Raw genomic sequence first — 207,974 nt, 5'->3', positions numbered from 1 at the left:
TCGCCAAATTGCCAATGGCGTCGTCGAGCATCCCGGAAACCGCATTGCCGCCCTGACAGATGACATCCAGGGGAACGCACTCGGCCATGTCAGACCCCGGCCCATGCGATGAAGCCGCTCATGTCGCTGAGCGGGGCAACGTCGTTTATGAGCTGTCCGGCATCGGAAACCTTGACTTTCCAATCCCCATCGAGCCACTGAAGCGGAAGAACTGCGTGAAACAATTTTCCGCCGGAGGTTTGAAAGGCCAGGTCAACGTTGGCTTCGGTGGGCGTGTACGACTTGAGCAGGAACCCGCGTACCTGAACGGTGTCAGTTGAGCCGGTGGAAGGATCCAACGTCGTTGCTTGCTGTTTGGCTGCGTCCCGCCCAGCACCGGGGGTCATGAGCTTGTCTGCCAGTTTGATATTCATTTGCTGTGACTTGGACGAGCCAAGGGCCACCAGGTTGACGGCAGAGTAGACGGCGCCGGTTGGCGAGTGAGCAAAGCAGGACCTGAATCCGCTGGTGTCCGTCAGCCCCGGCCCGAATGTCTTGGGGTCAGTGGGGGCTGCCATTTTGCCGACGAGTTCCCACTTGGACTTCGGTGCTGCGCCCAGAGCCGTCTCCGTGCTTGAGGGCAGCCCGCAAACACTCTTTCCCGCCGCGTCGGCTGACTTTGATGGCGTCGAGGAGGCGCCGGCCGCTGATGAGGCCGGGGCGGGCTGGGCGGTGCTGTCTGCCTTGGGGAGGAAGAAAATCACGACGACGGCGGCGAATAGTGCGACGACCAGGGCGGCCGAGATGATGAATCCGGGCTTGGTGAACGGGTTGCGTTCGGTACTGCTTTGGGTGGATTCGCTCATGATGAACCTCTCCGGTAGTTGCGGGTTTAGACGAAGGCGCGGACGATGCCGGAGGCGCCAGTGATGATGATGCAGCCGGCCAAGACCCAGCCGAGTTTGCCGATGGACTCGCCGCCTTCGCCGCGGCGGAGCTGGATGACCATGCCGATGCCGACGATGATGACGCCCAGGACGCCGAGGACCAGGCCGATGCCGGAGGCCCAGTTCAGAACAGTCAGCAGGCCTTTGGCCTGTTCCGGAACGGTGGGCGTCGGGTTCGGAATGACGCTTGCTGCAAATGCGGAGAAGGAGTTCATGGTGAGACCTTTCAGTTGGTGGTGCTGGGTGTGTCGGTAGACAGGGCGGCTAAATCAGTAATGAAGCGTTGGTACTCGCGGGCCGGCGGTGGGGACGTGGATTCCCCGTGTCGCCAGGCTTCGACCCAGGGCAGGGTCCAGGACCGGGGGGCTCCCCCGCCGACGATGGTGGTGAAGTCCCGCAAGGGTTTGGGCGAGTTCCCCGGCGCGTCCGCCAGAACGGCGAGGCCGAGCAGATCAACCGCGGGCGCCGCGCCTGATGCCCACTCGGTCAGGGCGCTCCGGGCCGCTGTCAGGCCCCGCATGTCTGCACGGCAGACCAGCAGCACCCGGGGCCTACTGCCGTCCTGGAGGACGGGCCAGCAGTGACCGGTCGCCTGCGCCCCGCCGATCAGATCAGCGATGCGGCTTTCGCCGGATCCCCCGTGGGCCCCGGTGACCCACAGTGCTGCGGAGCCTGCCAGTGTGCGGCGGCCAAGCCGGTCTGCGGCGTCCGGTTCGACCATTCCCCTCAGAGGTTCACTGATCACGGCCGCCGGCGGCACGTGAGCTTCCGGGGCTGCCGTGTCCGCGCCGTCGGCCGGAGCCGGGCGGGTAATCCAGGGGTTCAGGGACTGTTGCATGCTTGCCTCCTTTCAGAGTCCGTGGTGGGTGGTTTAGAAGCCGGCAGCGACGGCGGCCGCGGCCGCCAGCCATGCCCGCTGAGTGGCGGGCTGGAGGGCTTCATAGCGGATAGGTCCGTTGACCAGGGCCGGATCGTAAGGAATCCGGACGACCGCCCGGACGAACGGGGCGAAGCCGTCAGCAATCCGCCGCGCCTCGTCCTTGGCCCGCTTCAGCGCCTCGCCGCTCATGCTGCGCTTGGCGTCGGTGGACTCCGAGACGATGACAACGGCGTTGCGGGCCAGCTCCGCGTCATGGCCGCCGCGGGATTCCAGGGTCTGCAGCGTCAGACGTGCGGCTTCTGCGCGGTCCTCAATGGCTGTCACCGGGACCACGAGCTGGTTGGTGTGGTCGATCATCCGCCGCCAATTCGCGGCCCTGGCCGTGTTGCCCGAATCCATGACCACGAGCCGGTAATAGCGGGTGAGCACCTGATGGGCGATGTCGACTTCCTCGGCCGTGACTTCATGGTCGCCTTCCTCGTTTTCATCCGAGCGCAGGACGTCGAATTTGTCGGCGGTCTGGTGGTGGACGAACTTGGCGATTTCGGCCGCGTTTGTGGACGGGGAGAGCAGTTCGGTGGAGGCGTCGATCAGGTCCAGGACGCTGCGGTCGTGGGAACCCTTTTCCGTCCGCCAGCCGAGGGTGCCCTGGGATTCGTTGTTGTCCCACGCGACCGTGGCCGCGCCGCTGTATCGGGCGAGGATGGCCGAGAGCATGACCACGGTGGGGGTCTTATTCGCCCCGCCCTTGCGGTTGACCACCGCAATCGTCCGGGGGCCGGGCCAGTGCTGGCTGACCGTGCGGATGTCCTCGCGTTCGGTGAGTTCTTCCGCCGAGGGATCCATCCGGAGCCCCAGTCGCGTGAGTGTTCCGCGCCAGCCCTGTGTAGCCGGTTCCAGCACCGGGGCGCTGACCAGGAACGAGGTTTCCTTCAGGCTGCGCCGGATCGGAGCGGCTTCCTCAACAACGGCAGCTGTCTGCGGTTCCGGGGTGGCCGTCGCGGGGGCAGGCGGCCACGGTCGGGCGTCCACCGATGCTGCCGTGGCAGTGGCAGGAGCGGCCGCAGGCTCCGGTGCGGGTGCGGGGACGGTATCAATGACGGCCGGCGCTACGCTCGCAGGTGTGGTCTCGGGGGCTTCTGCCCGGCGGCGGGCCGGAGCGGGCTCGTAGGAGACGGATTCGATCTTGTTGTCCGGGTGGACGATGAGTTCGCCGTGCCCTTCGGGGTCCTCGATGCGGACCCGCACGGGGCGCTGGAGGGTCTGTGCTTCGCCCACGATGAGGGCCAGGGCGTTGCTGCGGAGTTCCTGCACGGAGTCTCCGCCAGGGACGATGCGGGAGTTGCCCGCGACGACGACCTCGGCGGTGCCGTTGTCCCGGACAATGGCGCGGATGTTGGGAAAGGCCATGACTTCGGTTGGTGTAGTGCCCATGAGCTTCTTCCTTACGTGTGTGGGATGGAGGTGCGGCGGTTAGGACGAGGGCGGGGTGAGGCGGTTGGCCTTCCAGGGGGCGTCCTTGCCGGTGCGGAGCAGCTGCACCGTGTAGGTCCCGGCGTTTGTGGGGACCGCTGCCATGACGCCGAAGCCGTTGGTTTCATCGACGCTTAGGGTGGCGGCCCCGGTGACGCGGGATGCGGGGATGTTGGCCGGGTCCACTGCCGAGTAGTCGGCGGTGGCCTGCGGGGTCAGCCAGCGGGCCAGGTCATTGGCCCACTGCTTGTCCTCCACGGCGGGGCGGGCGAAGTCCGTCATAGCGTTCTCTGCGACGTGCATGGCTTCGTCCTTGCTGGCCTGATCCCAGGTAACGCCGATGGTGGCGGGGATAGTGCCGCCCGGCGCCTGGGGTCCACTGTTGGCGCTCAGCGAGACCGGCGCGGATGAAATGGGGCTGGCGGCCGCTGATGCCGACGGCGCTGCCGTGGTGTTGCCTGCCGGTGCGCACGAAACGCAGAGCAGCGCCACACCGATCAAGGTCACGGGCTTTTTCACTTCTTCTCCTCTTGGGTGGGCAGGTACAGGAAAGCTGAGGGGACAGAGTTGGTCACTGTCCGGGTGTAGTAGCTGTGGTCCGCCGGGGCAGGGTTGCCGTTGTAGCCCTCTTCGACGTAGGTGCCGTTGTCTTTGACTTCCTTGACTACGGCGACGTGGCCGAAGTTCGGGTCCGCTCCCCCGGCCCCGGGTGCGTACCAGACAACGGCACCGACCCGGGGCGTGCTGCCTGCGGGCCAGCCCTTGGCATCCCAGCCGGCCTTCCACGTCAGGGCCGAGCCGAGGCCCTGCCCATCCGGGCGGAACGTGCCGTTGAGGAACTTGAACGGTGCGCCGGTTGAACCCATCTGCTGGTTCACCCGCCACAGGGCGAAGTCCACGCACTCGCGGTAGTACATGCCCAGCGGGGACGTGCTGGCCGCGTTCGCACCGATCTGCAACCAGGTCGGAGAGTTCTTCCACGGGTAGTCATCCCCCGCGCCGGATTGTCCGGGGATGGCGCAGTCGCTGCCCTGCAGGGAGAACTTCGAGTTCGAGAGCGCCTGAACGAGTTTGACGGCCTCAGGCCAGTACCTCTGGTAGTGGTACGGGTCGGCGTTGCGCTGGACCTTGTTACCGGCAAGGCTCGGTTCCAACAGCTCCCAGCCGTCGACCTTCTGCAGGGCCCTCACGAAGTTGACCGCGCTGATGGTCGGGCTTATGCGGTCCGCGTAGGAACCCCAGGCGCCGTTATCCCGCTGCTGAAACAGACCCCGGGAATCCGGACCTGCCCCGTCGCCGATGTCCAGAACGCGCAGGCCGGACTCCCCCAGGGCCGCCATCATGCTGATCATCTGGCCCTTGGCCGATAGGTTCAGGGTCTTACCGGCATTTATGATCGCTGCAGCGTTCGTCAGCTGCTCAGTGGAGTATCCGTCGACCTTGGTGTCGTCGCTCATCGACACGGACACGGCGGGGCCGCAATCGGCGGGATCCGGAGTCGGCTCGAAGAGCAGAACGATCGACAGGACCAGACCCAGGAAGATCGCCGGCACGATAATCGCAGTGCAGATCAACAGTCCCGTCGGCTTCATGCCGGCCACAGAATCGGACTGTTACTAACTCTTTTGCTTAGTAATAGAGTGAGGCGGCGAAAGAAGCATTGGTTCGTCATTGCGTCAGGCAAGATGGATCCATGCCGAGCTTGATTCGACCCAAACTGCCGCCCGGAGTTGAGGTGGCAATCGGTCTCATGGGCAACCGTGCCCGGGTAGATATCCTGCGCCGCCTGTCGATGCTTGGCCCATCGACCATTGGGCGACTGCAGGCTGCGGTGGATATCAGCCGACCAAGCCTGAACCGCCACCTCGATTTTCTCGCCGAGGCGGGTCTGGTGCAGACCGATCCTCCGGCAGGTATGCGCCACGGCAAGGATGTCGTCTATATGGTTCAATCCTCTCGTGTCCGAGAGTTGACCCAGGAGTACATCAGTTATGTCGAAGGCCTGTGACCATGACCGCCCCGGGGCGGGGCGGCCGTACGCCGGTGCTCGGCGGCGGGTCGTACGACTTATCGTGGTGGGCACATGTCCACGATAACAGGATTGAAACATGTTTCAACCATGATTCAGTCCTGTTCGGAGTCGTTGCTTTCGTAGGCGTCCACATCGTCCAGGAGTGCGTTGATCGCCTCGAGGGTCTTAATGTCGATGTCGCCGAGAGTTCGGGCCGCGATGTTCTTCAGCTTGTTCCGGCGCATCTTCTTCAGGAGCTGCAGCTCCCGCTCAATCCGTTCCGGGAGTTCACCGGATTCATCGGTCAGGTATGCCGGTTCCACGTTGAAGAATTTGGCCATCGCGACCAGGGCTTCTTTGGGGACGGTATCGGGCGACTCACCGGTGCGAATTCGCCACCAGCGCGTTCGAGAAAGCTCGTACCCGTTTTCGCGCACGCCTGCCTGGATGTCGGCGAACTCATAGGGTTCTCCGCCTTCGGCTACCACGACGTCCAGTAGGAGGTTCACCTTGCGAGCAAGGGTCTCCGCCCGCTCTAGCCGATCGCGGGGACTGTCACCGCCAACCATAAATTCAACCCCATCCAATTTCATTCGCTGTTTGCCGCAGCTTGTTCTCCGGCCGAGCCCGGCGGGAACCAATATTCGTACCAGCGGCGGACAGCTAGATTCCACCCTACCGGGTCGGAATTCCATTCTTGTGTGTGTCCGGAACAGTCGAACTCCACGAGTTCGATCCGGTCTTTATGTGCTCGCGCGAAGCGAGCGGAAGTTTCAAAAGGAACGGACCAGTCATTCCTATTGTGGAGGATCAGGACCGGGATACTCAGGGCCCCCTTGAATCTGGCCCGGTCAGGACAGCGCACCTCCAACGGACCCTCGAGGCCGGCCAGTCTGCTGAATCCCCTGCGCGCCAGAAGTCGGGCTATGAGTGAGCCAAGGAGTCGTGGACAGCGTTGATGGCGGGCGTTGGCACGCAGCACGTCCTCCCAGACCAATACCGGCGCGACCATAATGAGGCCCTTGATCATCTCTGCCAACGACGACCGCTGCACTGTATTTAGAGCCATCGTTGCCCCGAGTGACCAGCCGAACACCACACATTCAGTTCCACCGCGCTCCGCAACAAACCGAAGAGCTGCTTCTAGATCACGCCACTCGGATTCGCCCAAGTGCGATCTAGCGTCCCCTGAGCGAGGGCCCTCGCCGTCATTGCGATATGAGATGACCAATGAGCTGAGTCCTACACGCGATGCACTCTCAACCCCACGCAGCGTCTGCGCCCGGGCACTTCCTTGCCCATGGACATGAATGGCCCAGCGGCCAGTTCCCCGGTCGATCATCCACGCAGGGGCTGGGCCGAGAGCTGTCTCGACAAAAGTCTCGACCACGTCAGCGGCAACGGACGATGGATCGACCGAGACAATGCCACTCCACCTTCCCCTCGACTCCAGGGACAGGCCCGCGGGCCGATGAAGGAGGCCCCGTGTGACTTTGCCGGCACGGGCGGATATGACCGGACCGATGACGGCCGGAGGGCCGCCTGTCGAGAGCTGCAGGCCGAACTGCCCAGGCGCCAGCGTGTGTCTCGTGGCCGGGAGCTCGATCTCGTTATCGGAAATTGCCAAAGGGACGATGTCATAGCGGCGTCTGTTCGTCGCTGAAGTCGCCTGACGGGCGGCCCATGCCGCACCGGCGAGGGCGCCCGCCGCACCAAGTAAGCCGCTCCAGGCAACAGCCTTCAGCGGGGACGCCACGACAGCCGCTCGAGGTGGTCGGATGCGCTGGCTAGTTTTCCCAGGCCCTCGGCGCCAATTCTGTCTCTTACTTCGGGATCCCGGGCCAAGGAGTCCTGGATCTCCACAATCATGCGGTGCAGCTCGCTGCGCCTGCGGTCCGGGCGTTTCGGAACCACACCAAGGTCCAGCGTCAGACCGGCATTTCCGGCCACTGCCTGTCCCCAGACAGGTTCCAGGCCCGCAAGCACTGAGCTGGTTCGGGCCGTTTCGTAGATGGCAGTGACTTTGCGGCTGGCGGGAGGCAAAGCCATACCGGTGCAAAGAAAAAGGAACGTAGTCGAATTCAACACCGTATAGATCCCGGACAAAGCGGAGAGTGCCTCAACCATACCGAGCACGTGAAGTGCATCGAGTACGAGCACATCAACGACGAACAGAACGGCGGACAGGCATCCCAAGCCAACGAGCGCGAACGCTACGGTGTAGATTCCGGTGCTCCAAGCCTTCCGAAAACGCACGCAGGTCCAGCCTGCTGCGGCCATGACCGCGCCTATGTAGAAATATTGTCCGGCCGAATACAGGGCCGCCGCCCACTGCCCTCCGTAGTCCCGCATGAACGACGTCGACGAAACTGGAGCATCGATCAAGATGAACAGGATGGTTGCCGAAATCGCCGTGCCCACAAGTCCTGCTCTGGCCGCAACCTCGTACGAGGATCTCCTGCCGTAGGATGCCGGCTGTGCGGCCCGATGAATAGCCCGGGCTAGAAAATAGACACCCGCCAGCAGGAGAAGGTTTGCTCCCAAGTCCGCATAGTTCCTCCCGCCGACCCACCCGTCTGCGAGCAGGTAAACAGGGTTAATATTGAGGACCATGGACACGGAAATCAGCACCGAGGCCCATAGAATGCTGGTGTCTTTACCCTGGCCGCGTGATGCGATGACGACGAGCGTCAGGCTGATCATCAGCCCCGCTGCGATGATCTCCATCAGCCGAAGACGTCCTCGAAGGCGCCCGGTTCACCAGGCCCCGCCCTCAAGGCCTCAGCCATGAGATCGGCAAGGTACTCGGCCGTGGCCTCTTCCAAGGTCCGGAACTCGGTCCGCATGAGGGCCCTGCGTACAATCTCCGGAGACAGGCCACGAAAGCCGCTCTTCAAGACGGTACCCGCACCGGGCGTTGTGTCGTGGCCCAGGACCATGTGAGCAAGTTCGTGAAGAATGAATTGCTGACGCTGCAGCTCCCAGGGCGTCGGGGGATGAAACACCCACTCGATCTTCGCCCCCGGCAGCCACAGACCACAGATGGATGTGCCGACCAACTTCTCGGTGGCACGAATCCGGATCCGCTTGCCGCGGATGTCTTCGATGACGCCCAGGAGCAGACTCAAAGTCAGGCCGCCTGGCAGTTCCAATGCGGCGAATGCACCGGACGCATCGCGGAAGGCCTGTTCAGACGTAGTTACAGGCAAGGAACGCAGAGCTTGCGTCACAACAACATGACCCTTCGATAGCTTCAATGGGGATAGACTAGCTTGAAACATGTTTCAAACATGTTTTAGTCTGGTTTAGGGTTCACCATTTCCCGGGTAGAACGGGCCCAACCTTATCAAGAGGGACTCAGAAGTGCTTGTCATCGTCACGAGAAGGAGGGCCGTCCGTGGTCGACACCGGTATATGTACGCCGCCCACAACTTGCGTCCAAACGCAGCAGTCCCGACGGCGTTCTTTCAGTTCCGCGGGGCCGCCGAAGGCGGGCTCATGTCGGCACGGTGGGCAGCGACACCGCCGGGGAGGTAGGGTTTCAGCGCGGATCGACAGGGCGCGAGATCAGTGCGGAACGACACGCGGGACCGTTTTCTGTAAACAAATCCCCGAATGCCCCTGAAGGCAGTGCTATTTTCGATTCAGTCGATAGCTGTAAACAGAAACCTCACAGTGATCGACTGCAAATAGCACCCAGCGATGAAGCAGCCACAACCCTAGGTTGTGCGAGATTCAAAGGACATGACCATGAGCGCAGTAATCAATCGTGGAGGCGGACGGCCCAGCAAGGGCCTCCGCAAATACATTGGCTTCCGCACGCAGGCCAAGACCGCGGAGGACGTTCAAATGATCGCTGCCGCTAAAGGTATGACGGTCACTGACTACGTTTCATCTGCCGTCGACCGGTCGCTTCGCGAAGATCTGGCGTTGCTGAATCATTTCGCGCACCAGGAGGAACTGCCCATCCGCATAGCCTCATAACAGAAGAAGGCCCGCACTAGGCGGGCCTTCGAAGCTGAAGATCAACGATCCGGGAAGCTTGCCGGCGAACAGATCGTAAATCGGATGGAAGACCTTCACAGGCCTTCAATTGTGTTGCAAAACCGATCCTGCAAGATCGGCCCTCAGTCATTCCCTGGACAGGAACAGAATCATCGTACAACAGCACGCCCGCGTGCTGCCAGCCAAATACGGCGCTGGCGTGTCGCACGGGCCATCCTCCACGAACAGCCCCGCCCAGGCGTGGGCTGCCTTGGCTCCTCTTATCGCAGGTCAGCCGAGGGTCCGCCTCTCTAGGGATGCCGGTAAGACGTATCCGCAGAAACACGAGCGAGCCCTCACTGAGGCGCTCCCCACGTTCCCTGCGGCGGTCCGGATCTTTGGGAAGGACGGAACGTGCAAGGCGATATTCCTGGACTTTGACTCCTCGGTCGAAGGTATCGACTGGGTCGAAGCCGACGTCCGCGCCGTCCAGACCTGGCTACATTCCTGCGGGGCGCGGTGGATTGAGGACTACTCCCCCAATGGCGGCCGGCACGTCTACATTCCGCTCGAGAAGCGGGTGACCTTCTCCGAAGCGCGTGATCTTGTCGAGGCTCTGGGCACCCGGTACCGGAGCCTGGACAAGACCCCGCACCAGAACCTTCTGCATGGCTGCATGCGTACACCAGGCTCCCCGCACAAGCGCGGCGGCCACCAGGAACTCGCCATGAGCCTGAACATGGCCTACGACATAGCCCGCAGGCCCAACTCCGCCAAGGTCTGGGCTGCCATGAACGCCGACCTCGCCGGGGAGATCGCCGGAGTCAAGGCATTGCGTCTCGAAGGGACGACTACGCCGGCTGCAGAGGCGCCCCGGATCCAGCACTCCACTGGGCGGATGTCCCGGACGATGCAGCTGATGGCCCAAACCGGGCTGTACGACACGAACCGGTATGTCTCCGATTCCGAGGCGCGCCAAGCCATCGTCACGGGGGCCGCGGCCGCCGGCATGGAACTGACCGAGGTCGAGCGCCGGATGATGCAGGGGACTTGGCCCGGCTTGGCCTCCTTTTATGCCCGTTACGCTTCCCGCCACCGGGTTCCGGCACTGCGAAGGGACTGGCTGAAGGCAGTCACCTATCTGCGCAAAAACCGCCAAACACGGGCGGGAAAGAACAATGCCCGTAATTCCCCCACAAGCCAGCCAAATACACAGCCCCCTGTAATACAAGGGGCTCCGCTCTCATCGAATCCCGATGCTGAGCAGCGGTTCATCCGTTCCTGGAGGAACGGACTCAGACTCAAGGAACGGAGCTACACGGAATCCAGGACGGGGCTGGCCCGCAGAATGGTGCTCAGGGCGCTGGGCGAGGCAGCCCACATGACGGCGTCCAGGTTCATTGAATTCGGGGATCGGTCCATCGCTGTGGCCACCGGCCTTGACCACACCACCGTGGGCTCACACCTTAGGGTGTTGAGAGCAGAGGACGATCCCCTCGTGACTCTGGTTGAGCAGGGCCGGGGCACTAAAGGTGACCTCTACATGCTCACCGTCCCGGAGGACGTAAAAACCGCGGCCGAGGACCTGACATGGCGCAAGGGAAAGATTCATGCCCTGCGCCCCGTGTTTAGAGAGTTAGGTCTGCCGGCGGCATTTGTTTACGAAGCGCTGGAGCACTCTCCCGGCCTGTCAACGGCTGAGATAGTGAAGCTGACCAGGCTCTCCCGAACAGCTGTCACTGAAGCGCTCGAGGTGATGGCCGCGTGGAATATGATCGCCCGCGACACCGCAAGGGTTTGGTCCGTGGTGGCTACGACGTCGCTGAAGGATCTCGCCGAGCATTTCGGCGTGTTGGAAGCCGTCGCTGCGCAGCTGCAGCGCTACCGGATCGAACGGATCCTATGGAAGGAATGGCTGTCCAAGAACGTCAACACCGTCGCGGAGCTCCTCTCCCCTGGTGAAGACTATCCGTGGGAGGCATTTGAGGGCCCACCGGATGAGTGGTCGCTCGCGGACTTGGCGTTCACCATGGCCGGGTAAGTTCGGCGTCGGAGGGCTGCGGACTTTCATGCATGCATGAAAGTCCGCACGCAAGCCTGACCCCCGCCACTCTCCTAGTTCTGCCCCCAGCGGGACTTGATGGCCTGCTCGATCGCTTCACGGACTGAGATGCCCTCATCTTCGGCGGCTGAGTACAGCACGTCAATGACTTCCTGGGACAGGCGTGTGCTCAGCGGAAACGTTACCTCGCGGCGCGTGGTCTTCCGGTTCGCGGTCGGCTTGGGGGCCTTCGTCGACTTTGACGCCTGGCGCGGCGGAGCCTGCTTCGGGGCAGCAGGGGCAGCAGCCTGAACGATGGGCTCGGCCACAGAGGCCTGGAGGGGGTCGGGGACGGGACTAGGAGCGGCATCCGGGGCCACTGCTTCCACTCCCCCGGCGGCCAAGGCCGGATCTTCAGTCTTCACCAGTGCCGGCGCCGCAGCCACCGGCGAATAATCGACCGGGTCGACCTTCTCGTCAGGGGCGGGCCGCGGCGTACGGCGCAGGACTGCCGGGCGGTCCTTCAGGTCTTCGCTCATCGGATGATCTCCTTCATCAGCTCGTTGTAGGCGTCCACGACGGGCTGGCCCTTGCGGTACTCGCCATACCATTCCTGCGTCATGCGCATCTCCTGAACGATAGTCCGGTGCGGAACCAGCGGGGTGAGCAGCATTCCGGTCTCGCGGAGTTCTTCGATGCTGGCCACCGCGATGCGGGACATGACAGTCGAGGCGACGGCACCGACGACGATGCCGACCTCGTGCAAGTTGTCCGGGGCTCCAATGCGCTTACGGGACATTCGGAACTGCTCGACGCTCTTGCGGGCGCCGGCCACGCCGTCCACCCCGTCGACGGTGGCCCCGGCGGCGTACACGATCGTGTCGGCGGCGTTCAGCGCCGAGAGGGTGAGCGGGCCGCCCTGGCGGTTAGGGCAGTCGATGATGACGACATCGGCGTCAATCCCGATGAGCGAGGTGCGCAGGCGCAGTTCGGCATGGTCAGCGCGGTCTGCTTCACGGTTGGAGACGCTGCGGGCAGACGGAACGACACGTAGGTTCGGGAACCAGCTCGACTCCACCGCGAGGTCCTGGGCCCAGCCTTCCGGATCCGAGTCGCCAAGGATGGCGCCGACGTGGAGGCCGTCCTCTTTAGGCTCGATACCGATCCACTTGCTTGCCGCGGCACGCGGGTCGAGATCGACGAGTACAACTTTGCGTCCTGAAGAGGCGGTGACAGCTGCCAGGGACACCGCTGTTGTCGTCTTTGTGGCACCGCCAGACTCGCTGTAAACCATGATTGTTTGCATGCTTGAAAGCCTTCCGGATCCATATGTGCGTTACAAGGAGCCACGCCGATTACTCCTCCGCTGTGATCAAGCTGGCATGAAAGCCAGCTGTCTTGCTTGCATGCATGAAAGGCAGAATGCATGCAAGCAACGAGCCGAAATCCCCAGTCGCTCTTGGTTGTGGGCATGCAATCCCGGTAGTTAGACAATTGCGCCGATGCGGATTTTCATTGTCATGAATTGACAAGGCAAAGGCCGTTGTGGGCATCGTTGCAAGCAAGCAAGCAAGCAAGCAAGCAAGCAAGCAAGCAAGCAAGCAAGCAAGCAAGCGGGAATGCCTGAATGCATGGATGCATGCATGAAAGACAACGCCCACCACGGAGGCGCCGGGATGACTGCGGTGTCTGCTAAGACCATCGCTCGTCCCCGCCGCGCCCTTTCGGCGCATACGGACGCTTTGCGGGTTCGATGGTGTTCGTAAGTGAAATAGTGTTGAGGTCAAAGGCAGGCGTTGGCTTGGGGGAGACGACAGCATCAATCTCGAACGAAGGACCCCCGTTGGCCCGTAAAATCCATGTCCAGCTGATCGATGACATTTCAGGTGAGGACGCGCAGGAAACCCTCCGGTTCTCCCTTGACGGCGCCGACTACGAAATCGATCTGGCAGAGGAGAATGCAGCCGGATTGCGCGCGGCCCTGGCACCGTTCATCGCCCACGGTCGGCGCGTCCGCAGCGTCCCAGGGAGCCGGAGCACCAGGACCGTACCATCCAGCCGGGAAGAGACTCAGAAGATCCGTGAGTGGGCCATAGCCAATGGGTACAGCCCGAATGCCCGCGGACGCATTAGCGAGGACATCAGAAAGGCCTACGACGATACCCACTAAGCAAACGGTAGGGGCAGATTTGTCTGCGTCAGCCCTATTTTGTTGTTGCCCGGCCGCGGTGCGGTCAGTCAGTCGATCCGGTTCGTCCCCCGTCCTCAAAGGCAAAGGAATCAGTGCCTCCGACATCGGCAAGATGCTCGGAGTCTCCCGCGCCACTGTCTATCGATATCTTCTCTAGGCAGTACGGTTCCTAGCGTTGAGAGACGACCTGGAGCGTAGCGCTTAGGGCACAGCCATGCCGTCAGCCTCAATGCCCTGCACGAGTTCGTGAATTCGTTTCAATCGAGGTTCCACGACTTTGCTCCTTCGCGTTGCTGGCAAGGGCCAGAACCGGCTCATGGCCCCAAGTGCGCCCTACAGTACGCCGGGCCGTCGTGCTGTGAAAGATCCTGGTGACTCATCAAATGTACGGGGCCGGGCAGAAGAGCCACTGTTCCCTGCCACATCGTCAACTCCTGGGCAGGTGGTCGATCCGCAGGCGGCCGATGCCGGGAAGAAAGCGGCCGACTCGCGAGGCGTAGTCGGTGTACGCGGCGCCGTGTACACCGCGCAGGTAGGGCTCTTCGACCAAGCGCACCTGCATCTCGATCCCGGTGAGCGTGACCGCCAAGCCAGCGATCGCCAGGAGGTTGGGCACCATGAACGCCAAGCCCAGAAACACAGTGGCTGCGGAGGTGAAGACCGGGTTGCGCACCCGCCGGAACGGGCCCGTGGTCACCAGCGCAGTACGTTCAGCCTCGTCGACGCCAATCCGCCAGGAGGCCCCCAACGCCAGCTGGGAATCGAAGGTCGCGAGGATCCCGAGTATCGCCAGCACGATGCCCAGACCGTGCACGACCGGGTGGGCGGCGACGGCAAGCGGGGGCATGCCGGCCATGGCGGCGACCGGGGCGCCGAGCCCCACCATCAGGTATCCGAGGTCGGCCAGGGCAAGCCCCCACCACCCCCACGAGCGCCGGGGCATCAACCTCTGGCGGTTCCCCCAGTCGCCGGTGCGGCGTCGCTGGATCAGCGAGCGGACACCGGTGAGCAGTATGAAAGCAGCGAACATGGCAAAGGCGGCGAGGGCCATCAGCCACTCCTGGCCGGTACGGGCTTGGCGGCCACACCGAGCAGGTAATCGCCGGAGATCCGGGTGACCGAGCCGAGCACCACGAGCCCGCGGTGGGCCAGTTCGTCGAGGAACTGCTCGGCGGTGAACCGGTGCTCGGTGGGGTGGTCGAACAACCGCTGATAGATCGGACGGGCCAGGGCGTGGGCTGTGACCTCCTCGAAGTAGAACCTCCCGCCGGGCGCCAGGACCCTGCTGACCTCGGCGATGGCCGCGCGCCAGTCCGGGATGTGGTGGACGATCCCGAAGTCGAACACCGCGTCACAGCCGCCGTCGCCAGCGTTCAGCGCGGAACGCAAGTCGGTCGCGCTGCCTTGCGCCAGTGACACCCGATCTCCGTAGCCGGCAAGGCGCCGCCCAGCGAGCTCGATCATCGCCGAGTCCAGATCCACAGCGTCCACCCTCGCGGCGCCGAACCGCTCCAACACCAACTGGGAGCCGTAGCCGGAGCCGCAGCCGATCTCCAGCGCCCGCGCCCCAGGCAGCAACCGGCCGCCGAACCGCAGCAGCACCTGGATCTCATAGAAACGCTGGAGCCACCGTCGAGGCATCGAATTCACCAGGGGAGTCTCCGGGCGGTTCATCAACATCGCAATCCGTCCCATCGTCCAATGTGACTATTATCGGGTCCGGACGTTCCAACTGAGTGAGCCGATGACACTTCATTTTTGGACGATGGACGGGGCCAGTGACCGGCTCCTGGCCGCCGCTCCGATACTGATGCTCGTGCAGGTGCTCCTGCTCCCGGTGTTCCTGTGGGCCTTCATCGGCCCCGACGTGGCTGCGACGATTGGAAGAGGCTTGACTCTTAGGAGGTTTCCTTCAGTGCGCCGCTGATGAGGGCTTTGAGGGTGCTTTTCTCGGCGAGGCCGAGGACCCGGGCGCTGACCCTGCCCTGCTTGTCCAGCACGAGCGTGGTGGGCACTGCCCGCGGAGGAACGTGATCGGCGAGGGCGAGCAGGATGCTGCCGTCGGCGTCGTTGAAGCTGGGGTAGGTGGTGCCGAAGGTTCGTTCAAAGGCCGCCGCGGTGGCGGCGGTGTCGCGGACGTTGATCCCATAAAACGCCACGCCGTCGTTCTTGAATTCCTGGTGCAGGGCTTCCAGGTCGGGGGCTTCCTTGCGGCAGGGCGCGCAGGCGGCGTACCAGACGTTCAGGACCGTGACGTTCCCTCTCCAGCCGGCAGAATTGATGACCGATCCGTCAAAGAGCTTGCCGGTCATTTCAACGGCTGGTGCCCGGGTGTCGGCGGTGTATTCAGAGACAGAGCCGTCCCCGGCGATGTAGTTCTTGTTGTCCCCGGCCCTGGCCTGGGCTGCCAGCGAGTCCGGGGCCGCGCAGCCGGCAAGGAGGATCGCGGCGGACGCCGCGCCCAGCAGGAGGCTGCGGCGTCCGGGGAGAGACGCGTTGGTCGGAAGTGCGGGTCTGTGAGTGTTCATATGCTGGTTCTTCCGGGTCAGACGGGGGTGGTGATGGTGGCGGCGAGGTTCTGCAGCTGGTAGATCCAGAGCATCCAGACCCCGGAGACCATCAGGACTCCGACGAGGATGAGCAGGGAACCGCCGATGATGTTGAACGTGCGGATGTGCCGGCGGACGAAGCCCAGAGTCCTGGTCACCCAGTTCAGGCCCAGAGCCACCAGCACGAAGGGGATGCCCAGCCCCAGGCAGTACAGGAATCCCAGCAGAGCCCCGCGCCAGGGGTCACCGGTGGTGGTGCTCAGCGCCAGGACGGCACTGAGGGTCGGCCCCATGCACGGGGTCCATCCGAGACCGAAGACGATGCCGAGCAGCGGGGCTCCGGCGATGCCGGTTCGGGGCCTGAAGGAGAGTTTCCGGGTGGTTTGCAGGAACGCGAAACCGCCGACCAGGACCAGGCCCATGAACACAACGAAGACGCCCAGGACACGGATCAGTGTGTCCTGCCACTGCACGAGCCAGCCGCCGATCACGCCGAACGCCGCCCCGTAGACAGTGAAGACCGCGGCGAATCCGAGGATGAACAGTCCGACGCCGGTCAGGACCCGGCGCCGGTTGTCCGGCCGGGAGGGATCGGCCAGTCCGGAGACGTAGCCCAGGTACCCGGGCACCAGCGGAAGGATGCATGGAGAAATGAACGACACAGTCCCTGCGGTCATGGCCAGCGGCATCGCCACCAACAAGGCTCCTGACTGCACCATCTCGGCGAAATATCCGCCAATGCTCATCGGTGTCTCCTCGGTCAATGTCTGAAGCTCTGCCAAACCGGCAACAGCATCGCCCCGCCCACCGGTTGAGCGAAGGCCGCACTCATGTCCGGGGCTCTACGTGTGGAAGCGTTCGAAACTCCGGCGAGCGTCGCGGCGGCCCTTTCGACGTTACAGCATGACGGCGATGACATCATTAATATGCGCTATCATCGTCATATGACGATTGAACCTGTGGTTTCCGCTGATCCGTGCAGCCAACTCAGTCCAGCCGCGGCGCTGTTCCATTCCCTCGGGGACCCGACCCGCTTGAGCATCGTGAAGCGCATGGCCGGCGGCGAGGTCCGCGTCGGTGACCTCACTGCAGAGCTGGGCCTGGCCCAGTCCACCGTCTCTGCCCACGTCGCATGCCTGCGCGATTGCGGCCTGGTGGAAGGCCGGGTGCAGGGCCGCAGCGTGTACTACTCACTGTCCCGCCCGGAACTGATGGACATGCTCGCCCAGGCCGAGGTCCTGCTTGCCGCCACCGGCAACGCGGTCAGCCTGTGCCCGAACTACGGCACCGGCAGCACCGGCGCCGCCCTGACGAAGGAGAACGCACAATGAGCGACGCCTGCGGCTGCAGCGACGAGAAGACAGAGACCGGCGAATCCGAAGAAGCGGAGGAAGCCGTAGGTTTCTGGCAGGTCACCGAGGTCCGGGCGGCCGCGGTTTCCGGTGCGCTGCTCCTCGCGGCGTGGATCGCTTCGCTGGTTGGAGCGCCGCAGTGGTTGACGCTTCCGTTGGAGATCGGGGCGCTCCTGGTGGCCGCGTGGACGTTCGTTCCCTCCACCCTCCGCCGCCTCGTTAAGGGGAAAATCGGGGTCGGCACGCTGATGACGATCGCCGCCGTCGGCGCTGTCGCCCTCGGGGAGTTCGAGGAGGCGGCCATGCTGGCCTTCCTCTACGCCATCTCCGAGGGCCTGGAGGAGTACTCGCTTGCGAAAACCCGCCGTGGCCTGCGCGCCCTGCTGGACCTTGTCCCGGCCGAGGCGACCGTCCTGCGCGGCGGCACCGAGGTCACGGTCGACCCGGCAGAACTCGTCCTCGGGGACCGGATGGTTGTCCGGCCCGGGGAACGTCTGGCCACCGACGGCAGGATCCTCACCGGCCGTACCTCCCTGGACACGTCGGCGCTGACCGGTGAGTCCGTCCCGGTCGAAGCCGGGCCGGGCAGCGAGGTCTACGCCGGGTCGATCAACGGCACCGGCCCGCTCGAGGTCGAAGTGACCAGCACAGCGGAGAACAACTCGCTGGCACGGATCGTGCACATCGTGGAGGCCGAGCAGTCCCGCAAGGGCCCGGGCCAGCGCCTGGCCGACTCCATCGCCAAGAAGCTCGTCCCGGGCATCCTGATCGCCGCGGCCCTGATCATCGTCTTCGGTTTCATCGTCGGCGAACCGCTGCTGTGGTTCGAACGCGCCCTCGTCGTCCTGGTCGCGGCCTCGCCCTGCGCCCTGGCCATCTCCGTCCCCGTCACTGTCGTCGCTTCCGTCGGTGCAGCCAGCCGCATCGGCGTGCTCATTAAGGGCGGCGGCGCCCTGGAAACCCTAGGCAAAATCCGCACCATTGCGCTGGATAAGACCGGAACGCTCACCCGGAACAAGCCCGCCGTGATCGAGGTCGCCGCGACGGGAACCGCCACCAGGGAACACGTCCTGGCTTTGGCTGCCAGCCTGGAGGCCCGCAGTGAACACCCGCTAGCCCGCGCCATCCTCGCCGCCGCCGAGGACCGGGCGGCAGTCACGGATGTCGACACCGTCCCCGGCGCAGGCCTGACAGGCCTGCTCGAGGGCAGGACCGTCCGCCTCGGCCGGCCGGGCTGGATCGACGCAGGCCCCCTGGCCGCCGAGGTCGAGCGGATGCAGCACGCCGGCGCAACCGCCGTCCTGATCGAGGACGACGGCCAGGTCATCGGAGCTGTCGCGGTCCGTGACGAGCTGCGGCCCGAAGCCCGGGAAGTCATTGCCCGGCTGAGCGCCTCCGGCTACACCACGGCCATGCTCACCGGAGACAACCTCATCACGGCCACAGCGCTGGGTAAGGCCGCAGGCATCACAGAGGTCCACGCCGACCTCCGGCCCGAGGACAAAGCAGACATCATCCGCACGCTCCAGGGCCGTGCCCCCACCGCCATGGTCGGCGACGGCGTCAACGACGCCCCGGCCCTGGCGACCGCCGACAGCGGCATCGCCATGGGTGCGATGGGCACCGACGTCGCGATCGAAACCGCGGACATCGCCCTGATGGGTGAGGACCTGAACCACCTTCCCCAGGTCCTCGATCACGCGCGCAGGACCCGGAGCATCATGCTCCAGAACGTCGGCCTGTCCCTGCTGCTGATCGCGGTACTGATACCACTGGCGCTGTTCGGCATGCTCGGACTGGCCGCCGTCGTCCTCATCCACGAACTGGCCGAAATCGTCGTGATCGCCAACGGCGTCAGGGCAGGCCGGATCAGCCGCAAGACCACGTCCAACGCCGCCAAGCCCACCCCGGCGCTGGAACCGGCAGCGTGAGCGCCGAAACCGCTGTGCCGGACGCGCCCGCCCGGCAGGCCCGACGGTCCAGGACGGTGCTGCTTCTGGTGGCAGCCGTCCTGGCCGCAGCCGACCTGGTTGTCAAAGCCGTAGCCGAAGCGCTGCTCTCCACCGGCACGACGACCGATTTGGGACCGATCAACATTAGGCTGCTCTATAACCGCGGTGTCGCGTTCAGCCTCGGCGCGGACCTGGCACCGTGGATTGTCATCGCCGCCACCGGCCTGATCATTGCGGCCCTGATCTGGTACACCGTCTCTTCGGCCCCATCGATGACCGGCCTCTCCCGGGCAGGAGCGTCCCTGCTGCTCGGAGGCGCCGTCGGGAACTTCATCGACAGGCTCGACGGGCAAGGGGTCGTGGACTACCTCCACAGCGGCTGGTTTCCCACCTTCAACCTCGCCGACGTGTTCGTCACCACCGGAGTAGCCCTCCTGGTCCTCGGCACCGTGCTGTCGCCGCGGGCACGGACCGGCGACTAAGCCCTCTTCCGCCCTTCACCGGCCGCGCTGGCCTTGGAAAGGATGCACTCATGCTTGCCACCATCGCGGCCGCAGCGGCCATGTTCGCCGCCACCAACATCGACGACATCGTCGTTTTGACCGTCCTGTTCCTGGCCTCCGCGAAAGGGCGGCCCCGGCCCTGGGAGATCGTCGGCGGGCAGTATCTGGGATTCATCACCCTGGTCGGCATCAGCGTTCTGGCTGCCCTTGGGCTGGCGCTTGTCCCGGACGAATGGGTGGGCTGGCTCGGCCTGGTCCCCCTGTTCATCGGGGTGGCCGGGCTGATCCGTTTCCTGCGCAAACGCGGGGAAGAGGAAGCGGAAGGGGCCGTCAGCGCAGTCGGCCTGCTCAGCGTCGCCGGCATCACCATCGCCAACGGCGCGGACAACATCGCCATCTACACCCCGATCTTCCGCACCATGCGGCCTCAGGACACCGTGGTAACCATCATTGTGTTCCTCATCCTGGTCGCCCTCTGGTGCGCGCTGGGACGTGTTGTGGGAACCCACCCGAAAGTCACTGAGACCCTCGAGAAGATCGAACACTGGCTGGTCCCTGCGGTGTTCATCGGGCTGGGTTTGTTCATCCTCCTCAGCTCCGGCGTCATCACCCGGCTGTTCAGTGCCTGAGCAGTACGAGTCACCGGGACGAAACATCGCCAGGGTCAGGAGGAACCATGAGGGAAACACCGTTTGGGCTGTTGCTTGATGCCCGTGCCGCCCGGAAACAGGGCAGTGCTGCGATCCTGCAGCGCCAACGGAAGCGGCTGTCAAAGATGGTGACCTACGCACGGACATGCTCACCGTACTACCGCGGGCTCTATCAGGGCCTGCCGGCCCTGATCACCGACCCGGGCCTGCTGCCTGTGACGACGAAGGCCGGACTGATGGCCCATTTCGATGAGTGGGTCACCGACCCTGCCGTGACACTGGAGGGAACGCAGTCGTTCATCGAGGACCCGTCGCTGGTGGGTGAGAAATTCCTCAACCGCTACACGGTCGCTACGACGTCCGGGACGACCGGCACCCGGGGAGTGTTCCTGCTTGACACCAGAACCCTGGCCGTGGCCAAGGCCCTGACGTTCCGAATGCTCAGTTCATGGCTCACCACAGCCGACATCATAGGGATCATCCGCGGGCGCGGGCGGATAGCCATGGTCATCGCCACCGGCGGCCACTTTGCCTCCGCGGCGGCCGCGGCCGCGCTCCGAAAGGGGCCAGGCCGGCAGAGCGTGGGCGTATTCCCGGTCCAGACGCCGATACCGGACCTCGTCGCCCAGCTGAACAGCTTCCGCCCGGCCCTTCTTGCCCCCTACGCCTCCACCGGCCGGTTGCTGGCGTCCGAGCAGGAAGCAGGACGACTGAATATCCAGCCCGCTGTCGTTATTCTCTCCGCCGAGGGACTGCCCGCGGGAGAGTACGCCAGGATCAGCGCAGCGTTTGGATCCAAGGTCCGTCAAGGCTATGCAGCGACGGAATGCCCCTTCCTGAGCTACAGCTGCCAGGAAGGCTGGCTCCACGTCAACAGCGACTGGGCCATCCTGGAACCGGTCGATGCAAACCATGAACCCGTCCCTCCCGGGCAGCCCTCGCACACCGTGCTGCTGAGCAACCTGGCCAACCGCGTTCAACCCGTCCTGCGCTACGACCTCGGCGATAGCGTCACCGTAATGGCCGCCCCCTGCCCGTGCGGGGACCCGACGCCGGCCATCCACGTGCAGGGACGAACCGCAGAGCTGCTGACCCTCCAAGGGAATGACCGGCTCCCCGTCTCAGTAACACCCCTTACGCTGAGTACGGTGCTCGACAGGGTCCAGGGTCTGAGTAAGGGCCAGATTGTCCAGACAGGACGCGAAAGCCTCAGCCTCCGACTGCAGCCCTCCGCTGGCGCGGATCCCGAGAGCGTCTGGGAAGCCGCCCGCTCCGAAATCACCCGCGTGTTGACGAGTCATGGTCTGGGCAACGTCACCATCACCAGGGACCCCGGGCCACCGCGACTCACTCCAGGCGGCAAGCACCGCACGGTCGTCCCGCTGCCCCCGTAGAAGGGCAGACCGGTCCTGTCCTTCCCGCAGATCTTCGGTCCTCTGGGTTTTTCAGGATCCATATGCCCGCCGAATATTCACCTTTTCAGATCGAACCCGCCGCCCACCGCGACCAGGAAAGCATGCCCCACTAATGACTCAAGCACCATCCACGTCTCCGAAAACCACCGACCCGGCCCGGACAGTCCGCATGGTCCTCTGGATCCTGATCGGAGTCATCCTCGGAGGTGGCCTGATCTGGTACGCGGTCTTCGCCGCTAGCAAACCGTCACCGGAAGCCGTGCAGCCGGCGGCGGACGCCCAGCTCGTCCGCGAGGACAGCCACCGCGTGACCGCCCTGGCCACCGAAAAGGCGCAGTTGGTCGAATTCCTGGACTTCGAATGCGAATCCTGCCGTGCGGCCGTGCCGCTGGTGGAGGAACTGAAGAAGGAATACGGGGACCGGGTCACTTTCGTGAACCGCTACTTCCCCCTGCCCGGGCACCGGAACTCCGGCACCGCCGCCCTCGCCGTCGAAGCCGCCGCCCAGCAGGGCAAGTATGAACAGATGTACACCAAAATGTTCGACACGCAGCCGCAGTGGGGCGAAAAACAGGACTCCCAGGCCGCCCTGTTCCGCACGTTTGCGCAGGAGCTCGGCCTGGCCCTGGACAAATATGATGCCGCCGTCGCCGATGAGGCGACCAAGGACAGGATCCGCAAAGACGTTGCGGACGGTACCGCCTTGGGCGTCACCGGCACTCCCACGTTCTTCCTCAACGGCGAGAAACTGACGCTGAACACCGAGGAGCAGTTCCGGCAGCTGCTCGATGACGCCACAAAATAGTCCAATCCCACCCACGGATCGGGACGTTCGGGTGGTTGGTCGAAGGAAACGGAATCAGGGACTGCGCCATACGAACGTACCTCGTTAGGGGTAGATAATCCGTGCGTTCCGAGACGACCCTAGTTCAGAACACACATGGCTGAGAACCCCGCCCGAGGGTAGATAAGGCGGACCTGCACGCGCCAGTATTTGATGCTGACCAGGTCGCGGCTGCCGACGGCCGCCGCGCAGCCCGCCGGTGCGGTCAAGGGCCGGTGTTAGTGCCAGCGTGGGCTTCCAGCGCGCGCAGCAGGGGAGCGGGGTTGCCTTTCAGCTGGTCGACGGGGCGGAACGGCCTGCACCTATCCTGCCAGCCAGTCCCAGACCAGCCACTGTTAAGACTCACAGTTGTGCGGGATATCCAGCTCCATGGCTCTGCGGAAGAGTGCTGTAACCGTCGGCTGGAGCTGCCCGCCGGGGAGGAACTGGAATCCTGGGCAGAAGGTCCCGTCGGCGATGAAGACGCGGACGAGTTGCCGTATCACCGGTTCGGGGTCTTCCATGAGCTCGGAAAGCCGGCGGTGCACCTGCTCGAGGGCCGGCAGGGTGAATTCCGCCCGGATCGATGCCCACGTTTGATCGTTGATGGGTTGGCCGTTCACTCTTCTTCCGTTGTTTCGTCGGCGTCGCTGATGCTTTCCAGGAGCCACTGGGTGGAGAGCGGGTTCCGGCGCAGCGTCGCGGTCCGAAGGGCCGAATGAGTGTCGGATCTGACCTGGAGGCGCCAATATTCGATGCTGACGAGGTCACCGCTTCCAACGGCTGCTGTGCGGCGGGTGTCCCACCAGGTGTCTCTCCCGTACCAGTGCTGGGAGTCGGTGGCGGGATCGACAAGCCAGATCCGTCCGTCGTGGCGGATGGCGAGGGGTTTGCCTGCCGGGTCGGTCCGGACCTGAAGCTCGTTGGTCTGGGTGGGGGCTTCGATGGTGCTGGTCATGGGGGTGCGTTCTTTCGTGGTGCGGTCGTGCGGGTGTTTTAGGCGGCTTTGACGAGGGGGAGTTCGTCCCAGTGGGTGGTGTAGCGGGGGGAGAGCATGTCCCGTTTCATGGTCCAGTCCGGTCCGCCGCGGATGCCTCCGTGGCCCAGGCCGATGGATCCGCGCCCGTAGCGGCGGGTGATGTCTTCCAGGAGGGTTCCGACGTGGCGTTCCTCGTGCGGGTTTTCGAACAGGGCCAGGGGTGCCTGGTTGCCGCTGGGGCGCAGGTCGGTGACCATGATGCCGGCCCTGGCGTAGCGGATGCCCTCGCAGATGCGGGGCAGGAGCGCGTGCGCGGCCTTGGTCAGCAGGACGGGGTCGGCGGTGGGCATGGGCAGCGGCACGCAGACCGAGGGGTAGGAGGTGTCTTTCGGGTTGAAGTGTGAGGTGCCGGCGAACGCGGTGAGGACCTTGGCCTGGAGGCCGTGTTTGGCCAGCCGGGCCGAGGCCTGCTGGCCGTAGACGCTCATTACCTGCCGGATCCCGGCGGCGGTGGTGATCGGGGTCGCGAAGGAGCGGGAGAAGATGAGCTGGTCCCGGCCGATGCGTTCTTCTTCCATCGGGATGCAGGGGGTTCCCTGCAGCTCCAGGACGGTGCGCATCATGACCACGGAGAAGCGGTCCCGGATCATGACCGGATCGGCCCGGGACAGGTCAAGGATGGAATGGATCCCTATGGCGTTGAGGCGTTTGGTCAGGTGCGTGGCGACACCCCAGATCTCGATGACGGACAGGCGGCGCATCAACCCTTCCCTGTCCGCGGCGGGCACGGAGTCCCAATGGCAGACCCCGTCGAAGGCCGGGTTGTTCTTGGCCCATTTGTTTGCCAGCTTCGCCAGCGTCTTCGTGGGCGCGATCCCCACACAGACCGGCACGCCCACGTTCCGCCGCACGGTGGCCTTCATGTCCCGGCCCAGGGCCAGGAGTTCGTGCGGGGTGCCTTTGACGCCGAGGAACGCCTCGTCGATGCTGTAGACCTCCAGCCAGGCCGAGTACCGGCCCAGCAGTTCCATGACCCGTGCGCTGATGTCGCCGTAGAGCTCGTAGTTGCTCGAGAGGGCAACGAGGCCCCATTGTTTGGCGCGCGGGGCGATTTTGAACCATGGCTCACCCATGGGGATGCCGAGGGCTTTGGCTTCGGGGGAGCGGGTGACGGCGCAGCCGTCGTTGTTGGACAGGACGATGACGGGCCGTCCCTCCAGGGACGGGTTGAAGGCCCGCTCGGCCGAGGCATAGAAACAGTTCACATCCACATGCGCGATCTGCGGCATGTGCCGCATCACCGCCGGCTTAGTCACGGCCGGCCCTAGACGACATGGAGGCATCGGGTTGCGACGCCCCACACCACCAGATCGGACAAGGACGGCACCCGGATATCCGGGTAGGCCGGGTTCTCCGCCTGCAGCACGACCCCGGCTCCGGTGATCCGCAGTCGTTTGATGGTCAGCTCCCCGTCCAGGACCGCAACGACCACGGACCCGTCCACCGGTTCCAGGGCACGGTTGACGATCAGTTCATCACCGTCGCTGATCCCGGCGCCGGCCATTGACTCCCCGGACACCCGCACGACATAGGTGCTCGTGACGTCCTTGATCAGGTGCTCGTTCAGGTCGATCCGGCCATCGAAGTAGTCCTGCGCGGGCGAGGGATAGCCGGCCGCAACAGCGACCGGAGAGATCAGCACCGACAACAAGGATGCGCCCGCGTCTATCACACGGGGACCAACAACAACGCCCACAACACACCTTTTATTCGAATATATGTTCGATTAAGTGTAGCTCCTGGGCCCGACAGAATAACTATTCACTGTCTTGGTTCCGGCCTCCGGCGGGACGGGTTGTACGCCAGTGGGGACAGCTTTGAGCTGTGCGGAGGGCTCCACCTGTCCACAGTGGGCACAACCCAGTGGGTGTCCTTGCTGCCGGCATGACGTCCTCGGCTGACGTCATCGCCGGTCCTGAGAGGGGTTGTTTCCCGGCGGGCAGCCGGGGGAGCGGCGCGGAGGGTGACGACATCTATCGGGCCGATGAGGAAGCCTCTGCGCGAGTCCGGGGACTCAAGCGCGGAGGCTCCCGGTTCTCCAAGCTGGGGGGACTGGAGAACCGAAGCCATTCTACTGGCGCCCTGACGCTTCGCCGCTGGGAAACGCGACCTTCCGATCACGACCGGGGACGGCGGCCCCGGGTCCTCCCCGTCTGCCATCCCGGGACTGCGGCGTCCAGAAGCTTGGCTTTCATGGGGTCGAGGTCGCCGCGGCGGCGTTTGTACCGCTGCGTGTGGATCCAGACCCCGAGGGTGTGTTCCCGTTCTGAGTCATAGTCGTGGTGGCGGGGCCAGTCATTGCCCTCATGACGGAAGTCCACGAGTTGGGCCAAGCGTTGGTTCCAACGCTCTTCGTCCGCTGCTGCCCTTGGGTTCTCGGCCCACCCCGGCACCTGGGCAAGACCGCGGCTGTAGGCCGGGTCAAGGGTGCCTTCGGCTGCTTCGCGCCGACGATCAGAGAGCCACCGGGCCATCGACCTTTCGTCCCGGTCTGAGGAACGGCCGTCTGGGAGCCGGCCTTCGACCAAGGCCCAGGCGACGACCTCTTCCATGCGGGAAAGGTCCGCGGGGGAGGGGTAAGGGGTAGGTACTGCACCGGCGGCTGCCTGGTGTTCCGCCTCGAGGCCCGGGTCCTGGCAGCGGGCGATGACCAGGTGGTATCCGACGGCGGCCGGTTCGGCGCGCACGAGCTCAGCGATGCGTTTCCGGCTCAGTCCGAGCCGGTACATCAGCACCCATTCCGCGTCAGGAGCGCGCCGCAACCGCCTGTCCATAATGGACCCCATCCTGCCACGGCCCTTCCCACAAGACGGGCGGGCACCGCGCGGGACTAAAGACAGTGCTTCGGGCGTGCGCCGGTGCGGCCGGCGGCCTGGTCGGTGTGGCCGCCCATCGCGGGGCCTGCCTTGCTAAAACTGTTGCTTTTGCCACCTGTCGGGGCCTGCCTTGCCGGGTGGCTCCGGTGCCGGGTCAGGTCAGGTCGGGGGAGGTCAGTCTGTGCCGTGGAGGTCGAAGTCCAGGTCGAGGTCCAGCGGTGAGGTCAGCCGTCTCCAGGTGGAGGTGACCGGGGTGGTGGTCAGCGCGCGGGCGATCGGCATCCGGTCTGCGGCCACGAGCTGGTCCAGGTTCAGCCCGGTCAGGGCGGCAATGTCTCGGACGGGGACCTGGAAGGTGCGGAAGGGGCCAAGCGGGGGAGCCTCGTCGACGGCGCCGGGCCGCGGGACGTCAGGCAGGTTTGCGAGCTCGGGTGTCTGGTCCACGATGTAGCCGGTTGCGGCGAGGTCTCCGTCATGGAGGAAGACGGCGACCTTGAAGTACCGCAGCGGAATGTTCACGCCCCGGTAGGCGGGGTCGGTGTCACTGAAGATCGGGCCGGTGAACACGACGAGCCGTCGCCCGTTGTCGGCTGCGTTCTCCTGCAGATAGGATTCCAGGCCGAGCCAGAGGTCCAGGCCCTGGTTGAACGTTGCCGCTTGGGGCGCGGCGTTCGTGTAGTGGAAGGTGTCCTCGTTGGCCCGGGCGGCCTCTTCCCGGGTCTCGCCCCAGACGGCTGAGGCCCGGCGGACCAGGTGGCCCCGGTCAATATCGTTGCGGGCGTAAACCCTCTCGCCGGTCTGCTGGTCTTCGCCCAGCCGGGGATCAAGCCGCCACTGGATGCCGGAACGGTCCAGGTTCATCAGCTTCGCCCCGTCAATCCCCAGGGCCGTCACCGCGGCAAGGCGTTTGTCCGGCCGCATGAGTACGGAGAAATGCGTGTAGGGCAGAAGGACCGTCTCAACCCCTGCCAGGGTCGGAACGAGCACCGGCACACCGAGGAAGCCGGTGTCGAAACCGGACCGGCCCGACATGTCGCGTGCAGCAGCAGGGCCCGGTCCCGGCAACAGTTCATCCATGCCCGGACCCTAGCAGCCGCCGGTGACAACGAAGTGAAGGAACCGGCCGCTCACAGGTCCAGGGCCCGAAGGCAGAACAGGACACCCCCGGCCCGGCCCACGGGCACCGCAGGTCCACAGACAGTACTTTCGGGCGTCCGCTGGCGCGTCCGGCTGTGGGGGCCAGCGCTGTCCGTCGCAGGGCTCCGGCCCGCCCTGGCCCTGTCTTGTCTACGACGTCTTTTGGTTGCTGTCCTTCGGATTCTAGGCGTCCGCTCCACCCCGTCTAGCCCCGGTCGTTCCTCCCGGGGCCTGCGGTGCAGGAAATGTCCCTCCGGCGCTCCTGCGTCGCTGATTCCCTCCGGGAATTTCCTGCCCCTTGCCCTGCGGGTAGACAGGGCTCCGTCGGCCGCCGAGCAAGCGAGCTTGCCAGCAACCAAAAACAACCGGGGAGAGGGGACGCTGGCCGGTCACCACAGCCGCCCCACCCACCGGAATCCTCTGCAAAAGGAGCAACACCATGATTGAAAAGATCAACCTCACCGGCCCCGCCGACCTGCTGGCGACCATCCCGCACCTGCTGGGCATCACGCCCTCGGAATCGTTCGTGGTCCTCACCGCCAATGCTGGCGCCCTCGGCGCGACCCTGCGGGTAGATGCACCCGAACACGTCGAGCCGGTCAACTACGCGCAGACACTGACCAGCCACGCCGCCAACGACGACAAGGCAACGGCGTCCTACATCGTCGTCTACACCCACGAGAACCAGGACAGCTACCCCTACGCCGCACACGTCGCCGCGCTGGTGTCCGAGCTGGCCGCTGCCCGGATGCCCGTGCGGAACGTCTGGCTCGTGACCTCCACTCACTGGACGGAGTTCGGCACGGACGAGGAGCACCCGCTGGCGCAGATCACCGACAGCGAAGCCAACGCGACGTTCACCTTCTTCGGCAGCGCCACGGACATCGACGTCTACAACCCCGCCCTGCTGGGCACCTGGGCCATGCCGGTGCAGGCACCCGAAGGCACGGAGGCGGACATTGAGGAAGCCTGCGCCGAGTGGGCGGCCGTGCTGGACAGCACCGGGACCCCCGACCACGACACGGCCCGGAGCATCGCGGGAGCCTTCCAGCACAAGATGGTCCGGGACTTCCTGTTCCGCGAGACCATCACCACCCAGAACGGCAACTTCGCCGACGTCATCCTCGGGACCTTCACCGGACGCCCCGACTGGACCCGGGTGGACCGGGCCCAGTCCATAGCGTTCGAGCTGATGAAGGCAGTCCCCACGGGCCAGCGCGCACCGATGCTGACCCTGACGGGTTGGCTGGAATGGCTCAAAGGCAACGGCACCCAAGCGGCCCGGTACCTCAAGCACGCGGACACGGACGCCCCCGGGTTCCGGCTGGCAGGGCTGCTGCTGGAACTGATCAACCGCGGCTCAGTCGCAGAGGTCGCCCGCGACCCGGAAACCTCCTACCAGCGCCACAACAACTAACCGGACAGGGCCGGGCCGGGATCACCAAGAGATCCCGGCCCGGCGTTTTGCCGGTGGCGGGGCGGCCTCCCCCGCTGCGCTCCGCCGGCCGCCGGACGCTCGCGCGGGCGCAGCTCAGAACCCAGCTAGCGTGTAGAAACCACGGCTACAGTGAACCCCAGGAACACTGCACCGACCAGGGAAGCGTGAGCATGGGAACCGAATACATCCTGACCGACGACGACAAGCCGGCGGCTGAGCCCAGCGTGGCTGAGGACGTCGTCGAGATTCGTCTGCTCACCGCCGGCGAACCAACCGGGCCCGCGAACATCGGCTGGGCTCAGGAACACCACAACCTCTAACCACCAGGCAGCGAGACGCTGCCCACCCAAATTTCCTTTGCAGAGGGAAACGGCGAAAGGCCGCCACTTCGGTGCCGCCCTTTCCTCATGCCCGGGATTGTTCCAACACCCGGCGCCACAACAGGAACGCCGCCAGGGCATTCAGGGCGGTAATGAAGACATCGCCCGCAGCCGGCCGGGCGATCACAAGATCGAGGACGACCAGCGTCAGCGCCCCCGCTGCGGCAACTGTGAACACCACGGCCAGGACCCGGAGGACCCGCGGGGAATCCAGCCCAGGACCGCGCCCCGCACGGTCCGGGCGGTTATCACGCCGAGCCGGTTCAGTCATGCCCTCACCCTACTCAGGAAGGGCATGCTCGCGGGGCTCGCATCCCTTCGGGCGTCCGCTGGCGCGGCCGGCTGTTGGGTCCAGTGCTGTCCGTCGCAGAGCTCCGGCCCGCCCTGGCCCTGTCTTGTCTACGACGCTTTTTGGTTGCTGTCCTTCGGATTCTAGGCGTCCGCTCCACCCCGTCTAGCCCCTCCTTCGTCGGGGCCCGCGGTGCAGGAATTTCCCTCCGGCGCTCCTGCGTCGCTGATTTCCTCCGGGAATTTCCCGCCCCTTGCCCTGCGGGTAGACAGGGCTCCGTCGGCCGCCGAGCAAGCGAGCTTGCCAGCAACCAAAAAACAACGGGGGAGAGGGGAAGCTGGCCGGTCACCACAGCCGCCCCACCCCCCGAATCCTCTGCAAAAGGAGCAACACCATGAACGCAATAACCACCAAGACGGTGACCACCCAGGACACCGGGGAAACCATCGACGGCGCGACCGTGCTGGGCGATTACCACGAGAACGGCGGCTACGACTGGATGGAACTCATCGGCGAACACGGCTGGGCCGTCATCCCCAGCTGGGGCAGCGACGGCTGGGACCTCGGCAACTGGCCCTACGTCATGGTCTCCGCCACCCGCACCGCGGACAACATCGGGAACCTGTTCGGCGTCGCCACCTACTGCGAGGGCGACGTGAGCTGCACCTACTACCGGACCAAGGCCCGCCAATGGGACGCGATCAGCGAACAGGCATTCTTCCACTGGAAGAACGGCCAGGCCCACGGCCCGGACGACCTGCCCGAAGCCGCCGCGGAACTGCCCAGCCGCTACCGGATGCCGTACATGGCCAACGTCGCCTAAACCTGCTGAAACCTTGCCGGGCGGAACCACCGCCCGGCAAGGTCTGTCCCTCCCCAACAAAGGACCAGGGCCGCCGAAAGGTTCGGGCGGTCCGCCGCCGGTGATTGGCTGCCGTCGCTGGTCACCGGCGACGGACCGCCATTCCGGTGAAGGACCGCCGGTGGAACAGCCAGCGGGCCGGCCAGGCTAAGAGCGGGGCCGGCATGGGCGGATCCAGGGGAGACGAAGCAAGGGACATGCTCGCAGGGCTCGCATCCCTTCGGGCGTCCGCTGGCGCGGCCGGCTGTTGGGTCCAGTGCTGTCCGTCGCAGGGCTCCGGCCCGCCCTGGCCCTGTCTTGTCTACGACGTCTTTTGGTTGCTGTCCTTCGGATTCTAGGCGTCCGCTCCACCCCGTCTAGCCCCTCCTTCGTCGGGGCCCGCGGTGCAGGAATTTCCCTCCGGCGCTCCTGCGTCGCTGATTTCCTCCGGGATTTCCCGCCCCTTGCCCTGCGGGTAGACAGGGCTCCGTCGGCCGCCGAGCAAGCGAGCTTGCCAGCAACCAAAAAAACAACGGGGGAGAGGGGAAGCTGGCCGGTCACCTGAGCCGCCCCACCCACCGGAATCCTCTGCAAAAGGAGCAACACCATGAACACCACACCCACCCTCGAAATGCTCGACCCGACCACCCTGACCGTGGACATCAACGTCCGCAAGGACGCCGCCCTGACCGCCGATTTCATTGCCAGCATCAAAGAGCACGGCGTGATGGAACCCGTCATCGCCCACCGCAAGGACGACGGCGTGGTGCACGTCCTGATGGGACAGCGCCGCACCCGCGCTGCCGTCGAAGCCGGACGGACCAGCATCCCGGTGATGATCATCGAGTCCCCCGAGGAGGCCGAACGCATCGTGACCCAGGTCGTGGAGAACATCCAGCGCGCCGAACTGACCGAAGCGGACGAGGCCGCCGCCTACCACCAGCTGTCTTTGATTGGCGTCTCGGCCGCCGCGATCGCCAAGAAGACCGGGCGGACCAAGACCACCGTGGAAGGGGCGCTGAAAGCCAAGTCCTCGACCGCCGGATCCGCCGCCCTGGGCAAGGGATACACGATTGATGAAGCGCTCATCATGGCCGAATTTGAAGGTAGCCAGGACGCCACGGATGAGCTGGAGTCCGTGATCGCGGACGAACCCGATCAGCTCCTGCACGTCGCGCAGATGCTGCGGGACCGCCGCGACCGCGCCGCCGCCCTCGCCGCCCTCATCGCCGAGCTCGAGGCGCAGGGCAAGACCATCGTGGAGGACGCCGGGCACTACTCCAACGAAGAGAACCTGTACGTCTCGGCCGCGAAGCGGGCCGACGGGGAACCGGCCACCGACGAGGACGCCAACGCCTACCTGATCAGCACCGACTACCGGGGCCAGCACAACGCCAACCCCGTCATCACCGGCTGGAAGGACCTGGGCTTCACCCCGAAGTACGAACGCTACGACGGCGGCACGCAGGCCCAGAAAGGCCCGATGACCGAGGAACAGAAAGCCGAACGGAAGACCCTGATAGCCAATAACCGCGAGATGGAAAGCGCCACCAAGGTCAGGCGCGAATTCGTAAAGACCCTGCTGTCGCGGAAGACCGCACCGAAGGGCTGGCAGTACTTCACCGTCCACGCCATCACCCACGACCCCGAAACCGCCAGCGGCTACGACGGCAAGGTCGCCACCGAGATGATCGGGGCCAAGACCGGGGAGGACACCGACCGGTGGGGCTGGAACCCGTTGCGGGACCACACCGCCAAAACCACCGCACGGCCCGAGTTCTCCCTCATCGCACTGATCTGCGCAGGGTATGAAAAGACCATCCAGAAAGACTCATGGCGGTCCGCCGAGAAGCGGCACTTCCACTACCTGAACCAGCTCACCGCATGGGGGTACACGGCCAGCGCCGTGGAGCAGATAATCATCGATAACCACACCGCCGAAGCGGAGTAGCCTGAAAGTGCGCCGGGCGGTTGATCCCCCAATACAGCCGTCCGGCCGCTCACCCAGTAGGGCAGGGAACCTCCCGGAGGTCGGGCGGTCCGCCGCCCTGGGGGAACCACAGCAGCCACTCACCAGCGACGGACCGCCATTAACCGCGTCAACGCGACTGGCGGACAACCACCCGCGGGACCAGGAACAACGAGGTACCAGGCTGGGGCAGCTCGAAAAACCCTTCAGCTAAGCTGAACCACATATTTCCTTTGCAGAGGGAAAACCAGAGGGGCCGGCACTCACGTGCCGGCCCTTCCTCTTTATCTCAGACAGTCGCGGAAAATCGGGCTAATCCGCGCTGAATAACATCGTCTCGCGCAACGGCTGGACTCGTGCCGGGGAAGAGATGTGCAGTCCTTTGCCTGGAATGGAGGTCACCTCACCCTCCACTACGAGGGTTTCCTTTGTGCTGAACCACTCATGGGACTTGCGGAGATTGTCGGCGGAGAGAAGCAAAGCTATTTCACAACTGCGTCCCTTTCGGACCGTCTGGATCTTTACTTCACCGAACGTCAGGGACTCTTCGTCTCTAAGTTGGACGATGGGTCCGGTAAAGGATTCCGTCTGCTTTTTGGGGGAAGGGCGCATCTTTTTGGCCGTCAACTTTAGAAGATCCGATGCCCCGGCTGCTATCGATACAGACTTAGGGAGAGTCGAGTTGGACTCCAGAGCGGCAGCCCATACAAATTCGGCTGAGAACACTGAGACGGCTTCGGCGGAGACGATGTCATGTAGGGCCGCAACCATTTCCCGGCTTACGCCGGCGGTAATCAGATCCTCCATGGTTCCAGCTGAGGGCTCCTTAGCTGGATCTACCACCAGCCGTTGTACTGCGGTGAGGGCTTGCGCCATGGTCCGCGTGGCCCGCCGCTGTTCAGGCTCATGATCGTAGGAAAAAAGCTGATGTCCCGACGCGTCTTTGCCCTTGATGGAACTGATGTCTAGGGGCACAAGCATTGGAAGGATGTACGACCCCTTCTTGGTGTGACCAAAGCGGGCCTGCTCCACAATTCTCTCTGCTGGCTTGGAATAGTTACCTCCAATTTGGGCTCTGGGCCCACGCGACGTCGTGGCACTGGCCCTGAGGATTGTTCTTGCTGTCGAAATTAGAGAGAACCCGGCTTCGACCGGGATCGAACCTTCAATGAGGATGTCGTCTGCTGCCCGAAAATCTGTCACATCGACATATGCGTTCCGAATTGCTGTCGACACGGTGGGCGCAGTTTCACGTAGGGGGGCTGCTATGCGGGCGATAACCCCGTCCCACTGCAAGTCACTTGGTGACAGTTCCCATGGGATGGCAACCACGGCCCCCTCATCATGCCTCCAGAGTTTGCCTGCTGATCCTTGGTTCATGGGCCGCCACTCGTGCCTGGTCAGGAACCATTCGAGGCTCTCCGAGGCCATCATGCGGCATCTTCCTCGGAGAAGCAGGCCAGGAGGTCCGCGTTCCAGGATGCAAGTGTTTCGGCCGTGAGTCTGTTCGTTCGTTGGATCGTGATCGAGGCGCCCATGGATGTCGGATCGATTTTCGCCCAATAAGCAGAGGAACGGTGCGTCGTGATGTCCGCGCCGTCGTAGTCGATCCAGTCGCTGGGCACATCCGTTGGCACCTGAACCACCACAAAATAGGCCGGGCCGATGTTCCTAGACCATTTGGTTTTCCACTCTTCAGTGACCGGCCAGGATAGGACACCCGCGGATCCGAAGCTCTTCTTCGTGCACTTCACCTGAATGCGCACAGGAAGCGCCGGAAACTGGACTGAGCCGTCGATTGCAAGCACATCTTCGTCTGGGGAGGTTTCATCGAATCCAACGCCAAACTGCGCGCAAACGTTCTGGAAGTATGCAATCCCGTAGCGACCCTTCCGGGCATTTGGGGACAACGTCGACCCTATTGGTGTTGCGCTACTCACGGAACTCCCCATAGCAATGAACAAGTTTGCCCATGCTACAGGTGGAGAGGGGACAGACAGGTTGCAGTGCACGGTGTGCAGCCTATTTCTCTGGAGAGTCTAAGGGGGCGCCCCCGTCGTTCCTGGTGGCCCACCACAGAACCTTGACGTGGGCCAGAAGACCCCCATAATCCACGTGGCCCTGCGTGGTGGCAGACGGGTGAACCAAGGCGAGGGCAACAATTAGGGTCTCCATGCCCATTGGTGTGCGGCGACGGCGGCCTGGCAGTAGCAAAGGGATATGGCCCTTGTCACATCCGTCAGGAACTTTTTAGACGTCGGAATCGGAGGGCATATGCACTTGCCGCCGCGTAAGCTTCGCCCCTATGCCGCGGCTGGACCATATGATCAGAGACGTCGGTTTTAGCCGATTTCACCTGTTTTCTCTTCTCCGGGGGTCCTTTCATGGCAACGACGTTCGATGTACTGCTTGATTCGTACCGTGACCTAGCGGACTCGGAGCGGATGAAGGGGAACTACTTCGAGCAGCTCGTGGGCCGGTACTTGGAGAAGGACGGCGTCCAGGCCCCTCAGTACCGGAACGTGTGGTTGTGGAGGGACTGGCCGGCCCGTGACGGTAAGAAGGACAACGGCATTGACCTTGTGGCCGAGCGTCAGGATGGCGGTCTCACAGCGATCCAGTGCAAGTTCTATGCCGAGGGTCACCGGATCCAGAAATCCGATATTGATTCGTTCATTTCCGCGTCGGGGAAGCTGGCTTTCTCTCACCGGCTGATCGTGGACACCACGGGCCGGGACTGGTCTCCTAACGCGGAGGAGATGCTGGACGGTCAGCACCTGCCGATTCAGCGCATCGGGCTCACTGACTTCCGAAACTCCAACATCGACTGGGCAACGTACGAACTTACCGACCCTGCCAAGGCTCCCAAGCTGCATGAGAAGAAGCAGCTGCGGACTCATCAGCACGAAGCAGTCAACGCCGCAATGACGGGTTTTGAAACCAACCACCGCGGCAAGCTCATCATGGCGTGCGGCACCGGTAAGACCTTCACCGCACTAAAGATTGCCGAGCGTTTTGCAGAGCAGGAGACCCACGTCAGGGTGCTCTTCCTTGTGCCCTCGCTGGCGTTGATGTCCCAGTCGTTGAAGGAATGGTCGGATGAGACCACGCAGGCGATGCACGCCTACGCCGTCTGCTCCGACAACAAGGTGGGCCGGCAAAAGAATTCCGACTTTACTGATGTGGCCATCCATGACCTGCAGATCCCGGCCACGACGGACGGGGCCACCCTGCTGGAGGCCATGGGAACCCGTGAGCTGGATGAGGGAATGACGGTCGTGTTTTCCACCTACCAGTCCATCGATGCAGTGTCCCAGGCACAGAAAGCCGGGCTGCCGGACTTTGACCTGATCATCTGCGACGAGGCCCACCGCACGACCGGCGCCACCTTGGCCGGCACCGAGGATTCCCATTTCGTGAAGGTTCACCGGAACGACGTCGTCGCGGGCGCCAAGCGCCTATACATGACGGCCACCCCGCGCCTATTCAACGACGACACGAAAAACAAGGCGCTGGAGCGGGACGCGATCCTGTGTTCCATGGACGACGAGACCATGTACGGGCCGGTGTTCTACCGGATCGGCTTCGGCGAAGCCGTTACGAAAAAACTCCTGACCGACTACAAGGTCCTGGTCCTTGGCGTGGAGCAAAGCCAGGTTGTCGCGAGCTTCCAGGATCAGCTGGCGGATTCGGACATGGAACTGCAGATCGACGACGTCGCCAAACTCATCGGCTGCTGGAACGGCCTGGCCAAGCGCCGCTCCGGCACCCACGAGGCGTCCTTCGGCAACGACCTGGCTCCTATGAAACGCGCGGTGGCATTCAACCGGGACATCAAGTCCTCCAAGCTTGTCGAGTCTGAATTCCCGGATCTGGTCCGGGTGCACCTTGCCAACCTCGACAACGATGACCCCACCGATGATCTAAAGGTCGAGGTCAAGCACGTGGACGGCGGCTTCAACGCCATCACCCGGGCTGAACGGCTCGACTGGCTCAAGGAAGACATCGATGGCCCCGAGGATCAGCCCGTCTGCAGAATCCTCACCAATGCCCGCTGCCTCACCGAGGGAGTGGATGTCCCCTCTCTGGACGCCGTCCTGTTCCTGAACCCACGCAATTCCATGGTCGACGTCATCCAAGCCGTGGGCCGGGTGATGCGCATCGCCAAGGGCAAGCAGTTCGGCTACATCATTCTGCCCATCGCCATCCCCGAAGGCATGTCCACCTCCGAGGCCCTGCGGGACAACAACCGCTACAAGGTCGTCTGGCAGGTCCTCCAGGCCCTCCGAGCTCACGATGAACGCATGGACGCAGCGATCAACCAGATCGAGCTCAACGCCAAAGCACCCGAATCCATCCTTGTCGACACCGTCGACCTCTCCCCGAAGAAGAAAGCAAAGACGAATGTGGGCGGTAACGCCGGCGGCGGCGAAGCCACAGGGGGCGGAAATGGCGACGACGGAGAGGGTGAACCAAGCTACGTGCAGCCGGCGCTCCAGTTCCCGGTGGGGGAGTGGAAGGACTCCGTCTACGCCAAGATCGTGGACAAGTGCGGCAACCGCATGTACTGGGAAGACTGGTCCAAGGACATTGCGGACATCGCGAACAAGCACATCGCGCTTATCAACAACCTCTTGGCCGGGGCGAACCCCGAACATCGCAAAGCCTTTGACGATTTCATTCAGGGCCTACAAGAGAACCTGAACCCGGAGATAGATCAGGCCCAGGCCGTGGAAATGCTCGCCCAGCATTTGGTCACCAAACCTGTCTTCGATGCCATGTTCGCCGACTCAAACTTCACCGAACACAACCCTGTTTCGCTTGCCATGCAGAACATCCTGAATCAGCTGGACGAGAACTCCGCGTTCGAAAAGGAGCGCGCCGGTCTGGAGAAGTTCTACGACTCGGTCCGGGCCCGCGTGAAGTCCATCGATAACGCCGCAGCCAAACAGAAAATCATCCTGGAGCTGTACGACAACTTCTTCCGCAACGCCTTCCCCCGCGTCGCGGACCGCCTCGGCATCGTCTTCACCCCGGTTCCGGTGGTGGACTACATCCTGCGGTCCGCGGATGCAGCCCTGCGCCTCGAGTTCGGCAAGTCCCTCTCGGATGAGGGCGTCTCCATCCTCGAACCCTTTGTTGGCACCGGCACCTTCGTGACGAGGCTGCTCCAGTCCGGGTTGATCAAGCCTGAGGACCTGCACCGCAAGTACACACAGGAGCTCTATGCCAACGAGATAGTCCTGCTCAGCTACTACATCGCCGCCATCAACATCGAGACCGTCTTCGCCGAGGAATCCACCAAGCACGGCCTCGACCACGGCTATGTGCCATTCGACGGCATCGCCCTCACCGACACCTTCCAGCTCAACGAATCCGATGGCGCCTTCGACTCCGTCGTATTCCCAGAAAACTCCGAGCGGGTGCAGCGGCAGAAGAACCAGGACATCCGCGTCATCGTCATGAACCCGCCCTACTCAACCGGACAGACGAGCGCGAACGACAACAACCAAAACCAGAAATACCCTCTGTTGGACGCATCCATTGCGGAAAGCTACGCGAAGCTGTCTACGGCGACGAACAAAAACAGCCTCTACGATTCCTACATCCGCGGCATCCGCTGGGCGGCCAACCGCATCAAGCACGACGGAGTCATCGCCTTCGTATCGAACGGATATTTCATCGACGGCAACACCGCGGACGGCATCCGCAAGACCTTCGCGAACGAGTTCAGCCGGATCTTTGTCTATAACCTCCGGGGAAACGCACGTACGTCAGGAGAGCCGCGTCGCAAAGAGTCGGGGAACGTCTTCGGTGAAGGTGCCCGTACACAGATAGCCGTCTGCATCCTGATCAAGAACTCAGCGAGGTCCGGTCCCGCCGACATACAGTATCGGGACATTGGCGATTACCTCACCCGGGACCAGAAGCTCGACATCCTCGCAATCGAACAGTCCCTCGAAGGGACGGAATGGGAATCCATCACCCCAAACCATCATGGGGACTGGATCAACCATCGCGACGAAGAGTACGACACTTATCAGCCCCTCGGAGACAAGGCAACCAAAGGCAAGCTGGGCACGCCCGCCATCTTCGAGAACTATTCCTCAGGCCTGAAGACGAACCGCGATGCCTGGTGCTACAACTTCTCCAGGGCCGCCGTCGAGTCCAACATGCGCCGCATGATCGGGTTCTACAATTCGCAGCACGGCAATGAAGCTCCGGACATGAATGCAACGCAAATCAGCTGGAACCGTGCACTTCTAGGTGACCGGGCAAAAGGCGTCGAACACTCCTTCAAGACTGACGCCGTTGTCTCGTCGATGTACCGGCCGTTCTGTCGGCAAACGGCCTACTTCAGCCGCGACATGAACGACATGGTGTACCAGTTGCCGAAGTTGTTCCCCACAGGGGCTCATCAGAACCTTGTCATTCTGGTCAACGCGGATAAGCGCAGGGCATCGGATGTGCTCCTGACCGATCAGCTTCCAGATCTACACGCAATTGGCGACACTCAGTGCTTCAGTCTGTACACCTACGAGCCCGCGCCCGAGGGTGAGCTCGCGCTTGAATTGGGAACCTCCGTCGCCCTTGATGGGTATATCCGGAGGGACAACATTACGGACGCCACGCTGGTCACCTATCGCGGATTTTATGAGGACTCAGACATCAGCAAGGAGGATATTTTCTACTATGTCTACGGTGTTCTCCACAGCCCGATTTATAAGGAGCAATACAAGGCCGATCTGATGAAGATGCTGCCGCGGATCCCCAAGGTGAAAGATTTCCGGAACTTCAGCACAGCGGGGCGCGAGCTGGCGGACCTGCATCTGAATTATGAGACCGTTGAACCGTATCCGTTGGAGGAGATATTGAACGGGGCCGCGATTCCGACGGGTTTAGTCACCGACGAAGCTTACGACTTCTACAGTGTGACCAAGATGTCCTTCGGGGCACGCAAGGATCGCTCGAGCATCATCTTCAACTCGCGCATCACGCTTGCCGGCATCCCCGCGGAGGCGTTCGACTACCAGGTAAATGGCAAGTCTGCAGTCGAGTGGATCCTGGAGCGTTACCAGGTCACCACGCACAAGGATTCGCAGATCACCAACAACCCGAACAGCTACTGCCGCGAAGTCGGGAACCCGCGCTACATCCTGGACCTCATCAGGCGTATCGTCACAGTCTCGCTGGCGTCGATGAAGATTGTCGGTCAACTGCCAGATCTGGACATCGCCGAATGAGCGGCGGGAGGATCTGACCGGCTCTATGTAAGGATCGGTCTATGCCGCTGCAGAAACTCCACCGGAATCCGGCAGAACTGGATTCCCTGAACCTTTATGCCACATTGGGGGCAGGGCTCCGTGATTCCCGCCGCCTAGATGATCCCGAACGGGTTCAGGAGTTTGTTTCGAGAGTTCACGACGGTGTTTCAGCCTCACTCTCGCGCCCTTCAACGGTGTACGGCTGGCACACGCAGAATTTCTTTGGTGCCTTGGTGGCAGCTTTGGACGGTGTTCAGCTGCTGAAGGAAGAAGACGCCGGAACAGCATATTACGCGGGGACAAAAATCAAGATCCCTGACTGGTCGCTGATCCTGGATGACGGGCGCAGGCTGCTGGTAGAGGTGAAGAGTGTCGGGCCCAAGGACACCTTTAAAGGCCTGAAAATAAGCGCAGGTGAGGTTGAAGGGATTGCTCGCTACGCGACCATGATGGGATGCGAACCGTATTTGGCGTGCTACTGGTCCGGCATTAACCAGTGGACACTCGTTCCCATTCACAAGCTTTCCGCAGCTCCCAATACGAGGAAGATCCTGCTCCCTCTGAAATCGGCACTCATGTGGAGTGAGATGTCGATTTTAGGGGACCGGATGCTGGGAGTTGTTCCCCCTCTGAAGCTTGTCATCCACCCCTCCGATAGTCCTGAGGAGAACCAGGCCACTAATGACGGAGCGAACTTTAAGATTGCCAAAGTCGAAAAATGGTGCGGGAACCAGCTGATGCAGACCAAGATCGAGAACGACCTTGTGATGTTTCTGCTACTCCACTCAGATTGGGAGGAAGATGAGGAAATTGTCCTATCCGACGATGGGGGCCGGCTCAAGAGGATCAGCTGGACTCTAAGACCTCCCGAACAAGAAGTCCGTCAGAACTTTGCAGTTGTGGGTGCTCTGAGTTCGCTGTACTCCTCGCTGTATATGTCAATGACGGCGAATTCTGGATCGGTCACGTCGCTAGCGAGTGAGCCTGATGTCGGGATGCTTCCTCGACTTGTACCAGCCGGCTTTCAATCACCTCGGTTGCCTTTATGGCACTTAGTGGTGAGTCCTCCCCAGTAGAAGAACGGATGAACTGAGGTGCATTCTGTGTCGGCCTCTGGGCCGACCTGAGTGCAGGATGCCTGGCGATGCTCACCTATCGCCGTCAGTTCCAACTCTTCACCGCGACTCCGAGCTCACCTCAAAAACGACCCTTTGTGCCTGTGTCGAGATGGAAGACCGGGAGCCCTCCAAATGTCGTTTTCAGAAGTCGTCTGCACTCGCTCCCGCGGAATTCCGGGGTAGTGCAGACGAGTACGGACATGGAGATGTCACAAGTCCCCTGCACGGAATTGCATTCCGCTCAATAGTCCTCTGCACCAACCGTCACTTTTCAGAAGTCGCCTGCACCAAACAGCAGCGACTATTGCGTCGAAGGCCCCGTCGCGCTTGCTGCCGGGACCCACCGGTAGAGCGTCGGGACGGAGACGCCGAGGCTCGTGGCCACTTCCCGGGGCGGTGTTCCCTGGTTGAGTAGTTTGCGGGCTGAGCGGATCTTGGCTTCCGTCATGATGCGTTTGCGGCCGCCGACCCGTCCCTGTTCGCGCGCGGCCAGCAGCCCGGCTTGGGTGCGTTCGACCATGAGCTCCCGTTCCATCTGGGCCAGGGATGCCATCACGTTGAAGAAAAAGCGCCCGGAAGCCGTGGTGGTATCGATCGCGTCGGTGAGGCTGACGAAGCCTACGCCGCGGTTGTTTAGGCCGCCGGCGAAGTCCAGGAGGTCTTTCACGCTCCGGCCCAGGCGGTCTAGCTTCCACACCACCAGGGTGTCACCGTCGCGCAGGGTGTCCAGTGCCTGGTCGAGTCCGGGGCGGTGAGACTTGGTGCCGCTGATCGTGTCTTCGTAGATTTTGTCGCATCCGGCCTTCTTCAGGGCGTCGATCTGCAAGCCCAGGTTCTGGTCCCGGGTGGAGACTCGGGCGTAGCCGATTCGGTGTGCGGTCATGGGGGTGTTCTCTTCTCAAAACTCAGTCCGGTGCGCTGGTTCGACTGTACCGTTTTGAGAACTATTTGTGAGAACGACCGGCCCTGAGCTCGGTTTTTCGTCCCAACGGCGGTTTTCCGCAGAAAGATGCCCGTTTGCAACAGCTCGCTGGGAACACCACGATTCTCAAATCAACCTGTTCTTGAAATCCTTCGTTTGTGAGAGCACCCACTGGCAGCAGCTGCGGGGGGCGGTAGCGGTCATGGGGAGCGCCAACGCGCTAGGCCCCGGCTATCGGGGAGGGTCGGTGCGAGGGGCAGTCCAGTATGATGGCGTCAATTGAGCAGAGGGGGCGCACGTGGGCGGGCTTGCTGGCGGCTCCAACATGCGTCAATCAGGGCTGTCGCTGCCAGTCGTCGCCGCCTTGATCACGATGGTTCTGCTGGTTGCCTGCTCTGCAGTGACCTGTCTGGCCGGGATGCACGCGGGCGCGGGAGTAGACACCGGAAGTCAATCGCACGCAATAGCCAGCGCTGACCATCTCTCACACGAACACGCGTTTGATACCTCAGCTCCAGATCTTCTGAGCCGCGAGGGGCCGGCCGTGCCCGGGGTAGACCCCGCAAATGTCCACGTCGAACCAGCGGAGTCGTTACCTGCCGATGACGAAGGGTGCGCGCACGACATTTACGATCCTCGAGACGGAACTCTAGTCCGCAGCGCAGCCCCGGACGTTCTAATTCTGTCCGCAACCTCTGGCGGACCCGTCCGCGTTGGCAATGTGCAGGGTCGGCTCGCCGGAGTTCAAGATGCCGTGCCCGTTGGCCTTTCGCTCGTTCAACTTTCGATCCGCCGGACGTAGAACCAGCGCACTGGAAGCCGCCCTATTCCGGCCGGCTGGCCTGCACCTGCGTTGGCCGTCCCGCAGCTCCGTCGAGCCGTCGGCTGTTGCTCCCGTTAGGCGCCGGAGCTCGCGGGAGACCGGTGATTCCGCTTCCACTGCTTCAAGCCCCCTTTTCAGATCATGCACGCCACGCGCTGAGTTCGCGTGGGTCTACGGAAAGTCTCTTGTCATGACCAAAACGCAATCCCTCGTTGTCGCCACCGATGGCTTCCATTCCATCTCCGAAGCGATGATGGCCCTCCAGAGAATGCTCGATGACTCACTCGCCGGTACCTTGAGTCTGCTGGAAGAGGAGGGCAGCAGACTCTGGTCTATTGAGTCGGGTACCCACGCTGTGACTTCAGTTCCGGCGGGCATTCCAACTGGGTCTTCGCAGTCCGTCCGCCCAGTGGCGGTCCAATACGTTGCATCTGCGGTGGTCTTGATCACGTACCAGGAAGGCGGGAATGCCTAACGGTCCGAACGTTTTTACCGGACTTCGATAGCCCCCATCATGCCGAGGTCCTCGTGATCCAGAATGTGGCAGTGGTAAGCCGAGCGTCCGCGGAAGTCCTTGAAAGCTACCCTGACCTTTACACGCCCGTTTGCGGGTACGTTGACCACGTCCTGCCAGATGGCGGTGTTCGTCCCTAGGCCGTTTTCCTCGATGATTTGCATCGGCCAGACGTGCAGGTGGAAGGGGTGGTCCATGGGGCTGGTGTTGGTCAGCGTCCATTCCTCCACATTCCCGGCGGCTACCGTTGTGTCTGTTCTGGCCTCGTTGAATTCCCTGCCGTCGATCGTGAAACGCATCATGCCCCCGCGTTCGCCCATGCCCATGCCCATGCCGGCGGCCAGGACGATCTGACGGCGGGCCGCCACGGCGGCTGACCGGAGGTCGCCCAGCCCCTGCTGGGCAGGCACGGCCGTCAGGGCTGCGACCGGTTCGCCGCCTGCCCGGAGGGTGGCCAGCGCGGCGCCGTCCGGCTGGTTTGCAGGGTTGCGTGCTCCGGACCCCGGTCCCATCATTCCCGGCATGCTTCCCCGGTTCTGGTAGAGCGCGCGCAGCACGGAGTCCCCGGTCGTTGTGGTCACGAGGAGGTCCGCCCGGTTTCCGGGCGTGAGGAGAAGTTCATCCACACTCTCGGGTGTGGGGAAGCGGCCGGAGTCCATGCCGAGGAGCTGCAGCTGCTGTCCGTCGAGTCGTAGGCGGAGGTAGCGGGACACGCACGTGTTGATGATGCGCCACCGTTCGCGTTGTCCTGGGCGGGCACTGAATTGCGGGTTGCTTTGACCGTTGACGAGGATCAGTTCACCCTCCCGGCCCATCATCCGTTCCATCGCAGGGACTTCCGGGATGTTGCCCAGGCCGTCCAGGGTGGTGTCTGAAATGACCAGTACCCGTTCCGCACTTGCCTCGATGGGTTCAGGGTCTTCGACGATGATTGCTCCGAAGAGCCCGGCGAAGATCTGATCGGCGACCATGCCGTGGTGGTGGGGGTGATACCAGTACACGCCGGGGGGATGGTCCCCGGGAAGTTTGTATTCGTAGTCGAAGGTGCTGCCAGGTTCGACCGAGACGAAGACGTTGTCCCCGTTGCCCTCGGGGGAAACGTGGAGGCCGTGCACGTGCAGGTTGGTGGCCTGGGTCAGCTTGTTGACGAGCCCGATGCGCAGGACATCCCCGGCGCGTACGCGAAGAGTCGGGCCGGGGATTCCGCCGTTGTAGCCAAGGGCCGCGGCCTGCCGGCCTGCCAGCAGAATCTGTCCGGGTGCGGCTTCAAGCCGCACCTGCAGCTGGCCGTTGGTGCTTCGTTCCTCCGGCGGCTGGGTCAGGTCGCTTCCCGTAACGGGAGTCTGCCGCGACGACAGGGTCCAGATCATTCCGGCGCCGCCGGCCACCGTTCCCGCAATGCCGAGCCCGCCCAGCAGCACCGCCTGTCGGCGGCTGATGGGCTTCACTACGGGCCCTCACCGAGCACTTTGAGGTTTTCGCGGTACTGGTCTGCGGTGAGTTCTCCTCTTGCAAAGCGCTCGTCGAGGATCTGGCGGGCCCTGCTCCCTCCGACCGGCGGCGGTGCTCCTGGCCCCTGGGGGCCTGGAGGTCCGTATCCATTATTACGGACGCCGCCGCCAAAGACTCTGACCGCCAGCAACACCAGCAGCGCGATCCCGATAAGTAGCAGAAGAGCCCAGAGCCACATCCATCCCATGCCTTGTCCGTAACCCCACATCATGACCGGTGCCTTTCGTTTCAGAGATACTCCGACTCTTCGCCCGGCCTCGGCTGAGAGGTAGAGTCCGAGGTCCCGGTCCACGCGGGCCGGTTTCAACGCATCCGCACCGGCCGGCGGATGGGCCGGATGATACTTAGGCCAGTGCAGCCAGGAGGGAGGCGCAGGCCGCTTCGCACCGACGGCAGGCTTCGGCGCAGATCCTGCAGTGTTCGTGCATACCGGAGTGCTTCTCGCACTCCTCGGCGCAGGCGGCACAGGCGGTGCGGCAGGCCTCCAGAATTGCGCGGCTGATGCCAGCGTTGGACGCTGTTTGGCGGGTCATGACGGCGCCGGTGGCGGCGCAGATGTCCGCGCAGTCCAGATCCGTGCGGATGCAGGAGACAAGGTCAGCGACCATGTCTTCGGCAAGGCACGCGTCAGCGCAAGCTGTGCAGGTCTGGGCGCACTGAATGCACGCGGCGATGCATTCGGCCAGCTTTGTTTTCTCGGCGCTTTCTGCCGCCTGCGGGTGGACGTCGAGCATGGCAGTGATGTGGTGGGTCATGACGCAGCTCCTGTCGCGCGGCGATGGGGCGGCCGGCCTGTCCGGCCGTCACGCTCACCCTAAACCCCTGATGGTCACGTCGTCAGCCCCTCTCTGAGGACGGGACCAGGGTCCGCCTGCCAGCGGAGCACTAGCCTGGCCCCGCCACGATGATGAGGCCAGGAAGGAACAACAGAATGCGCTGGAACGCGGCGGTGTGTTCCCCGGCCCCGACGTGGGCAGGTTCTGCGGCCCTTGGAAGGTCTCAAAGGGCTGTGCCGAGCCGCAACTGTGAGCGCAGGACTTCCTCGCGGAAGGTGGACCACACAATGGCGAGGCCCGTGTACGGCCACGCGTGGTGCGGTCAGGAAGCCTCGGCGGGCCGGAACGTGACTCCTCCGTCGGTGGAGGCGACGAGCCCGCTGGCCGTGGCGGCCCAGATTCTGGGACTTGCCTCCGGGCCTTTCGCTGCTGCCACCGCCTGGACCGTGTCGTCGATTTTGCCCTTTCGGGTCCAGGTCGCGCCGGCGTCTGCCGAGGTGTGGACTGTCCCGTCGGGTTCGATTCCGACCGCCTCGGCGGGGCTGGCGAAAGCGGCGAACTGGACCACTGGTCCGGAGTCCACGGCGGTCCAGGTCTTACCGCCGTCTGTTGAGCGGCGGATCCCTTGGGGGGTGGTTGCCAGGACAGTGTCGCTGGTGGGGTTTCCGGCGAGGGCGGCCGGGACGAAATCCGCAGCCACCCTGTTCCAGGTTTTCCCGTCCGGGCTGGTGCGCAGTGCGCCGTCGAAACCAACGATTCCGGATTTAGTCGCGGTGAGCGCGTGGAAGTCGGATTCACCCTGACGGGAGAGCTTTTCCCAGGTTTTACCGGCGTCGGTGGATCTGATCAGCCCGAGCGGGTTGGCCATGTCGGAGCCTTCCCCGGGGTGTCCGGAAGCGTAGAGGACACCGTGATCGGTGCCGCCGGTGAAACCCATCAGGTCGTTGGTGGCGCCGATTTTGGCAGCGGGCTGTTTCGTGATGTCGAACAGGCCATCGTGGGTGGCCAGGAGCACCTGGCCGGTTGTGCTGACGCTCAGCCCGTGCACGTGGGCGTCCGGCAGGGAGCTGGCGGTGCTGCCTGCCGGGGAGGGGTCTGGCGGGACGGAGGACGGGCTGCATGCGGACAGGGCAAGGATGAGGCCGGCGCCGGCTGCGAGAACAGCTTTGGCGCGGACCCGGGGACGGGAAGGATTGGACATGGGGACTCCAGGGATTCGGACGGGAATGGAAGGCAGGGTTGGGCGCCGGCCCGCGACGGGCCGGCGCCTTAGGACACCGGTCAGAGGGCGGCCAGCAGGTCCTGCATTTCCTTGATTTCGGCTTCCTGGGCCGTCACAATGTCTTTGCTGAGTTTGATAGCGTCGGCGTTCTTTCCCTGGGACATTTCGGTCTGGGCCATCATGACGGCGCCTTGGTGGTGGGCGATCATCCCGGTCAGGAAGAGCTTGGCCGCTTCGGTGCCCTGGGCGGCCTCGAGCTTGCTCAGATCGTCATCGCCCATCATCCCGTCGCCCATGCCATGGCCGGAAGCCATCTTGGCCGGTTCGTTCCAAGCCTTGAGCCAGCCCGTCATCTGCTCGATTTCGGGGGCCTGCGCGGCCTTGATCTTGGTGGCGAGGGCGGTGATCCGGGCATCCATGCCCTGTTTCTTGAGCATCATCTCGCTCATCTCCACGGCCTGTTCGTGGTGCGGGATCATTCCCTGGGCGAACATGGTGTCGGCCTCGTTGTGTTCGGTAGCGGCGGCCGGTGCACTGCTGGGCATCATCCCCGGGCCCATTTCTGGCGTCGAGCTGGCGGAGGACGCAGGGCTGCTGGAGGTGGCGGACGGTGCGGAGGGGCCGGTTGAGCAGCCGGCAAGGGCCAGTGCGCCGGCAATGGCGGTCGCGGAAAGGGTCAGAAACTTCGTGTTCATCATGGCTGTTTAAGTCCTTCAAGACATTAGTGGGCGCGCGGGCGCCAGGGGATGTGTGCATCAGTGATGCGCCCGGCTCAGAAGAGGAGAGTCAGGCAGGGGCGGGCGCCGGTCAGGTCACAGCGCGGGGCCCCGTTTTACGTTCTGCTGATGCAGAGATCGCCCGGTGAAGGACTGCCGGGGAGATAGGACCACAGCGCGCTGATCGTGCTCTGTGACCCTGCGTTGGTGTTCCGGACGATGATTCCGGTGCCGGGCAGCGGTGCGGCCAGGGAGCCCGTCTTCGCTGACGGGGTGCAGCTCGAGGTCATGGACTGCATGCTGGTGCAGGTGTTCGAGTCCGTGCACTGAACGCTCCGGGCACCCGCTTCGTCCTGTGCCGCGTGCGGGGCAGAGGATGGTCCGACAGGAGCTTCTCCCGCGTGGCCGGCGGGGGATGAGTCGGGGTGGGCGCTGACGGTTGCTGCCGCCGTGGCCGGGGAGTGCACGGCATGGGTGGCGGTCATGACGTGCATACCGAAAATCCCGGCAATGAGGGCCAGCACCGCGGTAAAAAGGCCCGCACGACGGAGGAACGCGATCGCGGGGGCGTGTGCCGGTGCGGTCATGACGGTCCTCCCTTCCTGTGGCGGGCTATCTGTTTCAAGGTTACCGGCCCTGTGGCAGGGCACGTACCGGTACAACGATCCTGTAAAGGACTTTGTTTCTGTCGCAGGCCGGCACGTGGTCGGGACGTTCGATCTTGCGGGTAAAACCCTGCGGGGACCACACTGAGGGCAACAGTTGCGGGACTTGGCGGAGGGCGGCGCTCATGGGCGGCGACGGTGTATTCAGTATCGTGGCCGGGGTCGACGGTTCTGCCCCGTCGCGCCTCGCCCTGGAATGGGCAATCACGGAGGCCCGGCTGCGCAACGGCCAGGTCAGGGCCGTGACCGCCTGGGAGTTCCCGCCCGTCACCGTCGGCATGGAAGGCCTGGTCTGGGACCCGGACGTCTTCCCTCAGGCCGCACGCGAGCTCCAGAACGAGGCCCTAAAGCGCGTGGACAGCGAAGGCGTGACGGTGACCGGGGATGTTGTCCAGGGAAACGCGGCCGCCGTGCTCCTGCGGGCGGCCGGGAGCGCTGACCTGCTGGTTGTGGGTTCCCGCGGTCTCGGAGGATTTACCGGATTGCTACTCGGCTCCGTGTCCACCCAGGTCCTCCATCACGCCCCCTGCCCGGTGCTCGTGGTCCGGAACCGATCCCGGAACGCCGGCGAAGAATGAGTGATCAGTTGACCCGCAAGGGGAACCCATCCGGCGAAAGCAGCGGGCCGTGACCGGTAACCACTCCTCCCACCGGGATCCGCCGGCCGTCCCCGACGGCGGAGCCGTTCCGGGGCGGACCGTTCGGGGCAGGCTCCACGCGCTGTGGCACACGGTGGTCGGAGCGGTGGGCCTGATCGTGGGCCTCCTTCCACACGTCCTGCACCACATCGGACTGCTCGCCGGAACCGCCCTCGTGGCCGGATCCGGTGGCACCGCACTGTTCGGGGCACTCGGGCTTCTGGCATCAATCCCCATGCTGGTCCGCCTCTACCGCCGGTTCGGCAGCTGGATCGCACCGGCGCTGGGACTGCTGGTCTTCACCGCCATGTTCTCCCTGTCGGCGTTTGTCATCGGCCCGGCCATCAGCGGCACCGGAGGCGACGTGGCGCCGGGCCCGGTACCCACCCCGGGCCACACCAGCGAGCACACCGGAGGCCACTGAACACCCAGGAAACCCCTGGACCCCGGGAGGCATGGTCCTCACCGGAGCCAAGGGACCGTGGAACCCTACTTCGCGCCGGTCAGAGCGTAGCCGGAGGAGCGCACGGCCTCAGTCAGCGCCGCCCGGTCTACGGTGCCGGTGACACTGAGACGTGACGTGCCGCCCGGGACCAGGTCTACGGCCGCTGACTCGACCCCGGATACCCGGGACACGGCCTTTTCGACGGTCTGGACGCAGTGCCCGCAGGTCAGCCCTTCCAAGGCGTACTGCGCACCGGATGCCTGAGCTTTTGACGTTTCGGCGGCTGCAACCGCCGCCTGCGTTTCGTCAGCGGGAGCGCAGCAGCTGCAGCCGTTATCCGCAGTGGAAGAAAGGGGGAGCTGGGTTCGTGTTTCGGTTGTTCCGCACATGTCAGTTTTTCCTTCGCAGCGAGGGGTAAAGGGGGATGTTGTGGTTGAACGGCTGTAGCGGCCTGGGGCCCGGACAAACCACGTCACTGACAACAGTCCCAGCATACCCCCTAGGGGTATGAGTCGCAAGAATCACTAGTGCTTTCTGCTATACCTTTCCTCGGAGGGGGCAGCGTTCCTGGTGTGGCTCACAGGAGCCGCGGGCTCCCGTTTAACCCCTGAGACCAGGGCCCCGTCATCTGGTTTAGAGTTCCCCGGGTCCTCCTGGAGAAAGCGGCCGCCTGACCCGCGGCCGGCGAGGCCAGGGCAGGGGGACAAAAGACTCTGATGCGGCAGATCGGGCGGGTTGATAATGAACGGCAAGGGCACCCGTGCCCCTGCGCGCCGTCAGGAGGCAATCATTGGGCGCCTTGGGCTACATCCTGATGGGGCCGCCATAGACGTCGAACGTCATCCGCCGCCATGGCAGGGCAGAGACGTTGACGCATACCCCTAGGGGGTATATGTTCGGCTTAACCGGAAAACGACGTCCCGGGCGAAAGCCCATACGCAATGAAGGTCCGGCTACGGGTGGACAGAGCCCGCAGCCCTCCCCGGATTCCCTCATTGCCAAAGGACTCACCTTGCCTTCCGACTCCAGCCCCGCACCCGATCACCAACCGGCACCGGCCAACAGGCGCAGCCGGCCTGCTGATCCGGCCGACCCGCCGGGCAGCACCGGCGCTGAAGGAGGAGCGGTGACCACGCTTCTGAAACGCACCGTCGTGGAAGTCCGCGGCCTGCAATGGGCCACCTCCAAGGCGGTTGTGGAACACGTCCTGCTGCAGCGGCCCGGAGTCGCCGCCGTGGACGCGAACCCGGTCGCCCAGACCGCGACCGTGAGCTTTGACCCGTCCGTGACCTCCATACAGCAGATCTCCGGATGGATCCGGGACTGCGGATACCACTGCCGGGGCGAAGCGGTCCCCGACCACGTCTGCTACCCGATGGAAGACACCAGACGCACTCCCGGGTATGACGCCGCCGGAAGGGCAGGAGCAGTCCAGCCGTCCGGGCACGTCCACCCCGGTGCAACACACCCAATGGAACATGTGCACCCCACGCAGCCTGATCACCAGGGAATGCACACCGGTCATGCACCGGAAACGGCGGAACCCCACCCCGGGCATGCCCAACCACCGGCGGACAGCCATGCCGGCCACGGCGCGATGCCCCGCACCCCGCAGGAGACCATGGGCCACGGCGGACACCACGGCGGAATGTCGATGGATGACATGGTCAAGGACATGCGCAACCGGTTCCTGGTCGCCGCCATCCTGTCAGTGGGCGTGACGCTCTGGTCCCCGATGGGCCGGGACATGCTCGGCTTCACCGCGCCGGCCCCGTTCGGGCTCCGCGACGACGTCATGGCCCTGATCCTGTCCCTTCCCGTCATCTTCTACTCGGCATGGATCTTCTTCGACGGCGCCTACCGGGCGCTGAAAGCCCGAACCCTGGACATGATGGTCCTGGTCGCGATCGCCGTGGGCACCGGATGGCTTTACAGCGTCTGGGTCACCTTCACCGGCGGCGGTGAAGTGTTCTACGAAGCCGCCACCGTCCTGACCTCCTTCGTGCTGCTGGGTCACTGGTTCGAGATGCGCGCACGCGGCGGGGCAAACGAGGCCATCCGCACGCTGCTCGAGCTGGCCCCGCCGGTCGCGGTCGTCATCCGCGACGGCGACACGGTCGAGATCCCCACCTCCGAGGTCCAGGCCGGGGACCTGCTGATGATCCGGCCGGGATCGAAAATCCCGGTTGACGGGGAAGTCGAGGACGGCCAGTCAGAGGTCGATGAGTCCATGGTCACGGGCGAGAGCCTTCCGGTGACCAAGACCACCGGCTCGGAGGTCATCGGCGCCTCGATCAACACCACCGGCACGATGCGGGTCCGGGCCACCAAAGTCGGCGCCGACACGGCCCTGGCCCAAATTGTGGCCCTCGTCCAGGAAGCCCAGAACTCCAAGGCACCAGGCCAGCGGCTGGCCGACCGGGCCGCGTTCTGGCTGGTCCTGGTCGCCCTGATCGGCGGCACCCTGACGTTCGCCGTCTGGCTCGCCCTCGGCGCCGGCGTCGAGACGGCCCTGCTGTTCGCGATCACCGTTGTCGTGATCACCTGCCCCGACGCCCTCGGGCTCGCCACGCCGACGGCAATCATGGTCGGCACCGGCCTCGGCGCCAAACGCGGCGTCCTGTTCAAGAACGCCACCGCCCTGGAAGCCTCTGCCCGGATCGACACCGTCGTGATGGACAAGACCGGCACCCTGACCAAGGGCGAACCGGAAGTCACCGACGTCGTCGTCGAGGGAATCGAAGAAAACGAACTCCTGGCCCTGGTCGCCGCGGTGGAGCAGGAATCCGAACACCCGCTTGCCGCGGCCGTCGTCCGGCACGCCCGCGAAAACGGCGCACCCGTCCTGGCTGCCTCGGATTTCCTCAACGTTCCCGGTCACGGGGCCGGCGCTACCGTGGACGGGCGCCGGGTGCTGGTCGGCAACCGCAGACTCATGGCCAACGAAGGCATCGACCTGGGCCCGCTGGCCGCCGTGCGCGAAGAACTCGCCGACACCGGACGGACCGCCGTCCTCGTCGCCGTCGACGGCAAAGCCGCCGCGGTGATCGCCTTGGCCGACGCCGCCAGGGAAACCGCAGCCGCGGCGGTCGCGGCCCTGCATGAGGCCGGGATCGAGGTCGTCATGCTCACCGGCGACAACGAAGCGACCGCCCGGCGGATCGCCGGCCAGCTGGGCATCGACACCGTCATCGCCGAAGTGCTCCCGGGAGACAAATCGGCCCAGGTAGCCCAGCTGCAACAGGCGGGGAAGAAAGTCGCCATGGTCGGCGACGGCGTCAACGACGCCCCGGCCCTGGCCCAGGCCGACCTCGGCATCGCGATCGGCGCCGGCACCGACGTGGCCATCGAAACGGCCGACGTCGTCCTGATGCGCTCGGACCCGCTGGATGTGCCCATCGCCCTGCGGATCGGCAAAGGCACACTGCGCAAGATGCGCCAGAACCTGGGCTGGGCCGTGGGATACAACGCGATAGCCCTGCCCATCGCGGCAGGGGTCTTCGCCTTCGCCGGCCTTGTCCTCAGTCCGGAGATCGCGGCCCTGTCGATGTCCGGGTCCAGCTTCCTGGTCGCCGTCAACGCCCTGCTGCTCAAGAGGCTCAGGCTGCCCCGGCCCGAAACACCGGAGGCCACCACCGCGCATGCTGACCGGCCGCTGGCCCCAGCCGGTAACCGCTAGATAACCCGGCAATGGACCTCCGCCTCATCTCCCGTGTGTTGTTCCTGCGGGCCGCATGGCGGAGACGGGACCACTGGGACGCCGCCAGGATCGCTTCCCATCAGGACCATGCCCTGCGGGAGCTGCGCCGGGCAACGTACGCCGGCTCGGAGTTCTACCGGCGCCATCACGCCGGCCTGCACGATGCCCCTCTGGGTCAGCTGCCGTCTGTGACGAAAGCGGACCTGATGGAGCACTTCGACGAGGCCGTCACGACACCGGACCTGAGGCTGGCGGATCTGGAGATCTATCTTCGGTCCCTGGCGCAGGGCGGGGGAGACTCCGGGCGGCCGTGGAAGGGCCGGTGGTGGGCTGCGGCGACGGCCGGCACCACCGGCCGGCGCGGGACCTTCGTCTGGAACCGTTCCGAATGGGGGACGATCCTGGCCTCCTACGCCCGCGCAAACGACTGGGCCGGGATCTCCGCCGGGCCTACCCGTCCGTTGAAAATGGCGTTGGTGAGTTCCCGCGTGCCCACGCACCAGTCCGCCGTCGTCGGGGCGTCCCTGCGCTCCGGGCTGGTCCCCACGCTCCGTCTTGACGTCACCGCACCCATGGACGAGACGGTCGCCGGGCTGAACCGGTTCCAGCCCAGGATCCTCGTCGGCTACGCCTCGGCGCTCAAACCCCTCGCGGGTGAGCAGACCGCTGGGAGGCTGCGCATCTCACCGGAGGGCGTGATGTCCGCCTCCGAAGTGCTCAGCCCGCACACCGCGTTGGAACTGGAGGAGGCGTGGGGGAGTGCCCCTTTCGATGTTTACGCCGCCACCGAAACGGCCGGGATCGCCTCCCCGTGCACCTACCGGAACCGGCACGTCTACGAGGACCTGCTGATCATCGAACCCGTGGACCAGGACGGAAACCCGGTGCCGACGGGGATGACCGGGGCAAAGCTCCTCGTCACGGTCCTGTTCTCCCGCACCCTGCCGCTGATCCGCTACGAAATGTCCGACACCGTGAGACTGGGAGGACGGGGCTGCCCCTGCGGACGCGCCTTCACCGTCCTGGAGGACATCGAAGGGCGGATCGAAGACGTCCTGCAGCTGCCAGGCAAAGCAGACGATGTAAGTGTCCATCCGATCGTGTTCCACCATGTTTTGGACCAGGCTGCCGCTTCGGGGTGGCAGGTCATCCAGGAAGCCTCGGGGCTCCGGGTCCTCCTGGCGGGCCTCGCACCCGGAGCCTCTACCGAGGGTGTTCGGACTGCCGTAGCCGGCGCGCTCAAGGAAATCGGTGTAGTCGACACGGCGTTGGACGTACACGTTGTTGAACACGTTGAACGAACCGCTTTGGGGAAAGCACCCTTCGTGCGAGGGATGATGGGCGGACGATGACAAGTCGGTCCTCCTGCGGTTGGAAAAGCCTTCGTCGTAGCTGCCCACCGGCGCCGGGAGCGGCGCGTCTTCGTCCATGGGATACGTGGCCGCAGGTGACCGGGCAGTGTCCAGGCTGTGCATGATCGCCGGACGCGGTGGTGAGTGGAAGAGTTCCAAGGTTACCTGGCGGTTGTGTGCAGCCGGTCAGCCGGGTCCCGTCGTCCACATGTGTGCGGGAAAAGCAGCGGAGCGATTGGGCTTTTGCCGTGCCCATGCGGGCGAGGGGCAACGCTAATGTGCGCCGTGGCTGTCGTCCTCTGTAGATGCTGCGGCGCTGTCGCTTGTGGCGCGGTTCGCCGACTTGCGCCGGCGTCCTGCAGCGCCGGATTCGAGACCCAGCTTCTTCAGCTCCTCCGGGCTCCATCCGTCTTTGGTGGCGCGCACGTAGGCGCGCTTGTCTTCGCGTTCCGCTTCGGCGAGCTGTTCCCGAAGGTCGGTGATCCGCTGACGGGCCTTGACCAGTTCGGTCACAGAATCGATGCGTGAGTTCAGGAGTGCCTTGGCCTGGTTGCGGGTCTGTTCAATGTCGAGGGTTGCCATGCGACCAGCCTAGCCCGCCGGGACGACCATTCCGGGCAGCGCCCGCGCGTGCCGGTGACGGCTGCTTTGCAGAACCACCGCCTATGGATAACCGACGCGCGGAAGACAAAACAGCGGAGCAAGCTGGGAACTTAGCCGGGCTAAGTTCGTGTCGCTCCCGGGAACTGTGTTCCGGTCGCGGCAGACTGGTGTCTGGTCCCGGGGTTTCCGGGTCGCTGCGCTGGCAAGGTAGGGGAGGGGCGGAATAGGTGAGTGAGGGTAATGGCTTCGCCGGTTGGAAGTCCCGCCGCCGCCGCGCGAACGTTGACGGTGGCAGGATGCACCGTCACGAGGTCAAGGTCAGCCCCGAAGAAGAGGCTCAGCTGCTTGCCCTGGCGGAGAAGCACCGCGTCACGATCCCACGGCTCCTGATCGAAGCGGCGTTGAACGAGGACAGCGAAAGCCCGTCGGAGCGGCGTGATCAGTTCATGCAGCTTTCGAACCTGCAGCGCCTGATCGGGTCCGTGGCGAACAACATCAACCAGATCGCCCGGCACGCCAACTCAACGGGTGAAGTACCGCCTGATGCGGCGCCCGCGATTGCGCACGCCAGGAGCGTCATCATCCGCATCGACCGCCAGCTCGCTGACATGGCCGGCCGGTGATCCAGGCGTGATTCCGAACATCACCCAGGGCGACCGCATGGCGGGCCTGATGATCTACCTCGCCGGCCCGGGACGTGCCAACGAACACGAGGAACCGCACCTTGTTGCCGGTGACTCCGCGCTGATGGCGTGGCACGACGACAACGAACTGAACCGCGACGTGGCCTTGGACATCGCTAACGCCCTGGACCGCGCCAAGCAGTTCTACAAGACCGAGGTCGCCGGCGGCCACGTCTTCCACTGCTCACTGAGCCTGGCGGCCGAAGAAGGCCAGCTCACCGATGAGCAGTGGGGCGCCATCGCTAACGACTTCATGAAGGACATGGACTTCACCGAGGACGGCGGAAAGGCCCCGGCCCGATGGGTTGCCGTCCGCCACGGACTAAGCAAGAACGGCAACGACCACATCCACATCGTTGCCAGCATGGTCCGCGACGACGGCACCAAATGGAACAGCTGGAAGAGCAAGTACAAGTCCCAACAGGTCGCCCGGCTACTGGAGAAAAAGTACGGACTCACCGAACTCGAAGCGGTCCGGGCCGAACGCGGATACACCCCCGCGGAACAGGCCAAAGCCACCCGTCAGGGACTGCCCGAGGTCGAACGCCACAGCCTCGCCCGCAAGGTCCGCACCTGCGCATCGGCGTCAACGGACGAAGCCGAGTTCGTCCGCCGCGCCCGCCAGGAAGGCCTTCTTGTGCGGCCCCGCTACGCTGCCGGCCGAACCGACGTCGTGACCGGATACTCTGTCGCAGAACGGCCACGGAAGGGGGAGCGGGCCGTCTGGTTCGGCGGTAACTCCCTGGGCCGCGATCTGGCCCTGCCCAAACTCCGCAGTGAGTGGGAAAGCACCCCCGAAACTGCAACCGCGGCCGTCGCGGAATGGAACGCCGCAGCCCGCAACCGCCGCCCCGTAGCACCGGGAAGAGAGACACTGCAGCCCTCCGCGGATCTGTGGAGCAAGTACGCCAAAGACGTCAGCGCTCTCCGCGAGAAACTGGCCACCACCCCGCACAACGACCACGCCGCCTGGGCGCAGGCCGCCCGTGAAACCGCTGCCGCCTTCGGTGCGTGGTCAAAGCGCATCGAACCCACCCCCGGGCCACTGGCAGACGCCGCACGCGAGCTGTCCAAATCAGCCCAGCTGCGCCGCTACCCGAAACGGCCGGCGGTCGCGCTGCCGTCGGCACGCGGCGCGACAATGATCCTGCTCGCTGCAACCTCCAAGAGCGAACGGGCAGCCTACGCCCTGATGTTCCGCCAGCTCGCCCAAACAGCGCGGGCCATCCACGACATGCACAAAGCCACCAACGACCTCCGACGCATCCGCGGGCTCGCCGCGGCCGTGACTGCCGCCAGTAAAGCCGTCGAAGCCAGCGCCACGACAGAGACCATCAAGGCGCAGCCCATCACGATGGATGCTCTGCGGGAACAGCACCCGGGAGCCAGCGAAGAAGCCCTGCGGGCACGGCTCATCGCCGAAAGGTCCCGCGGCGGCTCACCCGTCCCGACGATACTCACCAGGGCAGAGAAGACACTGCAGCAGGCCGGACCTGCCGGCCCGCTGGAGCCACACCGGGACCACCATCCGAAACCAGGCATCGAGCGATAGGGGAGAAGCATGAGCGAAGCAGACGGAATGGACGAAGCAGTAGACGGGGCCATGCGTACAGGGCTAATGGTCGCCGCCCGCATCGGCGAACAACTGGCACGAATGCGGGAAGAAGAACAACGCAACATCGCCGCCGCCGAAGAACAACGAGCACGCCAACTGCAGGAACGCTTCGACGCCCAACGCGCAGCCGCCCGCGCACAGCTCGCACCCACCGCCAGGGATGACTGGTGGGACAAAGCCACCCCCGGCATGATCGAACAAGCCCACCAAACAGCCACGGCGTGGAAGGCATACGACCCCGAAGCGGCCAAGGCATCGGAACACATCCGAGACCAGGTGCAAGCACGGTACGGCATCGACGTCAACAACACAGGAGCCGAGGAAGCGTCCGTGTCCGCAGCCCTCACCCGGGCACAGCAAGCACGAAGCGAAGCCGAAAACGAACGGACCAAAGCCTCTGCTGCACGCACCGATGAAGCGGTAGCCGCAGTTGCGGTTGCCGGCGCCAACAGGCAGGACACCGCGGCGCAAAAGGCCCAGGAACAACCGGGCTACGACTCCCCGGAGCGGCGTCAGCAGCTGGCGGAAAGCCTCGAGGGCAAAGGCGACCGTGAAGCGGTCAACTCCCGACTCCTCGCGGACAAACACCAAGGCACGCCGGCGACTGCCGCCGTCGCTCAAAAACCATCGCTTGCCAAGACGTCAAAAATGGCCAAGCAGGGTGGCAAAGGAAAGTCGCTGGAACGCGGCGGACTTGAGCGCTAGAGAGGACAGAGGATTCCTGCACGTTTGCAGGAATCCATTCCAGTCATCCTTGACTTCACGCTTGGGCAAGTGACTTTGTCGAGGCGGCTCTAGTTCCAGCTGTGAAGCTCCTCAGCGATCGTTGGTGCGCCCTTTATTAGTGCGCTGCGCCAGGTAAGCAGGCCCTGCTTTTGGAGACGACCGATCACGATTACCGGGTGCACTCCCTGGCTATGTGCTTGTGATGTCACCCAGCCATGACTGATCCGGTCAGGGGGAGCGGGCAGGTCGTCAGGAAGGATCCACCGAGCGGCAAGCTCGTCGGCAGCTTCTTCTTCACCAAGTGTGTGCTGGTCTTCGTCATCAAGCACCATGTGATCGTCAACGTGACCAAGAACGACATGGGCTATTTCGTGGAGGAGAGTGAATAGGACCTTGTCCATTCTTCGGCCACGTCCTGAAATGGCTATGACTGGAGATCCATCCAGCAAGAAGGAAGCCCCGTCGAGCTTGCTAGAAGGAAAAGCTTCAACGAAGACCAGTCGAACCCCCACCTCACCAAATAGCCTTGGCAGATCCCGGAAGGCGGAAGGCAACAAAACTTCCTGGCTTAGACGTTGAGCGAGGGTAGTCAGACCTGTTTTCGAATAGGCTGCAACAGACAGCGACTCCGCCTTCCGGTAGACGCAAGCCAGCCAAGTTTTTTGCGTCGGCGAAAGGTCCTCCACCTGGTTGCTCCGTCGGGCGGCAACGAGAAATGAAGGCTCGTCATAGATTGAATCGAGACCAAAGAGTTGGCGAATCTGCTCCGCCTGGCCGCGGGTCGATGAAGCAGTGACCAAACCTCGTTTCCTGAGGACAGCTACTGGGGCGAGTTCCTTAAGCCTTGCGCGGAGGCGGACGTCATTGAGCTCCCCCTGAGTCTTCTCATTCTGAGCTTGTCGCCACAAAAAGTAGCTGTCTTGTAGCTTGAGCCATAGTTCGGCACTGGTGCCCAGTGCGGCGCCAATCTGAGCCGCTGACTCACGAGTTATTTCTTTCTTTCCGGAGATGATCTCCGAGACGAACTGGGGCGGCCTGCCGAGAATCTCGGCGAATTCGGCTTGAGTCCAGCCGCGCTCCTCCAGCTCTTCAGCGAGGTACTCGCCGGCTGGAAAAACTTCCGCCAACTCAGTACTCATTTTGGTCTCCATCAGTGGTAGTCGACTAACTCAAGGATGACCGCTACGCGCTCTCCCTCGTTCTTGAAATTCAAGATCAGACGAAACTGATCATTGAGCCGGATCGACGAAGTTCCTTCGCGATCTCCATTAAGTTGTTTCAGACGCAGCGAGCGAATCGCTCTAAGGTCGCGCTCATCGACCGCGGCTTCTATCAACTGGTGCTTCTTGCGGTAGGCCCTGATAACGTCCGGACCCCATTTTGGGGGCCGATAATCCGCATCGCGAGCGAGTCGGTCCAGCTCGTCACTGGCATACTCCACACGCAAGCCGACTCCGATCCATCACCCCTGGGCAGATGTGCCAGCGTCAACAGTATCTTACGTCTGACAGCACTCGGCTCGGGATCCTCTACTTGACTTGCGTTCTTCACCCAATGGGTGAAGACTTTGATTCAATAGTACCAGCGAGGGCATCAGTCCTCAATAACTTAGGAGTAAACGTGGCAACCAGTAACACCAGCAACGAAGCGAAGGATTCCTCGGTTATCGTCAACGGACGGGAACGAGTGATCGAGGTGAAAGAAATTTCGTTCGGTGAAGTCCTTGCCCTTGCGTTCAGCTCTGTCCCTGACGGGCCGAACTGGGTCTTTACAGTGACCTACCGCCGAGGCGAAGGAAATAAGCCCGAGGGATCCATGACCTACGGCTCCACGGTCAAGGTCAAGAAGGGGATGGTCTTCAATGTCACAGCAACTGATAAGTCGTAATCCTCCACTCAAGCGCCTCCGCGACGAGGGATACGAAGTTTCGATCGAAGCCGGCTACCTCGTTGTGCGGCACGTTCCATACGTAAGCCCCAGCAGGGTGGTCAGCTATGGAGTGGTGGCCTCCTCTTTGGAAGTCAGCGCGGACATTGTTCAGAGCCCGGTTGACCATACTGTCCGGTTTGCGGGTGAGACTCCGTGCACTAGCAACGGCGTCCCTTTCGAGCCAACAGCACAGCAAACGAGGTCATCGCGCCCGGCGTCGTGGCATCATATTCGTTTTCCAGTAAGCCGAGCTCGGGCCGCTACGTGGACTACTACGAGAAGATGACGACGTATATTCGGATTCTCGAAGGCCAGGCTCAGGCCATAGACGCAGCCGCCACGGCACGCACTTATCCGGTAATTCCGCCAGAGGCTTCAGAAACCTCGGTGTTTAAGTACATGGATACCGCCTCCAGCAGGGCCGGTATAGGTGCTGTCACTGACAAGCTTGCTGGGCTGATTGTGTCAAGTATTTTTGGCCCCAGAGGGGCGATTGAAAGTGGCCCCAGGTTCACGGAACGTTGTTGTGGGTCTCGGGCTCGCGGGACGGTTTTCGCACCGGTTGGCTAAGGGTTCCTGTATCGCCCGGGGGAACGGCAGATGCCGGTCGGGGGTATGGAGTCGGGGCGCCGTCGTTGCTAGCATGTCAGATCTCTTGAGTGGGAGAAATCCATTCTGGAATGGAAAAGGTCCGACCCGGCGTGCGCCGGGCCGGACCCTTTCAGTTAGACGCGCTAACAGTCCAGACCGACTACCCAACCTTGCCGGAGAGTGCGACCAGTACCCCTGCCGTAGCGAAGTATTTGTTGCTTCCCAGATCGCGGATGGTTTTGATTCCCATACCGGCAAGCAGTTCGTCGTGCTTTTCGGTCAGTCCGGCAAGAGCCGAGGGCGGGGCCGACAGGACCTCGTCCAGAGTCGAGTTCTCGTAGCCCTTGTCCAATGCCTTGCCCAATTCAATCGAAACAGCCATTTTCATGTCCTTTCATCGATGACGGAAAACAAGCCCAGCCAGCCTGCGGCTGCACGAACGCCCGGATTTATCCCTGCGCCGCTGAGAGACACGCTATCGCAGCGTCGGTCTGTGGAACGTGAGCGTGCCGAAGCAATTGCGCCGCGGTTCAGCGCTGACAGCGGATTTTGGCGGGGTTCGGGTACGCCGGCTTGATTAGGGCCTGCGGTCTTGCCGGAGGGAATCCCGGATTTCCGTAAGCAGGGCAATCTGGGGGTCTTCGGCCGCTTCTTCCTTGACGTCCGGGTTGATGCCGAGGCGCCGGTTGCGGCGCTCGACCATGTGGTTCATGGGCACGACGATGACGAAGTAAATGGCTGCCGCCACGAGCACGAAGTTAACAATTGCCGTGAGCAGGACACCGAATTTGATGTCGTTTCCGTTGAGGGTCACGACGGCGAAACTATCGAAGTTCGGAGATCCGACCAGGGCCGCAATGAACGGCATGAGAACGCTTTGGACTAGGGCCGTGACTACGGCACCGAAGGCGGCACCAATCACGACGGCGACGGCAAGGTCTACGACGTTGCCCTTCATGATGAAATTCTTGAATCCGGTCAACATAGCGATCAAACTACCCCACGCGGATGCCGTATCGGTTACTTTTGGGGAAAGTTTCGAGGGGAGTCACCGAGTGCCTGCCGGCGCCCGTGGCATGAGGTCGGATTCACCTCCGTGGGGACCTTGGGTTCCTGCAGCGGGGTTGTTCACCTGTTCCGAACTTCTACGCGCGATGCCATGGGCCAGGCGATAGGAGTCGGTGCCGGTTTCGATGATGGTGCCGTTGAAGGTCAGCCGGTCCACGATGGCGGCGCAGAGGCGCGGGTCGGTGAAGGTTTTGGTCCAGCCGGAGAACGATTCGTTGGAGGCGATGGCGATGGAGTTTTTCTCCTCACGGTCGCTGAGGACCTGGAAGAGGAGTTCGGCGCCTCGACGGTCAAGTTCCATGTAGCCAAGCTCGTCGATGCAGAGCAGGTCCACGCGGCCGTAGCGGGCTATGGTCTTGGCCAGGACCTTCTCGTCTGCGGCTTCGATGAGTTCGTTCACGAGTCGGGTGGCGAGGGTGTATTTGACTCGGTAGCCCTTCTCCGCGGCGGCGGTGCCGAGTCCGATGAGCAGGTGGGATTTGCCGGTTCCGGAGTCCCCAATCAGGCAGAGGGGTTGTCCTTTGCGGATCCATTCTCCGGTGGCCAGGGTGTGGATGGTGGCGGAATTGATGTTCGGGTTCGCGTCGAAGTCAAAGTCCCCGAGCCACTTGTCCCGGGGAAAGTTCGCGGCTTTCACGCGCCGGATCGAGGAGCGCCGGTCCCTGTCGTCGCACTCGGCCAGCAGCAGTTCGGCCAGGAAGCCTTGGTAGGAGAGTTGTTCCTTCCCCGCGACGGCGAGGCCTTCATCGAGGACTGCCCGGATGGTGGGCAGGCGCAGTCGGCGGCAGGCCTGGTCCACGGCGGCAACCGCTGCCTGTTCGGTCAGGCCTCGCCGCCGGCGCAGGGCCGGGGTGATGGTGGTCGCCGGTGCGGTGGGGCTCATGAGATGTTCTCCTTTGACGCGGTTCCTGCGGGGTGTTCCGAACGTTTGGCCAGCAGCTCGTCATAGGCGCGGACCGATGGCAGGGGCCGGCTATCAGGTGGCAGCCCGGCGATGACGGCGACGGGGTCCATGAGGCGGCGCTGGGTGAGACTGACAACTCGTTGCACCTTCTCTTCAGCATGAACACGGGGATGACGGTCCGAACTGGCCCCGCCCCGGCAAGATGTCGTGGCGTGTCTGCGGGCTTCGACCGCGACGACGTCGGCGCTGACCGCGCCCACTACGAGGGCCGCGGTGATGCCTGCGTGGATGTCGCAGGCGTCCATGGACCGGTGGAGGAGCAGGACGTCGATGAGTTCACGGGTCCCGTCGGCGTCGCCGTTGACCCGGCGGGAGGCGGCCCAGAATGCCTCGTGCGCGCTGCTGAACGTCCCGGACTCTCGCGCCCGGGCCAAAGCGGTGGAGCCTGGAAGGGCGCCGGGCTTGGTTTTGAGGACCTCGAGATAGTGGTCCAGCTGGACCGACTGCCCGGACCGGGCGGCGAGCCGCTGATGCCTGGCGACCACGGTGCGGCCATCGAACACCACGACCTCGGACGCCCGCAATGACACCCGGACCCTCCGGCCGATGAACCGGGCCGGGACGGAATACTTCACCATCCGGACGGTGACCATCGAGGACCTGTCGACCCTCGGGTTCAGCGCCAGACCCGGATCAAATTCCTCTGCCGGCAACGGGGCCAGGAACGGCCGTTCGATCTCGAAGTCCTGGCCTATGGTGCGGATCCTGTCATTGATCCGCCGGTTCTCGTCCTGAGCTTCCCAAGCCCGTATCCGGTCGTTGAGCTCGTCCAGGGAGTCAGCAACAGGCATCGGTGAAAGCCGGTTGCGGCGGAACCAGCCCACCTCACCTTCAACCCCGCCCTTTTCGTGGGCCCCTGCGATGCCGGACTGGCAATAGAAGGGGTCGAAGCCGTAGTGGGAACGGAACAACACCCATCTGTCGTTCTCCCGGCGCTGCCGGCCCTGCCCGAACACCACCGCGGTGACAGCACTGGTGAGGTTGTCATAGCGGATGTGTTTAGTCGGGACGCCGCCCAGAACCTTGAAAGCCTCGACGTGCCCTTCAAGAAAGGCTTCCTGGGCCTGGGTCGGGTAGATCCGATGGATGGCCCTGCCCGAATGCGATAACCGGAAAATGAACATGTGGCACTTCGTCTTCACGCCGTTCAGCACGACATAGACCTCGCCGAAGTCCACCTCAGCCTCAGCACCCGGTGCGTGTTCCTGGGGAATGAACACCTCAACGCGGCGTCCGGCCTCCACATCAATTTGGGCCCGGCGGACCCTGACGTAATCACGCACCGTGGAATACGACAGCTCTTGCGCACCGTGCTCTTCGATGAGCCGGGCCAGAATCCTGCGTGCAGTATGGCGCTGCTTCCGCGGCGCCGTCGTGTCCTCGATCAGCATCGCGTCGATCGCGCCCTTGAACGGCTCCAGCCTCCAGGACACGCCTTGTCTCTGTTTACGCTCCGGAGGGGCAGCTGAATCCAGCGCCTGCCTCACCGTTCGCCTGTGAACCCCGTACCGGACCGCCAACGCACGAACCGATAAGCCCTCAACCCGGGCGTCCCTCCGAATCCGCGCGAACAACTCCACTCTCGACTCCATCCAGACCAGCCTTCCGCCGCATCCATCCACTGATGGATCCAACGTTGAAGGTGGGGCCACAAATAACCGTCACAGGTGCCCGGCGAGTCATGAAGTGGGGCCGGAAATAACCGTCCTGCCGGGGCCATATAAACCTGTCACAGCCACTGGGCACCGTGTCGGCATCATTGGCCTAGGTGGAACCGGGTCGTACATTCTTGATCTAGTCGCCAAAACCCCCGTAGCCGAAATCCATCTCTACGATGGGGACAAACTTCTGCAGCACAATGCCTTCCGCATGCCTGGTGCGGTATCCGTCGAGGAGTTGGCGGGGGCTCCGGGCAAAGTAATCCACCTGGCGAGCTCATACTCCAAACTGCGCACCGGCATTGTTGCTCACGAATGCTACGTCACAGACGCTAACGAGAATGAGCTGGCTGGTTTAGACTTCGTCTTTCTCGCGCTCACCGGCGGGGAAGCGAAACGACGAATCGTAGCTGTCTTGGAGCAGAACCACGTGCCCTTCATTGATTGTGGGATGGGCATCTACGAAGTAGACGGCTTCCTTGCCGGCCAGCTCCGAGCAACCACTAGCACTCCAAAATTCCGTGACCACGTGCACCACTTGGGCCGCATTCCATTTAGCGATGGCGAAGCCGACGCCTACTCGCAGAACATTCAGATTGCTGATCTCAACGCGCTTAACGCCGCCATAGCGGTCATCCGATGGAAGAAGCTGTGTGGTTTCTACCTTGACCTGGAGGACGACCACCACAATGTGTACGTCATTGACGGCAACCACATGCTGAATGAGGACAAAGCGTCGTGACTACGCCTGCAATCACACACCGATTCGTCGACCTGATCCCGGAGCAGCTAGAAGAAGGCATCCTCTATATATGTATCCAGTACCAAACGGTCAGCCACTTATGCCTCTGTGGATGTGGCAACGAGGTAGTGAGTCCCCTTCATCCTCAGCAATGGTCTCTCACGTTTGATGGCACTGCCGTATCTCTGGCGCCGTCAATCGGAAACTGGAGCTTTCCCTGTCAGTCCCACTATTGGATCAAGCGCAACCAGGTCCACTGGGCCAAGGGCTTTACTGCCGAACAAGTCAACAAATTGCGCACCAGGGACCAGAGGCTGCTTGAAGATCACTTCGAAGCTCAGTCGAGCAAGGGCGACATTCTGTCGGACGTGCCCTGGTGGCGTCGATGGTGGAAGCGCGTCACGAAATGGGTCCAGCGCGACAGAGGGGAAGCAGGGTAGCGCCATTGGAAGATGGCGAACTGTTAGGCAACAAATTCCTTGAGTTTCATGGGCGGGCTCCGAGGACCGGTAGGCCGTACAGCTCTGCTACGCGGTGGAATTCGGGGTCCGGTCCGACATTCTCAGAGGTCAGTTGCAGCAGGCCGTTGCGGCTGGGGGAGAGGCCTTCGTCAGCCCGCCGGTCCCAGTAGGCCCAGCATCTGCCGGTCAGGGTTTTTGATGGGTAGCTGATACCAAGTGGTTCTGAGCCGTCGTCCAGCACGGTGCCGCGGATGACGTGGGCGAGGAGCGTTGTCAGGTCACGGTCGTCTCCGGTGAGGGAGCCGGCCGTGAGGAGCTGGAGGCGTTCGGTCAGTCCCGCAGTTACCGGTGTAAGGCCTTCGAGGGCGCGGAGGGTGGCGGCGTCGTCGATCTGGACCCACCATCCCTGACGCGGGAGCCGGATTTCGTAGATCGAACGGTCCATTTGCCAGTCCACGGAGATGGCCCAGGGGACGTCGATCCCGTTTTCCCGGGCTTGCGCCTGGACGCTCGAGATGTAGTCCTCGACCGTCCATCCGATGGACACCGCCGCCTTGGCCACGGACGCGCGCTGCTGTCGGAAGCCGAGCAACACCTCGGCGTAGGCGCACTGGCGGGAGTCGGCGAGGTAGATCGTTGAGCCTATGCTGTCGTACCGTCCCCGACAGTCACTGGTTACGGCAGTTCCGATGGGCATCGGGCCAACGATGGAGTTTTTCCTGACCGACAACGCGCCGTAGCGGTCCTTCGCCACCCTGAACGAAATCTGGCCAGCGGCCTGGACAAGGGTGAGCCCCGTCGAGGCGCACCGGCGCCCCTTGGCGGTCGTGATCATGCGGCGTAGGTGTCATTCACGAATGCTTCGGCTGCCCCCAAAACCTCACGGGAACGCAGCTGTTGGATGTAAAGGACAGGAAGTTCTTCGTCCAGGCGCGGATTGGCGCCCATTAGCCAGGCCAAGGCCACATGCTTTCCTTCAGCGAGCTCAAGGGTCTTCCATACGCGATGACCCAGGCGCAGGCGGGACTCGATTTCCGGGCGGGGCTCCGGGCCGTCAGGCTTGGCCCAGCGGAACGGAGACGTGCGGTCCTTCACGCCGGCCATGGTTTGGACGACCGTCGTACCCAAATTCTCATTGAGTTCGCGCACAAGGTCGTGAATGTTCATCCGGGTGGTCCCCAGGTGAATGTCATGCCGGGTCGTTGCTTCCATGTTCCAATCGTCGCAGGCATGCAGGATTAAAGCAACGAAAATGCAACACCAAACAATCACCGCAAGGGGCTTGTCCCACCCGAGGGTTACCGAACCAGGGCTAGTCCGCGCCGGTCTTACCCGTTCTGATTGGCCAGCACGAGCGTACATAATGCTTAAAACAACGATTTACTTGAAGATTAAAGCAAATTACTTTACATAACCTAGGTTATCGGCTCTTAAAATTGGCCGGGGGAGTAAGAAGGGTTCTCTCGCGCCATGACACTGCAGCTCCTAGCGCCCGCGGCAAGGTCCTGAGTACGCGGAAGGCACCCACACCCCAGGCCCGCCTATCCCAAGTGCCTCAGCCCGTCCTCAAAATTTGCCGCTATATGCCGCTATCGGAGGAGACGCCGTCAGCGGGGGTCAGGGGGTTGTCACTCGGTTCGCTCGATGCTGGGCCCTTGGGAACTACTACGCCAGCACCACCGCGGGTTCGCATGCGCGGATTTTGGTCCGCCCTGCCTTGCCCGGCACTCCTCGTTCGGTCAGCCGGGGGCGTGCGTATCTTCTTGCTTCTTGCTGCCCGCCCCTTGAGAACCCATCGCCGCAGTCGCGCGCTAGGATCACTGTATACAAAAGCAATGATTTTCGCCCTTTTCTTGCTTAAACGTCGGCCTATGTATACATTTGCTGCATGCGTGCTAGTGAACGTGCTTACCAAACCCTCCGAGAAGAGATTCTGGATTGGAGTCTCCTCCCTGGAACCGTGCTGGCCGAAGTCGAACAGTCCGAACGGCTAGGAGTGTCCCGAACTCCGCTTCGGGAGGCTCTGGGAAGACTGGGCGCCGAAGGGCTGACCCGGACTGCCCGAGGTCGCGGAGTCGTCGTCAGTGACATCTCGCTGGAAGACGTTGACGAACTGTTCGAGCTCCGCGAGACACTCGAAGGCAAGGCGGCCGCGCTGGCGGCGGAACGGGGAGACTCAACAGTTTTCGGGGAACTGCATGAAGAGCTGCTGGCCGCGCCTGGGCTCATCAGTGAGGCCGATCCTGCCCGTCATGACTACTACGAGCTGGTTGGCCGGCTGGATGAGGCCATCGACTCGGCTATCTCCAACTCATACTTGGCCCAGGCCGTGCGCAGCCTTCGGGTACACCTTGTCCGGGTCCGACGGCTGGCCGCCGATGACGCCACCCGGCTTACAGCCGCCGCCGCGGAACACGCAGCCATTGCCGAAGCCATCGCCTCAGGCAATCCCCGCCTGGCTGAAGCAGCCACCACTCTTCATCTGCACCGCAGTCTCTCCCACATCAAAGCAACCCACACACCCCGCTAATAAGGAGCCCCATGGTCAAGGAACACCACGTTCGCGTCTACAAGAGCGAAGAGAACCTGCCCCGCGAGGACCAGCTGGCCCACAAAATCGCCTTGGTTGCCGCCGACCCCGTGGAGGTCGCCGCCGAGGTAACGGACATGGTGATCAACCGGATCATCGATAACGCTTCGGTGGCGATCGCGTCGCTGAACCGGGCCCCGATCGTGGCCGCCCGGGCCCAGGCACTCAGCCATGGCCCGAGTACCGGCGGCAAGGGCGCCAAGGTCTTCGGCATCGGAGAGCGGGTCTCCCCCGAATGGGCCGCCTGGGCCAACGGGGTAGCAGTGCGGGAGCTGGATTACCACGACACCTTCCTCGCTGCGGAGTACTCCCACCCCGGCGATAACATTCCCCCGATCCTCGCCGTCGGCCAGCATGTGGGTTCCAGCGGCCGGGATCTGATCCGGGGCATCGCCACCGGGTACGAGATCCAGGTCAACCTGGTCAAGGCGATCTGCCTGCACAAGCACAAGATCGACCACGTGGCCCACCTTGGTCCGTCCGCCGCGGCCGGCATCGGCACGCTCCTGGGTCTCGACGTCGAGACGATCTTCCAGTCCGTGGGCCAGGCACTGCACACTACCACCGCGACGCGGCAGTCCCGCAAGGGGGAGATCTCCACGTGGAAGGCCCACGCCCCAGCCTTCGCCGGCAAGATGGCGGTCGAAGCCGCGGACCGGGCGATGCGCGGCCAGACCTCCCCGGTGCCGATCTACGAAGGCGAAGACGGCGTCATCGCCTGGCTGCTCGACGGCCCGGAGGCTTCCTACCAGGTCCCGCTGCCCACTCCCGGGGAGGCCAAGCGCGCCATCCTGGACACCTACACCAAGGAACACTCCGCGGAGTACCAGGCCCAAGCCTGGATCGACCTCGCCCGCAAGCTGCACCGCGAACACCCCGAGGCCACCGACCCGGGCAACGTGAAGTCCGTGCTGATCAAAACCAGCCACCACACCCACTACGTCATCGGCTCCGGCGCCAACGACCCCCAAAAGTACGATCCGACGGCGTCCCGCGAAACCCTGGACCACTCCATCCCCTACATCTTCACGGTCGCCCTGCAGGACGGCGCCTGGCACCACGTGGACTCCTACTCCCCCGAACGCGCCGCCCGCCCGGACACCGTGGACCTCTGGCAGAAGGTCTCCACCGAGGAAGACCCGGAATGGACCCGCCGCTACCACTCCCTGGACATCAACGAAAAAGCCTTCGGAGGGTCCGTGGAAATCACCCTCAGCGACGGCACCGTCATCACCGACGAGATCGCCGTCGCCGACGCCCACCCCCTCGGAGCCCGCCCGTTCGGCCGGGAGCAGTACATCACCAAGTTCCGCACCCTCGCCGCCGGCCTCGTGGAGGAAGCGGAAATCGAACGGTTCCTCGCCGCCGTCGAACGCCTCCCCGAACTCGGCCCCGGGGAACTGGACCAGCTCAACATCACCGCCGCCCCCGGCATCATCGACCTGAACGCCGCACCCAAGGGACTCTTCTAATGCTGTATTCGAAAGTCACTCCCGAGCAGAAGCGCATCGATTTCCACAACCTGCTCGCTTCGGGGACTATCGCCCAGTTCCCCGGGGCGTTCAACCCGCTCTCCGCCCGGCTGATCCAGGAGAAGGGCTTCGCCGGTGTCTATATTTCCGGCGCGGTCCTTGCCAACGATCTTGGCTTGCCGGACATTGGGCTCACTACCCTTACCGAGGTGGCCACCCGGGCCGGGCAGATCGCCCGGATGACGGACCTGCCCGCCATCGTGGACGCAGACACCGGATTCGGCGAACCGATGAACGTGGCCCGCACTGTCCAGGAGATCGAAAACGCGGGCCTGGCCGGACTGCACATCGAGGACCAGTTCAACCCGAAACGCTGCGGCCACCTCGACGGCAAAAACGTAGTGGATCTGGAGACGGCCACCAAGCGCATCCGTGCCGCCGCCGACGCCCGCCGCGACCCCAACTTCCTCATCATGGCCCGCACCGACATCCGCGCCACCGACGGACTTCAAGCAGCCAAAGATCGCGCCAAAGCCCTCGTGGACGCCGGCGCCGACGCCATCTTCCCTGAAGCCATGCGCGACCTGCACGAATTCCGTGCGATCCGCGACGCCGTGGACGTGCCCATCCTGGCCAACATGACCGAATTCGGCAAAAGCGACCTCTTCTCGACCAGAGAGCTGCAGGCCGTGGGCGTCAACATGGTCATCTACCCGGTCACCCTGCTCCGCAGCGCCATGGGCGCAGCTGAACGGGTCCTGGACACGCTCAAGAGCCTGGGAACCCAAGAAGTACGTGTTCCTGAAATGCTCACCCGCGCCCGCCTCTATGACCTCGTGGACTACGAGGCCTACAACAAGTTCGATTCCGGCATCTTCAACTTCCAGATCCCCCACACCCGCTAGTAAAGGGCTGCAACGAAGGAGTTCAGCATGACTGACACAGAGATCAAAAAGGGCCTGGCAGGCGTCGTGGTGGACTACACCGCCGTCTCAAAGGTCAACCCCGACACCAACTCACTGCTCTACCGCGGGTACCCGGTCCAGGAACTCGCCGCCAAATGCAGCTTCGAAGAGGTCGCCTACCTGCTCTGGAACGGCGAACTGCCGACCCCGGAACAGCTCGCGGAATTCACAGCCCGAGAGCGGGCCGGCCGTGCACTCGACCCTACACTCCAAGCCATCATCGACGCCTTGCCCAAGAACGCCCACCCCATGGATATCTGCCGCACGGCAGCTTCAGTGCTGGGCGCCCGGCACCCTCTGGCCGAGGAATCCACGCCCGAAGCCAACATGAACAAGGCCGTCGACCTGTGGGCGGCGATGCCCGCCGTCGTGGCCTATGACCAGCGACGCCGCCACGGACAGGGCGTCATCGGGCCGCGCGAGGATCTTGGCTACTCCGCCAACTTCCTCTGGATGACCTTCGGCGAAGAGCCAGCGGACGAGGTCATCGAGGCCTTCAATGTCTCGATGATCCTTTACGCCGAGCACTCCTTCAACGCCTCAACCTTCACCGCCCGGGTTGTCACCTCCACCCTTTCGGACCTCCACTCGGCAGTGACCGCGGCAATCGGTGCCCTCAAAGGCCCGCTGCACGGCGGTGCCAACGAAGCCGTCATGCACACCTTCCATGAGATCGGCATCCGACCCGAGGAATCCCTTGAGGAGGCAGCCGGCCGGGCAAAGGCCTGGATGGAAGACGCCCTGGCCCAGAAGAAGAAAGTCATGGGCTTCGGCCACCGCGTCTACAAGCACGGCGACTCCCGGGTACCCACCATGAAAGCAGCCCTGGACAAAATGATCGCCCACTACGGCCGGCCCGAACTCCTGGGCCTCTACCAAGGGCTTGAGAAAGCCATGGACGAGGCCAAGGCCATCAAACCCAATCTCGACTATCCTGCCGGGCCCACGTACCACCTTATGGGCTTCGACACTCCCACTTTTACGCCGATCTTTGTCGCCAGCCGCATCGCCGGTTGGACCGCCCACATCATGGAGCAGGCTGCATCCAACTCCCTCATCCGCCCTCTGAGCGCCTACAACGGCGTAGAGCAGCGCTCCCTGTAGCCGGTCTATTGCCGGCCCCAGTAGCTGCGGTGGGGCGCTCGATGATCATCCGGATCATCAACTATCGCAACGTTCTCGGCGCCTCACCGCTTCACCACAGGTACTTTTGCTATGTCGAAACGACAGGAAAACCATGGATCTTCACTTGCAGCCAGACTGGCAGCGCACGTTAGGACAACATGTGGAAGTACGACGTTACGGTGAAATCGTTCGAACAGGAACGGTCGAAGACGTGATGTCAGACAACTCCATACTTTGGATCTCAGCAGAGGGAGCGTTTCCCCGGCAGATGGTGGAGAGAGTCGAGGGATACGAGGTCTACTCCCGCTACCCGTGGGACCACCGCCTCCCCCCTCGCAAACTCGGCGGTTGACTTATGGCCACCCTCCAGTCCGCGGTTCTGTCGGCCGCTTTTAGACAGCCGCAGGGTCAGCGCTCTGCGCAAACAAGACCACGGCGTCTGCCATGTGCGTCCTCACGAGGACGCAACTTCTCGGAAGTTCGGCAGGCGCCCAAGGTGTCACTTTCAATCCGGAATATGTAGCCTACGCCGGGCAGCGCCACTAGAAAGGCTTTCGCAATGACCAAAATATTAATTATTGGACCACCAGGATCTGGCAAGGGTACACAGGCCGAACGCGTCTCTGAGCGCCTTGGCGTTGTTGCAATCTCCACCGGGGACATTTTCCGCGCCAACGTCAAGGGCAAGACCCCGCTCGGCGTCGAGGTCCAACAATACATAGATGCAGGGGACTTCGTTCCGGACAACGTCGTCAACAAGATGGTCCGCAACCGTCTGAGCGAAGCCGACGCCGACGCTGGCTTCCTCCTAGACGGTTACCCCCGGACGACTGCCCAGGTTGACTACCTGGACCATATACTCGAAGGCTGTGGCCAGAAGCTCGACGTCGTCCTGCAGCTCACCGCTGACGACGAGGATCTGGTGGCCAGGATCCTGGGCCGGGCAAAAGAAAAGGGCCGCAGTGACGACAACTGCGCCGTCATACGCCACCGGCTGGACCTTTACCATAAGCAGACCGAAGCAGTTGTATTCAAGTACGCCGACCGCCGCATCCTTATCCGAGTTGACGGCACCGGCAGCATCGACGAGGTCACCGACCGCATCATGCAGTCCCTTAGCAAGCCCAGACCACCTAAGCCGGAGAGGAGTGAGGCGGTGCGCTAGGTATTGACCGGCACTGTGCGTCCTTAAACGTCCGTAGTCAGCCATAAAGGTGGCTTTCGCTGCAATGTCAGGACATAGTAGTGACGCCCGGAAAGTTGCGCGCTAACCCATTAGCCTCAGCTTGAGGAAAATCCCCACGTCACACGCGTCTTTCTGCCTGGGGTGCAGAACCAGTGGGAATCAATTCTCCGCTCTACCGCGAGGAGCAGTGCGGTGCCGCCGCCCGCATCCGGGGACAATTCTCATAGCTTAACCACCGCTACTGCTGCCAAAGAGCTACCCAACGGCTCCACTTCCAGCCGTGGATAACCTGAATTGACCCCAGCCGTGGACGGATAGAAGTCATCCCCGGTTCCGACCTCGAACTGCATGAGTCTGTGGTTGTCGGTGACGGTCAAGAAGGGAGCCATTGGGACGGCTTGAGGGGGCACACTTTTCGACCACTGACAGTTTTCCGTCGAAGTGACCCAAAGCAGCCTAAGCAAGGCATACGCAAGGAGCTCTCCCGGATGAACTGTTCCCTAAGGAGTCCACCTGACCCCGGTCATGCGATGCCCTGCTGCAGTTTTGTTCGAGAAATTCGGGCCGGGCACTACTAGCTGCAGTTACTAGCACTTCCTAGTAGTTCGCTTCAAAATGAGAGAATCGTTCGACGGAGTATCTTTGCTCTGCTTATTGTCGAACTGAAGGAAATGATGTGTCTGACGCCCTCCCCCTAGTCAAGGACCCCATAGCCGAGGCGCGTCGTCATTGGCAGGAGCATGGATGGGGCGATGCGGCAGACGGAATGGCTGCGGTTACCGCTCTGATGCGGACTCAGCAGATCCTGCTCGGCCGTATAGAAGCTGTACTTAAGCCTCATGGGTTGTCGTTCGCACGCTATGAACTGTTGGCGCTGCTCAGCTTTACACGGAACGGGTCACTGCCGATGGCTAAGGCCAGTGCACGTTTGCAGGTTCACCCCACGAGCGTGACAAGTGCGGTAAATAGGCTGGAGCGTGCAGGGCTGGTCCGCAGGGTCGCCCATCCAACGGACGGCAGAGCCACCTTGGTGCAAATTTCCTCTGAAGGCCGGGAGGCTGTCTTAGCAGCCACTATGGACCTGAATGCAGAAGTATTCACGCAGACTGGATTTACCGGTGAGGAGGTTGGCGGCCTGATTGAAACCCTTGGTCAGTTCCGGCGCCAGGCGGGGGATTTTGACGAAAACGCCCGCTTGGACTACGAGTAACGGCCCGCGGGCATTTCTTGCAGGGTGGTGCGGCTAGAGCTCAAAGAGCCGGGCATCCTGTCCCGTCCACTTGAATTAGGGAGTCTGCTTTTGAGGAAGGCTTCGACACCTATCTTGTGCTCGCCGCTGAGGGCCATCTCACGTTGCCACGCGGTGTTGGTCTCCCCGATGCCGTCGCCGTCCTCGGCGAGGACGTCAAAGATGTCTTTCATCGCCGGGATGGATAACTGGGAACGGGAGGCCAGACGCTCAGCGAAGTCGGTGATTTCCGCCGAGAAGCCAGGTTGGTGTTACCCGCGCCAGGCCCAGGGATATTGCTTCCGCGGCCGGGTTGAAGGCAGCGCTGAAGAGGAGGTATTTCGCCGTGGCTGGCCCTGCCAACCTAATGAGCCTTTGAATGCCGCATAAGGGGTAGATGATGCCGATTGTGGAGCGGTCAGAAGGGAGCCGGATATCGCAAGCACCTGCGATCTGTCAGCCGCCGCCGATGCAGTAGCCGTCAATGGCTGCGATGGTGGTTTTGTGGAAACGGGCCCGGGCGTTTTCTTCAACGGTGACGTGGTCGCCATCGTACCGGCCGGTGACGGGATCGTGGAGGATATCTTTGGGGTCACTGATGTTTGCTCCGGCGTTGCCTTGCTGATGGACCGCGGTCACGTAAAAGTGGTAGGTGCGAGCCCTTGTGCCGTGTGAGGTGCCTGACCATGTCCAGGGCTTGGACTTGCGGATCATCAAGGACTTCACGGTAGTTGTAGATCGGTCACGTTCTTCACGCCTCGGTGGCCCGGCCTTCAGTTTCATCCACACCGACCCCCAGTGCCTCTGTCGGGCACACAGATCAGCCATGCCTAACTGGAGGGCACCCAACTGAGGCAGGACACAGATCCTCTCCCTCGGCCGTTCCTGCCCTGTCTTCGTGGATTATTTACCGAGGGATGCCGCGATCTGCTGCATGATGGTGGGGTCCGAGAGGGTGGTCGCGTCACCCGGGTCGCGGCCTTCTGCGACGTCCTTGAGGAGGCGGCGCATGATTTTGCCGGACCTGGTCTTGGGCAGTTCCGGGACCACCAGGATGTTCTTTGGTTTGGCGATGGGGCCGATTTCCTTGCCCACGTGGTTCCGGAGTTCCTGGACAATGTCATCTCCGGAATCGACGGCGTCCCCGCGGAGGATAACGAACGCGACGACGGCCTGGCCGGTGGTTTCGTCCGAGGCCCCCACGACGGCGGCCTCGGCCACGGCGGGGTGCGATACCAGGGCGGACTCGATTTCGGTGGTGGAGAGCCGGTGCCCGGAGACGTTCATCACGTCATCCACCCGGCCCAGCAGCCAGATATCGCCGTCCTCGTCCTTCTTCGCGCCGTCTCCGGCGAAGTACATGTTCTCAAAGCGGGACCAGTAGGTGTCCTTGTACCGTTCGGGGTCGCCCCAGATGCCGCGGAGCATGGCCGGCCACGGTTCGCGGATCACCAGGAAGCCGCCGTGCCCGTTGGCGACGGATTCGCCCATCTCATCCACCACGTCCACCGCAATGCCCGGCAGCGGAACCTGGGCGGAGCCGGGCTTGGCCGCGGTGACGCCGGGCAGCGGGGCGATCATCTGCGCTCCGGTCTCGGTCTGCCACCAGGTGTCCACGATCGGGGTCTTGTCCCCGCCGATGACCTTCCGGTACCACATCCAGGCTTCGGGGTTGATGGGTTCGCCCACGGACCCGAGCACGCGCAGGGAGGACAGATCGTACTTGTCCGGGATTTCCCGGCCCCACTTCATAAACGTCCGGATCGCGGTGGGGGCGGTGTAGAGGATGGAGACCTTGTACTTCTCCACGATCTCCCACCAGCGGCCCTGGTGCGGGGAGTCCGGGGTGCCTTCGTACATCACCTGGGTGGCGCCGTTGATGAGCGGGGCGTAGGTGACGTAGGAGTGGCCGGTGACCCAGCCGACGTCGGCCGTGCACCAGTACACGTCCGTCTCCGGGTGCAGGTCGAACACCGCCTTGTGGGTGTAGGCGTTCTGCGTGAGGTACCCGCCGGTGGTGTGCAGGATGCCCTTGGGCTTGCCGGTGGTGCCGGAGGTGTAGAGGATGAACAGCGGGTGCTCGGAATCATGGCCCACCGCAGTGTGCTCGGTGGAAGCCGCTTCCACAGTGTCTGCCCACCAGTGGTCCCGGCCCTCGGTCCAGTCCACGTCCTGGCCGTTGCGCTTGACCACCACCACGTTCTGCACGCTGTGGCCATCGTTCGCGAGGGCCTCATCCACCGCGCTCTTGAGTGCGCTGGGCTTGCCGCGGCGGTAGGTACCGTCCGCGGTGACCACCAGCTTGGCCTCGGCATCCTCGATCCTGGAGCGCAGCGCGTCCGCGGAGAAGCCGCCGAACACCACCGAATGCACTGCCCCGATCCGGGCGCAGGCCAGGAGCGTGATCACCGCCTCGGGGATCATCGGCAGGTACACGGCCACCCGGTCACCCTTCACCACACCGAGGGACTCGAAAGCATTCGCGGCCTTCTTCACCTCTTCGGTCAGCTGGGCGTAGGTGTAGGTACGGGTATCGCCGGGTTCGCCTTCGAAGTAGATGGCCACCCTGTCACCCCGGCCGGCCTCCACATGCCGGTCCAGCGCGTTGTAGGCCGCGTTGACTTCCCCGCCAACGAACCACTTCGCGAACGGCGGGTTGGACCAGTCCAATGCCTGGTCAAAGTCCTTGCTCCAGGTCAGCAGCTCGCGCGCCTGCTTCGCCCAGAACGCCGGCCGGTCAGCGGCGGCCTCCTCGTACTCCCCGGCCTTGACCACAGCGTCAGCGGCGAACTCGGGAGTGGGCGGAAACGTCCGGGTCTCGTGCAGCAGGTTTTCAAAGGCATCGCCCTGCTGGCCGGCCTGCCCGCCTTGTCCGGAACCGGCGGCAGCGGTGGCCGTGGAGCCGTAAATGTCCTGGGACATAGAGAACCTCATCATTCGTCGATCTTTTGCTGCGCGGCCTGCACGTTATCGCCTTCGCGGGGCCGCTCATGGCGGCGCTTTCACCGAGGGCCGGCGTCAGTCATGGGCGTTACTCATCAAGGAGCTCCGACAAAATGACATTTTGAATGACCGCGCCGGGCAGCAGTCCGGTCATGTTCTACGTGCCCCATGTAGGGGCGTGGTGCCCGGTAGTGCAAAATCCAGCATGCCCTAAACAAGCGCTGCTCGCTAAGGCATGCTGAAACACTGTTCGGGCTTATAAGCGGATGGTGACCGTCTTGGTCTGCGTGTAGTTCTTCAATGCCTCGAAGCCCTTCTCGCGCCCGAAACCGCTCGACTTAAACCCACCAAATGGCGTTTCAACTCCGCCCGCAAAATATTCATTGACGAATACCTGACCGGCATCGATTTGGGCCGCTACGCGATGGGCGCGGCCCAGATCCCTGGTCCACACTCCTGCCGCAAGCCCGTACTCGCTGTCATTAGCGATTCGCACGGCTTCATCCTCGTGCGAGAACCGGATGACACTCAGCACCGGACCGAAAATTTCCTCTTGGGCGATCCGCATTTCATTCTTCACCTCGGTGAAGATCGTCGGCAGCACGAAGTTTCCCGTTTGAAGATCGGCGGCCTCGGGACGGCCGCCGCCTGCTGCGAGCGTAGCACCTTCCCGCTTGCCGATCTCGATGTACTCCAGCACCTTTTCGAACTGGCCTCGAGTAGCAAGGGGACCCAAGTCCGGGCTTCCGCTCCCGGGTCCGATACTTGCACTGTTTGCGCGAACCACGAGCCGGGCCACGACCTCGTCATAGACGGAGTCCTGAACCAGCAGCCGCGTACCCGCGGAGCAGACCTGTCCGCCCTTGATGGTAAATCCTGTCCAGGCACTCTTCGCCGCAGCGTCCAGGTCGGCATCCTCGAACACAATGTTTGGCGATTTTCCGCCGAGTTCGAGGGTGAGGGGAACCACTCTGGCCGACGCCCGTTGCATGATTTCAGCACCTGTCTCGACTGATCCGGTAAAGGCGATTTTGCGGACAAGCGGATGTTGGACCAGAGCCATGCCGGCCACGCGTCCGGATCCCGGAACCACATTGAAAACTCCGGCGGGCAGTCCTGCCTCAAAGGCGATCTGTGCGAGGGCCAAGGTCGACAGAGGGGTCTCCGACGCCGGCTTTATGACCGCGACGTTTCCTGAAGCGAGCGACGGCCCCAAACCGCGGGCAGCCTGCTGCAACGGGGCGTTCCACGGCAGAATGTGCCCGATGACTCCGAAAGGTTCCCGCGTGGTGTACGAGTGGTAGTCGGTGCCGAGCGGCAAGGTGTCGCCGTGGAGCTTGTCCGCTGCCCCGGCAAAGAACTCGAAGTAACGCGCAGCCACCTCGACGTCGCCAAAGGACTGGTTCAGCGGCTGGCCGTTATCCTGGGTCTCCAGGGCAGCTAGCTTGTCAGCATTCTCACGGATGGCGTTGGCCACACGCATGAGGGTGCGTCCGCGCTCGGACGGCTTGGTCCGCTTCCAGGTCAGGAATGCACGCTGTGACGATTGCACGGCAAGATCAATTTCGGCTGCCGTCCCACTGGATACCTCTGCGTATGCCTCACCCGTCGCCGGATTTACCGGGCGAAAGAACTCGGTGTTGACCGGCGTGGATTTTCCGTCAATGAAGGGTTCGTACCGTACAAGCATTACTGGTCTCCTTTAGATTCTTTAGGTAGCTACTGGGCGTGAGCGGAAGCGACGGGTTCGGTCAGTTCCCCCGCTTCGTCGCGGACTGCATCGAAGGCGAAGCCCCGGTAGCCTGCGGCAACGACCTCATTGCACTGATCAACGTACTTGTTGAAGCCACCCGAGTACGGAACGAAAACCCTCGAGCCGTCGTCCTTGTTTACGTGGACCATGTAGTTGTCGTGTGCGAGGCGAAGCAAAGGCTTTGCGAGCGAAGCCGCATGGTCCATCCATGCCTGCTGTCCTTCCTCGGTCGGCTCGACGCGAGTTAGGCCGCGTTCATTCATGTGGGAGATCATGTCGGCAATAAAATCCACGTGCTGTACGTTGGCGGCGTTCATGTTGGCCAGCACCGAGGGACTGAGCGGACCGGTCAGCGTGAACAGGTTCGGGAATCCGGCGGTCATGAGACCGAGATAGGTGCGGGGGCCACGCTTCCAAAGGTCGCTGGGCTGCTGGCCATGCTCGTTGCGGATGTTCGCATTGTCGAGGGCGCCGGTAAAGGCCTCGAAGCCGAGCGCAAAGACGATGAGGTCAACTTCGTAGTGGTTATCCCCAGCCTGAATGCCGGTAGGGGTGATCCGTGTGATCGGATCGGCGTTGACATCTACCAGAGTGACATTCTCTTGATTGAAGATGTCGTAGAAGCCGGTGTCGATGCAGAGACGGCGAACACCGATTGGGTAGGAAGTCGGCATGAGCTTTTCAGCCGTCTCCGGGTCCTTAACCATCTGACGGACCTTGCCGCGAACGAAGTTCGAGACGATGTCGTTCACCGCTTGGTCAGTGCCCTGGTCCGCGAAGAGGCCAAGCAGGGCCTGCCCGCCAAATGCCCACCGTTCCTCGAGCAACTGCTGCTGCTGCTCCTCAGTGTAGTCGCCCGCCTTGCCGAGAACGGGTGGAAGAATGATCCCTCCCCCGGACTCGGTGAGTTCCTTCCAGATCGTTTCCGTCTTACTGCTATACCGCCGGTGGCGTTCCTGATCCGCCTCTCGGTTGTGGGCAGGCACAGAATAGTTCGCAGTGCGCTGGAACACGTAGAGTTCGGAGGCCTCTTTGGCGATCGCAGTCGCGGCTTGCACGCCAGACGATCCGGTGCCTATGACAGCGACGCGGCGCCCCGCGATCTGGACCGGGGTGCGCGGCCAGTGTGCGCTCTGGTGCCACTCACCCTTGAACTCGTCGATGCCCGCGAAGTCAGGCTTGCGAGGTTTCGAGAGGTTGCCCGTCGCCATGACGAGGTAGCGCGCGGTAAAGGTCTTGCCGGTATCGGTCGTCACAACGTAACGGTGAGTGTCCGGATCCCATTGGCTCCCGTTGACCCACGTATTGAAGAGGATAGACGGTTTGACTTGGAGGCGGTCGGCCGCGTAGTTAAGGTACCTGAGGATCTCGGGCTGGGCGGCGTAGCGCTCGGTCCACGTCCAGTCACTGTACAGGTCCTGGTCGAAAAAATAACAGTAGTCGTAGCTCTCCACGTCGACGCGGGCACCGGGGTAGGCATTGTGATACCAAACGCCTCCCACCTCGGGTGCCGCTTCGATGCCGAGCACGGACAGCCCGTCCTTACGGAAGCGATGGACGGCGTAGATGCCTCCCATGCCGGCCCCGACCACGATGACGTCGTAGTGGGTCTTTACCGATTCTTCAACACCAGGTTGAAAGTTTGTCACCTTGACTCCTTGATGGAACGCCATTGTTAATTCAAGTGGGAATGTAAATTATGCCGCAGAGCGGCACATCGTTTCAATTCTTTTTCTATGAGGGTAGTACCTCTGACGGGCACTGCGCGCTATTTGATGGCGAGCGGATTGAGGGGGGAACCAGTAGCCCCCGTCACCATCAGGGGCTGCGCAACGAGAAAGAACTCGTAGACCCCGTCCGTTGCGCAGTCTGCAGCGAGCTCCTCGAGGTCCCACATCTCGCCTATGTAGACCCCGGCGTTCACCAGCAGAATGACATGGAGAGGCGACATAAGGTCCGGGGTCTCGAATGGTATCGCCTCGGCCCCCCACGTGTCGGTGGCGACGCCCGCAACCCGACGTCCACAAAGGAAATCCGCGCTGCTCACGCCGAGGCCAGGGGCAGGCCCGCCGGCATAATCCCCCCAGTCCCCCTCCTTGCGGCGCTGCTGTAAATGCCCCGTACGTACAAGCACAATGTCACCTTCCCGGATTTCGACACCTTGCGCCTCGGCGCAGCCCTCCAGATCCTCCTCCTGAATGGTGTCGCCCGGCTTGAGCGCCGGAAGTCCGAGGTGCCGGGCAATGTCCAGCAGGACCCCGCGGCCGAGCCCTCGCTCCCCCAAGTTGGTAATGCTGTTATGGAGCGCGCCGTCGGTGACCGTGACGCTGTCGGCAGTGCGCCCGTTGTAGGTCTGCCCTTCGTAGAAGATATGGCAGAAAGCATCCCACTGGGTGGAGCACTGCAGCGGCATGTAGACCGCGTCATCGGAAGCGGTTTGCAGGCCCTGGTCAGCGAGGCTTGCAATCTGTTCGTGCGGTAGACGGAGCATCACGTGTTGGGGGTTCACTCTCGGCCCTCCCCCGCGCATCGGACCAGACCGGTCCAGCGGCAATGAGAGGGAGAAGACAGCCCCCCGACTCACGCCTTGGGCCGCAGCGGCAATGCGCTCGGGAGTGATGTAGTTTGCGGCGCCTAGCTCGTCCTGGGCGCCCCAGCGACCCCAGGTTCGGTACTTCAAAGCAAGCTCCTCTACTGACGCTCGCGTGTGTGCCCTTCGGTTGAGAGAGCGGACCTGGGATTTCATAGCTTTCCTTCCTGCCGCTACGCGGGAAGGCCCACAGCAGCCAAGTGGTCCAAGCGCGTCCTGGCCGCGGGCGCGATTACGACCAATTGTTCGATCTTTGTACGGTAGCAGCTTGTGTGGCGCCCGTCTCACCAGCTACGCTATCACAAAGACCCAGAAAATGGCACGCCGTGCTACTCTGCGAACCATCAATGGTCGACCGTTGCACATGCTCTTCGCCGGAGGAAGCTGACCGCCTGCGGGACCGAAGACCTTGCCCCCGAGTCGCTACCGCGACCACGGAGGCCTTCCGGGATCTCTAATCGCCGATCCTTGAGGCAACGCTGCTCGCATCTACAGATATGAGGCATCTCATGAACGAACTAGCCGTGGTGACCCGCCACACTGGTCCACGCATTCCGCCAAGCGTCACAGCTCCGGTTCCGCTTCCAATAATCAGATTCGTGAATCCCGATGGGACCCTCACCGAGGCTGGACGATCACAGGAAATCGACACCGATCTCGCCCGCGCCCTCTATCGTCATATGACCCGCTCGAGGGCACTTGACCGTGAGGCGCTGGCACTTCAGCGGCAGGGCCAGCTGGCCCTCTGGCTGATGTCCTGGGGGCAGGAGGCCGCACAAGTCGGGTCGATCGCGGCACTGAGGGAATCGGACATGGTGTTTCCGAGCTATCGGGAGCACGCTGCGGCCCTTTACCGGGACATCACACCCGCGCAACTTTTTGCCCAATGGAGGGGTATAGCCCACTCAGGCTGGGATTCGCAAAAGCATCATTTTCACATCTATTCACTTGTGCTAGGCACACAGGCGCTGCACGCCACGGGCTATGCCGCCGGGGTCAAGATGGACCGTAGCGATGAGGTGGTCACGGCGTATTTCGGTGACGGAGCGAGCAGCCAGGGCGACGTGAATGAAGCGCTGAACTGGGCCGCGGCGGGAACGTTGCCGGTGCTCTTCTTCGTGCAGAACAACCAGTGGGCGATCTCAACTCCGCCCGCAGTGCAGATGCGCACGACACTTACGCAACGCGCGGCCGGATTTGGGTTGCCCTCATGGCACGTTGACGGCAATGATGCCCTCGCCGTTCACGCTGTCACCCGTGAGGCTGCTGCATGGGTTCGTTCTGGCAACGGTCCTGCGCTCATTGAGGCCGAAACTTACCGCATGGCAGGCCACAGCAGTTCGGATGACCCGACGCGCTATCGCAATCCGGATGAGTTCTCCCAATGGGAGGCGCGTGACCCTCTTCTGCGGCTTGAGGCTCTTCTGAAAGCTACCGGCACATCACGCTCATTCTTCGACGAGCTCGACGAAGAAGCCCAGGCCTTTGCCTCCAGCTCCCGGGAAGCCTGCCTCAGGCTGGCCGACCCTGATCTCGCCGATCTATTCGAAAGCGTCTACGCTGAACCGCACCCTGTGACCAGCCGAGAGCGCGAGCAGTTTATTGCGTTCCGCGCAGACCTTGAAACGGAGCACTGACTTGGTATCTATGACTTTGGGTTCAGCGCTCAATTCGGGCATGCGACGCTCCATGGAAGCCGACCCGCGCGTCATGCTCATGGGCGAAGACATCGGTAGGCTCGGGGGCGTCTTCCGCGTGACCGACGGGCTGCGCGATCAGTTCGGTGCCGAACGCGTCGTGGACACGCCGCTCGCCGAGTCCGGAATAGTCGGAACCGCGATCGGCCTAGCCTTGCGTGGCTACCGACCGGTTTGCGAGATCCAGTTTGACGGGTTCGTCTACCCGGCCTTTGACCAGATCGTCAGCCAGCTGGCGAAAATGCGGGCACGATCCGCCGGCCGCATTGCCCTGCCGATCGTGATCCGGATACCCGTCGGAGGCGGCATTGGCGCGGTAGAGCATCACAGCGAATCGAATGAGGCCTACTTCGCCCACACCGCCGGTTTACGGGTCGTATCCTGTTCCAACCCGGCCGACGCCTATCAAATGATCCAACAGGCCATCGCCAGCGATGACCCTGTGATCTTCTATGAACCCAAGCGTCGCTACTGGGACAAGGGCGAAGTTGATATCGACGGCCTGACAGGGCCCGTTGAGCCTCTCGATAAGGCACGTGTCCTCCGCTCAGGTACTGACTGCACTATCGTGGCCCACGGCCCCACCGTCGCGACCGCCCTGGCCGCAGCCCACGCCGCCGGGGAAGACGGCTTCTCCGTCGGCGTGATCGATCTGCGCTCGATCTCCCCGCTTGATCTCGACACGATCACCCTAGCTGCTGAACAAACCGGCCGCCTCGTCGTCGTGCATGAGGCCTCCACCTTCCTCGGGATAGGCGCCGAAATTGCGGCAGCTGTCACCGAACGCGCCTTCTACGCGCTCAAGGCGCCGGTGCTGCGCGTCGGAGCGTACAACCTGCCGTATCCCCCGGCCCGCACCGAGAACGAATTCCTGCCCGATGTCGACCGCGTCCTTGAGACCATCGATCAGGCCCTGAAGTTTTAGGAGAACATCATGACAGCGCTGCACACCTTCCGGTTGCCAGACGTGGGCGAGGGCCTTACTGAAGCTGAGATCATCGGCTGGCAGGTTTCCGTCGGCGACACCGTTGCCATCAATGACGTGCTCGTAGAGATCGAAACCGCCAAGTCGAGCGTGGAACTGCCGTCCCCCTTCGCGGGACGCATTGCAACGCTGCACGGCGTACCGGGCGACACAGTACCGGTGGGAAGCGTGCTTGTCACCGTGGAGGCAGAGGGTGGGAATGATGAGCACGCTGTCGGCGGCCCGGGTGAGGAAGCGAAGCCCCTTGTACTTGTTGGCACCGGGCCAAGTGCGCCTGCGGATCGTCGGCGCCGACTGGGGCCCAACGGCGCCGGAAATACGCGCTCTGCCCCGCGTTCCGTTCCCGTGGCCAAAGAAAACGCTGAGCCCGCGAAGGGCCGTGCGACCCCGCCGGCACGGCTTCGCGCAAAGCAACTCGGTGTCGACCTCGATAAGCTCGCCAAGACCGACGGTGGCATGATCACGCGCGAGGAGATTGAGGCCGCGGCAGCCGGCGGGTCGACTCCCGCACCAGTCGACACCGCACGGGAACGGCGCCTGCCAATCAAGGGTGTACGCAAGGTGATGGCATCAGCCATGGTGCTGTCCGCATTCACCGCCCCTCACGTCACTGAATGGCTCACGGTCGACGTTACAGCCACCATGCAAATGGTTGCCCAGCTCAAGCGTGATCCGCGCTGGCAGGGAGTGCGTGTCTCGCCCCTGCTTTTCGTGGCCAAGGCGCTCGTGCTTGCTGCAAGGAAACACCCTCTTATCAACAGCACTTGGGACGAAGCGAACCAGGAGGTAATCGAAAAGTTCTACGTTAACCTCGGCATCGCAGCCGCCACCCCGCGAGGCCTTCTGGTGCCGAACATCAAGGATGCCCACACCATGGATCTGGTTGAGCTCGCCAGCGCTCTCGACCTGCTCGTCAGCAGGGCGCGCTCCGGCGAGACCACCCCGGCAGATATGAGCTCCGGCACGATCACGATTACCAACATCGGGGCGCTTGGGGTGGACGCTGGAACACCAATCCTCAACCCCGGTGAGGCAGCCATTCTGGCCTTCGGCGCGGTGCGCTACATGCCATGGGTGGTCGATGGTGAGATCGTGCCGCGGCAGGTCACTCAACTGGCGTTGTCCTTTGACCATCGTCTTGTCGACGGCGAGCTCGGGTCACGGGTTCTTACCGACGTCGGCCGTCTCCTGCATAATCCCGCTGAGGCCATGCTGTATGTCTGAACCAGTCCCAGTACGAACGAAGAGGAATTCCGTGGCAACCATTTCATCACCCTGGATCAGTGCTACGCGTCGGATTCGCGGTGCGGTGCTCCGGTACAGCGCGCTCGAGCAACCGTACGCGCGGTCGCGGCCGATCGTCATTGAAGAGCTCACGCTAAACGAGCCGGGCGAAACCGAGCTGCTCATCGAAATGGAAGCTGCTTCTGTGTGCCACTCCGACTTGTCGGTCGTGAACGGAAGCCGACTCAGGCCGCTGCCCATGCTCCTTGGCCACGAGGCAGCTGGCCGTGTGTTGGGTGTCGGCTCCCAGGTCACGGACATCGCGCCCGGGCAGCGAGTTATTATGACATTCCTGCCGCGCTGCGGGGCCTGTGCGAACTGCCGCACCAACGGGTTATTGCCTTGCAGCGAAGGAACCCGGGCAAACACCGAGGGAACCCTGCTCAGCGGTGCGCGCCACCTGCATTCAAACTCTGAGACCGTGCAGCACCACCTCGGGGTCTCTGGGTTCGCCACGCACGCGGTCGTCGACCGACGTTCTGTAGTGCCTGTAGACGACGACGTGCCTCCGGAAGTCGCCGCCGTGCTCGGCTGTGCTGTGCTCACCGGTGGTGGTGCTCTGCTCAACAACGCCAGGATCACAGCGGAAGATACGGTCGCAGTGGTTGGCCTTGGCGGCGTCGGCATGGCCGGATTGCTGACTGCCGTGGCGCAGGGATGCGCCCAGGTGATCGCCGTGGACAACCAGCCCGAGAAGCTTGAGCTCGCGTTGTCTCTGGGGGCCGCAAAAGCACTGACACCCCAAGATGCCATCGACGAGGGCATCCGGGTCTCAGTCGTGCTCGAGGCTGTCGGCAACGCCCGGGCATTCGAGACTGCGTTCGGCCTAGTTGCCCCGGGAGGCCGACTCGTCACAGTGGGTCTGCCCTCCCCTGAGTCGACGGCGACAATCTCGCCACTGCGGATAACAGCAGAGGCGATCACGATCATGGGCAGCTATATGGGCGCGGCGATCCCCGAGCGTGACATCCCACGATTTGTTGAGCTGTGGCGCTCAGGTTCTTTTCCGATCGAAAAACTTATTTCTGACACCATCCGACTCGATCAGATTAACGAGGCAATGGACCGCCTGGCGGACGCTTCCGCCATGCGCCAAGTTGTCCTCTTCCACAAGGGAGAAGCGAAATGAGCGAACACGTCTACGACGCGGTTATCCTCGGCGCAGGTTACGGCGGCATCGGTGCCGCCGCCCAGTTCGTGCGCAACGATATTGATAACTTTGTGTTGCTTGAGAAGGCCGGGCGGGTCGGCGGGGTGTGGCGCGACAACTCCTACCCGGGAGCGGCTTGCGACACGCAGTCGCATATCTACTGCTACAGCTTCCACCTCAATCTCCGGGCGAGTGCTCTGTTTGCCGGGCGTGATGAGTTGCTTGGCTACATCGAGTCCATTGTTGACAAGTTTCAGCTGGCGGACAGGATCCGGCTCAACAGCGAAATCATCCGAGCCGTCTGGCAGGAGGTGCGGGGAATATGGCGCATCGAGACGGCGGGCGGCGAGACCTACCTCGCCCGTGCCTTTGTGCCGTCCTGGGGCCAGCTCAGCACCCCTAGCATTCCTGACTTCGAGGGCCTCGAACGGTTCAGTGGCGAATGGTTCCACTCCGCCAAATGGAGACATGACGTTGATCTTCGAGGCAAGCGTGTGGCGAGCATCGGCGCCGCGGCCAGCGCGGTGCAATACATCCCTGAGGTCGCCAAGGTGGCCGATGAACTGGTCGTCTTTCAACGCTCCGCGAATTACATCCTCCCCCGTGACCAGGTGGTGTTCACTCAGGAGCGGCTTGACGAGTTCAGTGCCAATCCTGCCGTCTTCCTGGAGAGCCGCATCGGAATCCACAACATGCGTGAGGCCGGGTTCGCCCGGATGAAGCATGATTCTTCGGACCAGGCGCAGGCCGTTCTCGACGCCCGGGCCCACCTCGAAGCGCAGGTGCCCGATCCGGTTCTCCGCAAAAAACTCACTCCTGACTACGAGTACGGGTGCAAGCGCGTACTGCGCAGCGACGACTATTACCCGGCCCTTATGCGGCCCAACGTAATGCTTGAAACTAGCGGTATCCGAGAGATTACAGAGCATGAGATCATCGCTCGGGACGGCCGCGAGTACGAGTTCGATGTCATCATCTTCGGTACCGGGTTCAAGAGCCAGGCATTCCAGGGCCAGCTGGAGGTCGTCGGCCGGCACGGCATGCAACTCGCGGAGCGGTGGGGTAACACCCCGGAGGCGTACTTGGGAATGACCGTTGACGGGTTCCCCAACATGTTCATGATTTATGGTCCGAACACGAACCTTAACCACAATTCAATCGTGACGATGATGGAGGCCCAACAGGAATACATTGTCGAGGCTGTTAATTACCTGAAATCGAACCCGGGCGATGTGCTGGAGGTCGATGAAATGGTGCTACGCGAGTACAACGACATGGTGCAACGGGAACTCGAGATGTCGTCATTCTCGTCGGACTGCTCCTCGTGGTACAAGAACGACGAGGGCAAGGTGATCAACAACTGGTGCGGCACCGTTGAGGAATACCGTGCGCTTACCGCCGAAATGAATCGCGGCGACTACCGTTCGGCGGTTCCAGCCGCCGAAATGAGGTAGGAGCCGTGGCGCCGCGCCAAGCGAGGGCAATCGCCGAGGATGCATGGCCTTCGATCCAGGCTTTCCGCCTGGGCGGAGGCAAGTCCTTCCAGGATGTCGGCGTGAAACAGGCCCGAGCGAACTATGAGCTGAGTTGCGCAACAAACGGGGTTCCACCCGAAGATCTGCACAGCGTGGAGGACATAGTGATAGACGAGGTGACCGGAGTGCGTGGCCGCGTTTATCGTTCCGAGGCGGTACATGACGATAACGGGTCAGCCGGAATCCTTTTCCTTCACGGCGGCGGCTGGGTGGTGGGCAGCCTGGACACGCACGATAGGCTCTGCCGCTACCTGGCCAAGCACTCGGGTGCCGTTGTGCTTGCCGTCGATTACCGTCTGGCGCCGGAACACTCCTATCCCGCAGCGGTTGAAGATTGCCGGCACGCGCTCACTTGGCTCTTTTCCAATGCTGCCGCATTGCACATTGACCCGGACCGGGTAGCGATCGCCGGAGACAGCGCCGGGGCGCAAATGGTGGCGGTGCTTGCGAAGGAAAGCACAACAGACAGTATCCCTGGCAAGCTTCGGGCTCAGGTGTTGCTTTACCCTGTAACCGACTTGGAAATGAACACCCCCTCCTATTCGCGAGTCACGGAAGGGTTTCCGCTCACGGACGCCACGATGCGTTGGTTCGCCAATATGTACGTGCCTAATGCCGCCCTTCGTGGTGAGGCTGCTTTAAGCCCACTGCGCCACCCGGTACCGGAGGGCAGCCCTGACGCCCTTGTGATCACCGTTGAGCATGATCCGCTCGCGGATGAGGGCATCCGCTATGCAGCAAAGCTAGCCGAAGCCGGCACGCGGGTAGAGCACCACCACCTCGCCGGTTACGCGCATGGACTTTTTACATCGGCGGGCACTATCGCCCACGGCGTGGCGACCCTTGACCGTGTGGCCTCCTTCCTGCGGGAAGCTCTCCGGCCTTGAGGTGCAGTCCGGAGACTGAATTCGGGCCCAGGAATCCACTGTTCGGACCTCTACGGTCCGAGTCCCGCCACCAGGCCTTCTGCGTCCTTCAGTGCCCCTCAGGTGGTTTCATCAGAGGGAGCAACAACTGATTATTCTCGACCACCGGCTCCACGTATGTGCATATAACGGGAGGCATACCCGGAACTCAGGGAGTTCAGGGCAGGGTCGATACTATTCTGCCTTCGGCGCGCCCTAAACTTTGCTGGTGAGCATCCACGTGTTGACCCGGAAAATTGCCGAAATCATGCCTGGGAGGGAGCCGATTAGAGCGCTATTCCCCCCACATCATCGTCGAGAAACCCGGGCTGCTGTTTGCCATCCAAGTTCACGCTGGGTTATTCTCCAGCCGGCGGCGTCATTGCCCTTGAACCCCTCAGCAGAGCAGCTAATCTGGCCCTGTGGCTGCAGATAAGTCGCACCCATCCGGTACCTCTACCGAGATCTGGCGGTGCTGTCACCCGCCATGTAAACCCGGCAGCGCATAAAGAGGAAGCGGTCCCAAGCTCTAGGCCCGGGACCGCTTCGCCACGCCCTGGCGGACGAGCACTATGTGTTAGTTGGAAGCGCCAGTCACACCATCGTTTGGCCGCCGGTGGTGTTGATGGACTCACCGGTGATGTAACCGCTCTCGTCGGATGCCAGGAAACCGACGAGATCGGCGACGTCGCTGGGCGTTTGGAAGCGCCCGAGCGGGATAGTTGCGTTCGTCTGTGCCCGCAGGACATCGACATCGACGCCCGCCTGCTTGGCGTTGGCCGCCCAAGCAACAGAGGAGAGTTCAGTGTCAACGGTGCCGGGACACACGGCGTTGACGTTGATGCCATGCTTGCCGAGCTCTGCAGCTGCGGACTGCGTTATACCGATAACGGCAAATTTCGAGGCTGAATAAATTGATAGGAGCGGGAAACCGACCTTACCCGCCTGGCTCGCTACATTGATGATGCGTCCGCCGTCCCCTTGAGAAATAAACTGCCTGGCCGCTGCCTGTACGCCAAGGTAGGTTCCCTTCACATTGACCCCGACCGTGAGGTCGATATCCTTTTCAGGCACGTCTACTAGCTCAATGCCACTTACCGCGACACCTGCATTGTTGACCCAGATATCGAGTCGCCCGAACTTCTGGACTGTCGCATCCACGAGGGCCTTGAGCTCGTCCGGCTTGGTGATGTCACAGCGAACACCAAGTGCCTCGTGGCCGAGACTCTCCAACTCCTCGACGGTCTCCTGGAGGGCTTCAGTCGACGCAACCGGGTAATCACGATCAACTGTGAGCGGGCGTCCTACATCCGAAACGACGACCTTCGCACCGAGAGCGGCGAGGTGCTTGACAATGGCACGTCCGATTCCCCCCTGGCGGCTCGCTCCTGTCACGACAGCGACGCGATCCTTGAGTGGCTGATATGTCATTTTTTCTATCCAATCTGTCTGGTGAAAATGAAGTGGAGTCGTCAACCGGCGGTGCTATAGGCGAAGCGGCTCGAACTCTGCGGCGAGCTCGACGAATTCGAGGTCCTGCCCGGTTATCACGCCAGCCGTGTGGCCATCGCCGGCCTGCTATGCGAGGCGAAAGCCGACTGTATATCTAGCCACATATCTAGCCACGAAACTGGATGAGAGCGTATCCACGGCAAGGAAGGAGCCTACCTCCGCCCTGCGGGTGGACATCCGGCTTTATTGTCACCGGTTATCCCCAACCCAGGAGGCCCCAACAAGCTTGGAGCGGATCGAGTCGAATGCGTTTCATCCACTGACGTGTGTAGAAAACATACCATTATGTGGCACGCCGTTCCATAGGTCGGTATCAAATTTATCCCTCCGAAACTGAGGTATGCCCATATCTGGAAGCATGATCCGACCTGTGGATCCGGAGCTCGCGGGAGGACGATGGTGGGCCAGCTATGGCAGGGGCAGCCGGCCCACTTGGCCCGTCGTAGTTTGGATGGGCCCACGTCCATCACCATGTTGTTGAAAAACGATGTATCGACGATCGGAAGCTGGCATGCCAGCTCTCCAAAAATCATCCCTGGCTAGTCTGCCCGATGGCGGGGTGCCTGTGTAGGCGCTAGCACAGCTGAGTTGGGAGGTCAGGCGAAGGACATGGTTTCGTCCCGTTTTGCCGGTTCGCATCGAAGTACGTGGGATTGCATGACAAGCACCTGCTGGTCCTCGGTGAGTTCGCATCCTCCCTAGCGGGAGACCTTGCCCATGAGCGATGCGATGGGCCGCAGGAAGAGCGGGCGGGACAGGAACCAGGCGGCGGCCAAAACTGCGAGTGAGCCGATGAAGATCCAAAAGCCAACCCAGCTGGCGTCGTCCCGGGAGGCGTACATGTGGTTTAGGTTCCTCTGCGCTCCGGTGAGCAGCACCAGGGCGACGTGGGTGATGATGAAAAGTACGAAGTAAACCATGACCGGCACGTGGACCGCCCGGGCAACCTCGACCGGGTATAGCCGATTCAGCTTCTGCGCATTCTGCGGCCAGGCCCCGGACATTCGCAGTCCGGTGATGATGGCCAGCGGTGCGGCGATGAACACCGTGGCGAAGTAGGCCAAAACCTGAAGGCTGTTGTAGTTCACCCAGCCGTTCTCCGTGGGCCAGTTGAAGGACGCATACTGCAGCGCGGTGGAGAGGGCATTGGGCAACACATCCCAGCCCGTTGGCACGATCCGCATCCACTGACCGGTGGCGACCAGAAGCACGATGAACACGATGCCGTTGATCACCCACAGCGCGTCAAGGCTCTGGTGGAGCCACAGGTCGAGGCTGATCTTTTTCGGCGGGTTCTTCGTCCGTACCAGGCCCTTGTTGTTGCGGGTCCAGTACGCTTTGGGCCGCGCAGTGGTGCGTACCTGCCACCCAGTGCGGATGATCAGGACCATGAAGAATGCGTTCAAAAAGTGCTGCCAGCCCAGCCACCCAGGAAGGCCCGTAGGCGCGGTCTCCGGCAGCTCGGTATGGCCTGGATACTGTAGCAGGAACGATTCCACGGCCGGAAGGGTCCGCAGCCACCGGGCCAGCATGAACACCGCGAGCAGCAGCACCGCCGCGGCCGCCACAGCCGCGGCAGCCTTCACCCAGGACGGTACGGGTCTGCGCTTTGCCTTCCGCGTGGATGCAGACTGCTTTGTTGGAATGGACATGACTCCGCGTTTCCTTCCCGTGCTCCGGACTAGTGTGCCGCCGTCAGCTGGTGGGCATTAATGGCCTCGATCAGCTGGGGGACGACGGTGAAGACGTCGCCGACAATTCCGAAGTCGGCGACCTCGAAGATTGGCGAATCCTCGTCCTTGTTGATGGCGACAATAGTTTTGGAAGTCTGCATGCCAGCCCTGTGCTGGATGGCCCCGGAAATGCCGAGGGCAACGTAGAGCTGCGGGGAAACCGCTACACCGGTCTGGCCGACCTGGTAGGACTGCGGGACGTACCCGGCATCAACGGCGGCACGGGAGGCGCCAACTGCTGCCCCCAGTGCGTCGGCCAGCTGTTCCACGAGCACGAAGTTGTCCTTCGAACCGAGCCCGCGCCCGCCGGAGACGACCTTCGTTGCACCGCGAAGGGCGGGCCGGCCAGTGTCGGCTCCGGCTTCGTGGACCTGTTCAATGATGGCCGCCGGGAAGTCGGCGGCGGCGAGCGGGGCCACAGTGAGCTCGGCGGTGGCGGCTGCAGCCCGTTCCTGGATGGAACCGGGCCGGATGGTAATGATCGTCAGGCCGTCCCGGACCCAGGATTCAGTGGTGTAATCGCCGCCGAAAACCGAGTGGACAGCGACGATCCGCCCGTCCTCGGACCGGACATTCACAGCGTCGGCGGCGACGGCCCCGCCGGTGCGTATGGCCAGCCGGCCAGCGACCTCACGGGATTCGGTGGAGTTGGAGATCAGCACCGCGGCCGGTGCGTAGGCGCTGACCGCCGCGGTGAGTGCCACGAGTTGGGGCTGGGCCAGGATACGGCCCGCGTCCTCGCCCTCGGCGACGTAGACATGCGCAGCACCGAGCCGGCCCAGCTCGCCAGCAACTGCGGCCCCGGTCCCGGGGGCTGCAGCCACGACTGCGACAGGGGTGCCCAGCTGGGCGGCCGCCCCGATTAGGCCGGGCGCGGAGGCCTTGATGCCGCCGGTGGACGAGGTTTCGATGAGTACAAGAATGTTTGCCATGTCGGTTTCTCCGTTGGGATATCAGGCGGGTCAGATGAGGCGGTTCGAGGCGAGGAAACCGGCGAGTTCCTGGGCGGCGGTCCCATCGTCGATGATCTTGGTGCCGGCGGCACGCGCAGGACGCTTGGTGGCGGATCCCACGACCGATGCGGCAACAGCGGCGGTACCTAGGTCCAGCGAGGCCCGGTCCATCGTCTCCACGGGTTTACGCTTGGCCATCATGATGCCCTTAAAGTTAGGGAAACGGGCCTCCGCGGAGCGTTCGGTAACGGACACGACCGCTGGCAGCGGCGCACGCACGGAAAGAGAACCGCCGTCGATGGAGCAGGTGCCGGATACGGATCCCGCCTCCAACTCCAGGGCGTCCAGAGAGGGCAGTAGGGGAAGGCCCAGGATCTCAGCCACCATCGCGGGGACCACTCCGCCGCGCCCGTCCGTGGACTCGTTGCCGGCCAGGACCAGGTCGAAGCCCCCCCGCTGGATCGCGGCGGCTAGCACCCGTGCAGTCTGCACCATGTCCGAGGCGGCTAAGGCGTCGTCCACAATGTGGATGGCCGAATCGGCCCCCATCGAGAGCATCTTGCGCAATGTCTTGGTTGCCGAGTCCGGACCCATCGTCAGTACAACGATCTCAGTGGCCTTCTGGCCGTCCTTGTAGCGCAGCGCGGACTCCAGTGCACGCTCATTGATCTCGTCGGGCACGATATCGCTAGCATCTCGGTCCAGCAACCCGCTGGATAGGTCGATCTTCCGGTCCTCGTAGGTATCCGGGACCTGCTTGACGAGTACGACGATCTTCATGGTGTTTCCTCCTGCTGGTTTTAATGACTTCATGTCAAGTTACTTATGCCGGGCTGATACCCAAGGGGCGCCTTGCCAAGCCCAAGGGGCGAGAGGCTAGGGCGGCGGCGAGATCCCTCAACGCTTTCGCGGCCGGGGACGCTCCGGCCGCACCGTCCGCCGTCACGAGCGGACGCCCCCTATCGCCGCCTTCCCGCAGAAGCGGTTCGAGAGGAACAGTGCCCAGCAGCGCTACATCTTCGCCAAGCTCACTACTCAACCGCTCCGCGGTGGTTGCACCGCCACCAGAACCAAAGAGTTCCATGCGTCTACCGTCTTCCAATTCGAGCCAGGACATGTTCTCTATGACACCGGCGATTAGCTGTCCGGTCTGCGCCGCGATGAGGCCGGAACGTTCGGCAACCTCGGCGGCCGCGCTCTGAGGTGTAGTGACCACCAGAATGCGAGCTTGAGGGAGCAATTGAGAGATCGATATAGCAATGTCGCCGGTACCAGGTGGCAGGTCTATAAACAGAACATCTAAATCCCCGAAATACACGTCCCTCAGGAACTGCTCCAAAGCACGGTGCAGCATGGGACCGCGCCACACCACCGGTTTATTCCCGCTGATAAACATTCCGGTGGAGATTACTTTGACCCCAAAAGCTACAGGCGGCAGAATCATGTCATCCATACGGGTAGGCGCCTGATCAATCCCCATCAATCCAGGGATGGAAAAGCCGTAGACGTCAGCGTCTACGATGCCCACCCGAAGACCCTTAGCTGCCATTGCCGACGCGAGGTTTGCGGTTAGGCTGGACTTTCCGACCCCACCTTTGCCGCTGGTTACAGCATAGATTCGAGTCAGCGAGGACGGGTCATTAAATGGTATGACTCGCCCTTTACTTCCCTTGAGCTGTTCCTTCAGTGCCGTTCGTTGTTCGGTAGTCATTACGTCCAACACCACCGAAACCTTCGACACTCCACGAATGGGTGCCAGGGCTGCCTTAACGTCTGAGCTTATGACCCCGCGCATCGGACAAGCAGCGACAGTCAGTAGTACTTCCACAGTGACATGTCCATCGGTGTCAACGGAAAAGTCCCTCAGCATACCCAGCTCGGTGATTGGACGACGAAGCTCGGGATCTATAACTTCGCCCAGCGCCCGGTGTATCGCTTCGGTCAGGGTTTGGTGATCATGCGGCATCAAGAATTGTCCTTCTCACTGCGCAGCGGTGGCACATGTGCCACCCTTCCTGCTGTCAATTCCTCCGGGGCCGTCACAGCCCCCGAACCTCCATGATCGAGCAATTCAGCGCTAACGACGTCTACCAGTCCTAGGAAGCTTTGAAGCAAAGTATTGGCGCGGCGAGGGGACGCCATGACCGTAGCAGTGAAAAGTCTGCTTCCCTGTGAGATTCTGGAAAGCTCCGCTTCGAGCACGTCCAGACCCCGGCGGCCGAAAATCGAAGCCAATCGAGAAAGTTGGGCATGGTCTCGACTCTCCCTGAGCGTCACCGCTATGACAATGCGCCGTTCCTGACTCATTTCCTGATCTCCTACTTGGAATTAAGGCCGCCGCTGCCCCGGAAAACGGAGGATGAAAACGGAAGCAACCTCATCCGGCTCCTACACCAACCTCCGTCGAAATCCAGATGGTTAGTGGAACCTGCTGCGCGGCAAATCCTGCGCTAGGTCCACAACGACCTTCTTCTGCCCATCTAGACCCCTTGCAAGCCGGTAAGCGCTATTCCCCGCGTTCACAAGTCCCGCGATAGGGCCTTTTTAGGACGGCACTTGACCGGCTGTAGCCATCAGTTCCGGAAGAGATTGGCTAATCCCGCTCCTTCGCCTGCAAACAAGCTTACCTCTTCTGAATCAAAAATGGAACAGCATCCCGTTGGACGGCACGATGCTAATTGTCGCTTGAGAAGAGATGCTGGCTGGTTGCGGCGGGGTAGCTTGAGTTAGGAAACCAGAAAAGCGGGCATACAGGTCTCGCCTGGTATTCAAGAAATACTGGGCGGGAACCTTATCGGGTGGCCTCCCTATCCAGCGGCTGGCCTTGATCGGCATTGATAACCGGACCACGCCTCATCGCGGGTGCGTTTTCCGTCGATAAACGGCCCTGGTCCTTCACGGCGATTGTGAACAGGCGCTCAACTCCGCGTGTCGCCCAGTCGGGACGTGTCCGCGAGGGCCAGGTGCTCCTCGAGAATTCGCTCTTCCACTCCCATCGCCGACTTGTATGCCCGCTCGAGCTCGACGAGGCTATTTGCCGAGGCAGCGACGCTACCCCGGATCAGCACGTGGCCTTGCTGAACCACATCTCCCAGTGCTCGCACCGCCGGTTCGGCGATGACGACGCCCACCCCTCCCGCCGCAAGATCCCTAATCGTTTCATTTATCGATTGAACAATCAGCGGCGCGAGACCGGTCATCGGTTCATCCAGTAGAAGGAAGGCTGGCTCTGCCATCAGTGCACGCGCAACTGCGAGCATCTGCTGTTCGCCTCCGCTCAGCACACCTGCAAGACTTTTCGAACGCGTTCGAAGGACGGGAAAGCGATCCATTGCCTCGTCCACCTTCCCTCGCGGCAGACGGAGCAGGCTGGCCATGACCTGAAGGTTCTCGCGGACCGTCATCCTGGGGAACAGCTGCCGACCCTGCGGCACGATCGCGATAGCCTTGGCCCGCTCACGCATCGAAAAGTCCCGGGCATCCTGACCTCCAATTCGGATGATTCCGGTGGACTCGACCGTTCCCCGGAGAGCAAGCAACAGTGTGCTTTTCCCTGCGCCGTTCGGCCCGGTTATCGCAGTGACCATCCCAGCAGGAAGCGTCAGCGACACCCCTGATACCGCCTGGGCTTTACCGTACCGAATAGAAAGGCCCAAGACCTCCAATGAGTTATTCGTCATTTCGCCACCTCCGCACCGAAGTAAACCCGATTCATCTCGGGGGACTTCATGCACTCTTCTGGATTCCCATCGAAAGCAACAGCGCCTTGGGAGAGAAGTACGATTCGATTTACGAGTGACGCGACGAGGTCCACGTTGTGATCCACGATAATGATTCCGCAACCTCGCCGCTGCGCAATCAGAACGACATCGACGATTCCGTCAATCCCGTTTGTGTCTGCACCCGCGAACGGCTCGTCGAGGAGCAGGACCTTCGGACGTTGACCGAGCGCTCGTGCCACTTCTACAAGGCGCTGTTCCCCAAGGGTTAGATCCTTTCCTCTGCGGTCGAGACGATTGAGCCTAACTTCATCAGCAAGCTCATCAATGGCATCAAAATCGTCAGCGCGCACCGGTGTTGCGACACCACGAACAAACCCCCAGGCCATCTCCCGCATACTGAAACTTGCTTGGGCAGCGCGACCGACGAGGAGATTCTCCCGGACCGTGAGATTTGGAGCGACCTGGGGATGCTGGAATGTTCGTCCGAAGCCTGCCCTAGCCCGTTGGAATGGCGTGGCGGCAACCTGGCGCCCATTGAGAGTGAGAGTTCCTCCATCTGCATTTTGTGTGCCTGAAATGAGATCGACGAGTGTCGTTTTTCCTGCGCCATTGGGCCCAATCAGCCCAACGATTTCACCGGAACGAAGGGTGAGGTCGACACCGTTCACCGCACGCACTCCGCCGTAGCTCTTGCTTACGTTCGTGGCGACCATCAGCGCGCTATCACTCATTGACGCCTCCCCTCGCCGTCCATAAACGGCTGACCTTAGATCCGGCTTGGGAGAGCAAGCCAAGCATTCCTCCGGGAACAGTAAGCAGGACGACTAGGACCGCGATGCTCAGCACCAAGAGACCGCCCGCAGCGGAGAAGACCTTCCACTGAACGGTAAGGAAAACAGTGAGCGCCGCCCCCACAACAGCGCCCCATGCCGTGCCGAGTCCACCGAGAAGTGGCATAAACAGCGCGAGGAATACCACGTTCAAATTGAAAGTTTCCGGAGTAATTCCGCCGACCGACGTCACGAAGAACGACCCTCCGAGGGCAGCGACACCCGCTCCAATGGCCAGCACCACGATCGTCATTTGGGGGACGGAAATGCCACTAGTCGAGACAACGAGAGGAGCTTCACCGATTGATCGAACTATGATCCCCCACCGGCTGAACTTGGCCCGGTCCATGGCGACGGCAATAAGCAAGACCAGTGCGACGCCCGCAGTCACAAGGACCTGCGCGGACGGCACCCACCCGAACAGGGATAAACCGGGTACCCCAACCAAACCATTGGCCTGACCAAGAGCCGGGTTGTGACCCAGCCAGGTCTGGAACGCGAACGCGAACAGCAACGTGGCCGCGACAAGATGAAATCCCAGTAATCGCGCGGTAGCCAGGGCGAGAATAACGGCGATCGCCGCGGCAAGGAGCGAGCCGACTATCCAGCCGAGCCACACCGGCAATCCGAAGGTCTTGGCGATGACCGCAACACTGTAGGCGCCTATTGCACCATATGCGCCGTAAGCGAGTGAAAGGGAGTTTGCCCATGCAACTGGTATGTACATTCCCAAAGCGATGAGGGAATAGGACACGGCAAGGATTACGGTCGAGAGCCGGTAGTTGTTCGACCCGGCCCAAAGGAGAATCATCACTGCAATCACGATTGCGACGATAAATGGGCCTACCCGTCTCGATCCTGTCCAAAGAGAACCAGCTGGGGTTTTCGACGTCGAGCGCAAGGGAAGGGGTCGCCTTTCACCCAGAGTTTGCGTGTCGAGTTTCATGTGCGGACCTTTCTTACATAAAGCCCTTGCGGACGGAATCCGAAGAAAATCAGGGCGAAAAGCAGAACCGCGTAGTCCGCAAACTCTCCCCCGATGAAGAACGGCACGATCACCTGCGTTATGGAGAGAATGAAACCGCCGAGCAACGGCGCCAACCAGGACCCGGTGCCGCCGATAACGAGGGCAAGAAAGCCCAGAAGAGCCCAGTGAAGACCCACGTCGTAGGAGACGCCGCCTTTTGACGCGAACGCTATCCCCGCCCCGCATGCGATGCCACCAGAAACAATGAACGCGAGCAGGCGAATTCGATCAACGCGCAGTCCTAGAATGCGAGCAGCTTCCCTGTTATCTCCTGCCGCTCTAAGCGCTCGCCCGAACGCCGTCGTGCGCGCCAGTAATGTCAGGCCACCGAAAGCAACAATCGCGAAACCGACGATGAGAACCAGAGAGGCGGAGACGAAAGCACCTGCCAGGTCGATCGCCGGGAAACTGACTACCTGCTGGCCTGGAAGTGGGAGGCGGCCGAAGACCAGTCCCGCGCCTTGCGAGATTCCGAAGACCAGCGCTGCCACTGCAACCAGGGCAGGGAACTCAGCTCCTCCCGAGCGGCGCTCGATAGGCCGGACCACCAGCAGCTCGGTGGAGCCTGCCAGTAAGAGTACGACGACTAAGCCAATGACAAGGGCCAGCCATAAAGTCAGTCCCTGATTGATCACGAGCCCCGAGACGGATAACGCCCCCATCATGGCATAGGGCCCAATTGCCAGGTTAAAGAAGCCGGAGCCTTCGAGAACAACAAGATACGCCAACCCGAGCAGGCCAAAAAAGCAAGTTAGTTCTATCACCGACAAGCTCAACTGTACGTATGTCACACTTTCACACTCTCTTTCACGGAAAAACTGTGAACCGCAGGAAGGGGACCAAGCTGGTCGTTCCCACCTTCGTGATCCATTAGCATGTGGGCTGGTAATCCGCCCAACTGCCCGTCAGAGTGTTTTCCTTTCCAAAGACCGCAAAGGCAAGGCCGCAGGAACTGTCGGCGGCGATGTGTTTATCGGCGCCGAAGGAGAGAGTGAAGGCTGCCTGCCCGAATGTCGGCTGGTAGCCCTTGATCTCCTGGAACGCCGTGTTGAGTGCGTCTGGGTTATCAACCGTGCCGGCCTTCTCGATGGCCAGCGCAATAAGCTTGACGGAGTCGTACCCAAGTGCATGGGTTTGGGACACCGAGAGGTTGGTGTCTCCGCTGAATGCGCGCAGGTCCTCCTGCAGCTGGACGGTGCGCGGATTGTCCGACGTTACCGGGTGGATCACGACCAGACCGTTGAGCGCTCCGGGCTGTGCTGTCTTCCACGAATCCGGCTGGCCGTCAAATGCGCCGATTGCAAACCGAGGCGTCTTGGGCAGGGCCTGTGCAAAAGCGGACTCCGACTGCGCCTGGAATGTGCCCCCAACGCTCACAGTAAGAATGGCATCAGGCTTCGCCGCGGCAATTCGAGCAACCGGAGCAGTGAAGTCGGCAGCCGTGAGTGGCGCAGATTCCTTGCCAACAAATCCCTCGGGAAGACACGACTTCTTGAAAAGCGTGTCGTAAGAAGCGACTAGGCCAACAACACCTGGAGCATCATCGTGGAATATGGCAATCTTTTTGGCTCCGACAGACTCGAACGCGCCACACATCGCCTCAACATAGGACGGGGCCGTGGGCAGAAGCGAATAGAGGTAATCGGCGGGCGCTGTGGTTACCAAGGCATCTGACGTCGATCCGGCGGCAATAGTCAGCATCTTGGCATCCTGAACGAGGCTCTTGACTGACGGAATTCCCACAGTGACGTATCCGATGGCAGCCACTGCCTTATCATTTATCATCCCGTTGTAGGCAGTGGGAGCCTTCGCAGGGTCACTCTCGCTGTTCTGCTCAGCAAGCCTAAGCGGTCTATCCAGAACACCGCCCGCGCGGTTAATCTGTGCGACCGCCAACTTAATGCCAGCCTGCGTCTGCAGATTGTATGAGGCGGCGGGTCCTGTTGTGTCAAGGTCAGCGCCGATAACAATCGGCGTCCCGGTTGGCGTCAAGTCAGGCCCGGACAGAGCACCACCATCGCTGTTCGTAGACGTGCTGGCGCAACCCACGAGCCCAGTAACCAATGCCAGAGACATGACCCCCGCCGCGGGACCCCGATAATAAAGTCTTTTCACCATTGAATCCACTTTCCTTCTATTTGCAGGTTGTGCCACGTATCGGCACAACGTACCGTAAACCCTCGACCCAAGTGTTGAGCGTGCAGGAGGCAATGTCAAGCAAAGGAGCCCGAAATTCAGGTTCGGGATGTCAGCGGCATTGAGAAGTGACCACTGTAAGTAGCTCACCAATGCTGGCCGGTGCCGTCAGGCGCATCAATGCGGCCTGCCCCCGGAGCGTTGTGGAAGTTCTATGGCAGCACGAGCGAATTCGGGACTGCCCCGGCTTTTGTTGACTCGGGGTCTTAGGCCGCTGTGAGCGCGGTCCGGTTGATTGTTTCATATTCGATGGGCGTGAGTTTGCCCAGCCGTCTTTGCCGTCGCCGGCGGTGGTAGGTTCTCTCGATCCAGGTTGTGATGGCCAGCCGGAGGTCCTGTCTGGTGAGCCATCGCTGACGGTCCAGGACGTTCTTCTGCAGCAGCGAGAAGAAGGACTCCATCGCGGCGTTGTCCGCGCACGCACCGACCCTGCCCATCGATCCGGTGAGCCCGTGGCGACGGAGCGATTCAACGAACCGGCGTGACCGGAACTGCGACCCACGGTCGGAGTGGACCACCGTTCTTTCCCGTCTTCGTGCCTGCACCGCGTTCTCCAGGGCAGCGACGGCAAGAGAGGACTTCATCCGGGCGTCCATTGAGTAGCCGACGATCCTGCCGGAGTAGACGTCCTTCACCGCGCAGAGGTAGAGCTTCCCTTCTTCGGTGGGGTGCTCGGTGATGTCTGTCAGCCACAGTTCGTTCGGCGCCGCGGCGGTGAAATCCCGCTCGACCAGGTCGTCGTGGACCGGTGGCCCCGGTTTCCGGTTCAGACCCCGTTTCTTCGAGAACACTGACCAGATGCCGTGGTCCCTGCATAAGCGCTGGACCCTGTTCTCGCCCGCGGTGATGCCCTTCTCCGGGAGCTCGTCGGCGATGAACCGGTACCCGAACGCCGGATCGTCGGAGTGGATGTCAAGGGCGGCGTTGACCAGGTGCGCATCGATCCAGTCCCGTTCCGTCACCGGGTTCGCCTTCCAGCGGTAATAGCCTTGCTTGCTAAATCCCAACACCCTGCAGGTCACCGCCACGGGAACACCGTCGGCGGCAAGATCCGTGACCAGCGGGTAGATCATTTTGGGTTGATGTCCCTGGCCAGATAGGCAGCCGCCCGGCGCAGAATCTCGTTCTCCTGCTCCAACAGGCGGTTCCGCTTCTTCAACTCCCGCACCTCAGCCGACTCCGCCGCCGCTGGGCTGGTCCCGGAGTCCTTACGCTCAGCGATAGCGATCCAGCGCTTCAACGTCGTGACCGAAAGCCCAAAATCCTTCGCAATCTGCGCCAGCGGCGCCTCGCCCTTGCGGGCCACATCAATAACATCCTGGCGGAACTCCGCCCCATAAGCCGTGGGCATGGTCAACATCCTTCCACGAGCACAAGCTCGCTAGGTCAAGGAGTCAACAAAACCGGGGGCAGTCCCTTCGGGGCCCGGCTATGAGCAGATGGATCACACCGCCGACGCTCGAAATTAGACCACCCTTACCGCTCCAGCCGACCACCTCGTCATGCGGCAACCGCCCGCGCATATCAGCCTGACACTGCAGTCGAAAACGACCCGCCACCTACTCACGCCACGACCGGCTGGCACACGATGAGCGGCCCCGGAGCCACAAACCGAGGAGCAGCTCATCCATGGCTCTTGACAACCGGACCTACATCAGCCGTAGGGGTGCAAAATGACTTTGCCTAGGGCGTGGGAGTTCGTGATAAACCTGTGCGCTTCGGCTGCTTCTTCCAGCGGGAACTGCTTGCCGATGACGGGGTGGATAAGTCCTTCGGCGACGAGGCGGTCGATCGCGGCGTACGCATCGTGGAAGTCGTCGGGTGTCATGTTCCACAGCGCCGTTCCGCGGATGTCGGCTTCGGCGACCATGAGTGAGCGCGGACTGATCTCTACCGGTCCGCGGCTTCCCACGATGACCACCCGCCCGTTTCGCGCGAGGATCCCGGTGTCTCGTTGGAGGTTCTTGTGCGCGGCCATCTCAATGATCAGGTCCACACCTCGGCCATGGGTGAGTGCATAGGTCTTATCGAGGTAGCCGGGTGCGGTGTGGTCCAGTGCGTGGGCTGCACCCAAGTTGAGGACCAAGTCACGGCCCGTCTCGGTGCTGGCTGTGCCGATCACGGTCAGTCCCAGGGCGCGGGCGATCTGGATAGCTGCTGTGCCGACTCCGCCGCTGGCGCCGTGGACGAGCACGATCTCTCCTGCTGCGGCGGAACCTCGTTGGCACAATGCCCGGTAGGCAGTTGTGTAGGAGACGCCCAGTGCGGCTCCCTGATCGAAGGACAGGTGCTCAGGCAACGGATGAACGATCTCGGCCGTGCATATAAATTGCTGTGCGTAGGTTCCGACAACACGACCGGGAATTGTGGAAACCCAGACCCTGTCACCGGGTGCGATCCCTTCAACCGAAGAACCGGTGGCCGTGACGGTACCGGCGGCATCGTAGCCAGGAGTAAACGGCAGATCAGGTGTAAGGAACTCGTAATTACCGGCCCGCAGATACGTATCGGCGGGATTCACGCCGACAGCCCGAACCTCGATGACAACCTCCCCCGCACCCGGCCGGTCGGATCCTTCACCTATGGGATCACCGTGGCCGGCTGCCGAATCGAGGAACTGGAGTACATCTTCGGACCCGTAGCGGGCTATCTCAATCCGTTTCATCAACCTTCTAACCTCGTGGGTTCGTCGCATACCGTGGTCATCGACGTTCAGCGATACCTTTCCACCTTCCAAGCAGATAACCACTTTTATTTGGCAGCAACAGACCCTAGGGCGGGCGTTGCCTTACTTTTTCGGACAATATCTTCACGCCATTAAGACTCAACTCGGTACCTGACGCATCTCTTGACAGGCAGCACCTGACAGCGCAGAATCTCTAGCGGAACGCCGTGCCATTATATGGCATGCGGACGAAAAATTTGGCGCAGGGACCGGTACGTCGCATTATCAATCGCTGCTGATAACTGGACCGACCGGCAATGAGGGCTTCTACTAAGCTGACCGCAGGCGTGCAAAAGATTGTGGTCAAGCACCGCAACCCGAAGGAATGCAATGGATAACGCAAAGCAGATGATCGCCCCCGACCTCTCCAGAGACTCCCTGCCCGCTCTGTTTTCTCTTGAACATCGGTTGGCCGTGGTCACCGGCGGCGGCAGCGGAATCGGCCTCGCCATCGCCAAACGGTTCGCTGAAATGGGGGCCACCGTGGTTATCACGGACCGCGACGAAACTCTGGCTGACGATGCAGTTGCCGCATGTGGTCCGCGCGCCCGGTTCCTGCGGCTCGACATGCGGAAGCATGCCTCAATCGGCACTGCTGTGGAGGGCCTTGCTCGTGAATTCGGCCGGCTCGACATCTGGGTCAACAACGCGGGGATCTATCCTTCGTATGATCCGCTGAACACGACGCCCGAACAGATGGCAGAGATCTTTGAGCTCAACATCACCGGAGCGCACATGGGTACGCAGACGGCAGCGCGTACCATGCAGGAAACAGGATGTCGGGGGGTCATCCTGAACATCCTGTCAACGGGCGCCTATCGCGGTTCCGGCGCGTACAGCGCGTCAAAGTGGGCCCTGCGGGGGCTCACGAGCGGCCTCGCCACCGAACTCGGGTGCAGAGGCATCCGGATTCTGGCGATCGCGCCGTCGGTAACACTAACTAACGGTCTGAGCCAACTCCTCGGCGCTAGCAAGGACGCTTCAGAACTCGTGTCCGGCATCACGGCGAAGATGCCCTTGGGACGCGTGGGCGTGCCCGACGATATCGCCCGCGTCGCTGCGTTCCTCGCAAGCGACGCGGCCGCTTTCATGACGGGTCAGACCATCGTTGTCGATGGCGGCTCGCTCACTAGCATCTGACACCTCTTGCATGGGTCACTTAGCTTGTCACCGAATCCGAGCGGATGGCGTTTCTTCGTTGGGGATCGCAATGCCGATCCCGGCATGCCGAAGGAGGTGGCTGCAGAGACCTAACTGATTAAGCCGGCGTAGTCACCGACCAGTGACCCGCCCACGCGTTCCCGCAGGGTCTTCAGGACCCGATCCGAAACTTCCTCGATAGCACCCATTCCATTCACGGAGGTAAGAACTCCGCGGGAAGAGTAGTTTTCTGCCACTTCCCGGGTCTGCTGCTGGTGAAGCTCAACTCGGTCGAGAAAGGTCTCTGCGGTTTCGGCGCTACGCTGTGCCTGGCTTGCCCACCCAAGCCTCCTTGAGAGTAGTTCTTCGTTGTGAGCCGTGAGCTGAAGTACGACGTCCAGCTTATTTTCACTAGCCGCGAGGATGTCGTCCAGAAGGATCGCCTGGGCCCTGGTTCTCGGGTATCCATCGAGCACGACACCTTTTTTCACGACCATCTGACTGAGACGGCCTCGAACTAATCTGTTAGTCACACTGTCCGGAACCAGGGCGCCAGTATCGAGGTACATTTTTGCTTGGACGCCCAAACTTGTGCGGCTCCTGACGTGGGCGCGGAGTATGTCGTCCGTAGAGACAGTTGTCAGTCCAAGAAAGCTGGCGACGAGCCTGGCCTGAGTGCTTTTGCCCGCACCAGGGGGTCCGATAATTACCAGTCTCATGCGGGTGGGCCGTTCAATGGAACTTTTTGATGGATGAAATTCTCTAACCCGCAGTTTCTTAGCCAAGTGAAGCGCATGGCTTCCTGCCCTGCGCCAATTGTGGAGCCAGTTTTCCCCGCACTGATTATCCAGGCAAAGAGAATCACAGCCTTCAGCCCAAACAGGCATAACCTCTTCACCATCCTGACCGGACGTCCCAGCTGATGGCCTTCCCCGGCAGATTGTTTGGCAGGGCCTCTGCAGGCCCGCATGGGTGACCTGTCCCCTCGACGACAGCCTCGTCGTTCCGCGGCCATACGTGGCAGTCCAAGCGCGCGGCGGGTGGCATGGAATCCAAGATCGCTCGAGGACAACGGGGCAGGTCGGCTCAGAAAGGTTCGGACGGAGTGTGTTTGCCCCGCCAAGAACAACGATGTTCCTGTTTCAGGATTCACGGATCGCCTTTCAGAGAAACCACGGAATGAATTGACAAACACCAGGCGTGACGGCCACAGCGTCCGAGGCTGCGCTCAGGTGGAGGCGGTCATAGCCTCGTAATGGCTAAGCGGCGGGGCACCGCCCGTTTCGATAGTTGATCATCCGGTGCCCCACCGGGACCTTCTGGCTGCCGCGGACTGGGCCGCCACGACTGCTGCTCCAGTCCCTCAGCACATACTGAGAGAATTTCTTGGTTAAGTATTCTCAGCATTCACCAGAGCGGCCTTGTAGGGGCTGTCAGGAGCGGGGCGGGCCTATAGATTCTGTTCCGGAGCAGGTCTTTTGCTTGGCCTCAATCACTTCCTCGGACAAGGGGTCGCTCTCTGCTGTGTTGCTCCAAAAGCTCATGCCTGTGGTGGAGCAAGAACTCGTGCCGGTAGTGAAGACCAATCCAAGGTGAGGCCATAAAAGCGTCGATATCAAGGCCCCTACACCCATCGGGATCTTCGATCGGCCAGAAAAGGTCTTGGGAAGCTAATCCAACCGCCTTCTGAGAAAGGTTGTTCAGTGGAACTGGATGTCTTATCATTCTTCTTTTCTCCTCTATTGAGCTCAGGGCTGGCTGCACGCACTCAGGCACTGATAGCCGGCGATACATCAGGGAACCAGCAAGGGAAGATCGCTAGGTCTGCCGTCAGAACGCTTTAAGGATGTCTTCGACGCGGGTTTTGGCGTCGCCGAAGAGCATTTGGGAGTTGTCGCGATAGAATAAGGGGTTTTGGACGCCGGCGTAGCCGGCTGCCATGGATCGTTTGAACACGATGACGTTCTCGGCTTCCCAGACGCGGAGGACGGGCATCCCGGCGATGGGGCTGCCCGGGTCTTCGGCGGCGGCGGGGTTGACGGTGTCGTTCGCGCCGATGACCAGCACGACTGAGGTGTCGCCGAGGTCGTCGTTGATTTCGTCCATTTCCAGGACGATGTCGTAGGGGACTTTGGCTTCGGCGAGGAGGACGTTCATGTGCCCTGGGAGGCGTCCGGCGACGGGGTGGATCCCGAACCTGACGTTCACGCCGCGTTCGCGGAGCTGGTGGGCGAGTTCGGCCACGGGGTACTGGGCCTGGGCGACGGCCATGCCGTAGCCGGGGGTGATGACGACGGACGAGGCGTTGGTGAGCATGTCCGCTGTCGCTTCGGCGGTGATTTCGCGGTGCTCGCCCTGGTCCGTGTCGCCCGTGCTGGCGGGGGCGGCGATGCCGAAGCCGCCGGCGATCACGGAGATGAAGGACCGGTTCATGGCTTTGCACATGATGTAGGACAGGTAGGCACCGGAGGAGCCGACCAGGGCGCCGGTGATGATGAGCAGGTCGTTGTTGAGCAGGAAGCCTGCCGCGGCGGCGGCCCAGCCGGAGTAGCTGTTGAGCATGGACACGACCACGGGCATGTCGCCGCCGCCGATGGAGGCGACCAGGTGCCAGCCCAGCCCAAGGGCCAGGACGGTGACGACGATGAGGAGCCAGAGTTGGGAGTCGTTGACGTACCAGACGGTCAGGGCGATGAACGCGGCGAGGGCGCCGAGGTTGATCCCGTTTTTGCCCGGCAGCATCAGGGGTGAGGATTTCATCCGGGCGGAGAGTTTCAGGAACGCCACGATCGAGCCGGTGAAGGTCACCGCGCCGATGAACACACCGATGAACACCTCGGCGTGGTGGATCGCCATCAAATCCGACGACAACGCGGGGGCTTCGAGGTGCCCGTTCCACCCCACGAGCACGGCGGCAAGGCCTACGAAGCTGTGCAGCAGGGCGATGAGCTCGGGCATGCCGGTCATTTCGACCACCCGGGCGCGCCAGAGTCCGATGGCCCCGCCGACGGCGACCGCGGCGACCAGCAGGCCCAGGCCGGTGAGGGCGTGGCCGGTGCCCCAGGCGTCCTGCAGGGTCAGCCAGATCGTGGCGGCGAGGGCGATGACCATGCCGGTGATGCCGTAGATGACGCCGGCGCGGGCTTTCTCGTGCTTGCTTAGTCCGGCGAGGGACAGGATGAACAGTAGGGCCGCGACGATGTAGGCCGCCCCGGCGATGGAGTCGGCGGTCAGCGGACCGGAGACGGTGTCAGTCACGGTAGAGCTCCTCGTAAGTGTTGCTGCTGCTGTTGCGGTGACGGCGCTCATGAACGGGCCTTCCCGGCCGAGAACATGGCGAGCATGCGCCGGGTCACGGCGAACCCGCCGAAGATGTTGATGCTGGCGAGCAGGACCGCGACCGCGGCGAGGACCTGCATCACAGGGTTGTCGGACGTGACCTGCAGCAGCGCACCGACGACGATGATTCCGGAGATCGCGTTCGTCACGGACATCAGCGGGGTATGCAGGGCGTGATGGACCTTTCCGATCACATAAAACCCGACCACGACCGAGAGCATCAGCACCGTGAAATGCTGGGGCAACGGCGCCGGGGCCACCGCGTTGACCCCGAACAACACCGCGATACCGGCGGCAAAAAGACCGGTCTTGCCCGCAGCGCTAAGGCCCTGTTTCTTCTTAGGTGCAGGGCTTTCGGCGACCGGGCCCTGGGTCGTGGCTGCGGGTGCGGCGGAGACCTGGACCGGGGGCGGCGGCCAGGTCTTCTCGCCCTCGCGCACCACCGTCACGGAGCGCTGGACAACGTCGTCGAAATCAATTGTCAGCTGCCCGTCTTTGTCCGGGGTGAGGAGCTTGAGGAGGTTCACCATGTTCGTCCCGTACAGCTGGGAGGCCTGGGCCGGTAACCGGGCCGGTAGATCCGTATACCCCAGGATTACGACGCCGTTGTCGGTCACGACCCGTTCCCCGGCGACCGAGCCTTCGACGTTTCCGCCCTGCCCGGCGGCCATGTCTACGATCACGCTGCCCGGCTTCATGCTTGCCACGTCCTCAGCGGTGAGCAGCTTCGGCGCCGGCCGCCCCGGGATCAGGGCAGTGGTGATAATGATGTCCACATCCGCAGCCTGCTCCGAGTAAATTTCCGCAGCCCTGGCGTTGTATGCCTCGGAGGTGGCCTTGGCGTACCCGTCCGTGGACCGCATCTCTTCGGCGACCTCGACCTTAAGATAGGTTCCGCCGATGGATTTCACCTGATCGGCAACCTCTGGCCGCGGGTCCGTCGCCCGGACAATCGCGCCCAAGCTGCTCGCAGCGCCGATCGCCGCCAACCCGGCAACGCCTGCGCCCGCGACGAGGACCTTCGCGGGCGGGACCTTACCCGCCGCGGTCACCTGTCCCGTGAAAAACCGGCCGAACTCGTGAGCCGCCTCGATCACGGCACGGTACCCGGCAATGTTCGCCATCGAACTGAGCACATCCATCGACTGGGCCCGTGAAATCCGCGGCACCGCATCCAACGCCAGCGCCGTGATCGGACGCGCCGCCAGCGCCTCCACCAACTCCGGCCGCAACCCAGGGCTCAACGACCCGATCAGCGTGGCACCCTCGGCCAGGCGGGTGATCTCTTCCTCAGTGGGCGGATTGACCCGCAACACCACCTCGCTGCCCCACGCCTCGTCAGCACCCACAATCACAGCACCGGCCTCAGCATAAGCCTCATCACGGAACGACGCGGACTCCCCCGCGCCCTTCTCGACCACGACCTCGTAGCCCAAACCCAACAACTGCCTAACGGTGGTCGGCGTCGCCGCCACCCGCTTCTCGCGGCTCAACTCCGCCACGATCCCAATACGTGCCACGTTCAATCTCTTTTCATCCATACCAAAAGGCTCGGGCGGGATTCCGCTGCCGGGCCACAACCGCATCTGTTCATTTCTCTATGGGACCGGCCAGCTAAACGTTGACTGGCCCCGGTTTCTCTTTCATAGAATGCGTCAACCTCTACTGGGCATCCCTGAGTTCAAACCTGCACTGGCCTCCCAGGGCGACCGGAACTTGCTTAGCTAGAGTTTCCGACCCAACAACGTGCGCCAGACCACCGGGGACAACGAGATTCGGAAGTTCCGGCGCACTGAGGTCGGAGCATCTGGCAGAGCAGTTTCCTCGCCGAGTGCCAGTGCCATCCAGCCGATCATTGCGCTGTCAGGACACAGGATGATTCACCGGTCGGGCCAGTAACCCATCGCGGAGCGTCTCGGGGTCAAGCCACATCAACAGCAGACCCTTCATGCGCCCGGGGCTCCCCTAGCGGCTTATTCTCCGGGTTCTGAACATTGCCGCTCCGGCCAGGAAAACCGCCGCAGATGCCCACTGTGTTATTCCCCTGGCGACCAGGAATGAACGCGGCTGCAGTACTAGGCCCGTTGCCCGAGCCCGACGCTCAGCATGTCCGCGAGACTATGAAACTTCCTTCTCGGCTTAGGAGTGGGTGCTTCAGCACCCCTTAGCCGCTCAGCGGCATCGATCCTCAACCAGCCTTCGAGATCAATGAGTTCAGGCTGACGTGAGGCCACGAAGCCCAGTACCTCCTCATCGAGAGCGGCTGGGTCGCGAAGCAAACCCTGCTCGAAGTCCTCAAAAATTGCATTGACCGTTTCAATCGAACACCACTTGCTGGTGCCGATGACGCCGGTCGCTCCCCTCTTTGCCCACCCCGTGCAGTACAGCCCTTGCACTGCGTGTTCCATGTCGACATTGACAACACGGCCTCCGTCATTTGGGATGGTGCCTTTTTTTGGATCAAAAGGCACGCCCGGCGTGGGAGACGTGCGATATCCGATGGCTCGGAGCACCAGCCTGGTCTTGATCGTTTCCTCAACCGACTCATCGAGCGTGCTCCGGAACGTAATCGATTCAACTTCGGTATCACCGTTGATCGAAACGGGTTCATGCCGAAAACGAAAAGTGATTTTTCGGTCGGCATCGCCGCTTTCCTGTACGCAAATGCGGGAGGCAAGGTCCCGTTTCCCTCGGGTCCCGAACGAATCATTTGACAGGGGGGCTGCGACATCAGCTTCCACTTCCTCTTTCCGTATAACCACATCCACGCCGTCAAGCTCGGTGAGAGCGTGCAATTCCGAGGTTGTGAATGCGGCTTCGTCGATTCCACGTCGTGCCACAATCATGACTTCACGGACCCCGCTTGACTCGAGTGCATCTATCGCATAGTCCGTCATGTCAGTGGCAGCGAAGGCCTTCGGTCTCTCGGCTAAAACACGTGCGACATCAAGGGCAACGTTCCCATTGCCGATGAGGACAACCTGCTCTCCCGTGAGGTCGAAGGAACTGTCTGCGTGGCTCGGGCTTCCGTTGTACCAAGCCACGAATTCCCGGGCGGAATAGGACCCTGGGAGATCCTCCCCCGGAATCCCCAGCTTGCGATCGTCATCTGCTCCGACCGACACGATGACCGCGTGATGCCACTCCAGGAGGTCTTCCACAGTGATGTGTTTGCCCAGCTCTACGTTGAAATAGCTGTGGACATTGGGCCGCTTAAGAACCTTTTCGAATTGTTTGGTGATGGATTTGGTCTTTTGATGATCCGGTGCCACTCCCGCACGAATGAGCCCGTACGGGGTGGGCAACCGATCGAAAAGTGACACTTCCACCCCAGGAACGACGGCCAGTGCCTCCGCGGCGTAGCATCCGGAGGCCCCGGCCCCAACGATAGCTACCCGCAATTTGGGTCTGGTTTCGGGTAGCTTACGCCGTCCCGTCCTCGCCGTTTCGGTGACACGGAGCGGATTGTGCTCGAAATATTCTGCATTGATATCGCGAAAGATATCGAGTCCGCTGGGCATGTCGTTTTCATCATGAATGGCTGAAACCGGGCATTCCCACATGCAGGCAGCACAATCGATACACGACGCGGGGTCGATATAGAGCTGCTCGGCGGTCTTGAACTCCGGGTCACTGGGCCGGGGCCGGATGCAGTCGACAGGGCATACGCTGACGCACGAGGCATCGTTGCAGCATCCCTTTGCAATGACATATGTCATCTACGTGACACTCTCCCTGATTTCTCGTGCACGAGCCTGCTCTTCCGTTTAAAGCGTTTCGAATATGGGGTGTTCGCTGAGTCGCTTGCCTGGCGTGTACTTAATGGGGAAGTACGCGAAACCGGCGTTGGTTGCAGCGTAGGCATAGTTCTGAAGCTGATCTTCTTGAACCTCGTAATCGGGTACACGCGTCAGAAACTGGCGCAGCACCGTTTGGAAGACCGCTCGTGCAAGGTTGGAACCAAGGCACCGGTGGATTCCTGCACCGAACGCGTAGTGCCGATTCGGTGTTCGCTCCAAATCCGGGGTCTCGGGGTTTTCAAATTCTTCGGGGTCCCAGTTGGCGGCACGGTACATGAACCATATGCGGTCGCCGGCCGGGATGGTCTGGCCCTCGAGCTCAATGTCTTGAGTTGCGGTCTTTGCTAGGCCGACGGCCGGGCTGACCCAGCGCAGGAATTCCTCGGTGGCGGTCCGAAGGAAATCATCGTCCTCCAAGAGGCGCTTTTGGACTTCAGTCTTTCCGGCGAGGTACTTGAGCGACGCGGCGAGCAGGCCCGCCGTCGTATCAAACCCGCCAATGAGGATGTCGTAGAGGAGATCCTTGATGACGTCGTCAGTTACGGGCTCCCCCTCGATTTCCGAGGCGATGAGGTCATCGAGAAGGCCCTTGCCTGGGTTCGCTCGACGCTCAGTGATCGTTTCAGAAAGTCGTTTATGGATGCCCGGAATGCCAGCTTCCGAACTGCCGTCACCGGGCATTCCGGTGAAGGTCTGATGAATGCGCTCTGCATAGAACCGCCAGTCGCCGAGAGGCAGTCCGATCACGTCGAGGGTGATAAGTGCGGTCACAGGACTGCCAACCTGCATCACGAAGTCGGCCTCACCGAGCTCAATCATGTGGTCGATGACCTCGGTCGTGTACTTCTCGATCAGGGGAACAAGCTTCTCAACCGACTGCGGAGAGAACGGACGACTCACGAGCTTCCGGTAGTGGTCCCACTCGGGAGGATCGGATTCGTTAGGCAGCGCACGGTAGGTCTCGGCGGTGGGGATGGTCACACCGCCAGTGAGCCTCCCATTTTCATCCAGCGTCTTCGCCGCCGAGTATCGATCGCGGTCCCGCAGCCCGGCGCCGACGCCGTGGTGACTGGTCACAACCCAGTGGCCGTCGTAATGCTTAGTCCAGGCGACTGGGCATTTCGAGCGCACTTCTGCTTCAACTGCGACCGTACCATCGCGATATTCAGGAGAATGGATGTCGAGATCGACTTCGTTGCGGGTGGGGATTTCGTTGGTCATGGGCGTGTTTGCTCCTCGATCACAATCGCGCGCTCGGGGCAGGCGGCTGCGCCCGCCTGAGCCTTGGCATGGAGTTCGGCTGGTACTTCTGAGCTTTCAACATAGGCATTGCCGTCTTCATCCAACTTGAAGACCTCGGACGCCGCCATATTGCACATCGTGTGTCCTTGACAGTGATTCCGATTAACGGTGACTTTCATAGACTGACCTCCTTGTCATCCACGTCTGCACCCTCTGTATTGAGAGGCGCGTCACGTGTGGTCGATGATTGCCATCCTCCATGAACTATTGAAGCTCGTCAACATTTTTGGCAAGATGGTCCACTATGCGGCACGCAAGGACTATTTGCTGCTGTATCACCGACAGCACCTGCAACATCAGTGCGTGATCGGCCTCACTTCCACTAGGAGACCCCATGGACTACCCAGAGAACATCGTGATCATCGGCGGCAGTCTCGCCGGAGGCACAGCCGCGGTGACGCTCAGGGAGGAGGGATATAAGGGCCGCGTTACGCTCGTGGGTGAGGAGTCGCACGCCCCCTATGAGCGTCCAGCCCTTTCCAAAGACTTTCTCGCCAACGGCAGCCTCGACGCAATTCTCACCCGTCCCATAGTTAGCTACACCGATCGGGGAATCGAGACGAAATTCGGGTCTCGAGCAGTGAAGATCGATGTTTCCAGCCGGTCCGTTGAGCTTAGCTCCCGCGAGCAGCTCCCCTTTGATCGACTCCTGCTCGCAACCGGCGCACGCAACCGGCTCTTGCCCCTACCTGGATTGGACCTTCAGGGAGTGTTCAGCCTGCGGACCGCTGATGATGCGATTGCCCTCAGAAGAGCTATCCGCCCAGGGGGCCGGGCCGTAGTACTTGGCATGGGTTTCATCGGTACCGAGGTCTCTGCCGCCCTGCGTTCGAGCGGCATGGAGGTCACCGCCGTGGAAATGCTTTCCGCGCCACTCGTTCAAGCCCTCGGCAATGACATGGGCAGCGTGCTCAAGGATGTTCATGCGGAACATGGAGTAGACATGATCTTTGAGGACCGCGCGATTGCCCTGGGAGGCGAGGGGCATGTCAAAAGCGTCCTCACTGCAAGCGGGCGCACGCTTGAGTGCGACCTCGTGGTGTTTGGGTTTGGCACAGAGCCAAACTCGGAGCTGGCTGTTGACGCCGGACTTGAGGTCCAAGGAGGAATTCGAGTCGACGAGTTCTGCCGAACAAGCGTGGACGGGATTTACGCGGCCGGCGACGTGACGAACCACTTCCACCCGCTTGCAGGGCGGCATCTCCGCGTGGAGCACTGGCAGAACGCCATCCTTCAGGCCAAGGTCGCGGCTCGGAACATGCTCGGCCAGATGGTCTCCTATGACGACGTCCACTGGTTTTGGTCGAGCCAATACACCGAACGCATCCACTACGCTGGCTTCCACGGTCCTTGGGACCGCTACGTCACTCGAGGCAGCGTGTCTGCACGTGACTTCTCCGTCTTCTACCTTGACGGGCGTCGCCTCGTCGGCGTGGCCGGATGCAACCGGCCCCGGGATGTCCGCACCGCGATGGAGCTCATGAAGTCAGGTATATCCCTGAACGACGCCGACCTCGCCTCGGACGACGTCAGCCTGAAATCCCTTGTCCAGCCAGCAGCTGTCGGTTAGATGATCGCTCCGAGGGTCATTGCTAGCAACGGTTCCCTTGACCCGGCGGTCGATAGGCGCCGGGGGTGTACCGGATTCAAAGTCATGCCTTCCAAAGCCCAGGGAGCCCCCGCCGAGCGCAGCCCTGACCAGGGCGCCTAAATGGCCTCTGAGGCAGGCTGGGCCTCGTCAATCCGTTTGCCCATGCGAGTGGTCCGCCCGGAGCGTGTTCCGAATTGGCCTCAGCACGATCTCATACCGCCGCTTCAACCGGCGGTAGGTCTATCCGTAGGCGTTCCCAGGCGCGACCCACCAGCTGGAAGTCCTCTGCCACAAAATTACCCTCGTGCCCCGCAAGTCACTCCAGAGCGGTCATTCCAGGCGTACCAGGCCGCTACCTTCGGACCAGATGAATGGATCCGGAGTGGCCGGGCCCACTTGGTACTGTCGGTCGGAGGTCGAGGGTCCCAGACCTGTTTGCGAGGACAGATCTCAACACCCGCAGATTCATCTCGCGCCGGCCCCTGACCGAGTAAAGGCCGGTACCGGCGCTCACCGATGCTGAACTGCTCTGCCTGCCTGCCTGCCTGCCTGCCCGCGGTCCGGCACGTGTTTGCTGCTTCCTCGCTATGCAGGGCGAGCACCTGGTGAGTATGTTCCCACCTTGCCAGGGAGCGGCTGTCCAACCAGTCAGGCATCCCGTCGATGCCGACATGGCAGCACCGGCCCCGATGCGGGGCGCACCGGACATCGCTAAAACCTGGAAACGAGACACTGCCCCAATTTTTTAGACTCGGCGGGACGAGATCGGCGTGATGGATTCCGTAAGCTCCTTCAACCAAGACCCGTACAGCGGCACAAGGCTCTCAGAGAAGCGGCTGAGAGGTATCGAGATAGTCAGCGCTCCGACTACAGCACCGTGTGCCGCTCTGATTGCACATGAGATCGAGGCCACCTCGCGCCGCCACTCCGCGACATTAACGGCGTACCCGCGTTCCCGTACGACTTCGAGCCGCTCGATGAGCACAGCGGGATCAGTAACGGTTTGCTCCGTAAACGAACCGAGACTGCGGCGCAGGATCTCATCAGTTGTTTCTGGAGGCATGAAGGCAAGCATGGCCTGGCCGGCCGCGGTAGCATGCAGTGGCGAGCGGGTACCAACAGGCACGAAAGTCCGCACCGTATGTTCGCTGTCCACCCGGTGAAGGATCAAACCCGAGTCGCCGTCAAGGGAAATGAGGTGAATGGTCTCTCCGGTACGCTGCTGCAGCTCCCGCATCGCAGGATCAGCCAGCTCCACAAGCGAGTGTTCACCAAAAGCCATGAGCGAAATCGCGAGCATCACAGTAGTGAGCTGCCACCGGCTCTGGTCATCTGGGAGCTGTTTGATCCACCCGGCATTGCCGAGCGTCGTGAGGGCTCGCTGCACGGAACTTTTGGGCAATCCCACGTGACGCGAAAGTTCCGAGACACCGACGGGCTGAAGCTCGCCGATGCTTTCGATCATCTTCAGAGCATTTTTTACGCTCTGGATCGAGCCGATCTGCTTCTCTTCCATCTGCCTGGGCCTCCACCTCTTGGTAACCATTTTCGTTTATCAGCACGGCGTTCCGCAAATATGCCACACCTCGGACGAGGCGAATCCATAATTCTCCACGTGGCTCCCCCTCCGTCGCCGGCTATTTCCTCGCATGGTGCAACCCAATCGGGCCAACAAAAGCCAGCAGATCATTGTCCATGCAAGTGGGTTGACATCGGATACCCACGTCGGGACAATTAGATTATGGAACAGCGTGCCGCAGAACGAAACAATCAACGACGCGTTCTCACTGCACCCCTGTTCGTACCCGGCGACCATCCGGAGTTGATCAGGAAAGCTATTGAGCGCGGGGCCCGTACCGTCATCCTAGACTTGGAAGACGCCGTTGAGGGCAGCGTTAAACCGCGGGCACGCACACTCACCAGTGAAGCCCTGCGTACTACCGATTGGGGTTCCGTAACCCGCATCGTGCGAGTCAACGGCGTTGCCGAATTGCCCGAATTGCTGGAAGATCTCAAGGCCTTACAGCCGGTTTTGTCGGAGATCGACATGATCATCCTGCCGAAGGTCGAATCGGCGGACGATGTTCACTCGTTCGAGGCACTGCTGCTCGGGTCTGGCGACGTGGACGTACTCCCGTCGCTGATCCCCACTATCGAGTCAGCGGCTGGTGTATGGAATGCCCGGCAAATCGCGGCAGCAAGCGGTTCAGTGCATACCTTACTCTTCGGTCTGGCTGACTTATCGGCCGAGCTTGGGATAACCCCGACGGCAGAGGGGCAGGAGCTGCTCACCGCCCGATCAATGGTAGTGCTGGCGTGTGCGGCTGCGGGCATCACCAAGCCCTGGAACGGGCCTCACCTCAACATCGATGATGATGCCGGACTCAGAGTGGCTGCAGACAACGCTCACCTTCTGGGCTTCCACGGAATGGTCACTATCCATCCGAAACAGCTCAGCATCGTCACCAACGCGTTCGCTCCGACAACGGCCGAGATTGCATGGGCATCCAGCGTGATTGAAGCCTTCACCCGCGCAAGTGCGCAGGGATCAGGTGCGGTGCGGCTCAGCGATGGGACCTTCATCGACCAGCCGATTGCCACTCGGGCCGAAGCCATACTCGGGCGAGCTCAAGAGTCTTAGGGAAGTGTAGTCATGCCTTCAAGAGAGAATCCCTCGCTAACCGAGCTTCTCGTCGACCTCATCTCGAACGAGGAGGCCTTCCTTGAGGAAGAGTGGGCCACGATTGGAGAGCGCGCCTTTGTCGATACGGTCGGCGTCACTCTGGCTGGTTCCCGGCAACAGCCCGTGCGCATTCTGGACGCCACAGTGGAAGCGGGCGAGGGGCCGGTCTACTCGATAGCGGCGTCCCGCCCGGTGGCGTCACGCGACGCTGCACTACTGGACGGCACGAGCGCCCATGCACTCGATCTCGACGATATGGACGAAGCCTACATCGCGCACCCTAGTGCGGTAATATTCCCAGCCCTCTGGTCTATCGGGCAAAAAGTCAACGCTAGCGGTAAAGATCTTCTCGCTGCCTTTCGGGTAGGGGCAATCACAAACCGCGTCATCGCCGCGCACCTGGATATCACCACGCACTTCGGTGCCGGTTGGCACTCCACTTCTACCATCGGCACCGTCGGGGGAGCCGCTGCGGTGTCCCGACTTCTCCGCGCCGACGCCACTGGTGCCCGCAACGCACTCGGGATTGCAGGCTCGCTCGCAGCCGGAAGCAGGCAGAACTTCGGCACTATGGTCAAGCCCCTCCATGCGGGCTTCGCGGCCTCGAATGCTGTGCTAGCCGCTGAACTTGGCATACGCGGCTTCACGTCAAACCCGGAGCAGCTTTCCGGGCCGATCGGGTTCCTTGAGCTCTTCCGCGGGAGTTCCAGCAGAATCAAACCAACGGCCGAGGTGGTTCAGAGGGCGTTCGTGGCATCAGGGTTCAACATTAAGCGCTACCCGTGCTGCTACCGCACACACCCGGCAATCGAGGCCGCGGCAGAATTGGCAGGGCAGATCGACCTCTCTGAGGTAACGGCGATTAACGTCACGGTCCAACCTGCGGGGCTTGTCCCGCTAATTCATCACCGCCCCGCCGATGGATCCGAGGCGAAGTTCAGCATAGAGTACACCGTCGCAGCCGCCCTCCTGGACGGGGACGTCTTTCTGTCGAGCTTCGACGAATCACGTGTCCGGCGGCCCGAGGTGCAGACTCTACTCAAGCTTGTGACGGCGACTGAATCCGCTTCTCCTCCCTACGGTTCGCCTAATTGGCACGAATCATTTGCCGTAGTCACCGTCACCACCCGTGACGGCAGAATCTTCACTGCCCGCAATGACGTCCCGCGCGGTCACACTGGTGCCCCCCTCACCGAAGGGCAGCTTCGGGCGAAGTTTGAGCAGTGTGCCGGCTTCGAGGAGCAGGGCGTTCCAGATGACGTCTACCGCCCTCTACGCGCGCTGCGCGCCGAAAGGTCGATACGGACAACCATTCAGCTGATTAGTCAGGTCAAACTACAGGATTCGGAGGACGAGCCATGCCGGGTCGACCGCTAGAAGGATTAATTATCGTCGCCCTCGAGCAGGCAGTCGCGGTGCCATTTGCCACCCGCCAGCTCGCGGATCTCGGTGCTCGGGTCATCAAAGTTGAACGACCCGGTTCTGGTGATTTTGCCCGCGGCTATGACAGCAAGATCAATGGGCTATCGAGTGCGTTTGCTTGGCTAAATCGAGGTAAGGAATCGGTGGCCCTCGACATTAAGAGCGAGGATGGGCGGGCAGCCTTGGAGGCTCTTATAGGTCGAGCGGACGTGTTTCTGCACAACATTTCTCCTCGTGCCGCAACAAAACAGGGACTCGACTCGGAAACTTTGGCGCGGTCCCATCCTCGCCTTATTGCCGGCTCAGTTTCAGGTTACGGAAAATCCGGACCGCTGTGCGACTCAAAGGCATACGACCTCCTTGTACAGGGCGAGACCGGCCTGGTTTCCCTCACCGGCAGTGAAGACCGTATGGCCAAGGTCGGCATTTCCATCGCTGACATCGCAGCGGGAATGTATGTCTACTCCAGCGTCCTCGCCGCCCTGATGCATCGAAACCTTACGGGGGAAGCGCTCAGTGTGGACGTATCCCTCTTCGATTCCCTTGTCGAGTGGCTGGCCTATCCGCTCTACTACACCCAGCACGGGGGCACTGCCCCCCGCCGCATGGGGGTCAGTCACGCCACGATTGCACCCTACGGAGCGTTCTCGACACGCGAGGGACACCAAGTGCTGCTGGCGGTGCAGAACGACAGCGAGTGGCGGCGGTTTTGCCTCCGCATTCTCGGAGACGCGTTACTCGCCGAGGATCCCCGCTTCAACAGCCATGAGCAACGCATCCAAAACCGAACTGAGCTCGACGATATCGTTACCAGGCGCATTGCCATGATCAACCGCGACGACCTGCTTGCACAGCTCGGAGCAGCAGAAATCGCGCACTCCCGGCTCAACACGCTCGACCAGCTCGCCACTCATGAGCAGATTGTCGAACGAAACCGGTGGATTCCAACGGAGAGTCCGCAAGGCAACTTTCAGACTCTGCTTCCGCCCTGGGTGCCTCAAGGACATGATCTCGATTACGGCAGAATCCCCGCCGTGGGCGAAGACACCGAGGCCATCTGCAACTGGCTTGGCATCGACGCTGACGCCTTGACCCTAAATGTACCCAACAGGAAAGTGAGGACCGCGTGACTACGCATCGGGGCTGGCACGGCCGCTACTTCGAGGAGTTCGTAGTGGGCGACATATTCGAGCACCCACTTGGGAGAACAGTGACGACCGCTGACAACATTTGGTTTACGTTGCTTACACAGAACACTGCTCCGGTCCACTTCGACCACGAGTACGCCGCACGCACTGAATTCGGCAAACCGCTGGTCAATTCCGCGTTCACCCTTGCCCTCGTAGTCGGGCAGACCGTCACGGACATCTCGCAGAACGTGTTTGCAAATCTCTCCTGGACCGACGTACTGCTGCCGCATCCTGTCTTCGAAGGTGACACGCTGCACTCGCGCAGTACAATCACGGCCGTACGCGAGTCAAACTCGCGTCCACAGCTGGGGATCGTGTCGGTGTTTACGGAGGGATTCAACCAAAACAAGGATCTCGTCATTTCGTTCAAGCGCAGTGCCCTCATTTACAAGCACGGCTTCGGTCCGCGCTTCGCAACAGAAAAGGAACTCCTAGACCATGGCTGAATCCACGGCTACCCTTAATCACGCGCTCTCGGAGTCCGAGCTGCGCCGCGACCTCCGCGACCTCGTTAACAGCATCAGCACGAAGTTCCCCGACGAGTACTGGCGTACCGTCGACCGGGCTCGTGCGTACCCCGAGGCCTTTGTTGACGCGCTCACTGAATCCGGCTGCCTGGGGGCCCTGATTCCCGAAGAGTACGGCGGCCTCGGCCTCGGTCTCGGCGACGCGTCAGTCATCCTCGAGCAAATTAACGCGAATGGAGGCAACGCCGGCCCTGTACACGCCCAGATGTACACGATGGGAGCAGTCTTAAGGCACGGCAGCGAGGAGCAGAAGAAGAAGTATCTGCCCGGGATTGCCTCTGGTGCGGTCCGTTTGCAGGCCTTCGGGGTGACGGAGCCTGATGCAGGAACTGACACGACAAACATCCGGACTATGGCCGTACGTGACGGCGACGAGTATGTCATCAACGGGCAGAAGATCTGGACGTCCCGTTTTCAGCACTCAGACTTACTCCTTCTGCTGGCGCGCACGAGCAAGCGGGAGGATGTAGCCAAACCATCGCTGGGTCTATCGCTGTTCCTTATCGACCTGCGAGAGACGACCGGCATCACCGCCGTGCCGATTCAAACGATGGTCAACCACGAGACTAATGAGGTGTTCTTTGACAACGTCCGCGTACCCGAATCCGCCCTGGTCGGTAAGGAGGGCGAAGGCTTCCGTTACCTGCTGGACACCCTTAACGCCGAGCGCATACTCGTTGCCTCGGAATGCGTAGGCGACGGCCGTTGGTTCATCGAGCGCACTCGCAAGTATGCAGGACAGCGAATAGTATTCGGCCGCCCCATCGGATCCAACCAGGGCGTCCAATTCCCCATCGCCCGGGCCCACGTCAACGTCGAAGCCGCAAACCTCATGCGGTGGCGTGCATGTGACCTTTTTGACGCCGAGGCTCCCTGCGGTGCCGAAGCCAACATGGCCAAGCTTCTCGCCTCGGAGGCCTCTTGGGAGGCCGCCAACGTTGCAATTCAGACGCACGGCGGGCTCGGATTTGCAGAGGAGTACGACATCGAGCGCAAGTTCCGCGAGACACGACTCTTCCAGGTTGCCCCGATTTCAACGAACCTGATCCTCTCATTCGTTGGGCAGCACGTGCTCAAGATGCCTCGCTCCTTCTAAGCTCCACCAAGAAAGATCAAGGAACGAACGGGTCTCCCTCCAGCAGCTTCAGCAGGCGAGCTGTTGCTGGAGGGGCGTCCGGCGTCACATAGGGGTGAGCCGCCCAACGGGGGTGCAAGGCAGCCATTTGAGGCCTTCCCCTTGCTGCGGTCCAGCAGGGCCGTTTCACCGGTGGAATAGGTGTCGGCAAACAACCCGGCGTCCCTACACAAGCACCGTGTAACGCTGGGGGCGCCAGGGCCGCCCGTATTACGGCCGGGAGGGTACTTTTGTCAGCGATGGTCGAAAAGTGAGCCATTTCGCGGGCTGAAAAATGAGCCACTTTGACGTTGGTTATTCTGCCGTATTTTCCGGCCTTGTCGAGGGCAGTGAGTCGACCTGAGTGTGTTTGAGGCGGTAGCTGGAGCCTTTGAGGGTGATGACTTCGGCGTGGTGGACGATGCGGTCGATCATGGCAGAGGCGACGACCTGATCGCCGAACACGTCGCCCCAGCGGGCAAAGGGCAGGTTCGAGGTCAGGATCAGCGAGGCGTGCTCGTAGCGTGATGAGACCAGCTGGAAGAACAGGTTCGCTGCGTCCTGCTCGAACGGGATGTAACCGACTTCGTCCACGATGATCAGACCGAACCGGCGCAGTCTGACCAGTTCCTGGGGCAGCCGTCTGCCTTGGTGGGCTGCCTGGAGCCGGGCGACCCAGTCAATGGCGGTGGCGAACAGAACCCGGTGACCGAGCTGGGTGGCCCGTAAGCCCAGGCCGGTGGCGAGGTGGGTTTTGCCGGTGCCGGGCGGCCCGAGCAGGACGATGTTGGACGCTTCGGCGAGGAACGCCCCGGTGGCCAGGTGCGCGATGATGTCGCGTTTGAGGCCGGGCTGGTGATCGAAGTTGAAGTCCTCGAGTGATTTCCGGGCCGGGAACCCAGCAGCCCGGGCCCTGATCTCGGCGCCGGAGGCTTCCCTGGCTGCGACTTCCCGCGACAGGACAGCGGCGAGGTACTCCTCATGGGTCCAGCCTCCTTCACGGGCCTGGTCCGCGAGCCGGGTCGCTGCTTCCCGGATCCGCGGGGCTTTCATCGCCCGGGAGTAATACTCGATCTGGCCGATGGTGTCCTTAGCGGCCGGCATCAGGCGACCTGCCCGTCATCAAGGACAACCCCGAACGCCCGGTCGTAGTCCGCCAGATCCCTCAGCCCGGTCGTTTCACCCACCGGCTGCGGGGTTTGGAATGCCTTCCGCAGTGCCCGTGCCGCCTCAACGTGGTCCGGGTCGGTGATCGTCAGACCGGCGCCCCAGGATCGGGAGTGGGTCCCGACAGGTCTGCCGTCCAGGCTGACCGTGACGGTTTCGAGGTCGGCGGTGACATCGACGAACCGGCCGATGGCCTGCGGGTGGACGGAGTAGTCGTTGGATCCCATCCGGACGTAGTAGTCCCTCGGGAGCCGGACCCGCGCGGTGAAACCTGTGACCGGTGGAACCGGTGGCAGCGCCAGCATGGCCGCTTTGTCCGCAGCGAGCAGGTCCGTCGGGCGGGCGCCGGTCCGCCGGACCAGCCGGGCATTGGCCTTCGGCAGCCACTGGCCGAGCTGGTTGTTGAAGTCCTCCGGTGAGGCGAAGACCCGGCCCGGCAGGAAGGACGTCTCCAGGAACTGGTTGGCCCGCTCCACCACGCCCTTGCTCTCCGGATCGTAGGGCTTAACCTGCACGATCCGGGTGGCCAAGACCCCGGCGAATGCTGCGACTCCGGTGGCGTAGGTGTTCCGCCGGCCGATGCCGGCTTCGTTGTCCCAAATCAGCCGCCGCGGAACCGCGCCCAGGGATCCGAGCAGCTCCCACATCCCAGCCAGCAGGTCCCCGGTCATCCGGGACGGGATCATCCGGGCCATGATGAACCGTGAATGCGAGGACACCATCACCAGCACCGGCAACACCCTGGCTTTGCCAGCACCCACGGGTATCCGCACCTCCGGGAACCACAGATCACACTGCGCCTGATCCCCGGGCTCATACGTGATCCGGTCCGCTGGATCAGCCGGGGCAAACTCCGGCCGGATCCTGGCAACGTTCTCCCGGAACCAGGCCGGGGACCCCGACCAGCCCACCCGTTCAGCCAACACCGTCGCCGGCATCCGCGGGTTCTCCAGCAGCAGCGCCCGAATTGCCGGCTCCACAGCCTTGATCCCGGAGTCCTGCGGCGCCCGGACATAAGTTGGCGGACCGTCAGCGCTCACTGCTTTAGCAACGGTGTTCCTGGAGATACCCAGCCGCGCCGCTATCGATCTCATCGACTCACCCTCGGCCAGATGCAACCGCCGAATAAGCGCCCAATCCTCCACTGTGATCACCCACCCAATCGTTTGGAACGGGTGGCTCAGATTTCAACCGTCACTATGGCTCACTTTTCGACCGTCACCGACAACTTTCAGGGCTCTTCGTGGCACCTTGCCGGTCGCGACACTGAGTCGCTGTTGTGCCGTGCCTCATCTACGAGATGCGTGTCTTTCGGTTACAGGGTGTTCTAGGCAAACCTCTGTAACCGAAAATTCAGAACACTTCTCGGGCCGGACTGCCGACGGCAGCCGGACAGCATGCATCATTGGAACAAAGGATAGACGAGGCGCTCATACGGGCGCCTCGTCTATGGGGTCGTCGGTTGGCGCCGGCAAGGCTGAAAACTCATACTTCAGAGGCAAAAAGGGCCCTTAGCCAAGCACCGATCTCACTAATTGCATGGCCGGCATCCGGCGTGACAGCGCCGAGCCCCAGGAGTCCGTGGATCTGCCCTGCATACCGCCGCAGCATAGTTGGCACGCCCGCCTCGGTCAGCCGACGGGCGTACGCCTCACCTTCGTCGCGAAGAACATCGAACTCGGATGTCAGCACGATCGTGGGCGGCAGCTTGGACAGGTCCGCCGCGAACAGGGGGGAAAGTTCCGGGGTCTCAGGATCTACCCGATCCTGGTGGTAGGCAAGCCAGTAGAACTCCATTTCCTTCGCGGACAGAATGTACCCCAATTCATTCTCCCGGTGCGAAGGGAGACTGCGAGTGGCATCAAGCGCCGGGTAAGACAATACTTGGCCGGTGATGCTGAACGCCCCGGTTTCCGCCGCGTGCAAAACAACGGCGGCGGCAAGGTTGCCACCTGCACTCTGCCCCGAAACCACAATCCGACCGGGATCACCCCCGAGTGATTCGGCGTTATCTATGATCCACTGTGTAACCTCGATGCACTCCTCCAGAGGCCCTGGGAAGGGGTTTTCAGGGGCAAGGCCGTAGCCCACATTGAACACGAGGCAGCGAGCGGAGTTGGCGATGGCGCGGCAAGACTGATCATTGGTGTCGACACTTCCGTAAACCCAGCCTCCTCCGTGGAAGTCGACGACTATGGGCAGTGGGCCTTCCACCGCCAATGGGCGATAGCCCCGCACCTGTGTGCCCCTGGACCCAACCGGGAAGTCCCACGTCTCGCCGATAGGGAAGGGCGCAACCTTAGCGCTCGGCATCAGGCGGAGCGTATCGACAATGACCCCCTGGCCCGCACGATCCCACGGGGTTCCCTCGAAGATCGCGATGCGCTCCCGAGAGGGCGGTGCATCCAGCAGGAACTGGATCTCAGGATTCGGCCTGGACGTTTTTGTCACTGCACTCACTCTGCCGATGCCTTCAGATTGGCTAGCTTGAACGGGTTGGCGGCAGTGGAATCCGCGAGCGGAAAGTCGTCCGCCTCGAACTCGCTGATTTCCATCGGTTCCCCGGCGAAGAGTCCGTCAAGCTGCGCCAGCACCCGACCCTGGCCGCCCGAGTAGTCGAGGTCGACGGAATCCGACACGTCCCAGGTGCGTGCGAGTTGTACGTGCCAACCGTGCACAACGAAGATTTGCCCCGTAATACCTGCGGCCGTCGGGCTTGAGAGGAACTCGGCAAACCGCGCAATGTAGTCGGGGGACCACTCCTCCAATGCGTCCTGACGGAACTCCCCAAGCCCCTCACGCATCATCGGGGTATACGCACGCGGCGCAATGACGTTGCAGCGTGTCCCATAGGTGCGCAACTCGCGTGCGAGAATTTGCGTCATCACAGCAACTCCGGCCTTCGCCGCACCGTAGTTTGATTGGGCCGGGTTCGCGAGGAGGGCCGCCCTCGATGTCGTATTGATCAGGTTTGAACGCATTGCCCGGCCGGTGTCAACGGCATTCCGCCGCCAATACTTCGAAGCCTCGCGGCTCAGCATGAACGTTCCCCGGAGGTTGGTGGCCACAACGTGGTCGAAATCGTCGTCACTGAGTTCGTGAATTGGGCCGTTCCGGATCGCCCCGGCGTTGTTGATCACGGTCTCGAGGCGACGGCCGTCGCGGGTGGCTTCTGCCACGAGAGCCCGTGCCGTGTCTGATGAGGAGATATCGCCGGGAACACCCGTCACCACAGCAGCACCGCCCAGCTGCTCAACCGTATTGGCCAGCCGCGCTGCGTCGATGTCGTTAGCAATGACGTAGTATCCCGCAGAAATAAATCTCGCAACCTCTGCCGCGCCAATGCCGCCCGCCGAACCCGTGACGATCGCGGAGCGAACGGAATCGTTGCCGTTTGTGGACGCAATGTCTGCCGTCATGGGATAAGTCTCCTTGGAAGTGTGTCGTTAGGCCACGGACAGATCGGCCCGCGTGCCGGCTAAACTGGTGAGCATCATAGAGACCCACAGCAGGTTTTCTGCTGTCTTCTCCATGAGGTGCGCCTCCGTGGGGTTGGGACGCGTGACGGCACGATGCACCCAATTGCCCGCCGGTTCCTGAGCGTCCGTATACCAATCGGTCATGCGTTGCAGGATACCCACGTACTCAGGGGACGGCGAAAGTTCGTTTAGTGCCGCAGCTCCCAGCCCCAACTTGCAGACCGCGCTTGACTCCCAGTGGTTGAATTGCTCATCTGTGGCCGTGTCATGCAATCTGAGCAGTGCCCGGGCCATCTCACCTGCAGCCTTGGTGCCGGCCTGCATGCTATACCTAGCGAGGAAGGCGGCGGAAATGCCGGGTGTGTGAAAGGCCTGGCGCGGCTGGTTGAAGTTGATCAGGAGGCTATACCCGCCATCGGTGGGGATCTCCGTGACCAGGCCCGTGTCATCCCAGCCGAGATAGAGACAATTCGGAAGGTCTGGTTGTGCATCAAAAAACCGCTCGAACCAACGATAGGCTGCGTCCGCGACCTCGATGCGGCCAGCGGCGAGGCTTGTCATCCCGAGCTGAGCTGTGAGATATGCCAGCTGTAACGAAGAACCCTGGCCCTTCCGCGCAGTATAGGCACCGCCTGACTGCGGGTCCTGGAAATCACGCAAGGTGTCAAGCACCCGACTGGAGACATCGTAGCGCTCCAGTAAGTGTGCCCCTTGGGCGATGATGGAGAGCGGGTAGGACGCCGCTGAAGTAGTGAAGGCCTCCCTCGCCGGACCTTCCCGCAGGTCCCCCGACTCAGTGAGGGTATTGCGGTCCATCCACCACATCACACGGTCGGCTACGTCGCGGTGGCCTGTGTACGCGAGCACCCAAGGGAGCCGGTAATAGCCATTGTGCTCATCAGCGCGTACAGGGCGACCATCGTCATCGATCCGTTCCAGGAGCCATGCAAGTGCAGACTGCTGAAGTTGCCGGAGCCGCTCGATCGATTCAATCACAGTACCGGACTCCGGGGTTCTGGATGCTGTCACAATTTCTCCCTCTAACGGCGACTCTATACTGCGAGGCAGTTTCGAATGACGCGGAAAAACCGCGGGGATAGGCGGTAACTCACCCATCCCCGCGCTTTTATGATTAGGCGTCGACTGTGACGCTGACCTTCGTCGATACCTGGTCATTGTGGCCAAGCTCAACGCCGAGAATCTGCAGGGCGAGGAGCTTGGATCCGTACCGCGCCTGCTGGAAGCCGCCGGCTTGGAACCATAGGTTTGGGTGGCCCGAGGGGCGGAACGCGCCCTTAATCTCGCCCTGCTCGTCCAGATCCCAGATCGTGGTGAGCTGATCGGTGACTTCATCGCCGACGATCGGACGTGCCGCCTCACGCATGTTCGGCCAACCTGTCGCAAAGACGACGATGTCGGCGTCCTCCTTGCTCCCGTCCGCGTAGATGACCCCGGTCTCGGTGAACTCGGCAATCTCTCCCGGCTGAACGCGGATCTTGCCCTCGATGATGAGCCTCGAGCAGCCCTTGTCGATGTAGTATCCGCCACCACGGCGCAGGCTCAGCCCAAACAGGCCGGACTTATTCTCACCAAGAGTGGTGCGGAACCCGGCCTTTTCAAGTCCATCAAGGAGTTCCTTATCGACCTCGGCCAGCTCGTCAACCATCGGACCCGAAGAGGCTAAGAACAGGTGCCACGGGTACGACAGTCCTATAAGGTCCGCATCGTCAATGGGCGGGGAAGATTCGCTGTACAGGTCGGCGTGCATCTTCGGCACTCCGTACTGGCTCGACACGACATAGGTCGGACCGCGTTGCACCATGGTCACCGAGGCACCCATTTCGAAGGCGTCCTGCGCCACATCGTGGCCGCTCGCACCGGAACCGACGACGATGACGCGCTTGCCCTTTACCTCGTGCCCGCCCGCATGCTGGCTGGAGTGAATCACCTGGCCCTTGAACTTCTCGCGGCCGGGGGTTTCAGGCAACTGCGGTGTGCCCGCAAAGGCGCCTGTCGCGAACACGATGTGCTTGGGATGAAGCACCCGTTCTAGGCCGTCACGCTTAATGGTGACTTCCCACTGCCCCGCTTCTGCATCGTATGTGGCCTTCTCGGCCGTGGAATTGGTCCACACGTTGAGCTGAAGAATCCAGGCGTAGGCCTCCATCCAGTCGGAAAGCAGGTCCTTGGGAGAGAACACCGGCCAGTTGTCAGGGTACGCAAGGTAGGGAAATTGGCCGTACCACTTGGTGTCATGAAGCGACAGGTTGTGGTAACGAAGACGCCAATTGTCACCAATACGCTCGTTCTTCTCCACCACAAGGGTCGATAGGCCAAGATGGCCAAGACGCGCCGCGATGCAGAGGCCTGAATGTCCTCCGCCGATAACAACGACCTCCGGGTCGCCATCGAGGAATTCGCGTTGGCGGTCACGGTACTCATTCCATGAAAGACGCTCCCCGACAGGCTGGTTGTAGGCAGGTTTGGCAGCATCAAAAACGGACGTGGTGAGTTCCGGGCGGCCTACGATCCCCTCGATCTTGGTCAGAATTGACCAAGCACGCCATTCACCTGCCTCCTGGACAAGGCGGATAATGCCGCGTCCTTCGGCGACCTTGGTCTTAAACGTGTAGAACGCCTGAACCATGTTCCCAAAGGGGGTGGGAGGGTTCTTCGGGTCTAACGCGAGATCCGTGATGCCGGCCTGGAAGATTCGGCTGCCCAGAAATGAGGCGACCTCGTCAAAGCCGTGCGCGGTGGTCAGATCCCAGTTAACAATCACAAGGTCACGCCACCAGACGTCGCTCGACAGGAGGGGACGGAGCTCCTCGAGGTCGTTGCTGGCAAGAGCAGTTGAGAAACTCCCGAGCCACGCATTCGCGATCTGCTCCTCCGTTGGCGCCGTCGCGTTCAACTTCTCCGTTGAAGTGTTCATATTTTGTCCTTTGCTGACCTCGTGAGAATCATCAGTGCAGAGCTTCGGTTGAGTTGTGCTGAAATCCCGCAGCCATCTAACATTATCAGCGTGCGTGCTGCTGTGCGGTACATCGTTCCAAACTCCGGCTATGAGGCAACATTATCTTTTGGAATTGGGAGGCGCAAGATGTTTGCCCGGCCAGCAGGCAAGAAATTTTCCGATCCTCAGGGACTCAGCCTCTTGCCAGCTGATTCTTGCCGAAGCCTTGCGTTTCTTTGACTCTCCCCAAGTCCCCGACTCTTCGAGTCAGCCCACAACGGGAGGATGTTAGCTGTGTCGAACACCCGGCCGCCAGAAATACATAACCATGGTCCAGAGTGCAGCCGAAGTGACACGAGAAGCCACTTACGCAAATACGCGTCACCAGAAACATAGTAGGAAGTCCTAGTAATTAGTTGGACTTCCTATTACATTGAATCGGAACCTTCATCTTCGACAAGGACACCCCATGTTTGAACTTAACGAGGACCAACAGGCGCTGGTTGCGATGGTGCGGGACTTCGCCACCGAGGCCCTGGCCCCCAACGCCGCAAAGTGGGACGAGACCAAGCACTTCCCCGTGGATGTGCTGGCCCAGGCCGGCGCGCTGGGTATGGGCGGCATCTACGCCCGGGAGCAGTTCGGCGGCTCCGGGCTCACCCGCAGCGATTCGGTGCTGATCTTCGAGGAACTGGCCAAGGCCGATCCGACGATCGCCGCCTACATCTCCATCCACAACATGGTGGTGTGGATGATCGACTCGTTCGGCAACGATGAACAGCGTGCACAGTGGGTCCCGCAGCTGGCCTCCATGGAGGCGCTGGGCAGCTACTGCCTCACTGAACCAGGCGCCGGCTCCGACGCTGCGGCACTGAGCACCAGAGCGGTGCGCGACGGTGAGGATTACGTCCTGAACGGCGTCAAGCAGTTCATCTCCGGGGCAGGATCCTCCAGCTACTACGTCATAATGGCGCGCACCGCTGACACCGGCAGCCGCGGCATCACGGCGATCGTGGTCCCCGCGGATACACCGGGGCTGTCGTTCGGTGCAAACGAAAAAAAGATGGGGTGGAACTCGCAGCCGACCCGTCAGGTCATTCTTGAGAACGTGCGGGTTCCGGTGGCCAACTGTCTCGGGGAAGAGGGCAGCGGTTTCGGGATCGCGATGAAGGGCCTGAACGGAGGCCGCATCAATATGGGGGCCTGCTCCCTGGGCGGCGGTCAGGCCGCCTTGGACAAGTCCGTGGCCTACCTCAAGGAACGCCAGGCGTTCGGCGGGCCGCTGATCAACCAGCAATCCTTGCTCTTCAAAATCGCCGACATGGAAACGGAGCTGGTGACTGCGCGGACACTGCTTTGGCGGGCAGCCGATGCGCTGGACCGGGGGGCACCCGATGCTGTCAAGCTGTGCGCCATGGCCAAACAGGTCGCCACGGACGCCGGCTTCAACGTCGCCAACAGTGCGATCCAGCTCCACGGTGGCTATGGCTACCTGTCCGAGTACGGGCTGGAGAAGATCGCCCGGGACCTGCGAGTCCACCAGATTCTGGAGGGCAGCAATGAGATTATGCGCCTGGTTGTCGGACGCATCGTTGCAGGGGCATAGGCATGGCGGACGACGAGATCCTGCTGCGCCGCGAAGGCCACCTGGGACATATCATCCTGAACCGACCCCAAGCGATCAATGCACTGACCCACGCTATGGTTACCCGTATTGCCGCTGCCCTGGACGATTGGGAGCACGACGACGCTGTTGCCACCGTCCTGCTGACCGGTGCAGGGGAGCGCGGGCTGTGTGCCGGGGGTGACATCGTGGCCATCCACCGCGACGCGGTGAACCACGGCACCGGGACCGAACGCTTTTGGGCTGATGAGTACCGGCTCAACGCCCGAATCGCGGACTACCCGAAGCCTTACGTCGCGATCATGGACGGTCTGGTGCTCGGTGGCGGCGTTGGGGTTTCGGCTCACGGTTCGCTGCGCGTGGTTACGGAGCGGACGAAGCTGGGTATGCCGGAGACCGGCATCGGTTTCGTCCCCGACGTCGGCGGCACATACCTACTTTCCCGCGCCCCAGGTGAATTGGGCACCCATGCGGCGCTCACCGCTGCCAACCTTTCCGGGGCCGATGCCATCGCCCTGGGCTTCGCCGACCATTTCGTGGACCAGAAAACACTTCCTGCGCTGAGGCAGGCTTTGGCTTGGGACAGCGCCGCGGAAGCCGTCAGGTCCTTCGCCCGAGGTGACTTCCCGCCGTCGGCCCTGGCTGCGGAGCGGGTCTGGATTGACGACTGCTACGCCACCAACACTGTCGAGGAAATCGTGTCCGCGCTGCACGCCTCGGGAGTTCCCGCGGCGCAGGCTGCCGCCGAGTCAATCCTGGCAAAGTCACCGACGGCGCTGAAGCTGACACTGGAATCGCTGCGCCGGGCCCGTACGTCGGGCAGCCTGCCCGAAACACTGGAACAGGAATACCGGGTGTCGGTGCGCTGCCTGGCCGGACGTGACCTGGCCGAGGGGATCAGGGCGCAGGTGATCGACAAGGACCGGCGCCCGCAGTGGGTCCCGGCCACCCTTGAGGCGGTACCTCCGGCCGACGTCGCCGCCTACTTCACGGATTTAGGGCCACGCGAACTGTGCCTGTCCGCGGCCACTTCCGGCGCTACCGCTTGAACAACACAAGCAGGAACAACCACGAGCTCAGATATCTCAAGGAAGAGGACTTTCAATGGGTAAAAAGATAGCTTTCATTGGCCTGGGCCACATGGGCGGCCCGATGGCCGCAAATCTTGTCAAGGCCGGCCACCGCGTGTCTGGTTTCGACCTAGCGCCCGAGGCCCTGGACCAAGCCCGGACGCAGGGCATTGAGGTATCGGAGTCCGCTGCCGCGGCCGCGGCCGGCGCCGACGTCGTCATCACCATGCTCCCCGCGGGACGCCACGTACTTGGCGCCTACCAGGGCGAGAACGGGCTGCTGGCCGTCGCCGCTCCGGGAACGCTATTCCTGGACTGCTCCACGATCTCGGTGGAGGACGCGCGCGCCGCCCACGAACTGGCCACCGCTGCCGGCCACCGAAGCCTGGACGCCCCAGTCTCGGGCGGCGTGACCGGGGCCACGGACGGCACCCTGACCTTCATGGCGGGCGGCAGTGCCGAAGACTTCGCGGATGCCGAACCCATCCTGGCCTCCATGGGTGGGCGCATTGTGCACTGCGGGGGACCGGGAGGGGGACAGGCCGCGAAGGTCTGCAACAACATGATCCTTGGCGTGTCGATGATCGCTGTCTCGGAGGCTTTCGTCCTGGGCGAGAAGCTGGGCCTGTCCAACGAGGCGCTGTTTGACGTCGCCTCGGCCGCCTCCGGCCAGTGCTGGGCACTGACCACCAACTGCCCGGTCCCCGGTCTGGTTCCGACCAGTCCGGCGACCCGCAACTACGAGCCCGGCTTTGCCGGGGCGCTTATGGCCAAGGACCTCGGTCTGGCCGTCCAAGCCCTCGAATCAACCGGTGCCCAGGCCCGGCTCGGTTCCCTCGCGGAGGAAATCTACCGCAACTTCGCCGGCGGTGCTGGATCCGGCCAGGACTTCTCCGGCATCATCAATGACATCCGGGCCGCGTCGGACGTGGAAGCACCGGCAGTGGAGGCCTTGGCATGAGCGAATTCCAGACTATCCTCGTCAAGCAGGACGGACGCGTCGGGATCATCACCCTGAACCGGCCCGAAGCCCTAAACGCACTAAACGTCCAATTGTGCAAGGAAGTGCTGGCCGCGGCCCGCGCCTACGATACGGACCCCGGCATCGGTGCCATCATCATCACGGGTTCGGACCGGGCCTTCGCCGCCGGGGCCGACATCAAGGAAATGGCGCCTCGCAGCTACATTGACATGTATACGCAGAACTGGTTCGCCGGTTGGGATGACCTGGCCCGTCTCCGCACGCCAATGATTGCCGCCGTCGCCGGCCACGCCCTCGGCGGAGGGTGCGAGCTGGCCATGATCTGTGATTTCATCATCGCCGCGGACAACGCCAAATTCGGACAGCCTGAAATCAAACTCGGCGTGATCCCGGCCATGGGCGGATCCCAGCGACTGACCCGGGCGATCGGAAAATCCAAAGCCATGGAAATGATCCTCACGGGCCGGACCATGGGCGCAGAGGAAGCCGAACGCGCCGGGCTGGTCGTCCGGGTGGTCCCCGTCGCCGGGCTCATGGACGACGCGCTGGCCGCCGCAGCAACGATTGCGGGTATGTCCAAACCGATTGCCCTCCTGGCCAAGGAAGCCGTCAACGCAGCACACGAAATGTCACTGGCCGAAGGCGTGCATTTTGAGCGTCGCCTGAGCCACTCCTGCTGGGCCACCGCTGACCAGAAAGAAGGCATGGCCGCCTTTATCGACAAGCGCGTCCCGGACTTCACCCACCGCTGACAACGAGCAGCCCCCTGCAGGCTGCTGTCCGACCCAACATTATGAACACGAGGAACACATGACCGAAGTAGCGATTGACTCCCGAGCCAATGCTGTCTTGAACGGATTCGAACCACTGATGTGGATCGACGGCGAGCGAACTGAAGCCCGCACCGGTGAGTGGCGCGAGGTAAAAAACCCCGCCGTGCGCGAGCAGGTAATCGCCCGCGTGCCCTCTGCCGGAACTGACGACGTCAACCGCGCCGTCAGCGCCGCACGCCGCGCGTTCCCGGGCTGGCGTTCAATGCACTTCACCGAACGTGCCCGGGCCCTGGCGAAAATCGCAGACGACATCGAGGTCCGGGCTGAAGACTTCGCCCGGCTGACCGCACTGGACACGGGCAATGCCCTGCGCACCCAGGCGCGCCCCGAAGTGGCAACGCTCGTAGCGCTGTTCCGTTACTTCGCCGGCGTCGCCGGAGAGGTCAAGGGCACCACCCTGCCCGCGGGAGACAACCAGCTTCAATACACCCGGCTGGAACCGCTCGGCGTCGTCGCATGCATCCTGCCTTGGAACTCCCCGCTGATGATCGCCGGATTCAAAATCCCGGCCGCACTCGCCGCCGGTAACACCGTCATCCTCAAGGCCGCCGACGACGCACCGCTGACCATCCTGCTGCTAGCTGAAATCTGCAACCGCCACCTGCCAGCCGGGGTCCTGAACGCACTCACAGGCCGCGGCAGCATCGTCGGTCAAGCACTGTCTGCCCATCCGGGCGTGGACAAAGTCTCCTTCACGGGATCAACCGACGTCGGACGCGGTGTCGCCCGCCAGACCGGTGAGCGGCTGGCCCATGTGTCCCTGGAACTCGGCGGCAAAAATCCGTCTATCGTGTTCCCCGACGCCGTCGACGACGAGCTGATCGACGGGCTGCTGACGGCTTCGCGGTTCACCCGGCAGGGCCAGAGCTGCACTGCCGGATCCAGGCTGTTCCTGCACGAGGACATCTACGAAGAAGTCCTCGACCGGCTCGTCGCCAGGCTCGGCGCACTCAAGGTCGGGAACCCGCTCGATGAAGCGACGGACATGGGCGCCATCATCAACAACAACCAGTTCAGCCAGATCAGCAACTACCTCGAAGAAGGCAGATCCAACAAGGACCTGACAGTTGCCCTCGGCGGCCGCGCCCCCACAGAGGGGCGGCTGACGGAGGGCTACTACCACGTGCCCACCGTCTTCGGCGGGGTCCGCAACGATTTCCGCCTCGCTCAGGAAGAGATCTTCGGGCCCGTCCTGGCAGCCATCCGCTGGAAAGACATCGACGAGGTCGTGGGCATGGCCAACGACTCGCACTACGGCCTGGCGGCCTACGTCTGGAGCCGCAACCTGGACAATGCCCTTAACACCGCTCACCGGGTTGAGGCCGGCTGGGTCCAGGTCAACCAGGGCGGCGGCCAAATGGTGGGTCAGTCCTACGGCGGCTACAAGCAAAGCGGTATCGGCCGCGAGGTCTCCCTGGAAGGAATGCTGGCGGGGTTCACCCAGACTAAGCAAATCAACATCAAGCTCAGGGGCTGACCATGGACGCAACGACGCAGAAATCAACGACCGCGGCGGCGGGTCCGCTGGCCGGAATCACCGTTCTGGACCTCAGCCGCGCCCTCGCCGGCCCGTACGCCACCGCACTGCTGGCCGACATGGGAGCCACCGTGATCAAGGTCGAGTCCATCAAGGGCGGAGACTCCTCGCGTTCCTGGCCACCGTTCGAGGACGAGCACAGCCTCTACTTCGACTCGGTCAACCGCGGCAAGAACTCCATCGCCGTGGACTTCTACACACCCGAGGGCAAGGAGCTCCTGCGGAAGCTGGCACTGGACGCGGACGTGCTGATCGAAAACTTCCGTCCCGAGGTATTAGCCACCATGGGGCTGGATCCCGAGGAGCTGCGGGCCGCCAATCCCGGACTGATCATCGCGTCTATCACCGGGTTCGGCACGACCGGGCCGCTAGCCCTGACCGCAGGGCTGGACCAAGTCGCCCAAGGCATGTCCGGACTCATGTCAGTAACCGGCCAGGACACGGAGCATATGGTCCGGTTCGGGGTCCCGATCGTGGACATGTGCACCGGGATGTTCGCCGCCTACGGCATCGCGGCAGCCCTCAACGGCCGGGCACGTACCGGTTCGGGGCTGGACATCTCCACCTCGCTGCTGGAGTCGGCGCTAGCACTGTCCGCTTTCCAGGGCCAGCGCTACCTCAGCAACGGCGAAACCCCGGCGCCCCAAGGCAATGACCACCCGGTCTTGGCACCATACGGGGTCTTCAAGACCGCGGACATTCCAGTGATCATCGCAGTCGGCAACGACAAGCAATGGCACCAACTCTGCGGACTCGTGGGGGACCCGGCCCTGGCCCACGACCCGGACTACCTGACCGGAAGGGACCGCTCGACCAACCGCAAAGACCTGACTCGGCGACTGGAAGAACACCTCACAGACCGTCCGGGGCTGGATTGGCTTGCGGCCTTCCGGGCCGCGAAGATCCCCTGCGGCCCAATCTACAATTACGCGGAAGTCTTCGCCGACCCGCAAGTGCAGGCTGTGGACATGCTCCGGACCGTGAACCGGCACGACGGCACCGAACTGCCGCTGCTGCGCGGCCCGTTGTCCGTCAACGGCGACCCAACACCGGTCCGCAAGGCACCACCTGCCCTGGGCGAAGACACCCGCAAAATACTGGAAGACCTAGCCCTGACACCCGGACAGATCGAGAAACTCATCACCTCCGGCATCGTCCACGAAACCCGCGCCGCAGATAGGGTACAAGCATGACCGGGACCGCGGAGGAAACCATGACAGGGTCCCTTCGCATCGAACAAACCGGCCCCGTGGCAACGATCGTGATCGACAATCCCCGGCGCCGCAACGCTCTGAACCAGGACATGTGGCAGCAGTTCGCACCCCTGCTAGACCGGCTCGCCGCGGACCCTGCAGTCAAAGTCGTCGTGGTCCGCGGCGCCGGCGGGAACTTCTCCGCCGGCGCCGACATCAGCGACCTCAAAGCCATCCTGCGCGACCCGGACAGCGGCGCGCACGACGGCGGGCACGTCAGCGCCGGTGAGAACGCGCTGGCCACCTTCCCCAAGCCCACCATCGCCGCGATCGAGGGCTACTGCATCGGCGGCGCCTGGCAGATCGCCGGCGCGTGCGATATCCGCATCGCAGCCGACACCGCGACCTTCGGCATCACCCCCGCCAAGGTCGGTATCGTCTACCCGCTCTCCGGCATCGAACGCCTCGTCCGGCTCGCCGGACCCGCCACCGCAAAATACCTGTTGCTCACTGGCGACTTCATCACCGCCGCCGAAGCGCACGGCCTGGGGCTGCTGGCCAGGGTGGTCCCCGAGGACGGGTTCTGGAACGAGATCCAGGAGTTAGCTGCCCGCCTCGCCACCCGCTCCCAGCTCTCCATCCAGGCGATGAAACAAATTATCGACGCGATCGCGGTGAACGACCCGGCGCTCCCGGTCATCAGCGGTTACTGGCAGGACCAGATGGCCACCAGCGGAGAACCAGAAACTGGGATCCGCGCCTTCCTGGCAAAGGAGACCCCGGTGTTCGACTGGATCAAGCCCCGCCCGCTGAACTAGATCGGGAAACGCCGCTCCGCAAAGCCGCCGTCACCCGTGGCGGAACCGGCCCAGCGCCTGGTTCAGGCCGTCTACTTCCGGGAGCTCAGGCATCGAGAATACCGCCATATGCAATATCCCGGTATTGGCACCCTATCCAACCAGACGCAGTCCCAAGACTGCGGTTCCTTTAGTCCGAAGGGAGCATACAAATTGCCGGTTCCGCTCCAACAGGGTTGATGGCTGTGATCGCCGCAAACAGAGCGAATTCGCGTCGGCTCGGGGCGGGGTGGTGCTGCCAAACCACCAGCCCTTGGTTGTAGCTGAGCAAGCGGCGACTCTCCAGGCCATCTTTCCCGGACGAATCGATTTGGGCATTGGACGTGCCGTTGGCTTTACATCAACAGTACGAAGGGCGCTCCGCCAGGACAGAGATGCAGCTGATCACTTCGAAGAGGACTTGGCAGAACTGTTGTCCTACCGAGCGGCAGCGCTGCAATGATCGCCCGCCGTACGACGGCGGCGTAACCCCACACGACCAGGACATCCCCGCCGCCTTGGCATCCGTCCTTCGAATGATCGACGAGGACCACGTCTTCGCCCTTATTCATCTCATCGTCGAACAACGCGTCAAAGCGTACTGAGTCTCGATCATCCGCCGACGCTGAACCCCCGCCCGTACCGGCACCACTAAGCACTGGAAGAAGACAATGTCACTAACTGCAACATCAATCACGTCCGGCAGTGAGAGCGAGCTGCTCGCCTGCCTTCCCACCGGCCTGGTGATCAACGGCCAATGGCAGCCAGCCACTTCCGGGAAAACCTTCGACGTCGAAGACCCCGCCACCGGCAAGGTGCTGCTCAGCATCGCCGACGCCGGTCCCGAGGACGGCATGGCTGCCTTGGACGCGGCCGCTGCCGCGCAGGAGTCCTGGACGAAGGTCCCCCCGCGGGAGCGTGGTGAAATCCTGCGCCGCGCCTTTGACCTTGTCACTGCACGGGCTGAGGACTTCGCGCTGCTGATGACCATGGAGATGGGCAAGCCGCTTGCCGAGGCCCGTGGTGAGGTGACCTATGGTGCCGAGTTCCTGCGCTGGTTCTCCGAGGAAGCTGTCCGTGCCTTCGGCCGCTACTCCGTCTCCCCGGACGGCAAGTCCCGGCTGCTGGTCACCAAGAAGCCGGTGGGCCCCTGCCTGCTGATCACGCCCTGGAACTTCCCACTGGCCATGGCCACCCGCAAGATCGCCCCCGCGGTCGCCGCCGGCTGCACCATGGTCCTCAAGCCGGCCAGACTCACGCCCCTCACGTCGATGCTGTTTGCCGAGGTAATGATGGAGGCCGGGCTGCCCGCAGGCGTCCTGAACGTCATCCCTTCTTCGAGCGCCGGTGCCACCACCGGACCGCTGATCAAGGACTCCCGGTTGCGCAAGCTCTCCTTCACCGGCTCCACCGAAGTGGGCCGGGGCCTGCTCGCTGACGCCTCCGAAACCGTTCTGCGCACCTCCATGGAACTGGGCGGCAACGCGCCGTTCGTCGTCTTTGAAGACGCCGACCTTAACGCCGCCGTCGCCGGCGCCATGCTCGCCAAGCTGCGGAACATGGGCGAGGCCTGCACCGCGGCCAACCGCTTCATCGTGCACGAATCGGTGGCTGCGGAGTTCGCGGAGAAGTTCGCGGCGAAGATGAAGGAGATGACCACCGCCCGGGGTACCGAACCCGAGTCCAAGGTGGGCCCGCTGATCGATGCCAAGAGCCGGGACAAGGTCCACGAGCTGGTTTCCGACGCTGTCGCGTCCGGCGCGAAAGCTGTCCTGGGCGGGGAACCGGTGGAGGGCCCGGGATACTTCTACCAGCCCACCATCCTCTCCGGCGTCACCGAAGGCACCCGGATCCTGTCCGAGGAGATCTTCGGCCCCGTCGCCCCGATCACCACCTTCAGCAGCGAAGACGACGCTGTGCGCCTGGCCAACAACACCGAATACGGGCTGGTGGCGTACGTCTTCACGAAGGACCTGAACCGCGGCATCCGGATGGGTGAAAAGCTCGAGACCGGCATGCTCGGCCTGAACGCCGGCGTCATCTCCAACGCCGCCGCTCCCTTCGGCGGCGTCAAGCAGTCCGGCCTGGGCCGCGAAGGCGGCCTCGAAGGCATCGAGGAATACCTCTACACCCAGTACATCGGCATCGCCGACCCCTACACCGGATAGCAGTCATTACAGGGGCCTATCAGACCACCAGGCAGCAAGGGCCGGCGTGGCACCGGCAGACCGCGAAGTGCTGGAGGGGGAGCACCTGCTCTTCGAGACTCCACACGGCGGGACCCAGGCGAATCGTTCCAAGCCGTAGACCTCCACCTCCTCCACAACACTGCATATGAGGAAGGCCCTCGACTGGCTCCGGTCGAGGGCTTTCCCCTTCCCGGCTGGGGCCGGTTCCTAGATGAGACACACCCCAACCTGACGTCAGCAGCAAGAAAAAAGGGCGTCAGAATAGGGTCTTCAGAGCGGTTCTTACACTCCCCCACCCTTCTGTCTTAGATTCAAATCTGACAGCCAGCCCCGCTGAGGAGCTTGCGCGGGGCAGGGACGCAATTGGGCAACAGCCTGTTGCCCAATTGTCCAGAAACCGTCTGGACAATTGGTTCCGCTGCCCACACTCGTGGACAATCCTGATGGGTTATCCACCGCTACTGCTGCGAAGGGAGCTATCCTCAGGGCTCCCAATTCCAGCTGTGGATAACCCGGATTGACCACAACTATGGACAGCTTCTAGTCCCACCTTTGTGCCTTGGACTCCTGGCGTCAGGGCAATTCGTCGAGTTTGGTTCGGAGGTTCCTAAACACCGCGTCGCGCTGCTCTTGGGAGAGCTGCATTAGCGGCACATCACGCAGCTCGTCGAGGTTGAAATCGGTGTCCTCCTGGTCCTCGTCCTCGAGCATGGCGAGCATGTCCTCGCAGGTCAGGACCATTATGTTGCCGTCCAGTGGCCGGAATCCGAGTTCGCCCCAGTACTTGGCAAGGGCGCGGCATTCCCTCCGGTGTTTCAGGGATCCTTCATCCGTATCGTCCTTGAGCCCGGGTGCCGCGTGCAGGACGGTGACGACGGTACCGCGGCCGATTGCTCCGAGGATAGCCTTGAATATTTGGTGCCCGGCCCGGTGCCCACGGAACCGCGGCTGGACGCTCACCCAGGACACGATCATCAGATCGCCTTCTAGGACCGGTTCGCCCTCGACGCTGAGCTGACTGGGCTCGGATCCGGCGACGATGAATGCTTCGGCGAATCGGGACAGGTCAGCGCTGTGGGCGTCCAAGGTGTCGAAGAGGTTGACGCTGCCAACGTCCGGGACGAGGTGGACGCTGGCTTCGGCGACGGTGACCCGGCCTTGGGCGTCGGCGTCGAAGGTGTCGTAGTCGGGATCGAGGATGTCAGCGTCGATGTAGGCGCGAATGCTCCATGACTGCGGGTAGTCTTCGGGCCGTTCCCAGGAGTCGGGGCGGGCGGCGTAGTCGAGGGCGTAGGTCAGGCGCATCCACTGGAGGGCGTCGCTGATCTCGTCGTGCTCCTCTGGCCGGGTGCCACCATCCACTTCTTTGCCGCGGGTGTGCTCGTTACCGGCCATGAGATTCCTTGCCCGCTCCCCCGACCAAGGGGTGCTCTGAATGTTGTCCAGTGTGCCGGGTTCACCGTACCCGACACTGGCCCTGGCGTGACAGTAAGGCCCTCCCGAATTTCCGGGTGGCCATTCATGTGGGTAGGTCCGCACGTCGAAGGGATCAACCGGCCGAGCCCGGGTCAGCCCACGTGGATGCCGTTGCCAGCGAGGTATTCGCGAGCACGGCCCATCTGCCGGTCGGTAGAGAAGGCGTACCAGTGTTCGCTGAGGTTCTCGTCGTGGACGATTTCCCGGAACCGGAAGAAGGCGCCTTTGCCCTCGATCGCCCGCTCCAGTCGCTCTCGGAGGGCTTCCTCGTGCTGCCTGTCTGCGAAAGCTGCCATGTCCTGCCAGCCGTTCCCGGAACCCGTGCGGTTCAGCCGAAGCCATCGGTCCGGTTCGTCCTCTACGTCGATCGCGGTGTCCTGCCCGACGATCATCGGGTCAGTGGCGGCCTCGTCGTACACCTGCCCGGTGTGCAGGTCGAGGTAGCCGCCGGTGGACAGATCGGGGTCCCCTTCCAAGATGATGCTGAGCATGTCGAGGTCCACGGGAACCACCCTGCCGGTCAGCGGCACGCGGCGCAGGGATGCCAGCAGGTCCTCGGCGAGCACCTGGTCACCGGCGCAGCCGCGCCGGGTCAGCCGGTTGATGACCGACAGTGCCACGGGTTCGGCTTCCCTGCGCCTGTGCTCTAAGGCCATCGGTATGCCAGCCCCCACCTGCTGGAGGGTGTCATCGATGTCGCGTCCGGTCAGGGCTGCGAGGAAACGGGCCGCGTCTGCTGCCGCGATGGCTTCACGCATTTCGGGCAGGTCGAGCCTCGGCACCGAGACCTGGGCGGGCCATGCGTGCAGCAGCATCGGATGCGGTTCGCCCGGTTTCGCCGGGACCCGGCTCTCCCCGTCATCAGTGGACCACCGGCGCCCGTATTGGTCCGGGATGCTGCCCCAGCCCCAGTAGGGCAGAGGGAAATCAGGGCGGATACCCAATACCTCCAGCGGGTCGACCTTCGTCTCCTCGACCACGCACCGGTGCATCCAAGCGTCACCAAGGTCAAACATGAACTGAAACTCAGATCCCGGCCCCAGCGTCCGGGCGACCTTGGCGGTCGCGATGTCGATAGCTGTGATGATCGGCCCACCGCCGGATCCGGCCATCTCAGCTCCCGTCTCTTGGTCCGTGATTACCCGGCCGTCGTTCAGGGTGAACATGGACAGGTGCGAGCGGTCCCAACGGGCGAAGGCATCGTTGATGGCGTTGGCGAGATCCAAGAAGGTGTGCGACTGTCCAACCGCGAAGACTCGCCCCGGCCAGGGCCACAGCTCCTCACCACGACCACCGAGCAGTTCCACCGTCACCGATAACCAGGTTCGCGCCATACCCTCAGGATGGCACGAACCGCGGCCGCGCCCTTCGTCGCGTTACTGCACGCCGGCGGGCGCCAGCATCCCGAATGAGGGCGGGCGGCTCCGCGAGGAAGAGGGCGCGGAAAGTGATTTTAGGCGAGCAGTGTAGAAGCACTGCTTCCAAGCGTGCAGTGGAGGGCAGTCCTTGCTAGTCGAAGATTCCTGCTTCGGGGGTTTTGTGGGGAAGGGCGGTTTTGCCCGGGGCGGGGGTTTTGTGTCCGTCGTAGGCGCATTTTTTGAAGGGGCCCTCCTTATCCATGAGGGTGCGCATGTGTGGGTCGGCGTGGTTCAGCCACCAGGTGCTGATGCCGAGGGCGGGTTCGAGGCGTAGGTGTTCCCAGGCGCGCCAGATGGCTTCCATCCGGATGAGGGCTTCGGGGTGTTTGTACCATTCCGGGCACCACGCGTAGGCTGCGCCCTCGTTGACTTCCCGGACGTAGGACTGGGCCAGGAGGTCAGCGAAGAATTCCACGGCGCTGGAGTACACCAGTTCCGGTTCGGGCTCAGCGTGGCTGTGCCCGCCGGTCGGGGGCTGATCCTCTTCGTCCCCGAAGGCGTCCGCGAAATCTTCACTCACGCCTTGTCTCCGTCCGTCCATGGATTGTGGGCGGCAACAGCCACAGGGGCACGGTCAGTTGTTTCCTTGGCTGCGAGGGAGTCTTTGACCTTTTGGGCGTGCGGTCCGTTCATCCAGGGGATCGTTTCGATCATGGTGGCCGGGGCACCGGAGGCGAGCAGGATGGCCCTGAATCGTGGCAGTGCTGTCAGGTCGGCAACGGATAGGATTTCGTCCTTGCTTTCTTGGCGGGAGGATGAGGATCCGTTTCTGCTGTGGCTGCGGGAGACGTTGATGTAGCTGTATTGGCCGATGAGGCGGGAGAGTTCGTCGAGGTAGCCGACTTCGGAGACGCCGCCGCCGTAGATTTTGACGTTGGATGCTGACCAGAGTTTCCGCATTCCTTCGAGGTTCCAGACTTCCACGCCCTGGGACCAGGACTGCAGGATGGTCATGAGGATGATGCCGCGTGAGCCGTAGTGGCTGTACTGGTCCGGCAGGGCTTTCCACCGGCAGACGTTCGCGGCTTCATCGAGGATACCCAGCAGCGGGGTTGCGAGGCGGCCGTCGGGTTGGGAGGTGGCGTACTTTTCGGCAGCTTCGACGACGGCGACGGTCAGGGCCGTGACGAGGGGGCCTGCGGTGCCGACGCCTTCGCGGGAGAGGCTGTAGAGCGTGCCTTTGCCGCGGACGAAGTCTTCGGGTACGAACTGCGGCCGGGGGTCGGTGTCGACGGTTGTGCCTGGTGTTGGGGTGACCCATTGGCTGACGTCCCGATCGGTGAGGCAGGAGACCATTTGCCGGGCGGTGCCGTAGACGCCGGCCCGCTGCTTTTCCGGTTCCCTGATGTGGCCGATGACCATGTCAGCCAGCAGGTCAAAGCCGGCGGTGCGGAGGATGTCAGCCGGTGCTTCGTCGTGAGGGCGGGTCAGCCAGGTGTACACCTGTGTGATCGGGGCGGCGCTGAGTGAGGCGGCGAGCAGGAGGGCTTTGAGCAGGTTTTGTCCGGCCGGGTCGAAGTAGGCGTCGGGTTTTGTTCCGGGTTCCCGGGAGCCGTTGGCGAAGTGCTGCGCCATGTTCCCTGCCGTGGCTTCGTTCTTCACGTAGGAGAGCGGGTTCCACCACCACGATGGTTCTTCCTCGGCAACGGCCTGCGGGTCAAAGACCCATACCTGCCCGGCCTCGGAGCGGATGGGGCGGGTGACGTCGACGATGTCGCGTTTGTTGGACGTGGCGATCACCGCGCCGGGTGCGTCAAGGATGGCGGGGACGGCGTAGGAGGTGGTCTTCATCGTGCGGGGCCCGGCGATGAGGATCAGCATGTCCTCCCAGGATGCCCAGAGCGGGCGCTTGCCGGCCACGCTGCGTCCAAGGCGGACACCGGTCGAATTTTCCACACCAAGGCGCACGGCCGTGGCCGTGGCGCCCTTGGTCGAGAGGTGGTTCAGGTCCTTGCCCCGGCCCATGTACACCGCTGCCTTGTCCACCCTGGTGCGTTTGCTCGCGGTCCGGGACCGGACCACCAGCACCGTCACCACCAGCGCGATCAGGACACCGGCCAGCACGCAGGCCACCACAGTTGCTTGGTCAGGCCAGGGCACCCGACCCTTGGCCAACCCGGCGACCAGGTCAATCGGGTGCGCCGGCGGGGCGGCGAGGCCAGCCATCCAGGAACCGAGGTGAGCGGCGACCCAGGTGCCGCCGCCGAAGATGGTGGCGGCGCCGATGGCGAGCCAAATCCCCAGGGCGTCGCCGAGGCCGGTTCCCTTGCGGTTCGGGGCACTCATGCCGCACCTTCTTCCCGGATTGGGGCTGCTGCATCCAGCAGGGTTTCTGCCGGTGCATGCCAGAGGCGGTTTGTGTCGTTCAGGGAGGCTTCGATGGAGGTTAAACCGATGGTAACGGGGATGCCGGGGCGGCCGCCGACCTTGATCAGGAACTTTCCCCGGCCCGGGGGTTCGACGTCACCGCCGCGGGAGTCCCATGCGGGCGGGTCCTGCCACGAGATGAGCTTCTGCTGTTCCTGCCGTGACAGCGGGATCGCAGCGGTCAGCAGCGGCATCTCCGAAGCCGGGAGGCCTGCGCAAATGACCATGCCGGAACGTTCAACAAAGCCGCGGGCTTTCATCCTGTCTTCCTCGGCCGGGAGGGCCAGCAGGTCGGACATGGTGTGGGAGATCATGACCTGCCCGACGCCGACGGAGCGGTTGAGCCGGGTCAGGGCGTCCACCCGGTCCACCATGCCCTTGCCGGCGCGCAGTGCCCGCCAGAGCTCGTCCAGGACGACGAAGTAGTTCCGGCGCGGTTCCAGGCCGGCGTCGGCGAGGGCGTTGGCGACGTTGACGGTGCCGAAGCCGTAGGACCAGCAGGCCAGCAGTACGGCGGCCTGCAGGTCCGTTTCGGTCTCATCGATGCTGGAGACATCGAAGACCACGGCCCGGTCACGCCGCATCGGGTTCGTGGTGTGGCGGGAGAAGATTTCCCCGAGTTTCCCGCCGCCGGTCAGGCCGAGCAGGGTTGCTTCCAGTGCCCGGGTTTCCTGCAGGTAGACCGTCATGTCCCCGCGGTCCAGCGCGACCTGGCGCAGCTCGTCCGGGGCGGCGATGATGACGTCGAGCAGGTCTTTCAGGACCGGAACACCGTCGAAGGAGTCATCGAGGACGCGCAGGGCGCGGTCCAAAATGGTCTGTTCCTGATCCGTGGGCGGATTGTTCCGGCTGATCGTGATGAGGGAAACGACCATGTTCAGGCGCCGGCCGTGAGCATCGGCCCGGACCCGGACGGCAGCTTCATGGTTTCCCTGTTCCTCGAGGAGCTGGGCGACCTCAATGGCCTGGCCCGGATCGAGGATGTTCAGGTAGCCGCGGCCGCGGCCGAGTTCGATGACCTGCCCGCCAATGGCCCTAATGGCGTCCACGTGTTCGCCCTTCAAGTCCCCAAGCACCAGCGGGTGTACGCCCTGGCCGGAGAGGCCCAGCATCATGCGGCGCACGAGCGTGGACTTCCCCAGACCCGGCTTGCCGAGGACGAACGCGGAGGGGTTGGAAATGAGATGGGCGCGCTGGAACCAGCTGATCGGATCACAGCAGACCGTGGCCTGGGTTTCCTCGTGCCGGCCCAACGGGACCCCGACCATGGGCGAAGACGTACCAGAGGAAAACGGCCACAGCCCGCAAACCTGCACCGTTGTCCCACGGTATTCACGCACCGCCGGGACCAGGGCCGCAGCCCCTCCCCCGCGCCCGCCCCAGCCACGGGACCCGGGGACACGCAACCGGGCCGGACGGGCCGTGGACGCGCGGGCTTCGGTTTCCACACCGTCAAGGAACGGATTCTTCTTCCGTCGAAAGAGCTTCTGCATTACAGGGCCTCTCTGATTTCGGTGGGCAGCAGGATGTGCTTGGGCAGAACCAGTCCGAGCGGCAGGGACGCGGCGAACGCGGTGTCCTGGGAGCCGTAGGCACGGCGCAGCAACACCCGGGCGGTCCCGGAGGTCTGTTCCACGGCGGCGACCGCATCGGGGAGCCGGGCCGGGTCGGTGACGGTGGCGGTGACGACCATGCCGAAGTTCACCAAACCGGCCCCCTGTGCTTCTTCCTGCGCGGTCTGCGCGGCGGAGCGGGCATCGACCAGCGCGCGGGCGGACGGGCGGTTCCCGGAGGTGATGCGGACGTTGGCGTTGTTCTGGTCCCGCTCGACCACGGCGGCGGCCCGGGCCGAATCCATCGGACGGTAGAGCAGGGAAACGCGTTTGCGGTCGATATCCCCGTGCGGGGCCAACAGCCGGGAGAGAACCGAGGAATTTACCGACCCGCGCGGGGCGCCGGTCATGGTCCAGGAGGCAGAGAACGCGCCGTCGTGCCGGTAGTCATCCCAGCCCGCCTGCGTCGCGGAGGGGCCGACTTCGCCCCAGGTAAGGGCGACCGTGGACCCGGCGGCGTGGGCTTCATCAATGATCAAGGCCGCGGGCGGGTCGTAGGCGATCCGGACGACCTCGCAGAGTTCCTGCGCAGACATCGGCCGGGCGATGCCGGCGCCGGTGGCCTGCAGCCGGGCACCAAGCCCGGGGATGCGGGATGCCAGGTCCCGGGCGACATCTTCGGGTTCGCGCTTCCGGGACCCGGAGCGCAGTGCTGCGGTGAACGTCAGGGACACCCAGGCCCGGACGGTGGCCGAGCCTTCCGGGTACGTGCGGACAACCTCGCGGAGGATTGCCTTCGCGGCCTCCGGGGCGTCGGGGTGGATGTTCATTTCAACTTCGTTGCGCAGCCGGTAGCCGGAGTCGGGAGCGGTCTCCACGGTCACGGCCGCGGCCTCCAGCCCGGCTTCATCCCCGAGCCCGGCGATCCAGCCGCCCCAGTTCGCGACCCAGGCGTCGACCTGTTCCGGATCCACCAGTGAAGCGCCGTCAGGTTCGGTGGAGAAGACCACGGTGAAGTGGTTCGTGGTGGGGACGTGAAGCATGGCGAACGGGCGGTTGTAGGAGTCGTTGAACTCGTACAGCCGGGACTTCGCGGCCAGGCCGGGAAGCTGAAACATGCCCCACTCGGTGACCCCGAGCGGGCCGGAACGGTAGAGGTTGGTCCCGCCAGAACGGGCGAGCCGGAAGTTCATCCGCGTCGCGAACCGGTCCACGATGGACTGACCGTGCTTGTCCTTGACCGTCAGCAGCAGCACGAGTATGCCCGCGACGGCGAGGACGCTCAGCCCCGGCAGCAGGCCAAGAAACGCGAAGGTGATGATGCCGGCCAACAGACCGGTCATGACAATGCCGGTGCCGATCGCGCCCAGGCTTCCCAACCCTGCGGAGCGTGGAACCCGCCAGTTGCCGTAGGACGGTTCCTTGTACTCGGTATTAATTGCTGCCACTGGGGCCCTCCATCGATCCTGATTGGCCGGTTGAATCCTGCGCGGTCTGGTGTGCGGCCGACGCGGCCTTTGACGCTGCTTGTGCTCCTGCGGCGACGGCGATTCCGGCCGGGCCGGCGGCTTTCGCTCCCGACGCGGCGCCTGCACCGGCGGAACCTGCGCCGGCTCCTGCAACCGAGCCGGAGGTGCCTGCCCCGGCGGTTGCGGCGCTTCCGGTTGTGCCCTTGCCGGGCGCCCCTCCGGGGCCCGTTGAGCCGGGGGTGGGTTTGCCGTTGCCGCCGTTACTGCCGCCAGCGCCCTTGCTGCCCTGTGCGCTGGCGCTCTGGCCGGGCTGGCTGGCCGGTGTGGGCGATGCGTTGCCGCGTCCACTGCCCGAGCGGCCCATCGACACAGCACCGGTAGCCATGGCCCCCACCGCCGCTCCTGCTCCCCCGCCGGAACCGGAAGCAACAGCTCCGACCATCGGGGTGACGAAGCGCATCAACGCCGGCAGTGCCAGTAGCGCGACAATCATGAGAGCGAAACCGGTAATGGAACCCAGCAGGACGTTGCCGCCCGAGGATCCCATGAGCTTGAAGGCCACGGCGTAGACGATGGCCGCGGCCGGCTTGTAGAGAATGAAAGCGATGGTCCAGCCGATGGCTTTCTGGAACCACTGGCGTCCCATCTCGGTGTTGGTGAACGCCGCCGTGGTCGGCAGGATGCCGGCCAGGATGACGAGCATTCCGCCGCGGACGATCATGAGGACGATCTGCACCAGCGAGGCAAGTAGACCCACCAGGCCCAGGATGATCAGAATGAAGACCCCGACGCCGGTCTGGTTCGTCATCACCAGGATGGCCATCGCGTGGGCGAAGCCCTTGCCGTCGGTTGCCCGGTCAATGATCGAGGCCGAGAACGCATCGGCAGCGATCACCAGGATGGAAATCACCGCCAGTCCGAGGCCGGACACCAGCGTGAGGGTCAGCAGGGACCGGAGCAGGTCCTTCAACGGCGCCCCACGCTGCTCCCAGATCATCCGGGTGCCCCCAAGGATTACCGACAGAACCGCCAAAGCCAGTGTCCAGTAGCCCAGTTCCGAATTGACGAACCCGACCACAGGACTGGCGGTGACCCCATCCTGGGATGCGAGGTTGGCCGTGGGCATGGACACCCAGAAAGTGGAGAGCGTCGTCACCATCTGGCTCATGCCCTCCATGATCGCCTTCGCCAAATTGCCAATGGCGTCGTCGAGCATCCCGGAAACCGCATTGCCGCCCTGACAGATGACATCCAGGGGAACGCACTCGGCCATGTCAGACCCCGGCCCATGCGATGAAGCCGCTCATGTCAAATTTGAAACCAGCTGTAAAAACCATGCCATCCACGGGGTGGACAACACAGCCAAAACAACCAATCAATAAAACAATTGGTATCAACAAACTTGGCACACTATTGAGTTCTCAAACAACAGACACATTCGAATTACTCGGCGAACAATTCAATAAATTGAATTCTTTATTCGCTTTTCCCTCGCTGCGATATTTCCAGCTTATTTCATTCATTTCAACTTTGCAAATCCAGATTTTCATCTGCATTTCATCCGCTGAAGCGAATCCGCCCAGCATAATTGGAAGCAACCTTTCATTTCTGCGCCGCCCGCTCCAGGGGAGCCGAAAGTACTAGAAGAATTGCTTCTCTATTTTTGTTGGGGTTGGCCGCCACTCTTCGGTGGCGACTCAGAAAACAATACACGCTCCTCCCCGACCTTGCAACCGGGTCGGGAAGGAGCGTGCAGGTGACGCGCTGTAGTTCGGCGAAGCTCCGGCTAGGCGGCGCTGACCTCCACCGTGGCCAGGTTCTTTTTGCCGCGGCGCAGGAGCAGGTAGCGGCCGTGCAGCAGCTGGCCGGCTTCGATCACTGCCTCCGGGTCGGTCACCTTCGCGTTGTTCACGTAGGCCCCGCCCTCCCCCACGGTGCGGCGGGCCGCGGACTTGCTGTCCGAGAGCCCGGCTGCGACCAGGAGGTCAATGATGCCCAGGCCGCCGGCGTCGACGGTGGCTGTCGGCAGTTCGGAGGTTGCCGCCTTGAGCGTGGCCTCGTCGAGGACGCTGAGGTCGCCGTTACCGAACAAAGCAGCAGAGGCGGCGATGACTTTCTCCGTGGCCTCGGCGCCGTGCACCAGGGAGGTGACTTCGTAGGCGAGCTTCCGCTGCCCCTCGCGGGCGAAGGGACGCTCGGCAACGGCGGCTTCCAGGGCTTCGATCTCTGCGCGGCCCAGGAACGTGAACACCTTCAGCCGCGAGGCAACATCGCTGTCCGCCGTGTTCAGCCAGAACTGGTAGAAGGCGTAGGGGCTGCACATTTCCGGGTCCAGCCAGATGGCGTTGCCCTCGCTCTTGCCGAACTTCGAGCCGTCGGCGTTGGTGATGAGGGGCGTGCCCAGGGCGTGGACGTGCTTGCCCTCGACCTTGCGGATCAGGTCGGTGCCGCTGGTGAGGTTGCCCCACTGGTCAGAACCGCCGGTCTGCAGGACACAGTTGTAGTCGCGGAACAGCTGCAGGTAGTCCATGCCCTGGAGGATCTGGTAGCTGAACTCGGTGTAGCTGATCCCCTCGTCGGAGTTCAGCCGGTTGGCGACGATGTCCTTCTTGATCATGGTGCCGACCCGGAAGTGCTTGCCGATCCCGCGCAGGAAATCGATGGCGCTCAGCGGTGCCGTCCAGTCCAGGTTGTTGACCATCCGTGCGGCGTTGTCACCCTCGAAGCTGAGGAAGCGCTGCACCTGTGCCTGCAGTTTGCCGACCCATTCGGCGACCGTTTCCGGGGTGTTCAGCACGCGCTCGGCGGTCTGCCGGGGATCCCCGATCAGGCCCGTGGAACCGCCCACCAGCCCGAGCGGCTTGTGGCCGGCCAGCTGGATCCGGCGCATCAGCAGCAGCTGGACCAGGTTGCCCAGGTGCAGGCTCGGTGCGGTGGGGTCGAAGCCGCAGTAATAGGTTGCGGGTTCGCCGGCGAGCAGCTTTTCAAGCTCCGCCTCATCTGTGGAGACGTGGACAAGGCCGCGCCATTTCAGCTCCTGCCAGACGTTGGCGAAGCTGGGGTCATTCTGCTGGGAACGAAGATCATTTAGCTGGGACACGGAATCTAAGTTAGCAGGGTCAGGGCGGTCCCAGCGTGTGTGACCGCCCTGCTCCCGCCTGCGGTGCCCGGCTGCGATGCCTGCCTGATGCCCGCCCCGGACGTCGTCCGTTCAGTCTTCGATGCCGGCCGGCACTGCCGCTGCGGCGATCAGGCGCAACCGCTGCGTGGGGCGGGTCATGGCGACGTACAGGTCGCCGACCCTGCCGTGCTCGTGGTTCAGCATGGCCGAGGGCTCCAGCACCACAACGCCGTCGAACTCGAGCCCCTTGGCCTCGCGGGGGCTGATGACCACGATGTCCTGCTCGTAGCTGCCGGCGTCCGTGCCCACGCGGTGGCCGTAGACGGCGCGCAGTGCCGCGGTCGCTTCGGGGAGCAGGTCGCCGTCGGCAATGACGGCCAGCAGCCCGCCGTCCAGCGCGGAGATTTCCTCCGGCAGCACGTCCACGAGCTTGCTGATGATCTGGCCGGGTTCGACGCGGTCGATCACGGGCGCCCAGCGGCCTTCACGGACGGCCTTCGGTGCGGAAACCACCAGGCCTGCCGCGTTCGCCATCCGGGCGGCGGCTTCCGCGATCTGCGACGGCGTCCGGTAGTTGACCGTGAGCTCCTCAAGCTGCCAGCGGTCGCCGAACATGGGCGCCAGGGCGCTGTGCCAGGAGTTGGCGCCGGCCACAGAGCTGGTCTGGGCAATGTCGCCCACGATGGTGAACGACTTCAGCGGGCATCGGCGCACCAGCAGCCGCCATTGCATCGGCGAAAGCTCCTGGGCCTCGTCCACCACAATGTGGCCGAACGCCCAGCTGCGGTCCGTCGTGGCGCGCTCGGCAGCGGTGAGCCGGGCCTCGCGCTCCTGGTTCTGCTCCACCAGCTCTTCCGCGGTGAACAGGGCGTCGACGCCGGCGGTCTCCATGTTGACCAGCGTCTGCTTGGCGTTGGCCAGGTCGCGGGCTCGGTCACTTTCCTGCTGGGCCAGCCCCCTGCCGGCGGCAGCGTCGAGTTCACCGAGGAGTTCCGCCGCCTCGTCCAGCAGCGGAACGTCCGCCTCGGTCCACGGGGAGTCCGCGGGCCGGAGCAGCAGTTCGCGCTCGGCGGGGCTGAGGTGCGGGGTGCAGGCCTCAAGGATTGCGGGCTTGCTGAGGAGCTCGGTGATGAGCTTCTCCGGGGTCATGGGCATCCAGCACAGGTTCAGCGCAATGCGGACATCCCGGGCGGAGCGGACGTCTTCGGCGAGGTAGGAGCGGTCGGCGTTGTTGCCCAGGCTCCCGGCTTCGACGAGTTCGGTCATCTGCTCGGTCAGTTCGCGCAGCAGGATCTTGACGAAGGAGACGCGGGCCTCGTTGTGCGGTTTGCCGGTGGCACGGGCCCGGTCCCGGGCGCGGCGGACCTGCCGGGGCGTCAGGACAAGCTTGCGCCCGTCCACTTCGAGGATGCGGTTCTCGGCGGGGATGCGCTGCCGGTTGGCGACGGCGTTCGCCACCACCTCGGCCATGTCCAGCCGGCCCTTGATGGCCGCGACGGCGGATTCAGGTTCCGCGACTGCGTGGATGCCGGGCATCAGCCGGCCGACGCTCGCCATCACGACGCCGGTTTCGCCAAGGGAGGGCAGCACGCGCTCGATGTACTTCATGAACGACGACGACGGCCCCACCAGCAGGACGCCGGCGGACTTGAGCCGGTCCCGGTGGGTGTAAAGCAGGTAGGCGGCGCGGTGCAGCGCCACGGCGGTCTTGCCGGTGCCGGGCCCGCCCTGGACCACAAGGGCCCCGGAGATCGAGGACCGGATGATCCGGTCCTGCTCGGACTGGATGGTGCCGACGATGTCGGACATCCGGCCGGTGCGCTTGGAGTTAAGGGCTGCCAGCAGGGCGCCCTCGCCCTGGAGGGATTCGTTGTCGGCCAGCAGGTCGACGTCGAGCACGTCATCCTCGATGGCCTTGACCTCACGGCCCTGCAGGATGAGGTGGCGGCGGCGGCGCACCCCCTGCCGGTCGAACGCGGTGGCCTGGTAGAAGTGCCCGGCTTCGGGCGCACGCCAGTCGAGCATGAGGCGCTGGAGGTCGTCGGTGGTGAGCCCGATGCGGCCGATGTACTGGGCTTCGCCGGAGTCGAGGTCGAGGCGCCCGAATACGAGCCGGTCGTCGACGGCGTCGAGCTGCGCGAGGCGGTCCTCGTAGAGGGCCGCGAACGCGTCCCGCTCCGAAACGTTCTGCATGGTGCCCACGGCCCCGGCCCGCCGGACCTGGGCCAGCTGGGCGCGCTTTTCCGCCCGCAACTCATCCAGCCGGGCATACAATCCGGCTACATACTCGCGTTCATGGGCCAAATCAGCGTCGTGCATCGAACGTTCCCCTATCGAAAAAGACAGACCAACCATTCTACTACCATTTCGGCCGTCTCATCGGAACATGTCAGTTTTTTGCTGGCATTCTACCGACGCGGGTGGAGTCGTCCATGGTTGCCGCAGGCATGTCGCCGGCCGGCCGTGGGCCAGGAAGTGGGCTAGAGGGCCAGCAGCGAGCTGACCCGGTGGCCGGCCAGGGCCGCGCGGCCGCCCAGATCGCCCAGTTCCATCACGACTCCGACGCCGGCCACGTGGATGCCGCAGCGTTCGAAGAGCCGGGCAGCGGCGCCGAGGGTCCCGCCGGTGGCGAGGACGTCGTCGAGGATCAGGACCCGGCTGCCGGGAGCGAGGTCCGTGGTGTGCAGCTCCAGGGTGGCGGTGCCGTATTCGAGCGCGTAGTCCTCCGCCACCACGTCCCGCGGCAGCTTGCCGGCCTTGCGGACGGTAATGACGCCGGTGCCGGTGGCATAGGCGGCGGCCGCTGCCAGCAGGAAGCCGCGGGCTTCCACGCCGGCGACCGCGTCGAACTGGCCCTCGAAGGGCTCCACCAGGGCGTTGACCACAGCTTTGAGGGCCGCGCCGTCGGCGAACACGGGGGTCAGGTCCTTGAAGACGATGCCGGGTTTGGGGTAGTCGGGGATGGTGGCGCAGAGGCTGCTGATCAGCTGGCCTACCGGCATGGCGGCGTCGCTGGTGGTCATGGTGGTCTGCTGGAGCTCGCTTTGATTCACCCATCAACCCTACTGGGCGGTTCCAAATCCTCCGGCGGCCGGAGGAGTCCGTGCGCCAGCCCGTAGCTGACGACGTCGAGCGCTTTCCGCAGCGCGCGCTCGGCATTGAACCGGCCGGCCGTTGCGGCGGCCAGGCGGAGGGGGTCCTTTGCCCATTCCGAGCTGCGGAACCGGTCCGCGTCGCCGTGCAGGAGCCGGCCGTAGAGAACGTCCTCGACCACATCGCTCCCGTCCGGGGGCGCCGGAGCCGGGATCACGTGCTGGCGGCCCTGGACCATTTCGGGCGTGAACAGTCCGGCCACGGCGTCCGCCCCTTCGGCGAGCGTGGGGTCCGCCCCGGTGTTGCACCGGCGGAGGGCCCGCACCACCAGTTTGAGGGAAACGTGCTCGTCGCGGACGATGAACTTGCGCAGCAGGGCCGCCCGGAAAAGCTCCAGCCACTGCCGGCGCTCGAGTTCCCGGGCGTCCGGCGGCACCGGCACGCCGGCTGGTGGCCCGCCGGCTGCTGGCCCGCCGGACTCCGGGGCCGGCTGGAAGAGTTCCGTCATCCGGAAGTAGTCCGAGGCCAGCTCCGCGAAGATCTCGAGCCGTTCGAGTTCGTTGCGGGGCTTCCCGCGCTTGCCCTCACCCATAAGTCCTCATCATCCCCGCACTATCATCCCTGCGCCGCCATCTCTGTGCCGCGTGTGGTTGGGAATCGCCGGGACCGGCTGCGCCGGCTGCCTAGGACTGGCGCGCCTTCGCTGCCTTGTAGCGGGAGACGGTGGGGTCGCCGGTGAGCCAGTAGCGCCAGGGGTACCGGTCGCTGCCGCCGGCTCCCGAGACGCCGACCCGGGGTCCCGAGCTGACATCCGTTGCGTGGGCTGCCGGGAGTTCGAGCCGGAACGGGGACGCCAGGGCATCCCGGCCGCTGTCCGCCGTCGTGAGGCCCAGTGCCGTGGCGAGCCGGGCGGGGCCGCTGGCGAGGTCCTTGGGGGACTTCGATGCCGGCCGCCGGCTGCGGGCCAGCTCCTCCCCCGCCACAATTTCGCCGGCCCGCAGCAGCACCGCGGACGCCGTGCCGTCAGGCCCGCACACGATGTTGGCGCAGTGGTGCATGCCGTAGGTGAAGTAGACGTACAGGAAGCCGGGCGGGCCGAACATCACCGAATTGCGGGCCGTCGCGCCGCGGAAGGTGTGCGATCCCGGATCCGGGTGCAGCGAGTCGTGCGGGCCCAGGTACGCCTCCACCTCGGAGATCCGGACGGACACCGCGCCGTCGCGCCCGTCGTGCGTCAGCACGGCACCGAGCAGCAGGGGCGCCACGTCCCGGGCGTCCTGGGAGAGCAGCCCGCGCAGTCCGGGCGCGGGCTGGCCGCTGGCGGGCTGTCTGCTGGTGGGCTGGCCGCCGGCGGGTATGCCGGCACGGGGCGTCGCAGTCATGGTCCAACTTTATCGGGCCGCGTTCCGCGCCCTTCATCGGGCGGCCTGCAGCGCCACGGCCGTGTCCGATTTCCGCTAGCAGCGCCGCGGTACAGCTGGCAGGATGAACCTATGGACTTCTGGCAGCGCTACCGGGCAATCGACGCCCGCGACACCCGGTTCGACGGGCAGTTCTACACCGCTGTCCGCACCACGGGCATCTACTGCCGCCCGTCCTGCCCCGCCCGGACCCCCAAGGCCGGAAACGTCACGTTCTACGAAACCTCCGCCGCCGCGCACGACGCCGGCTACCGGGCCTGCAAACGCTGCCTCCCCGAGGCCGTCCCCGGCACTCCCGCCTGGAACCTGCGCTCCGACGTCGCCGGCCGGGCCATGCGGCTCATCAACGACGGTGTGATCAACCGCGACGGCGTGGAAGGGCTCGCCGCCCGGCTGGGCTACTCCTCGCGGCAGCTCAACCGGATCCTGAGCCACGAACTTGGCGCCGGGCCGTTGTCTCTAGCGCGGGCCAGCCGCGCGCAGACCGCCCGCACCCTGCTGGTCTCCACGTCGATGAAGGCGGCCGACATCGCTTTCGCCGCCGGATTCAGCAGCGTGCGCCAGTTCAACGACACCATGGGCGAGGTCTTCGCGATGACCCCGTCGGCGCTGCGGGCCACCGCGCGTCACCCCAAGGCGCAAGCCCACGCTGCAGCGTCCCCGTCGACCGCGCTGACCCTGGCCCTTCCCTACCGGGAGCCCTTCGATCCGGGGGTGTTCGGCTTCCTCGCGGTCCGGGCCATCCCGGGCATCGAGGAGGGGACCGCCAGCTCCTACGCCCGGACGCTGCGCCTGGCCCACGGTGACGCCCGCTTCCGCGTGGACTACGACGCCGGCGCGCCCGGCCGCCCGCTGGTACTGACCATCGGCGCCGTCGACCTGCGGGACCTGCCCACCCTGCTCAGCCGCATCCGGCGGCTCCTGGACCTCGACGCCGATCCGGTCGCCATCGACAACGCGCTGGGCTCGGATCCGCGGCTCGCCGCCAGTGTCGCGGCCGCACCGGGGATGCGGATGCCCGGGGCCGTGGACCCGCAGGAACTGCTGATCCGCGCCATGATCGGCCAGCAGATCACCGTCGCCGCGGCCCGGACGGCCCTGATCCAGCTCTCCGCAGCCGGGAGCGGGAGCCTGGTTCCGGCGGACGGGCTGCACCGGCTGTTCCCGACCGCGGAACAGATTGCCGGGGCCGGCTTTGAACTGCTCCGCGGCCCTCAGCGCCGCATCGACTCGGTGCGCGGTGCCGCCGCCGCGATGGCGTCCGGCGACCTCGATTTCGGCTACGGTGATGACCTGAACTCCCTGGAGTCCAAGCTGCTGCCGCTCGCCGGCGTCGGGCCCTGGACCGTGGGCTATGTGGCGATGCGCGTCATCGGGGCACCGGATGTCTTCCTGGCCAACGACGCGGCCGTGCGCAACGGCATCCGCTCCCTCGGCCGGGACCCGGAAGGCCCGGCGGCGTCCGGGGAACGGCTTGCCCCGGATTTCCGTGAGGTGAGCCCCTGGCGCTCCTACGCCACAATGCACCTGTGGCGCGCGGCGGCCGGCGCCCAAGCGGCCGCCCGGTCCGCGAAGACTGCAACTCCAAAGAAAGTGACACCATGAAAGCCCAGCTGTTGACCATGTCCACCCCCGACGGACCCTTCACCATCATTGCGCGGGACGGGGCCGTGCTGGCCTCCGGCTGGACCGCGGTGCCCGGCGAGCTGACGGGGCAGATCCATCCGGATCTGCTTCCCGCGGAGTACGGGGCCGTCACCGAACTGGGCTGCATCTCCGCGGCGGTGGAGGAGTTTTATGCCGGGAATCCCGGGCCCGCCATGGACGTGCCCGTGCTGCAGAAGTCCGGCCCGTTCCGCGGGCACGCCTGGGACGTGCTGCGGACCGTTGCGCCCGGGCACCCCGTCACCTACACCGAATACGCGGAACTCTCCGGAAACGTGAAGGCCGTCCGGGCCGCGGCCAGTGCATGCGCCTTCAACGCGGCCGCACTGTTTGTGCCGTGCCACCGGGTGATCCGCACGGACGGCAGCCTGGGCGGCTTCCGCTGGGGGCTGCCCATCAAGGAGAGCCTCCTGGCGCGGGAGAGCCGGGCGGCCGCCGCCTGATCCGCGGGACGGGCCTTCGCGCCCATGCCGTTTGTGGTCATGGGCGCGAAATCTCACCTCGGCGGGAGGGTCAGCGGGTGACGGGCACCCCGGCCGGCCACGGCAGCAGCTCGGGGAGGTCCACGCCGTCGGCCGCGGCGGTGGCGCGCAGGCTGCCCAGGGTGGGCGTGCGCCCCGCGAGCCAGGCCGCGATGTCAGTGAGCATCCCGTTGATGACGGTGGTGCGGCCGCCGGGGGCGCCCAGGGACACCGCCGGCAGTCCGAGCGGCTGGAGGACGAAGCGCTGCCCTTCCGGCACCCGGGCGGACAGGAAATCGAACAGGTGCTCGCAGAACGGCCGGCTCCAGGTCTCCGGGCCGCGGCCGGTGCCGAGGTCGGACGCGTGGATGACCAGCTCGCGCCACAGCGCCAGGCCGCCGTCGAACACCACTCCCCCGCGGTAGCTGATGGGCGTCTGCCAGCCGGCGCCGTCCAGCGCACCGAAGGCACGCAACGCCCGGTCCAGCGCGGCGTCAAGATCGGCCCGGTGCTCCTCCAGGGTGTGCCCGGCGGCCATCTCGATCGCGCGGGTCCGGCCCTCGAATCCGCCGTCGTAGAGTTCAATGCTGTCGCCGCGGGCGGCGAATTCCACCTGGCGGGCCATCGCGTTGGCGATCCCGCAGATGTGGGCCAGCACGTGGCCGCGGGTCCAGCCCGGCAGCTCCGAGGCGGCTTTGACGTCCTCCGCGGTGAAAGTGGCCGCGATTCCGGCCACGACGCCGGCTGCCCGGCGGAGTTCTTCCGGGAGTTTCTCCGGGGTGATGTGGGTCATGGCGATCATCCTAACCGAGGCTCTGGCTAATCCCGATTAACTGAGGTGCCTGCTAACTGAAACACCGGCCAACTGAACTGCCTGCTAACTGAACTGCCGGCTAACTGAAATGCGCAGGGCCGTACTGGTGGCGGATGTGCCGGCGGTCGTGCCGGGCCTGCCAGAACTCGGCCTCGCGGGGGCGGATGGCGTACAGCTGCCAGTCGGGGTTGTCGCTGCCGTCCGCGCCGGGCCGGGCGTGCCAGTCGGCCGCGGAGGCTTCGCGGGAGAGTTCACGGACGGCCCCGGCGACGCGGACCTGCCGGCCCAGCGGCTGCCAGAAGAAGTTCAGCGCCGCGTGCGGATTGCCGGTGAGTTCCTTGCCCTTCCGGGAGGCGCGGGACGTGGCGAAGTGCCAGCCGTCGTCGTCGATGTCCTTCAGGATCAGCATCCGGGACGACGGCCGCCCCAGCCCGTCCGCGGTGGCGAGGCTGCATGCGTTGGGCTGCGGCACCCCGGCCTCCAGGGCCTCCTGGAGCCACTGCCGGAAGAGTTCGGCAGGATCCGCGGGGGCCAAGGCCGGGTCGAAGTCCGGCAGCTCGTCCGGGAAATCGGGCAGGCCGCGCAGAAGCTGGCGGAATGATTCGCTCATTCCTCCACCTTAAGCGCCGCGAGTTGGCACTTCACGGCAGTGTCGTTCAAAAACATTGCCGCGAAGTGCCAACTCGTGTGGGCGCGCGTTCCCCGGGGTGGTTACCCGGCGTACGCGCGGACGCCCTCAAGCTCCGCCTCGAGTGCCAGCAGCTGGCGCTCGACGGCGGCCGGAGCCGTGCCGCCCTGGGAGTTGCGGCTGTTGAGCGAACCCTCGGTAGACAGGACCGTGCGGACCTCCGACGTCAGGTGCTCCGAAATGGACGCGTACTCCTCGTCCGTCAGGTCCCAGAGCTCGACGCCGCGGCTTTCAGCCTGCTTCACCGCGGCACCGGAGAGCTCGTGCGCCTCCCGGAACGGCACGCCCTGCCGGACCAGCCATTCGGCGATATCCGTGGCCAGCGCGAAGCCCTGCGGCGCGAGTGCTTCCATCCGTTCGGTGTTGAACGTCAGGGTCGCGATCATGCCTGAGACGGCCGGGAGCAGGAGCTCCAGGGTGTCCGTGGCGTCGAAAACCGGTTCCTTGTCCTCCTGCAGGTCGCGGTTGTACGCGAGCGGCAGGCCCTTGAGCGTGGCCAGCAGCCCGGTGAGGTCGCCGATCAGCCGGCCGGCCTTGCCGCGCGCGAGCTCGGCAACGTCCGGGTTCTTCTTCTGCGGCATGATCGAGGAGCCGGTGGAGTAGGAATCGTGCAGGGTGACGAAGGAGAACTCCTTCGTGGCCCACAGGATGACTTCCTCCGACACCCGGGACAGGTCCACGCCGATCATGGCGGTGACCCACGCGAACTCGGCGAACACGTCGCGGGCGGCCGTGCCGTCGATCGAGTTGTGCGTGGCCGAGAAGAAGCCCAGGTCCGCGGCCACGGACTCCGGGTCCAGCCCGAGCGAGGAGCCCGCCAGGGCACCCGACCCGTACGGCGACACCCCGGCGCGCTTGTCCCAGTCGGCCAGCCGCTGCACATCGCGCAGCAGCGGCCAGGCGTGGGCCAGCAGGTGGTGGCTGAGCAGCACCGGCTGGGCGTGCTGGAGGTGCGTGCGGCCGGGCATGGCCACCCCCTGGTGCGCCTTGGCCTGGTCCACCAGCGCATCGATCGTGGCGAGCACGCCGCGGGCGATGATCCGGGCGTGGTCGCGCAGGAACATCCGGCCCAGCGTGGCCACCTGGTCGTTGCGGGACCGGCCGGCGCGGAGCTTGCCGCCCAGGTGCGGGCCCGCGCGCTCGATCAGGCCGCGTTCCAGCGAACCGTGCACGTCCTCATCGGATTCGGCCGGCAGGTACGCGCCGGAGGCGACGTCCTCGTCCAGCCGGGTGAGGGCGGCCAGCATGCCTTCCAGTTCGGCGTCGTCCAGCAGCCCGGCCTTGTGCAGCACGCGGGCGTGCGCCTTGGAACCGGCGATGTCGTAGCGGGCCAGCCGCCAGTCGAAGTGCGTGGACTTGCTCAGCGCGGCGAGGGCGTCCGCGGGGCCGCCGGCGAACCGGCCGCCCCACAGCGCACCGGTGTTAGTCCCCGAGCGCACCCCGGCCTCGCTTCGCTCTGCCGGGGACCCCTGCGCTCGTGGGCCCATCTCCGCCTTGGTGGTTTCAGACTCAGCCACGCGGGCTACTCTCCTGCGACGCGGATGTCGCGGCCGGAAGCGACCTTGGCGGACATGCCCCACAGCTCGATGAAGCCGCGCGCCATCGACTGGTCGAAGGTGTCGCCGGTGTCGTAGGTGGCGAGATCGAAGTCGTAGAGCGAGGTCTCGGAGCGGCGTCCGTTCACGATCGCCTGGCCGCCGTGCAGCACCATGCGGATGTCGCCGGAGACGTACTTCTGGGTGTCCTCGATGAAGGCGTCGAGGGAGCGCTTCAGCGGGGAGAACCACTGGCCGTCGTAGACCAGCTCGGCCCAGCGCTGGCCGACCGTGGCCTTGAAGCGGGCCTGCTCGCGCTCGATGGTGATGTCCTCGAGGTGCTTGTGCGCGGTGATGAGGGCCATGGCGCCGGGGGCCTCGTAGATTTCGCGGGACTTGATGCCGACCAGGCGGTCTTCGACAACGTCGATCCGGCCCACGCCCTGGGCGCCGGCGCGGCGGTTGAGTTCCTTGATGGCCTGCAGCGGGGTGACCTTGACGCCGTCGATCGCGACCGGCACGCCGGCTTCGAAGGAGATGGTGACTTCATCCGGTGCCGGCGGGAACTCCGGGGTGGCGGTGTAGTCGTAGATGTCCTTGGTGGGGGCGTTCCAGATGTCCTCGAGGTAGCCGGTTTCGACGGCGCGGCCCCAGACGTTCTGGTCGATCGAGTACGGGTTCTTCTTGGTGGTCTCGATCGGCAGCCCCTTCTCCTCGGCGAAGGCGATGGCCTTGTCGCGGGTGAGGGCGAGGTCGCGGACCGGGGCGATGCACTTCAGGTCCGGGCCGAGGGTCTGGATGCCGACTTCGAAGCGGACCTGGTCGTTGCCCTTGCCGGTGCAGCCGTGGGCCACGGTGGTGGCGCCGAACTCGCGGGCGGCCTTGACCAGGTGCTTGACGATCACCGGGCGGGAGATGGCCGAGACCAGCGGGTAGTGGCCCTGGTAGAGGGCGTTGGCCTTCAGCGTGGGCACGCAGTATTCGTTGGCGAACTCGTCGGAGGCGTCGGCCACGTAGGCTTCGACGGCGCCGCAGCCGAGAGCGCGCTGGCGGATGGTTTCCAGCGACTCGCCGCCCTGTCCGACGTCGACCGCCACGGCGATGACCTCGGCACCGGTGGCTTCACCGATCCAGCCGATGGCTACGGAAGTATCCAGGCCACCGGAGTAGGCCAGAACAATACGCTCAGTCACGTCAAATGCTCCTTAGTTGTTTTGGTACTGCTTTTGTCTAGGGAAAGCCTGTCACATGGCCGTGGCAGGCCCAATCTTCAAAAAAATCCTGCGGGTGCTCAGCTGGTGCCGGCTTCCTCGGCGAGCTGCAGGAAACGGGCCGCCACGGCTGCGCCGCCCAGCGGGTCACGGGTGACCAGCAGCACGGTGTCGTCCCCGGCGATGGTGCCTAAAACGGACGGCATCACCGAGTGGTCGATCGCGAGGGCCAGGAAGTTCGCTGCGCCCGGCGGCGTCCGGAGCACAACGATGTTCGCGGACGCTTCGGCGGTGACCAGCAGTTCGCCGCAGAGCCGGGTCAGCCGCGCGTCGAGGATCTCCTGAGTGACGCCGCTCTTGGCCGCCCGCTCCCCGCCCTCCCCCGGCACCGCGTAAACCAGCACGCCTTCCTTGCCGCGGACCCGGACTGCGCCGAGCTCCACGAGGTCCCGCGACAGCGTGGCCTGGGTGACCTGGACGCCGTCGTCCGCCAGCAGCGCCGCGAGTTCGGCCTGGGAGCGGACCGATTCCCCGGTCAGGATCGCGGTGATCCGCGCCTGCCGTGCCGTCTTGGTGGCCGGACTGGCCCCCGGCGACGCGGGCTGGACGGACACTAGCCGAGTCCTTCAACCACGGCCAGTCCGGAGCGGTGCATCAGCCACGCCATCAGGGCTTTCTGCGCGTGCAGCCGGTTTTCGGCCTCGTCCCAGACGACGGACTGCGGGCCGTCAATCACGGCCGCGGCGATCTCGTAGCCCCGGTAGGCGGGCAGGCAGTGGAGGACGACGGCGTCCGGCGCGGCGAGCTTCATGGCCGCCTCGTCGACGGCGTAGTTCCGGAACAGCTGCAGCCGGGCTTCCTTCTCGTCCTCCTGGCCCATGGAGACCCACGTGTCGGTGGCGACGACGTCGGCCCCGAGCAGCGCTTCGGCGGCGTCCACGGTCACCAGCACCGAGCCGCCGGTCTCCGCTGCGCGGTCCTCGGCGGCGGCGATGATCTCCGGGGACGGCAGGTACCCCTCCGGCCCGGCGATGCGGACGTTCATGCCGGCCGTGACACCGGCCAGCAGGTAGGAGTTGGCCATGTTGTTGGCGGAGTCGCCGAGGTAGCTCATGGTGAGCCCCGCCAGGCTGCCCTTGTGTTCCTTGATGGTGAGGAGGTCGGCGAGGAGCTGGCAGGGGTGGTAGTCATCGCACAGGGCGTTGATGACGGGCACGGACGAGTTCTGGGCCATCGCAACCAGTCCGGCGTGCGCGCCGGTGCGCCACACGATGGTGGACACCATGCGTTCGAGCACCTTGGCGGTGTCCTCGACGGATTCCTTGTGGCCGATCTGCGCCTCGCCGGGGTTGATGATGAGCGCGTTGCCGCCCATGTCCGCCACCCCGGTGGCGAAGGAGACCCGGGTCCGGGTGGAGGTCTTGTCGAAAATGACGGCGACGGTTTTCCGTCCGCTGCCCTCGGCGGCGTACGGCTGGACGCTGTACGGGGCGGCCTTCATCCGGACGGCCAGGTCCAAAACCTCGGCCTGCTCGGCCGGGGTGAGGTCCGTGTCCTTGAGGAAGTGCCGGACCTGGCTGTTAGAAGTCACTGTCGAAATCTCCGGAGCGTTCACTGGGAATCCTTTGCGGTCTGGAGGAGGGCGGGCAGGGCCGCGAGGAAACGGTCGGCCTGGTCGGTGCTGAGGATCAGCGGGGGCGCGAGCCGGATGGTGCGGGGGCCGGGGCTGTTGACGATGAAACCCGCGTCGAGGCCGGCCGCCACCACAGCCGGGGCAATGTCGGCGTCGAGGTCGAAGCCGATCAGCAGCCCCTCGCCGCGGACCTCGGTGACGCCGGCGGTGGCTGCCAGCCCGTCGCGCAGGTGCCGGCCCACCTTCCGGACGTGGGCCAGGACGTCCTGGCTTTCCAGCACGTGCAGGGTGGCGAGGGCAGCGGCGGTGGCCACGGGGTTGCCGCCGAACGTTGTGCCGTGCTGGCCGGCGGACAGCAGCGCGGACACCTCGGGGCCGAACGTGAGCAGCGCCCCGATCGGGAAGCCGCCGCCGAGGCCCTTGGCGAGGGTCACGGCGTCGGGGACAATCCCGGCGTCCTCGCTGGCCAGCCATTTGCCGGTCCGGCCGATGCCGGTCTGGACCTCGTCCAGGATCAGCAGGGCACCGGCGGCGCTGGTGGCCTCGCGGGCCGCCTTGAGGTAGCTGGCGGGCAGCGGCCGGACGCCGGCCTCGCCCTGGATCGGTTCGAGGAAGACGGCGGCAGTGGTCTCGTCAATGGCGGAACGGAGCGCGTCGATGTCACCGAACGGGACATGCACGACGCCGCCGGGCAGCGGCGCGAACGGCGCCCGGTACGCTTCCTTGGCGGTCAGCGCGAGGGCGCCCATGGTCCGGCCGTGGAAGGCGCCTTCGAGCGCAATGATCTTGGTGCGCGGCTTCGCTGCACTGTCCGGGCTGGCGCCCGTATTCCGCCGGGCCAGCTTGAACGCGGCCTCGACCGCTTCCGTGCCGGAGTTGGCGAAAAACACCTTGGATCCGGCCGGGGCCTTGCTGAGCTCCAGCAGTTTTTCGGCGAGGGCGATCTGGGTGGGGCTCGTGAAGAAGTTGGAGACGTGGCCCAGGGTGGCGAGCTGGCTGGAGATCACGGAGGTGACGAAGGGGTGCGCGTGGCCCAGGGCGTTGACGGCGATCCCGCCAAGCAGGTCCAGGTATTCCTTGCCGTCGGCGTCCCAGACCAGGCAGCCGGCGCCGCGGACCAGGACCCGCTGCGGGGTGCCGAACACACCCAGGAGGGAGGACGAGTAGCGGGACAGCCACTGGGCGCCGGTGGTCTGGCCGCCGGTCTCTACGAGTTCGGTGAGTTCGGGGGCAGTTTCGATCTGGTTCATTTGCGTTCCTCGTCCGGGACGACCTGCGTGCCGATGCCCGCCGTCGTGAAGGTTTCCAGCAGCATCGAATGCGGCAGCCTGCCGTCCACGATGTGCGCGCGTTCCACGCCGCCCTCGACGGCTTTGAGGCAGGCTTCCATTTTGGGGATCATGCCGGATTCCAGGCGCGGCAGCAGCTCGCGGAGCTCCGACGCCGTCAGCGAGGAGATCAGCGAGGAGCGGTCCGGCCAGTTGGCGAAGAGCCCCTCGACGTCGGTGAGGATCACCAGCTTCGAGGCGCCGAGGGCTTCGGCGAGGGCTGCGGCGGCGGTGTCGGCGTTGACGTTGAGGACCTGGCCGGTGGTCTGCGCCTGCTTTGTTCCCGCGTCCAGGCTGCCGTCGTCGAAGATTTCGGGGGCCACGGTGGAGATCACCGGGATCCGTCCGGCGGCGATGATGTCCAGGATTCCCTCCGGGTTGACGCCGGTGACCTCGCCCACCAGGCCCAGGTCCACCTCCTCGCCGTCGACGACGGTGCCGGTGCGGACCGCGCGGAGCAGCCCGCCGTCCTCGCCGGACATGCCGACCGCGTAGGGGCCGTGGGAGTTGATGAGGCCCACCAGCTCGCGGCCGACCTGGCCGGTGAGGACCATCCGGACCACGTCCATGGCCTCGGGCGTGGTGACCCGCAGGCCGCCCTTGAACTCGGATTCGATGCCGAGCCGGCTGAGCATGGCGTTGATCTGCGGACCGCCGCCGTGCACCACCACGGGGTGGATCCCGACGTGGTGCAGGAAGACGACGTCCTCGGCGAAGGCACGGCGGAGCTCGTCGTTGACCATGGCGTTGCCGCCGTATTTGATCACCATGGTGGTGCCGGCGAAGCGCTGGATCCAGGGCAGGGCCTCGATCAGCGTGCCGGCCTTGTCCTGCGCGTCGGACATGGACGTGGTTTCGCGGGTCTGGGTGTTCATGGGGCGTCCTCCTGTTTGTCCTCCTGTTCGTCCTTCGTCGAAGGGACTAGCTGGAGTAGGCGCTGTTTTCGTGGACGTAGTCGTGCGTGAGGTCGTTGGTCCAGATGGTGGCCTCGGCCTCTCCGGCCTGCAGGTCGATCTCGACCAGGACCTCGCGGGGTTCCAGGTCCACCAGGCTGCGGTCGTCGCCGATGCTGCCGTTGCGGCAGATCTGCACGCCGTTCATGGACACGTTGAGCTGGTCGGGTTCGAAGGCGGCGTCGGTGGTGCCGACGGCGGAGAGGACCCGGCCCCAGTTGGGGTCTTTGCCGAAGATGGCGGCCTTGAAGAGGTTGGAGCGGGCGACGGCGCGGCTGACCACTTCGGCGTCCTTTTCGCTCGCGGCGTTGAAGGTGCGGATCGCGATGTCGTGGCTGGCGCCCTCGGCGTCGCCGATGAGCTTGCGGGCCAGCTCCGCGCAGACCGCGGTCAGGCCCGCGCCGAAGTCGACGGCGGACGGCACGGCGCCGGAGGCGCCGGAGGCGAGCAGCACCACCGTGTCGTTGGTGGACATGCAGCCGTCCGAGTCCGCCCGGTCAAAGGTGACCCGTGTGGCGTCGCGGAGGACGACGTCGAGCATGTCCGGCTGGACGTCCGCGTCGGTGGTGAGGACCACCAGCATGGTGGCGAGCCCGGGGGCGAGCATGCCCGCGCCCTTGGCCATGCCGCCGATGGTGAATTCCTTGCCGGCGGCATCGGTGCCGGTGAAGACGGCCTCTTTGGACACGGAGTCCGTGGTCATGATGGCGGTGGCGGCGTCGGATCCGCCGTCGCCGCTGAGCGCCGACGTGGCGGCACCGATCCCGGACAGGATCTTGTCCATGGGAAGCTGCTCGCCGATCAGTCCGGTGGAGCAGACAAACACGTCGGTGGCGGAGACGCCCAGGGCCTCCGCGGTTTTCTCGGCTGTGGTGTGCGTGTTCTGGAAGCCTTGCGGGCCGGTGCAGGCGTTGGCCCCGCCGGAGTTGAGGATGACCGCGTCCACGCGGCCGTCCTTGACCACTTCGCGGGACCAGTGCACGGGGGCTGCGGCAACCCGGTTGGAGGTGAACACGGCCGCGGCGGCCTTGGCGGGCCCGTCGTTGACCACGAGGGCGAGATCAGGCTTTCCGGAGGCCTTGAGGCCGGCGGTGACGCCGGCGGCGCGGAACCCCTGCGGGGCGGTGATGCTCACGGTGCGACTCCCTGGTGGTTGAGGCCGGCGGTTTCCGCCAGGCCGAGGGCGATGTTCATGGACTGCACGGCGCCGCCGGCGGTCCCCTTGGTCAGGTTGTCGATGGCGCACGTGACGATCACGCGGCCGGTGTGCGCATCGAGCGCCAGCTGCATCACGGCGTGGTTGGATCCCTGCACGGACTTGGTGGAGGGCCAGCGGCCTTCAGGCAGCAGGTGGACGAACGGTTCGTCGTCGTAGGCCTCGGCCCAGGCGGAGCGCAGCTCCTCCGCCGTCACGCCCGGCCGCACCTTGGCGGTGGCGGTGGTGAGGATGCCGCGGCTCATGGGGGCCAGCGTGGGGGTGAACGAGACCGTGACCGGTGCGTTCAGTGCCTTCGACAGGCCCTGTTCGATTTCCGGGGTGTGCCGGTGGCCGCCGCCCACGCCGTAGGGGCTCATGGAGCCCATGACCTCGGAGCCGATCAGGTTGACCTTCGCGGCCTTCCCGGCTCCGGAGGTGCCGGAGGCGGCGACGATCACGACGTCGTCCGCCTGCAGCAGGTGGTTGCTGAAGCCGGGGGTCAGGGCGAGCAGGGCCGACGTCGGGTAGCAGCCCGGGACAGCGATCCGCTTGGCGCCGCGGAGGGCTTCGCGCTGGCCCGGCAGTTCGGGCAGGCCGTACGGCCACGTTCCGGCGTGCGGGGAGCCGTAGAACTTCTCCCAGGCGGCGGCGTCGTCCAGCCGGTGGTCGGCGCCGGCGTCGATCACTACGGTGCCGGCCGGCAGCTGCGCCGCGATATCGGCGGAGGCGCCGTGCGGGAGGGCCAGGAACACGACGTCGTGTCCGGCCAGGTTCTCCACGGTGGTGTCCTCAAGAATGCGGCTGGCCAGACCGTGGAGATGGGGCTGCAATTCCCCTAGTCTGGAACCGGCGTTGCTGTGCGCCGTGATGGCGCCGATGGTGACGTCGGGGTGGCCGGCAAGGAGCCGCAGCACCTCGCCGCCGGCGTAGCCGCTGGCTCCGGAGACGGCAACAGAAATAGTCATAGCTCCGACTATACAGCAAGAGTATGCATAGATGCCGATATTTATGCATGGGTCATGCGTGTCCTCCGGCCCTACCCGGGCTGCGCCGGACGGCAGTGTGCCGCGCGGCCGCGCCGGATCCCGGACGGCGCTTCGCCGATGGGGCCGGTGTCCCTAGGATGGGTGAAAACAGCCGGGTCCGGCCCGCGCACGTCAGCCCAGTCAAGGAGTTCCATGATGCATGCAATCGTTGCCCGCGAGGCCGGAGGCCCCGACGTCCTCAACCTGGCTGAAGTGGACCGCCCGGTCCCGGGCCCCGGGCAGCTGCTGGTCAAGGTCGCCGCCGTCGGCGTGAACTTCATCGACACGTACAAGCGCAGCGGCGCCTACAAGGTGGCTTACCCCTTCACCCCGGGCTCCGAGGCCTCGGGCACCGTGGAGGAACTGGGTGACGGCGTCACGGGGTTCTCCGTCGGCGACCGCGTGGCCACGGCCGAGGGCGTCAACTGCTACGCCGGCTACGCCCTGATTGATGAGGACAAGGCGCTGCCGGTGCCGCACGGCGTGGACGACTTCACGGCCGCGGCCCTGCCGCTGCAGGGCATCACCGCGCACTACCTGATCAATTCCTCGTTCAAGGTGGAGCCGGGCCACACCGTCCTGCTGCACGCCGGCGCCGGCGGCGTCGGACTCCTGCTGATCCAGCTGCTCAAGGCCCGCGGCGCGCGCGTCATCACCACGGTGTCCACCGATGACAAGGAACAGCTGGCCCGCGAGGCGGGCGCGGACCACGTGCTGCGGTACGACGGTTTCGCCGCGGAGGTCCGTGAACTGACCGACGGGGCCGGCGCGGACGTGGTGTACGACGGCGTCGGGAAGGACACATTCGACGGGTCCCTCGCCGCCCTGCGCATCCGCGGCACCCTGGTGCTCTTCGGTGCCGCGTCGGGCCCGGTGCCGCCCTTCGACCCGCAGCGGCTGAACTCGGGCGGCTCGCTGTACCTCACCCGGCCGACGATCGCCCACTTCCTGCGCGACGCGCGGGAACGCCGCTGGCGCTCGGACGAACTCTTCGCGGCGGTGGCCGACGGGACCCTCAAGGTGCGGATCGGCGCCCGCTACGACCTGGCCGAAGCCGGCCGGGCCCACGATGACCTCGAGCAGCGGCGCACCACCGGCAAAGTCCTGCTGGTGCCCTAGGGCCAAGTACCACGGTCGCAGGAACAGGCAGGCTCCGGAACAGGCAGGCTCAGGAACAATGCGGAACCGCGTGCGAACATCGCTCCAGAGGCGGACTATTAACACCAAGCGAACCCCGACACCTTCCGTTCACCTAGGCCGGAGACCATCCCCCTGTGACTGATCACCAAGCGCAACCCGGCGGCCCGCCACAGGCCCTGGCCACCGCCAGCCCGGACTTCCTGCCGCAGCTTCCCGGGTCCCTGGCCGCGCCGCCGGAGCGGACCCTGGTTGATATCCTGCGGCACACCGCAGCGCGCTTTCCGGAGGCGTCCGCCCTCGACGACGGCCACGAGTCACTCAGCTACGCCCAGCTCATGGCGGCGGTCCGGGCCAGGGCGAAGGAGCTGCACCTGGTCGGCCTCGGCGCCGGGGACAAGATCGGGGTGCGGATTCCGTCCGGCACCAACCTGCTGTACGTCTCCATCCTGGCCATCCTGATGGTCGGGGCCGCCTACGTCCCGGTCGACGCGGACGACCCGGAGGAACGCGCCCGGCTGGTGTTCGGCGAGGCCGGCGTCGCGGGCATACTGCGCGGCGGCGGTGAGATTGTGACAAAGGGCCAGCAGCCCCGCCCATTCCCTGCTCCGCGGCTGCCCGGCCCGGACGACGACGCCTGGGTTATTTTTACCTCGGGTTCCACCGGCACCCCCAAGGGCGTGGCGGTCCAGCACCGATCTGCCGCGGCCTTCGTCGACGCCGAAGCCCGGCTCTTCCAGCAGGGGGATCCGGTCGGGGCGCAGGACCGTGTCCTCGCGGGGCTCTCGGTCGCCTTCGACGCCTCCTGCGAGGAGATGTGGCTCGCGTGGCGCCACGGCGCGTGCCTGGTCCCGGCACCCCGCGCCCTGGTCCGGACCGGCATGGACCTGGGCCCGTGGCTCATCAGCCACGGCATCACGGTGGTGTCCACGGTCCCCACGCTGGCCGCGCTCTGGCCGGTGGAGTCGCTGGAAAGCGTCCGCCTGCTGATCTTCGGCGGCGAAGCGTGCCCGCCGGACCTCGCCGAGCGGCTCGCCGTCGAGGGCCGCGAGGTCTGGAACACCTATGGGCCCACGGAGGCCACGGTGGTCGCGTGCGCCGCGCCGCTGGGCGGGTCCGGTCCGGTCCGGATCGGCCTGCCGCTGGACGGCTGGGACCTGGCCGTAGTGGATGAGCGGTCGCGGCCGGTCGCGGAAGGCGAAGTCGGCGAACTGATCATCGGCGGCGTCGGCCTCGCCCGGTACCTGGACCCGGCCAAGGACGCCGAAAAGTACGCCCCCATGCCCTCACTGGGCTGGGCGCGCGCCTACCGCTCGGGCGATCTGGTCCGATACGAGGCCGCGGGGCTGATCTTCATGGGCCGCGCCGACGAACAGGTCAAACTGGGCGGGCGGCGGATCGAGCTGGGCGAGATCGATGCCGCCCTGCAGTCGCTGCCGGACGTCGCGGGCGCGGCCGCGGCAGTGCAGACGACGGCGGCAGGGAACCAGATCCTGGTCGGCTACCTCGCGCCGGCCGGCGGCAAGGACCTTGATCTTGCCGCCGCCCGGGAACTGCTCGGCGGCAGCCTGCCGGCCCCGCTGATCCCGCTCCTGACCGTGGTGGACTCGCTGCCCACCAAGACCAGTGGCAAGGTGGACCGGCACGCGCTGCCGTGGCCCCTCGCCGGGGCCGGAGCAGCAGACACCGAGGCGGCCCCGCTGAACCTCCCGGACGATGCAACGTGGATTGTGGAGCAGTGGAGCGCGGTGCTGGGCACCACCGCGTCCAGCCTCGACGCCGACTTCTTCGCCTACGGGGGCGGGTCCCTCGCCGCCGCGCAGCTGGTCTCGGCGCTCCGCGTGCGCTACCCCACCATCACGGTGGCGGACATTTATGCCACTCCCCGCATCGGGGCACTGATCGACGTTGCGCGGCAGTCGCTGCCCGACGGCGGCGCTGTCGCCCCCGCGGAACGCGTGGTCCGCCGCACGGCCCGCAAGTCGCAAGTCTTCCAGACGCTGATGGGCGTCCCGCTGCACATCCTGGTCGGCATGCGCTGGCTGACGTACCTGATGGCGGCAAACAATCTTCTCTTTACGTTCGCAGGCTTCACGGCGGCGCCGACCCTCTCGTGGTGGTGGGTGGGCGCGTCGTGGCTGGTGTTCGTCAGCCCGGCGGGCCGGATGCTGATCTCGGTCGCGGCGGCCCGGCTGCTGCTCCGCAAGGTGGTCCCGGGAACGTACCCGAGGTCCGGCCGGGTGCACCTGCGCCTGTGGCTGGCCGAGCAGATCCAGGACCTGGCCGGTGCCATCAGTCTGGCCAGCGCCCCCTGGGTGCCGTACTACGCCCGGGCCCTCGGCGCGAAAATCGGCGACAACGTCCAGCTGCACTCGCTGCCGCCCGTCACGGGCCTGCTCTCGCTGGGCAGCGGGTGCAACGTGGAGCCCGAGGTTGATCTGTCCGGCTGGTGGATCGACGGCGACGTCGTCCACATCGGGGCCATCCGGATCGGCCCCGGCGCCACCGTCGGGGCGCGCAGCACGCTGATGCCCGGCGCCACGATCGGCGCCGGAGCGAAGGTGGAGCCCGGCTCGGCCGTGCTGGGCAAGGTGAAGTCCGGGCAGCTCGTGGCCGGGTCGCCCGCCGAGCGCCGAGGGAAGGCCAAGGCCGCCCGGCCGGAGACTCCCCCACACCACCCGCTGATCGGGCGGCTCTGGTTTGCCGGCTTCGCGGGTGCCTCCGCCGTCCTGGCCCTGATCCCCTACGTCTCGGCTGCCGCGGCGGCGCTGGTGGTCTTTGGCTTCATCCGCGGCAGCGAATCTCTGGGCGCGGCGCTGCCGCAGCTCCTCCTCTCCCTGCCCGCCGCGGCCCTGGCCTGGTTCCTGACGAACCTCGTGCTGATCCTCGTGACCACCCGGCTCCTAGGCCTCGGCCTGGCCGAGGGATATTACCGGGTGCGCAGCCGGATCGGCTGGCAGGTCTGGGCCACGGAACGGGTGCTGGACCTGGCCCGCGACCTGCTCTTCCCCATCTACGCCAGCCTCTTCACACCGGCCTGGCTCCGCCTGCTCGGGGCCAGGATCGGCAAAAACGTCGAGGCCTCCACCGTCCTGCTGATTCCCAAGATGACCACGGTCGGCGAGGGCGCCTTCCTGGCCGACGACACCATGGTGGCGTCCTACGAGCTCGACGGCGGCTGGCTGCGGATCGCGCCGGCCAAGATCGGCAAACGCTCCTTCCTGGGCAACTCCGGCATGACGGGCGCCGGGCGCAATGTGCCCAAAAACTCCCTCGTGGCGGTACTGTCGGCGACGCCCGCGAAGGCCAAGTCCGGGACCTCGTGGCTGGGTAGCCCGCCGGTCCGGCTCCGGCGCACCGCCATCGCCTCGGATGACACCAGGACGTACCAGCCGCCACTGAAACTCAAGGTTGCCCGGGCGCTGTGGGAGCTGTGCCGGTTCATCCCTGTGATGACGACGGTGGCGATCGCCGCCGTCGTGTTCGTCGCCTTCGACTGGCTGGCCACGGTGTTCAATTACGGCATCGCGGCACTCCTGGGCGGCGTCGTGATCCTGGCTGCCGGCTTTGTGGCCGCCGGGAGTGCCGTCGTCGCGAAGTGGCTGCTGGTTGGGCGCATCAAGCCCGGTGAGCATCCGCTGTGGAGCTCTTTCATCTGGCGCAACGAGGTGGTGGACACGTTCATCGAAATGGTCAGCGCTCCGTGGTTCGCCCGCTCGGCCAGCGGCACCCCCGCCCTGGTCTGGTGGCTCCGCGCCCTCGGGGCAAAAATCGGTCCCGGCACGTGGTGTGAAAGCTACTGGCTGCCCGAAGCGGACCTGGTGACCCTGGGCCGGAATTCCACGGTGAACCGCGGCTGCGTGGTCCAGACCCATCTGTTCCACGACCGCGTCATGAGCATCGACACTGTTACGCTCGATGACGGGGCAACGATGGGGCCGCACGGAGTCATCCTCCCGCAGGCCCGCATCGGCAGCGGCGGCACAGTGGGCCCGGCGTCGCTCGTGATGCGCGGCGAAACTGTGCCCGCCGGCACCTACTGGATGGGCAATCCGGTGAGCCCCTGGGCCGGCCCGGCCGTGCCCGCCCCCAAACTGAAATAGCCCCGCCCGTCCGCACACCTGCAAGCGCGAAAGCCGGTTTATGAGTTCCATTTTTCCGAGTTCCACGGCCGCCCCCGGGGGCGCCGGCGGCCCCCCGGCTGACGAGGCGGCCGCCTCACCCGATCCGTACCTGCCCGGCCACGGGACGGACGCCTACCGGGTCACCCGCTACGAACTCGATCTCGACTACAAACTCAGCAGCAACCGCCTGAACGGGCGGGCGGTGCTGCACGCTGTGACGGAACGGCCGGCGTCGGCCATTGTTCTGGACCTGACGGGACTCCGGGCCACCAAGATCCAGCTCAGCGGGCGCAGGGTACGGAAATTCAGCCAGCGCGCCGACCAGCTGGTGATCGTGCCCGAGGCTGCCCTGCTGCCGGGACAGGAGTTCACCCTGGACATCCGGTACGAGGGAAACCCCGCTCCCCGCCGCGGGTTGTGGGGCGAAGTGGGCTGGGAGGAACTGACCGACGGCGTCCTGGTGGCAGGGCAGCCGAACGGCGCACCGTCCTGGTTCCCGTGCAACGACCACCCGAAGGACAAGGCGAGCTACCGGATCTCGGTGACCACGGATGCCAATTACCGGGCCGTGTGCAACGGGATCCTGGTGTCCCGCACCAGCCGGTCCAGCCGCGAGACCTGGGTCTATGAGCAGGCCGAGCCGATGTCCACCTACCTCGCCACGGTCCAGATCGGCCGCTATGAGCTGTTGGCCCTCGACACGGTCCGGCAGCCATCCCACGTTCCCCAGTTCGCCGCAGTTCCGGCGGAGCTTGCGGACGCGGCCCGGACGGGGCTGGCGAGGCAGCCGGAGATGATGCGCACTTTCATCAACTGCTTCGGCCCGTACCCTTTTGCCGAGTACACGGCGGTGGTCGCCGGGGATGTCCTGGAGATCCCGCTGGAAGCGCAGAGCCTGTCGATCTTCGGTCCCAATCACCTCAAGCTGGACTGGGAGTCCCAGCGTCTGATTGCGCATGAACTGTCGCACCAGTGGTTCGGGAACTCGCTCACGGCTGCCTCGTGGCGGGACATCTGGCTGCATGAGGGCTTTGCCTGCTACGCCGAGTGGATCTGGTCCGAGGAGTCCGGTGTATTGACGGTGGCCCGCCGGGCCGCCGCGGCATGGCGGAAGCTGGCCACCAGCAAGCAGGACCTATTGGTGGGCGACCCCGGGCCGGAGCTGATGTTCGATGACCGGGTTTACAAGCGCGGCGCACTGGCGCTGCATGCCCTGCGCCTGCGCTGCGGTGACCTGGCCTTTTTCTCTCTGCTGCATGAGTGGGTGGCTGAGAACCGGCACGGTTCCGTGTCGACTCAGCAGTTCATCCTCACGGCCGACCGTGCTACCGGACTCGACACCGAGTCCCTGCTGCACCCGTGGCTGTACCAGGAGGCCTTGCCTCCGCTGCCGGCCGCAGGCTGATGCGTTTGCCCCCGGCGTGAATCATTGGGCGCAGGAGCGACAGCAATACTTGGGAACCGGCGCCGCCGCGGGGCACAGACCGGCCATGGTTCTCCGTCGCCGCGGGTGGTCAGGCGGCGGTGAACTGGCACCAGTCGGGGAACGGGTCCGTGGGTAGCTCGCTGTCGGGGTCCCATCCTGGGTCTTCCGGGTCCGTTTCCGGTTCGGGCTCCCGGCCTTCGGTGAACTGAAACCAGTCCGCGAAGGGGTCCCGAAGCAAGTCCACGTCAGGATCCCGGCCGGGGTCCGGGTTTGCGTCGGTGAGCAGGTTGCTGTCCGGCCAGTGGGGTGGTTCCCAGTCCTGGTGTTCGCTGGGGTAGTGGCGCCCAGTGGGTGAGGTCCAGCCGGGCGGGCTCTCCTTGGTGGCGCCGGCGGGTGTCCAGGCGGTGGTGTGTTTGAGGCGGTGGTGTTTCCGGCAGGGCTGGCCGAGGTTGCTGATTCCGGTGGTGCCGCCGTCAGCCCAAGCCAGCAGGTGGTCGGCATCGTTGTCGAGCGAGGCGTTGTTACAGCCCCGGAAGGAGCACTTGGCGTCCCGAAGGCGCAACCATTGCCGCAGGGCCTTGGTGACCCGGTAACTGGTCCGGCCGATCTCCAGCGGCGCCCCGTCCCGCGGATCAACCAGGACCCGGTGGAACGAATCCGCGCCATCAGCTACCAGACGGCGGGCCATGGACGGCGGGATCGGCCCGTACCCGTCCAGCATGGCTGGTTCCTCCGTCACACCCAGCAGCGACATCACCGGGACAGTAACCAGCACCTGCGCCCGCGGCACCGGCACATCCGCACCAACGTCCCCGCTGTCACTGCCGTTGAGGAGGAGGGTGGCGGCGATGTCGGAGCGGAGCTGGGTGAGGGTCCGGGGCTCCGCCGGGCCTTGCAGCGCTCTCGCCTGCGCGGTGGTCCGGTTCCAGATCCCTGCCGCGGTCTCCGCCGGAAGATAAGTGTTGAACCAGGCCATGCCGTCGCTGTCGGGAACGAACTCGACCCGCCGGTCTGCCGCGCATTTCCTGTGCCGGGTTTCGATGCTGACCGGGTGGTGGCGTTCGCGCCACGTGCGGGCCTTGGCCCGGAACCGCCCCGGCACGAGTTCCCCGGCCGGGCAGCCGCGGGCAGGGTCGGGTGCGGACGGGTCCAGGAAATGGGCCTCCAGCGCCGCCGCCCCCGCAGCGTCCAGGTTCGCCGTCTCGTCCACCATGACCCGGGCGTGCTGCCACGAGAGTGTCCCGGCACCCAGCGCCGCCAGCGTCAGCGGCAGGCGCGAGGTCAACGCCACACACTCACCCAGAAACGCCCCGGCCGACCGCTCAGAGACCCCCAGGACGCCTGCGACCTCGGCGATCTCCGCCATCTCCTGCGCGCTGCTGGGCAGTTCCGGCGCCGCCAATGCCTTGGTTGTGTCCAGATACTCCCCGGTGACCAGGACCTTCAACGCCGCGGTCTGCGCTTCCACCCGGGCGAGCCCCGACAACCCATCCAGGCTCGCATCGGCCAGATCCCGCAACGGATCCCCACCCTCCAACGGGCCAGAACCGCCCTCGGGAGAACCACCCTCAGAACCGCCGGCAGGAAGACCGCCATCGGGAAGACCGCCGGCAGGAAGACAGGAAAGATCCGCGCCCATCGAGGCAGCCAGCGCCATCGCGGACGCGGCCAAAGCCCGCGCCGCCTCCCGAACCTCCGCACTGCTGAAAACAACCCTGTTTTCCATACCCATATCGTCTCAAGAGGCACCGACAAAAAGCCGAGCCCAGCCGCCGTCGGGCAGAAAAGGACCACAGTGTGCCGGAGTCCGCAACGGTGCATGCCGATACCGCGTAGGCCGCTACCGTTCGGAACGTACCGGCTCTGTTGTCGCGGTCCTTCAGCTTCGAATGCTCTCGCAGCCCCGGTCACGGGGACCGTAATGTTTTTCCTTCCCGACCGGCAGCACAGCGAGGAGGATGCCCGCACCAGCAACCGGCAATGCCGCAGCGTACGTACCCGCCAGATGTGTCAGCGCAAGACTCAGTGGGTACACCGCAGCCGCCCACCCCGCACACATCCAGACAGCCCTGGCGATCACCGAGCGGGGACGTCCCGACAATGCACAAAGGCTCACCACGGTGCAGCCGGCACCGGCGCCCAGGAATATAAGAGAGCCCAGAAACGCCAACGGCTCGACGGGGAAGGCGGCGACTGCGGCGGCGGAATTTATTAACGCGATGCCGATCAAAACGAGCGCAAGGAACAGCAATCCCACTTCGGAGATGAAAAGCGCTGGTCGGGCGCGTGTCAGCGTGAGCATGGCGTCAGCCTAAGCGGAGGCGGGCCCGGGCGGAACCGTCACATCCGGGCCGCGTCTGGAGATCAGGACCGGAACCGACGCCGCGGCCTCCCGCACTAAGGCACCAGGATGTCAGCTTTGAATACGGTGAACGACGTCGGGACTACGTTCCGCCAAGAACCGCAAGCGCGGCGGCGAACTCAGCCGGCAGGCCCAGGTCCGCCGGGGCCAGGTCCACGAGGAGGGTGCCGGCGGGGAAATCCGCGAAGGCTTCAACCGTGGCCGGGTCGGTCCGCAGTCCGGTGCCGTACGCCTTCAGCAGGGCTTCCTTGCGCGCCCACGCGGCGGCCCGCCAACGGGGCGATTGCTCCGGCGGGACGGCGGCGAGCAGTTCCCGCTCTCCCGGCGTCAGCGCGACGTCGTCGAATCCGGTGAACCCGACGCCGGAGCTGTGTTCCAGGTCGACGCCGACCGCAGTCCCGGCCGCCCCGCTGCCGGCTGCCAGCAGTGCCCAGCCGCGGCTGCGCGAAAGGCTCAGGATGAGGCCGGCGGGCGCGCCGGCCAGGAGGTAGCCGGGCCGTCCGTGGTCGATGTCCGGTCCCGTACCGCACTCCGGGCACGCGGAGGCGGCAGTCAGATCCGAGGGCTGCACGCCAAGGATTCCGGCGGCGAGGTCCCTTAGGGCAATCCGGCCGGCCAGGAACTCCCGGCGGGCCGCGGGGTCCTTGATGCCTGAAGCCCGCGAGCGTTCAACGGCATCAAGGAAGCCATCACCGTCCGGTCCGACGTCGGCAAGACGTACGGACCGGACGGTGATCCCGGCTACGGCGAGCGTTCCCCGGTGTTCCCTCGGTTCTAGCGTTGGACTGCTCCAAAGCGCTCATGGGCCACGGCCACCGCGCTTTCGCGGGCGGCCGAAGCCTCGTCCGCGGTGAGCGTGCGGTCCCCGGCCCGGAACCGCAGGCTGAAGGCCAGCGACTTCTTGCCGTCCTCGATGCCCTTGCCGGCGTACACGTCGAACAGGGCGACGTCTTCAAGCAGTTCGCCGGCCCCTTCGCGCAGGGCCGTGAGGACCTCTTCCGCCGGGACGTCCTGCGGCACCACGAGGGCGACGTCCTGGGTGGCCACCGGGTAGGTGGAGATGTGCCGGGCGACGATCACGTCGGCCGCGGCCTCGAAGAGGGCGTCCGCGTTGAACTCAAGCGCCACCGAACGGGCCGGCATGTCGTGCGCAGCCAGCAGCTTCGGGTGCAGCTCGCCGGCGTAGCCCAGGACCGTGCCGGTGCGGAGCGCAAGCTGGGCGGTCCGTCCCGGGTGGAAGGCCTGGTGCTGGCCTTGGCTGACCACGATATCCACGCCCAGCACGTCGCCGGCGATCCGGGCGATGTCGAGGGCGTCGGCCCAGTCCCAGGCCCGGGGCGCGTGGCCGGCTGCGGCCGGTGAATCGTGGCCGGTGAGCACTGCCGCGACATACAGCGGCTGGTCCGGCACGCCGTCGTACAGTCCGTCCAGCACCTCATCGCCCGGCTTGGCGCCCAGCGGCGGGATGGACGCGGTGCCAAGCGTGTCGCCGGGCAGGAACACGAGGCCGGCCTCGAACAGGGCCAGGTCGCGGAAGCCGCGGGAGTGGTTGCGCTTGGCGACCTCGATCAGGCCCGGCAGGATCGAGGTGCGGAGGTAGCCCTGCTCCTCGCTGATCGGGTTGGCGAGCTTGAGGGCCTTACGCGGCTCCCCTGCCACTGGAACGCCGAAGGTGTCGTTGGCGGCCTTGGAGACGAACGGGTATGCGAGGACCTCGGTCAGGCCGGCGTCGGCCAGGGCCTGCACAAGGCGCCGGCGCTGCTGCTGGGTGCGGGTCAGCCCGCGGCCGGGAGGCGCCACCGGAAGGCTCGCGGGAATCTGGTCGTAACCGACCAGACGGGCGATCTCCTCGGAGAGGTCCTCCTTGGTTTCCAGGTCGTTCCGCCAGCTCGGGGCCGTAACGGTGTAGCCGGCGTCGGTCACGACGACGACGGCCCCCAGGTCCTCCAGCGAGGTGACCACCTGCTCCTGCGTGAAGTCGATGCCGATCCGTTCCGCGGCGAAGGCCGCCGGGAGCTCCACAGTGACAGTTTCCGGTGCGGTCCCGACGTCGGTCCCGGCCTCATCGGCGGTGCCGCCGGCGAGCTCGACCAGCAGGTCGACCACGCGCTGCGCGGCGGTGCCTGCGACGTGCCAGTCAACGCCGCGTTCGAAGCGCTTGGAGGCCTCGGACGGGAGTTTGTGGCGGCGTCGCGAGCGGGCAATGGACACTTCGTCGAAGTGCGCGGCTTCAACAAGGATGTTCGACGTCGAATCGCTCACCTCGGTGGCCGCGCCGCCCATCACGCCGGCAATGCCGATCGCGCCGGAGCCGTCGGTGATGAGCAGGTCCTCGACATCGAGCGTGCGGACTTTCTCGTCCAGGGTGGTGATCTTCTCCCCTGCCACGGCCCGGCGGACCACAATGTCGCCCGAGAGCTTGTCGAGGTCGTAGCAGTGCGTGGGCTGCCCGAGTTCGAGCATGACGTAGTTGGAAATGTCGACGGGCAGGGAGATGGAGCGGATGCCGGCGAGCCGGAGCCGGGAGGTCATCCACGGCGGCGTGGGCTTCGTGGCATCCACACCGCGCACGGTGCGCGCCACGAAGCGGTCGCAGCCGGGCTTGCCGTAGATCGGGGCGTCGTCGTTGAGTTTGACGGTGTAGCCGCCGGCAAGTTCCGCGGGAGCCTCGACCTTCGACGCCGGGTCGGTGAAGGAGGTGCCGGTGGCGTGGGCGTACTCACGGGCCACGCCGCGGATCGAGAACGCGTAGCCGCGGTCCGGGGTGACGTTGATTTCGGCGGCCTGGTCGTAGAGGCCCAGCAGGTCCATGGCGTCGGTGCCGATTTCCGGGTCCAGCCCGATCCGGGACAGCACCAGGATGCCGTCGTGGTCCTCGCCGATGCCAAGCTCGCGGACGGAGGCGATCATGCCGGCGGACAGGTGGCCGTAAGTCTTCCGCGCGGAGATGTGGAAGTCGCCCGGCAGTACGGCGCCCGGAAGGGTGACCACCACTTTGTCGCCTTCCACGAAGTTGTGGGCGCCGCAGATGATGCCCTGCACGCCGGACGGGTCGATGCCGTCGCCGGTGAGGCTCTGCTGCTGGCCCTCGGGGACCACACGGACCTGGCACCAGTTGATGGTTTTGCCGTTCGTCTGCGGTTCCTTGACGATGCTCAGGACCTGGCCCACCACGATGGGGCCGCGGAGGGCATCGGTGGGGCGGTGTACGGCTTCTTCTTCAAAGCCGACCTTGACCAGGTCCGCCATGACGTCTTCGGCCGTTGCACCGGCCGGTACCTGCGCGAATTCACGCAGCCAGGAAAGTGGGATACGCACTGTTAGATCTCCATCCCGAAGTGCTCGCTGAAACGTACGTCGCCTTCGATCATGTCGCGCATGTCGCCGACCTCGTTGCGGAACATCAGGGTCCGCTCGATGCCCATGCCGAAGGCAAAACCTGAATAGATGTCCGGATCGATGCCGGCGGCGCGGAGCACGTTCGGGTTAACCATGCCGCAGCCGCCCCACTCGATCCAGCTTGGACCGCCCTTGGCCCCCGGGTGCCAGATGTCCAGCTCGGCGGACGGCTCGGTGAAGGGGAAGTAGTTGGGGCGCAGGCGGATCTGGGCCTCGTCGCCGAACATCTGGCGCGCGAAGTGCTCCAGGGTGCCGCGGAGGTCGGCCATGCTGAGCTTCTTGTCGATGGCCAGGCCCTCGAACTGGTGGAACACCGGGGTGTGGGTGGCGTCGAGCTCGTCGGTGCGGAACACCTTGCCGGGGCACAGCACGTAGATGGGCAGCTCGCGTTCCAGCATGGAACGGACCTGGACCGGGGACGTGTGGGTGCGCATCAGCAGGTGGGCCTCGGGCGGCTCCACGAAGAAGGTGTCCTGCATTTCGCGGGCGGGGTGGTCCGGCTTGAAGTTCAGCGCGTCGAAGTTGAACCACTCGGACTCGACCTCGGGGCCTTCGGCGATCTCCCAGCCCATGCCGACGAAGATGTCCGCGACGCGGTCCTGCAGCGTGGACAGCGGGTGGCGTGCGCCGGCCCGACGGCGGCGCGGAGCGGCCGTGACGTCGACCGTCTCCTCCACCAGGATGCGGGCGTCGTTCTCTGCTTCGAGTTCCGCCGTGCGGTCCGCGAGCGCCTTGTTGACGCGCCCGCGGGACGCGCCCATCAGTTTGCCGGCGGCGGCCTTCTGGTCTTTCGGCAGCCCGCCGATCTCACGGTTGGCGAGGCTCAGCGCGGACTTCTCGCCGGTGTGGGCGAGGCGCACGGCCTTGAGTTCGTCGAGCGTGGAGGCGGCGGCAATGGCGGCTACGGCCTGGTCTACGGCGGCGGTGATGGCGGCTTCATCCAGAGGATTCGGGACGCCTGCGCCCGGCAAAGTTTCAGTCATCTACTGTTCTTAGCTACGAGTCGGTTCATGCCGACGGGTACGGGACCTTCAGGGATGCAGGACCGGCGCGTCGGCAAAGGGCAGGGCTCGCCAAAACAGCTCCGGCGGGCACTCGCCTCCAGTCTAGTTGAACGGGCCCACGTGCCCGAACGTGACGGCCGCGTTCGGGGAGGCTGGCAGCGGGCGCGGATTCGTGTCCCGCGGGCGGGCCGCGGGCTAGCATGGCCTCATGACGCCGGGACAGCGGCTGCGGCAGGTGGCCAACGTACTGAATGCAACGACTCCGTTGGGGTTGCTGCTGGCCGGGTGTGCCCGCGCCCCGGTCCGGCGCGGCCCCCGGGGGCTGCTGATTGCCACCGGGTACCGCTGGCGGCTGCCCTTCGCGGGCGCCTTCACGGTGGGCAACGTGGTGATTTTCCGTGCGGGGCCCGCGGAGGCCGCGGGCAACCCGGTGCTGCTGGGCCACGAGGAGCGCCACTGCACGCAGTACGCCTGGTGCCTTGGCCTGCCCTTCCTGCCGCTGTATTTCCTCGCCGCAGGCTGGTCCCTGGCCCGGACCGGCAACCCGGGCTCGAGGAATGTTTTTGAACGGCACGCCGGGCTGCAGGCCGGCGGTTACCCGGAGCCCGGACAGCGGGCCCGCCATGACCGGCCGGACGCTGCCGGCCTTCCCCGAACGGAACGAGGCACACCATGAGCGATTCCCCCAGGACCATTTCCGTCACGGGCTCCGGCAGCGCGGAAGCCGCGCCGGACCTGCTGACCCTCTCCATCGGCGTCGAATGCCGCCGGGAGGATGTCGAGGCAGCCTTCAGCGAGGCAGGCCGCGTCTCCGCGGCCATTGCGGCGGTACTCCGGGGCCATGGTGTGGCGGACCCGGACATCACGACGTCGGGCCTCAACGTCCGCGCTGAGGTGAACTGGCAGGAGGGCCGGGGCCAGGTGGTGACGGGATACGTGGCGTCCAGCGCGCTGAGCGTCCGGATCAGGGACCTGCAGTCCTCGTCCGCGGTCATCGCCGCCGCCGTCGAGGCCGGCGGCAACGACGTCCGGCTCAACGGGCTGGAGCTGGGCTTCGCCGATCCTGCTGCCGTCACCGCCCGCGCCAGGGAGGCCGCCTGGCAGGACGCGCTAACGTCCGCCGGGCACTTCGCGTCCCTCGCCGGCGCCACCCTGGGCAAGGTGGTGTCCCTGACGCAGCAGACCGGCTACCCGGCCCCGATCCCGGTGGCGAAGATGCAGCGGGCCGTCGCCGTCGAGTCGCTCACCGTGGAGGCGGGCGAGGCCAGCATCAGCGCCACCATCAACGTCGTCTGGGAACTGCTCGGCTGAGGACGCCGGGCGGCTGCCTCCTGCTAGTGCGTCGCGCCGGCGGCGATCCTGAGGTCCACGGTGGTCGCCAGAGCCGTGCGGGCGACGACGGCGAGCGCCTCGGCCTGCTGCTCCAGCGGCAGTGCCGGAGCCGTACTCCCCGGCGGCAGTTGGCCCGGCTCATACGGCACATGGACAAAGCCTCCCCGGGTGCCGGGCCGAAGCCGCAGGGCGTGCATCAATCCGTAAAAGACGTGGTTGCAGACGTAGGTGCCCGCCGTCTGGGACACCTCGGCGGGGATATCCGCCGCCGTGAGGGCGGCGAGCGCCGCTTTGACCGGAAGGGTGCTGAAATACGCAGCCGGTCCCCCGTGGACCACGGGCTCGTCCACGGGCGCGTTGCCGGCGTTGTCCGGAATCCGCGCATCGTCACAGTTGATCGCCACGCGTTCCAGCGAGATCCGGGGCCTGCCGCCGGCCTGGCCTGCACAGATGACCAGCTCGGGACGGTGCTGCTCCAGGGCTGATTCCAGCACGTGGAGGGCTTCGCCGAAGACGCAGGGCAACTCCACGGCGAGCGCCTCGATGCCCTCGGCCCTGAGCCGGTGCGCGGCCTCCCGCGCGGCGTGCCACGACGGATTGGTGCTGTCGCCGCCGAACGGCTGGAACCCTGTCAGGAGAATCATCGCCCCCAGCCTAGCAACGCGCCCCGGCGCTGTAGGCCTGCCTAGGCGCATCCGAGGAATGATCCCGCGCCGCCCTTGACTTTGACTCGAACATATATTCGAATGGAGCGATGAGATGGGACGCACAAGCACTGAAGCCGGCGCCCGGACATTCCGGCCCTGTCGGCGGGACGTCTACAAAAGGAACACAAGACGCCGGGAGGCAGGGCGGTGGGACGTCCAACCCCGGACTGCCTGCTGCATCCGCAGGGCGCACCCAGCCCCCGGCTGCCGATGCGCTGCTGCCCCTGATCGGGCTGGTGCGGTCCGTGTCCACCCCCGAGTTTGCCGGCGTCACTTTCCATGAGGTCACCGCCAAATCGGTGCTCAACAAAGTGGCGGCCGGTTCGCGGATGCCGTTCGAGTGGACCATCAACCCGTACCGCGGCTGCAGCCACGCCTGCGTCTACTGCTTCGCCCGGAAAAGCCATACCTACCTCGACTTCGACGCCGGACTGGACTTTGACAGCCAGGTGGTGGTGAAGATCAACGCCGCGGAGGTCCTCCGCCGGGAACTCGCCAAGCCCTCCTGGCAGCGCCAGCACGTGGCCTTGGGCACCAACACGGATCCCTACCAGCGGGCCGAGGGACGGTACAAGCTCATGCCCGGCATCATCGGCGCCCTGGCTGACTCCGGCACTCCCCTGTCCATCCTGACCAAGGGCACGCTGCTGGCCCGGGACATTCCGCTGTTGAAGCACGCCGCTGCCCAGGTCCCCGTCGGCGTGGGGATCTCCCTGGCCATGACGAACGAGAGCCTCTCCGAAGCCGTGGAGCCCGGAACTCCCGGCCCGCGCGCGCGGCTGAAACTCATCACCCGGCTCCGGGAGGCAGGGCTGCCCTGCGGGGTGATGGCCATGCCCATCCTGCCGTGGCTCTCCGACAGCGACGAGGCGCTCGATGCCCTGTTCGGCGCCTTGGCCGCGGCCGGAGCCACCGGGGTCACCGCCGGGGCGCTCTACCTCAAGCCCGGAACCCGGGAATGGTTTATGCAGTGGATTGCCAGGGAGCACCCCCAGCTCGCGGGCAAGTACCGGCGGCTCTACGGCACGGGGTCTTACGCCTCCAAGGAGTACCGGGACTGGCTCGCCGGCCGCATCCGGTATTTCAAGGCCCGGCACGGCTTTTCCGGATCACATGGTTTCAGCCACCGCGACGTCAACGATCACCCCGGCAGCTTTGACCCCAGCAACACAAGTCACGGCAGCCTTGACCCCCGGGATGAGGAAGCGCAATACCCCGCCGGCAGCATCCCCGAACCGGCCGCCTTCCACAGCGCCGCGAGGGAAACCGCAGCCGCGCGGGAAGCCGCAGCCGCGCGGGAAGCCGGCGCTGCGCAGCCCACCCTCTTCTAGAGCGCCTTCACGGCCCCCAGTACCCGCGTGAGCGAGTCCTTCGCGTCGCCGAACAGGAGTGTGGTCTTCGGGTCAAACAGCAGCTCGTTGTCGATCCCGGCGAAGCCCGGCCGCATGGACCGTTTGAGGAACACCACCTGCCCGGCCTGGGCCACCTCCAGGATGGGCATCCCGTAGATCGGCGCCCCGGGAGTGCTTTTCGCGGCCGGATTAACCACATCGTTGGCGCCCACCACCAGCACCACGTCGGTGGTGGGGAACTCCGGGTTGGCTTCCTCCAGCTCCTTCAGCGCCTCATAGGGCACGTTGGCCTCCGCGAGGAGGACGTTCATGTGGCCCGGCATGCGCCCGGCCACCGGGTGGATGGCAAACACCACGTCCACGCCGCGGGCCGCCAGGGCGGTGGCGAGCTCGGCTATGGTGTGCTGGCCCTGGGCCACGGCCAGCCCGTAACCGGGAACAATCACCACGCGCTGCGCGTAACCGAGTTGCACGGCGACGTCCTCGGGGGACGAGGATCGCACCGGCCGGTCGCTCTGGGCGGTTGATCCGGCCGTGGAGCCGCCCCGGAAGGCGCCAAACATGATGCCCGCCACCCCGCGGCCCATGGCGGATGCCATCACCTTGGTCAGGATGGTGCCGCTGGCCCCGACGAGCGTCCCCGCAACCACCAGCAGCACATTCCCCAGCACCACGCCGGAGGCCGCGACCGCGAGGCCGGTGAAGGCGTTCAGCAGCGAGATCACGATCGGCACGTCCGCCCCGCCGACGGGAAGGACCAGCAGGACCCCGCCCGCCAGGCCGAGCACCAGCAGGGCCAGCGCCCAGCCGGCCGACCCGGTAAGGACCACCACGGCCCCGGCGGTGACCGCGCCCAGCACCACAACGCCCATCACCACCGGCATGCCGGGAAAAAGCAGGGGCCGGGTGCTGATGAGCTCCTGCAGCTTCCCGACAGTGACGGCCGAGCCGGCGAAGGACACGGCCCCGACCAGCATGGTGAAGACAACGGCCAGCCGCACCCAGGGATCCTCCGTGTGGCCTAGCTCCAGCACCGCCACAAGGGCAGCGGCTCCGCCGCCCACACCGTTGAAGAGCGCCACCAGCTGCGGCATCTGGGTCATCTGCACCCGCCGCGCCACAGGAACTGCCACGGCGGAGCCCAGGGCGATCGCGGCCAGGATCAGCGGGATATTCGCCAGGTCCGCGGAGAGGAACACCGTGGCCACGGCAACGAGGGCGCCGGCGGCTCCAATGGCGTTGCCCCGCCGGGCCGTCCGCGGCGAACTCAGGCCCTTCAGCGCGAGGATGAAGCAGACGGAGGCCACCAGGTAGAGCAGAGCGGTCCAGCCGGGGCCGAGGATGCTCATGTCCCGTCCTCCCGCGCGTCCGTCCGGGGCCGGGCGCGTTTGCGGCCGCCGAACATCTCGAGCATCCGGTCGGTGACCACAAATCCGCCCACCAGGTTGGCGGTCGCCAGGACCACGGCGAGGAGCGCGATCGCCAGCAGCCAGGGGTCCGTGGCCTGGCCGGCCACAATAATGGCTCCCACCAGGATGATGCCGTGGATGGCGTTCGCTCCGGACATCAGCGGGGTGTGCAATTTGCTGGTCACCTTGGACACCACTTCGAACCCCACGAAAACGGCGAGCACCACCACCGTCAGCAGCGTGACCGGATCCATCATTTCAGGGCCTCCAGGGCTTCAGCGGTGGCGTGATGACGGACGGTTCCGCCGTAGGTCAGGCAGGCGCCGGCCACCACTTCGTCGTCGAAGTCCGGAACAACGGTGCCGTCCGAGGCCATGAGGGCCAGCAGGTTCGCGACGTTCTTGGCGAACAGCCGGGACGCGTCGGAGGGCATCGCCGAGGCGGCATCCTGCAGGCCGACCAGTGTCACGGACCCGCCCTCCACGGGGACCTGGAGGTCCCGGCCGGGGACGACTCCTTCGACGTTGCCGCCGGACTCCGCCGCGAGGTCCACGACGACCGACCCGGCCCGCATTCCGGCCACCATCTCCGTGGTCACCAGCAAAGGGGCCGCGCGGCCGGGGATGGCCGCCGTGGTGATGAGGACATCCGCCGCCGCGACATGCGGGGCCAAGAGCGCGCGCTGGCGCAGGGCCCGGTCCGTGCCGAGCTCACGGGCGTAGCCGCCGGCCCCGTCCGCAGCCCCTTGGGCGTCCAGGTCCAGCCGGATGAACGTGCCGCCCATCGAGGCGACCTCGTCGGCAGAGGCTGCCCGGATGTCGTTGGCGGAAACCCGGGCTCCCAGCCGCTTCGCTGTGCCGATCGCCTGCAGCCCGGCGACCCCGGCCCCCAGCACCAGCACACGGGCGGGCGGAATGGTTCCGGCGGCCGTCATGTACAGCGGAAAGAACCGCGGGTAGCGCAGCGCGGCTTCCAGCACGGCCCGGTAGCCGGACACCAGCGACTGGGAACTGAGCGCATCCATGGACTGGGCACGGGAAATGCGCGGCACCAGCTCCAGCGCGAACGAGGACACGCCGGCGGCGGCGAGGGCGGCGACCGTTGACAGTTCGGACGCCGGGGAGGCGAATCCGATCGTGATGGTGCCGGGCAGGAGCTCAGCCGCGGCCGCAGGCTCCAGCGGCCGGACATGCAGCAGGATGTTCAGGGTCTCGGGGGCCAGCCGGGAAACGATCGACGCGCCGGCCGCGGCGAAGGCGGCGTCGCCATACCCGGCCTCGGCGCCGGCGTTGGTTTCGACCGCCACGTCCAGGCCCAGGGCGATGAGCTGCTGCACTGTCTCCGGAGTGGCCGCAACCCGCCTCTCCCCCGCACGCTGCTCCCGCCTGACGCCGACCTGCACGGGCTGCTCCTCTCGATTCGCTTCAGAGTAGCCACATGCGCCGCGCTTTGGCGAGGGGTGCGGCCACGGCGGGCCGGCTCAGCCGTTCAGCGCACGGGCAAGGCAGCGGCTCCGGCGACCCGGAGGGTCTCGAGCAGCGCTTCAACGATGGGCAGGTCAGCCGGGATCCACGGCAGGCCCAGCACCTCGCTGCGGTTGCGGAGGTTGACCCAACGCAGCTCATCGTGGTCCTGCAGGGGCCGGGGAACGCCGTCGAGCAGTTCCGCGAACCACACCCGCATCGCGGCGCGCTCGTTGAGCGGCCAGCCGTCGGCCGTCCCGCTGTCCAGTTCGGCGCCAAGCCGGACACTGATGCCGAGCTCTTCGCGCAGTTCGCGGTGCAGGGCCTGTTCCGCGGTCTCGCCGGGCTCCACCTTGCCGCCGGGGAACTCCCACATGCCGGCAAACCGGGGCGGGGACGTCCGACGTGCCACGAGCAGACTGCCGGGGTCGGCCAGGGAATCGAGTACCGCGCCGCCGGCAACGCGTATCAGTCCAGTCACGCACCAAGTCTAGGTGCGGCACCGGTGTAGGGGAGAATGGAAGCGGCGGCCTTGGCGGGGACCGGAATATCGCGAGCCCCCGCCCCGTTACACACACCAAACCCACACATCTGATTTAACTTGCCGCATTGTCCCGGCCTGGCCCGGGAACGTTCCTGAAAAGCAGACGAATGACAACCACCACCCATGCCCCCGCGGCGCCCAAAACCGGGACCCGCCATCTTGCCCTCGCCATCCTTGCCCTCGCCATGGGCGGATTCGGCATCGGCACCACGGAGTTCACCATGATGGGCCTGCTCAAGGAGGTGGAGCAGGGACTCAACATCAGCACCCCCGAGGCGGGCCACCTGATCTCGGCCTACGCCCTCGGCGTCGTGATCGGAGCCCCGCTGCTGGCGGCCGTCGGCGCAAAAATGCCGCGCAAGTACCTGGCCCTGGGGCTCATGCTGTTCTTCAGCATCGCGAACCTGTCATCCTTCATCGCACCCGACTACGGCACCATGCTGGTGTCCCGCTTCGCCGCCGGCCTGCCGCACGGCGCATTCTTCGGCGTCGCGGCCGTCATCGCCGCGTCACTGGTTGCACCGACCAAACGCGGCTGGGCCATTTCCATGGTCATGGCGGGGCTGACCGTCGCCAACGTCATCGGCGTTCCCTTCGGCACCTGGCTGGGCCAGACCTACGGCTGGCGGCTGCTCTTCCTGCTGGTGGGCCTGATCGGCATCCTCACCATGGTGATGCTGTGGAAGTTTGTTCCGTTCCAGAAGCCGCACGCCGATGCGAGCTTCCGCCGCGAACTGGGCGCCCTGAAGCGGCTCCAGGTCTGGCTGGCGATCCTGATCGGCATCGTCGGCTTCGGCGGGTTCTTCGCCACGTACACGTACATCGCCCACACCATGACCTCCGTGGCCGGAATTCCCGCCGCCTGGCTTCCGCTGGTGGTGGCGCTGTACGGCCTGGGCATGGTGGCCGGCAACATTGTGGGCGGCCGGATCGCTGACAAGTCCGTCATGGGCACCATTTACTGGGTCCTGCCGGGCATCGCCGTCGCCCTGGTGGTCTACGCCGTGGCCGTGCACTGGCCCTGGTCCGCCTACGTGATGGTCTTCGTCGTCGGCGCCGCCGGGGCACTCCTGGTCCCCGCGCTGCAGACCCGGCTGCTGGATGCCTCCCCCGACGCGCCCTCGCTGGCTTCCTCGCTCAACCACGCCGCCCTCAACGTCGCCAACGCCCTCGGCGCCTTCCTCGGCGGCCTGGTGATCGCCTGGGGCTGGGGCTACGTGGCACCCGCCCTTGTCGGCGCCGTGCTGGCAGTCCTGGGCCTCGGCGTCGCCGCCATCAGCGGCCTGGTGGAACGCAGACGGCCGCTGGTCCGTTAGCCGCAGCTACGGCCGCCGGGCACCCGCCGTGCAGCCTGTTGGCCGGCAATTGCGCAGGTCACCGGGCAGGTAACGATTGGGGGTTATTCTGCTGACAAGCAAACCCGCCTATGTTAGCTTGAAGCCATAATCGGGATTCACCATTTGGATGCCGACGAATATGTAGGAGGAGTAATGGGCTTTCTTGGCTGGATCATTCTCGGACTCATAGTAGGTGCAATCGTCAAGGCAGTTATGCCTGGCAGGGTGGGCGGCGGCTGGGTTACCAGCCTCGTGCTCGGCGTTGTCGGCGCAGTCGTCGGCGGCTGGATCGGGGACCTGCTGTTCGGCGGCGGCACCATGGAATTCTGGAATCTCGGTTCCTGGATTCTGGCCATTGTCGGTGGCCTGGTGGTTGCCGGCGTATACGGCGCCATCACAGGACGCAACAAGACCTCATAACTGCACACGTACGACGGCGGGAGCCCACCTTTCGGTGGACCCCCGCCGTACTTTTTTGCCCGGACGGTCTCGCCGCAGAGTACTGCGGGATGTGGGCCGGGCAGTTCCGCCGCTAGGCCGGGGCTTTCGCTCCGGCCTGCTGCGACCGGGCGCTGGCATAAAGGCAGACGGTCGCCGCGGTCCCAAGGTTGAGGCTTTCGGCCGCCCCGTAGACGGGCACGGCCACGCGGTGGTCGGCCAGGGCGAGTTCCTCCTCGGACAGGCCCTGCGCCTCGTTGCCGAAGAGCCACGCAGTGGGGTTCTCGAGGGCGTAATCCGAAACCGCGGATCCCGTGCCCAGGCGGCGGGCCGCGTTCTGGTCCTGCAGGACATCGAGGTTCAGCTGGCCGTACCCGTCGGCGGCGAGGACGCCGATGCCGCGCTCCTTGCACCGGGCCGCGACGTCCGCGACGTCGGCGCCGAGCACCACGGGCAGGTGGAAGAGGGATCCCGCCGTCGAACGGACTGCCTTGGGGTTGTAGATGTCCACGCTGGAACCGGTCAGGATGACGGCGTCGGCACCGGCAGCGTCGGCCGCCCGGAGCACGGTGCCGGCGTTCCCGGGGTCACGGACCTGGCACAGTACGGCAACCAAGGTGGGACCGGCGTCGAGGACTTCTTCAAGGGTGGCGTCCAAGTGGCGGCACACGGCGACGACGCCCTGCGGGGTCACGGTGTCCGCCATGGCTGCGAGCACTTCGTCCGTGGTGAGGTAGGCGCTGACGCCCTCCGCCAGCGCTTCCAGCTCCGGGTGGCGGTCCAGGCAGGACTCGCTGGCGTAGACCTCAAGGACAATGCCGGGCTCCCCCGCGGCAACCCTCTTCTGGTGCAGGGCGAGGGCCTCCCGGACCGCCTGCGGGCCTTCCGCCAGGAACTCCCGGCGCTTTAAACGGGCCGGGCGCCCGGCAAGCTGTGCCACCTTCCTCACCCGATCAGCTCGAGGGTTGGAAAGCAGAAAGTCTTGCGGGCGCCCGGATTCGTTCATATAAGAACCTTAGTGGCTTTTACAGCCGGTCCCTGAACGGGGTGTTGCTGAAACTACTTCAGTATTACTCAGCAGCCTTGGCAGCGGCCGGCTTCTTGGCGGCAGCCTTCTTGGCGGCCGGCTTCTTCGCAGCCGGTGCAGCTTCAGCCTGGACGGCCGGAGCGGAGGTGTCGGCGGGGAGCGCGTCCTTGGCGATCTTGACCAGCGCGGCGAAGGCGTTGGCGTCGGAGACGGCGAGCTCGGCCAGCATACGGCGGTCAACCTCGACCTCAGCGGCCTTGAGGCCCTGGATCAGACGGTTGTAGGTCAGGCCGTTGGCGCGGGATGCAGCGTTGATGCGCTGGATCCAGAGGCGACGGAAGTCGCCCTTCTTCTTCTTGCGGTCGCCGTAGCTGTACACAAACGAGTGCAGCAGCTGCTCTTTGGCCTTGCGGTACAGGCGCGAACGCTGTCCACGGTAGCCCTTTGCGCGTTCAAGGATAACCCGGCGCTTCTTGTGGGCGTTGACCGCCCTCTTCACACGTGCCACGTGCGTACTCCTTCGAAAATCTGATCCCAAGCAACTACTGCCGGAACAACCGGCTGGCCTGAGAAGCCTTTGTGGTAGTTGACTGCTGCCAGGTGGCACCAGTCAGAGAACTTGGAACTTAGATGCCGAGCATCTTCCGGATGACCTTGGCGTCGCCCTTGAAGACGATCTTGTCGCCGGCGAGGCGGCGGGTCAGCCGTGAGGACTTGTGCTCGAGGTAGTGGCGGCGGTTGGCCTGCTGGCGGCGCAGCTTGCCGCTGCCGGTCAGCTTGAAGCGCTTCTTAGCACCGCTGTGGGTCTTCATCTTCGGCATGGGAACCGATCTCCTTACGTATCCGCAGACAAGGTCTGCAGTCTTTCGTGCAGCCGCCCCTGCGGGCGGCATGCTGGTTTCTTGCTGCCGGACATTGCTGTCCTGCAGCCCTGGACTAGTTGGTCTTCTTGGTGCCCGGCTTGGCTGCAGCCTTCGGCGCAGCCGGCCGTGCGGCAGGCTTCGGAGCCGCGGGACGCGGAACCGGCTTCGGAGCAGCAACCGGCTTCGGTGCTGCCGCCGGAGCGGCCTTCTCAGCCTCGGGAGCCTTCGCAGCTTCCGGGGCCTTCGCGGCGGCCTTGGGCGCTGCCGGCGCCTTGGCTACGGCCGGCTTGGCAGCAGCCTTCGGGGCTTCAGCCTTCGGAGCAGCCTTGGGGGCCTCCTGCTTGGGCGCTTCCTGCTTCGGAGCTTCCTGAACAGGAGCCTCCTCGGCGGCCGGGGCCGCAGCGGGGGCTTCCTGGACCGGGGCTTCCTGTGCGGGAGCCTCCTGTGCAGATGCTTCCTGAGCAGGCGCTGCCTTGGCGGGTGCCTCGGTGTTGACCTCGTACCCTTCCGGCAGGAGGTCGGCCAGCGACTGCGTCATCGGGGCGTTGCCGCCGGACACGTCGACGCGGCCGGAGGCCTTGGCTTCGTTCTCGGCCTTGGCTTCCGCCCGCTGCGATGCGCGGCGGGCCTCGGCCTTGGCTTCTGCCTTGTTCTTCAGGGGACCAACCACCATGACCATGTTGCGGCCATCGATCCGCGGGCTGGACTCAACAACGCCAACTTCGGAGACGTCGTCGGCGAAGCGCTGGAGCAGACGGATGCCCATCTCGGGGCGCTGCTGCTCACGGCCGCGGAACTGGATCATGGCCTTGACCTTGTCACCGGCACCCAGGAAGCGGAGCGCGTGGCCGCGCTTCGTTTCGTAGTCGTGGGTGTCGATCTTCAGGCGGAAGCGGATTTCCTTCAGGACCGTGTTGGTCTGGTTCTTCCGGGCTTCGCGTGCCTTGACGGCGGCTTCGTACTTGTACTTGCCGAAGTCCATCAGCTTGCACACCGGAGGCTTCGCCTGCGGTGCAACTTCAACGAGATCTAGATCGGACTCGGCAGCCAAACGCAGGGCATCCTCAATACGGACAATTCCTACCTGTTCGCCTGCAGGGCCGACCAGCCGCACCTCGGGGACGCGGATACGCTCATTGATTCTTGGCTCGCTAATGTTAAAGCTCCTGTGTTCGTGAGGGGTATTCCACCGGCAAAAAGAGAAGGCCCCCAATTGCCGGAGCAATCGAAGGCCTCGAAGATCGGAACTGCCCGTCTCGGGTGAGACGGCATGCATCCTTCCGGGCTGGCGCCCGGGACGATGCCCGACCAGATACCCGGCAACCTGGCTTCTTGCGAAGCCTCCCGAAGGAGAACGGCTGACGCGGGTGGGAGAGAACTCCGCTTGCAAACTGAAAGTCGATTCTACAGAAGAAATCCCGTCCGGCGCACCTGCATGACGGGCATGCTGGCTGCTGACGGGCTAAACAACTGTGGCTAAACAACTGTGGTTCAAAAACCAGGGGCTGAATAACGACAATCAGTCGGTCTGTGACAAGCTTACCAGCATGAGCACAGCAGATAGTAATTCACACGTTTTCGAGCCCGCCGGCTCCCAAGGCGACGTTTCCCAGCAGATCCGCGACATCTCCGAGGTGCCCGCGATCGAGGTCATCACCACCGCAGCCGTGCACCTCATGAGTGCCGCCGCTGTGAAGCTCGGCCTTGCCGCGGAGGAGAACGCCGAGGAGCTCAAGGACCTGGACGAGGCCCGGAAGCTCATTACGGCCCTGGCCGGACTGGTCACCGCCGCGGCGCCGGAAATCGGTTCCCAGCACGCCGGACCGTTGCGCGACGGCCTGCGGTCCCTGCAGCTGGCGTTCCGGGAAGAATCCATCATTCCGGACGCGCCGGGCAAGGGCCCGGGAGAGAAGTACACCGGCCCCGTCAACTAGGCACCAGCAGCGCGGCGGCGGGCGGACCACAGCGGTCCGCCCGCCGCCGTCGTCGTTAACAGCTGTCAGAGACAGTCGGCGTCGACGCTGGCGCGGCGCCTCCGCCGGCGGTTCTGCAGCACCAGGCCCACCAGGCACAGCGCGACGCCGCCCAGGCCCACGGCCACGAAGCCTGCCGAAGGGCCGACTCCGTCGATGAAGACCCCGGCGAGCGGCGCGCCGAGCGCCACGCCTCCCGTGAGGGCGGAGCCGTACCAGCCCATGGCCTCGCCGCGGCGGCGCTCGTCCACGAGTTCCGCGACCTTCTCCGAGGCCGCCGACAGCACCGGGGCGCACAGCAGGCCGGGCAGGAGCGAGAGCAGGCACAGGGTCCAGGTGTCCTGCGCAAAGGCCATCGGAATGGTCAGCGCCGACATCCCCAGCAGCAGCAGGACCGGCGAGATGGGCCGGTGCATGGCGCCGTAGACCAGGCCGCCCACCACCGAGGCCGCGCACCAGAAGAGGAACACCAGCCCGATCTCGGCCTGGCGGCCGCTGGATTCGAGGGCGGCCACAATCCCGACGTCGGTCCCGCTGAGGACCATGCCGGCGCCGGCCGCGACGGCGAAAACGGCGGCCACGGCGGCCGTGAACCAGGCGAAGTTGGAGATGACCTTGTGCCGCAGGCCCGCCTGTTCATGGTGCCGTTCCTCGGCGGCGGCCAGTGGGGCGAACTCGGCAGCGGCTTCCTGCAGGTGCGCCGGCGCAGCGGCCACGACGGCGGCTTCGGCACCTTCCTGCTGGCCCGCCTCAAAGGACGCAACGGACTCCGCGCCGGCCGCTGGATTCTGTCCCGGGACGGTCCCGGGGGTGCGGGTGGGCGGGTTGAACCACATGAGGAAGAGCCCCGCCACGGACGTTGCGATGCCGACAACCGTGAGCCCCAGGACCGAGAACCCAGCGGTGGCTGTCAGGGCGCCGGCCGCGGGGCCGATCATAAAGACCAGCTCGGTGGAGATGGCGTCGAGGGCGAACGCGGTGCGCCGCTGGTCCCCGGTGGCGAGGACCCCGAGCGACTGCCGCACCACGCTGAAAATGGGCAGGGTCAGCAGGCCGCCCACGAACACCAGCGGGAGCAGGATCTCGTAGGAGACGTGCGGCACGACGGACCAGATCACTGCCTCGGCGATGACGGAGGGGATGAGGGCCTTCCGCAGGCCCACGGTGTCGACGCGCCTGCCCCGCCAGGGGGCGCCGACGGCAATGCCGATGGTCATGACGGCGGCTGCCGCGCCCGCGGCGGCGTAGCCCTGGCCCAGGGTCAGGACAATGTGGAGGGTCAGCAGGACCCCTGCCGCGGAGTGCGGTATGCGGGCAACCATCCCGACCAGCAGGAGCCGCCTGATGGGCCGGACTGCCAGCAGTTCCCGGTAAAGCGCGAAGTTCACGAGACAAACATCCTTCTGGTACTGCCCCCGGCAGCACCAGGTGTCCCCGGCTGACCGTCAGCTACGGCGCTGCGCGCTGCAATGTGACTTCGATCGAGTCAACCCGCTCAGCAAATACTTCGTTTTGCGCCCAGGCGCTGTTGAGGCCGGACACCACGGACTGGACGCCGGCGGCGTCGAGCCCGTCTTCAAGGTAGAGGACCACGCGAAGCTCCGGACCGGAGCCGCCGCCCGGGAGCCGGCTTCCGTCTGCCGCCAGCGTGGCGACTCCGCTCCCCGGATGAATTTCAACACGGCGGACCGCCGGAAAGCCAGCCACGGCCCCGCCCAGGTTCCGAGCAAGCTCGGGATCGGCGTACGACGGCGTCCAGTCCTGCTGCTGCGCCAGGGCCCACACGGCGGGCCGGCGCACCACGAACGTGACCGCCGAGCCGGGGTCGAGCACCAGAAGTTCCGCGCCCTCGGCCACGGCGGACAGTGCCGCCCGGGCGGCGTAGACGGCCACCGGCCGCGCGTCCGGGTGCCAGGCCTGCAGGGCGGCGGCGGAGGTGAACGCGGGCATCGCGGTCCGGCCGTCGGGTGCCTTGAGGGTGACCAGCGCCATGTCGGCCTGCTTGTCGGAGTGCAGTCCGGCCGCGCCTTCGCCTTCTTCGGCCAGGGTGGCGAGGACGGGCACAAAGACCCGGGCCGTGGCCAGCGCGGCCACCACCGCGGCCTCGTCCCCGCTGCCGTCCGCCAGGGCGGCCAGGGCGGCGAGGTAGCCGGCGTCGGCGCTGCCGTCGTCGTCCTCGAAGTTGTGGATGGTGGCGTCGTCGCCGGACAGGCTGCGTCCCGCCCAGGGCCGGCCCGCCGAATCGGTGGCGCCGCCGGCGCCGGCCAGGGCCGCCGCGATATGGCCGGGCAGCTGGCGCGCGGGGGCGGGCTGGCCGGCGGGACTGCCGGGTTCGGGGTTGCCGGGTGCCGGCGGCTGCTCCATGCTGCGGACCCGGCTAGCGGCGGCCGGCGACGTCGAGGGCCTCGGGCAGGGTGAAGTTGCCGTTGTACAGCGCCTTGCCGATGATGGCGCCCTCAACGCCCAGCGGGACGAGGGAGCGCAGCACCTTGAGGTCCTCGAGGCTGGAGATACCGCCGGAGGCCACGACGGGCTTGCCGGTTTTCTCCACCATCTGGCGCAGGAGTTCGACGTTGGGGCCCTGCAGGGTGCCGTCCTTGGTGACGTCGGTGACGACGTAGCGGGCACAGCCGGCCTCTTCGAGGCGCCCCAGGACCTCCCAGAGGTCGCCGCCTTCCTTGGTCCAGCCGCGGCCGGCCAGCGTGGTTCCGCGGACGTCCAGGCCGACGGCGATCTTGTCGCCAAAGCGGTCGATGACCCGGGCGGTCCACTCGGGGTTTTCCAGGGCCGCGGTGCCCAGGTTCACGCGGGCAACGCCCAGGTCCAGGGCCTGCTCGAGGGATTCGTCGTCGCGCAGCCCGCCGGAGAGCTCCACCTTGATGTCGAGCCGGCCCACCACTTCGCGGAGCAGCTCGGCGTTGGAGCCCCTGCCGAAGGCGGCGTCGAGGTCAACGAGGTGGACCCATTCGGCGCCCTGCTGCTGCCAGTTCAGCGCGGCTTCGAGGGGCGTGCCGTAGCTGGTCTCGCTGCCGGCCTCGCCCTGGACGAGGCGTACGGCCTGGCCGTTGACGACGTCGACGGCGGGCAGCAGTTCCAGCACGGGCAGCGGGGTTTCGGTGGTCATCGGTAGCTCCTCAGCTGTTCAGGGACGGCACGGGGGTGGTGCGCTGCCGGCGCTCAGGCAGCAGGCAAGGTCAGGAGGTAGGCGGCCAGGAGCGACATCGCGGCCAGGACGTAGAACACGGCCTGGACCCAGCGCGGGCTTTTCTGCTGGCGGAAGGACAGCGCGCCGCCTACCAGCAGACCGGCCAGTCCCATGAGCACGAGGGACCACATCTAGGCGGTCCCGGCGTCCGGGGATGCGGATTCCGGGGATGCGGGTTCCGCGGGACGGGAACGGACCCGCAGGCCCTCCACCCAGTTGCGCAGCAGGCGCGCCCCGGCGTCGCCGGACTTCTCGGGGTGGAACTGCGTGGCGCACAGCGGGCCGTTTTCCACGGCGGCGATGAACGGGGCCCCGTGCTCCGACCAGGTGACCAGCGGCGCCGTCATCCGCGGCTGGATGACGTCGAAATCCCACTGCTGGACGCCGTAGGAGTGCACAAAGTAGAAACGCTCGTCTTCAACTCCGGCGAAGAGCCTGGAGCCCTCGGGCACGGTCACGGTGTTCCAGCCCATGTGCGGCACGACGTCCGCGGGCAGGAGCTCGACCTTGCCGGGCCACTCCCCCATGCCTTCGGCTTCGGTGCCGTGTTCGACGCCGGCCTCGAAGAGGACCTGGAGGCCGACGCAGATGGCCAGCACAGGCCGGCCGCCGGCGACGCGTCGGCCGATCATGCGGATGCCGTCGACAGCTTTGAGCTCGCGCATCACCGTTTCGAACGCGCCGACGCCGGGGACCACAAGGCCGTCGGCGTTGAGCACGTCCTCGGGCTTGGAACTGAGGATGACCTCGGCGCCGGCGCGCTCCAGGGCGCGGACGGCGGAGCGGACGTTGCCGGAGCCGTAGTCGAGGACGGTGACCGTGGGCTTGCCCTCGGGCGAAGCCGGCTTCCGCGCGGCGTCCGGGTTGATGATGGCGCCGTCCTTCAGCACCTTGCCGGTCACAGCGCACCCTTGGTGGAGGGGATGCCCGTGACCCGGGGGTCGGGTTCGACGGCGGCGCGGAGGGCGCGGGCGAAGGCCTTGAACTGGGCCTCGACGATGTGGTGCGGGTCCCGGCCGGCGGTGACGTTCATGTGCAGGCAGATCCCGGCGTGCAGGGTGATCGCCTCAAAGACGTGGCGGGTCAGAGAGCCGGTGAAGTGGCCGCCGATCAGGTGGTATTCCTGGCCTGCGGGCTCGCCGCCGTGCACGAGGTAGGGCCGGCCGGAGACGTCAACGACGGCGTGTGCGAGGGCCTCGTCGAGGGGCACCGTGGCTTCGCCGAACCGGCGGATGCCGGCCTTGTTCCCGAGCGCGGTGCGCAGCACCTCACCGAAGGTGATGGCGACGTCCTCGACCGTGTGGTGGACGTCGATGTGCGTGTCGCCGGTGGCCTTGACCGTCATGTCGATCAGGGAGTGCTTGCTCAGCGCCGTGAGCATGTGGTCGTAGAACGGCACCGACGTGCTGATGTCAGAGACGCCCGTGCCGTCCAGGTCGATCTCGACCAGCACGGATGACTCGCTGGTGGTCCGTTCCATGCGTGCGGTCCGGCCCTGGGCAGCGGCTGCTCCGGTGTTGCTCATGTGGGTGTCCTTTGGCTGACGGCGGGGCCCGGCGTTCCGGCCGGGTGGATGTCCTGGGTTAAGTCTAGGCGGGCTGCACTGCGCGGCCGGCCAGGATCCGCTCGAGCGCTTCGAGGAAAGCTGTGGTTTCCGTCTCAGTGCCGGCGGTGACGCGAAGGTGCCCCGGGATGCCTACGTCCCGGATCAGCACGCCGGCGTTGAGCAGCTCCTGCCAGACCTCGTGCGGGCTGTCCAGGCCGCCGAAGAAAACGTAGTTCGAATCCGACGCGGCCGGCTTGAGACCCATGCGCAGCAGCTCGGACACGATCCGGTCCCGCTGCCGCTTGATGTCCTCGACGTCGGCCATCAGCGCGGTCCGGTGCTGCAGTGCGGCCAGCGCGGTGGCCTGGGTGATGGCGGAGAGGTGGTACGGCAGGCGGACCAGGCGCAGTGCGTCGGTGACCTCCGGGGCTGCCGCCATGTAGCCGACGCGGGCGCCGGCCAGCGCGAAGGCCTTGCTCATGGTCCGCGAGACGATGAGGCGCTCCCGGCCGGGCAGCAGCGTCAGGGCACTGGGCGTGCCGTCATGGGCGAACTCGTGGTAGGCCTCGTCCACGATCACAATGGTCTGGCTCGCTTCGCCGGCCTCGTAGACGGCCTCGACGACGTCCAGGCCAAGGCCGGTGCCGGTGGGGTTGTTCGGGGAGCACAGGAAGACGATGTTCGGCTGGAGTTCGCGGACCTGGCGGGCGGCCGATTCGGCACTCAGGCCGTAGTCGGTGGCGCGGGTTCCGGTGATGTACGCGGTGTCCGTGCCGGAGGCCAGCAGCGGGTACATCGAGTATGTGGGAGGGAACCCGAGGGCGGTGCGGCCCGGCCCGCCGAAAGCCTGGAGGATCTGCTGGAGCACCTCGTTGGAGCCGTTCGCGGCCCAGATGTTGTCCGGGCCCAGGCCGTGCCCCAGATATTCGGCCAGGGCCTCGCGGAGCTCTGTGAATTCCCGGTCCGGGTAGCGGTTCAGTCCCACTGCGGCGGCGGTAACCGCCTCGGAGATGGCGGCGCGCACATCGGCGGGGACGCCGTGGGTGTTCTCGTTGACATTGAGCAGGATCGGGACGTCCAGCTGGGGCGCCCCGTACGGGGTCAGGCCCCGGAGGTTCGTCCGGAGGGGAAGTCGGTTCAGGCGCTCTAGCTGGTCAGTCACTTAACCAGTTTAAGTGAGATCCCGGCGGCGGCCGAAACTGTGACGGGCAGGCGGCCCTACTCGGCCGGGATGAAGAGCGCCTGGCCGGGCACCACGCGGGCTGCCTCGAGGTTGTTCAGCTGGACGATGTCGGCAACGACATCGCGGGGGTCGCGCTCGGGGGCGACGGCCGCGGCGATGGCCCACAGCGACTCACCGGGCTGCACGGTGACTGTCACCGTCGGCGTGGGTGACAGCTCGGACGCCGACTCAGCGGCCTTGGCCGGGGCGTTGAAGAAGCCGCTGAGCGAGAGCAGCAGGGCGGCCAGCAGGATCAGGGGAACACCGATGAAGACAAACCGCCCGCGCCGGGTCAGCCGGAGCGGTGCCTGCCGTGGTTTCGACGTCCCGGCAGAGCCGCTGGAAGAACCGCGGCCGGATGGTCCGTCGAATGGTCCAACGGCGGGCCGGCCGTAGGCGCCGGAAACGTCGCGGCCGAAAGTATCGTGAAACGCACTTGTTGCTGACATGTACTGAGCCCTCCTGGACCATCGTGTGCCGTCCGGCGTACTCCACTTACCGCCGCCAACCGGCCTAACCTTCGAACAAAGAACCGAACGTTATGCGGTGCCCGCCATGCCTTCGACTAGAACACATGTTCGAACAACGCATTTTCAGTTTTAGCACTTATTGACGAACATTGTCGAGACTCGCTAGAACAAATGTTTGAAAAAGCCATGTGGCTGGCCTACGTTTGAGTCAAAGGTTTCGACCACAGGTTTGGATCAAAGAACAACCACTTCTGCAGTTGATCAGCAGGGTCTGACATTTCAGGCCGGAGGTTCCCGGCAGCAGCAGCCACGGCGGCCGGGTGGAACGGAAAGGCGTTGGCGAACATGGCAGCACAAGCCACTGGCGGCAGGGCCTCCCAGCGGGGTCCGCAGGCCGCCCGGCCACCCAAGAGCCTCACCGTCCGGCAAAAGAAGATCCTCGAAACCATCCAGCGCTCCGTCACGGACAACGGCTACCCGCCGTCCATGCGCGAGATCGGCGACACCGTGGGCCTGGCGAGCCTGTCCAGCGTGACGCACCAGCTGTCGCAGCTCGAAAAGCTCGGCTACCTGCGGCGTGACCCCAAGCGCCCCCGCGCCATGGAGGTACTGATGCCGCTCACCCTGGACGAGGGGCCCGCGAAGATTGCCGGCGCAGAGAAGCCGGGCGGCCTGCGCACCGTTGGCGGCCAGTCCGTTTCCGAGCTGGCCAGCGCCACGGACACCGCCATGGTCCCGCTGGTGGGCCGGATCGCGGCCGGCGGGCCCATCCTGGCCGACCAGGTGGTCGAGGACGTCATGCCGCTGCCGCGCCAGCTGGTGGGCCACGGCGAGCTGTTTATGCTCCAGGTCGCGGGCGACTCGATGATCGACGCCGCCATCTGCGACGGTGACTGGGTAGTGGTTCGCCGCCAGGGCGATGCCGTCAACGGTGACATCGTGGCCGCCCTGCTGGACGACGAGGCCACCGTCAAGACGTTCCGCCAGCGCGACGGCCACACCTGGCTGCTGCCGCAGAACACGCAGTACGAGCCCATCCTCGGCGACCACGCCGTCATCATGGGCAAAGTGGTCTCGGTGCTGCGCTCCCTCTAGGGCAAGCGCACCTCTCTCAACAGCCAAACCCCAGCAACCCAGCAACCGCCAAACAGGGCCCCGCCGCATTGCCGGACGGGGCCCTTTGCGTTCCTAGGTGGCGGGCTGGCCGGACTCCTTCGCGAGCCGTTCCAGGGCCGCCAGGGCCACTGCGGGGTCGGTGGTGGGCCAGAACGGCGGCAGGGCAGCGCGCAGGAAGCCCCCGTACCGTTCCGTGGACAGCCGTGAGTCCAGCACCGCCACCACTCCCCTGTCGGTCGTGGTGCGGATCAGCCGGCCGGCGCCCTGGGCGAGGCGGATGGCGGCGTGGGTGGCGGAGACACTCATAAAGCCGTTGCCGCCCGCCTGGGCCACTGCACGGGAGCGGGCCGTCATCAGGGGGTCGTCAGGCCGCGGAAACGGAATCCGGTCGATCACGACAAGCCGGCACGAGGTCCCCGGCACGTCCACACCCTGCCACAGCGACATGGTGCCGAAGAGGCAGGTGTCCGGTTCGTCGGCGAACTGTTTCACCAGCGCGGTCATGGTCGACTCCCCCTGGCAGAGGATGCTCAGGCCCAGCCGGGGCCGCAGGGCCTCGGCTGCGTCCTCGGCCGCGCGGCGGGAGGAGAAGAGGCACAGGGCCCCGCCGCCGGAGGCCCGGATCAGCTTCTCCAGCTCCTCGAGGGCCTCCGGGGACGTGCCGCGGCCGGGCTTGGGCAGGTGTTTGGCCACGTACAGGATGCCCTGCTTGGGGTATTCGAACGGCGACCCGACGTCCACTCCGGTCCAGCTCGGGGCGCCGGGTCCCACCAGGCCGAGGCCGCCGGCGGCGGGTTCGAAGGCCGAGCCGATGGCCAGGGTGGCCGACGTCAGGATGACGGTGTGGTCCGCGAAGAGCCCCTCGCGGAGCCGGCCCGCCACGCTGAGCGGGGCGATGTTGATCAGGGCAGGCGCGGTGTCGTCCGGCTGGGAGTAGCCCTGCTGCGGGTCGAAGGTGCTGTTCCGGGAGAACCAGACCACTTCGCGGTTCTCGCGTGCGGCGAGGAGCCGTTCGCAGAGTTCCAGGATCACCATGAGCCGGGACCGCGCGAGCTGCCGGCCGCCGTCGGCCGTGGTGGCGCTGTCGCCCTTGGAATCCGAGAGCGCCGCGCGGCAGGCGTCACGCAGCTGGTCCACGCAGTCCAGCTGTTCGCTGTTGAGGCCGTTGGGCATCAGTCCGCTGGGGACGCCGGCGACGGCCAGTTCGAGGTTGGCGGCGGCGTTGTTCAGTGCGTCCACGGTGATGCCCGTGTGCTTCCGGGCGCCCGACGCGGCGGCGTGCACCATCGCGACGGACAGCTGGCCCGAGACGGCACCGGTGACCCGGTCCTGGAGCTCGTGGGCCTCGTCCACCACCACGACGTCGTAGTCCGGCAGCACGGCGAGGCCCTCGAAGGCGCTGACGGCCAGCATGGCATGGTTGGTGACCACAACGTCGGCGTCTGCGGCGTTCTGCCGGGCAAGTTCGCTGAAGCATTCGGCCGCCAGGGGGCACTTCTGCGCGCCCAGGCATTCCATGGAGGTAACGGAAACCTGCCGCCAGGCACGGTCCGTGACGCCGGGCAGGAGCTCGTCGCGGTCCCCGGTGGCGGTGTCCTCGGCCCATTCGCGCAGCCGCACCACTTCCTTGCCCAGCTGCGACGACGGTCCGCCCATGGCCGCGGCGAAATGCGGCACGGACGTGTCTTCGCCGAGCGAGAAGAGCTGCCCTTCGGCGGGTTCCTCCGAGGGGAACCCGCCCTCCAGCTTGTGCCGGCACACGTAGTTGGAGCGGCCCTTCACGAGGGCCACCTTCACTGGCCGGTCGAGTGCCGGAGTGATGGTTTTCAGCAGGCGGGGAAGGTCCCGGCCCACGATCTGGGTCTGCAGCGCCAGTGTGGCGGTGGAAACCAGCGTGGGCTTGTCGCTGTCCAGCGAGTGGGCGATCAGCGGAATGAGGTACGCGAGGGACTTGCCGGTTCCCGTCCCGGCCTGGACCAGCAGGTGGTCGCCGCTGTCAATGGCGTGCGCCACCTGCCGGGCCATCTCGTGCTGTCCGTCGCGGCTCTGGCCGCCCATGCCGGAGACGGCACGGTCGAGCAGCTCGATGACGAACTCGCTGCCGTCCCTGCCGCCCCGGCCGGCCGGGCGCTTCCCGGCTGAAGACCGGGCGTTTTCCTGGTCTTCAGCCGGGGGTTCCTCCCCCGCCGGGCCGTCCGTACCTGTCTCCGTGCCTGCGGCCGCGCCGGTCACTGCTGCCTCAGTCATGCGCGATGAACGGATCCAGTTCAGCGGCCAGTCCCTCGCGCACCATCACGACGGCGCGGGTTCCCGCTTCCTCGTGGTCGAGGCTGAGGATCTCGGCGTCGGTCTCGTGGAGCTTGCTGAGCAGGTCACCGCGCTGGTACGGGATCAGCAGTTCCAGCTTGACGCTGGGCCGCGGGATGCCTTCGCTGATGGCCGACAGGAGCTCCGGGATACCCTCGCCGGTGCGTGCCGACACCACGACGTGGCGCGGCTCGCGCTGCTTGAGGCGTTCGACGACGTAGGGGTCTGCGGCGTCGGCCTTGTTCAGGACGATGATCTCGGGCACCTTGCGGGCGTCGACCTCACTGAACACCTTGCGGACAGCGGCGATCTGGCCTTCCGGGTCCGGGTGCGAAACATCCACGACGTGCAGGATCAGGTCCGCGTCGGCCACTTCCTCCAGGGTGGAGCGGAAGGCCTCCACCAGCTGCGTCGGCAGCGACCGGACGAAGCCCACGGTGTCGGAGAGGGTGTAGCCCAGCCCATCGGGGGTCTCGGCTTTCCGGACGGTCGGGTCGAGGGTGGCGAACAGGGCGTTCTCCACCAGGACGCCGGCATCGGTGAGCCGGTTCAGGAGCGAGGACTTGCCGGCGTTCGTGTACCCGGCGATCGCGACGGACGGAACGGCATTACGACGGCGGTTGGCGCGCTTGGTCTCGCGGGCCGGCGCCATCGCGGCGATTTCACGCCGCAGCTTGGCCATCCGGGTGCGGATCCGGCGGCGGTCCAGTTCGATCTTGGTTTCACCGGGACCACGCGAACCCATGCCGGCGCCCGCGCCGCCCACCTGGCCACCGGCCTGGCGGGACATCGAGTCACCCCAGCCGCGCAGGCGCGGGAGGAGGTACTCGAGCTGGGCCAGCTCCACCTGGGCCTTGCCCTCGCGGCTCTTGGCGTGCTGGGCGAAGATGTCCAGGATCAGTGCCGTCCGGTCGATGACCTTGACCTTGACGATGTCCTCCAGGCTGCGGCGCTGGGACGGCGCCAGCTCGGCGTCGACCACGACGGTGTCCGCGCCGGTGGACATCACGATGTCCTTCAGTTCCTGCGCCTTGCCGGAACCGAGGAATGTCCCCGGGTCGGGCTTCTGGCGGCGCTGGACGATGCCGTCGAGGACCTCGGAGCCGGCCGTCTCGGCGAGGGCGGCCAGTTCGCGGAGGGAGTTCTCGGCGTCGGCGAGGGTGCCTTCGGTCCAGAGGCCGGCCAGGACCACCCGCTCGAGGCGGAGCTGCCGGTATTCGACTTCGGTGACGTCTTCGAGTTCCGTCGAGAGCCCGGCGGTGCGGCGCAGGGCGTGCCGCTCCTCCAGGTCCTGCTGGTCGCCGTCGTAGGTGCTGTGTTCTTCGTCGAGGCGGGAGATCGCCTGCGCCTTGCCGAGGACCGGTTTGGGCCCGCCGGCGGCCGGGGCCGCGTTCCGGGAGGGGGTGTCCTTGGCGAGGATCCGGTCGATGACAGCCTGGATCTCCGCAGGACTCATGTCCTGGGATGCTGAATCGGGTCCGGTGTTGGGCTGAGTGGTCATGGTCTCCTTTAGAGGTTCGGCAGTTTCAGAATAGTGCCGATCGGTGCTGTGTGGGGCGGTATTCGCGCTGGGCTGACGGCTGGTGGTCATTCACGGCCTCCTGGAATGCCTGCGGCTACGGTGCCGGGCGGGGCTGGGCTCCGGTCGGGAGCACTGGGTAAGGACAAGGATCAGGCGTGGGGTTTGCCTTGAGGAGGGAGGAACGGTCCGCTCGGCCGGGCCTGGCGGGCACTGCCGGACTTCAAGAAATTCGGGCGCCAGCGGATGGGTCCTTTTCAGGAGCATCGGGGGTGGCGCACTGAGCGGAAGGTAACTACCTGCGTCGCTGCGGGGACGGGACCTGCGTGAAAGGGGGGCCCGTGCCGGCTACTTGAAGTTCAGGAACATGTCTTTAAGCCTAGCAGACCGGGTGGCCGCTCCCGGCCGCACGCCGGGGTTTCCCATGCTGGGGTCTCCCATGCTGGGGTTGCCCACGCCCGGTTTCCCACGCCCCGTTTCCCACGCCCGGTTTCCCACCCGGGGGCGCGGCGAACTAATCTGGCCAGTTATGGAGTCTGCACACTATTTCAGCGCCCAGCCCGCCGGGCCGTTCACCCGCAAGCCACTGACCGTGGAGCTTGCCGGGCAGACCCGGCAGGTGCTGACGTCCTCCGGCATCTTCAGCCCGGACGGCATCGACAAGGGCACCGCTGTGCTGCTGGCGGAGGCTCCTGCCCCGGCGCCGCAGGGCACGCTGCTGGACATCGGCTGCGGCTGGGGTCCCATTGCGCTGACCATGGCGCTGCGCGCACCGCACTCGCAGGTCTACGCCGTGGACGTCAACGAGCGCTGCGTGGCGCTGACCAACGAAAACGCGGCCTTGCTGGGCCTGGGCAACGTCACGGCCAGCACGCCCGACGCCGTGGACCCCGGGCTGCAGTTCGACACCATCTGGTCCAACCCGCCCATCCGGATCGGCAAGGACGAACTCCATGCGCTGCTGCTGCTGTGGCTGCCGCGGCTGGCGCCGGGCGGCTCCGCCTGGCTGGTGGTGCAGAAGAACCTGGGTTCGGATTCGCTGCAGCGCTGGCTCGCGGCGGAGCTGGACAGCAGCTTCACGGTGACCCGTGAGAGCACCTCGAAGTCGTTCCGGATCCTCCGGGTCAGGAAAGCGTCCCAGTAGCGACGATCACCGCGGGTCCGCTGAGTTCCACATGCTCGTGGCCCTCGGTGCCGAGGAAGAACTTCACACCCACCACGCCGCCGGGGACGTGGACGTTCCACACGTCGGGAGCGCCCTGGCCGGCCCAGTGGCGGATGGCGACCGCCGCGGCGCAGGCGCCGGTGCCGCAGGACTGGGTCTCCCCCACCCCGCGCTCGTGGACGCGCATGGTGACGGTCCCGACGCCGTCGTGGACCAGCGGTTCGGACGGCACCACAAACTCGACGTTGGTTCCCTGCGGAGGGGTGGGGTCAACGTGCGGTGCGGTGAACAGCTGGGTGGCCTCCAGTTCGGCCAGTTCGGCCAGCGCCACGACGGTGTGCGGGTTGCCCATGCTGACGGACAGGGCAGGCCGGGCAACTTCCAGGCCGGTGGCGCTGACCAGTGAATCCATGGCCCGCGCGGTGGCCTCGCCCGGGAAGATGAACTCCCAGGGGCCCATGTCGACGGCGTAGCCCGAGGCGGTGCGGACGATGGTTTTCGCCCCGCCGCGCGTGCCGATGGTCAGCGATTCGCCGGCCGGCAGGTCCACGAGCCCTTCGGCGATGAGGAAGTGCACAAAGACCCGGACGCCGTTGCCGCACATTTCGGAGAGTGAGCCGTCGCCGTTGCGGTAGTCCATGAACCATTCCGCATCGGGGTGCCGGGCCAGCAGCTCCTGGCCCTCGGCCAGCAGCCGGGACGGGACGGCGCGGATCAGCCCGTCGCCGCCGATGCCGCGGTGCCGGTCGCAGAGGGCCGCGACCTGTTCGGGGGCCAGTGCCAGGGCGCCGTTGGGGTCCGCCACGAGGACAAAGTCGTTGCCCGTGCCGTGGCCTTTGGAAAACTTGAGTCCGCTCAGGGCTGCAGTGTCAGCGGAGGGGTTGCGGTCAGCGGCCACGGCCAGGGATTCGTCCATGGTCCAAGGTTACGGTGCAGTTCGGGCCGCCGGAAAACCGGACCGGCTGCCGGTCCCGCGGGGCGGCCTGTCAGCCGGGGATGCAGAGGGCGGCCGCTTTGGCCACAAGGTCAGGGTCCTGCCAGTCGAGCCAGTGGATCCGGGGGTCGGCGCGGAACCAGGTGAGCTGGCGGCGGGCGAACTGCCGGGTGGCGATGATGGTTTCCTCGGCTGCCTGGGCGGCGTCGGAGCCGCCGTCGAGGACCTTGAGGAACTGGGCGTAGCCAAGGGCCCGCGGGGCGGTCCGGCCGAGCCGGAGACCGGCGGCGTCGAGCGCCCGGACCTCGTCCAGCAGCCCGCGGTCCACCATGGTGTGGACGCGGCGGGCCAGCCGTTCCCGGAGCTGTTCCCGGTCCACCTCCAGCCCGATCTGCACGGCGGGCTGGAAGTACTCGCGTGTGGGCATAAAGGAACTGAAGGGCCGCCCGGTGAGTTCGAAGACCTCCAGCGCGCGGATGATCCGGCGGGCGTCTCCGAGCCGGCCGGCGGACACCGGGTCCACCTCCTGCAGCCGCGCCCGGAGCGGCGCGGCTCCGGAGGTTTCCAGCTCCGCCTCGAGCCGGCGCCGGATGGCAGGGTCGGTGCCCGGGAATTCCAGCACGTCCAGCGCGGCACGGACGTAGAGCCCGGAGCCGCCTGCCAGGATGGCACGCTTGCCGCGGGCGTGGATGTCCGCGACCAGGTCACGGGCCTGCT

At 64.6% G+C, this 207,974-nt stretch carries 187 protein-coding genes and 3 pseudogenes (1 of these 190 only partly in view); 70 read left to right on the top strand and 120 right to left on the bottom strand.

The features are described 5' to 3' along the window. Positions 1 to 89: 89 nt before the first annotated feature. From AR539_RS09620 to AR539_RS09595, 6 genes are read right to left on the bottom strand one after another with little or no spacing between them, the layout of a single operon-like run. Positions 90 to 845 carry a hypothetical protein gene (locus AR539_RS09620; protein ID WP_066435406.1) on the bottom strand — a complete coding sequence of 252 codons (756 nt, stop codon included), beginning with the start codon at positions 843 to 845 and terminating at the stop codon, positions 90 to 92. 26 nt (positions 846 to 871) lie between these two features. Next, the gene (locus AR539_RS09615) at positions 872 to 1,141 is read right to left on the bottom strand and encodes a TrbC/VirB2 family protein (protein WP_066435403.1); all 270 of its coding nucleotides are present in this window, start codon (positions 1,139 to 1,141) and stop codon (positions 872 to 874) included. 11 nt (positions 1,142 to 1,152) lie between these two features. Then, on the bottom strand, positions 1,153 to 1,764 hold the full coding sequence (locus AR539_RS09610; RefSeq protein ID WP_066435394.1) for a DUF6668 family protein: 612 nt from the start codon (positions 1,762 to 1,764) through the stop codon (positions 1,153 to 1,155). A gap of 33 nt (positions 1,765 to 1,797) precedes the next feature. After that, positions 1,798 to 3,240, bottom strand: coding sequence for a chromosome partitioning protein ParA (locus AR539_RS09605; protein WP_066435392.1), 1,443 nt, complete (start codon positions 3,238 to 3,240; stop codon positions 1,798 to 1,800). Between the two features lie 39 nt (positions 3,241 to 3,279). Beyond that, a complete protein-coding gene (locus AR539_RS09600) occupies positions 3,280 to 3,798 on the bottom strand; it encodes a hypothetical protein (RefSeq protein WP_066435389.1) in 519 nt (172 codons plus the stop codon). After that, the gene (locus tag AR539_RS09595; RefSeq protein ID WP_066435385.1) at positions 3,795 to 4,871 is read right to left on the bottom strand and encodes a CHAP domain-containing protein; all 1,077 of its coding nucleotides are present in this window, start codon (positions 4,869 to 4,871) and stop codon (positions 3,795 to 3,797) included. The genes AR539_RS09600 and AR539_RS09595 overlap by 4 nt, the downstream gene beginning before the upstream one ends. 101 nt (positions 4,872 to 4,972) lie before the next feature. On the opposite strand from AR539_RS09595, the gene AR539_RS09590 reads away from it, so the two are divergent. Further along, the gene (locus AR539_RS09590) at positions 4,973 to 5,287 is read left to right on the top strand and encodes an ArsR/SmtB family transcription factor (protein WP_082699284.1); all 315 of its coding nucleotides are present in this window, start codon (positions 4,973 to 4,975) and stop codon (positions 5,285 to 5,287) included. A 116-nt stretch (positions 5,288 to 5,403) separates the two neighbouring features. Here the strand turns inward: AR539_RS09590 and AR539_RS19700 are convergent, their stop codons facing one another. From AR539_RS19700 to AR539_RS09575, 3 genes are all read right to left on the bottom strand, one after another. Continuing rightward, positions 5,404 to 5,799, bottom strand: a complete 396-nt coding sequence (locus AR539_RS19700; protein ID WP_066435373.1) for a hypothetical protein — start codon at positions 5,797 to 5,799, stop codon at positions 5,404 to 5,406. Between the two features lie 1,231 nt (positions 5,800 to 7,030). After that, on the bottom strand, positions 7,031 to 8,017 hold the full coding sequence (locus AR539_RS09580) for a hypothetical protein (protein ID WP_066435366.1): 987 nt from the start codon (positions 8,015 to 8,017) through the stop codon (positions 7,031 to 7,033). Further along, positions 8,017 to 8,520 (bottom strand): hypothetical protein, encoded by a 504-nt coding sequence (locus tag AR539_RS09575; protein WP_157360964.1) that lies wholly within the window; start codon positions 8,518 to 8,520, stop codon positions 8,017 to 8,019. The genes AR539_RS09580 and AR539_RS09575 overlap by 1 nt, the downstream gene beginning before the upstream one ends. Before the next feature lie 520 nt (positions 8,521 to 9,040). Between AR539_RS09575 and AR539_RS09570 the strand changes: the two genes are divergently transcribed. After that, positions 9,041 to 9,274 (top strand): hypothetical protein, encoded by a 234-nt coding sequence (locus AR539_RS09570; RefSeq protein WP_066435362.1) that lies wholly within the window; start codon positions 9,041 to 9,043, stop codon positions 9,272 to 9,274. A gap of 193 nt (positions 9,275 to 9,467) precedes the next feature. Beyond that, entirely contained in the window at positions 9,468 to 11,315 is a 1,848-nt protein-coding gene (locus AR539_RS09565) for an ArsR family transcriptional regulator (RefSeq protein ID WP_082699283.1), read from the top strand. 74 nt (positions 11,316 to 11,389) lie between these two features. Here AR539_RS09565 and AR539_RS09560 read toward each other — a convergent pair whose 3' ends face one another. After that, positions 11,390 to 11,854 carry a hypothetical protein gene (locus AR539_RS09560; protein WP_066435360.1) on the bottom strand — a complete coding sequence of 155 codons (465 nt, stop codon included), beginning with the start codon at positions 11,852 to 11,854 and terminating at the stop codon, positions 11,390 to 11,392. Then, entirely contained in the window at positions 11,851 to 12,621 is a 771-nt protein-coding gene (locus AR539_RS09555) for a ParA family protein (RefSeq protein WP_066435357.1), read from the bottom strand. The genes AR539_RS09560 and AR539_RS09555 overlap by 4 nt, the downstream gene beginning before the upstream one ends. Positions 12,622 to 13,158: 537 nt before the next feature. Between AR539_RS09555 and AR539_RS09550 the strand changes: the two genes are divergently transcribed. Then, the gene (locus AR539_RS09550; RefSeq protein WP_066435353.1) at positions 13,159 to 13,485 is read left to right on the top strand and encodes a histone-like nucleoid-structuring protein Lsr2; all 327 of its coding nucleotides are present in this window, start codon (positions 13,159 to 13,161) and stop codon (positions 13,483 to 13,485) included. Then, entirely contained in the window at positions 13,415 to 13,663 is a 249-nt protein-coding gene (locus AR539_RS19920) for a helix-turn-helix domain-containing protein (RefSeq protein WP_442854397.1), read from the top strand. The genes AR539_RS09550 and AR539_RS19920 overlap by 71 nt, the downstream gene beginning before the upstream one ends. 270 nt (positions 13,664 to 13,933) lie before the next feature. Here the strand turns inward: AR539_RS19920 and AR539_RS09545 are convergent, their stop codons facing one another. The 4 genes from AR539_RS09545 to AR539_RS09530 form a co-directional block, all read right to left on the bottom strand. Beyond that, positions 13,934 to 14,557, bottom strand: a complete 624-nt coding sequence (locus tag AR539_RS09545) for a methyltransferase family protein (protein WP_066435350.1) — start codon at positions 14,555 to 14,557, stop codon at positions 13,934 to 13,936. After that, positions 14,557 to 15,147 (bottom strand): class I SAM-dependent methyltransferase, encoded by a 591-nt coding sequence (locus AR539_RS09540; RefSeq protein WP_231728579.1) that lies wholly within the window; start codon positions 15,145 to 15,147, stop codon positions 14,557 to 14,559. Before AR539_RS09540 ends, AR539_RS09545 begins: the two co-directional genes overlap by 1 nt. Positions 15,148 to 15,404: 257 nt before the next feature. Continuing rightward, positions 15,405 to 16,034 carry a TlpA family protein disulfide reductase gene (locus AR539_RS09535; protein WP_066435347.1) on the bottom strand — a complete coding sequence of 210 codons (630 nt, stop codon included), beginning with the start codon at positions 16,032 to 16,034 and terminating at the stop codon, positions 15,405 to 15,407. Between the two features lie 17 nt (positions 16,035 to 16,051). After that, positions 16,052 to 16,744: a cytochrome c biogenesis CcdA family protein gene (locus AR539_RS09530; protein WP_231728578.1), complete on the bottom strand. Its 693-nt coding sequence runs from the start codon at positions 16,742 to 16,744 to the stop codon at positions 16,052 to 16,054. Positions 16,745 to 16,999: 255 nt separating this feature from the next. Between AR539_RS09530 and AR539_RS09525 the strand changes: the two genes are divergently transcribed. The 6 genes from AR539_RS09525 to AR539_RS09500 all read left to right on the top strand — a co-directional run bounded on the left by AR539_RS09525 (position 17,000) and on the right by AR539_RS09500 (position 22,732). Beyond that, positions 17,000 to 17,386, top strand: a complete 387-nt coding sequence (locus AR539_RS09525) for an ArsR/SmtB family transcription factor (protein WP_050055002.1) — start codon at positions 17,000 to 17,002, stop codon at positions 17,384 to 17,386. Beyond that, positions 17,383 to 19,338, top strand: coding sequence for a heavy metal translocating P-type ATPase (locus tag AR539_RS09520; protein ID WP_066435343.1), 1,956 nt, complete (start codon positions 17,383 to 17,385; stop codon positions 19,336 to 19,338). Before AR539_RS09525 ends, AR539_RS09520 begins: the two co-directional genes overlap by 4 nt. Then, on the top strand, positions 19,335 to 19,841 hold the full coding sequence (gene lspA, locus AR539_RS09515; RefSeq protein ID WP_066435341.1) for a signal peptidase II: 507 nt from the start codon (positions 19,335 to 19,337) through the stop codon (positions 19,839 to 19,841). The genes AR539_RS09520 and lspA overlap by 4 nt, the downstream gene beginning before the upstream one ends. A 50-nt stretch (positions 19,842 to 19,891) precedes the next feature. Next, on the top strand, positions 19,892 to 20,491 hold the full coding sequence (locus AR539_RS09510) for a cadmium resistance transporter (RefSeq protein WP_066435338.1): 600 nt from the start codon (positions 19,892 to 19,894) through the stop codon (positions 20,489 to 20,491). A 47-nt stretch (positions 20,492 to 20,538) separates the two neighbouring features. After that, positions 20,539 to 21,906, top strand: coding sequence for a CoF synthetase (locus AR539_RS09505; RefSeq protein ID WP_066435335.1), 1,368 nt, complete (start codon positions 20,539 to 20,541; stop codon positions 21,904 to 21,906). A gap of 133 nt (positions 21,907 to 22,039) precedes the next feature. Then, entirely contained in the window at positions 22,040 to 22,732 is a 693-nt protein-coding gene (locus tag AR539_RS09500; RefSeq protein WP_066435333.1) for a DsbA family protein, read from the top strand. Positions 22,733 to 23,106: 374 nt separating this feature from the next. Here AR539_RS09500 and AR539_RS09495 read toward each other — a convergent pair whose 3' ends face one another. From AR539_RS09495 to AR539_RS09470, 6 genes are all read right to left on the bottom strand, one after another. Next, complete coding sequence (locus tag AR539_RS09495) at positions 23,107 to 23,373, bottom strand: hypothetical protein (RefSeq protein WP_231728559.1); 267 nt, start codon at positions 23,371 to 23,373, stop codon at positions 23,107 to 23,109. Then, a complete protein-coding gene (locus tag AR539_RS09490; protein WP_066435329.1) occupies positions 23,370 to 23,708 on the bottom strand; it encodes a hypothetical protein in 339 nt (112 codons plus the stop codon). The genes AR539_RS09495 and AR539_RS09490 overlap by 4 nt, the downstream gene beginning before the upstream one ends. Before the next feature lie 38 nt (positions 23,709 to 23,746). Further along, the gene (locus AR539_RS09485; protein ID WP_197410615.1) at positions 23,747 to 25,027 is read right to left on the bottom strand and encodes a Y-family DNA polymerase; all 1,281 of its coding nucleotides are present in this window, start codon (positions 25,025 to 25,027) and stop codon (positions 23,747 to 23,749) included. 26 nt (positions 25,028 to 25,053) lie between these two features. After that, complete coding sequence (locus tag AR539_RS09480) at positions 25,054 to 25,485, bottom strand: LexA family protein (RefSeq protein WP_066435326.1); 432 nt, start codon at positions 25,483 to 25,485, stop codon at positions 25,054 to 25,056. 421 nt (positions 25,486 to 25,906) lie between these two features. Further along, entirely contained in the window at positions 25,907 to 26,551 is a 645-nt protein-coding gene (locus AR539_RS09475) for a helicase associated domain-containing protein (RefSeq protein WP_231728558.1), read from the bottom strand. 228 nt (positions 26,552 to 26,779) lie between these two features. Then, the gene (locus tag AR539_RS09470; protein WP_082699282.1) at positions 26,780 to 27,682 is read right to left on the bottom strand and encodes a DNA/RNA non-specific endonuclease; all 903 of its coding nucleotides are present in this window, start codon (positions 27,680 to 27,682) and stop codon (positions 26,780 to 26,782) included. 499 nt (positions 27,683 to 28,181) lie between these two features. Between AR539_RS09470 and AR539_RS09465 the strand changes: the two genes are divergently transcribed. Beyond that, complete coding sequence (locus AR539_RS09465; protein ID WP_066435314.1) at positions 28,182 to 29,159, top strand: DUF4192 family protein; 978 nt, start codon at positions 28,182 to 28,184, stop codon at positions 29,157 to 29,159. Positions 29,160 to 29,350: 191 nt separating this feature from the next. After that, positions 29,351 to 29,500 (top strand): hypothetical protein, encoded by a 150-nt coding sequence (locus AR539_RS19495; protein ID WP_197410586.1) that lies wholly within the window; start codon positions 29,351 to 29,353, stop codon positions 29,498 to 29,500. 85 nt (positions 29,501 to 29,585) lie between these two features. Here the strand turns inward: AR539_RS19495 and AR539_RS09460 are convergent, their stop codons facing one another. Then, positions 29,586 to 29,831, bottom strand: a complete 246-nt coding sequence (locus tag AR539_RS09460) for a hypothetical protein (protein WP_066435311.1) — start codon at positions 29,829 to 29,831, stop codon at positions 29,586 to 29,588. 412 nt (positions 29,832 to 30,243) lie between these two features. Between AR539_RS09460 and AR539_RS09455 the strand changes: the two genes are divergently transcribed. Both AR539_RS09455 and AR539_RS09450 read left to right on the top strand, forming a co-directional pair. Beyond that, a complete protein-coding gene (locus AR539_RS09455) occupies positions 30,244 to 30,672 on the top strand; it encodes a hypothetical protein (protein ID WP_066435308.1) in 429 nt (142 codons plus the stop codon). 625 nt (positions 30,673 to 31,297) lie between these two features. After that, on the top strand, positions 31,298 to 32,641 hold the full coding sequence (locus AR539_RS09450; protein WP_066435305.1) for a ParB/RepB/Spo0J family partition protein: 1,344 nt from the start codon (positions 31,298 to 31,300) through the stop codon (positions 32,639 to 32,641). A gap of 330 nt (positions 32,642 to 32,971) precedes the next feature. Here the strand turns inward: AR539_RS09450 and AR539_RS19335 are convergent, their stop codons facing one another. Both AR539_RS19335 and AR539_RS09440 read right to left on the bottom strand, forming a co-directional pair. After that, positions 32,972 to 34,093, bottom strand: a complete 1,122-nt coding sequence (locus AR539_RS19335; RefSeq protein ID WP_157360963.1) for a hypothetical protein — start codon at positions 34,091 to 34,093, stop codon at positions 32,972 to 32,974. Then, on the bottom strand, positions 34,090 to 34,599 hold the full coding sequence (locus AR539_RS09440) for a DUF4365 domain-containing protein (protein ID WP_197410585.1): 510 nt from the start codon (positions 34,597 to 34,599) through the stop codon (positions 34,090 to 34,092). Before AR539_RS09440 ends, AR539_RS19335 begins: the two co-directional genes overlap by 4 nt. A 444-nt stretch (positions 34,600 to 35,043) precedes the next feature. Between AR539_RS09440 and AR539_RS09435 the strand changes: the two genes are divergently transcribed. Next, a complete protein-coding gene (locus AR539_RS09435; RefSeq protein WP_066435293.1) occupies positions 35,044 to 39,903 on the top strand; it encodes a DEAD/DEAH box helicase in 4,860 nt (1,619 codons plus the stop codon). A gap of 41 nt (positions 39,904 to 39,944) precedes the next feature. Next, positions 39,945 to 41,000, top strand: coding sequence for a hypothetical protein (locus tag AR539_RS09430; protein ID WP_157360961.1), 1,056 nt, complete (start codon positions 39,945 to 39,947; stop codon positions 40,998 to 41,000). Between the two features lie 343 nt (positions 41,001 to 41,343). Here the strand turns inward: AR539_RS09430 and AR539_RS09425 are convergent, their stop codons facing one another. Beyond that, positions 41,344 to 41,925 carry a recombinase family protein gene (locus AR539_RS09425; protein WP_066435287.1) on the bottom strand — a complete coding sequence of 194 codons (582 nt, stop codon included), beginning with the start codon at positions 41,923 to 41,925 and terminating at the stop codon, positions 41,344 to 41,346. A gap of 1,052 nt (positions 41,926 to 42,977) precedes the next feature. On the opposite strand from AR539_RS09425, the gene AR539_RS09420 reads away from it, so the two are divergent. Next, positions 42,978 to 43,262: a hypothetical protein gene (locus AR539_RS09420; RefSeq protein WP_066435284.1), complete on the top strand. Its 285-nt coding sequence runs from the start codon at positions 42,978 to 42,980 to the stop codon at positions 43,260 to 43,262. A gap of 14 nt (positions 43,263 to 43,276) precedes the next feature. Here the strand turns inward: AR539_RS09420 and AR539_RS09415 are convergent, their stop codons facing one another. From AR539_RS09415 to AR539_RS19330, 6 genes are all read right to left on the bottom strand, one after another. Beyond that, positions 43,277 to 44,749 carry a multicopper oxidase family protein gene (locus AR539_RS09415; protein WP_066435283.1) on the bottom strand — a complete coding sequence of 491 codons (1,473 nt, stop codon included), beginning with the start codon at positions 44,747 to 44,749 and terminating at the stop codon, positions 43,277 to 43,279. After that, positions 44,749 to 45,024, bottom strand: coding sequence for an SHOCT domain-containing protein (locus AR539_RS19010; protein WP_082699280.1), 276 nt, complete (start codon positions 45,022 to 45,024; stop codon positions 44,749 to 44,751). Before AR539_RS19010 ends, AR539_RS09415 begins: the two co-directional genes overlap by 1 nt. A 133-nt stretch (positions 45,025 to 45,157) precedes the next feature. After that, positions 45,158 to 45,568: a ferredoxin gene (locus AR539_RS09410; protein WP_066435281.1), complete on the bottom strand. Its 411-nt coding sequence runs from the start codon at positions 45,566 to 45,568 to the stop codon at positions 45,158 to 45,160. A 343-nt stretch (positions 45,569 to 45,911) separates the two neighbouring features. Next, complete coding sequence (locus AR539_RS09405) at positions 45,912 to 46,790, bottom strand: F510_1955 family glycosylhydrolase (protein ID WP_066435278.1); 879 nt, start codon at positions 46,788 to 46,790, stop codon at positions 45,912 to 45,914. A gap of 80 nt (positions 46,791 to 46,870) precedes the next feature. After that, positions 46,871 to 47,509 (bottom strand): DUF305 domain-containing protein, encoded by a 639-nt coding sequence (locus AR539_RS09400; protein WP_066435275.1) that lies wholly within the window; start codon positions 47,507 to 47,509, stop codon positions 46,871 to 46,873. Positions 47,510 to 47,643: 134 nt separating this feature from the next. Continuing rightward, positions 47,644 to 48,114, bottom strand: coding sequence for a hypothetical protein (locus AR539_RS19330; RefSeq protein WP_157360960.1), 471 nt, complete (start codon positions 48,112 to 48,114; stop codon positions 47,644 to 47,646). Positions 48,115 to 48,317: 203 nt separating this feature from the next. On the opposite strand from AR539_RS19330, the gene AR539_RS09395 reads away from it, so the two are divergent. Both AR539_RS09395 and AR539_RS09390 read left to right on the top strand, forming a co-directional pair. Further along, positions 48,318 to 48,770, top strand: a complete 453-nt coding sequence (locus AR539_RS09395) for a universal stress protein (protein ID WP_066435272.1) — start codon at positions 48,318 to 48,320, stop codon at positions 48,768 to 48,770. 49 nt (positions 48,771 to 48,819) lie between these two features. Further along, positions 48,820 to 49,254: a hypothetical protein gene (locus tag AR539_RS09390; protein ID WP_066435265.1), complete on the top strand. Its 435-nt coding sequence runs from the start codon at positions 48,820 to 48,822 to the stop codon at positions 49,252 to 49,254. A gap of 65 nt (positions 49,255 to 49,319) precedes the next feature. Here AR539_RS09390 and AR539_RS19005 read toward each other — a convergent pair whose 3' ends face one another. Continuing rightward, positions 49,320 to 49,664, bottom strand: coding sequence for a heavy-metal-associated domain-containing protein (locus AR539_RS19005; RefSeq protein ID WP_197410584.1), 345 nt, complete (start codon positions 49,662 to 49,664; stop codon positions 49,320 to 49,322). A 737-nt stretch (positions 49,665 to 50,401) separates the two neighbouring features. On the opposite strand from AR539_RS19005, the gene AR539_RS09380 reads away from it, so the two are divergent. Together AR539_RS09380 and AR539_RS09375 are read left to right on the top strand one after the other, a co-directional pair. Further along, positions 50,402 to 52,954 carry a heavy metal translocating P-type ATPase gene (locus tag AR539_RS09380; RefSeq protein ID WP_231728557.1) on the top strand — a complete coding sequence of 851 codons (2,553 nt, stop codon included), beginning with the start codon at positions 50,402 to 50,404 and terminating at the stop codon, positions 52,952 to 52,954. Between the two features lie 11 nt (positions 52,955 to 52,965). After that, positions 52,966 to 54,327, top strand: a complete 1,362-nt coding sequence (locus AR539_RS09375; RefSeq protein WP_066435263.1) for a phenylacetate--CoA ligase family protein — start codon at positions 52,966 to 52,968, stop codon at positions 54,325 to 54,327. 273 nt (positions 54,328 to 54,600) lie between these two features. Here the strand turns inward: AR539_RS09375 and AR539_RS09370 are convergent, their stop codons facing one another. Then, positions 54,601 to 54,909 (bottom strand): hypothetical protein, encoded by a 309-nt coding sequence (locus AR539_RS09370; protein ID WP_066435256.1) that lies wholly within the window; start codon positions 54,907 to 54,909, stop codon positions 54,601 to 54,603. Between the two features lie 248 nt (positions 54,910 to 55,157). Between AR539_RS09370 and mobC the strand changes: the two genes are divergently transcribed. From mobC to AR539_RS09355, 3 genes are read left to right on the top strand one after another with little or no spacing between them, the layout of a single operon-like run. After that, positions 55,158 to 55,553, top strand: coding sequence for a plasmid mobilization relaxosome protein MobC (gene mobC, locus AR539_RS09365; protein ID WP_066435253.1), 396 nt, complete (start codon positions 55,158 to 55,160; stop codon positions 55,551 to 55,553). 7 nt (positions 55,554 to 55,560) lie between these two features. Beyond that, positions 55,561 to 57,165: a relaxase/mobilization nuclease domain-containing protein gene (locus AR539_RS09360; protein WP_066435250.1), complete on the top strand. Its 1,605-nt coding sequence runs from the start codon at positions 55,561 to 55,563 to the stop codon at positions 57,163 to 57,165. Between the two features lie 9 nt (positions 57,166 to 57,174). Further along, positions 57,175 to 57,933 (top strand): hypothetical protein, encoded by a 759-nt coding sequence (locus tag AR539_RS09355; RefSeq protein ID WP_066435248.1) that lies wholly within the window; start codon positions 57,175 to 57,177, stop codon positions 57,931 to 57,933. Between the two features lie 89 nt (positions 57,934 to 58,022). Here AR539_RS09355 and AR539_RS19000 read toward each other — a convergent pair whose 3' ends face one another. Next, positions 58,023 to 59,093 carry a HigA family addiction module antitoxin gene (locus AR539_RS19000; protein ID WP_197410583.1) on the bottom strand — a complete coding sequence of 357 codons (1,071 nt, stop codon included), beginning with the start codon at positions 59,091 to 59,093 and terminating at the stop codon, positions 58,023 to 58,025. 11 nt (positions 59,094 to 59,104) lie between these two features. Beyond that, positions 59,105 to 59,395 carry a type II toxin-antitoxin system RelE/ParE family toxin gene (locus tag AR539_RS09350; protein ID WP_231728556.1) on the bottom strand — a complete coding sequence of 97 codons (291 nt, stop codon included), beginning with the start codon at positions 59,393 to 59,395 and terminating at the stop codon, positions 59,105 to 59,107. A 179-nt stretch (positions 59,396 to 59,574) separates the two neighbouring features. Here AR539_RS09350 and AR539_RS09345 point away from each other — a divergent pair, with 179 nt between their 5' ends. Then, entirely contained in the window at positions 59,575 to 59,841 is a 267-nt protein-coding gene (locus AR539_RS09345; protein WP_066435236.1) for a multiubiquitin domain-containing protein, read from the top strand. Then, positions 59,816 to 60,453, top strand: a pseudogene (locus AR539_RS19915) (DUF6791 domain-containing protein). The gene AR539_RS09345 and the pseudogene AR539_RS19915 overlap by 26 nt, the downstream one beginning before the upstream one ends. Positions 60,454 to 60,634: 181 nt before the next feature. Here AR539_RS19915 and AR539_RS09340 read toward each other — a convergent pair. From AR539_RS09340 to istA (AR539_RS09325), 4 genes and pseudogenes are all read right to left on the bottom strand, one after another. Then, entirely contained in the window at positions 60,635 to 60,856 is a 222-nt protein-coding gene (locus AR539_RS09340) for a hypothetical protein (protein ID WP_056741113.1), read from the bottom strand. Between the two features lie 195 nt (positions 60,857 to 61,051). After that, positions 61,052 to 61,459, bottom strand: coding sequence for a large conductance mechanosensitive channel protein MscL (mscL, locus tag AR539_RS09335; protein WP_066435231.1), 408 nt, complete (start codon positions 61,457 to 61,459; stop codon positions 61,052 to 61,054). A 174-nt stretch (positions 61,460 to 61,633) separates the two neighbouring features. Further along, positions 61,634 to 62,425: pseudogene (gene istB / locus AR539_RS09330) on the bottom strand (IS21-like element helper ATPase IstB); the annotation flags it as partial. After that, on the bottom strand, positions 62,422 to 64,098 hold the full coding sequence (gene istA / locus AR539_RS09325) for an IS21 family transposase (RefSeq protein ID WP_066435229.1): 1,677 nt from the start codon (positions 64,096 to 64,098) through the stop codon (positions 62,422 to 62,424). The pseudogene istB (AR539_RS09330) and the gene istA (AR539_RS09325), both read right to left, overlap by 4 nt. Positions 64,099 to 64,192: 94 nt before the next feature. Here istA (AR539_RS09325) and AR539_RS18995 point away from each other — a divergent pair, with 94 nt between their 5' ends. Continuing rightward, positions 64,193 to 64,906: a ThiF family adenylyltransferase gene (locus AR539_RS18995; protein ID WP_197410582.1), complete on the top strand. Its 714-nt coding sequence runs from the start codon at positions 64,193 to 64,195 to the stop codon at positions 64,904 to 64,906. Beyond that, positions 64,903 to 65,346: a DUF6527 family protein gene (locus AR539_RS19910; protein WP_442854396.1), complete on the top strand. Its 444-nt coding sequence runs from the start codon at positions 64,903 to 64,905 to the stop codon at positions 65,344 to 65,346. The genes AR539_RS18995 and AR539_RS19910 overlap by 4 nt, the downstream gene beginning before the upstream one ends. Before the next feature lie 46 nt (positions 65,347 to 65,392). Here AR539_RS19910 and AR539_RS09315 read toward each other — a convergent pair whose 3' ends face one another. After that, positions 65,393 to 66,064 carry a hypothetical protein gene (locus tag AR539_RS09315; protein WP_157360958.1) on the bottom strand — a complete coding sequence of 224 codons (672 nt, stop codon included), beginning with the start codon at positions 66,062 to 66,064 and terminating at the stop codon, positions 65,393 to 65,395. Between the two features lie 134 nt (positions 66,065 to 66,198). Next, positions 66,199 to 66,579 (bottom strand): hypothetical protein, encoded by a 381-nt coding sequence (locus AR539_RS09310; RefSeq protein WP_066435219.1) that lies wholly within the window; start codon positions 66,577 to 66,579, stop codon positions 66,199 to 66,201. Positions 66,580 to 67,255: 676 nt separating this feature from the next. Here AR539_RS09310 and AR539_RS09305 point away from each other — a divergent pair. From AR539_RS09305 to AR539_RS09280, 6 genes and pseudogenes are all read left to right on the top strand, one after another. Beyond that, a pseudogene (locus tag AR539_RS09305) lies at positions 67,256 to 67,913 on the top strand (GntR family transcriptional regulator); the annotation flags it as partial. Beyond that, the gene (locus AR539_RS09300; RefSeq protein WP_066435217.1) at positions 67,909 to 69,429 is read left to right on the top strand and encodes an MmgE/PrpD family protein; all 1,521 of its coding nucleotides are present in this window, start codon (positions 67,909 to 67,911) and stop codon (positions 69,427 to 69,429) included. The pseudogene AR539_RS09305 and the gene AR539_RS09300, both read left to right, overlap by 5 nt. Next, complete coding sequence (gene prpB / locus AR539_RS09295) at positions 69,429 to 70,334, top strand: methylisocitrate lyase (protein WP_066435213.1); 906 nt, start codon at positions 69,429 to 69,431, stop codon at positions 70,332 to 70,334. The genes AR539_RS09300 and prpB overlap by 1 nt, the downstream gene beginning before the upstream one ends. A 27-nt stretch (positions 70,335 to 70,361) precedes the next feature. Continuing rightward, the gene (locus AR539_RS09290; RefSeq protein WP_066435210.1) at positions 70,362 to 71,498 is read left to right on the top strand and encodes a bifunctional 2-methylcitrate synthase/citrate synthase; all 1,137 of its coding nucleotides are present in this window, start codon (positions 70,362 to 70,364) and stop codon (positions 71,496 to 71,498) included. A gap of 580 nt (positions 71,499 to 72,078) precedes the next feature. Further along, complete coding sequence (locus AR539_RS09285; protein ID WP_066435208.1) at positions 72,079 to 72,684, top strand: adenylate kinase; 606 nt, start codon at positions 72,079 to 72,081, stop codon at positions 72,682 to 72,684. Between the two features lie 697 nt (positions 72,685 to 73,381). After that, positions 73,382 to 73,915 carry a MarR family winged helix-turn-helix transcriptional regulator gene (locus tag AR539_RS09280; RefSeq protein WP_066435205.1) on the top strand — a complete coding sequence of 178 codons (534 nt, stop codon included), beginning with the start codon at positions 73,382 to 73,384 and terminating at the stop codon, positions 73,913 to 73,915. Here AR539_RS09280 and AR539_RS09275 read toward each other — a convergent pair. From AR539_RS09275 to AR539_RS09250, 6 genes are all read right to left on the bottom strand, one after another. Continuing rightward, the gene (locus AR539_RS09275) at positions 73,906 to 74,127 is read right to left on the bottom strand and encodes a hypothetical protein (RefSeq protein WP_066435199.1); all 222 of its coding nucleotides are present in this window, start codon (positions 74,125 to 74,127) and stop codon (positions 73,906 to 73,908) included. The two genes, AR539_RS09280 and AR539_RS09275, sit on opposite strands and share 10 nt — an antisense overlap. 262 nt (positions 74,128 to 74,389) lie before the next feature. After that, the gene (locus tag AR539_RS09270; RefSeq protein ID WP_157360956.1) at positions 74,390 to 74,650 is read right to left on the bottom strand and encodes a hypothetical protein; all 261 of its coding nucleotides are present in this window, start codon (positions 74,648 to 74,650) and stop codon (positions 74,390 to 74,392) included. A gap of 186 nt (positions 74,651 to 74,836) precedes the next feature. After that, positions 74,837 to 76,855, bottom strand: a complete 2,019-nt coding sequence (gene acs / locus AR539_RS09265; protein ID WP_066435190.1) for an acetate--CoA ligase — start codon at positions 76,853 to 76,855, stop codon at positions 74,837 to 74,839. 277 nt (positions 76,856 to 77,132) lie between these two features. Continuing rightward, positions 77,133 to 78,566 (bottom strand): aldehyde dehydrogenase family protein, encoded by a 1,434-nt coding sequence (locus AR539_RS09260; RefSeq protein ID WP_066435188.1) that lies wholly within the window; start codon positions 78,564 to 78,566, stop codon positions 77,133 to 77,135. 29 nt (positions 78,567 to 78,595) lie between these two features. Beyond that, positions 78,596 to 80,278: a flavin-containing monooxygenase gene (locus AR539_RS09255; RefSeq protein ID WP_197410581.1), complete on the bottom strand. Its 1,683-nt coding sequence runs from the start codon at positions 80,276 to 80,278 to the stop codon at positions 78,596 to 78,598. Between the two features lie 119 nt (positions 80,279 to 80,397). After that, on the bottom strand, positions 80,398 to 81,309 hold the full coding sequence (locus tag AR539_RS09250) for a cyclase family protein (protein ID WP_197410580.1): 912 nt from the start codon (positions 81,307 to 81,309) through the stop codon (positions 80,398 to 80,400). Between the two features lie 509 nt (positions 81,310 to 81,818). On the opposite strand from AR539_RS09250, the gene AR539_RS09245 reads away from it, so the two are divergent. From AR539_RS09245 to AR539_RS09220, 6 genes are read left to right on the top strand one after another with little or no spacing between them, the layout of a single operon-like run. Next, entirely contained in the window at positions 81,819 to 82,856 is a 1,038-nt protein-coding gene (locus AR539_RS09245; RefSeq protein WP_231728555.1) for a thiamine pyrophosphate-dependent enzyme, read from the top strand. 1 nt (position 82,857) lies between these two features. Next, entirely contained in the window at positions 82,858 to 83,841 is a 984-nt protein-coding gene (locus AR539_RS19325; RefSeq protein ID WP_269433690.1) for an alpha-ketoacid dehydrogenase subunit beta, read from the top strand. Positions 83,842 to 83,850: 9 nt separating this feature from the next. Then, a complete protein-coding gene (locus tag AR539_RS19320; RefSeq protein WP_066435176.1) occupies positions 83,851 to 85,125 on the top strand; it encodes a dihydrolipoamide acetyltransferase family protein in 1,275 nt (424 codons plus the stop codon). Positions 85,126 to 85,156: 31 nt separating this feature from the next. Further along, entirely contained in the window at positions 85,157 to 86,314 is a 1,158-nt protein-coding gene (locus AR539_RS09230) for a zinc-binding dehydrogenase (RefSeq protein WP_231728554.1), read from the top strand. Continuing rightward, a complete protein-coding gene (locus tag AR539_RS09225; protein WP_066435175.1) occupies positions 86,311 to 87,789 on the top strand; it encodes a flavin-containing monooxygenase in 1,479 nt (492 codons plus the stop codon). Before AR539_RS09230 ends, AR539_RS09225 begins: the two co-directional genes overlap by 4 nt. 5 nt (positions 87,790 to 87,794) lie before the next feature. Continuing rightward, the gene (locus AR539_RS09220; protein WP_066435172.1) at positions 87,795 to 88,757 is read left to right on the top strand and encodes an alpha/beta hydrolase; all 963 of its coding nucleotides are present in this window, start codon (positions 87,795 to 87,797) and stop codon (positions 88,755 to 88,757) included. A gap of 612 nt (positions 88,758 to 89,369) precedes the next feature. Here AR539_RS09220 and AR539_RS09215 read toward each other — a convergent pair. The 12 genes from AR539_RS09215 to AR539_RS18970 form a co-directional block, all read right to left on the bottom strand. Continuing rightward, complete coding sequence (locus tag AR539_RS09215; protein ID WP_157360955.1) at positions 89,370 to 90,251, bottom strand: SDR family NAD(P)-dependent oxidoreductase; 882 nt, start codon at positions 90,249 to 90,251, stop codon at positions 89,370 to 89,372. A gap of 734 nt (positions 90,252 to 90,985) precedes the next feature. Next, complete coding sequence (locus AR539_RS09210; protein ID WP_082699271.1) at positions 90,986 to 91,939, bottom strand: cytochrome b/b6 domain-containing protein; 954 nt, start codon at positions 91,937 to 91,939, stop codon at positions 90,986 to 90,988. 29 nt (positions 91,940 to 91,968) lie between these two features. After that, entirely contained in the window at positions 91,969 to 92,952 is a 984-nt protein-coding gene (locus AR539_RS09205) for an electron transfer flavoprotein subunit alpha/FixB family protein (RefSeq protein ID WP_066435167.1), read from the bottom strand. A gap of 30 nt (positions 92,953 to 92,982) precedes the next feature. Then, positions 92,983 to 93,753 (bottom strand): electron transfer flavoprotein subunit beta/FixA family protein, encoded by a 771-nt coding sequence (locus AR539_RS09200; protein WP_066435165.1) that lies wholly within the window; start codon positions 93,751 to 93,753, stop codon positions 92,983 to 92,985. Between the two features lie 43 nt (positions 93,754 to 93,796). Beyond that, entirely contained in the window at positions 93,797 to 94,939 is a 1,143-nt protein-coding gene (locus tag AR539_RS09195) for an Mrp/NBP35 family ATP-binding protein (RefSeq protein WP_066435161.1), read from the bottom strand. Positions 94,940 to 95,891: 952 nt separating this feature from the next. Then, positions 95,892 to 96,653 carry an ABC transporter ATP-binding protein gene (locus AR539_RS09190; protein ID WP_066435156.1) on the bottom strand — a complete coding sequence of 254 codons (762 nt, stop codon included), beginning with the start codon at positions 96,651 to 96,653 and terminating at the stop codon, positions 95,892 to 95,894. Beyond that, on the bottom strand, positions 96,650 to 97,426 hold the full coding sequence (locus AR539_RS18980) for an ABC transporter ATP-binding protein (RefSeq protein ID WP_082699270.1): 777 nt from the start codon (positions 97,424 to 97,426) through the stop codon (positions 96,650 to 96,652). The genes AR539_RS09190 and AR539_RS18980 overlap by 4 nt, the downstream gene beginning before the upstream one ends. Beyond that, complete coding sequence (locus tag AR539_RS09180) at positions 97,419 to 98,471, bottom strand: branched-chain amino acid ABC transporter permease (protein ID WP_082699269.1); 1,053 nt, start codon at positions 98,469 to 98,471, stop codon at positions 97,419 to 97,421. Before AR539_RS09180 ends, AR539_RS18980 begins: the two co-directional genes overlap by 8 nt. Further along, the gene (locus AR539_RS09175) at positions 98,468 to 99,343 is read right to left on the bottom strand and encodes a branched-chain amino acid ABC transporter permease (RefSeq protein ID WP_066435151.1); all 876 of its coding nucleotides are present in this window, start codon (positions 99,341 to 99,343) and stop codon (positions 98,468 to 98,470) included. Before AR539_RS09175 ends, AR539_RS09180 begins: the two co-directional genes overlap by 4 nt. 79 nt (positions 99,344 to 99,422) lie before the next feature. Then, the gene (locus AR539_RS18975) at positions 99,423 to 100,628 is read right to left on the bottom strand and encodes an ABC transporter substrate-binding protein (protein WP_231728577.1); all 1,206 of its coding nucleotides are present in this window, start codon (positions 100,626 to 100,628) and stop codon (positions 99,423 to 99,425) included. Positions 100,629 to 100,954: 326 nt separating this feature from the next. Then, a protein-coding gene (locus tag AR539_RS09165; protein ID WP_157360953.1) for an IS3-like element ISAcl2 family transposase occupies positions 100,955 to 102,099 on the bottom strand; the annotation gives its coding sequence in 2 pieces (ribosomal slippage) (positions 100,955 to 101,823 and positions 101,823 to 102,099; 1,146 coding nt in all). A 303-nt stretch (positions 102,100 to 102,402) separates the two neighbouring features. Then, a complete protein-coding gene (locus AR539_RS18970; RefSeq protein WP_082699267.1) occupies positions 102,403 to 103,413 on the bottom strand; it encodes an NADPH:quinone reductase in 1,011 nt (336 codons plus the stop codon). Between the two features lie 390 nt (positions 103,414 to 103,803). Here AR539_RS18970 and AR539_RS09150 point away from each other — a divergent pair, with 390 nt between their 5' ends. After that, positions 103,804 to 104,613 carry an SDR family NAD(P)-dependent oxidoreductase gene (locus AR539_RS09150; protein WP_066435140.1) on the top strand — a complete coding sequence of 270 codons (810 nt, stop codon included), beginning with the start codon at positions 103,804 to 103,806 and terminating at the stop codon, positions 104,611 to 104,613. A 110-nt stretch (positions 104,614 to 104,723) separates the two neighbouring features. Here the strand turns inward: AR539_RS09150 and AR539_RS09145 are convergent, their stop codons facing one another. From AR539_RS09145 to AR539_RS18965, 6 genes are all read right to left on the bottom strand, one after another. Continuing rightward, positions 104,724 to 105,332, bottom strand: a complete 609-nt coding sequence (locus tag AR539_RS09145; protein ID WP_066435138.1) for an adenylate kinase — start codon at positions 105,330 to 105,332, stop codon at positions 104,724 to 104,726. A gap of 1,111 nt (positions 105,333 to 106,443) precedes the next feature. Next, a complete protein-coding gene (gene pntB / locus AR539_RS09140) occupies positions 106,444 to 107,922 on the bottom strand; it encodes a Re/Si-specific NAD(P)(+) transhydrogenase subunit beta (protein WP_231728553.1) in 1,479 nt (492 codons plus the stop codon). Beyond that, positions 107,919 to 109,472, bottom strand: a complete 1,554-nt coding sequence (locus AR539_RS09135; RefSeq protein ID WP_066436412.1) for a Re/Si-specific NAD(P)(+) transhydrogenase subunit alpha — start codon at positions 109,470 to 109,472, stop codon at positions 107,919 to 107,921. Before AR539_RS09135 ends, pntB begins: the two co-directional genes overlap by 4 nt. A gap of 555 nt (positions 109,473 to 110,027) precedes the next feature. Beyond that, positions 110,028 to 111,671, bottom strand: coding sequence for an FAD-dependent oxidoreductase (locus AR539_RS09130; RefSeq protein ID WP_066435136.1), 1,644 nt, complete (start codon positions 111,669 to 111,671; stop codon positions 110,028 to 110,030). Positions 111,672 to 111,719: 48 nt separating this feature from the next. Next, positions 111,720 to 112,973, bottom strand: coding sequence for a cytochrome P450 (locus AR539_RS09125; protein ID WP_066435133.1), 1,254 nt, complete (start codon positions 112,971 to 112,973; stop codon positions 111,720 to 111,722). Then, positions 112,970 to 113,173: a ferredoxin gene (locus AR539_RS18965; protein WP_082699266.1), complete on the bottom strand. Its 204-nt coding sequence runs from the start codon at positions 113,171 to 113,173 to the stop codon at positions 112,970 to 112,972. The genes AR539_RS09125 and AR539_RS18965 overlap by 4 nt, the downstream gene beginning before the upstream one ends. Positions 113,174 to 113,388: 215 nt before the next feature. Between AR539_RS18965 and AR539_RS09120 the strand changes: the two genes are divergently transcribed. Then, positions 113,389 to 114,624: an NAD(P)/FAD-dependent oxidoreductase gene (locus AR539_RS09120; RefSeq protein WP_066435130.1), complete on the top strand. Its 1,236-nt coding sequence runs from the start codon at positions 113,389 to 113,391 to the stop codon at positions 114,622 to 114,624. Between the two features lie 766 nt (positions 114,625 to 115,390). On the opposite strand, the gene AR539_RS09115 is transcribed toward AR539_RS09120, so the two are convergent. After that, positions 115,391 to 116,161, bottom strand: coding sequence for an IclR family transcriptional regulator (locus tag AR539_RS09115; RefSeq protein WP_066435123.1), 771 nt, complete (start codon positions 116,159 to 116,161; stop codon positions 115,391 to 115,393). 225 nt (positions 116,162 to 116,386) lie between these two features. Between AR539_RS09115 and AR539_RS09110 the strand changes: the two genes are divergently transcribed. Genes AR539_RS09110 through AR539_RS09090 form a run of 5 tightly spaced genes read left to right on the top strand, consistent with a single transcriptional unit; the run spans position 116,387 to position 121,563 of the window. Next, positions 116,387 to 117,286 carry an HpcH/HpaI aldolase/citrate lyase family protein gene (locus AR539_RS09110; RefSeq protein ID WP_082699264.1) on the top strand — a complete coding sequence of 300 codons (900 nt, stop codon included), beginning with the start codon at positions 116,387 to 116,389 and terminating at the stop codon, positions 117,284 to 117,286. A gap of 12 nt (positions 117,287 to 117,298) precedes the next feature. Next, a complete protein-coding gene (locus tag AR539_RS09105; RefSeq protein WP_066435111.1) occupies positions 117,299 to 118,705 on the top strand; it encodes an MmgE/PrpD family protein in 1,407 nt (468 codons plus the stop codon). Next, positions 118,687 to 119,880, top strand: coding sequence for a CaiB/BaiF CoA transferase family protein (locus tag AR539_RS09100; RefSeq protein ID WP_066435109.1), 1,194 nt, complete (start codon positions 118,687 to 118,689; stop codon positions 119,878 to 119,880). The genes AR539_RS09105 and AR539_RS09100 overlap by 19 nt, the downstream gene beginning before the upstream one ends. Before the next feature lie 44 nt (positions 119,881 to 119,924). Further along, entirely contained in the window at positions 119,925 to 120,386 is a 462-nt protein-coding gene (locus tag AR539_RS09095) for a MaoC family dehydratase (RefSeq protein WP_231728552.1), read from the top strand. Continuing rightward, entirely contained in the window at positions 120,379 to 121,563 is a 1,185-nt protein-coding gene (locus AR539_RS09090) for an acyl-CoA dehydrogenase family protein (protein ID WP_066435106.1), read from the top strand. The genes AR539_RS09095 and AR539_RS09090 overlap by 8 nt, the downstream gene beginning before the upstream one ends. A gap of 333 nt (positions 121,564 to 121,896) precedes the next feature. Here the strand turns inward: AR539_RS09090 and istB (AR539_RS09085) are convergent, their stop codons facing one another. From istB (AR539_RS09085) to AR539_RS09060, 6 genes are all read right to left on the bottom strand, one after another. After that, the gene (istB, locus tag AR539_RS09085; RefSeq protein ID WP_066435101.1) at positions 121,897 to 122,685 is read right to left on the bottom strand and encodes an IS21-like element helper ATPase IstB; all 789 of its coding nucleotides are present in this window, start codon (positions 122,683 to 122,685) and stop codon (positions 121,897 to 121,899) included. Continuing rightward, positions 122,685 to 123,902 (bottom strand): IS21 family transposase, encoded by a 1,218-nt coding sequence (gene istA, locus AR539_RS09080; protein ID WP_157360952.1) that lies wholly within the window; start codon positions 123,900 to 123,902, stop codon positions 122,685 to 122,687. Before istA (AR539_RS09080) ends, istB (AR539_RS09085) begins: the two co-directional genes overlap by 1 nt. A 331-nt stretch (positions 123,903 to 124,233) precedes the next feature. After that, positions 124,234 to 125,199, bottom strand: coding sequence for an alpha/beta hydrolase (locus AR539_RS09075; RefSeq protein ID WP_157360951.1), 966 nt, complete (start codon positions 125,197 to 125,199; stop codon positions 124,234 to 124,236). A gap of 5 nt (positions 125,200 to 125,204) precedes the next feature. Then, positions 125,205 to 126,167 (bottom strand): SDR family NAD(P)-dependent oxidoreductase, encoded by a 963-nt coding sequence (locus AR539_RS09070; RefSeq protein ID WP_066435093.1) that lies wholly within the window; start codon positions 126,165 to 126,167, stop codon positions 125,205 to 125,207. A 27-nt stretch (positions 126,168 to 126,194) separates the two neighbouring features. Further along, positions 126,195 to 127,223 carry a hypothetical protein gene (locus tag AR539_RS09065; protein ID WP_066435089.1) on the bottom strand — a complete coding sequence of 343 codons (1,029 nt, stop codon included), beginning with the start codon at positions 127,221 to 127,223 and terminating at the stop codon, positions 126,195 to 126,197. 136 nt (positions 127,224 to 127,359) lie between these two features. Continuing rightward, positions 127,360 to 129,162 carry a flavin-containing monooxygenase gene (locus AR539_RS09060; RefSeq protein WP_066435081.1) on the bottom strand — a complete coding sequence of 601 codons (1,803 nt, stop codon included), beginning with the start codon at positions 129,160 to 129,162 and terminating at the stop codon, positions 127,360 to 127,362. A 490-nt stretch (positions 129,163 to 129,652) separates the two neighbouring features. On the opposite strand from AR539_RS09060, the gene AR539_RS09055 reads away from it, so the two are divergent. The 9 genes from AR539_RS09055 (at position 129,653) to AR539_RS09015 (ending at position 139,426) form a co-directional block, all read left to right on the top strand. Then, a complete protein-coding gene (locus AR539_RS09055) occupies positions 129,653 to 130,789 on the top strand; it encodes an acyl-CoA dehydrogenase family protein (RefSeq protein WP_066435079.1) in 1,137 nt (378 codons plus the stop codon). A 2-nt stretch (positions 130,790 to 130,791) separates the two neighbouring features. Further along, on the top strand, positions 130,792 to 131,856 hold the full coding sequence (locus AR539_RS09050; RefSeq protein WP_066435077.1) for an enoyl-CoA hydratase/isomerase family protein: 1,065 nt from the start codon (positions 130,792 to 130,794) through the stop codon (positions 131,854 to 131,856). Between the two features lie 55 nt (positions 131,857 to 131,911). Beyond that, positions 131,912 to 132,838 carry a 3-hydroxyisobutyrate dehydrogenase gene (gene mmsB, locus AR539_RS09045; protein WP_066435076.1) on the top strand — a complete coding sequence of 309 codons (927 nt, stop codon included), beginning with the start codon at positions 131,912 to 131,914 and terminating at the stop codon, positions 132,836 to 132,838. After that, positions 132,835 to 133,611, top strand: coding sequence for an enoyl-CoA hydratase (locus AR539_RS09040; RefSeq protein ID WP_066435074.1), 777 nt, complete (start codon positions 132,835 to 132,837; stop codon positions 133,609 to 133,611). The genes mmsB and AR539_RS09040 overlap by 4 nt, the downstream gene beginning before the upstream one ends. A 58-nt stretch (positions 133,612 to 133,669) precedes the next feature. Beyond that, positions 133,670 to 135,169 (top strand): aldehyde dehydrogenase family protein, encoded by a 1,500-nt coding sequence (locus tag AR539_RS09035; protein ID WP_066435072.1) that lies wholly within the window; start codon positions 133,670 to 133,672, stop codon positions 135,167 to 135,169. A gap of 2 nt (positions 135,170 to 135,171) precedes the next feature. Further along, positions 135,172 to 136,422 (top strand): CaiB/BaiF CoA transferase family protein, encoded by a 1,251-nt coding sequence (locus AR539_RS09030; protein WP_066435069.1) that lies wholly within the window; start codon positions 135,172 to 135,174, stop codon positions 136,420 to 136,422. Further along, entirely contained in the window at positions 136,419 to 137,240 is an 822-nt protein-coding gene (locus AR539_RS09025; RefSeq protein ID WP_066435067.1) for an enoyl-CoA hydratase/isomerase family protein, read from the top strand. The genes AR539_RS09030 and AR539_RS09025 overlap by 4 nt, the downstream gene beginning before the upstream one ends. A 268-nt stretch (positions 137,241 to 137,508) precedes the next feature. Then, on the top strand, positions 137,509 to 137,721 hold the full coding sequence (locus AR539_RS19905) for an LLM class flavin-dependent oxidoreductase (protein ID WP_442854405.1): 213 nt from the start codon (positions 137,509 to 137,511) through the stop codon (positions 137,719 to 137,721). A gap of 208 nt (positions 137,722 to 137,929) precedes the next feature. Next, positions 137,930 to 139,426: an NAD-dependent succinate-semialdehyde dehydrogenase gene (locus tag AR539_RS09015; RefSeq protein ID WP_066435059.1), complete on the top strand. Its 1,497-nt coding sequence runs from the start codon at positions 137,930 to 137,932 to the stop codon at positions 139,424 to 139,426. Positions 139,427 to 140,020: 594 nt separating this feature from the next. Here AR539_RS09015 and AR539_RS09010 read toward each other — a convergent pair. The 12 genes from AR539_RS09010 to AR539_RS08955 all read right to left on the bottom strand — a co-directional run bounded on the left by AR539_RS09010 (position 140,021) and on the right by AR539_RS08955 (position 155,326). Further along, complete coding sequence (locus AR539_RS09010) at positions 140,021 to 140,842, bottom strand: hypothetical protein (protein ID WP_066435056.1); 822 nt, start codon at positions 140,840 to 140,842, stop codon at positions 140,021 to 140,023. Between the two features lie 173 nt (positions 140,843 to 141,015). After that, entirely contained in the window at positions 141,016 to 142,257 is a 1,242-nt protein-coding gene (locus tag AR539_RS09005) for a UPF0158 family protein (RefSeq protein ID WP_066435053.1), read from the bottom strand. 175 nt (positions 142,258 to 142,432) lie between these two features. Next, positions 142,433 to 142,861, bottom strand: a complete 429-nt coding sequence (locus tag AR539_RS09000; RefSeq protein ID WP_231728550.1) for a DUF4913 domain-containing protein — start codon at positions 142,859 to 142,861, stop codon at positions 142,433 to 142,435. After that, positions 142,858 to 144,627, bottom strand: a complete 1,770-nt coding sequence (locus tag AR539_RS08995; RefSeq protein WP_066435050.1) for a type IV secretory system conjugative DNA transfer family protein — start codon at positions 144,625 to 144,627, stop codon at positions 142,858 to 142,860. The genes AR539_RS09000 and AR539_RS08995 overlap by 4 nt, the downstream gene beginning before the upstream one ends. Beyond that, entirely contained in the window at positions 144,624 to 146,201 is a 1,578-nt protein-coding gene (locus AR539_RS08990; protein ID WP_442854395.1) for a helicase HerA domain-containing protein, read from the bottom strand. Before AR539_RS08990 ends, AR539_RS08995 begins: the two co-directional genes overlap by 4 nt. Continuing rightward, positions 146,201 to 147,709: an SCO6880 family protein gene (locus tag AR539_RS08985; RefSeq protein WP_066435047.1), complete on the bottom strand. Its 1,509-nt coding sequence runs from the start codon at positions 147,707 to 147,709 to the stop codon at positions 146,201 to 146,203. The genes AR539_RS08990 and AR539_RS08985 overlap by 1 nt, the downstream gene beginning before the upstream one ends. Further along, complete coding sequence (locus AR539_RS08980; RefSeq protein WP_066435044.1) at positions 147,696 to 149,003, bottom strand: hypothetical protein; 1,308 nt, start codon at positions 149,001 to 149,003, stop codon at positions 147,696 to 147,698. The genes AR539_RS08985 and AR539_RS08980 overlap by 14 nt, the downstream gene beginning before the upstream one ends. Before the next feature lie 513 nt (positions 149,004 to 149,516). Continuing rightward, a complete protein-coding gene (gene tyrS / locus AR539_RS08975; RefSeq protein WP_066435041.1) occupies positions 149,517 to 150,830 on the bottom strand; it encodes a tyrosine--tRNA ligase in 1,314 nt (437 codons plus the stop codon). Positions 150,831 to 150,941: 111 nt separating this feature from the next. Beyond that, complete coding sequence (locus AR539_RS08970) at positions 150,942 to 153,170, bottom strand: HelD family protein (RefSeq protein WP_066435038.1); 2,229 nt, start codon at positions 153,168 to 153,170, stop codon at positions 150,942 to 150,944. 161 nt (positions 153,171 to 153,331) lie between these two features. Beyond that, positions 153,332 to 153,853: an adenine phosphoribosyltransferase gene (locus tag AR539_RS08965; protein WP_157360998.1), complete on the bottom strand. Its 522-nt coding sequence runs from the start codon at positions 153,851 to 153,853 to the stop codon at positions 153,332 to 153,334. A 47-nt stretch (positions 153,854 to 153,900) separates the two neighbouring features. Then, positions 153,901 to 154,536, bottom strand: coding sequence for a hypothetical protein (locus AR539_RS08960; protein ID WP_066435036.1), 636 nt, complete (start codon positions 154,534 to 154,536; stop codon positions 153,901 to 153,903). A 91-nt stretch (positions 154,537 to 154,627) separates the two neighbouring features. Then, the gene (locus AR539_RS08955; protein WP_082699262.1) at positions 154,628 to 155,326 is read right to left on the bottom strand and encodes a DNA-3-methyladenine glycosylase; all 699 of its coding nucleotides are present in this window, start codon (positions 155,324 to 155,326) and stop codon (positions 154,628 to 154,630) included. 111 nt (positions 155,327 to 155,437) lie between these two features. Here AR539_RS08955 and AR539_RS08950 point away from each other — a divergent pair, with 111 nt between their 5' ends. Both AR539_RS08950 and AR539_RS08945 read left to right on the top strand, forming a co-directional pair. Beyond that, positions 155,438 to 156,970, top strand: coding sequence for an AlkA N-terminal domain-containing protein (locus AR539_RS08950; RefSeq protein ID WP_066435034.1), 1,533 nt, complete (start codon positions 155,438 to 155,440; stop codon positions 156,968 to 156,970). Beyond that, on the top strand, positions 156,967 to 157,473 hold the full coding sequence (locus tag AR539_RS08945) for a methylated-DNA--[protein]-cysteine S-methyltransferase (protein WP_066435031.1): 507 nt from the start codon (positions 156,967 to 156,969) through the stop codon (positions 157,471 to 157,473). The genes AR539_RS08950 and AR539_RS08945 overlap by 4 nt, the downstream gene beginning before the upstream one ends. A gap of 70 nt (positions 157,474 to 157,543) precedes the next feature. Here the strand turns inward: AR539_RS08945 and AR539_RS08940 are convergent, their stop codons facing one another. The 10 genes from AR539_RS08940 to argC all read right to left on the bottom strand — a co-directional run bounded on the left by AR539_RS08940 (position 157,544) and on the right by argC (position 167,816). Continuing rightward, a complete protein-coding gene (locus AR539_RS08940) occupies positions 157,544 to 158,284 on the bottom strand; it encodes a maleylpyruvate isomerase family mycothiol-dependent enzyme (protein WP_066435028.1) in 741 nt (246 codons plus the stop codon). A 100-nt stretch (positions 158,285 to 158,384) separates the two neighbouring features. Continuing rightward, entirely contained in the window at positions 158,385 to 158,915 is a 531-nt protein-coding gene (locus AR539_RS08935) for a pyridoxine/pyridoxamine 5'-phosphate oxidase (RefSeq protein WP_066435024.1), read from the bottom strand. Positions 158,916 to 159,016: 101 nt separating this feature from the next. Beyond that, a complete protein-coding gene (gene argH / locus AR539_RS08930; protein WP_066436396.1) occupies positions 159,017 to 160,480 on the bottom strand; it encodes an argininosuccinate lyase in 1,464 nt (487 codons plus the stop codon). Positions 160,481 to 160,515: 35 nt separating this feature from the next. Further along, positions 160,516 to 161,721 carry an argininosuccinate synthase gene (locus AR539_RS08925; protein WP_028277269.1) on the bottom strand — a complete coding sequence of 402 codons (1,206 nt, stop codon included), beginning with the start codon at positions 161,719 to 161,721 and terminating at the stop codon, positions 160,516 to 160,518. A gap of 98 nt (positions 161,722 to 161,819) precedes the next feature. Beyond that, positions 161,820 to 162,353: an arginine repressor gene (locus AR539_RS08920; protein WP_066435022.1), complete on the bottom strand. Its 534-nt coding sequence runs from the start codon at positions 162,351 to 162,353 to the stop codon at positions 161,820 to 161,822. After that, positions 162,353 to 163,330, bottom strand: a complete 978-nt coding sequence (argF, locus tag AR539_RS08915; RefSeq protein WP_066436394.1) for an ornithine carbamoyltransferase — start codon at positions 163,328 to 163,330, stop codon at positions 162,353 to 162,355. Before argF ends, AR539_RS08920 begins: the two co-directional genes overlap by 1 nt. A 20-nt stretch (positions 163,331 to 163,350) precedes the next feature. Continuing rightward, positions 163,351 to 164,622 carry an acetylornithine transaminase gene (locus AR539_RS08910; RefSeq protein WP_066435021.1) on the bottom strand — a complete coding sequence of 424 codons (1,272 nt, stop codon included), beginning with the start codon at positions 164,620 to 164,622 and terminating at the stop codon, positions 163,351 to 163,353. After that, entirely contained in the window at positions 164,619 to 165,575 is a 957-nt protein-coding gene (gene argB / locus AR539_RS08905; protein ID WP_066435020.1) for an acetylglutamate kinase, read from the bottom strand. The genes AR539_RS08910 and argB overlap by 4 nt, the downstream gene beginning before the upstream one ends. Before the next feature lie 46 nt (positions 165,576 to 165,621). Next, entirely contained in the window at positions 165,622 to 166,788 is a 1,167-nt protein-coding gene (gene argJ, locus AR539_RS08900) for a bifunctional glutamate N-acetyltransferase/amino-acid acetyltransferase ArgJ (RefSeq protein WP_066435017.1), read from the bottom strand. Continuing rightward, positions 166,785 to 167,816: an N-acetyl-gamma-glutamyl-phosphate reductase gene (gene argC / locus AR539_RS08895; RefSeq protein WP_066435013.1), complete on the bottom strand. Its 1,032-nt coding sequence runs from the start codon at positions 167,814 to 167,816 to the stop codon at positions 166,785 to 166,787. The genes argJ and argC overlap by 4 nt, the downstream gene beginning before the upstream one ends. Before the next feature lie 213 nt (positions 167,817 to 168,029). Here argC and AR539_RS08890 point away from each other — a divergent pair, with 213 nt between their 5' ends. From AR539_RS08890 to AR539_RS08880, 3 genes are all read left to right on the top strand, one after another. Continuing rightward, a complete protein-coding gene (locus AR539_RS08890; protein ID WP_066435010.1) occupies positions 168,030 to 168,995 on the top strand; it encodes a quinone oxidoreductase family protein in 966 nt (321 codons plus the stop codon). 197 nt (positions 168,996 to 169,192) lie between these two features. After that, the gene (locus tag AR539_RS08885; RefSeq protein WP_066436386.1) at positions 169,193 to 173,116 is read left to right on the top strand and encodes a Pls/PosA family non-ribosomal peptide synthetase; all 3,924 of its coding nucleotides are present in this window, start codon (positions 169,193 to 169,195) and stop codon (positions 173,114 to 173,116) included. 40 nt (positions 173,117 to 173,156) lie between these two features. Next, positions 173,157 to 174,542 carry a M1 family metallopeptidase gene (locus tag AR539_RS08880; RefSeq protein ID WP_082699261.1) on the top strand — a complete coding sequence of 462 codons (1,386 nt, stop codon included), beginning with the start codon at positions 173,157 to 173,159 and terminating at the stop codon, positions 174,540 to 174,542. Between the two features lie 109 nt (positions 174,543 to 174,651). Here the strand turns inward: AR539_RS08880 and AR539_RS08875 are convergent, their stop codons facing one another. The 5 genes from AR539_RS08875 to pheS form a co-directional block, all read right to left on the bottom strand. Next, a complete protein-coding gene (locus AR539_RS08875) occupies positions 174,652 to 176,202 on the bottom strand; it encodes an HNH endonuclease signature motif containing protein (protein ID WP_157360997.1) in 1,551 nt (516 codons plus the stop codon). 240 nt (positions 176,203 to 176,442) lie between these two features. Continuing rightward, positions 176,443 to 176,865: a hypothetical protein gene (locus AR539_RS08870; RefSeq protein ID WP_066435000.1), complete on the bottom strand. Its 423-nt coding sequence runs from the start codon at positions 176,863 to 176,865 to the stop codon at positions 176,443 to 176,445. A 142-nt stretch (positions 176,866 to 177,007) separates the two neighbouring features. After that, positions 177,008 to 177,496, bottom strand: a complete 489-nt coding sequence (locus AR539_RS08865; RefSeq protein ID WP_066434999.1) for a 4'-phosphopantetheinyl transferase family protein — start codon at positions 177,494 to 177,496, stop codon at positions 177,008 to 177,010. Positions 177,497 to 177,699: 203 nt separating this feature from the next. Then, entirely contained in the window at positions 177,700 to 180,243 is a 2,544-nt protein-coding gene (pheT, locus tag AR539_RS08860) for a phenylalanine--tRNA ligase subunit beta (protein WP_066434998.1), read from the bottom strand. Between the two features lie 2 nt (positions 180,244 to 180,245). Beyond that, positions 180,246 to 181,307, bottom strand: coding sequence for a phenylalanine--tRNA ligase subunit alpha (gene pheS / locus AR539_RS08855; protein WP_066434996.1), 1,062 nt, complete (start codon positions 181,305 to 181,307; stop codon positions 180,246 to 180,248). A gap of 229 nt (positions 181,308 to 181,536) precedes the next feature. Between pheS and AR539_RS08850 the strand changes: the two genes are divergently transcribed. Continuing rightward, complete coding sequence (locus tag AR539_RS08850) at positions 181,537 to 182,004, top strand: hypothetical protein (RefSeq protein ID WP_066434994.1); 468 nt, start codon at positions 181,537 to 181,539, stop codon at positions 182,002 to 182,004. Next, positions 182,001 to 182,639, top strand: a complete 639-nt coding sequence (locus tag AR539_RS08845) for an SIMPL domain-containing protein (RefSeq protein WP_066434991.1) — start codon at positions 182,001 to 182,003, stop codon at positions 182,637 to 182,639. The genes AR539_RS08850 and AR539_RS08845 overlap by 4 nt, the downstream gene beginning before the upstream one ends. 23 nt (positions 182,640 to 182,662) lie before the next feature. On the opposite strand, the gene pcp is transcribed toward AR539_RS08845, so the two are convergent. Further along, positions 182,663 to 183,304: a pyroglutamyl-peptidase I gene (gene pcp, locus AR539_RS08840; RefSeq protein WP_066434988.1), complete on the bottom strand. Its 642-nt coding sequence runs from the start codon at positions 183,302 to 183,304 to the stop codon at positions 182,663 to 182,665. A 110-nt stretch (positions 183,305 to 183,414) separates the two neighbouring features. Between pcp and AR539_RS08835 the strand changes: the two genes are divergently transcribed. Beyond that, complete coding sequence (locus tag AR539_RS08835; protein WP_231728549.1) at positions 183,415 to 184,698, top strand: Rv2578c family radical SAM protein; 1,284 nt, start codon at positions 183,415 to 183,417, stop codon at positions 184,696 to 184,698. Here AR539_RS08835 and AR539_RS08830 read toward each other — a convergent pair. The 4 genes from AR539_RS08830 to AR539_RS08815 form a co-directional block, all read right to left on the bottom strand. After that, complete coding sequence (locus AR539_RS08830) at positions 184,695 to 186,068, bottom strand: NAD(P)(+) transhydrogenase (Re/Si-specific) subunit beta (protein ID WP_066434980.1); 1,374 nt, start codon at positions 186,066 to 186,068, stop codon at positions 184,695 to 184,697. The two genes, AR539_RS08835 and AR539_RS08830, sit on opposite strands and share 4 nt — an antisense overlap. Next, the gene (locus tag AR539_RS08825; protein WP_066434977.1) at positions 186,065 to 186,382 is read right to left on the bottom strand and encodes an NAD(P) transhydrogenase subunit alpha; all 318 of its coding nucleotides are present in this window, start codon (positions 186,380 to 186,382) and stop codon (positions 186,065 to 186,067) included. The genes AR539_RS08830 and AR539_RS08825 overlap by 4 nt, the downstream gene beginning before the upstream one ends. Further along, complete coding sequence (locus AR539_RS08820) at positions 186,382 to 187,530, bottom strand: Re/Si-specific NAD(P)(+) transhydrogenase subunit alpha (protein ID WP_066434974.1); 1,149 nt, start codon at positions 187,528 to 187,530, stop codon at positions 186,382 to 186,384. Before AR539_RS08820 ends, AR539_RS08825 begins: the two co-directional genes overlap by 1 nt. Positions 187,531 to 187,616: 86 nt before the next feature. Beyond that, positions 187,617 to 188,072 carry a (deoxy)nucleoside triphosphate pyrophosphohydrolase gene (locus AR539_RS08815; protein ID WP_066434971.1) on the bottom strand — a complete coding sequence of 152 codons (456 nt, stop codon included), beginning with the start codon at positions 188,070 to 188,072 and terminating at the stop codon, positions 187,617 to 187,619. Positions 188,073 to 188,242: 170 nt separating this feature from the next. Between AR539_RS08815 and AR539_RS08810 the strand changes: the two genes are divergently transcribed. Next, the gene (locus AR539_RS08810; RefSeq protein ID WP_066434968.1) at positions 188,243 to 189,451 is read left to right on the top strand and encodes an MFS transporter; all 1,209 of its coding nucleotides are present in this window, start codon (positions 188,243 to 188,245) and stop codon (positions 189,449 to 189,451) included. Positions 189,452 to 189,625: 174 nt separating this feature from the next. Next, positions 189,626 to 189,892 (top strand): GlsB/YeaQ/YmgE family stress response membrane protein, encoded by a 267-nt coding sequence (locus AR539_RS08805; protein WP_066434965.1) that lies wholly within the window; start codon positions 189,626 to 189,628, stop codon positions 189,890 to 189,892. A 112-nt stretch (positions 189,893 to 190,004) separates the two neighbouring features. Here the strand turns inward: AR539_RS08805 and AR539_RS08800 are convergent, their stop codons facing one another. The 4 genes from AR539_RS08800 to infC all read right to left on the bottom strand — a co-directional run bounded on the left by AR539_RS08800 (position 190,005) and on the right by infC (position 192,914). Next, a complete protein-coding gene (locus tag AR539_RS08800) occupies positions 190,005 to 190,916 on the bottom strand; it encodes a TrmH family RNA methyltransferase (protein WP_066434957.1) in 912 nt (303 codons plus the stop codon). Between the two features lie 64 nt (positions 190,917 to 190,980). Continuing rightward, entirely contained in the window at positions 190,981 to 191,445 is a 465-nt protein-coding gene (gene rplT / locus AR539_RS08795; RefSeq protein WP_066434955.1) for a 50S ribosomal protein L20, read from the bottom strand. Positions 191,446 to 191,563: 118 nt separating this feature from the next. After that, on the bottom strand, positions 191,564 to 191,758 hold the full coding sequence (gene rpmI, locus AR539_RS08790) for a 50S ribosomal protein L35 (protein ID WP_009358635.1): 195 nt from the start codon (positions 191,756 to 191,758) through the stop codon (positions 191,564 to 191,566). A gap of 115 nt (positions 191,759 to 191,873) precedes the next feature. Continuing rightward, the gene (gene infC, locus AR539_RS08785) at positions 191,874 to 192,914 is read right to left on the bottom strand and encodes a translation initiation factor IF-3 (protein ID WP_066434951.1); all 1,041 of its coding nucleotides are present in this window, start codon (positions 192,912 to 192,914) and stop codon (positions 191,874 to 191,876) included. Between the two features lie 433 nt (positions 192,915 to 193,347). Between infC and AR539_RS08780 the strand changes: the two genes are divergently transcribed. Next, the gene (locus tag AR539_RS08780) at positions 193,348 to 193,734 is read left to right on the top strand and encodes a DUF1844 domain-containing protein (RefSeq protein ID WP_066434949.1); all 387 of its coding nucleotides are present in this window, start codon (positions 193,348 to 193,350) and stop codon (positions 193,732 to 193,734) included. Positions 193,735 to 193,799: 65 nt separating this feature from the next. On the opposite strand, the gene AR539_RS08775 is transcribed toward AR539_RS08780, so the two are convergent. The 8 genes from AR539_RS08775 to AR539_RS08745 form a co-directional block, all read right to left on the bottom strand. Further along, a complete protein-coding gene (locus AR539_RS08775; protein WP_066434946.1) occupies positions 193,800 to 195,161 on the bottom strand; it encodes an MFS transporter in 1,362 nt (453 codons plus the stop codon). Between the two features lie 61 nt (positions 195,162 to 195,222). Next, complete coding sequence (locus AR539_RS08770; RefSeq protein ID WP_082699258.1) at positions 195,223 to 196,137, bottom strand: SseB family protein; 915 nt, start codon at positions 196,135 to 196,137, stop codon at positions 195,223 to 195,225. Positions 196,138 to 196,150: 13 nt separating this feature from the next. After that, complete coding sequence (priA, locus tag AR539_RS08765) at positions 196,151 to 196,897, bottom strand: bifunctional 1-(5-phosphoribosyl)-5-((5-phosphoribosylamino)methylideneamino)imidazole-4-carboxamide isomerase/phosphoribosylanthranilate isomerase PriA (protein WP_066434943.1); 747 nt, start codon at positions 196,895 to 196,897, stop codon at positions 196,151 to 196,153. 53 nt (positions 196,898 to 196,950) lie between these two features. After that, the gene (locus AR539_RS19490) at positions 196,951 to 197,109 is read right to left on the bottom strand and encodes a hypothetical protein (protein WP_197410578.1); all 159 of its coding nucleotides are present in this window, start codon (positions 197,107 to 197,109) and stop codon (positions 196,951 to 196,953) included. Further along, the gene (hisH, locus tag AR539_RS08760; RefSeq protein WP_066434941.1) at positions 197,110 to 197,880 is read right to left on the bottom strand and encodes an imidazole glycerol phosphate synthase subunit HisH; all 771 of its coding nucleotides are present in this window, start codon (positions 197,878 to 197,880) and stop codon (positions 197,110 to 197,112) included. It lies immediately after the preceding gene. After that, on the bottom strand, positions 197,877 to 198,503 hold the full coding sequence (gene hisB / locus AR539_RS08755) for an imidazoleglycerol-phosphate dehydratase HisB (RefSeq protein ID WP_066434939.1): 627 nt from the start codon (positions 198,501 to 198,503) through the stop codon (positions 197,877 to 197,879). The genes hisH and hisB overlap by 4 nt, the downstream gene beginning before the upstream one ends. Positions 198,504 to 198,567: 64 nt before the next feature. Next, positions 198,568 to 199,686 carry a histidinol-phosphate transaminase gene (locus tag AR539_RS08750; protein ID WP_066434936.1) on the bottom strand — a complete coding sequence of 373 codons (1,119 nt, stop codon included), beginning with the start codon at positions 199,684 to 199,686 and terminating at the stop codon, positions 198,568 to 198,570. A gap of 56 nt (positions 199,687 to 199,742) precedes the next feature. Next, entirely contained in the window at positions 199,743 to 200,042 is a 300-nt protein-coding gene (locus AR539_RS08745) for a LysM peptidoglycan-binding domain-containing protein (protein WP_066436374.1), read from the bottom strand. A gap of 519 nt (positions 200,043 to 200,561) precedes the next feature. Here AR539_RS08745 and lexA point away from each other — a divergent pair. Then, positions 200,562 to 201,311: a transcriptional repressor LexA gene (lexA, locus tag AR539_RS08740; protein WP_066434933.1), complete on the top strand. Its 750-nt coding sequence runs from the start codon at positions 200,562 to 200,564 to the stop codon at positions 201,309 to 201,311. Between the two features lie 93 nt (positions 201,312 to 201,404). On the opposite strand, the gene AR539_RS08735 is transcribed toward lexA, so the two are convergent. Continuing rightward, on the bottom strand, positions 201,405 to 203,579 hold the full coding sequence (locus AR539_RS08735; RefSeq protein WP_269433689.1) for an ATP-dependent DNA helicase: 2,175 nt from the start codon (positions 203,577 to 203,579) through the stop codon (positions 201,405 to 201,407). Further along, entirely contained in the window at positions 203,572 to 205,140 is a 1,569-nt protein-coding gene (gene hflX, locus AR539_RS08730) for a GTPase HflX (RefSeq protein ID WP_066434930.1), read from the bottom strand. Before hflX ends, AR539_RS08735 begins: the two co-directional genes overlap by 8 nt. 547 nt (positions 205,141 to 205,687) lie before the next feature. On the opposite strand from hflX, the gene AR539_RS08725 reads away from it, so the two are divergent. Beyond that, positions 205,688 to 206,302 carry a class I SAM-dependent methyltransferase gene (locus tag AR539_RS08725; RefSeq protein WP_066434927.1) on the top strand — a complete coding sequence of 205 codons (615 nt, stop codon included), beginning with the start codon at positions 205,688 to 205,690 and terminating at the stop codon, positions 206,300 to 206,302. Here the strand turns inward: AR539_RS08725 and dapF are convergent. Both dapF and miaA read right to left on the bottom strand, forming a co-directional pair. Then, positions 206,283 to 207,239, bottom strand: a complete 957-nt coding sequence (gene dapF, locus AR539_RS08720) for a diaminopimelate epimerase (protein ID WP_066434924.1) — start codon at positions 207,237 to 207,239, stop codon at positions 206,283 to 206,285. The genes AR539_RS08725 and dapF overlap by 20 nt on opposite strands. Positions 207,240 to 207,309: 70 nt before the next feature. After that, a protein-coding gene (miaA, locus tag AR539_RS08715; RefSeq protein ID WP_066434921.1) for a tRNA (adenosine(37)-N6)-dimethylallyltransferase MiaA crosses the window boundary here: on the bottom strand, positions 207,310 to 207,974 show its 3' portion. 223 nt of this gene lie beyond the right edge of the window; only the last 665 of its 888 coding nucleotides appear in the window; the start codon falls outside the window, past its right edge; its stop codon occupies positions 207,310 to 207,312.

The organism is Arthrobacter sp. EPSL27, assembly GCF_001512305.1.
Lineage (GTDB): Bacteria > Actinomycetota > Actinomycetes > Actinomycetales > Micrococcaceae > Arthrobacter.
Note: the sequence above shows the minus strand (reverse complement) of the source record. Positions and strands in the feature narration are given on the sequence as shown.

What these genes read in the sequence shown, in the direction of transcription:
- AR539_RS09620 (WP_066435406.1), bottom strand. Translation starts at nt 845, where the DNA reads ATGAGCGAATCCACCCAAAGCAGTACCGAACGCAACCCGTTCACCAAG.
- AR539_RS09615 (WP_066435403.1), bottom strand. Translation starts at nt 1,141, where the DNA reads ATGAACTCCTTCTCCGCATTTGCAGCAAGCGTCATTCCGAACCCGACG.
- AR539_RS09610 (WP_066435394.1), bottom strand. Translation starts at nt 1,764, where the DNA reads ATGCAACAGTCCCTGAACCCCTGGATTACCCGCCCGGCTCCGGCCGAC.
- AR539_RS09605 (WP_066435392.1), bottom strand. Translation starts at nt 3,240, where the DNA reads ATGGGCACTACACCAACCGAAGTCATGGCCTTTCCCAACATCCGCGCC.
- AR539_RS09595 (WP_066435385.1), bottom strand. Translation starts at nt 4,871, where the DNA reads ATGAAGCCGACGGGACTGTTGATCTGCACTGCGATTATCGTGCCGGCG.
- AR539_RS09590 (WP_082699284.1), top strand. Translation starts at nt 4,973, where the DNA reads ATGCCGAGCTTGATTCGACCCAAACTGCCGCCCGGAGTTGAGGTGGCA.
- AR539_RS09580 (WP_066435366.1), bottom strand. Translation starts at nt 8,017, where the DNA reads ATGGAGATCATCGCAGCGGGGCTGATGATCAGCCTGACGCTCGTCGTC.
- AR539_RS09570 (WP_066435362.1), top strand. Translation starts at nt 9,041, where the DNA reads ATGAGCGCAGTAATCAATCGTGGAGGCGGACGGCCCAGCAAGGGCCTC.
- AR539_RS09560 (WP_066435360.1), bottom strand. Translation starts at nt 11,854, where the DNA reads ATGAGCGAAGACCTGAAGGACCGCCCGGCAGTCCTGCGCCGTACGCCG.
- AR539_RS09555 (WP_066435357.1), bottom strand. Translation starts at nt 12,621, where the DNA reads ATGCAAACAATCATGGTTTACAGCGAGTCTGGCGGTGCCACAAAGACG.
- AR539_RS19920 (WP_442854397.1), top strand. Translation starts at nt 13,415, where the DNA reads ATGGGTACAGCCCGAATGCCCGCGGACGCATTAGCGAGGACATCAGAA.
- AR539_RS09545 (WP_066435350.1), bottom strand. Translation starts at nt 14,557, where the DNA reads ATGGCCCTCGCCGCCTTTGCCATGTTCGCTGCTTTCATACTGCTCACC.
- AR539_RS09540 (WP_231728579.1), bottom strand. Translation starts at nt 15,147, where the DNA reads ATGCCTCGACGGTGGCTCCAGCGTTTCTATGAGATCCAGGTGCTGCTG.
- AR539_RS09535 (WP_066435347.1), bottom strand. Translation starts at nt 16,034, where the DNA reads ATGAACACTCACAGACCCGCACTTCCGACCAACGCGTCTCTCCCCGGA.
- AR539_RS09530 (WP_231728578.1), bottom strand. Translation starts at nt 16,744, where the DNA reads ATGCCGCTGGCCATGACCGCAGGGACTGTGTCGTTCATTTCTCCATGC.
- AR539_RS09525 (WP_050055002.1), top strand. Translation starts at nt 17,000, where the DNA reads ATGACGATTGAACCTGTGGTTTCCGCTGATCCGTGCAGCCAACTCAGT.
- AR539_RS09520 (WP_066435343.1), top strand. Translation starts at nt 17,383, where the DNA reads ATGAGCGACGCCTGCGGCTGCAGCGACGAGAAGACAGAGACCGGCGAA.
- AR539_RS09510 (WP_066435338.1), top strand. Translation starts at nt 19,892, where the DNA reads ATGCTTGCCACCATCGCGGCCGCAGCGGCCATGTTCGCCGCCACCAAC.
- AR539_RS09505 (WP_066435335.1), top strand. Translation starts at nt 20,539, where the DNA reads ATGAGGGAAACACCGTTTGGGCTGTTGCTTGATGCCCGTGCCGCCCGG.
- AR539_RS09500 (WP_066435333.1), top strand. Translation starts at nt 22,040, where the DNA reads ATGACTCAAGCACCATCCACGTCTCCGAAAACCACCGACCCGGCCCGG.
- AR539_RS09490 (WP_066435329.1), bottom strand. Translation starts at nt 23,708, where the DNA reads ATGACCAGCACCATCGAAGCCCCCACCCAGACCAACGAGCTTCAGGTC.
- AR539_RS09485 (WP_197410615.1), bottom strand. Translation starts at nt 25,027, where the DNA reads ATGCGGCACATGCCGCAGATCGCGCATGTGGATGTGAACTGTTTCTAT.
- AR539_RS09470 (WP_082699282.1), bottom strand. Translation starts at nt 27,682, where the DNA reads ATGGATGAACTGTTGCCGGGACCGGGCCCTGCTGCTGCACGCGACATG.
- AR539_RS09465 (WP_066435314.1), top strand. Translation starts at nt 28,182, where the DNA reads ATGATTGAAAAGATCAACCTCACCGGCCCCGCCGACCTGCTGGCGACC.
- AR539_RS19495 (WP_197410586.1), top strand. Translation starts at nt 29,351, where the DNA reads ATGGGAACCGAATACATCCTGACCGACGACGACAAGCCGGCGGCTGAG.
- AR539_RS09460 (WP_066435311.1), bottom strand. Translation starts at nt 29,831, where the DNA reads ATGACTGAACCGGCTCGGCGTGATAACCGCCCGGACCGTGCGGGGCGC.
- AR539_RS09455 (WP_066435308.1), top strand. Translation starts at nt 30,244, where the DNA reads ATGAACGCAATAACCACCAAGACGGTGACCACCCAGGACACCGGGGAA.
- AR539_RS09450 (WP_066435305.1), top strand. Translation starts at nt 31,298, where the DNA reads ATGAACACCACACCCACCCTCGAAATGCTCGACCCGACCACCCTGACC.
- AR539_RS19335 (WP_157360963.1), bottom strand. Translation starts at nt 34,093, where the DNA reads ATGATGGCCTCGGAGAGCCTCGAATGGTTCCTGACCAGGCACGAGTGG.
- AR539_RS09435 (WP_066435293.1), top strand. Translation starts at nt 35,044, where the DNA reads ATGGCAACGACGTTCGATGTACTGCTTGATTCGTACCGTGACCTAGCG.
- AR539_RS09430 (WP_157360961.1), top strand. Translation starts at nt 39,945, where the DNA reads ATGCCGCTGCAGAAACTCCACCGGAATCCGGCAGAACTGGATTCCCTG.
- AR539_RS09425 (WP_066435287.1), bottom strand. Translation starts at nt 41,925, where the DNA reads ATGACCGCACACCGAATCGGCTACGCCCGAGTCTCCACCCGGGACCAG.
- AR539_RS09420 (WP_066435284.1), top strand. Translation starts at nt 42,978, where the DNA reads ATGACCAAAACGCAATCCCTCGTTGTCGCCACCGATGGCTTCCATTCC.
- AR539_RS19010 (WP_082699280.1), bottom strand. Translation starts at nt 45,024, where the DNA reads ATGATGTGGGGTTACGGACAAGGCATGGGATGGATGTGGCTCTGGGCT.
- AR539_RS09410 (WP_066435281.1), bottom strand. Translation starts at nt 45,568, where the DNA reads ATGACCCACCACATCACTGCCATGCTCGACGTCCACCCGCAGGCGGCA.
- AR539_RS09405 (WP_066435278.1), bottom strand. Translation starts at nt 46,790, where the DNA reads ATGTCCAATCCTTCCCGTCCCCGGGTCCGCGCCAAAGCTGTTCTCGCA.
- AR539_RS09400 (WP_066435275.1), bottom strand. Translation starts at nt 47,509, where the DNA reads ATGATGAACACGAAGTTTCTGACCCTTTCCGCGACCGCCATTGCCGGC.
- AR539_RS19330 (WP_157360960.1), bottom strand. Translation starts at nt 48,114, where the DNA reads ATGACCGCACCGGCACACGCCCCCGCGATCGCGTTCCTCCGTCGTGCG.
- AR539_RS09395 (WP_066435272.1), top strand. Translation starts at nt 48,318, where the DNA reads ATGGGCGGCGACGGTGTATTCAGTATCGTGGCCGGGGTCGACGGTTCT.
- AR539_RS19005 (WP_197410584.1), bottom strand. Translation starts at nt 49,664, where the DNA reads ATGTGCGGAACAACCGAAACACGAACCCAGCTCCCCCTTTCTTCCACT.
- AR539_RS09375 (WP_066435263.1), top strand. Translation starts at nt 52,966, where the DNA reads ATGGACCTCCGCCTCATCTCCCGTGTGTTGTTCCTGCGGGCCGCATGG.
- AR539_RS09370 (WP_066435256.1), bottom strand. Translation starts at nt 54,909, where the DNA reads ATGGCAACCCTCGACATTGAACAGACCCGCAACCAGGCCAAGGCACTC.
- AR539_RS09355 (WP_066435248.1), top strand. Translation starts at nt 57,175, where the DNA reads ATGAGCGAAGCAGACGGAATGGACGAAGCAGTAGACGGGGCCATGCGT.
- AR539_RS19000 (WP_197410583.1), bottom strand. Translation starts at nt 59,093, where the DNA reads ATGAGTACTGAGTTGGCGGAAGTTTTTCCAGCCGGCGAGTACCTCGCT.
- AR539_RS09340 (WP_056741113.1), bottom strand. Translation starts at nt 60,856, where the DNA reads ATGGCTGTTTCGATTGAATTGGGCAAGGCATTGGACAAGGGCTACGAG.
- mscL (WP_066435231.1), bottom strand. Translation starts at nt 61,459, where the DNA reads ATGTTGACCGGATTCAAGAATTTCATCATGAAGGGCAACGTCGTAGAC.
- istA (WP_066435229.1), bottom strand. Translation starts at nt 64,098, where the DNA reads ATGGAGTCGAGAGTGGAGTTGTTCGCGCGGATTCGGAGGGACGCCCGG.
- AR539_RS09315 (WP_157360958.1), bottom strand. Translation starts at nt 66,064, where the DNA reads ATGCCCATCGGAACTGCCGTAACCAGTGACTGTCGGGGACGGTACGAC.
- AR539_RS09310 (WP_066435219.1), bottom strand. Translation starts at nt 66,579, where the DNA reads ATGGAAGCAACGACCCGGCATGACATTCACCTGGGGACCACCCGGATG.
- AR539_RS09300 (WP_066435217.1), top strand. Translation starts at nt 67,909, where the DNA reads ATGGTCAAGGAACACCACGTTCGCGTCTACAAGAGCGAAGAGAACCTG.
- prpB (WP_066435213.1), top strand. Translation starts at nt 69,429, where the DNA reads ATGCTGTATTCGAAAGTCACTCCCGAGCAGAAGCGCATCGATTTCCAC.
- AR539_RS09290 (WP_066435210.1), top strand. Translation starts at nt 70,362, where the DNA reads ATGACTGACACAGAGATCAAAAAGGGCCTGGCAGGCGTCGTGGTGGAC.
- AR539_RS09285 (WP_066435208.1), top strand. Translation starts at nt 72,079, where the DNA reads ATGACCAAAATATTAATTATTGGACCACCAGGATCTGGCAAGGGTACA.
- AR539_RS09275 (WP_066435199.1), bottom strand. Translation starts at nt 74,127, where the DNA reads ATGAAAGACATCTTTGACGTCCTCGCCGAGGACGGCGACGGCATCGGG.
- acs (WP_066435190.1), bottom strand. Translation starts at nt 76,855, where the DNA reads ATGTCCCAGGACATTTACGGCTCCACGGCCACCGCTGCCGCCGGTTCC.
- AR539_RS09260 (WP_066435188.1), bottom strand. Translation starts at nt 78,566, where the DNA reads ATGCTTGTACGGTACGAACCCTTCATTGACGGAAAATCCACGCCGGTC.
- AR539_RS19320 (WP_066435176.1), top strand. Translation starts at nt 83,851, where the DNA reads ATGACAGCGCTGCACACCTTCCGGTTGCCAGACGTGGGCGAGGGCCTT.
- AR539_RS09225 (WP_066435175.1), top strand. Translation starts at nt 86,311, where the DNA reads ATGAGCGAACACGTCTACGACGCGGTTATCCTCGGCGCAGGTTACGGC.
- AR539_RS09210 (WP_082699271.1), bottom strand. Translation starts at nt 91,939, where the DNA reads ATGTCCATTCCAACAAAGCAGTCTGCATCCACGCGGAAGGCAAAGCGC.
- AR539_RS09205 (WP_066435167.1), bottom strand. Translation starts at nt 92,952, where the DNA reads ATGGCAAACATTCTTGTACTCATCGAAACCTCGTCCACCGGCGGCATC.
- AR539_RS09200 (WP_066435165.1), bottom strand. Translation starts at nt 93,753, where the DNA reads ATGAAGATCGTCGTACTCGTCAAGCAGGTCCCGGATACCTACGAGGAC.
- AR539_RS09195 (WP_066435161.1), bottom strand. Translation starts at nt 94,939, where the DNA reads ATGCCGCATGATCACCAAACCCTGACCGAAGCGATACACCGGGCGCTG.
- AR539_RS09190 (WP_066435156.1), bottom strand. Translation starts at nt 96,653, where the DNA reads ATGACGAATAACTCATTGGAGGTCTTGGGCCTTTCTATTCGGTACGGT.
- AR539_RS18980 (WP_082699270.1), bottom strand. Translation starts at nt 97,426, where the DNA reads ATGAGTGATAGCGCGCTGATGGTCGCCACGAACGTAAGCAAGAGCTAC.
- AR539_RS09180 (WP_082699269.1), bottom strand. Translation starts at nt 98,471, where the DNA reads ATGAAACTCGACACGCAAACTCTGGGTGAAAGGCGACCCCTTCCCTTG.
- AR539_RS18975 (WP_231728577.1), bottom strand. Translation starts at nt 100,628, where the DNA reads ATGTCTCTGGCATTGGTTACTGGGCTCGTGGGTTGCGCCAGCACGTCT.
- AR539_RS18970 (WP_082699267.1), bottom strand. Translation starts at nt 103,413, where the DNA reads ATGAAACGGATTGAGATAGCCCGCTACGGGTCCGAAGATGTACTCCAG.
- AR539_RS09150 (WP_066435140.1), top strand. Translation starts at nt 103,804, where the DNA reads ATGGATAACGCAAAGCAGATGATCGCCCCCGACCTCTCCAGAGACTCC.
- AR539_RS09145 (WP_066435138.1), bottom strand. Translation starts at nt 105,332, where the DNA reads ATGAGACTGGTAATTATCGGACCCCCTGGTGCGGGCAAAAGCACTCAG.
- pntB (WP_231728553.1), bottom strand. Translation starts at nt 107,922, where the DNA reads ATGAGCGCCGTCACCGCAACAGCAGCAGCAACACTTACGAGGAGCTCT.
- AR539_RS09130 (WP_066435136.1), bottom strand. Translation starts at nt 111,671, where the DNA reads ATGACATATGTCATTGCAAAGGGATGCTGCAACGATGCCTCGTGCGTC.
- AR539_RS09125 (WP_066435133.1), bottom strand. Translation starts at nt 112,973, where the DNA reads ATGACCAACGAAATCCCCACCCGCAACGAAGTCGATCTCGACATCCAT.
- AR539_RS18965 (WP_082699266.1), bottom strand. Translation starts at nt 113,173, where the DNA reads ATGAAAGTCACCGTTAATCGGAATCACTGTCAAGGACACACGATGTGC.
- AR539_RS09120 (WP_066435130.1), top strand. Translation starts at nt 113,389, where the DNA reads ATGGACTACCCAGAGAACATCGTGATCATCGGCGGCAGTCTCGCCGGA.
- AR539_RS09115 (WP_066435123.1), bottom strand. Translation starts at nt 116,161, where the DNA reads ATGGAAGAGAAGCAGATCGGCTCGATCCAGAGCGTAAAAAATGCTCTG.
- AR539_RS09110 (WP_082699264.1), top strand. Translation starts at nt 116,387, where the DNA reads ATGGAACAGCGTGCCGCAGAACGAAACAATCAACGACGCGTTCTCACT.
- AR539_RS09105 (WP_066435111.1), top strand. Translation starts at nt 117,299, where the DNA reads ATGCCTTCAAGAGAGAATCCCTCGCTAACCGAGCTTCTCGTCGACCTC.
- AR539_RS09100 (WP_066435109.1), top strand. Translation starts at nt 118,687, where the DNA reads ATGCCGGGTCGACCGCTAGAAGGATTAATTATCGTCGCCCTCGAGCAG.
- AR539_RS09090 (WP_066435106.1), top strand. Translation starts at nt 120,379, where the DNA reads ATGGCTGAATCCACGGCTACCCTTAATCACGCGCTCTCGGAGTCCGAG.
- istB (WP_066435101.1), bottom strand. Translation starts at nt 122,685, where the DNA reads ATGCCGGCCGCTAAGGACACCATCGGCCAGATCGAGTATTACTCCCGG.
- AR539_RS09070 (WP_066435093.1), bottom strand. Translation starts at nt 126,167, where the DNA reads ATGACGGCAGACATTGCGTCCACAAACGGCAACGATTCCGTTCGCTCC.
- AR539_RS09060 (WP_066435081.1), bottom strand. Translation starts at nt 129,162, where the DNA reads ATGAACACTTCAACGGAGAAGTTGAACGCGACGGCGCCAACGGAGGAG.
- AR539_RS09055 (WP_066435079.1), top strand. Translation starts at nt 129,653, where the DNA reads ATGTTTGAACTTAACGAGGACCAACAGGCGCTGGTTGCGATGGTGCGG.
- AR539_RS09050 (WP_066435077.1), top strand. Translation starts at nt 130,792, where the DNA reads ATGGCGGACGACGAGATCCTGCTGCGCCGCGAAGGCCACCTGGGACAT.
- mmsB (WP_066435076.1), top strand. Translation starts at nt 131,912, where the DNA reads ATGGGTAAAAAGATAGCTTTCATTGGCCTGGGCCACATGGGCGGCCCG.
- AR539_RS09040 (WP_066435074.1), top strand. Translation starts at nt 132,835, where the DNA reads ATGAGCGAATTCCAGACTATCCTCGTCAAGCAGGACGGACGCGTCGGG.
- AR539_RS09035 (WP_066435072.1), top strand. Translation starts at nt 133,670, where the DNA reads ATGACCGAAGTAGCGATTGACTCCCGAGCCAATGCTGTCTTGAACGGA.
- AR539_RS09030 (WP_066435069.1), top strand. Translation starts at nt 135,172, where the DNA reads ATGGACGCAACGACGCAGAAATCAACGACCGCGGCGGCGGGTCCGCTG.
- AR539_RS09025 (WP_066435067.1), top strand. Translation starts at nt 136,419, where the DNA reads ATGACCGGGACCGCGGAGGAAACCATGACAGGGTCCCTTCGCATCGAA.
- AR539_RS09015 (WP_066435059.1), top strand. Translation starts at nt 137,930, where the DNA reads ATGTCACTAACTGCAACATCAATCACGTCCGGCAGTGAGAGCGAGCTG.
- AR539_RS09010 (WP_066435056.1), bottom strand. Translation starts at nt 140,842, where the DNA reads ATGGCCGGTAACGAGCACACCCGCGGCAAAGAAGTGGATGGTGGCACC.
- AR539_RS09005 (WP_066435053.1), bottom strand. Translation starts at nt 142,257, where the DNA reads ATGGCGCGAACCTGGTTATCGGTGACGGTGGAACTGCTCGGTGGTCGT.
- AR539_RS08995 (WP_066435050.1), bottom strand. Translation starts at nt 144,627, where the DNA reads ATGAGTGCCCCGAACCGCAAGGGAACCGGCCTCGGCGACGCCCTGGGG.
- AR539_RS08990 (WP_442854395.1), bottom strand. Translation starts at nt 146,201, where the DNA reads ATGCAGAAGCTCTTTCGACGGAAGAAGAATCCGTTCCTTGACGGTGTG.
- AR539_RS08980 (WP_066435044.1), bottom strand. Translation starts at nt 149,003, where the DNA reads ATGGCCGAGTGCGTTCCCCTGGATGTCATCTGTCAGGGCGGCAATGCG.
- AR539_RS08970 (WP_066435038.1), bottom strand. Translation starts at nt 153,170, where the DNA reads ATGCACGACGCTGATTTGGCCCATGAACGCGAGTATGTAGCCGGATTG.
- AR539_RS08965 (WP_157360998.1), bottom strand. Translation starts at nt 153,853, where the DNA reads ATGCCGGTAGGCCAGCTGATCAGCAGCCTCTGCGCCACCATCCCCGAC.
- AR539_RS08960 (WP_066435036.1), bottom strand. Translation starts at nt 154,536, where the DNA reads ATGGGTGAGGGCAAGCGCGGGAAGCCCCGCAACGAACTCGAACGGCTC.
- AR539_RS08955 (WP_082699262.1), bottom strand. Translation starts at nt 155,326, where the DNA reads ATGACTGCGACGCCCCGTGCCGGCATACCCGCCGGCGGCCAGCCCACC.
- AR539_RS08950 (WP_066435034.1), top strand. Translation starts at nt 155,438, where the DNA reads ATGGACTTCTGGCAGCGCTACCGGGCAATCGACGCCCGCGACACCCGG.
- AR539_RS08945 (WP_066435031.1), top strand. Translation starts at nt 156,967, where the DNA reads ATGAAAGCCCAGCTGTTGACCATGTCCACCCCCGACGGACCCTTCACC.
- AR539_RS08940 (WP_066435028.1), bottom strand. Translation starts at nt 158,284, where the DNA reads ATGACCCACATCACCCCGGAGAAACTCCCGGAAGAACTCCGCCGGGCA.
- AR539_RS08935 (WP_066435024.1), bottom strand. Translation starts at nt 158,915, where the DNA reads ATGAGCGAATCATTCCGCCAGCTTCTGCGCGGCCTGCCCGATTTCCCG.
- argH (WP_066436396.1), bottom strand. Translation starts at nt 160,480, where the DNA reads ATGGGCCCACGAGCGCAGGGGTCCCCGGCAGAGCGAAGCGAGGCCGGG.
- AR539_RS08910 (WP_066435021.1), bottom strand. Translation starts at nt 164,622, where the DNA reads ATGAACCAGATCGAAACTGCCCCCGAACTCACCGAACTCGTAGAGACC.
- argB (WP_066435020.1), bottom strand. Translation starts at nt 165,575, where the DNA reads ATGAACACCCAGACCCGCGAAACCACGTCCATGTCCGACGCGCAGGAC.
- argC (WP_066435013.1), bottom strand. Translation starts at nt 167,816, where the DNA reads ATGACTATTTCTGTTGCCGTCTCCGGAGCCAGCGGCTACGCCGGCGGC.
- AR539_RS08890 (WP_066435010.1), top strand. Translation starts at nt 168,030, where the DNA reads ATGATGCATGCAATCGTTGCCCGCGAGGCCGGAGGCCCCGACGTCCTC.
- AR539_RS08880 (WP_082699261.1), top strand. Translation starts at nt 173,157, where the DNA reads ATGAGTTCCATTTTTCCGAGTTCCACGGCCGCCCCCGGGGGCGCCGGC.
- AR539_RS08875 (WP_157360997.1), bottom strand. Translation starts at nt 176,202, where the DNA reads ATGGGCGCGGATCTTTCCTGTCTTCCTGCCGGCGGTCTTCCCGATGGC.
- AR539_RS08870 (WP_066435000.1), bottom strand. Translation starts at nt 176,865, where the DNA reads ATGCTCACGCTGACACGCGCCCGACCAGCGCTTTTCATCTCCGAAGTG.
- pheS (WP_066434996.1), bottom strand. Translation starts at nt 181,307, where the DNA reads ATGACTGAAACTTTGCCGGGCGCAGGCGTCCCGAATCCTCTGGATGAA.
- AR539_RS08850 (WP_066434994.1), top strand. Translation starts at nt 181,537, where the DNA reads ATGACGCCGGGACAGCGGCTGCGGCAGGTGGCCAACGTACTGAATGCA.
- AR539_RS08845 (WP_066434991.1), top strand. Translation starts at nt 182,001, where the DNA reads ATGAGCGATTCCCCCAGGACCATTTCCGTCACGGGCTCCGGCAGCGCG.
- pcp (WP_066434988.1), bottom strand. Translation starts at nt 183,304, where the DNA reads ATGATTCTCCTGACAGGGTTCCAGCCGTTCGGCGGCGACAGCACCAAT.
- AR539_RS08835 (WP_231728549.1), top strand. Translation starts at nt 183,415, where the DNA reads ATGAGATGGGACGCACAAGCACTGAAGCCGGCGCCCGGACATTCCGGC.
- AR539_RS08830 (WP_066434980.1), bottom strand. Translation starts at nt 186,068, where the DNA reads ATGAGCATCCTCGGCCCCGGCTGGACCGCTCTGCTCTACCTGGTGGCC.
- AR539_RS08825 (WP_066434977.1), bottom strand. Translation starts at nt 186,382, where the DNA reads ATGGATCCGGTCACGCTGCTGACGGTGGTGGTGCTCGCCGTTTTCGTG.
- AR539_RS08810 (WP_066434968.1), top strand. Translation starts at nt 188,243, where the DNA reads ATGACAACCACCACCCATGCCCCCGCGGCGCCCAAAACCGGGACCCGC.
- AR539_RS08805 (WP_066434965.1), top strand. Translation starts at nt 189,626, where the DNA reads ATGGGCTTTCTTGGCTGGATCATTCTCGGACTCATAGTAGGTGCAATC.
- AR539_RS08800 (WP_066434957.1), bottom strand. Translation starts at nt 190,916, where the DNA reads ATGAACGAATCCGGGCGCCCGCAAGACTTTCTGCTTTCCAACCCTCGA.
- rpmI (WP_009358635.1), bottom strand. Translation starts at nt 191,758, where the DNA reads ATGCCGAAGATGAAGACCCACAGCGGTGCTAAGAAGCGCTTCAAGCTG.
- AR539_RS08780 (WP_066434949.1), top strand. Translation starts at nt 193,348, where the DNA reads ATGAGCACAGCAGATAGTAATTCACACGTTTTCGAGCCCGCCGGCTCC.
- AR539_RS08770 (WP_082699258.1), bottom strand. Translation starts at nt 196,137, where the DNA reads ATGGAGCAGCCGCCGGCACCCGGCAACCCCGAACCCGGCAGTCCCGCC.
- priA (WP_066434943.1), bottom strand. Translation starts at nt 196,897, where the DNA reads ATGACCACCGAAACCCCGCTGCCCGTGCTGGAACTGCTGCCCGCCGTC.
- AR539_RS19490 (WP_197410578.1), bottom strand. Translation starts at nt 197,109, where the DNA reads ATGTGGTCCCTCGTGCTCATGGGACTGGCCGGTCTGCTGGTAGGCGGC.
- hisB (WP_066434939.1), bottom strand. Translation starts at nt 198,503, where the DNA reads ATGAGCAACACCGGAGCAGCCGCTGCCCAGGGCCGGACCGCACGCATG.
- lexA (WP_066434933.1), top strand. Translation starts at nt 200,562, where the DNA reads ATGGCAGCACAAGCCACTGGCGGCAGGGCCTCCCAGCGGGGTCCGCAG.
- AR539_RS08735 (WP_269433689.1), bottom strand. Translation starts at nt 203,579, where the DNA reads ATGACTGAGGCAGCAGTGACCGGCGCGGCCGCAGGCACGGAGACAGGT.
- hflX (WP_066434930.1), bottom strand. Translation starts at nt 205,140, where the DNA reads ATGACCACTCAGCCCAACACCGGACCCGATTCAGCATCCCAGGACATG.
- AR539_RS08725 (WP_066434927.1), top strand. Translation starts at nt 205,688, where the DNA reads ATGGAGTCTGCACACTATTTCAGCGCCCAGCCCGCCGGGCCGTTCACC.
- dapF (WP_066434924.1), bottom strand. Translation starts at nt 207,239, where the DNA reads ATGGACGAATCCCTGGCCGTGGCCGCTGACCGCAACCCCTCCGCTGAC.